The organism is Desulfarculaceae bacterium, from assembly GCA_020444545.1.
GTDB lineage: Bacteria > Desulfobacterota > Desulfarculia > Desulfarculales > Desulfarculaceae > Desulfoferula.
Window position 1 is genome coordinate 395,033 of the sequence record JAHLKT010000003.1, and the last position, 224,136, is coordinate 619,168.

Here is a 224,136-nt window from a genome sequence, read left to right on the forward strand (position 1 = left end):
ATTCCTCGCGCAGCAGGCTGAGCTTGGCGCGCAGGAAGGCGGGGTCGTTGAGGGTGACCACGGGATAGGAGCGGGCCAGCACCCGGATGTCGGCCAGGCGGTCGGTGAGAAAGGCATCGATGGTGCGGCGGTGCTTGTTGATCAGCACCTCCAGATGCTCCTCCACCTTGCTCTGGTAGGCCCGGTCGAACTCGTAGAGGATGACCGCCCCGGAGAAGATCAGGGGCACCAGCGAGACCACCATCACGAACAGCACCAGCAGGCGGGTCAGGGTGCGGTAATAGGCGGCGGGCCGGCCGTGGCTTTGGGACATCGCGTTTCTCCCCTGAGATAGTCGGTTTGAGTAATGGCAAGGGCTGTGCCAAAAGGCACCATCTCCGGCTCCGCAAGACGGGGAGGCAATTTAGACGATGATTACGGGGTCTTGGCGGAATGCCCCATGTTCAGGGGATGAAAGGAAAGCGGACGCTGTCGGGCTTGTTCCCATGCGGCTGTCGGATTCCTTTACAGAGTGCAAAGTTTTCCGACAGCCGCGCGGGCAAAAAAGCGGTCAGCCCAGGTTGTATTTCTTCATGCGGGCCAGCAGCGAGGGCCGCGACAGGCCCAGGAGGTTGGACGCGTGGGTGCGGTTGCCCGTGGAGGTTTCCAGGGCCTCGCCCACCACCACCCGCTCCACCCGGCCTAGTATCTCGTCCAGCAGCTTGGGACGCCCGGCCGCGATGCCCCGGCGCACCCAGGCCCGGATGGCCTGGTCCACCTCGGGGCTCAGGCCCACCTGGCCGTTTTCCTCCTGGCCCAGCACCAGCGAGGCCACTTCCTCGGCCCCCACCGGACGGCCCCGTCCGAAGATGAGGCACTTCTCCATGGCGTTGGCCAGCTCGCGCACGTTGCCCGGCCAGTGGTAGGCGCCCAGCAGCTCGTAGGCCCGGGGGGTGATGCCCGGGTTGCGCACCCCCAGCTCACGGGTGACCCGGGCCAGGAAGTAGTCGGCCAGTTGGGGCACGTCCTCGCGGCGCTCGCGCAGAGGCGGCAGGGTGATGGGCACCACGTTCAGGCGGTAGTAGAGGTCCTCGCGGAAGCGCCCCTCCTGGACCGCCGTGGCCAGGTCGCGGTTGGTGGCCGCGATGATGCGCACGTCCACCGCCAGGGGTTGGCGGCCCCCGATGCGCTCCACGCTGCGCTCCTGCAACAGGCGCAGCATCTTGGCCTGGATGGCCAGGGGCATGTCGCCGATCTCGTCCAGGAACACGGTGCCCCCGTCGGCCTGCTCTATCTTGCCGATGCGTCGCGCGCCCGCCCCGGTGAAGGCCCCCTTCTCGTAGCCGAACAGCTCGCTCTCCAAAAGCGTTTCGGGAATGGCCACGCAGTTGACCACCACGAAGGGCTTGTCCGCGCGGGTGCTGTGCTGGAACAGGGCGCGGGCCACCAGCTCCTTGCCCGTGCCGCTCTCGCCCTGGATGAGCACCGTGGAGTCTGCCGCCGCCGCCCGGCCAATGGTCTTGTATAGCTCCTGCATGGGCCGGGAGCTGCCCAACAGGGCATCGCCCGCGCTCAGGGCCTGGGGCTCGTTGCCGTCCAAACGCACCGGTGAGCGCATGAAGCGCCCCGCCTCCAGGGCCTGGCGCAACAGGGCGGCCAGGTCGGCCGGGTCGCAAGGCAGGGCCACGTAGTCGAAGGCCCCCAGCTTGGTGGCCTCGATGGTCTGGCTGGTGGCCGCGCCGTGGTTGGCCGTGACGATCACCGGCAAACGCGGCTCGTTCTTTTTGAGCGCGGCCAGGAACTCCAGGCCGCCCGCCGGCGGCAAGGCCGCGCTGAGCAAAACCAAATCCAGGGGCCCGGCGGCGATCTCGGCCAGGGCCTTCTCGGCGTCCTCGGCCAAGGCCACCCGGCAGCCCTGGTCCATGATCAAACGCTCTAGCTTTTCGCGCAGCCGGGCGTCGGGCTCGGCGATCAATACTCTATGCATCGCGCTCTCCCGCCAGGGGGTCCTGCACGCTGTGCGCCGGGGCCGGCGGGCCCAGCTTGCCCAGGTCGGCCGCTATCTTGGCGCGGTAGAACTCCACCCGCTCGGGCCGGGCCATGATCATGTCCAGCTGGCGGGTGTGCATGGTCAGATAGCCCAGGGACTTGACCAGGCTTAAGGTTTCATCGGCATCCCGGCCCTCGGCCCGGGCCAGCAGGGCCTCGCCCTTGATCACCGCCTCCATGCCCAGCCCGGCCAGGATTTCCTCCAAGAAGGCCAGGCGGGTGCGCCGGCGGGGTGCGTCCGCGGCTCCGCCCCTAAAGCAGAAGCTCACGAAGTTGCCCCCGGCCTGCCCCCCGGCCTCGGCCTCCAAGGAGGAAAAGTGAAAACCCAGCTGGGACTGCATGTTCATGAAGGTGTCGGTGATCAGGAAGTAATTGCGCTCGGCCAGGCGGCCCTTGGCCCCGCCGCCCAGGCTGGGGCTGGCCGTGGCGGTGAACATCACCGAGGCCATGCCCGCCGCGTCCAGAGCCGGCGGCCCGTCCCAGGGCACCTCGGTGAGCCCCTCCCACAGGGCCAGGAAGGGCGCGCACCAGATCTCTTCCAGGCGCACGTACTTGCCCTGGCTTTCGCCGCTGAGGCCGCCGCCCAGGTCCAGCACCCACCATTGCATGGGCACCTGGTAGTGCAGCTGGCGGGCGGCGTGCAGGGGGAAGTGCTCCTTGGCCGCCGCGCTGAACATCTCCTCCACCGCCTTCTGGTGGCAGAAACGGGTGAGGTCGTGCAGGGTGTGGCAGGCTTCGGGGATGAAGCCCGCGCCCTCGGGATCAACCAGGTTGAGCGGGGCGCACAGGGCCAACGCCTTGTTCAGCACCCGGCGGGTTGGGGTGTCTGGTTGGCCCTCGGCCAGGGGCTCGCGGCCGGGCAGGGCCAGGCGGCCCGCGTAGACCGCGCGTCCGCTGGCGTCCACCGTGACCTCCGCGTCCGGGGCCAGCTCGCGGGCCGATGGCCCCAGGCCCAGGAGGGCGGGCACCGCGAACTCGCGGGCCACGCTGGCCAGGTGACCGGCCACCCCGCCGCGCACCGAGACCAGCGCCGCCGCACGGCTGAGCAAGGGAGCCCAGCGGGGCAATGGCTGCTCCACGGCCAGCACCTCGCCCTGGCTGAAGGCCACCGCGTCGCCGCCGGTGAGCACCCAGCGCAGCGGTCCGCCTCCCGCGCCCGGGCTGGCGCAGACTCCGCCGGTAAGCAGGCGCTTTTCCTCGGCCCCCACGGGCAGCTCGGCCTCGGTCCCTGCCGTGGGGCGGGGCAAGGGGCGGCATTGCAGGATGACCAGCCGCCCCGCCGGGTCCAGGGCCCATTCCACGTCCTGGGGCCCGCCGTAGTGCTGGTGCAGCTTGCGGGCCAGGGCCGCCAGCTCCAGGATCTTGTCGTCGCTCAACGAAGGCGCGGCCGCCTCAGCCTCGTCCAGGCCCTCGGGCAGCACGCCTTCCTCGGGCTGGCACACATAGCGGCGCGGCTTGATGGCCACCCAGCTGGCGGCCAGGCGCGGCGGGGAGCCGGGCTCCACCGCAAAGGAGTCGCAATCCCAGGAGCCGTCCACCACCGCCTTGGGCAGGCCCCAGCAGGAGTTGATCAGCACCCGTTGGTGCTCCGGGTCCAGGGGATCGGCGCTGTAGGCCACCCCCCCGGCCACGGCCGGGATCATGGCCAGGCAACCCACGGCCATGGCCGCGTCCTCGTCGATGAGGCCCATGCGGCGGCGATAGGCCACCGCCGCCGGGCCGTAGAGGCTGGCCGCCACCGAGAGATAGGCCTCCTGCCAGTGGGCCGGGTCCACGTTGAGCTCGCTGGCAAACTGCCCGGCAAAAGAGGCGCCGGGCGCGTCCTCGCCCTGGGCGCTGGAGCGCAGGGCCAGCCTGAGCGGCGCGGGGGCCTCGGCCCGGAGCGCCTCCAGGCCGCGCTCCACCGCCTCGCTAAGTTCGCACGGTATCTCGGCGGTGGTGAACAGGCCCTGGATGCGCGAGCACACCGCCAAGAGCCTGTCGGTCTGCTCCAGGTCCGCGCTTTGCAGCAGGCGGGCGATTTCCTCGGGCAGGCGGTTGTGCTCGGCCAGGCGGCGAAAGGCCACGGTGGTGATGACCATGCCCGGCGGCACCGGCAGGCCCAGGCCCCCGGCCAGGGAAGACAGGGCGGCCATCTTGGGTCCGGCCAGGGACTCGTCCGCCGCGCTCTCTTGGCCCAGGGGCACCACCAGCGGCCCCTCGCCTGGCGCTGCCTCGGGGCCCAGGGCCTGATCCACTTGGCCGCGCACCTTGGCAAAGGCCTCGGCCAGGCCGGGGTAGCGGTCCGGAGCCAGGGCGTTCAGGCCCTGGATCATGCGGTACACGCTGACCACGGTGGCCGTGGCCCGCCCGCGCACAAAGGCCATGCTGGGGCTGTGGGGCCCGGCCTGAGCCTGCTCCATCTCGGCGATGGCCTCCAGGGCGCGCTGGTTGGCGGCCAGCAGATCGCGGAAGCAGCTATAGCGGGCGGAAAACTCCGCCCGCAGCCGCCGGGCCGTGTCCTGGTCCGGCGGCGGGGAGCCCTGGGCGAACCAGCGCCGAAAATGCTCCACCAGGTTCATGGCACGGCCTCAGATGCCCTCGCCCGCGCCATGCTCGGCCGCGTCGATCTCTCCCACCACCCGGCGCCGGTCAAAGGCCTCCATGACCCGCTCGATGAGCTCGTCCAGCTTCACCGGCTTGATCAGGTAGTCAAAGGCCTCCAGGGCCAGGCCCTCCACCCCGGACTCCACCGAGGCGTGGCCGGTCAAGAGGATCACCTCCACCCTGGGGTGGCGTTTCTTGATCTCGCGCAGGGTGTCGATGCCGTTCATGCCCGGCATCTTCACGTCCAAGACCACCACGTCGGCGGGCTCGCGGGCCAAGTGCTCCAGGGCGGCCTCCCCGCTGGTCACTCCGCTGGCGTCCACCATGCGGCGCTTTAGGCGGCGCACCAGGGACTCCAGGAAGTCCACCTCATCGTCCACGATAAGAACCTTGAATGCAGTCATCTCACTCTCCTTGGACCGGGGCGCTGCCCGGCTCCCCGTCCTCCCCGCCCCGGCGGCAGGCCTCCTCGATGCAGCGGATCAGCTCCTCGATGGGGGTCGGCTTGATCAAGAATTCAAAGGCCCCCAGTGCCAGGCCTTCCATGGCCGCGCTCACCGAGGCTCGGCCGGTCAAGAGGATCACCTCCACCCCGGGGTGCAGGCGCTTGAGGTGCCCCAGGGTGGCGATGCCGTCCAATAGCGGCATATCCACGTCCAAGACCACCACTTCCGGGCTCCAGTCCTCCACGATGCGCAGGGCCTCCCAGCCGCCATAGGCCGGACGGGCCCACAGGCCGCGCAGCTCCAGGCGCTCGGCCAGGGCGGCGGCGAACTCGCGGTCGTCGTCCACGGTGAGGACCTTGATGGTTCTATGCATGATCATGGCTGTCGCCTTACGGGGCCTCGGGGGCCCGGTTGGGCAGGCGGATGACGAACACCGCGCCCATGCCCGGCTTGCTCTCCAGCTCCAGGGAGCCGCCCAGGCGTTGCATGATGGCGTGGCTGATGGACAGGCCCAGTCCGGTGCCCTGCCCCGGTGCCTTGGTGGTGAAGAACGGGTCGAAGATGCGCTCGGCCAGGTCGCGGGGCACGCCCGGCCCGCTGTCGCAGACCCGCACCGCCAGCTCGTTACCCTCCACCCCGCTGGTCACGCGCACCCAGCCGCCCTGGCCCGCCGCGTCCAGGGCGTTGTTGATCAGGTTGAGCGCCACCTGCTGGAGCTGGGCCCGGTCGCTCTGCACCAGGGGCAGGGCCGGGTCGAGCATCAGCTCCACTCGCACGTTGTTGAACAGGGCGTCCTTTTCCACGAAGGAGTAGGTCTCGCGGATCAACTCATTGACGTCGGTGCTCTCCAGGTGGGGTTCCATGCGCCGGGCGAACTTGAGCATGCGGTGGGTGACGTTGCGGGCCCGCTCCACCTGGTTCTGGATGCGCCCCAGGTTCTCGCCCACCACCTCGCCTTCCTCCAGTTTGGCCAGCTGCTCGGCGTCCAGGATGTCCTGGGCCTCGCCGGCCAGCTCGCTGATGGCGGCCAGGGGGTTGTTGATCTCGTGGGCCACCCCGGCGGCCATGCGCCCCAGGGAAACCAGACGGGCCGAGTGGGCCAGCTGGGCGTCCAGGGCGGCGCGCTCGGCGTCGTTGGCCTCCAGCCGCCGTATGAACAGGCGCACCATGATCAGCACCGCCGCGATGATGAACAGGCTGGCCAGGCCCAGCACCCCCAGCTCCACGTTGCGCGCCAGGTTCAGCGGCCCCAGGATCTCCTTGGGGTTCTGGTCGATGACCAACAGCCAGTTGCCGTGCTCCAGAGGGGCGCAGGCGCGGATCACTTTGTCGCCCGCCGCGTTGACCCGCTCCTTCACGGTTATACCCGGCGGCACGGCGCGCAGGTCCAGATCGGCCTTGTCCATCACCTTGCCGCCCAGGCGCGAAGGCGTTTGCAGGCGGCCCTGCTTGTCCACGATGTAGGCGTCGCCGGTCTGGCCCACCTGGGCGGTGCGCACCAGGCGGTTGAACACGTCCGAGTCGATGGTGGCCCGCAGCACCCAGCTCTCGCCGCCGTTGTCGTGCTTTACCGCGATGACGAAGTGGGGCACCTGGCGATAGCCCAGGAACACGTCGCTGATGTACACGCCCTTGAGCATGGCTTGCTGAAACCAAGGGGCGTCGCGGTAGTTTTGCTGCTTGAGCAGATAGGGCCCCACATAGGCGCGGTGGTCGCCGTTTGCGTCGATGATGCCCAGGTCCACGAAAGACCAGGAGCGCCGGTTCATTATCGAAAGCAGGCGGCTCAGGGCGGCCTCGTTGCTCAGCTGGGTCAGGCGGGCCGAGTGGGCCAGCACCTCCAACAGAGCGGTGCGTTCGGCCAAAAACAGCTCGATGGCGCTGGCCCGGTTCAGGGCCCGGATGCGCAGCTCTTCCTTGAGCGTCTCGGTGTTGGCGTAGTTGAAGTAATAGTAGAGGCTCAGGCCCAGGCCGTTGAGGGGCAACAGCGCCACCAGCAGGGCCACCACGGTCATGCGGCGCGAGAGGTTGGCATAGGGGTGGTTCATGCGCCTTCCCCTTGCTGGCTGGGGTCCAGGTTGTAGTTCTTGGCGGCAAAGGCCCGGGCCAGCCAATCCACCATGGGCCGGCCGCTCATGAGCATGTCCATCTGGCGGGTGAACAGGATGAGGCGGCCCAGCTCCTCCAGGATGGCGGCGGTGGACTCGGCGGGGTGCTTCTTGAGGAAGGCGCTCACCTGGTCGCCCTGGCACTCCACGCTGAAGCCCAGCTCGCTTAGCAGGCGCTCGATAAGCTCGCAGCGCAGACGGCGGCGGTCCTCGGTGGCCGCGCCGCCGTGGAAGCGGAAGCTGATGTAGTTGTCGTTCTGCTGGGGACCGCAGAAGCTGTCCAGGGCGGTGTAGTGGTAGCCTACCCGGCAGTTGAAGTTGAGATACTCCGCGCTCACGATGGCGTAGGCCCTCTGGCCCATGTCCCTGAGGCCGCCGCTGCCGTTTGGCGGGTTGAGCAGGGTGCCGCTGAACACCGAGGCCAGGCCCTTGGCGCTGATGGGCCGGGGCTTGGCCCAGTCCACCGCCGGGTCGGTGAGGCCCCGGATGAGGGCCGCGCCCGGCGCGCTGAGTACCTGTTCCGGGTCCACCGCCTTGCCGCCCGCGCCGTTCAGGCCGCCGCCCAGATCGATGAGCCACAGCTCGAAGGGCAGGCGCGCCTCCAGGCGGCGGGCCTCGCCGCCGGCCTGCTGGCCCACCAGATCGCCCAGGCGGAACATCTCCTTGAAGCTCATCTCGTGCACCAAGCGGATGATGTCGTGGAAGGTGAGGCAGTGCCCCGGCGTGAAGCGCGGGCTGCGCGGGTCGGTTAGGTTGAGCTTGGTGATGAGCCCGGCGGCCTGGTGCCACTCCGGCTTGGGCAGTGGCCGCTCGCGGCACACCGTGGCCTCGGTCCGGCCGCCCAGGAGCGCCTCCACCCGCCCGGCGTAAACCCGCTTGCCGCCGGCGTCCACGGTGACCACCTGCCCCGGCGCAATTATCCGCGTGGCGTTGCCCGTGCCCACCAGGGCGGGCACGCCCATCTCGCGGGCCAAGGAGGCCAGGTGCCCAGCCGCTCCGCCCACGTCGGTGATCACCGCCGCCGCGCGGGCCAGGGCCGAGGCCAGCACCGGCGAGGTGTTCTTGGCCAGAAGCACCGCGCCGGTGGGGAAGGCGGGCAGGTCTTTTTCGTTGCCCACCAGCACCACCGGGCCGCTGCCCGCGCCGGGGCGCGCAGTCTGGCCGCCCTCCAAGAGGGGCTGCTGACTCACTTGCGGAGGCGGTGCCTGAGCGGCCAGCACCTGCAAGGGCCGCGACTGCAGGATCATCATGCGGCCCGTGGGGGTAAGGGCCCACTCCACGTCTTGGGGACAGGTGAAGCGCTCCTCCAGGTCCAGGCCCATGCCGGCCAGTTCCAGAGCCTGCCCCTCGCTCAGGGGAGGGGTGCTGTCGGCCGGGCCGTTGGCCGCAAAGTCCAGGAGCATGGGCGGCCGCTCCCGCTCCAGGCTGTAGATGTCCGGGTCGGCCGAGCCGTCCACCAGCTTGGCCCCCAGGCCACGCACCGCGCTAATGAGCAGGGGGCCTTTTCCGCCGCCCAGGGGGTCGGTGGTGTACATCACCCCGCTGGCCTGGGGCGCCAGCATGGGCTGCACCAATACGGCCATCTCCGCGTCCTGGTCCAGCAGGCCGCGCTGGCGGCGGTAGACCACCGCCTCGGGGGCGTAGAGCGCGGCCACCACCTCGCGGTAGGCCTGGGCCACGTCGCCGGGCGGCACCTGGAGCACGCTGCGGTAGAGCCCGGCAAAGGAGCTGGAGGTGTCCTCGCCCACCGCGCTGGAGCGCAGGGCCAAGAGTCCCCCGTTGCCCGCGGCGGCCAGGGCGCGGGCGGCCCGGGTCAGCTCCTGTTCCAGCTCGTCCGGCAGGGACGCGGCCAGCACCTTGCGTTGCAACAGGCGGCTGAAGGCCTCCACCTCGCCGGGGCCCGAGCCCTCCATGAGCATCAGGGCCTGGCGCAACTGGCCGCCCAGGCCGGTGTGTTCCATGAAGCGGCGGAAGGCGGTGGTGGTGACCACGAAGCCCGGCGGCACCGGCAACCCGGCCGTGATCAGCTCGGCCAGGTTGGCCGCCTTGTTGCCCGCCAGATGGGCCGAGCCCGCGGGCAGGCTCTCCAGGGGAGCGATGAGTTCATCGCCACCCCGGCCGCCGCCCTCTTCCAAAATCGTGTCGATCTTGCCCCGGATGTTGTTGAACACCGGCATGAGCGTCTGGTAGCGCCCACCGGAGATGCTGTTCAGGTGGCGGATCATCTTGTAGACCTTGGCGCTGGCGGCGATGTAGCGGCTGCGCAGGAAGTCCAGGCCCACCTGCCCGCCCTCGCCCAGCTGCTGCTCGATCTCCGCGATGATGGCCAGCACCTCGTTGTTGGCCCTCAGCAGGTACTTGAACTCGCGGAAGCGCAGCTTGAGCTCGCCGGGGGGAGTCTGGTCCGCCCCCTTCTTGTGGCCGCCGCCTCGGCCCAGCAATCTGCTCAAGCGCTTGACCATGATCCGCGCCTCGCTAGTCGTCGCGCCGCTCGGGGCGCACCGAGGTGCCCAGAGCGCCGAAGAGGTTCACCGGCCGCCAGGGCTGACGGGCGGCCTCCTCCGGAGAAACCTTCTGCTTGGGGGCCCACCTTTTCAGCGCGATGCGCGTGCCGATGATGGTGGGGATGGCGGTGGGCAGAAACACCTGGAGGAACCGCCAGGAAATCTCGGCCCGGTCGAAGTGGGCGTACCAGATGGCCACGGTCAGCTCGGCCAAGAGCAGCACGTCCATCATCAACAGGATCAGGCCTCGGCGAAAGTCCATGGGTAGCTCCTAGGGTGCCTCCCCCGGCCCGCTGCCGGGCGCGGGGGAGGGTTCGCTCACTTCTTGCGCAGGTCCTGCTTGGTCAGGTTCATCACCTTGATGGCCACCAGCTTCTTGCCTTCGGCAAAGTAGGCCACCCGGATCATGTTGCCCTTTTCCGGCGCCAGGCCCACCTTGGCCCGGGAGATGTCGAAGGTGGCCGAGGCCCCCTTGACCGGGTTGAGCTTGGGCTGCGAGTTGGCCAGGGTCAGGGTCTTGCCGCCCGCGTCCAGGGCCAGGCAGGCGCCCTCGTAAACCTGGGATTCCTTGCCGCCGTCGCCCAGACAGCCGCTCAGGAGCAGGGAGGCCGTCAGCAGCAGGGCCAATAGGGCCGCTATTCTTTTGGCATTCATTACCCAGCCTCCTTGCTAGGCCGCCGAACCGGCTGAGCCGTTCATGCGCTTTTGACGCAGCTCATTGGCCGCGCCCCGGAACATGATGGTCATGATGTAGACGCAGATGATGCTGATGGCGCCCAGGATGATGACCGTGGCCGGAGCGACGATGTTGAACTGCTTGAGGATGATGGAGACCATGCAGGCCAGCACCGCGCAGCCGAACATCAGGCGGATGCCGTAGCCGTTGGCGTACTTGGTGGCCACGGTGCCGATCTGGGCCCCCACCGCCGCGCCGCAGAGCATGACGAACACCGCCACCAGCTCGATGCGCCCCTTGAGGCTGTAGGTGAAGGCTCCGTACAGGCCGCTGATCATCACCTCGAACAGGTCGGTGCCCACCGCCACGTGGGTGGGCGCGCCGATGAAGTAGACCAGGGCGGGCATACGCAGCAGTCCGCCGCCGATGCCCAGGAAGCCGGCCAGCACGCCGGTGATGAAGCTCACCAGCACCGGCAGCCACATGGAGCAGTGGATGCCCGCCACCTTGAAGTGCATCATGGGCGGGATGTGGATCTTGTGCAGGGCCGGGGCCCAGTTCACCCCGCCGGTGGCGCCGGTGTGGCTGGGGTCGTCGCTCTTGGTCTTGCTGCTCACCGCCTTGAAGTAGTCGTAGAAGACCATCAGGGCGATGAGCGCCAGGAACACCACGTACACCCAGCGCACCACGGGCCCGATCTTGCCCACGCGCTCCAGGACCATGACGATCTGGGCGCCCAGCTCGATGCCGGCCATGGTGCCGATGAGCATGATGAATCCCAGTTTGTAGTCGACATTGCCGAACTTGGAATGCCGCATGGTCGAGATCATCGACTTGCCCGCGATGTGGGCGATGTCGGTGCCGATGGCGAAGGCCATGGGGAAACCCAGGATGTTGAGCCCCGGGGTAACCATCCAGGCTCCGCCCATGCCGAAGAAGCCACCGATCACCCCCACCGCGTAGCCGATCAACAACAGCCCGGGCCAGAAGATGTCCACTCCGGCGATGGGCATGTGCATGTATAGCCAATCCATGTCTGTTTCTCCTTGGAGGCTCCCCGGCCTAGTGCTCGACGTGCCCGGCGCTCTTGCCCAGGTCCAACCCGATGCGGCTCATGATCACGTCCATAATCAGCCCCAACCCCACGCCCAAGACCGAGGTGAGCACCACGGCCCAAGTGGCGAAGAGCCACATGTCCTGGTTGTAGAGGGTGGCCAGGTACCAGTTGAAGCCGTCCAAGGCGCGGGTGTCGGCCACCACCACCAGGTCGGTGGCCTTGCCTCCGGCGGCCCAGGCCCAGGCGGGGGTGAGCCCCACCAGAGCCGCGATCAGGCCGCCCGCCGTGAATGTCCTTTTCATATCCCTTCTCCCTGATTTGACCTATCGCTTCCGGTTGCTTGAGAGTTCCCTCGTTTCCCTCTCCCCCGGCGGGGAGTTTGCTCCGTCGGTTATCAGTTAAAACCGAAGCGGCAAATAAATAAATAAGGGGGTCTCCTCAAAGGCAATGGGGATCGGGCCTAAATCGCATTAGGGCGATTTACCCAAGCATTCATGAGGCTGATATGAAAGTGCAAGACGCAAAAGACTGGACCGCGCTGGGCGGGCGGCGCCCGCGTCGCGGTGGGTCTGGGGGCCCGTTGCCCAGGCGGCAAGGGGCTTTTGGCGGGGCGGCCGGAGGGGGGCCTCCGGCCGCCCGAGCGGGTCTTGGTCCGGGCCGGCCTTATCCGGGCCGGTCCCGGCCCTTAGGCGGCCTGGGAGGGCGCGCCCATTATGAGTTCCTTGCGGCCGTCGCGGCTGTCCAGGATGTAGAGCAGCTCGCCGCCGGTGGACAGCTCCTTGCGCAGGGCCTCCAGGCGGCCCCGGTCCACCGAGCTCATACGGATGTAGACCTGGCGAAGTCCCTCGGCCACGCGGTCGCTGGTGGAGAGGATGCTCACCATGCGGCCGCCGTAGGAGCGAATGACGTCGCCCACCCGCTTGATGGAGCCGGCTTCGTCGGGCAGGTTGAAGGCGAAGAGGATGCCGCCCTTGGTCACGCCGGTGAGGAGCACCAGGGCCCTAAAGATGTCGGACTGGGTGAGCATGGCCAGCACCTTGCCGCCTTCCATCACCGGCAGGCCCGAGATCTTCTTCTCCAGCATGATGGTGGACGCCTCCTCGATGGTGTCCTCGGGGGTCACGGTCACCGGGTCGGGAGTCATCACATCCTTTACCGAAATGCGGCTGAGCAGATAGGCCAGCTCGTGCACCTCCAAGGTGGTGGCGTCCGAGGCCCAGGCCTGCTTGATGTCGCGGTCGGTGAGGATGCCCACCAGGCGTCCCTTCTTGTCGATCACCGGCAAGCGGCGGATGCCGTGTTGCATCATCAGTTTGTTGGCCTGGGGCAGGGACTCGGAGGGGTCCACGCTCACCAGGCGGGTGCTCATCCAGTTGGCGACCAACATGGGTTTTCTCCTTGAGTAGCCGGCTAGTTGCCGCCGGCCTCGGGTTCGCTTAGCAAAAGCTCCAGGCGCCCCTCGTCCTGGCGCAGGGTCCATTCGCGGCCCATCAGGTTTTCGGCCCCGGTTTGGCGTACGCGGCGCTGGGCCCAGGGGGCCAGACCGCGCAGGCTGACCGCGCTGAGACTGGCCGCCTGGTTACGCAGCACCACCAGCACCGCGCTAAGGGCCAGGTTGTCAAAGGCCGCGGCCCGTCCGAAATCCAGCTCCAAGCAGCTGGTGCGAGAGCATCGGCTCACCTCGCGGGTGAGCTGCTCCACCAGGTCCATGGCCTCCACCTGCCCGGCCACCACCAGCCTGAGGCGGCCTCCGCCTTTGGCCACTTCCAAGGTATGGCGGCCGCGGGGGCGGCGGGCCGCCGTTTGGCGCGGCGTGGCGGCCAGGGGCAGCAGAGAGCGCACTTGGCTTTTCAGGCCCATGGAAACTTCCATCTTCCCTTCCCCCTTCCCCTTAGGGAATGATCCACACCGCCAAGCCGCGCGAGGCGCCCAGCACCTTGGCGGTCACCCGCCCCAGGCTGAACTGGCTGTTGTCGCTCAGGCCCTTGCGGCCCATGACGATGGTCTTGAAGCCGCCCCGGCGGGCGGCCTCCACGATGGCCGCCGCCCGGCTGGGGGCGCCCTCGATAATCTCCTGGTGCACCTCGCGGGAGTTGAAGCCCGCCGCGGTGAGCAGGCGCAGGCCCTTGGAGAGCACGCGCTGGGCCGCCTCCCGGCTGCTCCCTTGCTTGGGGAAAACCAGGTGCTGCTCGCGCAGGATGTGCATGAGGGTGATCTGCAAGGGCTGCCCGCCGCACAGGGACGAGAGATAGTCCACCGCCCGGAGCGAGTTGGACGAGCCGTCCAGGGCCACCAGCACCCGGGGCGGCTTGGCGTCCTTGCCCACCACCCACAGGGGAGCGCCCACCAGGTTGCCGGCCAGCTTGAGGGCCACACTGCCCAGGAGGATGCCCCGCACCGCGCCCACTCCCCGGCGGCCGATGATCACGGTATGGTAGCCGCCGGCCGCTTCGGCCATCACGTCGCCGGCCACCCCGCTCTTGCGCGGCTGCACCTTGGCCGAGATCATGTCGGCGGCGTGTCCCTCCTTGCGGAAGGCGGCGAGCACCTTGTCCATGGAGGCGTTCAGCTCCACCTCGCGCTCCAGGGCCCAGGCCTTCACGCCCTTGAGCCGGAAGGCATAGGCCGGATCGTTGTGCAGGTCCCAATAGGACCGGGGCATCACGTCCAGCACGCTGAATGCCACCAGGCGAACCGCGCCGGGCCGCAGGGTGCGGGCCGCGTATCGCGCCGTGGCCAGGGCCCGCTTGGAGCCGTCCACCGCCACCAGGACCTTGGGAATCGCTTGCGACATCTTGTCACCCCCTGTTCGGGCTCTCGCCGGGAACCGGCCGCCGCGCCTTGGTTCCTGATTGCCACCATAGGAAAACCCGGCAAGGAAATAAATGAGGGCAAGGCCTCAAACGAGGGGGGGTGCTTGACCCAAAGCAGTTAGGGGATTGGCCGGGCCTGCAAACACTCTGGAGGGGCGGAGCGCCAAAAAAAGCGGGGCCCGGCTCGCACCGGACCCCGATGGGGTGATTTGGCTAAGGGTTCAGGATCGCCTTAGAAGACAAAGCGGAACTGCACGCCCCGCAGCCCCTCGTTGCCCATGCCGTTGCCGGTCACGGGGCTGTCGCCGTGGTGGCCCTGGTGGGCCATGAAGCCGCCGAACCTGAGCATGAGGGTCAGGCTGGCGCGAGGTTTTTGGGGAAGGGGCGGTCAGTCCGCGAAGTTGAAGCAGGCCAGGGGCTTCTCGGCGATGGCCAGGAGGCACTGGTTGCAGTCAATGCAGCGGGCGGCCGCATCCCCCGCGTCGCCCAACAGCCTTTGAGGCAGGTCCGGCTCGCTGACCAGGGGGCGGCACAGGCCGGCCAGGTCCGAGCCCGAGGCCAGCACGCCCTCCATGGCCGCGCGGGTGCGCAGTCCCCCGGTGATGGCCAAAGGCACCCCGCCCACCGCCGCGCGGAAGGCGGCCAGGGCGGGCAGGAAGTAAGCCTCCGCCTCGCCCACCTGGCGCTTCAAGCGCGCCCGCAGCTTGATCTGGTCCTTTATGCCGCCGCTTATCTCGATGAGCCCGGCCCCGCCTTGGGCCAACTCGCCCGCCAACCAGGCGTAGTCCTCCTGCCCCGCGCCCTCGGGCAGGAAATCGTCGCAGTTCATCTTCCAGAACACCGGAAAGTCCTCCCCGGCCGCGCGGCGTATCTCCGCCAGCACCAGCAAGGGGAAGCGGCCCCGGTTCTCGCGGCTGCCGCCCCAGGCGTCGGTGCGCTTATTGATGGCCGGGGTGAAGAACTGGCTCACCAGATAGCCGTGGGCCCCGTGCACCGCCGCGGCGTCGAAACCGGCCGCGCGCACCCGGGCGGCGGCGCGTCCGAACTCGCGGGCCAGCTCTCGGATCTCGTCCTCGGCGATGCGGTTCAAATCGAAGCCATGCTCCAGGCTGCCGTAGGAATAGCCCGCCGCGGCCGAGCCCGCATGGTGCAGCTGCACCGCGCAAAGGGCGCCGGTGCCCTGGGCGTGGATGGCCTCGGCCACCGATGCCAGGCCGGGGATCTGGGCGTCGTCCCAGGCCCCCATCTGGCCGGCCCAGGCCCGGCCCGCCCGGCTAACCGCCGTGGCCCCGGTGATGATGGTGCCCACCCCTCCCCGCGCCAATTCGGCGTAGAGCAAGGCGAGGGCCTCCCCCGCCATACCGTCGGGGGAGGCCATGTTTTCCATGGTGGCCGAGCGCAGCAGCCGGTTGGGAGCGACCGGGCCGCCCAGAGCTAGGGGTTGCCCCAGAGGGCCGGGGTCGGCGGTCGCATTCATGCTCAGCTCCAGTGCTTTTCAATGAACCCGGTGTCCATGTCGCCTTCCTGGAAAGCGGGATGCTCCAGGATGCGCAAGTTGGCCGGGATGCTGGTTTTCACGCCCTGGATCTGGAAGTCCTTGAGCGCCTGTATCAAACGGCGGATGGCCGCCGGGCGGTTCTGGTCCCAGGCCACCACCTTGGCCAGCATGGGGTCGTAGTAAGGCGGCACCACGCAGCCGTCGGCCAGGGCGTGGTCCACCCGGAGGTTCTCGCTCAGCTCGGGCAAGACCACCTTCTCGATGGTGCCCGGGCTGGGGAAGAAGGTGTCCGGGTCCTCGGCATACACCCGCGCCTCGATGGCGTGACCCTTGAAGGAGATGTCCTCCTGGCTCAGGCCCAGGGCCTCGCCCGAGGCGATCTCCAGCTGGCAACGCACGATGTCCACCCCGGTGAGGTACTCGCTCACCGGATGCTCCACCTGGAGCCGCGCGTTCACTTCCATGAAGTAGTATTCGCCGCCCGCCGCCCGCAGGCCCTCCAGGGTGCCCGCGCCCACGTAACCCATCTTCTTGACGATGGCCACCGCGCTGGCGAACATCTTTTCGCGGTCCGTTGGCGTGATCACCGGGGAAAGCGCCTCCTCGATGATCTTCTGGTGGCGGCGCTGGATGGAGCACTCGCGCTCGCCCAGGCACACCACCCGGCCCGCCTGGTCGGCGATGAACTGCACCTCGATGTGCCTCGGTTGGGCCACCACCGTCTCGATGTAGCAGTCCGGGGAGCCGAAGGCCATGGCCCCGATGGAGCAGGCCCGCTTGAACACCTCGGCCGCCTGGCCGGGCTCGGAGACCATCTCGATGCCCTTGCCGCCGCCGCCCTTGTCCAGCTTGAGGAACAGGGGGTAGCCGTGTTCCTCGCCAAAGGCCACCACCTCCTCGGGCCCTTGCACCGGCTCCAGGGTGCCGGGGGTGACCGCGGCGCCCACCTCCACCGCCAGCTGGCGGGTGTAGCACTTGGAGCTGATGGCCTTGAGCACCTCGGGGGGGGGGCCCACCCAGGTGAGCCCGGCGTCGACCACCGCCTGGGCAAAGGCCCCGCGCTCGGAGAGGAAGCCGTAGCCCGGATGCACCGAGTCGGCCCCGCTCTTCTTGGCCGCCTCGATCACCGCCTCGATGTTCAGATAGCTCTGGGCCGGGTTGGCCGGTCCGATGAGCACCGCCTCGTCGGCGGCCTGAGTGAAGGGCGCGCCCGTGTCGGCCTCGGAGTGCACCGCCACGGTGGCGATGCCCATCTCCTTGGCCGTGCGGATAATGCGGGGCACGATCTCGCCCCGGTTGGCTATGAGTAGTTTTTTGATCATGAGGCGCCTACTCCGGCACCTCCAGCATGACCATGGGATCGCCCACCTGCATCTCGTCCCATTCCTTGGAGATGACCTGGCTCACCTTGCCCGCGAACTCGCTTTTCACCGAGATCTCGGTCTTCATGCAGTTGATCACGGCCACTTCCTGGCCCTCGGCTACCTCGTCGCCCACGTTGACGACCACCCGGGCGCACAGGCCGGGCATGATGGCGTTGACGCTTTTTTCCATGTTCGTATCCTCTCTCTGTCTCGCTCTAGGCGAGGGAAGCTTCGCTAAGGAGTTTCTTCTGGGCGGCCCGCTCGGCTATGGCCTCGTCCTGGCTGGAAAGTTGGAACTGGATGTAGTCCCGGCCCGGCGCGCCCTGGCCCACCTTCCACAGGTCGGCGTTGATCACGTTGAGGGCGCACATGTAGCCGCCCAGGGTGGGGCCGTCGGCCACCAGCAGGATGGGGGTGTTGCCGCAGATGTTCAGCGCCCCGCGAATGGCGTAGGCGTGGTCGATGATGTTGCTGGGGTGGCTGCCGCCCACGCCGCCGTCGGTCCGCGCGAAGAACTCGGCGGGCAGCTCCTCCAGGCGGTAGGCCGAGCGGTTGGAGGTGTGCTGGATCTTGGAGACCCGGCTGAACAGCAGCTCCATGCCCTGTTCGGTGGCGTAGTCCGGGCTGGTGTTGGGCCCGGGAATGGCCCGGAGCACCCATTGGTTGGTCAGCTCGGGCACCACGCCCTCGGCCAGCTTGCGCCCGGCCAGGGCGTTCAGGTCGGCCGAAGGCGCGCCGAAGACCACCTCGTCGCCCGGAGTGAGGGGGCGGCCGTCGAAGCCGCCGTAGGCCCCGAAGATGCAGGTGGACTTGCTGCCCAGATAGGCGGGCACGTCCACGCCGCCGGCCACCGCCACATAGCAGCGGAAGCCCACCGGCCCGATGTGCAACACCTTGAACTTGTCGCCCGCGCCCACCTTGATCGACTCGTACATGGGCACGGCCTGCCCGTTGATGGTGGGCTGCATGTCCGTGCCGGTGATGGCGATGACGTGGTCGTCAGTGAACTCGGCCTCGAAGAAGCCGCCGGTGATCTCCAGGCCCGCCTCGCCGGAGGGGTTGCCCACCAGCACGTTGGCCAGGCCCAGGGAAACGTTGTCAAAGGCCCCGGAGGCGCTCATGCCCTTGCCCAGATAGCCCAGGCGTCCCGGCCAGTCCTCCACCAGAGTCTCGATGCCGCCGTTGATTATTTTCAGCATTAGCCTTGCTCCTTCTACAGCCTGGGGGCCTTCTTGGTGCCTTCGGCCTGCTTGGCCTTCAGCTCGGCCGCGCCCTTTTGCACCTCCTCGGAGTTGAACCACTCCAGGTACTCCTTGGCCTTGATCTCACCTTCGTCGATCTCGTAGGTGTAGTCGGTCTTGTCGTGCACGTGGCCGTAGATCTCCACCACCTCCTTCTCGCTCACCTCGTGGAAGCGCACCCGGTCGGCGTTGCGGTACAGGAAGGGGCCGTCGGCGAACATGGGGTGCTTGCAAGAGAACTGGAACACCGGGATGGTGCGGCCGAAGAGCTGGTAGCCGCCGCCGGTGGGGGTGGTGTAGGTGAACACGCAGGGGCCGCCGATGCCCACCGCGCCCTCGGGGGTCCAGGTGCGCGGGGGGTTGTACTTGGGCACCACGATGGCGTAGCGCGGGTCCATGGGCCACAGGAAGGCGCCGCCCGGCCAGAAGCCGCCGCCGCTATCGAACCAGTCGGTCTTGAGCACCGCCTGCTTGCACTCGTCAACCGTGAGCCCGTTGCACATGGCCATGTATTCCAGGTTGTAGCCGTCGGCGCAGTTGGGCGCGTCGGGGCGCACCTCCTTCAGGTACCGGGCCACCGACTTTTTGGTCTCGGAGTCCTCAAAGGCGATGGGCAGGTGGATCAGGCGGGAAGGCAGCACCACCTCGTCGATGCTGGGCAGGGAGTCCTCGGCCTCCTTGACCACGTCGATGAGCGCCTCCACCCCGATCTGCTCGGGGTCGAAGTGCAGCAGGTTGGTGCGGATGCCGGGCACCGTCTCGATGAGGCCCTTGACCTCCTTGCCCATGATGATGTCGTTCACCGCCAACATGCGGAAGGAGTCCTGCAACAGGGCCCGCTGCTCGCGGCCGTACTCCACCTGCAGGAAGCCGTCCCCCGCCTGGCGGAAGAGCACCTCCAGGCGCGACGGCGTTTCCGCCATGGTGTCCAGGATGACGTTGAATTTGCCTTGGCTCATAGATTCGCCCCCTTTCGGGTTGCTTGTTGCCGCTCAGCCCGCGCTGATGGCGGCCAATCCCTTGTCCATTATGTCCAGACCCTCTTCCAGCTGCTCCTCGCTGATGACCAGGGGCATGAGGGTCCTGATTACGTTGCCGTACTTGCCGCAGGCCAGGAGGATCAGCCCGTGCTCCTGGCACCAGGCGGTCAGCTTCTTGGTCTGCTCGGTGGCCGGGGCCTTGCTCTGGCGGTCGCTCACCAGCTCCATGGCCATCATGGCCCCCAGGCCGCGCACGTCGCCGATGATGGGGTAGCGCTCGGCCATTTCGGTGAAACGCTGGCGCACCCTCTCGCCGATGGCCCGGGCCTTGGCCGCCAGGTCCACCTCCTCGATGAAGTCCAAGACCGCCAGGGCCGCGGCGCAGGCCACGGGGTTGCCCCCGTAGGTGCCGCCCAGGCCGCCCACGTGGGAGGCCTCCATGATCTCGGCCCGGCCCACCGCGCCCGCCAGGGGCAGCCCGGCGGCGAGGGACTTGGCCACGGTGGTGATGTCCGGCTCCACCCCGTACTGCTCCATGGCGAAGGTGGTGCCCGTGCGGCACATCCCGGTCTGCACCTCGTCGGCCACGAAGAGTATGCCGTTGTTGGCGCAGATGTCGGCGATGATCTTGAAGTACTCCGGCGGGGGCGCCACGAAGCCGCCCTCGCCCAAGACCGGCTCCAGCACCACCGCCGCGGTCTGCTCGGCGGCCACGTGCTCGATGAAGAAGTCCTCCAGGGCATGGGCGCAGGCCACCCCGCAACCCGGATAGGTCAGGTTGTAGGGGCAGCGGTAGCAGTAGGCATAGGGCATGCGGTAGACCTCGGGCGCGTAGGGCCCGTAGCCGAACTTGTAGGGCTTGACCTTGCTGGTCATGGTCATGGTCAGCAGGGTCCGGCCGTGGAAGGCGCCCTCGGCCACGATGATGGCCGGACGCTTGGTGTAGTAGCGCGCCGCCTTTACCGCGTTCTCCACCGCCTCGGCCCCGCTGTTGACCAGCACCGTCTTCTTGGCGAAATCGCCCGGGGTCAGGCGGTTCAGGCGGCGGGCCAGCTCCACGTAGGGCTCGTACATCACGATGTGGAAGCAGGTGTGCATGTAGTTGGCCGCCTGCTGTTGCACCGCGGCCACCACCTTGTCGTTGCAGTGGCCCACGTTGACCACGCCGATGCCGCCCACGAAGTCCACGTAGCGCTTGCCCTCGACGTCCCACACCTCGGCGCCCTTGGCCTTGCCGGTGAAAAACGGCGTGGCGTTGAAGGGCCCTTGGGGCACTTCCCGGCACCGTAGCTCGCCCAGGGCGGCGTTTTGCTGAATATTGCTCACGAGAATCCTCCCGCCTCTAGAGCTGGGGCGCGACCAGGGTGCAGCCCGCCCCTTCCAGGGCCCGGCGCAGGGTGGTGATGATCACGTCGGCCCCCTCGGTGTCGCCGTGCACGCACACCGAGCTGCCGGTAATGGAGATCTCGCTGCCGTCGGTGGCGATGACCTTGCCCTCGGTTACCATGCGCACCACGCGGGCCGCGCCCTGCTCCGGGTCCACCGCGTCGTGGGAGCGGGTGATCACCAGGTTGCCCTGGGCGTCGTAGCTCAGGTCGGAGTAGAGCTCGTACACCGTGCGCAAGCCCATCTCTTGGGCCGCCTCGGCGAAGACCCCCACCTTCATTATGTAAAGGTACAACTCCGGGTCCAGGTCCTTGGCCGCCGAGCAGATGGCCCGGGCCACCTCGGGGTCCTTGTGGGCCATGCCGTAGAGGCTGCCGTGGGGTTTCACATGGTGCAGGCGGGTGCCGGCGGCCTCGCAGAAGGCCTTGAGCGCGCCGGCCTGGTACATGGTGTTGTCGTAGATCTCGTCCGGGGTCAGCTTCATCTCGCGCCGGCCGAAGCCTTGCAGGTCCGGCAGGCCTGGATGGGCCCCCACCGCCACGCCGCGCTCCGCGGCCAGGGCCACGGTCTGGCGCATCACCGAGGGATCGCCGGCGTGGAAGCCGCAGGCCACGTTGGCGCTGGTTATGTACTGCATGAACGCGGCGTCGTCGCCGAGCTTGTACATGCCGAAGGATTCACCCATGTCGGCATTGAGGTCGATGTTCATAACTACTCTCCTACTCCCTCTATCCGTTTAACGGCCCTTCATGGAGAGCCGGAACTGGTCCATGACCACCGCGAAGATGAGCAGGCAGCCCATCACCACCATCTGCAAGTAGGAGCTGATGTTCATCAGGTCCATGCCGTTGCGGATGAGCACGATGAGTATGGCTCCAAAGATGGCCCCGATGAGGCTGCCCTCCCCGCCGCGCAGGCTCACCCCTCCGATGACCGCCGCGGCTATGGATTCCAGGGGCAGGTTGGCCCCCAGGTTGGGCTCGCCCGAGGCCACCCGCGCGGTGAGCATGATGCCCGCGATGCCGGTGAGCACCCCGCAGAGCACGTAGGCCAGGGCGGTGTATTTGCGCACCGCGATGCCCGACAGGCGGGCCGCCTCGCGGTTGCCGCCCAGGGCATAAAAATACCGGCCCACCCGGGTGCGCGAAAGCAAAAGCCAGATCATGGCGATGATTATCACCGCCACCACCACCGGCACCGGGAAGCCCCAGATGGTCCCGTGACCCAGAGTTTCATTGAGCTGCTCGGGCAGATTGAAGATGGGCACGCCGCTACTAACCAACAGGGCCAGGCCGTGGGCCACCGAGAGCATGCCCAAGGTGACCACGAAGGGCGAGACCCTAAACACCGCGATGGTGATGCCGTTGGCCAGGCCCACCAGGGTGGCCACCCCGATGCCCACCAGGATGCCCACGATGATGGCCGTGGTGGGGTCGACGATGGAGACCATGACCATGGAGGACACGATGGAGGTCAGGGCCACCGAGGAGCCCACCGAGAGGTCGAAGCCCGCGCAGAGGATGGTGAGCATCTGGGCCGCGGTCACGATGGCCAGGTAGGTCGTCTGCCGCCCCACGTTGAGCAGGTTGGACAGAGACAAAAAGCGGTGCTCGGCCAGGCCGAACAGGATGACCAGGGCCACCAAGAGGAATGGCAGGACCCCGACTTTGATGAATAGTCGCTTTAGCCAGTTCAAGGTTTATCCCTCGATTGTGGGTGCGCCGACCGGGGCCGCCCCGCTGGGGGGCGCGGACCGCCTCGAATCGCCGTTGCACAGGTTGGTGAAGTCGTAGCCGAAGCAGGCGCTGAGCACGTCCTCTTCGGTGGCCTGGTGGCCGGGCACCTGCTTGGCCACCCCCCCGGCGTGCATTACCAGGATGTTGTGGCTCAGATGCAGTACCTCGGGCAGCTCAGAGGAGATGAAGATCACCGCCGCGCCCTTTTCCGCCTGCTCCTTGAGGAACAGGTAGACCTCGCGCTTGGCCCCCACGTCGATGCCGCAGGAGGCCTCGTCGAAGATGAAGACCTTGATCTCGCGGGTCAGGCCCCGGGAGAGCATCACCTTCTGCTGGTTGCCGCCGCTCAAATTGACGATGGATTGGTGGATGCGGGCCGGGCGCACGTTCATTTTTTCCACCAGGGCCCGCACCAAGCCTTCTTCGCGCTTCAGGTCGATGAAGCCCCTTTTCTCTAGCATGGGCACCGCGGCCAGGGTCTGGTTCTCGCGCACGTTGCGGCAGAGCACCAGGCCCTCCTTGTGGCGGTCGGCCGGGAAGTAGAGCACCCCCTGCTTGAGGCTCTTGCGCGGGGTGGGCTCCTCCACGGCGTAGCCTTCCAGGATGATGCGGCCGCCGGTGATCTGCTCCAGGCCGTAGAGGGCCCGGCCCACCCGGCTCTTGCCCGCGCCCACCAGACCCGCGATGCCCAGAATCTCACCGGCGCGCACCGAAAAGCTGATGTCGTGCAGGCCGCTGGAGGTGGTCAGGCCGTCCACCTCCAAGACCACCGGGCCCAGCTCATGCTCGATGACCGGGAAGATTTCTTCGAAGTCGCGCCCGGTCATCAGGGAGATGAGCTTCTGCTCGTCGGCCTCGGCCATGTCCAGGGTGGCCACGTTCATGCCGTCGCGGAGAACGCTGATGCGGTCGCCCACCTTCTTCAGTTCATCGATGCGGTGGGAGATGTAGATCACCCCCACCCCCTCGCCGGTGAGGCGTCTGATGATCTCAAAAAGGCGAGCCACCTCCTTGTCGCTGAGCGAGGCGGTGGGCTCGTCCAGAATGAGCACCGACATCTTTTCCTGGAAGGCCTTGGTGATCTCCACCATCTGGCGCTCGGCCCGGGTGAGCTGGCCCACGTTGGCCAGGGGGTCCAGGTCGAAGCCCAGGTCCTCCAGGGACTCGCGGGCCTTGGCCAACATGCCCGCATTGTCCAACATGCCGCGCTTGGTCATCTCGCGGCCCAAGAAGAGATTCTCCAGCACCGTGAGCTGGGGCACCAGGGAGAACTCCTGATACACCGCCGAAACGCCCAGACGGCGGGCGTCGGTGGGGGTTTTCAGGTCCACCTTTTTGCCGCGCAGGAATATCTCGCCCTGATCCGGGATGTAGGAGCCGGCCAGGATCTTGGTGAGGGTGGACTTGCCCGCGCCGTTCTCGCCGAACAGCACGTGCACCTCTCCGGCTCTGAGGTCGAAGGACACCTCGTCCAGGGCCTTGACCCCGGGGAAGGTCATGGTGACGCCGGTGGCCGCGAGCAGTGTGTCGGACATGGGTGCTCTTTTCCAACCATGCCCGGCGGACGCCCGAAGGCGCCCGCCGCGCACGGCGTGGTTTAGGGTTCAGCTAGGCTTACTTCTTGGGCTCCACCCTGAACTCGGGCCGGAAGGAACGGGGCCCGAAGAGCGTGTCATAGGGGTAGTCCGCCATGTTGGCCTTGGTGATGGTGGGGATGATGGGACCGGCGCGGAAGGGGAAGTCCTTGCCGGGCTTCTCGCCGTTCAAGATGCGCACCATCACGTCCACGGCCATCTGGCCCTGGGTCACGGTTAGGTCCGAGGGAGCCGCCGCCACCAGGCCCTTGCCGATCTTGTCGTACAGGGGCGGGATGATGTAGGTGGACACGATCTTGACGTCCTTGCGCTTCATCTCGGCCACCGGGCCCACGGCCGCGTCGGCCGCCACGGCGTTACCCACCAGGTAGTCGATCTTGGGGAAGGTCTGCAGGGCGTTCTCGATCAGCTTGAGCTGCACGGCCTTGCCGGTGTCGCCCCACTTGACCGCCAGGATGTTGACCTTGCCGGGGAACTTCTTGATGGCTTCCTTGAAGCCGTCCAGGGTGTCCGGGGCCCAGCCGCTGCCCGCGGGACCGGGCAGGAAGACCACGTTGACTTCCTTCTTGCCCTTGGCGTCGCCCACCACGAACTCGCCGGCGTGCACGCCCATGTCATAGAAGGACACCATGGCCTTGGCGGTGATGGCCGGAGCCTGGATGTCGTTGATTACCTCCACCACCGGGATGCCCTTCTTCACGATCTCCTTCACCACCGGGTCCAGGCCGGTGTAGGAGATGGAGCCCAGGATGATGCCGTCCACGCCCTGCTGGGACAGGTTCTCCATCTGGCTAACCTGCTTGGCCAGCTCGGTGTAGCCGCCGGCCGCCACCAGCTTGATGCCCACGCCCAGGCGCTTGGCCTCGCTGATGATGCCGTAGTCCACCGCCAGCCAGTAGGGGTCTTTCAGGTGAGGGAAGGACACGCCGATGGTGTAGGGCTTGTTGGCCCGCTTGGGGGGATACCAGGCCTCGACCTTGGGGCCGGTCAGGCTGCCCGAGGGGCGGCCGGCCTTTTTCATCTTGACGTCGTACTTGCCGTAGTAGGCGTTCACCTTGACCGGCCACCACTGCTTGTACTTGTCGGCCGCCAGGGCGGTGATGCCGCTCATGAGCAGCATGGCCGCGGCCAGCACAGCCACCATTGTCTTGGGTCCCAGGTTCATCTTCTTGAGCATTTCCTTCTCCTCCGTGAGGTTTATCGACTCGTTCGGCCCACCGGGGCGGGCCGGAAAACGTCGGGGCCCGGAGCGGCGGATCAGGGCAGGCCGTTCTCCGAACCGTCGTTCTGGATCATCTTGGCGTCTATGCCCCGGATGTTGGCCGGGTAGCCGTTTTCCAAAAGCTCCAGCACCAAGGGCCGGGCGCTCTCGCCCGCAAAGGAGAAGACGGCCCAGTTCTCCCCGGCCTCGTCCACGATGGTGCCTTGTTGATTGATGCGGGTGCCGCGCTCTTCCAGGAACCGGCGGATGCGATCGGGCAGCTCCGGGTCCTCGATGCGTGAAACCAGGTGGGAATAGCGGTGGTCGAGGTATTTCTCGATTTCTATGGGCAACACGCGGCTCATGGGCCTGGATAGTTCCAACATCCGTGCCAAGCCCCGAACCGCGGGGGGCTTGGGGCGGGGCGCGAGGGCGCAACCCTCTGTATCCAATAGGGAATAAATCTGATGACCAGAGCCGGCCAGAGTCGGCAAGGCTTGCCGGGTTGCCCGGCCAATGATGCAATTTTGCATCAACAAAAGCCGCCTCAAAGGCGGCCGCGATTATCACATAGTGAAAAAAATTACAAATAACGAGCGCTTTAGTCGTTATTACACATAGTAGACTATTTTGTCGGGGCGAGTGATTCCAGGCGGGCTAACTGTTAAATAGCAATTTCAGTTTCCCTTATTATATTCAGCAGTGAATCAATTATGCATTTATGAATCGTTTTCAGCCTCCTGAAGACGCCTGGCAATGGTGGATTGGCTCACTCCCAGGTGCTGGGCCGCCTTGCGCTGGGTGCCCAGGCGCTTGAGCGCCTCCTGGATCAGTTCCAGCTCCACCTGGCGCAGGCGCTGGCGCAGGTCGAAGCCCTGGGACCAGTCCAAAGTCGGCACGTTTGCCGGCAACTCGCGCACCTCGGAGGGCAGGTCCTCGGGCCGGATGTCCTCCTCCGGGCTTAGGATCATCACCCGCTCGATGATGTTATCCAACTCGCGCACGTTGCCGGGGTAGTTGTAGTTGAGCAGCAGGGTGCGGGCCTCGGGGGTCAGATCCTTGAAGATCTGGTTCTCGCTGCTCACCCGCCGGAGAAAGATGCCCATGAGGAACAAGATGTCGCTGGGCCGCTCGCGCAGGGGCGGCACCGACAGGGGCACCACGTTGAAGCGGTAGTAGAGATCCTCGCGGAAGCGCCCCGCGTCCACCTCCTGGGCCAGGTTCTTGTTGGTAGCCGCGATCACCCGGGTGTCCACCTCGATGGCTTGGCCGCCGCCCACCCGGACCACCCGGCGCTCCTCGATGAACCGGAGCAGCTTCACCTGATGCTCCAGGGGCAGCTCGGCGATCTCGTCCAAAAACAAGGTGCCGCCTTGGGCCATTTCCACCAGGCCGGCCTTGCCCCTCCGGCTGGCCCCGGTGAAGGCGCCCTTGGCATAGCCGAAGAGCTCGGATTCGAACAATGAGCCGGGGATGGCAGCGCAGTCCACCCGCACGAAGGGCCCGGCCGCCCGGGTGGACTTGTTGTGGATCAGGCGGGCCAACATGCTCTTGCCCGCCCCGGACTCGCCGCTGATGAGCACCGTGGACTGGGCCGGGGCCACGCGCAGGGCCTTTTCGTAGACCTGCTTCATGGCCCGGCTGCGGCACATGAACTCGCCATCCACGATCTCGGCCGACTGGGGCTCGAACAGGCTGGAGCGGAACTGCTGGAGTTTGGCCTCGCTTTCCTCCAGCTGGCGGCGCATGCGGTCCAAGAGGGTGATGTCGCGGTCGTTGATCACCACGAAGGCGATCTCGCCCTCGGCGTCGTAGATGGGGCTGCCCGTGGCCAGGATCTTCTTGCCCGACTTGAGGTGCTGCACCATGGTGAAGGTGGTCTTGCGCTTGAGCACCTCCAGGGTCACCGAGTCGTTGAAGTTGCCGTCGCGCAGAAGATCGCCCACGAAGTGGCCCTCGACCTTGTGGCGGGGCAGGCCCACCATGCGCAGGGCGGCCCGGTTCACCTTGACCACCACCCCGTGGCTGTCGGTGATCCACAGGCCGTCGAAAGACGACTCCATAATGGCTTCCAGATAAGAGGCCGAGGCGCGGTAGGGCTCGGGGAACAGGGCCCCCTGCTCGCTGTCCCAGGGATCGCCCATCATGATGAGCACCCAGGCCACCTCGCCCTCGGCGAACACGGGCAAATAGTTGAGCAACAGGAAGTGGTGGCCGTGGCGCAGGCGCGCGCCCAGCAGGGGCGCGCCGCCCTCGAAGATGGCCTGGGCCTGGCGCCAGGCGTCGGGCTCCACCACCTCGATGGGCCGCCCGGCCAGGTCGCCGGCCTCGTGCTGGAGCATGCGCCCGGCCGCGGAGTTGGCATAGGAGATCAGGCCCCGGGGGTCGATGGCCAGCACCCCCACCCGCATCTGGTCGAACTGGGCGGTCTTTAACAGGGCGAGATCCGGGGCCGGGCGAGGCATGGATTTTCTCCTTGGGGTCACTAGGTTAAGACAACCGCATGGCCCGCCTCATGTCAATGGGCTATTGGGGGCCCAGTCCCGGCCGCCGCCCCCCGAAAGGAGCGGGCCCGGCCCGGCGGCCGGGCCCGCGGGGCCGAGCTAGAAGCTCCATTGCAGCATCAGCTTGAAGGCGCGTCCCGGCTGGGAGGAGAGGCCCAGATCCTGCCAGGTGCGCGAGACGTGGTCATAGTAAAAGCGGTCGCCTATGTTCTCCACCGAGAAGATGACCTGCTTGTTCTTGCCCAGGGACCAGCCCAGACGAAGGTCGAAGCGGGCCCAGCCGCCGGTGCGCTTTTCGTTGACCGCCACCCTGTCCTGCTCCGTGGCCCACAGCAGGCTGAACTCGGCCCATCCCCGGCCCGTGGCCAGCTCCTGGTCGTAGCGCAGACCGGTCTTCCCGTTGAGCGGCGGGATGCTGGGCAGGTCCGAATCGTCCTCCAAGTCCTGGCCGATCACGTAGCTGGCCGTGGTGAAGGCCGAGAGCCCGCCCACGATGCCCACGTCCAGACTCAGCTCGCCGCCGTAGAGCAGGGCCTGGTCCAGGTTGCTCCAGGTGTATTCGCTACCCGTGTCCAGCTTGGCGATGTAGTTGTCGATGCGGTTGTAGAACAGGCTGAACATGCCGCTCATGCGCTCGGTGCGCATCTTGAGCCCCACGTCGAAGTTCCAGGAGGTCTCGGGCGAAAGATTGGGGTCGCCCACGTCGTTCTTGGAGCTGTCGTGGGGGCCGTAAAAATAGCGCTCCAGCAGGGTGGGCGCGCGGAAGGCCCGCCCCACGTTCGCGTAGAGGTTCAACTCGTCGGTGGCCCGGAACAATAGCCCCAGGCTGCCGCTCATGGCGCTGTCGGTTTGGCTCATGGACGAGGTGATGTCGTGTCCCTTGGCCCCGTCGGTGGAGGAGTTGATCCAGTCGTAGCGCAACCCGGCGGTGAGGCTCCAGAGGGGCGCCAGGCTGATCTCGTCCTGGGCGAACACCCCCACCCCCCAACGCTGCGAGTCCGGGATCACCGGCACGTTGTTGAACAGTGGGTTCACCCAGCTCGATGCGGTGTCGGTGATGGTGCGGCCGCTGGTGGCGTTTTCGAAAAAGCTGTCCAGGCCGTAGACCAGCTTCTGGCGCTCGCCCACCGATTTGAAGAGCATGGGCTTTAAGGAAAAGGTGTCGATGTCCACGGTGATGTTCACGTCCATGTCGCCCTGCACCGCCGGGGGTATGCCCTGGTCCAAGAGGCGCTCGCGGTTGCGCTGGTGGCGCTGGGCCCCGATCAACAGCTCCATGCGGTCGGCCACCGCGTAGTTGAGCTGGCCGTTCAGGCGGCCGGAGAGGAAGTGCTCTTTCTCGTCCTTGAACTTGTCGCTGACCACCGAAGGAGCGGCCGGGATGCCCAGGGTGGCGTCCATGAAGTAATAGTAGAAATCCGCCTGCCAGACGGGGCCCAGGTAGTTGCCCCCCAGCCAAGCCATGCCGCCCTTATAGGAGCTGTTGTTCAGCTCATAATCCGGGGTCTCCACGTTTTGGTTGTCGCGGTAAAAGCCGCCCACCAGGCCGTTGAGGCGGCCCTGGCCGAAGCCCAGGTTGGCCGCCGCCCGGTAGCCCTGGGGATCGCTCAGGCCGGTGACCGAAGCCTCGCTGTCCAGGCGGGCTTTTTTGCTGGTCTTGCGGGGGGCCTGCTTGGTAATCACGTTGATCACGCCGGCGATGGCGTCCGAGCCGTAGAGCACCGAGGAGGGCCCCCGCACCACCTCCACCCGCTCGATCTGGGCCGGGTCCAGGGACAGGATGTGGTTGCCGCCCGGGCGCTGCTCGCTCAGGCGCACCCCGTTGATCAGCACCAGCACCCGCTCGTCGTACAGGCCCCGGATCATGGGCCGCACGCTGTTGGGGCCGGTGGTGGAGGCGTTCAGGCCGGGCTCGCCCCGGAACACGTCCTCCATGGAGATGGCTCCCCGCTCCTCCAGGGCCTCGGAGGTGATCACGTTCATGGGCACCGAGGTGTCAAAAGCGCTGGATTCCTGGCCCGAGGCGGTTACCACCGTCTCGCTCAGTTCGGTGACGGGCGTTGCGGGGGCGCTCTTTTCCTGGGCCCCGGCCACGCCGGCCATCCCGGCCAACAGGCAAAGCACGGCAACCGCCGCGCGCAAAATTCTTGCGGTGTTCATTTTTTCTCCCCGCAATAAGGTCCCTGGGGCGCGCCGCGGTTGGCGGCCCCGGGAAAGTTCAAGCCGATGTCAAAAGATCAGACCACGGCTTGGCGGGGGGGAGAACGCGAGGCGCATAGGCGGCGGTCGGCGGTTGCCAGGGGCCCTTCGCCACGGGGGAAGGCCTGGCCCAGGCAGGCCAGGGAGCCCGCCACGCCGGCCAGGGCCGCGTCAGCCTTGGCCAGGAAGTGGGCCAAAAAGGCGCACAACGCGCAAGGCCCGTGCGCGGGGGACTCGGCCAAGGCCTGGGCATGCAGGCCGCCCGAGGGGTGGGCGTGGCGCGGACCATGCTCGTGCAGCCAGGGGTGCAGCAGATGCCCCAGGCCACCGGCGTAGAGCATGAACCCCACCAGCAGCCAGGCCAGGGCCCGGCGCCTCGGATGGGTGGGGCTATTGCCTGAGCCGCGTTGGAGCATACCGCCTCTGGCAGGGTTGAGGGGGAGCATTGAACATGATGTCTTGCGTAATACCTCGTATTACGAGGAAACATTATCGCAACCCCGGCGCAGTGTAAAGGACATCCTGCCGCGCGGCGTCGCACCACCAGGCAGCCGCCGCGCCCGGCCCCCGGCCAAAAGAAAGGGCCGCCGGTTTTCCGGCGGCCCTTGCGGGTGCGAGAGGGGGGGACGCGCCAGAATTACTTCTTGGTCAGTTCCTTGATCTGCTTCTGCTGCTCGGCCAGCACCTGGAGCGCGATGCGCTTCATGAAGTGGGAGACCGTGCGGCAGTTCTTGTTGATCAGCAGATCGATGTTCTTGCCCTGGGCGCGGCCGGCCAGGTTGCCGGTGGAGTTGCCCTTGGCGTCTTCCACGTGCCAGGCCTGGATGGTCTTACCGTCGAACTTGTCAATAACGACCTTGAAGTAACCGTTCGGACCAACAAACACGTTGTTGGCTGCATCGAGGACGATGGGCTTGTCGTTTTCAAGCATACCCTCGATGAACATGGAGCAGGTGCTTCAAGTGTCCGGGCGGTAGATGAACCGCTTGTCCGGGGTCCAGGGGCTGGGGTTGCCCAGCTTGACCAGGTCGGTGAGCAGCGCGAGCTGCACCTTGCCGTTTTGGAAGGCGCCGCCGGCCTTGTAGATGTTCAGCTGGAGCTGAACCCGGTCGGCGGGGTCGCGCAGGATGAAGCGGGCGCGGCGCTCCTCATCCACCGGCATGTACTTAAGCACGTCGGCGGTGAGGGGGCCCAGGCGCTTGGTGTAAGCGGCCCCGCTCTTGTCGCAGGTCAGTTTCACATCGGCCCAGTTGGGCCCGACCTTGGTCACCTCGGCGGTGAAGCCGCCGCCCTTGACCTTCTCGCCCACGCCCACCACGGCCTCGACCGGCTCGTTGGGGCTAAGCAGCATGGAGGTCAGGGCGCCGGTGGCGAACTCCTTGACCTGAGCGCCCTTGGGGGTCACCTTGTCGGCCACCAGATAGGTCTGGCCGCTGATGGCCACCGAGCTGGCGTAATACTCGGTCTCGAAGTCCTGGCCCTTGTCGGTGGGCAGGTAGGTCCCGGTCTTGCGGCCGGAACCGTTGTTCAGCTTGCCGCTGGTGATGTCGGTGAACAGGTTGCTGGTGGCCACGGGGAAGGCCACGCCGTAGTAGTTGCCCGACTGCTTAAGGATCTGGAAGGTGGCGTTGGGCACGGGGAAGCCGTTGGCGCCCATGGCCAGCTTGCTCAGACGCAGGCGCTTGGTGGCGTCGCCAAAGGGCACGCCCTTCTTCTTGCCCACCCACACGTTGGTGATCACGTCCAGCTTGGTGGACTGATCCACGAACTGATAGAGCTTGCCCAGCAACAGGACCTTGTCGCCCTGCAGCACGCCGCTCTTGGGGGTGCGGGTAGTGTAGTAGAGCCCCGAGGGGGGGATGATGATCTTGCCGTTTTCAATGCGGCTCTTGCGGATCACCAGACCCTCGCTGAGGGTTATCTTGCGGATATAGCTTTTAGTGGTGACATCTTGAATGCCGGGAAACTCCGCCACCACGGCGCAGTTTTTGGCGGGCGCGGTCATGAGGGCGCGCGCTTCGGCCTTGTCGGCCGCCATTGCCGCCGACGGCAGGATTGCTCCCGCCGTGAGCATGGTTAGAATGCCGAGACCCGCTAAGGTCTTGTGAAACATTTTGTCCTCCGTTATACGCCTGGACGTCCAGGCCCACCCCAACACGGGGAGGGCCTCCCCTCTCGCATGGGGAACAGAAATCAGGCCGTGTTTGGCTCAGCAGCCTTCGTCAGGAGCGATGATGGGCACCAGAGGCGCGGGCGCCGGCTTTTTGTCCGCCGGCTTGTCGGCCTTTTGGCCCTGGTCTTGGGAGGCGGCTTTTGCCGGCTGGCCCTGCTGCTGGTCCTGCTTTTGCTCCGGGGGCCGGGTCTTTTGCTGGTCGTTCATCACGACCTTCACGCCCGGGCCGATTTCCCCGCCGATGGTGCAGTTGCCCGCGGCTTGGGTGTTCGACGCCAGGTAGATCCCCAGGGTCAGGGCCAGGCACAGGCCGGTGCTCATTGCCAAAGTGTTGATTTTCATGCCAGTCTCTCGCCGATTTGAATTCGGTCCGTTTTTGGGTTCAGCCGGCGTCTCACCAGACAAAACATAGTTATTGCCTATGGTTATATCCGCCGAGCATCTCTATTTTCTATTTAACCGGAAATGCCGGCGCGAAACAACGCGCCCGCAATATTTTTCACCCGCGCCCGCAAAAAATTTGCGTGGCTGCGGCCGCCAAAGGCCCCTTCGAATAACAAGCCGTTTTCACGGTACATTTCAAAGAGCCCTTTCCAAAACAGAAGAAGGGACCAGCCCGATGGCTGACCCCTCCTGATTATTCTGGCGCACCGGGCAGTTGCCTCCCCGGCCGACCTTCAGCGGGCCTTTTGCTAGAAAGACCCGTTATTTGGTTCTGCTACCAAAGGCCACCCACCCCATTAACCGAGTGGCCTGTCGACTAAAACTATAGCCGACCGGGATGAAAAATCAACAAAAACCGTGTGGAATTCCTATGTATCACTAGGCGATCTGCTGGATCAGCTCCACCATCAGGCCGTCCTCGGTGAGAAAGCAGAACAGCCGGATGCTCCGGCCCGAGGGGTCGATCATCTCCAGGGGCTCGCTCAGGGGGGCCCAGCCCGCCCGGCGCAGCCCGGCGTGGGCCGCGTCCAGGTCGGCCACTGTCAGGCTGATGCCGAAGCGGCCCGCCGCGCCGGGCTCCGGGGTTTCGGCCTGGGGCCGGGTCTGGCGCACCAGCTCCAGGCAGACCTTCTGCTTGGGGTGCTTGAGGAAAACCATGTTCGCCTGGAAGTCGTCCTTGCCCAGCAGGGCGGAGATGCGCGAGCCTTGCACCCCGTCCAGACGTTGAATCTCCTCCAGGCCCAGGATGCCGCAAAACAGCTCCAGGGCCCGCTCCATATCTTCCACAAATACCGACACGTGATGTATGTGAGCGGACAAGGTCCTCTCCTCGCGATGATTGATTCAGGTGCTGAGAATGATCACGGTGCAGGACTTGGTGTCTCCGGCCTTGTCCCCGCCCATGCAATGGGCCAGGCCCACCCGGGCGCCGGGAATCTGGCGGGTTTCGGCCCGGCCGCGCAGCTGGCTCACCAGCTCCACCACCTGGGCCACGCCGGTGGCGCCCACCGGGTGCCCCCGGCTGAGCAACCCGCCGGAGGGGTTCACCGGCACCCGCCCCCCCAGGGAGGCGTGCCCCTCGGCCACGAAGCGTCCGCCCTCGCCGGGCGGGCACAGGCCCAGGGCCTCGTAGTGCAGAATCTCCGAGATGCTAAAGGCGTCGTGGCACTCCACCAGGTCCAGGTCCACCGGGCCCATGCCTGCCTTTTCATAGGCCTGGCCGCAGACCCGGTAGTCGGTCTCCCAGCTGGCCAGGTTCTGGGGCGAGCGGTAGTCGCCGGTGCCCAGCACCGCCGCGTCCACCCGCACCGCGTCCCCGCCCAGCTCCTTGGCCGCCGAGGGCGAGCAGACCAGCGCGGCGGCCGCGCCGTCGGCGATGGGGCAGCATTGCAGCCGGGTGAGCGGGTCCACGATCATGGGCGCGGCCAGCACCTCGTCCACGGTTATGGCCTCGCGGAACATGGCCACCGGGTTCCGGGCGGCGTGGGCCCGGTTTTTCACCGCCACCAGGGCCAGTTCTTCCAGGCTGGTGTCGAACTCAGCCATGTGGCGCTTGGCCCGCAGGGCGAAGCTGGCCGGGGCCACCAGGCCCAGCTGGGTGTCCCACTCGCTCTCCCCGGAGTTGATCAGCCCGAACTCGGGCACGCACATCTTCTCCGCGCCCACCGCCAGGGCCACCTCGGCCTGGCCCGCGGCCACGGCGTTGCAGGCCAGGTAGAAGGCGGTGGAGCCGGAGGTGCAGGCGTTCTCCACGTTGACCACCGGCACCCGGTTGATGCCCACCTCCCAGAACACGTTCTGGCCGATGGTGCTATCCCCGAAAAGGCGGCTGCTCACCGCGTTGGCGAAGAAACAGGCCTCCACCCGCTCCGGCCCGATGCCCGCGTCCTTCAGGGCCAGATAGGCGGCCTCGGCCCCCATGTCCACCACCGTGCGCTCCGGGTGCTTGCCAAAGGGGATCATCCCCGCCCCGATTACCATGGGCTTAGGCATCGCCGCCCTCCCCCGCCGCCAGGCCGAAGAAGGGGCGCGCGCAGGGCTCGCCCCGGTTGTCCAACCCCAGGGGGGCGGTTCTCAGCTCCACCCGGCTGCCCATGGCCAGATCCTCGATGCGGCCGGGGTCCAGCAGGCCGAAGACGCGCAGGCCGCTTTCGGTCAGGTCCACGAAGCCCACCGCATAGGGATGAGGCAGGCCCAGGGGCGGGCGCACCCGCACCACGGTGAAGCTGTGGATCACCCCGTCGCCACCCAGGCTCCGCTCTTCCAGCGGCCCCAGGCATGAGGGGCAGTAGCGCGGCCGGGGGAAGAAATCGCGGCCGCAGTCCGGGCAGCGGCCTCCGATCAGGTGCGGGGCTCCTTCCCGGTCTCGGCCCACGATTCCCTCCGGTATCAAGGGAAGGTCGTTTTGTTTGTCGTCTGGTGTCATGGCTTCCCCATGGTCAAGGGCCATGGGAGGCGGCGATGCCGCCCCCCCAAGCGGGCGTTCCCTACTCGCCGGGCTGGGGCAGGGGGAACAGCTCGTAGATCTTCATGGCCACGTTCATGTCGCCGGTCATCTTGAGCCGCCCGCTCATAAAGGCCTGCATGCCGTCGATCTCGTAGTTGACCATAGACAAAAACAGGTCCGTGCCGCAGGTCTGGGACACGGTGGGCGTGGGGTGGCGCTCATTGACCAGCTCGGCGGTGCCGTCGGCCACCTTGATGTGCCAGACCCCGCCGTTGTCGCCCAGCACGTCCCACTGGAACACCGCGTTCACTCCCTGGGCGGCTTCGGGGTTGAACACCTCCAGCATCTTTTCCATGGCTTGAATGGGCTCGGTAAAAGGCATCCTGTTCCTCCCTTTTTTTGATGGGCCCCTCGCGGCCCGTCGAATGAAACGATCCCCTGGCGGTCCCTAGGGCTTGAGCATCACCTTGATGCACTTGTCCTTGTGATGCTCGAACAGCTCGTAGGCCTCCATGGCCTGGGAAAGCTCGAAGGTATGGGTGGTCAACATGGACAGGTCCACGCGGCCGTTCTCCAACAGGCTCATAAGCTTGCGCATGTGGCCCAGGTTGCCCAGGCCCATGCTGATGCGCACCCCCGAGAGCCCCAGGATGGGCAGATTCAGGGAGACCGGCTCGTTGAAGAGCCCCACGATGGACAAGGTCCCGCCCCGGCGCAGCACCCCCAGGCCGTGGTTGAAGGTGGTGGTAAGGCCCGCCGCCTCGATGGCCACGTCGGCCCCGCGCATGTCGGTGAGGCCCAGGATGTGGCTGGTGACGTCCACCTTGCTGGCGTCGATCACCTCGGCGCCCAACTGCTCGGCCAGGGCCAGGCGGTTGGGCAATACGTCGATGGCGAACAAACGGGCCGGGCTGTAGAGCATGGCCGAGGCGATAGCGCAGAGCCCCACCGGGCCGCAGCCGAACACCGCCACGGTGTCGCCGGGGCCCACACCGCCTTCCACCACCGCGTGGTAGCCGGTGCCCCACACGTCGCCCACCAGGATGGCCTGCTCGTCGCTCACGTTGTCCGGGATGGGCACGGCGCACATGTCCGCGTCCGGCACCAGCACGTACTCGGTCTGGGCCCCGGAGAGCGGGCGGCCCTTGTAGAAGCCGCCGCCCCACACGCCGCCCACCTCGCAATACTGCACCTGGCCCCGCTGGCAGGCGGAGCAGCAGCCGCACCACAGGCAGGCGGGCACGTCCACCCGGTCGCCGGGCTTGAACAGGCGCACCCCCTCGGACACCTCCTCCACCACGCCCACGAACTCATGGCCGATCACCGTGCCGGGCATGATGGGGATCTCGCCGTGTTTAATGTGCAGGTCAGACCCGCAGACGGCGGTGGTGGTCACCTTGACCAGCATCTGCCCCGGAGCGTCGATGGCCGGCTTGGGCACTTCCTCCAGGGCCAGCTGGTGGCCGGGTTTCAGCATTACCGCTTGCATTAATCCACCCTCCCCTTTTCTTCCAGTTGTCGTCGCCGCCTCAACGGGTCAGCTTCACTCCGGCCGCCTCGCGGTCCCAGGTGTCCTCGGTCACTCCCTGATTGCGCAACAGAACCTTCTGCACCCGCTCGGTGGGGGTCTTGGGCAGGGCCTCCATGAAGCGCAGATAGCGCGGCACCATGAAGTAGGCCATGCGCTCGGCGCAGTGGGCGATGAGCTCCTCGGGGCTCAGCTCCATGCCCGGCTTGAGGGTCAGGCACACCATCACCTCGTCCTCGCCCATGGCCGACTTCACGGCCACGGCGGCGCACTCCATCACCGCCTCGTGGGTGCGGATGCCTTTTTCCACCTCGAACGAGCTGATGTTCTCGCCCCGGCGGCGGATGGCGTCCTTCTTGCGGTCCACGAAATGGTAGTAGCCGTCCTCGTCCTGGATCAGATAGTCGCCGGTATGGAACCACAGGTCTTGCCAGGCCTCCACGGTCTGGGCGGGCATGTCGTGGTACTCCAGGAGCAGGCAGTTGGGCTCGGTGGTGCGCAGCAAACATTCGCCGGGCTGGCCGGTGGGAACGGTAAGACCGTCGTCGTCCACCAGCTTCACCTGATAGCCCGGCAGCAAGGGGCCGCAGGAGCCGATCTTGCGCTTGCGCACCGTGTTGAGCATGGGCACCCCGATCTCGCTCATGCCGTAGCCCTCGATGAGGCGCACCCCGAAGCGCTCCTCAAAAGGCTTGTACAGGTCCGGCGGCGCGCCGGCCCCGAACATCACCCGCAGCGGGTTGTCCAGGTCATCGGGCCTGGGCTCGGCCTTGTAGAGGATCTGCAAGATGCCGCCGATGTAGTTGAACTCGGTGCAGCCGTACTTCTTCACCTCGGACCAGAAGTTGCTGGCCGAAAAGCGCCTGCCCAAGACCATGCGCGCCCCGCTCATCAGGGCGGGCATGGTGGAGAGGAACTGCGCGTTGCCGTGGAACAGGGGCAGCGCGTTGAACAGGCAGTCCTCGGGGCCGTACTCGGCGGCGCCGCGGCAGATGTCGCCCATGAACAGGGCGTAGTTGTGGGGCATCACCGAGCCCTTGGAAGGCCCGGTGGTGCCGGAGGTGTAGACGATGGCAAAGGGGTCGTTCCAGAGCACCTCGGCGGGGGCGTAGGTTCCGTCGTTGGCCACCATCGCGGCGTAGGCCGTGGCGGGCTTGCCCAGGTCCGAGGCCTCCCCGCCCAGCACCACCACCCGCTCCAGGCCGGGCAGCTCGCCCAGCACCGGGACCAGGCGCTCCAGGAAGGGCTCCTCCACCACCACCACCTTGCTGCCCGACTGGCCCAGCATGTAGGCCAACAGATCGCCGCGGTGGGCCGTGTTCACCGGCACCTCCAGCGCGCCCAGCTTGCTCAGGCCGAACCACAGGAACAGGTACTCGGGGCGGTTGCTCATGAGGATGGCCACCTTGTCGCCCTTGGCCACGCCCAGGGCCTGGAGGCCGGCGGCCACCTGGTCCGAGGCGCGGTCGAAGTCCTGGTAGCCAAAGGACTCCTCGCCGAAGCGCAGGAACTCGCGGTTGCCGAACTCGGCCGCCTTGTCTTGTAGGGCGCGGTGCACCACCCGGCTGTGGGTCAGGTTGTCTTGGGTCATGGCGCTTCCTCTACAGGCTGGGCATCAGGGGGCCCTGCTTGATGCCCACCTTGGGGTGCGGATAGGTGACGTAGCAGTTGAGCACGTCCTCGCTGGGGCTGAGCTTGAGCCACTCGGCCTCGAACTCGTCATAGGGCTTGGCCGAGGCCAGGCGCGCGGCCACCGCCTCCTGGCGCCGGGCCTTGGTGGCCTCCTCGTCCAGGCGCAGGGTGTCCGGGTCGTAGGAAACCTTGTACACGTGGTCCACCACCCACTCCGAGACCAGGCCCTCGGCCAGGTCGTTCAGGGCGGCCTGGGGGTCGCGCTCCAAGACGTCGCCGTAGCCCGCGCCCCCGCCCACCGGCACGTAGAAGGTGTCGCCGTACATGAACAGCTGGATGGGATGGGTGATGTGGTGGTACTCCCGCTGGCCCTCTTCCGGGTTGCCTTCGCCGTACACCTGGTCCAGGTTGCACGGCAGGCTGTTTTCCGAGGCGCTCAGGAGCCCGCCCAGGTTGCTCTGGCGCACGGTGCTGAGAAACACCGGGGGCACGGCATAGCCGCCGAAGATGCCCAAGGTGGCCGGGAAGCGCGAGCCGAAGCCGAAGCAGCCCATGGCCACGCCGGGCACATGGTGCATCTTCATGCCGAAGCCGATCCCCGCCCCGCCGCGATACTTGCCGTGGCCGTAGGAGTTCTTGAAGTAGTTGCGGAACAGGTACATGAAGGGCCGGTCCGCCTCGGTGGTCTCCACGTCGGAGCAGTCGCTCATGGTGGCGAAGAAGGCCCCGGCTCCGTTGACCCCGTCCTGGTCGCTGCGCGCCCCGGCTCCGGTGGCGTTCATCTCCGGGGTGATGTCGGCCACCGGCTCGCCCCACTGGTTCATGCCGCCGAACAGGGGCACCCCGAAGCCCTGGAACCAGGAGGCCTGGGCCCGGCTGGGGTCCATGTGATAGGTCATGCGCGCCCCGGCCATGAACATGGCGTTGGCGAACAGGGTCTGGGGGAAGGGGGCCATGGTGGTGGGCGCCTCGCCCTTGGCGTTCAAGAGGCAGTCCTCGGGGAACTCCCATTCCATGGGGGCCAACAGCGCGTTGTTGGCCGGCAGGTCGTGCAGGAACCAGCCGCAGAAGTAGACCATGGCCATGCCGATGATGCCCTGGAAGAAGCTGTTCAAGGGCTTGTCGGGCAGCATGGGGCTGGTGTCTTCGAACACGAGCTTGATGGTGTCGCCCTTCTTGACCACCGCCAGGTTGATCTTGGTCAGATCCTCGGCCATACCCACGGTGTCCATGAAGCGCGGCTGGCGGAACACGCCGTCGTTGAGCTGGCTCACCTTTTGGCGGGCCGCATCGGCGGTGACCGCCAGGATGCGCCGCAGCCCGCCCACCACCAGGTCCGAGCCCTTCTGGGAGGCGAAGTCCAGGATGCGGCGCTGGGCGATGCGGCAGGCGGCCAGGCGCGCCTTGATGTCCAGGATCATGGTGCGGGCGTCGCGGTTCATGGAGGCCATCATGGCCAGGATGTCCTCGCGCAGGACGTAGTTCTCGCCCACCTTGATGGGCGGGGCGATGAAGCCCTCGTCGTACTTGGTGCGGGCGCGCGGACAAACCCCGCCCGGGTCGGTGCCGCCGTTCTCGCCGGAGTGGACCACCGCGCCCACGAAGCAGATCAACTCGCCCTCGTGGAACACCGGCACGCACAGGCCCATGTCCGCCGGGTGCACCCCGCCGTAGAAGGGATCGTTGAAGAAGAACGAGTCGCCTTCCTTGACCCCTACCGATTCGTCGTCCAGGTAGTGCTTGACGATGTATTTCACCGGGAGCTGGCCCAACACGGCGTGGAACCAGATGCCCGTGGCCACCACCGCCAGGTCGCCCTGGGCGGTGTAGATGCCGAAGGCCACATCGCCCCAGCGCATGCCCGAGGAGGCGCCCAGCTTCATGGTGGTTTCCTTGCCCTCCTGGGCCACCATGTTCATCTTGTGGACGAAGATGTCGTACTCAACGTCGTCGATCTTGTCCTGGGCCGCGGTTTCGCGAGGCGTCATGGGCTCGGGCTTGAGCCGCTGCACCACCTCCATGTCCCTTGCGTAGACCATCGCGCACATGGCTTATCTCCCTCTCGCCGGCCCCCTCGGCCGGCGGTGTGGTTTCGTCTGTCGCCCTATCCCCGGTTCAGCCGGAGCACTCCGCTGCCGAAGCCGTCCTTGACGAAGCTCCAGCCCGGCTCCAGCACGTAGGTGGTCTCCGGCGCCTCGATGAGGGCCGGGCCCTCGATGCGGTTGCCCGCCTCCAGGGCGTCGAAGTCGAACACCGGGGTCTGCTGGAAACCGCCCAGGGCCTGCCAATAGGCCTGGCGCGGCTCGCGGCGGGCCGCCTCGGGCGGGGTCTCGCCCTTTTCCGGCTCGGGCTGCATGGTCGTGCCCTCGGTCTGCACGTAGGCGGTGAGGTAAAAGCACTCCACGTTCACCCCGCCCTGGGGGAAGGTGGCCTCGGGGGTGTAGATGGCCGAGTAGTCCTCGGTGAAGCGGTCGCAGATGTCCTTGAAGTCGTCCGGGCCGGACACGCTCAGGTGGGGGCTGATGATCTTGGTCAGGTTGTACTGCATGCCGTAGCGCATATCCAGCTCCAGGCGGAAGCCGATCTGCTCCGGCGTGTAACCCTCCAGGCCCAGGTCGGCGGTGGCCAGCTCCTTGAGCTCCTCCACCACCGTGTTGAAGGCCGCGTAGTCCTGGGTGTAGCACTGCTCGGCGTAGTAGAAGACCTTCATGGTCTTGGACTTGTCCCAGACCTGCTGGATGTTCACCGTGGAGGCGCCGTAGGCCCCGAACACCGGCGAGGTGGAGGCCACGACGACCTTGTCCACTTGCAGGTAGGGCGCGAAGCCGCAGGCGTGGGTGGCCCCGGCCCCGCCGCAGGCAAAGAGCACGAAGTCGCGGGGGTCGTGGCCCTTGAGCGCCACCTCGTTGAACACCGCCTGGCCCATGTGGGCGTCCACCACCGCGCGGATGCGCCGGGCCGCCTCCACCACGTCGATGCCCAGGGGCTCGGCGATGCGGCTCTGGATCGCCTCCTTGCTCAGGTCCTCGTCCAGGAGCATCTCGCCGCCCAGGTAGTTCTCCGGGTTCAGATAGCCCAGCACCAAATCCGCGTCGGTCACCGTGGGCTCGGTTCCGCCCAGGTCGTAGCAGGCCGGGCCGGGCATGGACCCGGCGGACTGGGGCCCCACCTCCAGGGAGTTGCCCATCAGCTCGTTGACCCAGGCGATGGAGCCGCCGCCCGCGCCGATGGACTTGACCTCGATGGCCGGGATGTTGGTGCGCCAGCGGTCGATCACCGGGATGAAGTCATAGGTCTGCAAGCGGCCGCCGCTGACCACCCCGATGTCAAAGGAGGTGCCGCCCATGTCGGTGAAGATGATGTTCTGGTGGCCGTACTGTTTGCCCAGGGTCAGGGCGCCGTGCAACCCGGCCACCGGCCCGGCGTTGTGGGTGAGCACCGCGCGGGTGCGGCTCACCTTCTTCATGCCGCCGGTGTTGTGGATGAGCATCAGGGGCCGCTTGTAGCCGCCGTCGCGCAGCTCGTTGCCCAGCTTGGTCAGCTCGTCGGCCATCACGCCGTGGATGTAGGCGTTGACGATGGTGGTGATGAAGCGGGTGTACTCGCCGCTCTTGGGCGAAACGTCGCTGGAGAGGAACACCGGCAACGAGCCCAGGTAATCCTCGGGGTACTCCTCCTCTATCACCTGCTTGATCATGCGCTCGTGGGCCGGGTTGGAGAAGGACCACAACAGGCACACCACGAAGCCCATGGCCCCCTTGTCCACCAGCTCCTGCAAGGCGGCCAGGATGTCCTCGCGCTTCAAGGGGCAGACCGGGGTGCCGAAGGAGTCCATGCGCTCACGCACCCCCACCACCATGTTGCGCGCGATCAGGGGCTCGGCCTTGTTGATGCGGGCCAGATCCTTGTTGCCCTGGCTGTCGCCGCCGTCGGCCCAGGAGCGGGCCCGGCCCAGGAAGATGGCGTCCTCGTGGCCCGCGGTGGTGATCAGCCCCAGCTTGGGCCCGTTGCGCTCGATCAGCGCGTTGGTGCCCAGGGTGGTGCTGTAGCGCACCGCCTCGGTGCCCCCCAGGAACTCGCCCATGCCCACCCCTTGGGCGCGGGCCAGCTGCTTGATGCCCCGCATGAAGCCCACCGAGAGGTCGTAGTGGGTGGTGGGCGATTTGGTGATGAGCCCCCGGCCCTCACCCTCGGTGGCGTAGAAATCGGTGAAGGTTCCCCCGATATCGATATTGACCGTCGTTCCCATATGGCAAATCTCCTTAAACCCGGGCCTAGAGCTGGACCCGGGCGATCTCCTTTACCAACTGGTGCATGGTGTCCAGGTTGGCCTCGCGGGTGGCCGGGCCCAGGCTGGTGAAGAAAAAGCCGCGCCCGGCCTGGGAGCGGTAGAGCTCCAGGCCCAGGGCCATCGCTTCGCGGGCCGCTTCCAGGTCGTCAAGGGGCAGGCCAATGCCCAGGCCCAGGCCGTGTCCGGCCAGGTTCTCCAGGGTCTGGCGGGAGGGCAGGCCGCCCTCGCGGGATTGCCCCAGGACGTGGAAGTCCATCTTCAGCTGCTCCAGGCCTCCGGGCAGCTCGGCCTCGTAGTCCTGCAGGAACATGCCCACCGGGATGTCGTAGTGGGCCACCAGGTTGCGCAAGGTGTTGTAGATCTTGCGTTGGGCCATGGTGATGGGCTCCCGGGCCAGGGCGTGACCTTCCAGGAAGATGAGCACGTCGGGCCGCGTGGCGCAGAAGGCCTCGGTCACCCGCACCGCCAGGGGCTTGATCTCGCCCAGGCGGGCGGCACCCTCTTCCAGGCCGAAGAGCTGCCCGGCCAGGCTCACCGGCCCGGTGAGCACGGCCACGCAGGCCCGGCTGGAGCGCGACACCTCGAATATCTGGCGGGTCTTTTCCAGGGCCACCTTGAGGCGGCCCGCCTGCTCGGGCTCGGGGCAAAGCGCGGCCGCCGGCCCGGCCAGCATGGGCCTGTCGTCCTGCCACTGAACCGGACAGCCGCAGGCCTCGGCCAGGAGGGTGAAGTCCAGCCCGGCCACCACCCCGTCCAGATTGAAAAGGTCTGCCGTCTTGATAAGCAGGTTGGCCCAAGCGGTGGGGTCCTGGGTGTAGGCCTCGACCTTCACCCCGCCCACCCGCGCGGCCAGCCCCCGCACCAGAGGCACGAAGGCCGGACGCGACAGAGGCGCGCCCTCCAGGAAGCTGGCGAATAGCTCCCGCCCGGTGGCCATGACTACGCGCCGTGCCTTTCTTTCAGTGCGTCCAGGTCCAGCTCGATGTCATGGGTGATTGGGTGCCCGGGCGGCAGGTACTCGTTTTCCACCATGATGCCGCAGCCGGGGCAGTAGAACTCCAGCAGGCGGCAGTAGTTGGGGTCCGGGGTGAAGCTGTAGGCCTGGCCCTCCACCAGGGGCGGATGCACCTCGGCCATGTCCTTCTCGGCCACCAGGCAGCCCTTCTTGTAGTTCTCCCGGGCGCTGACCAGCTCCTTGCCGCAGCGCTGGCAGCACCACATCTCGTTGCCCAGGTCTATCTCCAGGTACTCCGTGATCCTGACCTTCATGACCGGACCTCCTCCAGGAGCGCGTTGTTATAGGGGTCCACGGACAGGCGCCAGCCAGTAGGCAGATAGACCGTGGTGTGTTCGGACTCCACCAGGGCGGGGCCGCTGATCTGGTGGCCGTTGCCCAGGCGGGCCCGGTCGTACACCGGCACCTTGGCCCCTTGGCTTTCCTTTTCCGCGAACACCTGACGCTCGCCCTTGATGGCCTCCTTGGCCTCGCCGGTGGCCGGGGGCATCTGGGGGAACTGGTAATGCGGCACCGAGGCTTGGGCCAAAAGGCTGATGGTGTTCAGGCTCAGGGCGCCGCCGCCTTCCCAGCCCTCGGCGGCCAGGAGCGCCTTGGCCTGCTCGGCCACGGCCTTGATTTGGCTCGCGTCCTCGATCAGCTCCACCGGCGCGGCCACCTTGACCTCCGGGCCGCCTTCGCTCGGCTGCACCAGCAGCTCCAGGGCCTGGGCCATCTCCTCGGGGGCGAAGCCCTCGCCGCGCATGTCGCGCTGGGCCTCGGCGTCCATGGAGGCGTAGGCCGCCGCCAGGGCCTCGGCCAGGGCGGGGTCGTCCAGGCCCAGACCCACCCGGCGGTAGTAGAGGTGCCCCACGTCCATGCCCAGGGAGCTGAAGGCCGAGAACACCGCCGAGAAGGGGGTCATCACGATCTTCTTGAGGCCGGCGGCCGAGGCGATGTCGCAGATGTGGGCCGGCCCGGCCCCGCCGTAGACCACCAGCAGGGGATCGAAGCCCTCGCCGCGCTCGTTCTTGATGCGGGCCAGCTCCTCGGCCATGGCCTTGTCGATGTCCTGCTTGATAGCCAGGGCCGCCTCCTCGGGGCTGATGCCCAGAGGCTCGGCCACCTTGCTGGCCAGCAGCTCGCGGGCCTTGGCCGCGTTGAGCTTCATGGTGCCGCCCAGGAAGAAGTCCGGGTCCAGCAGGCCCAGCACCAGGTCCGCGTCGGTCACCGTGGGCTCGGACCCGCCCAGGTCGAAGCACACCGGGCCGGGCAGCGCGCCCGCCGACTGGGGCCCCACTTGCAGGCCCTTGCCGTTTACCGAGGCGATAGAGCCGCCCCCCGCGCCGATGGCCCGGATGGAGAGCATGGGCAGGTTCACCGCGAAGCCTTCCACGTCGGGCTCCAGGGTGTAACTGGGTTGGCCCGCGCTCACGTAGCCCAGGTCAAAGGAGGTGCCGCCCATGTCGGCCGAGATCAGGTCTTGGGCCCCGTAGAGCTGGCCGATGAGGCGCGCGCCCAACAGGCCCGCCGCCGGGCCGGAGTTGTAGGTGTTGATGGCCCGCGTCTTGGCCACCCGGGCCACGGCCCCGTTGTTGTGCACGATGAAAAGGTTCTTGGCGTAGAGCCGCTGGCGCAGCTCCTCGCCCGCCTTGTAGAGCAGGCGCACCAGCTTGGCGTGGATGTAGGCGTTCAAGACCGCCGCGTTGATCCGCGCCGCCTCGCCGCTGCGGCGGGTGATGTCCGAGGACAAGAACACCGGCACCGAGCCCAGGAAGTCGCGGGGGTAGAGTTCCTTGATCTGCCGCCGGGCCAGGCGCTCGTTGGCCGGGTTGCGGTCCGAGCCGGCCAGGGCCAGCACCAGGCAACGGGCCCCGGCGTCGATCAGCTCCTGAGCCATGGCCAGAACCTCGCCGGCCTCGGGCTCGGAGAGCACCGCGCCGTCCGGGCCGATCTCCCCGCCGATCTCGCGCACCATGTCCGGCGCCACCAGGGGAGCCTTGCCGCCGTCCTCCTGGCAGGGGGCGTACTCGCCGTGGCCCTTGCTGAGTAGCAGGCCCACCTTGGCCCCATCACGCTGGATGATGGTGTTGGTGCCGATGGTGTTGGAAAAGCGAATGATCTCGGTCTGGTAGAGCAGGTCCTCCACCGGCAGCCCGAAACGCGCCGCCCCGGCCTCGATGCATTTCAAGAAGCATTCGGTCAGGTCGTGCGGCGTGGTCGGCACCTTCACCGAGGCTGAGCGGTCCCCGGACAGGAAAAACCCGTCGGTGAAGGTCCCGCCCGTATCAATGTCTATGCTGAAGCTCATTACCGTCCCCTCCCTGTGGACTAAGCCCTTTTTTGGTCTACCGGCGGGGGCGTGGGCCCCCCGGATATGCCGTACAGGACGAATTCGACCACCTCTTGGCTGGTCTCCTCGAAGTTCATGCGGCCCTCGGGCCGGTACCAGCGCAAATGCCAGTTGAGAACGCCCAGAATGTTGAAGGCGGCGATGGTGGGGCTTTTGAAATTGGCTTCGCCCGCCTCTTGCAGCGCTACGAGATGCTCGCGGTAAATGTCCAAGATTTCGCGTTGATACTTCAGGTTGGCCCGGTAGCCCTCGGGCGAGAGGTGCTCCTCGTTGAGGAAGAACACCTTGGCCTCTTTCTTGAAAACGCCCGAGAGCTCCAGATGGGTCTCGATGAGCCTTTTGAAGCGCTCCCGGGGCGTCCCCGGCTGTTGGCTGGCCTCGCGCAGGGTGCGGATCACCCTGCCGGAGGCGGTCTCCAGGATGGCCAGCAGCAGGCCTTCCTTGTCGCCGAAGTGATGATAGATGTTGGAGATGCTCAGCCCGGTGGCCTTGGCTATCTCCCGGATCGAGGTGCCCACGAAGCCGCGCTCGGCGAACAGCTCCAAGGCGCTTAGAGCCAGTTTTTCTTTGCTGCGATTGGTTTCGCTCAAAGGTCCTCTTTTCGCAAAACGAGGATTAGGTTGCTCTTCCCGAGTATCCCTACCCGCGGCGAGGCCTGCCCTTGACGATGATGTGGATGCTCTGAAGGAGGGGCGCTGCGATCTAGATCGATCGTTCGACCAAGTATGAATTGAACTTAATCGATCGATCGATCTAAAGTCAATCCCCAAAAATGACCCTGCCCCATTTTTCTGGGCACCAGGCGGCCATCAATCATTTTATTCAATTATATTAACTTGTTAAACTGAATAACTCCGCTTTGCCCGCCGACATAAAGCCGGCGGGTCCCCTTAAAAACCCTCACGCACCTAGGCCGAAATGGGCCGGATTCAGCCTTTTTGCACGGCGCCGTCTTGCCGCGCCCGGTGGAAACCACCCCCGCGAGATCCACCGCTCCGGCTTTGCCCCCCGGCCCTTCAACGCAAAGAGGGCCCAGCCGAACGGCTGAACCCTCTCAAACAGTCGTGGCGTCCCCAACGGGATTTGAACCCGTGTCGCTGGCGTGAAAGGCCAGTGTCCTGGACCTGGCTAGACGATGGGGACGTCTAATTTTCTAAGCATGGTGGGCCGTGCGTGATTCGAACACGCGACTCTCTGCTTAAAAGGCAGATACTCTACCAACTGAGTTAACGGCCCGTTTTTACAGAGGTTGGATTTGTACCACGCACCCAAGGGGGTGTCAAGAAAAGCCAATACACCTCTGCCGCGCGGCATGGCTTGCCATCCGGCGCGTTTGGGATTAGGGTGTATAATATCATCAAAACGCCTCTCGCGCCGCCGCAGTTTGGCCGGCGAGGCCCGAAAAATTCGGCTTTTTCGCGCACCCCGGAGATGTCGCCATGGCAAAGGCCAAGAAAACCGCCCCCGCCAAAAAGCAGGCCCCGGCCGAACAGCCCGAGCAGCACAAGCTCAGCTTCTATCCTTCCTGGTGCAAGCGCTGCGGCAACTGCGTGGCCTTCTGCCCGCGCGACGCCCTGGCCGCCGACCAGTGGGGCTACCCTTTCTTGGCCAGCCCGGACCGCTGCACCACCTGCGGCCTGTGCGAGATGCTCTGCCCGGACTTCGCCATCAGTCTGGGCGAAGGCGAGCCCGGCTCGGCCATGTCTCCGGCGGCGCGTTGCCAGCGCCCGGCCCAGCCACCCAGCACCAGCCCCGAGCGCCTGGCCCCGGCCCCGCCCGAGGAAAAATAAGCCCCTTGCCCGGGGCCGCCCCGAAGGCGCAACAAAGCCGTTGACCTAGCTTGTTCCCGCTGGTACATATTCTTCAACTCTATAAAAATTGCCTTTTCGGCCCCTGTGCCCGGCCCGCCGCGGCCGGGTCTTTGCGAGGATATCCATGAGCCAAAAGCGCCCCAAGCTACAGCTGGACGAGGACTTTGTTTTCGCGTGCCACAAGGGCCTGAAGTGTTACACCTCCTGCTGCCGCGACGTGAACATCATGCTCACGCCCCATGACGTGCTGCGCATGAAAAAGGCCCTGGGCCTCACCTCCAGCGAGTTCCTGGAGAAGTACACCGACCTGGTGCAGCTCAAGGGCAAGGCGGTGCCCCTGGTGCAGTTCCGCATGAACGATGCGGACAACAAGAAGTGCTTCTTCGTGGGGCCCGGCGGCTGCTCGGTCTACGAGCACCGTCCCTGGGCCTGCCGCATGTTCCCCCTGGACGAGCACGCCCAGGGCGGCTTCCAGGTGGCGGTGACCCCGGACCGCTGTCACGGCCTGGCCGAGGGCGACGACTGGCGGGTGCGCGACTGGCTCAAGGACCAGGGCGCCACCGCCTCCAAGGAGATGGACGGCTCCTACGAGTCGCTGGTGAGCCACGAGTGGATCAACCAGCTGGGCGAGCTGGACAACCCCAAGGTCCAGCAGATGATCCTGTTGGCCCTCTACGACCTGGACCGCTTCCGCGAGTTCGTGCTCAACTCCAGCTTCCTGGACCGCTTCGACCTGGACGAGGACACCATCTTCGCGGCCAAGACCGACGACGTGGCCCTGTTGGACCTGGGCTACGCCTGGGTGCGCTTCGGCCTGTTCGGCCAGAAGACTCTCAAGCTCAAGGAGCAGCCCGCCGGGGACGGCAAATAGTGCTGCCCGACGTAGACGACCCCCGCTTTTCCGAGCTGGGCGAGCAGGGCTTCTCCTTTGCCTGCCATCCCGGGGTGCCCTGCTTCAATCAGTGCTGCCGCCGCCTGAACCTGGTGCTCACTCCCTACGACGTGTTGCGCCTCAAGACCCACCTGGGCATCAGCTCCGGCGAGTTCATCGAAAAGTACACCGAGGTGGAGAGCGGCCAGAACGGCTGGCCCCTGCCCCGCCTGGCCATGAGCGACACGGCCGAGCGCACCTGCCCCTTCCTCAGCGAGGCGGGCTGCACCGTCTACCCCGACCGCCCCGGCGCCTGCCGCACCTATCCCCTGGGCCGCGCCACCAAGGGCGGGGCCAACCGCGGCCCCTCTGAGGAGCAGTGGTTCCTGGTGCGCGAACCCCATTGCCGGGGCTTTGAAGAAGGCCCCTGCTGGAGCCCCCAAGAGTGGACCAAGGACCAGGGGTTGGAGGCCTACAACGCCAACAACGACCTGTTCCTGCCCCTGGTGACCCGCCAGGCCCCGGCGGCCGACGCGGGGCAAGCGGCCAAGAAGATGCAGATGTTCTTCATGGCCTGCTACAACCTGGACCAGTTCAAGCAGTTCGTGGCCCAGAGCCGCCTGGCCCAGCTCATCGACCTGGACCCCACCCGCTTGGAGCTGATCCAGAGCAACGACCTCCAGCTCTTGAAGTTCGCCTTTGACTGGCTCCGCTTCAGCCTTTTCGGCGAGCCCACCCTGCGCCTGAAGCGAAGGGAAGCCGGGGCCTAGCGTTTCACTCGTTAGTCAGGGCGTCCCCGGGGCCTAGACGAACTTGGTGGCCATGGACAGCAACCCGTCCAGGATACCAACCAGTTCGGCCAGGTCATCCAAAGCCTTTGCCAATGCCTCCATCTTTTCGAGTGATTTCTTCAGTTCCGCATTGATGGCCTTGAGCCTCTTGTTGGCTTCCAATACTGCCTGGGTGCCTTCCTTGAAACGGGCGGTCACCACGTTTACCAGGCAAGCCCGCAGCCGCTTACCCAAGGCCAGGAATTCCTTCCGGCGTTTATGCGGCAAGCTGAGGTCCATGGAAAGATCGAAACAGGCGTCTATGATCGCCGCCAACAAAACCGTATCCACCTTGATCATTGCTAATTACCTCCAGCCATCCTGAGTTCGTCCATGGCCACCACCACAATCTGCACTTCAGATTGGAAGGTGCCCAAGGCCGCCACCAACTCGGTCAGGTTTTTGGGGGCCTTGTCGGACCGCGCGTAATCCACCAAGGCGTTATTCGCCTGCCGCATACTTTGGATAAGGCTGGCGGGGTCGGTGGTGACGGCTAATTCGTACTCCTTTGCCGCCTTCTCAATTTCCGCCAGCATCTTTCGCCGATCCTCCAGGGGCCAGAGCTTGCCGCTGGCTTTATAGTCATTGACCTTGTCGTTGTAGGCATTGACCTTCACGGCCAAGGCTTGCTTGAACCCGGTTACCCTTACCGGCTGAATAAGCTTGGCCAAATCTTGCTGGAGCAAATCGAGTATATCGTTGACTGCCGGGCCGCCCTCGTTGATGGCTTGCTCCAAGAGCTTCTCTCTTTGGGCCTCCAGGACTTCTTGGGACCACAGGGCCACGATGGCGCCGATCGGCGTGATGTAACTACTTGCGGTAGGGTCTTCCTTTTTTTGCAGGGTGTTGAAGGTGCCCGAGAGATTCTTCAGGTTGTCGCTAAGCTTGCCCACGGCGGTCCCGACGTTGGCCGGCGCGTCGGAGCCAGCCAGGGCCGCCAGGCGATTGGCGTATTGACCGATCAAGACAATGCTGTCCGTGCGGGCCTTGATTCCCTCCGGAGAGAACACCTTGTAGTAGAGAGGGCTGGGCTGCTTCTTGCCCTCAACTATTATGGTGCCTCCCACTTCCTTGGTTTGGTCATGGAGGCAACTCTGCAAGTACCAGGTGCGTTCGTTGTCATTCAGCTCGGTGTAATAAGTCGTAATGGCTGCGGCGGACTTGTTTATGCTTGCCTGGAATTGAGTTACCGGGTCGGTGAAGTTCGCCTTCACGCAACCTTGCAAAGCCAGACAGCAGATTAAAAACAACAGGCCTAGGCCAACTCTTCGCTTGGACATGATTCTCCCCCACTTAAAGTTCGGGCAGGCAACGTTCTTCCACGGCGCACCGATGCGCCGAAGCCAAAGCCATGGGCTGGTTATGATCCGAGTTGATGTGCCACGAAGATGGGGCAGGTTGAACCGAGATGAATTCTGTGATGGTACCGTCAGGCTGCCATAGGCCGTTTCGCCTTGCAAGGATTTATTTAGGAACGCGGGCCTCCCTACCTCCGCCCCTTGCCAGGGCCCCACCCGGGGCCTATGCTTTATAGACCCAATTCATCTGCGCGGAGGCATAGGCCCATGGCCAGCAAGCCCAAGGACCCCCAGGCCTGGATCAGCGGAATCGTCAACGACTTCCTGGCCGAATCGCCCAGCAACGACATGCACAACCAAGCCGGCGACCCGGCCTGGGACGACGCCCTGGTGGGCTTCGCCTCGGGCGCGGACCCCATCTGGCAGCAATACAAGGAGTACGTGGGGCCCTTCCATTGGACCCCCTGGGAGGTGTTCAACCAGCACCACCCCGGCGATCCGGTGACCGCCGAGGAGCTGACCGTGATCTCCTGGGTCTTGCCCCAGCGCCCCATGGTGCGCGAGGCCAACCGCAAGAGCCGCAAGTACCCGGCCGAGGAGTGGGCGCGCATCCGCATCTTCGGCGAGGAGTGCAACGTGGGCCTGCGCAAGCACCTGGTCCAGACCCTGAGCCAGGCCGGCCACCCGGCGGTGGCCCCCATGCTGGCCTCCAACTGGACTGTGGTCAACTCGCAGCGCTTCGGCTTCGCCTCGTCCTGGAGCGAGCGCCACGCGGCCCACGCGGCCGGGCTGGGCACCTTCGGGCTCTGCGACGGGCTCATCACCGCCCGGGGCAAGGCGCTCCGGGCCGGCTCGGTGGTGGCCAAGATCAAGGTGGAGCCCACCCCCCGCTACTACACCGATCACCACGCCTATTGCCTGCACTACACCGAGGGCACCTGCGGCAAGTGCATCGACCGCTGCCCGGTGCGGGCCATCACTGTCGACGGCCACGACAAGCAGCGGTGCCGCCAGCACTTGCAAGCCAGCCGCGACTACGTGACCAAGACCTACGGCTTTGTAGGCTACGGCTGCGGCCTGTGCCAGGTGGGGGTGCCCTGCGAGAGCGGCATCCCGGTGAAGGCGGCCCGCGAGGCCCTGGAACGCGGCGAGCTGCCGCCCCCGCCCGCGCCGCTGGCTTAAGAGAAAAAGCAGAAGAAGTTTAGAAAAAGAAAACCGGCCTCCCGCGCGGGGGGCCGGTTTTGATTTAGCCTGACGCCGCCTGCCTTTTCCGGCTCTCCATGTAGGGGCGGGGTTTATCCCCGCCCTGTCTTTTAAACGGCGCTCTCTCGGGCGGGGACAAACCCCGCCCCTACATTGCCAACTTGCCCATTACTTGTCATTGCGAGGAGCGGCTTCCCAGCCGCGAGGAAGCAATCTCTGCCTGTAAGGGATAGTGCTGCCCGAACGATGCCGCCCGGAAAACCGGATTTCTTGCCGCGCCGCCAAGGCGTCGCGGCCCCGATAGCCGAGCTATCGGGGCCAACAGAAAAGTCTGTCTTCTGCTCCTGCTGCCCCCGACAGCTCTGCTGTCGGGGTTGACGAGCGCCAGCGAGGCAACAAGAAATCCCCCGCTCCCTACTCCGGGTCCTTGAAACCGATCTCCGCGTGGTTGCCGTCGCAAAAGGGCTTGTTGCGCGAGGAGCCGCAGCGGCACAGGGTGCAGTGCTCGGTGGATACTTCCACGGCGCGGGGCTCGTGGCCCACCACCTCGATGCCGCCCACCAGGCACAGCGGCCCGTCCGAGGCCACGATCACCTCGGGCTCCCGCTCCAGGTCGCGGTGCTCCACTCCCTCGATGCTATAACTGAGCGCCCCGGAGGGGCAGCGCTCGATGGTGGCGATGATCGCCTCCGCCTCGGCCCCGTCGGGGTTTATCCAGGGCCTGGCCAGGCGGTCGAACACGCCGGGCAACTCATGGGTGCAGATGCCCGAATGGGAGCAGACGTGGCGGTTGTCGTGGATCACGATGCGCGCCCCGGTGTAGTTCTTGCGCCGGTCCATATGCCCGTCGCTCTCCTTGCGGTCGCTGAAATGCAGCGCGCCGTGGGAGCCGTCGCACAGGGGCTTGTTCTCCGAGCCCCCGCAGCGGCAAAGGGCCGCGCCCTTGGGCGAGGCGTAGGTCTCGCCGTCCTCGCCGCGCAGGCCCGCGATGGGGTGCGGCGTGAAGTCGGTGAAAAAATACAAGGGACCGTTGGGCAGGGGGATGATCTGGGGCTTGGGCTTGTCGTCGCTCATGGCTGCCTCCGGGTTGGGACCGCGCGGGCCGCGTGGCCTGGTCCCTAGATTATAAGCCAATCCGGCCACGGGCCGCCAAAAGCCAAGGGCGAGGCCATGGCCCCGCCCTCGTTGCGATTAGATTTTCGAGCTCAGTATCTAATGCTACTTGGCCCCCACGTAGCCGGTGCGGTTCTTGATGCGCGCGTCGATCTCGTCCCTGCTCTCCTGCAACACGCGCATGGTCTTCTCGGCCGCGGCGATCAGCTCGCTGCTGTTGCCCTCGGCGATGAGCCGCCCGGGCAGGAGCATCTTGCGGCGGGCCAAAAAGGCCACGATCTCGTCCTCGGCGTCCAGCTCCACCCCGTATTTCTCGGACAGGGCCAGAAGCTCCTCGCCGAACTCCTGGGGGTGCTCGAAAAGCTCGCTGGGCACGTTGGTCTCCCGCGAGAGCGCCACCGCCTTGCCCGGAGGCAGGCTGGAGCCGCAGATCAGGTCGGCCGCGTGGGCCAGTTGGTGGATGATCAGCGAGTCGTCGGCGTCCTTGCTAAGGGCCAGGTACACGTGGGTGGGGTCCAGGACCCTGGTCTTGTGGGGGTTGATCAGCACCCCGCCCGAGGTGGAGCGCGGCGCGTCGGCCGCCCCGGCCTGTAGCTGGGCGTAGGAGACCAGGTCCACCAGCTTCACCCGGATGGTCTTGCCCCCCGGCGAGGTGAGGGAAAAGTCCGCGACCATCTCCGCGGCGCGGGGATGGTCGCAGGCCGGTAGTTTGGTTATGGCCAGGGCGATTTGGCCGGGGTCTTGGGTCAGGCGATCGGTTACGATGTCCTTTTCGCGCCCCATGTGGCAGCGCTTGAACTTTTTGCCGCTGCCGCAGGGGCAGAGGTCGTTCCGGCCGATGTTGCTGTAATCCATATGATGTTCCCCCGGCCAGGCCCGCCCTGGGCCGTCCGGTTTACTCGCTTACGATGCAGTCGCGGCCCGCGTCCGGGGTGTTGACCGGGAAAGGCCCGGTTTGCCCGGTGTTGGGGTCGTAGCGGTGACGGTAGCTGGCCTTGATGCCGATCTTCTTGAAGGTGTGATCCCAGCCACGTTGGTAATAACCGCACTCATCGTTGAAGCAGATGTACAGGCAGTCGCCGCCCCAGCTATCCACCGCCGGGGAGACCCACTTTTCCATATGCTCGCCGCAATGCGGGCAAACAGTCTTGTTCTCGTCAAACTCGGGCATGATGTCCTCCTTTGGAGGTCTATTCGTGTTGCGAAAGAGCCCGCGCCCGGGCGTTTCTCCCAGGCGCGGGCTAACGTCCTGCCCTATAAGTTAATCACGCGGCGAGGTGACGCAACACCTCATTGGCGGAGACGATGTTCCGGTTCAGGGCCGCGTCCTTGTTGGGGTCCATGCCAAAGGCCAGAGCCATGAGCTGGGTCACGAAGACCACGGGCATGTCCAGCTCGGTCTTGAGGATCTTCTCCAGGCGGGGCTGGTAGATCTCCAGGTTCATCTGGCACATGGGGCAAGGCACCGAGATAAGGGCCGCGCCGCCGGCGGCGGCTTCGCCGATGATGTCGCCCACCAAGGGGGCGCAGGTGTCCATCTCGGTGAAGAAGATGCCCGAGCCGCAGCACTTGACCTTGTGCTCGAAGGGGATCACCTCGGCGCCCAGGGCGGCCAGGATCTCGTCCATGCTGGTGGGCTCTTCCACCGAATCGTACTCGCCGTAGGGGCGGGTGGTCTGGCAGCCGTAGTAGGGGGCCACCTTCAGCCCGGTCAGGGGCTTTTTCACCGCCGCCTTGATGCGCTCGAGGCCCACGTCGTTGTAGAGCACGTCCAGCACGTGGCGCACCTTGATGCCGCCGGAGTAGCTCAGGCCGCCCTCGCCCAGGATCTGGTTCAGCTCGGCGGCCAGCTCGGGCTCCTCATCGAACTCATGGGCGGTCTTGACCATCTGGATGTAGCAGGAGCTGCACGGCGCGATGATGTCGTAACCGCCCTGCTTCTGGGCCAGAGCCAGGTTGCGCGCGTTGAGGGTCTTGGTCTGCAATTCGGTGCCGCCCACGTAGTGGATGGAGGCGCCGCAGCAGTTCCAGTCCTCGATCTCCTTGAGCTCGACCTGCAGGGCCTTGAACACGGCCTCCACGCTAACTTCGTAGTGGGAGCCGCCGGCCTCCAGGGAACAACCGGGATACAGCAGGTAAGTCATCTTAACCCTCCTTCCCGGGGCTCATGGCCTGAGCCTTGTCCAGCATCTTCTTGAGGCCCTTGATGCCCTTGATCTTCTTGGAAGGCGGGATGCCCGGGCCCAGCTTGAACTTCATCCGCTTGTGGCTGAGCAGAGCGCGGCCGATGTCCATCATCTCCAGGGTGTTGAACAACCCGTGGATGGGCCCGGCGGTCAGGGTGTAGCGCATGGGCACTTCGGTCTCGTCCACGCGGCCGGTCTTGTAGATGCTGTCCCAGAAGACCTTGCCGAACTTGGCGGTCTCCGCGCGCGGCACGATACCCTGCTCCAGGGCGTAGTGGGCCAGGCCGTGCATGATGTCGATGACCTTGACCCCCCGGGGGCAGCGCACCTTGCAGGTGTAGCAGGAGGTGCACAGCATGATGTCCGGGCTGTCCATGACCTCGTCACGTTTGCCCGCCCGGATCAGCGACCAAATCTGGCGCGGCCCGTGGGTCATTTTATCGCGTAGAGGGCAAGTAATGCCGCACACCCCGCACTGCATGCAGAGTTTGACGTCCTCCCCGGAGTCGACATTCTTGTAGACCTCTTCGCGGAAGCTTTTGTCATAGGCCTTTGTGGCCATAACCATCCTCACTGCAAAGTGGTTAGACGAAATATTGTCAAACCCTAGTCAGGCGAAGGGGGCCCGGCTGGCGCCGGACCCCCCTTTTAGTCCTAGAAGCCCTTGTAGGGGTTGGGTCCTACCTCTTCGATCGTTTCCATGAACTCGGCGATGATCTGAGGCACCTTGTCCACCTCGCCGAAGCTGATCTCCTCCACGCGCACCCGGTCGCTCTCCAGCACCAGGCGGTCCAAGGTCTCCGAGATCTTGGACATGCGCACGTTGGCCAGCTCCGAACCCTTGATGAAGTGGCACTGGTAGTCGTCGCCCCGGCGGCAGCCGAAGAGCATCACGCCGTCGATGCCGGAGCTCAGGGCGTCGGCGATCCACACCAGGTTGATGGAGCCCAGGCAGCGCACCGGGATGAAGCGGATGTAGGGGCTCCACTTGTGGCCGGCGCGGGCGGCCATGTCGATGGCCGGCAGGGCGTCGTTCTCGCAGACAAGGACAACCACGCGGGGCTTCTCTTCATCTTCCTCGGGAACCTCGATGGACTTGATCATGGAGCCGATCATGTCCACGGAGTAGTTCTTGAAGCTGATGATGCGCTCCGGGCAGGCGCCCATGCACACGCCGCAGCGGCGGCAGCGGGTGGGGTTGGGCAGCGGGTTGGCTTTCTCGTCCTCGTTGATGGCGCCGAAGGGGCACTCCTCGGTGCAGCGCTTACACTGGGTGCAGCGTTGCATGGCGAACTCGGGGAAGCTCATGTCGCCCGAGCGGGGGTGCACCGCGAAGCCGCCGGCCGCCGCCTTGGTGGCCTGGATGGCCTTCAGGGCCGCGCCGGTGGCGTCTTCCACAGCCGCGGTCACCCGCATGGGCCGCCGCACGGTTCCCGCCGCGTAGATGCCGGTGCGCCGGGTCTCGTAGGGGAAGCAGATGAAGTGGCTGTCGGGATAGGCGTACTTCAGGGTGGGCAGGTTGGGGCCCTGGCGGTACTTCAGGTTCAACACCGACCAGTCGTCGCAGGCCGCCTTGGCCTCGGCGGCCACCTTCTTGGCGGCTTCCTGGTCCATGCCCAGGGCCACCAGCGGCGGCTCCACCACGCGGGGGTTGTTGGGCTTCATGCCGGTGGCCAGCACCACCAGGTCCAGCTCGTCGATCTCCACCGTGTCGTTGAGGGTCACGTCAGCGGTCTCGATGGCCAGCTTGCCGCCGCTCTCGCTGATCTTGGGGTAGTCCTCGCCGCGGCGGATGAACACCACGCCTTTGCGCTGGGCCTCGCGGTAGACTTCCTCGCTCTGGCCCGGGGTGCGGATGTCCTTGTAGATGACGTATACCGCCGCCTCGGGGTTGGCTTCCTTGACCAGCATGGCCTGCTTGAGGCTCACAGTGCAGCACACCGCCGAGCAGTAGGGCAGGTGGTTCTGGTCGCGGGAGCCGGCGCACTGGATGAAAGCCACCGAGCCGATGCCGCCCAGGTCGCCGGCCTTGGCCTTGGCTTCCATGTCCACGTTGGTGATGATGGCGTCGTTGGAGCCGTAGGCCAGCTCCTCGGCCAGCTTCTCGGGCTCGTAGGGCAGCCAGCCGGTGGCCTGCACGATGGCGCCGCAGCGGAAGCTTTCGCCGCCGCTCAGGGTCACGTCGAAGTTGCCCGGCGCGCCCTTGGTCTCGGTCACGGTGTTGCCGGTGTAGACCTTGATCTTGTCGTTGCCCTCGATCTCGGCCACCAGGGCCTCGAGGTGAGTGTCTTCCAGCTCCTGGTAGGGCGGGTTCTCCGGGGCCAGCTTGGCCATCTTGCCCAGGAAGCCGCCCAGGGCGTCTTCCTTCTCCACCAGGAACACGTCCACGCCGGCCTTGGCCGCGGCCAGGGCCGCGTTGATGCCGGCCACGCCGCCGCCCACCACCATCACGGAGGTCTCGGGGGCCTCTTCCAGCTGGAAGGGAACCGGCACGTCGGACTTGGCCAGTTTCACCGCGCTCATGCGCAGGTAGTCCTCGGCCAGCATCTGGCGATCCTCGCCGGCCTCTTCCTCGCCCTCGTACTCGGCCTCGGAGGGATACACCGCCTGCTCGCGCAGGCTGGCCCGCTCCACGATGACCTCGGGGCCGAAGTCGAACTCGTTGGTCTTCACCCGGCAGGAGCAGGCGCCCAGCAGGATGGCGTTCACGCCGCCGTCCACGTCGCCCTGGATGAAGGCCACGCCTTCGGGCGAACAGAGCTGCTCGTGGGTTTTCACCTCGCCGATGCCGGCCTCTTCAACAACTTCCTGCAGCTTCTCGAAGTTCAGGGCCTCGCCCAGGCCGCAGCCCTGACAGAGATAGCAAGCTTGATTCTTGTCCATGATCACTACCTCCCGGCCACAACTTGAATAGCCTTGAGCGCCGCCGCGGTGCCGTCCTGCACGCTGATGTGCACCTCGCCGGGCCGGCGGACCGTGCCCGCGCCGATGATGCCTTCGCTGGACTGCACGAAGCCGTACTCGTCATAAACCATGTCGGCCGGAATCTTCGTAAGGTCGGTGTTGGGTTGCATACCCGTGGCCAAAACCACCAGGTCATGCTCGGCCTTGAAGCGATCGCCGGAGGCGGTGTCCTCGCCCTCCAGAACCAACATGCCGCCCTCGCCGGGCTGGATCATGCCGATCTTGCTCTTGACGAAGCTGATCTTCTCGTCGGCCTTCACCTTGGTGTAGAAGTCCTCGTTGCGGTCCATGGCCCGGATGTCGATGAAGTAGATGGTCACTTCCGCGTCGGGCAGGGCCTCGCGCACGTAGGTGGCCTGCTTCAGGCTGGCCAGGCAGCAGACCGTGGAACAGAAGGGCAGATGATTCACGTCGCGGGAGCCGGCGCACTGGATGAAGGCCACCTTCTTGGGGGCTTCCCCGTCGCTGGGCCGCTGGATGGCGCCCTTGGTGGGGCCGGTGGGCGCGGCCAGGCGCTCCATCTGCACGTTGGTGATGATGTCCGGATTGGCCTCGAAGTTGTAGTACTCAACCTTGGAGGCGTCGTAGGGGGTCCAGCCGGCGGCCCAGATCACGGCCCCGGCCTCCTCGGTGAACTCCTGCTCCGCGTCGTCCAGATTCACCGCGTCGTAGGGGCAGGCCTCCTTGGCCTTGGCCGCGTCGTCGGTGCCCAGGATGCTGGGGTCGATGACGAAACGGAAGGGGTAGGCCATCTCATGCGGGAGATAGGCGGCCTTCACCTCGCCCAGACCGTAGTCGAAGGGGCTGGGGATGGTAGCCTCCACGGCCTCGGAGCACTTGCCGCAGGCGGTGCAGCGCTCGGTCACGTAGCGGGGCGACTGCTTGATGGTGACTTTGTAGTCGCCGGCCGCGCCCTCGATGCCGGTCACCTCGCTCATGGTATAGAGCTTGATGCGCGGGTTGGACTTGATGCGCTTGAAGTTTATCTCCAGTCCGCAGTAGGGCGGGCAGAGTTTGGGAAAGTATTGGTGGAGTTGGGCCACCCGGCCGCCGAGATAAGGATTTTTCTCCACCAGCACCACGTCATAGCCGGCTTCGGCCGCTTCCAGCGCCGCGCTGACGCCGCTCATGCCGCCACCGACGACCAGTATGGTTTGGCCCATCGTGCTGTCCTCCTCAAAAGGGAATCTAACGTTGACTCGTTTCTTATATCCTTGGCCGCCCCGGCGCCGGGCCCTTTTTACGCGGTCCCTGGCTAGTGGGGGCGGTCTTCTCCGGCAACCAGACGGTCCCCGGGGAATTACCGAAGCCCGAATATACTACGGCCACCGGGGAACAGTCTAGAAAAACCCTGTCCCCTCGGCGCCTTTTGCCTAATTAGCACGGCAACTTCCCGGCGGCGGCCCAAGCGGGGCCCCCGAGCGGGGCTTTTTGTCCGGCCCGGGGCTTTTTGGGCTCCGGGACGGGCAAAAAACTCCAGGCGCCAAGGCGGCGCCTGGAGTTGCTTTAGATCAAGACATGCGAATTAGTCGACCAGAGGGACAACGTCCTTCTTCTCGAACTTCCACTCGCCGTCCTTGTAGGTGCAGTTCACGAAGCACTTCCAGTTGTCCTCATCCATCTTGGGAGTGTCGGCACGGAAGTAGTAGCCGGGCCAACGGGTCTCCTCGCGGAAGAGGATGGTGCGCACGTGGGCCTCAGCCTGCCACATGCGGTGCACGTTCTCCCAGCAGCGCTCCAGCTCGTAGCGATCCTCGGCGCCCAGCTTCTCGGCGTCTTCCTTGAGCATGTCCAGCAGCTCGAGGCCGCGCTCCAACAGGCTCTTGGAGGTCTTGAAGGCGCTGACCACGCCACCGGCGTACTCGTCCATGATCTTCTGCAAACGGAACATGAAGCTCATGGGACGGATGTAAGCGGGGTTGATCTCGGGATCGGTGGTGAAGCCCTGGTTGGCGTCGAACAGCTCCATGGGAGCGAAGCACTTGGCCTTCAGGGCCTCGACGTCGCCCACGCTGGGCTGGCTGTTGTTGTCCAGGATGTAGCGGATGGCCTGCTTGCCAGCATAGCGACCCTCGGCGTGGGAGCCGGAGGAGAACTTGTGGCTGGAGGCGCCGGTGCCGTCACCAGCGGAGAACAGGCCCTGCACGGTGGTCATGTTGCCGTAGCCCCACTTGTAGGGAGTCTCGAGGTCCTCGGGACCGGAGACCCAGGCGCCGGAACCACCGGAGTGGGAGCCGATGAAGTAAGGCTCGCACGCGGCGATCTCAGAGCGGCTCTTCTCGGGGTAGATGTTGTTGGCGGCCCAGAGGATGGCCTGGCTCACGGTCATGTCCAGGAAGTCCTCCCAAGCCTCGGCCTCCAGGCTCTTCATCTTCTTCTTGAAGGCCTTCTCGTCGGGGGCTTCGGCGGCCAGCTTCTGGATGGCCTCGGCGGTCTCCATGTACAACGGGCCCAGGCCGGCGTCCACGTCCAGCATGCCCAGGTAGTTACGCAGGTTGGCCGGGATCGGCTTCACCAGGCCGTAGGGGGCCCAGTTCTGCAGCTCGGACTTGCGCTCCACCATGTACTCGCCGCCCTCGGCGCTGGTCGCACGGCTCTTGAAGAGCAGGAACCAGGCACCCACAGGACCATAAGCGTCCTTGAAGCGCACGGGGATGAAGCGGATCTCCTGACAGGTCATCTCGGCGCCCGCCAGAATGGTGAAGTAAGCGCTGGAACCGCTGTTGAACGGCGGATACCAGGAGCGGCCCAGACCCTCACCCACGGAGCGGGGACGGAACACGTGCACGGCGCCGCCCATCATGGCGCAGACAGCCTTGGCCTTGAACACGTAGAACTTGTTCTCGCGGGTGCTGAAGCCGTAGGCGCCAGCCACGCGGTCGCCGTCCATGATCGGACCGACGATGAACACGCGCTCGATGATGTCGAAGCCGGCCTCGTTCATGGCGTTCTTGGCGGCCTCGGCCACGATCACCTTGTAGGACTCGCCGTTGATCATGATCTGCCAACGACCCTCACGGACGTACTTGCCGTTCTCGTCGGTCCAGATCGGGAGGCCCCACTTTTCGAACAGGTGCACGGAGCTGTCGACGTGGCGGGCGATGTTGTACACCAGGTCGTCGCGGGCGATGCCCATCAGGTCCTGGCGGACGTAACGGACGTAGTCCTCGAGGGTGTTGTCGCCGGCACCGTAGCCGATGTACTCGTTGATGGCGCTCAGGCCCATGGCCACCGCGCCGGAGCGGTCAAAAGCGGCCTTGTCGACCAGGGTCACTTTCAGGCCGTTTTTGGCTGCCCAGTAGGCGGCCTCGACCGAAGCGCCGGCCGCGGCCATGCCGCCGCCGCAGATCAGAAGGTCAGTGGTGACCTCAACAGTTTCCCAATTTTCCATAGCCATAGTCAGATCCTCCTATGCCTTTCCCTAAACCGTGGGAAGGGTGTCCGTGCCACAAGAGGCCGGCTCGGTCATGAGGTTGGGGCTGTTGATGTCGGCATCGCCAGCTTCAAAACCGCCCAGGGGCTGCGCGGAACCCTCACCGGTGGTCCGGATGGGGAACTTGAACCGCTTGACGGCGCCGTCACGGAATTTGACGGTCCACATGATGTTGTCCGAACCACGCAGGGGCACGCAGCTGGCGCCCATGGGCACGAAGTCGGCATAACCGCGGACGTCAATGGCCTGCTGGGGGCAGATCTTGACGCAGTTGTAGCACTCCCAGCACATGGCGGGGTCGCGGTTGAAGGCCTTCATCTCGCCGTAGCCAAGCGACCCGTCCTTGTCCAGGAGCATGAGGTCGTTGGGGCAGATGTACATGCAAGCGGTCTTATCTTGACCTTTGCAGCCATCGCACTTTTCAACAATGACAAAACTTGGCATTCAGTTCCTCCGTAGTGTTGACTGATCGTCTTTAGCAACCAGCCTGAACGACTACCAATAAGAGCCCTCCCGCGATTCGGGAGGACAGGTTCACTTGCCTCAGGTCCTAACACCTCCTCCAAAGTTTGGCTTTTACCTGAGTTTTTGGTTAACTCCTACTTTCCTAAAGCGTCCGGACCGGGCCCGCCGGCCCGCCCCGCAATTTGATTGTGCTCTTTAGAACAAAGTGTTCCGCAAATATGCCCCTGGTGTCAAGTGCTCTTTTTCCCAAAACGTTCCCCGGCGCTTTTTTAGTGCTCCGGACAACCCATTCCAGGAAAACGCAGGTCTACTTTTTCCATGGGGTCGGCCATTTTTAACTTAGGCCCGCGCGGCATGTCAAGAAAAATGTGTTCTTCGTCACAAAGTATCCCTAGCAAACTCCGGGTGGTTGCCCGGCGGCAATCACCCGGCGCATTGTATACGAAATTTTCACGCCATATCCGTCAGTTGACCCGGGCGGCCCCGCCGGGGCCCCGACGCGGTTCCCGGCAAAAAACTCCGGCCCCAGGGCGGGTAGTCCGGGGCCGGAGAAGGTGAGGCCGGGGCAGCCTCACAGGACCTGACGATAGATCTCCTCGGCGTCGGCCGCGGTCATGACCCGGGGGTTGTTGGCCAGCAGGCGGGTGACCTTCATAACCCCCTGGGCCAGCTCAGGCAGGTCCTCCTCCTTGATGCCGTACTCCCGAAGGCTCTGGGGCACCTTCAGGTCCTCGGCCAGCTCCATCACCGCGTCCACGGCCATCTCGGCCGCCTCGCGCAGGGCCGCGCCCTCCACCGGCTGGCCCATCAGCTCGGCCACCTCGGCGAACTTGAGCAGGTTGCCCACCAGGTTGAAGCGCATCACCGGAGCCAGCATCAGGGTGTTGGCGATGCCGTGGGGGATGTGGAACTCCGCACCGATGGGGTAGGCGAAGGCGTGCACCGCGGTTACCCCGGCGTTGGCAAAGGCGATGCCCGCCAACAGGCTGCCCTCCATCATGGCCTGGCGGGCCTCCAGGTCGCTGCCCCGGGCGTAGGCGGTGCGCAGGTTGTCGCTTATCAGCTCGATGGCCCGCGCGGCCAGCATGTCGGTCATGCCCGTGGCGTTCACGCTGGTGTAGGCCTCGATGGCGTGGATCAGGGCGTCCATGCCCGTGGCCGCGGTGATGGCCGGGGGCAGGCCCACGGTCAGCTCCGGGTCCAACAGGGCCACCCGGGGCATCAGGTGGGGGCTCACCACGCCCTTTTTGAGCTTCTCTTGCTCGTCGCTCAGGATGGCGATGGGGGTCACCTCCGAGCCGGTGCCCGCGGTGGTGGGGATGATGATCGTCGGCGCGCCGGGGTTGGGCACCAGGTCCACCCCGCAGTAGTCGCTGATGTCGCCCGCGTTCCTTAGCATCACCGCCACGGTCTTGGCGATGTCGATGGGGCTGCCCCCGCCCAGACCGATGACGCAGTCGGGCTTGTCGCCGCCCAGGCCGCCCAGGCAGGCCTCGACCGTCTCGTGGCGCGGGTCGGGCGAGACCTCGCTGAACAGGACGTAGTCCAGACCCTCGGCTTTGAGCGAGGCCTCCACCGGGTCCAACAGGCCCGCGCCCATGATGCCCGGATCGGTGACCACCAACACCCGGGTGGCGCCCAGGGCCTTGGCCTCGGCTCCCACGCCGGCCACCGCGCCGGGGCCCATGACGATACGGGGGGTCGTGCGGAATATGCTTACGCGAGCGCCCATGCTCCCTCTCCTTTGCGCGATACTCGTTTTTTCTAGCGGCCCACGATGAGGGCCAGCTTTTCGTCGGCCATGATCTCTTGGGGCGTGCCCTGGAACAGGATCTCGCCCCGTTCCACCACATAGGCCCGGTCCACCACCTTGGAGGCGTTGCCCAGATTGGAGGCGGCCAGGATGATGGAGATGCCCATGCCCCGGATGCGGCGCATGGCGTCGATGAAGTGGCGCACCACCAGGGGGGCCAGCCCCTCGAAGGATTCGTCCAGCAAGAGCAACTTGGGGTTCAGGGCCAGGGCCCGGGTGACCGCCACCATCTTCTTTTCGCCGCCCGAGAGGTTGGCTCCCTTGCGCTCCCAGAGCTCGCGGAGCTTGGGGAAGATGTCGAAGCCCTGCTTGGGCTCGAAGGTGGCCCCGCCCTGGCTGTCCTTGCTCACCCACAGGCCCAGGTTGATGTTCTCGGCCACGGTGAGCTCCGGGAAGACCCGCGAGTCCTCCGGGGCGTAGGCCACGCCGGAGAGCACCCGGGCCCGGGTGCTGTCCTTGGTGATGTCCTGGTCCTGGAAGGTGATGACCCCGTTCTTGGGCTGATACAGGCCCAGGATGCTCTTCATGATGGAGCTCTTGCCCGCGCCGTTGCGGCCCAAAAGCCCCACGATCTCGCCCGGGGCCACCTCCAGGGACACCGAGCGCAGGATCTGGGTCTTCTTCACAAAGAAGTCGATGTTTTCCATGGTCAGAAGCATGGCTACTCACTCACTCCGAACAGGGTCTCCTGCACCTTGGGGTCGTCCATGACCTCGGCCGGGGTGCCCCAGGCCAGGATGCCGCCCTCGGCCAACACCAGCACCCGCTTGCAGTAGTCGCTCACGATGTCCATGTCGTGCTCGATGATCAGGGTGGCGGTGCCCCGCTTGCCGATGGCCTCGATGATGGTGTCCATGACCTTGAACTTGTCCGCCGTGGCCACCCCGCTGGTGGGCTCGTCCAGCAGCAAGAAGTGGGGCTTCAGGGCAAAGGCCATGGCCGTGTCCAAGACCTTCTTGTCGCCTTCGCTTAGCTCCGAGGCCGGCTGCTCGGCGAACTGGTCCAGGTTGAAGATGCCCAGGATGGACAGCGCCTCCTCGGTGGCCTCGCGGTAGGCCGAGGCCGGCTTGAAAAAGCGCCCCAGGCGGCTCTGGGTGCTGATCACGCAGGTGCGCACGTTGTCCAACACGCTCAGCTCCTCGAACAGATGCGTGATCTGGAAGTTGCGCGCGATGCCCGCCTTGATGCGTCTGTAGGGCGGGGCGTGGGTGATGTCCTTGCCGTTCAGGGTTATCTGGCCCGAGGTGGGCTGCAGATGGCCGGAGATCAGGTTGACCATGGTGGTCTTGCCCGCGCCGTTGGGGCCCAACAGCGCCACCACCTCGTTCTCCTCGATGGAAAAGCTCACCCCGTTGATCACCAGGGACTTGTCAAAGGCCTTGACCACATCCTTGATTGCCAGCATGGCCTAGCCCCTCCCTTCCGCGCGGCGCGGCCGAAGCTTGCCCACAAGGTCGGCGACCCCTCCGGTCACTCCGCCGGGCAACAAGAGCACCAGCACCACCAGGGTGCCGCCCACGATGAGCATCCAGTACTCGGTCCAGGCCACGGCGTAGAGCCTCAGGTAGGTGAACAACACCGCGCCCACGATGGGCCCCTCGAAGATCATGAAGCCGCCCAGCAAGACCATGTAGACGATCTCGCCGGAAAAGACCCAGTTGGATATCTCCGGGGTGATGTGGCCGCTGACAAAGCTCCACACCCCGCCGGCCAGGCCGCTGAAGGTGCCGGAGATGACAAAGGCGTACCAGCGGAAGCGCTTGACCCGGATGCCCACCATTTCGGCGCGCACCTCGTTGTCGCGGGTGGCTTGCAAGGCCTTGCCGAAGGGCGAGTTCACGATGGCCAGCATAACCAGGGTGGCCGCGGAGAAGATGCCCACCACGATGTAGTAGTAGGGCCCCACCATGAACTGGAAGCGGCGCATGCCCGTGATCTCCATGCCGAAGAAGGTGGGCAGGGGGATGCGGATGCCGTCCGAGCCGCCGGTGAAATGGTAGGCCTTTTCCAGGATCGCGAACATGAGCATGGCCAGGGCCAGGGTGAGGATGGAAAAGAAGATGCGGGTGTGGCGCACGCACACGAAACCGAAAATGGCCGACACCAGGGCCGACACGGCCAGGGAAGCCAGGATGGCCAGCTCGAAGCTGAAATGCTCCGGGAAATACATGTAGAGCAGGCCCACCGCGTAGGCCCCGGCCGCGAAGTAGGCCCCGTGGCCGAAACTGAGCACCCCGGCATAGCGGAGCAGCAGGTTGAGCCCCAGGCCCAGGATGGCCAGGGACAGGCCGGTCTCCACCATGTTCAGGTGGTAGGGGTCGAGCACTTGGGGCAGCAGGAGCAGCACCACCAGGGTGATGAGGTAGGCCAGGGCCCGCGAGCTGAATAGATACTTAGTCATGGCGCTGCCTCACTTCTGCCCGAAAAGGCCTTCGGGCTTTATCACCAGGATGACCACCGCTATCAGGAACAACAGCGGCATCTCCAACTCGGCGAAGTAGGCCACGGTGAATGAGCGGGTGAGGCCGACCAAGAGCGAACCCACCAGGGCGCCCTTCAGGCTGCCCAGCCCGCCGATGACCACCACGATGAAGGCCATGATCAACACGTCCATGCCCATGCCCATCACCGCGGGGGTGGTGGGCACCACCAGGGCCCCGGCCAGCCCGGCCAGGGCGGCGCCCAACACGAAGGCCGTCACGGTGAGCCGCCGCATGGGTATGCCCATGGCCTGGGCCATGTCCCGGTCCATCTCGATGGCCCGGAGCATGATCCCCAGCTTGGTCTTGGCCATGACCCACCAGATGATCATGCCGGCCACGGCGGTTATGAGCATGACGAACAGGAAGTATGCCGGGTAGGTGTGCCCCATGATCTGCACGCTGCCCATGGCGTCGAAGGGCGCGCTGGCGTAGCGGCTCTCGCCGCCGAAGACCAGCTTGATCAGGTCCTCGATGAGCATGAGGATGCCGAAGGTGATCAGGAGCTGATACTCCAGGGGCCGCTTGTACAAGGGCTTGATGAGGGTGGTCTCGATGACCAGGCCCACCAGGCCCGAAAGCACCATGGCCGAGGCCGCCGCGGTCACCAGCATCAAGATCGTCGAGGAGCCGGTCATCATTCCGATGAAGTAGGCGGCGATGAACCCGCCGATGGCGTACAGCGAGCCGTGGGCCAGATTCAGGATGCCCATGACCCCCAGAATGATGCTCAGCCCCAGCGAGGTCAGAAACAAAAAGGCCGCGAAATACAGGCCGTTGAGGGCATAGATCAGCCCCATGACATGAACTCTCCTTGAACCGCTCCCCTGGCGGGGCAGGGGCGAGCGGGCCGCGAGGTCGGGTGGCCGCCGCCGGGCACCAGGCCCGGCGGCGGCGCTTAACGCTTACGGTAGCCTAGGACTTCCAGCTGCCGATCCAGTCCTCGGTGCTTATGCCGGCCGGGGCGTTCACCTGGAAGGAGGGGAACACCATAAGGCGGTCGGGGTCGAGGATCGGGAAGGGATAGTCCTTGGTCATCTTGGAGATGCCCACCAGGCAGTCCTCGCGGGCGTTGTGGTCCTTGTCGATCACGCAGTAGCCGCTGGGCGTCTCGAAGCCCATGTTGCCCATGGCCTTGGCGGTCTGCTCGATGGTCGGCCAGCCGCCCACCAGCGAGGAGGCCTTCTCCACCGCGGTCTTGTAGGCGGTGATGGCCTGGAAGGCGTGATAGCTGGGATAGGTGGGGTACTTTTTGTAGCGCTTCTTGAATTCGTCCACGAACCACTTGTTGAGCGGCCACTTGTCCCAGGCGGGGTACAGGAAGTAGTGCGCGCCGGCGCAGCAGATGAACTGGCCCTCGGGGAACTCGGCGCCCAACTCCTGCGGGTACGGCTCGCCCCGGCTCAGGGCCATCTTGGCCTGGTTGAACAGCCCGGAAGCCTTGGCCTGCTTCAGGAAGGTCACCGCGTCGCCGCCCCACATGGAGCTGTGGATGATCTGGGCGCCGGAGCCCTGCAGGGCGCTGATGTGGGCGGTGTAGTCGGTGGTGAAGATCTTGGGCCACAGGGTCTTGACGATCTCGACGTTGGGCAGCAGCTTCTTGATGGCCAGCTCGAAGATGTGCCAGGAGTCGCGGCCCCAGGCGTAGTCCTGGTTGATGCCCGCGATCTTCTTGACGTCAGGCATGTACTTCTTGATGGCCAGGGCCAGGGCGATGTTGTCCTGGCCCAGGTGGGCGCTGGTGCGGAAACCCAGGTCGTACTTGGGGGTCTTGTAGGGGCTCTTCTTGCCCTCCATGAGCACGTGGGTGCCGCAGTCGTAGGCCAGCATCAGGCCGCCCAGCTCGTCGGACAGGGGCATGACCGCCTTGCAGTCGCCGGAGGAGATGTAGCCCAGGATGACGTCGACCTTGTCCTCCAGGATCAGCTTGCGGGCCAGCTCCACCTGGGTCTTGGCTCCGCCGGCCTCGTCCAGGCTGATCAGGTCGATCTTGCGGCCCAGGATGCCGCCCTGCTTGTTGTAGATGTCGGCCATCATCTTGTAGCCGTTGTCGCCCGGGATTCCGAAGGGCCCGGCCGCCGGGCCGCTCAGGAAGCTGATGGCGGCTACCTTGACGGGGGTTTTGGGAATGGACTTGCCGGCGGCCAGGGCTTTGCTGCCCATGAGGCTCACCGCGCCCGCCCCCAGGCCGGCGGCGCCGGCCATTTTCAGAAACTGCCTACGGTTGGTCTTCTCAGCCATATCTCCCTCCATTTGATCGGTTGTGATGACTAACCCTAAAAGGCCGCCTCCGCATGACGGGCCCGGCTCCTGGCCGGTCCGCCGGCGGCCTCTTTATGCTGCGTATTGTCCAGCCGGCTTCATACCTAGCAATAAGCGTGCCGGGGACTGCCGGGACAACTTGCCGTAATGATTGATCATAATGTGACACACCACGCGAGGATGCCCACCGGTTCATTGCAAGTGTGCAAGTAATTTTGAACCGTATTCACATAAATACGGTATCAAACAGTAAAACCGTGTGGTTATATTTTATTGCATTTCTGCAACACTAATGCAGTTGTGCATCCTCGCGCAGGCCGTACTTGACCATCTTGCGCCAGAGGGTGGTGGGGTGGACCCCCAAGGCTTTGGCCGCTTGGGACAGGGTGTGGTGGGCCTCCAGGGCCCCTTGGATGATGGCCGCCTCCGAGGCCTCCACCGCCTGCCGGAGCCCCAGGCCGCTGGCCAGGGCTCCGCCGGGGGCCTGGCGCAGCTCGGCGGGCAGGTCCGGCGCGCCGATGAGTTCGCCTTCGCTCATGATGGCCATGCGCTCCAGGACGTTCATCAGCTCGCGCACGTTGCCCGGGAAGGCGTAGCCCATCAGGGCGTCCACCACCTCCGGGGCCAGGCGTTTCTTCATTCCCTGGGACTTTTCGTAGCCCTCCAGGAAACGCTTGCAAAACAGCGGTATGTCCTCGCGCCGCTGGCGGAGCGGCGGAATCTCTATGGGAACCACGTTGAGGCGGTAGAACAGGTCTTGGCGGAAGCGGCCCGAGGCCACCTCGCGCTTGAGCTCCCGGTTGGTGGCCGCGATCACCCGCACGTCCACCTTGGTGGGGCTGGTGTCGCCCACCCGGGTGAAGACCCCCTCCTCGATTACCTGCAAAAGCTTCACCTGCATGGCCGGGGTCAGCTCGGCCACCTCGTCCAGGAAGATGGTGCCCTTGTGGGCCGCTTCCATGAGCCCGGCCTTGCCCGCCGGGTCGGCCCCGGTGAAGGCGCCCTTTCTGTAGCCGAAGAGCTCGCTCTCCATGAGCGAGGCGGGGATGGCCCCGCAGTTGATCTTGACCAGGGGCCGGTGACGGCGGCCGGACATGCGGTGGATGGTGCGGGCCAAGAGCGTCTTGCCCACGCCCGACTCGCCGGTGATGAGCACCACCGCGTCCACCGCGGCCACCTTCACCGCCTTGGCCAAGACCAGCTCCATGGCGCTGGACTTGACCACCATGTCGGTCAGCGCGCTCTCGTACTGCTCCTGCTCGATGAGCGACTGGTAGTAGCGCGAGGACAACAGGCGGCTCTGCTCCAGCTGGCCGCGCAGGTTGTTCAGGCTGGTCATGTCGCGCACGTTGGTGACCACTAGGGCCACCTTGCCCTCGTCGTCCAGGATGGGGGTGCCGGTGACCATCACCTGCTTGGAGCCCCGGATGTTCTGCATGATGGTGACCGAGCGGCCCTTTTGCAGCACCTCCAGGGTCACCGAGTGGTCGAAGAACTTCTCCTCCACCAGGTCGCGGGTGTTGCGGCCCAGGAGGTTTTCGCGTTTGAGGCCGGTTATCTTCTCGTAGGCGCTGTTCACCCGCACGGTCACCGCGTTGCCGTCGGCGATGTAGAGCCCGTCGTGGCTGGTCTCGAAGATGGCCTCCAGCTGGCGGTGCAGGCCCTTGTAGCCTTGCAGCTCGCTGATCAGGGCCTCGTAGTGGGAGATGTCCTGAAAGACGCTGATAACTCCGGCGGCCCGGCCGTCGATGATGATGGGATTGCGGTTGGCCACGATGGTGGCCGCGTAGATGTTGAGCCGCCGGCCGATCTGGGCCTCGCCCCCGGCCAGGATCTCCTGCATGTCCGCCCAGGCGTCGGGGCTCACCTCGCTGAAGTGCCTCCCCACCTGGTCGGTGTCGGCCCGGCCCAACATGCGGCGCGCCGCCTGGTTGAACAGCACCACCATGCCCGAGGCGTCTATGACCACCATCCCGGTGCTGGCGGAGTCCAGCACCACGGCCAGGGGAGCCAGGAGGCTCTTGAGGTCCACGGGCGGGGTTTCGGTCATGTTTCTCCCCTGGCCGGCCAACGGAATGCCATGAGCAAACCTGGCGGCGGCCGGTTGGTTTTACTTGACCTGTTACGCGCCCCCCCATTATGTTCAATATATTGAACCCTGGCAAGAGCTTTGGAGGAGCCGATTTCATGGTGTCTTTGGGGGCCAAGCTGCGCGCCCTGCGCAAAGGGCAAAAACTTTCCCTCAAGCTGGCGGCCGAGCGAATCGGCTGCGCGCCCTCCTATCTCTCCATGGTGGAAAACGACAAGGTTGACCCCTCCATCAGCCGTCTGAAAAAGATCGCCGAGGGCCTGGGCAGCACCATCGTCGAGCTATTTGAAGGAAACGGCGGCGACGAGGTGGTGATGCGCAAGGCCAAGCGCCCCCGCGCCTCCTTTGGCCGTTCCAACCTGCGCATAGAGCTGCTGGTGCCCCGCGGCCCGGACCGGGCCATGGACGCCCGCCTGGCCATCGTGGGCCCGGGCGGGGGCAGCGTGGGCGACTACAAGCACAAGGGCGAGGAGTTCGGCCTGATCCTGGAAGGCAGCCTCGAGCTCAACGTCAACGGGGCCTCCTATTCCCTGGGCCCGGGCGACAGCTTCTACTTCCACTCCGAGCAGGACCACAGCTTTACCAATCCCAATGACAAGGATTGCCGAATCCTGTGGGTGAACCACCCCCCATCCTGGTAACGAGCGAGGGACCATGCTGGCGGCGCGTTTTCACGAGGTAGGCCGACCCCTGGCCCTGGAAGAAATCCCCACTCCCACTCCCGGCCCCGGCCAAGTTCTGATCGAGCTCCGCGCCTGCGGGGTCTGCGGCTCGGACATCCACATTGCCTACGAGGGCGTGACCCCCACCGCCTACACCCCCATCACCCTGGGCCACGAGCCCTCCGGCGTGGTGGCCGAGCTGGGCCCGGGCGTGGAGGGTTGGGCAATCGGCGACCGGGCGGTGCTCTGCTGCTTCTTTGTCTGCGGCCAGTGCCTCAATTGCCTGAGCGGCAACCAGCAGGTGTGCCTGGAGCGGCGCTGCATCGGCATCCAGGCCGAAGGCGCCTTTGCCGAGTACGTGGTGGTGCCGGCCGGCAACCTGGTGCCCCTGCCCGAGAACGTGCCCTTTGCCCAGGGGGCCATCATCACCGACGCGGTGGCCACGCCCTTCCATGCCCTCAACGCCACGGGCAAGATGCGCCCCGGCGAAACGGTGGCCGTGTTCGGCTGCGGCGGCCTGGGCATCCACGGGGTGCAGCTGGCCCGCCTGGGCGGCGCTTCCAAGGTCATCGCGGTGGACATGCGCCCGGCCGTGCTGGAGCGCGCCCTGGCCGTGGGGGCCGACGTGGCCATCGACGCCTCGCGCCAAGAGGTGGTCCCGGCGGTGCTGGAGGCCACGGGAGGCCTGGGGGTGGACCTGGCCGTGGAGCTGGTGGGCGCGCGAGTGACCATCGCCCAGGCGGTGGATTGCTTGCGCGTGGGCGGCCGCGCGGCGGTGGCCGGGCTGGGGCCCGCGCCCATTACCCTGCCCCCGCCCACCACCTTCGTGCGCCGCGAGGCCGCGCTCTTGGGCTCCTACGGCTTCACCACCACCGAGATCGCCACCCTGGTGGGCCTGGTGGCCAGCGGCCGTTTGGACCTCTCGGGCTCCATCAGCCTCACCATGCCCCTGAGCCAGGTGAACCAGGCCCTGGACATGCTGCACGAGAAAAAGGGCGACCCGGTGCGCATCGTGGTGGAGCCTTAGCCCCCGTAGCGTCTCTTTCTTGAAATAGCTTTTCGCCTGCTGGCCTCGACAGCTTGCTGTCGGGGTCGCCTCGCTTTGGCGAGACGACAAGAAATCCGGCCGCCAACGCCCCCACGTTCTAACACCTCCTCCCGCCTCGCGGACCGAAGTCTGGCCGATAAATCCCAAAACCTATCTTGTCATTGCGAGGAGCGGCCTGCCGGCCGCGACGCGGCACTCTCTGCCCGCCAGCAGAAGGCAGGTAAAAATGGCCAAGCTCTCCGTCCCTGCCCCTACAGGATAGCCGTCATTGCGAGGCCCGCCGCTGAAAGAGGTTTTTGAAAAATGGGCCTCCCTCGCGGCGGGCCGTGGCAATCTTCCTTGGTCTCGTCTCCGGTTCGCGAGAAGAGCCAAAGCCCTCTCTAGCAACCCCCGGACGATCTCAAGGGAAGATCGCCACCTCGCGGCGGGTGCAGGCCCTTTTTCATTGCCCGCCTCCCGGCCGCCGCTCCTCGCGATGACAGCCATTTCTATAAGGAAGAACCGAGCCGCCCCACATGCAAAGGCGGGGATAAACCCCGCCCTCTTTCTTTACGACTGACCCGAGCCCCGGCGGCCGAGTGCGTTGGCGAGGCGTGTCTTTGCAGCGGTTTTAGGACGCAGGCGTATATGCCAATACGCCGAGGACTCAAACCGCGAAAAGCACGCCGCAGGCAGCAATCGGCCGCCGGCCAGAAAAACTACTCTTCGATCTGGGCCAGCTTAGCCGCCCACTTCTTCTTCATGTCCATCTTGGCCAAGCGGCCGTACATCACCTTCTGGGTCTGGGGCGAGCCCGCTCCATGCATGGACTCCACCAGGGCGGTGCCGCCGGTCATGTTCTCGATGAGCCGCAGGATACGCATACGGTTCTCGGTGGACACCCCCTCCACTCCGGAGAGGTACTTCTCCACGTACTTGCCGATCTCCGGGTGCCGCAGGTCGGCCTCGGAGGGCATGGTGGCCAGGATGCCGCCGGCCACGTCGTGGGCCAAACGGGCGATCTCGTACACGTGGCGGGTCACGTTGTGCTTGGTGCAGTTGGCCAGGAGCGGGTCGGGGTAGAAGGCCCCGGAGGCGGTCTTCTGGCCCATGGCCGAGCAGGAGACCGACCCGGCGTAGAGCGTCTCGGTCAGGTGCATCATCTCGGCCAGCTTCTCCTTCACATGGCTGGCCTTGCTGCTGCCCTGCATCTCGGTGGCCAGTGCGCAGGCCCCCACTAGCACGTCGCTCACCCCGCCCTTGCAGCCACCGTAGTTCTGGCGGTGCAGGGTGGCGAAGCGCTCCACCAACAGGCCCGAGAACTCGGTCTCGCCGCACATGAACACCCGGTCCCAGGGCACGAACACGTCCTCGAACACGATGAGCGTCTCGCCACCCACCAGGCCGTACTCCGCGTTGCCCGCGTCCAGGGGGCTGTGGATGCGCCGGTCGTCGTTGGTCTGGCGGCCGAAGATCTGCACCACGCCCGGCGAGTTCAGGGGCACCGCGCAGACCAGAGCGAAGTCCTGGTCCTCCTCGCGCATGAACTGGGTGGGCATGATCAGGATTTCGTGGCTGTTGGCCGCGCCGGTCTGGTGGGCCTTGTTGCCCCGGATCACGATGCCGTCCTCGCGGCGCTCGGTCACCCGGGTGAAGACGTCCAGGTCCTTTTGCTGGTGCGGGGCCAGGGAGCGGTCGCCCTTGGTGTCGGTCATGCCGCCCACCACCATCTTGTTGCTGGCCTGGATGTACTTGAGGTATTCGGTGAAGCGCTGGTGGTAATCGGTGCCGTGCTTTTGGTCGATCTCGTAAGTGGTCATGTAGGTGGCGTTGAGCGCGTCCCAGCCCACGCAGCGCTGGAAGCAGCTCCCGGTCTCGTGGGCGATGGCCCGGAGCAGCTGCACCTTCTTTATCAGGTCCTCCACCGACTGGTGGATGTGGGTGAAGCGGCTGATGCGCTCGCCGGTGAGGTGGCTGATGGCCGTGGCCAGATCCTCGTACTCGGGCATCAGGGCCATCTCGTAGGTCTTGGCCGCGGCGTTGACGTGGGGCCGGAAGGCGGGATGGCTGGTCACATCCTCTACGCGCTCGCCGTTGAAATAGACCAGATGGCGCTGCTCGCGCAGGCTGGCCAGATAATCGTCCTTGGTGACTATGCGCTCCATTTTCATTTCTCCCGGCCCAGCAAGCGGGCCACCACCTCGGCCGGAGCCAGGCGGTCGTCGGTAACTACCACTATGGTCTCGTCGTCGGGCAGCTCTTCCAGGGGGCAGGCCGTGGCGCAGCCGCACACGGCCAGCACCGCCTGGTGCCCGCCCTGGTCCAGCCGCTGCCAGGCGATGCTTGTCCCCGCCGCGTCGCGGATGGCTTCCCAATATTCCACGCGCTCGTAGGCGGGGTCGCACCCGCCGCAGAACTTGAGCGCTACCTTCATTGGTTCTCCCGCCCTACCGCCTCGGCGGATCGCCGGGGGGCACCTGCTCCTTGAGCGCGTTCTTCAGCACCTTGCCGCCGGGATTGCGCGGCAGCTCGGCGATGAAGCTCACCGAGGCGGGCACCTTGTAGTCCGCAATCAGGGTGGCGCAGTGGGCGATGACCTCGTCCTCGCCCGGCTCGGCCCCGGGGGCGCACACCACGAAGGCGTGCACCACCTCGCCGAAGATGCTGTGGCCCCGGGGCACCACCGCCGCCTCCAAGACGCCGGGGTGGGTCACCAGGGCGCTCTCCACCTCGATGGAGTATACGTTCTCCCCGCCCCGGATGATCATGTCCTTTTTGCGGTCGGCAATGTACACGAAGCCCTCGGGGTCGATTCGCGCGAAGTCGCCGGTGTGCAGCCAGCCGCCCTTGAGCGCGGCCTCGGTGGCCTCGGGCTTGTTCCAATAGCCCTGCACCACCATGGGGCCGTTGATCAACAGCTCGCCCACCGCGTCGGGCGGCAGCTCGCGGTCATCCTCGTCCACCACCATCACCCGGTTGCCCGTGGTGGGCAGGCCGATGGAGCCGGCCTTCCTGAGGGCGTCGCAGGGCGGCAAGGCGGTGACCAGGCTGGTGGCCTCGGTCAGTCCGTAGGCGTTGATCAAATCCACTCCCAGCCGGTCTTGCAACTGGATGATCGTCTCCGGGGCCATGGGCGCGCCGCCGTAACAGGCCAGGCGCAAGGCGCTGAGGTCCGAGCGCTCCAGCTCCTCGTTGACCAGCATCAGGGTGTACATGGTGGGCACCTTGAAGGTGACGGTCACCTTGTGCTCGCCGATGAGGCGGATCATGTCCGCGGTCTTGTAGGAGCGCATGATCACGCAGGTGCCGCCAGCATAGGCAAAGGCCACCAACTGGCTATGCAGGCCGGTCACATGGAACAACGGCACCACTATCAAGGTGACGTCGTTTTCTTTGTACTGCAAGTGGGCCCCGCAGTTGCGCGCGTTGGCCGCCACGTTGCCGTGGCTCAGGATGGCCCCCTTGGGCAGGCCGGTGGTGCCGCTGGTGTACATGATGCTGGCCGGGCTCATGGGCCCCAACTCGGGCTGGCCACTGGGCGCGCCCCCGGCGGCCAGGATGCCGTCCAGATGCTCCACGCCTTCTCGGCGCTGGCCCCCGGCCTGGATGATCCGCGCGGGCAGCTCGGCGATCTGGCCCATGGCCTGGGCCGCCTCCCAGAACTGGTCCTCCACGATCAGCGCCTTGGGCCCCGAGTCGCTGAGCACATAGGCCAGCTCCTGGGGGGCCAGGCGGTTGTTCATGGGCACCACCACCGCGCCCAGCATCAACGCGCCGTAATAGCACAGCACGAAGTCGATGCAGTTGGGGAAGAGCATGGCCACCCGGTCGCCCTGCCCCACCCCTCCCGCTTGCAGGCTGGCCGCCACGGCCTGGGCCCCGGCCAGGGTCTCGGCGTAGCTCAGGCTGCGCCCGCCCTCGATGAGGTAGGGCTTGTTCGGCAGACGGCCCGCGCTGTGGGCCAATATTTCGTGAATCAGCACGGCCCCCTCCCTACCAGGCGGTCCAGCCGCCGTCGATGTAAATGGTCTGGCCGGTGATGAAGTCGGAGCCCGGCGAGGCCAGGAAGATCACGATGCCCTCCAGCTCGGGCGGGTAGCCCCAGCGGCCCATGGGGGTGCGCTCGTTGATGAAGTTGAAGCGCTCGGGGTCGTTGCGGATCTGGGTGACCAACTCGGTCTCGAAGTAGGTGGGCGCGATGGCGTTTACCCGGATGCCCTCCTTGGCCCACTCGATGGCCATCACCTTGGTCATTTGGTCCACCCCGCCCTTGGAGCAGGAGTAGGCCAGCTGGTTCATCATGCCCACCCCACCGAAGATGGAGGACATGTTTATCACCTTGCCGTAGCCGCGCTCCAGCATTCCCGGGGCCACCGCCTGGGCCACCAGAAAGTAGCCCTTGAGGTTGGTGTCGATGATCCGGTCCCATTCCTCCTCGGGAAACTCCACTACCGGCACCCGGTAGTTGACCCCGGCGTTGTTCACCAGGATGTCGATGGGCCCCAGCTCCTGGCTGATCTTGGCCACCGCCGCGGCCACCTTGGCCTTGTCCAGCACGTCCAGCTCGAAGCCGGTCGCCCGCGCGCCCAGGCCGCACAGGGCCTCGCTCACCCGGTCCATGTCCGGGCGGCTGCGGCCGCACACCGCCACGTTGGCCCCGGCCTTGGCCAGGGCCGTGGCCGCCACCTCGCCCAGGCCCCGGGTGGCCCCGGTGACCAGGGCGGTCTTGCCGCTCAGGTCGAAATGCTCCAGTGCCTTGGCACTCATTTTTTCGTCCGCTCCGTCCCGGCCTCTAGAGGGCCAGGTATTTGTTGACCACGTCCTGGTTGTCCCAGATATCTTCCATGCTTCCTTCATGGACGATCTGGCCCTTCTCGATGATGTATCCCCGGTCGCTCACCCGGCGGCAGAACTTGAGGTTCTGGTCGGCCAAAAGGATGGTCATGCCGTGGGAGCGAATGGTCTCGATGGCCTCGGCCAGGGTGCGCACGATCAGCGGGGCCAGGCCCTCGCTGGGCTCGTCCAGGAGCACCACCGCCGGGTTGGACATCAGGGCCCGGCCCAGGGAGAGCATCTTCTTCTCGCCGCCGGACATGTTCAGGCCCTTTTGGTCGCGCCGTTCGGCCAATATGGGGAACAGGCTCATCACCCGCCGCTTGTTCCAGTAGCCCTCGCGCCGGACCAGCTTGGCCGCGATGTCCAGGTTTTCCTCGCAGGTCAGGTCCGGGAAGATGCGCAGGTCGTCGGGCATGTAGGCCAGGCCCAGCTTGGCCTTGTTCCAGGGCGGCTCGGACTGCACCTCTCGGCCCTGAAACAGGATGCCTCCGCCGGAGGGCGGGGTGAGGCCCATGATGGTGCGCAGGGTGGTGGTCTTGCCCACGCCGTTGCGGCCCAAGAGCGCCACCACCTCGCCCTCTCCCACGCTCAGGGAGATGTTCTGCAGGATGTGCGAGGTTCCGTAATAGGTGTTCACGTCCACCAGGGAGAGAATCATGCCACCACCTCCTCGCCCAGGTAGCACTCGCGCACCTGCTTGTCGCATTTCACGTAGTCCGGCCCGCCGTCGCAGATGATGTCGCCCCGGTTGAGCACCATCACCCGGTCGGACAAGCTGAACACGATGTCCATGTCGTGCTCCACGATGACGAAGGTGGTCTCCCCGCTGGCCGAGATGCGCCGGATGTGCTTGAGGATGTCCACCCGCTCCACCGGGTTCATGCCCGCGGTGGGCTCGTCCAGGAACAAGAGGCTGGGCTTGGCCGCCAGGGCGATGCCCACCTCCAACAGGCGCTGGTCCCCGTGGCTCAGCTCGCTGGCGGTCACCCGGGCCTCGCGGTCCAGGTTGGTGCGCTCCAACAGCTCCATCACCCGCTGGGCCACCGCCTTTTCCTTGGCCACGGGGCGGAAGATATTGGCCGCCTTTTTCATCTGGGCCAGCACCGGTATCTCCACGTTCTCGAACACGCTGAGCTGGGGGAAGACGTTGACCACCTGGAAGGAGCGGCACAAGCCGCGCCGCACCCGTTCATGGGTGGGCAGGTCGGTGATGTCCTCGCCCTTGAACACGATGCTCCCGCTGTCGCAGGGCAAAAGGCCGGTGAGCACGTTGATCAGGGTGGACTTGCCCGCGCCGTTGGGGCCGATGATGCTGGTGAGCACCCCGGCCTCTATGTTGAAGCACAGGTCCCGGGCGGTGACCACCTTGCCGAAGGCCTTGTTCAGGTCTTTCACTTCCAGCAATATCTCGCCCATCAGCGCACCCCCTTCCGCGCGGCGGCCCGCTCACGCAGGCGCTTCTCCAGCCCGCCCATCACGCCTCCCCGGAGGCCCATGATGATGGCCAGCAGGATGATGCCGAACCAGAGCATCCAGTTCTGGGTGAAGCGCTCGATGACCTCGCGGAGCACCACGAAGATGACGCTGCCCGCCAGGGGCCCGCTGAAGGTTTGCAGGCCGCCGATGAGGCTGACCAGGATCGGCTCGGCCGAGTGGCTCCAGTGGGCGCTGAAGGGGTCGGTATTGTACTGGAGCATGGCCCCCAGGCTGCCGGAAAGGCCCGCGAACATGCCGCTGATCACAAAGGCGGCCAGGCGGTATTGCTTCACCGGGATGCCCGCGAAGCTGGTGCGCTGGTGGTTCTCCCGGATGCCGGCCAGGACCAGGCCGAAGGCCGAGGAACGGATGCGGTGCACCAGCCACAGGGTGATCCCGAAGAAGAACAGCACGAAGAAGAAATATTGGTTGTCCTTGACGATGGGCAGGCCGAACACGCTGCCCCGGCTGATGCCCACCAGGCCGTCGTCGCCACCGGTTATTTCCCGGAGGTTCCAGATCAGCGAGAAGATCATCATGCCGAAGGCCAGGGTGAGCATGGCGAAGTAGATCTCGGTGTTGCGCACGCAGAAGAAGCCTACGATCAGAGAGAAAATGCCCGCCACGGCCACGCCGGCCAGGATTCCCAGGATGGGGTCCTGGGTCAGGTGCAGGTTCACCAGGGCCATGCCGTAGGAGCCGCAGGCGTAGAGCGCGCCGTGGCCAAAGGACAACAGGCCGGTGCGCCCCAGGAGGATGTTGTAGCCCAGGGCGAAGATGGCCAGGAGCATCACCCTCATGCCCATGTAGATCACGAACCGGTCGCCCACCAGGCCCATGACCGCCAGCCCGGCGATGATGCCCAGGTAGACGGCGTAGGTTGCCTTGCTGCTCATCGCGATGCCTCCCCGAAGAAGCCCTGGGGCCGCCAGAGAAGGACCAGCGCCATCAGGATGAAGGTGAGGAACATGTCGAAGCTGGGCAAGAAGCGGGTGCCGAAGGAACTGAGCAGCCCGATGATCAGCGCGCCCAGGAAGGCGCCCTTGAGGCTGCCCAGGCCGCCGATCACCGCCACCACGAAGGCCTCGATGATGATCGACTCGCCCATGCCCGGCGTAAGCAGGCCCACGTAGGGCACGGCCAGGCCGCCGCCCAGGGCCCCCAGCCACACCCCGAACACGAACACCCCGGTGAAGATCCAGGGCACCTTGGCCCCCAGGGCCGCGGCCATCTCGCGGTCCGAGGAGGCCGCCCGGATGATGCGCCCGGCCCAGGTGCGCTCCAGCGCGGCCCAAAGCCCCAAGGCCACCAGCGGCCCCACCGCGATGATGAACAGGCTGTAGGTGGGGAACATGCGCCCCAGTATGGGCACGCTGCCCCCCAGCCCCGGCACGATGGGCGAGCTGATGGAGCCCGCCCCCCAGACGATCTTCACCAGGTCGTCGAAGATGAGCACGAAGGCGAAGGTGAGCAGGAGCTGATAGGGCAGGTCCAGGTGGTAGACGTAGCGCAGGAAGTAGCGCTCCACCAAAAACCCGACTCCGCAGACGAACAGGGGCCCGAAGATCAGCCCCAGCCAGAAATTGTCCCCCAAGGCGGCCAACACGGTGTAGCAGAAGTAGGCCCCCAACATATAGAAGGCGCCGTGGGCGAAGTTCAAGACCCCCAGCACCCCGAAGATGAGGGTGAGCCCGCTGGCCACCAACCAGATGAACATGCCCTGGCTCAGGCCGGCCAGGCACACGTGTACGATGGACTCAAACATGCAAGCGCTCCCGACGCGCCGGAGGGCGCCGGCGCTGATGATGTATGGACGGCCCCGGCCGCCGCGACGCGCGGCGGCCGGGGATCGGAGCGTTTACCCCTTAAAGGGGGGATGCGTGCCGGGTCCCTCGAAGGGCGGCCGGTTGAAGAACTGGGACGGCGGAATGACCACCTGCTTGCCCATGACCTTGAAGGGGTACTTGGGGTTGGCGGCGGTGAGGCCCCAGGGAACCTCGTACATGGCCTGGTGGTCTTCCTTGCGGAAGACGCGCTCGCCGGCCGGGCTGCCCATCTTCATGCCTTCCAGCGCGCCGATGACCGCCTTGGCCTCCTTGGAGCCCGCGGCCTCCACCGCCTGCTTGTAGGCGTACATGGCCGAGTAGCCGGTCTCGGAGACATAGGCCGGGTAGTGGTTCCAACGCTTCTTGAAGCGGGCCACCCAGTCGATGTTGCGCTGGTCGTTGGGGAACATGAAGAAGTAGCGGCCCGAGATCCACACGCCGTCGGGCATCTCGGCGCCCAGGCCCTCCAGGACGTCCATGGCCGCGCCCACGGGCAGCATGATGTGCTTGATCTGCTTGAACAGGCCGGCCTGCTTGGCCTGCTTGATCATGGTGATCAGCTCACCGGCCCACTCCACCGAGTAGAGGCCGTCGGGCTTGGCGTCCAGGATGGTGTTGATGTGGGCCCTGAAGTCGGTGGTGCCGAAGGGAGCCCAGGACTCGGCCACGAACTCGGTGCCCGGCTTGAGCTTGCCCAGGGTGTCCTTGAACATCTTCCAGCAGGTGTAGCCGTACTCGTACTTGGGGCTGATGGTGGCCCACTTCTTGGCCGGGAGGCCCTGGGCCACGAAGGCGGCCGCGTTGCCGTCCTGGTAGGTGGGGGTGCAGATGCGGAAGATTTCCTTGATGCCCTTTTTGAACACCTCGATCTCGGTGAGCTTCTCGGTGGCCGCGTGGGTTACCATCAGCGGCTTGCCGAGCTGGGCCATCACCGGGGCCAGGGCCAGGGCCTGGCCCGAGGAGTCCACGCCGGCCAGGAAGTCGGCGCCCCAGGAGTCCACGAAGTAGCGGGCGTTTTTGATGGCCTGGGGCTTTTTCAGGGTGGAGTCGCGGAAGTCGACCTCCAAGGGCACCCCGGCGATACCGCCCGCCTTGTTGATCTCCTCCATGGCCATGGTGGCGCCCATCTTGTGGAACTCGCCGTAGCCGGCCAGGGTGCCGGACATGATGGCCTGGTAGCCGACCTTGACCGGGCCCTTGACCTTGGGCGTGGCGGCCCACAGGCCGGTGGGCTTGAGCGCGCCCGCGCCCACGGCCGCGCCCGCGCTGGTGAGCAGACCGGCCTTAACGAATTGCCTTCTGGTGAATCCCTTTTTTGGCATCTTGGTTCCCCTCCTGAAAATGCCGCAGGTTTGCATGTCGCGGCCACCCGGCCAGGCCCGGCGGCTTGCCTAGATATTTACCTCCGATGTTTTGACAAGGTGGGATTTCGCATCAAGGATTGAATCAATTTAGTAAATATCTTGAACGTAGGTCAAGGCAATTTTCTTATATCTTGAATTTCCGGGCCGGTTGACAAGGGGAGCGGCGGGGGGCAATCATGGCCCCTGCACCAAGAAACAGGGAGGAAAACATGGACCCGCGCTACCAGAAGCTGGCCGAGAAGATCAACCTGGGCCAATCCGAGCGCATCGCCCGTCTTTTCGCCATGCTGGCCGACCCGGACCAGGCCGAGCTTCTGCTGGCCCTGCCCGCCGACGTGCCCGGCGCGGCGGCCAAGCTGGACCGCGACCCGGCCCAGGTGGAGGCCATGATCGACGACCTGTTCCTCAAGGGTTTGGTGTTCCCCTCCAAGAAGACCGACCCGCCCACCTGGCGCATGGGCCGCGACCTGGTGCAGTTCCACGACGCCACCCTGCTCTGGCCCGAGGCCAGCGAGGAGTTCTACGACCTGTGGCGCGATTTCATGGACCAGGAGTGGTTCGAGATCGCCAAGGACTGGAGCGCCAATGTCACCAAGCCCTTCACCCGGGTGATCCCGGTGGGGGTGTCCATCGAGGCCCGCACCTCTATTCTGGATTTCGAATCCGTGGCCGAGATGGTCAACAAGGCCAAAAGCCTTTCGGTGACCAAGTGCACCTGCCGCCTGTCCATGCGCAAGTGCGACCGGCCCCTGGAGGTGTGCCTCCAAGTGGACGGCGCGGCGGAGTACAACCTGGCCCGGGGCACCGGCAAGCCCATCAGCAAGGAAGAAGCCATCGATATCCTCCGGGAGGCCGAGGAGGCGGGCCTGGTGCACGTGACCATGAACCGCCACCAGGGCAACAACTTCATCTGCAACTGCTGCCCCTGCTGCTGCCAGACCATGCCGGTCTTGATCGAAGGCGGCATCCGGGTGGTGGACCCCAGCCGCTTCGTGGCCGTGGTGGACGTCGAGGAGTGCGTGGCCTGCGGGGTCTGCTCCGAGCGCTGCTACTTCTCGGCGGTGACCACCCCCGAGGGCGAGGACGCCCCCCGGGTGGTGGACCCGTCCCGCTGCATGGGCTGCGGCCTGTGCCTGGTCACCTGCCCCAGCGGGGCCATCAGCCTCCAGGAGGCGCGCGAAAAGGGCTTCGTGCCCGGCGCGGCCTAGGATAGAGAGGAGCCCGGCCATGAGCGGAGCCCTGAGCGGCGTCAAGGTGCTGGATTTGTCCATGAACCTGCCCGGCCCCTACCTCACCTGGCTCCTGGCCTGCCTGGGAGCCGAGGTCCTAAAGCTGGAAAACCCGGCGGGCGGCGACTACGGCCGGAGCATCGGCGGGAGCGAGGGCGATTCGCCCTACTTCCAGGCGGTGAACCGGGGCAAGAAGAGCCTGGCCCTGAACCTGGCCACGCCCCAGGGGCGCGAGGTGTTCTTCAAGCTGCTGGCCGAGTATGACGTGTTGGTGGAGGGCTTCCGGCCCGGGGTCATGGAGCGCCTGGGCCTGGGCTACGGGCAGGCCAGCGCGGCCCAACCGAAGCTGATCTATCTCTCGGTGAACGGCTACGGCCTGGAAGGCCCCAACCTTGAGCGCGCCGGGCACGACATCAACTACCTGGCCCTGGCCGGGGTGCTGGGCATGACCGGCTGCGCCAGCGGGGAGCTGGGCCTGCCCGGGGTGCAGATCGCGGATCTGGCCGGGGGCAGCCTCTTGGGCCTGAGCGGGCTCTTGGCCGCCTTGTACCAGCGGGAAAAGACCGGCCAAGGGCAGCTCATCGATGCGTCCATGTTCGACGGCTCGCTGTCATTGGCCACCATGGTTCAGGCCGGGGTGGCCACGGGCCGCGACGACCCCCGGCCCGGGCGCATGACCTTGAACGGCCGCTACCCCTGCTACAACCTCTACCGCACCAAGGGCGGAGGCTGGTTCTCCCTGGGGGCCCTGGAGCCCAAGTTCTGGCAAAACTTCTGCGCCGCCCTGGAGCGGCCGGATCTGCTTGACCGGCAGTTCGGCGGGCCCGAGGCGATTCAGGAAGTGGCGGCCATCTTCGCCCAGCGCACCCGGAGCGAGTGGGCCCGTTTCTGGAACGATCACGACGCCTGCTGCGAGCCGGTGCTCTCCCTGAACGAAGCGGTGGAATCGCCCCTGGCCCGGGCCCGAAGCATGATCGCCGACACGCCGATAGGGCCGCGCCTGGCCGCCCCGCTGAAGCTATCGGCCTCGCCCATTCAGGAGCAAGGCCCCGCCCCGGCCCTGGGGCAGCACACCCGCGAGGTGCTCTCCGCCCTGGGCTATGACGATTCACTAATAGAGGATATGGCCCGCCGCAAGATAGCGGGCCTTTAGGTTTGGGCTAGCCTTCCGAGCCTTCCGCCGGGGCCTGGTTAGCGGCCTCGGGCTTGGGCTCTGGCTTGGGCTCTGGTTCCGGCTTGGCCTTGGCCTCGGGCTGCGGCTCACCCGCGGCCTCTGCTTCCGGCTTGGCCTTGGGCTTGGGCTTGGCCCGGGAGCGGCGTCTGGGCTTGGGCTTGGGTTTGGCCTCGCCCTGGGGCTCGTCCTTGGCCTCGGGCGCGGCTTCGGCCTTGGCCTCGGGGGCCGCCTGGGCCTCGGGCGCGGGCGGGGCTTCGCTGGCGGAGCCGTTTTTCTCCGCCTCGGCCTGGGCGGCAGCCTCGGCTTGGGCGCGGGCCTTGGCCCGGGCGCGGCGCTGGGCCCCGGAGGGGCGGCGGCGCTTGCGTTTCTTGGGCGTTGGAGCCTCGCCCTCGGTCTCGGCGGCCCCGCCGTTGCCTTGCTCGGCGGGCGCGGCCTCGGAGGGCGGCGCGGCCTGACCCCGGCGGGATCTGGGCGACGGCTTGCGCTCGGGCTCGGGGGCCTTTTCGGCCTTCTCGGCCGGTTTGGCCGCCTCGGCCTCGGCCGGAGCGCTGGATTTCTTGCCCCGGCGGCGCTTGCGGCTGCTCTTCTTGGGCTGCTCCGGGGCGGGCTCCGGCTCGGCGGCCTTTTCCGGGGCCGGAGCGGGCTCTGACGCGGCCACGGCCGGGACCGGGGGAGCGGCCAGCTTCCAGGGCTCGCCGCAGGAGTCGATGTCGCAGTCCTCGGGCGCCAGGCCGTGCTCGGCCACCAGCTCCAGGCACACCCCGGAGGTGCTCTCCAGGCGGGCCAGCTCGCCGCGCTTGACGTTCTGCAGATACTGGGCGGTCTCCGGGGCCAGGCGCACCTGGAGGCCCTTGCCGTTGTACCCCCTGAGCTTCAGCTCCAGATTGCGCAGCACCGTGCGCCCCACCGCCTCGGTGGTGAGCACCATGCCCCGTCCGCCGCACATGGGGCAGGTCCGGGTGGCTCCGAAGTCGATGGCCGGGCGGATGCGCTGGCGGCTCATCTCCATCAGCCCGAAGCGGCTGATGTGGCCCACCGTGGTCTTGGCCTTGTCGCCCTTGAGGGCGTCCACCAGGGCCTTCCTGACCTTGCGCTGGTTGCCCCGGTCGCGCATGTCGATGAAGTCGATGACGATGAGCCCGCCCAGGTCGCGGAGTCTCAGCTGGCGGGCGATCTCGGCGGCGGCCTCGGTGTTCACCGCCAGGGCGGTCTCCTCCAGCTGCCGCCCGCCCGAGCTCTTGCCCGAGTTCACGTCCACCGAAACCAGGGCCTCGGTGGGCGAAATGACGATGCCCCCGCCGGAAGGCAGGCCCACCGCGGGCTGATACACGCTGGAGATCTGCTCTTCCAGCTGGTAGCGGGCGAAGATGGGCCGCTGCTGCTGGTAGAGCTTGACGATGTTCTTGCGGCGGGGGCTCACGGTGCCCACGAACGCCACCAGGCGATCGAAGATCACCGGATCGTCCACGTAGATCTCGGCCAGGTCCGAGGTGAACAGGTCGCGCACCGTGCGCACGGCCAGGTCCTCCTCCTTGTGGATCAGGCTGCGGGCCTTGGCGTTCTTGCCCCGCTTCTCGATGTCCTCCCACAGGCGCTGGAGCTGCTTGTAGTTGGTGGTCAGCTCGCGCTTACTGCGCCCTTCGGCGGCGGTGCGGGCGATGACCCCCAGTTCCCCGGGCCGCTCCAGGGACTCCAGGATCTGCTTGATGCGGGTCCGTTCCTTGTCATCGGCGATCTGGCGGGAGACCCCCACGTGGCCGTGGCCCGGGGTGACCACCAGATACTGCCCGGGGATGGACAGGTGGGTGGTCAGGGCCGCGCCCTTGTTGCCGGTCTCTTCCTTGACCACCTGCACCAGGAACTGGCGGCCCTTCTTGAGGACCTCCTGCAAGGGCGGCAGGCCCTTGGCCGGAGCGGAGTGCTCGGCCCAGAGGTCGTTGCGCAAATCGGCGATCTGCAAAAAGCCGTGCTTGGGGCGGCCGTAGTCGATGAAGGCGGCCTGCAACGAGGGCTCCACGTTGGCGACCACACCCTTGTAGATGTTGCCCCGGGTCTGAGCCTGGGCGGCGGTCTCCACGTAGAAGGCCTCCAGGCGGCCGTCCTCCACCACCGCCACGCGTAGCTCCTCGGAGCCGGTGGCGTTTATGAGCATCTTTCGTGACATGGGCGCTAGCTTACCCGAATGCTTGTGCTTTTGCTACGCAGGGAGGAAAAATAGTCGCCAAAGGGCATATTCGACCCCACCCCCAAGACCAAGGGCGCCCGCCCGGGGGCGGCGCGCCGCTTGCACAAGATTATTAGATATTTGTGGGCCCCGGGTCAACCGGGTCAATCCGCGCGGGCCTCCTGGAACTGCCGCACCTGATGCATGAAGGCCTCCAGGCGGATGCGGCTGCCGGTCTGCTCCTGGCCGTCCATGGCCATGGGCAGGAAGGGCAAATTGCCGTGGTCCTCGCGGAAGCGCTTCATCAGGGCGTTGACGATGGTGCCGGGCATGCAGGTGAAGGGGATCACGTTGATCACCCCGCAGGCCCCCCTGCTGAACATGTCGCGGCTCTTGCCCACCGAAAGGATGGCCTCGCCCTCGAAGCTGGGCTCCAGGTAGGGGTGGGCCATCTTGAGCACCTTTTTTACCTCGGGCTCGTGCAGGGTCTTCAAGGCCCCGTGCCAGGGGCGGCCCAGGGTTCGCTCGTCCTTGTGCTGGAAGTAGTTCTCCAACAGAGTGCCGATGAGGGCCGAGCGCTTTTTGAGCATCTTGGCCCTAAAGGCGCTGGTGTAGTTGGTGTAGAGCACCCACTCGCCGATGGTCGGGGTCCAGGCCTCGCCGCCCAGGGCCTCGATGGTGCGCACGATGTCCTCGTTGGCGAAGCGGTTGGCCCGGGTATAGATCTCGCCCACCACGCCCACCAGAGGCCGGTGGTTCACCCCGCTCTTGGGCACCGCCGCGAACTCCTTGCGCGCCTCGCCCATCACCTTGCCCAGGTCGCCCTTGACCTTCATGGTGTCGCAGACCTTCTGCAAAAAGCGCTGGTAGAGCGCGTCGGTCTCGCCGGGGTTGGCCTCATAGGGCCGGGTCTCGTGCAGGGCCTTCATGAGCAGATCGATGGCCACCACCCCCTGCCAGCCCAGGCGGGTGAAGTCGCTGCCCCCCACCATGCCCAGCTCCTTGTAAAAGGTCTCGGACTGGTCCGGGGAGTAGATGCGGACTTGTTCGAAGCCCAGCTCGTCCAGCACCAGGCGGTGGTAGCGGTGGTATTGGCCGAAGCGGCAGGGGCCGGTGCCGCCGGGCATGAAAAAGGCGGTCTTGTCCGGCGGCGCGCCCTCGTCTATGAGCAGCTTGAGCAAATCGCCGGTGGTCAGGGCGCAGGGGTAGCACTCCTTGCCCGAGGTGTGGCGGCGGCCTAGCTCCAGGGTGCGCTGGTCGCTGTCGGGCAGGACCACGGCGTGGCCACCGCAGGCCTCGAAGGCGGCAGCCACCGCCTGGGAGTGGTCGGTCATGGGCGGTATGTAGATGGTGCATCCGCTGGCGTCGGTGTTGCGCCGGGGCACCGCCCGGGGCGCGGGGGGCTCGGTGGTCACGTTGCCGATGGAGTCCAGGAAGGCCTCCAGCCGGGTGATGGCCCCCACGTCGGCCGAGTGCTCGTCGATCTCGATCTCCAAAAAGGGCTTGCCGTGCATGATGCGCCGGAAGAAGTGGCCGATGAAGCTGTCCGGGCCGCAGCCGAAGTTGGTGATGTAGATGGCGTGCAGGCGCGGGTCTTCCCGGGCGATGAGCGCGGCGGCCAGGATCTTCTGGCCGTAGCGCCAGTACATCTCCGAAAGCTCGGGGTGGCCCATGTGCTGGTCCAGGTCCAGGAAGTCCATGGGTATGCAGAACACGCCGAGCTGGCGCATCTTCTGGGGCAGGCCCAGGTTCAGGCCGGGGTCGGCCCCGTTGTAGGGGCGGCTGACCACCACCATGGCCTGGTCCTCCGGGCCCATGGAGGCCAGCACCTCGCGGCCCCGCTCCTTTAGCTTCCGGTTGAAGTCGTCCTGGGCCCACCAGCCGGCCACGATGGCCGCCTCCAGGCCCTTGGTGGAGCCGCCGAGGTCTTGGATCAGCTTCTTGAGGTCGGCCCGCATGGTCTTGGGGTCATAGCCGAAGCGCAGGGGGGTGTCCACCAGGCGGCTCTGGCCGAAGTCCAGGGCGGCCGGGGCGGTGTAGCACAGGGTCTGGGCATAGGGGCAGACCTGGCCGTAGCCCAGCTCGTTGGTGGGCACCGGCACGTTGACCAGGGAGGGCAACAGGATCGTCCCCACCCCCCGGTCGATCAGCTCGGCCAAATGGCCGTGGGCCACCTTCACCGGGAAGCAGGGCTCGTTGACCACCGCCTCCACGCCCTTGTGGATCAGCTTCTTGGTGCTGGGCCCGCTTATCTCGACCTCGTAGCCCATCTGGTTGAGGAAGGCGCTGAAGAAGGGCAGCCACTCGCGGAAGAACATGGTGCGGGGGATGCCCACCGTGCCCCGGCGCTTTTTCTCCTCCACCGGCTTGGCGTAGGAGAGCATGAGCTCCTCGCGCTCGGCGAAGAGGTCCGGTATGTCGGTGCGCACCTTGGTATCGCGCTCCAGGTCGTACTTGTCGCAGCGCGAGCCGTAGTACAGGGGCCGCTTGAGCCCCTCCACCTTCACCTGCCGTATGGAGCAGGCGTTGGGGCAGCCCTTGCACTCGAAGGTGGAGATGGCGTAGCCGGTCTGGCTCACCTCAAAGCCCTTGAAGGAACTCTCATCCCAGGTCCGTTCGCGCATGGCCAACAGCGCCGCGCCGATGGCCCCGGTCACGTCGTGGTGGGGCGGCACGTGGATGGGCTTGCCGGTCACCGCCTCGAAGGCGGCCACGATGCCGTGGTTGGCCGCCGTGGCCCCCTGGTAGAAGATCTTCTTGCCGACGGCCCGGTCTTCCACCACCTTGTTCAGGTAGTTGTAGACGATGGAGTAGCTGAGCCCGGCCACCAGGTCGTCGATCTCGGCCCCGGCCGCCTGATGGGAAACCAGGTCGCTCTCCATGAACACGGTGCAGCGCTCGCCCATGCGCACCGGGTTGGGCGCGGCCAGGGCCTTGGCCCCGAACTCGCCCTTGATGGCGATACCCAGTTTCTCGGCCTGCTCCTCCAAAAAGCTGCCCGTGCCCGCGGCGCAGACCTTGTTCATCATGAAGTCGACGATGGCCCCGTTCTCCAGGGAGATGTACTTGGAGTCCTGGCCGCCGATCTCGAAGATGGTGTCCACCTCGGGGTCGATGTGGGCCGCCGCCGTGGCCTGGGCGGTGATCTCGTTGCGCACGATGTCCGCGCCGATGAAGTCGGCGGTGAGGTAGCGGCCGCTGCCCGTGGTGCCCGCGCCCAGGATCTCCACCCGGTCGCCGATGGCCTTGCCCACCAGCTTGAGCCCTTCCTTGACCGCCTCCAGGGGGCGGCCCGCGGTGAGCAGATAGGCCTTGGCCAGCACCTCGCCCTGGGGGTCGATGACCACCACGTTGGTGGAGATGGAGCCCACGTCCACGCCCAGATAGCCGGTGAGCGGCCCCTCGGGCACGGTTATGGCCTTCAGGTCCTTGCCGTGGTGCGGGCCCAGCTCGAGCTTGGGCAGGCGCTTGGTCTCGCCCGCCGCCTCCTCGGCCCGTTGCCGAAGGGTATCCAGGCCGGCCACCGGGCGCGCCAGGCCCTGGTCGCGGGCGAACAGGGCCGCGCCCAGAGCGCCCACGCAGCCGAAGTCCTCGGGGATCAGAAGCTCGCCGGGCTCGATGGCCAGGATGTCCACCAAGGCGCGGTGCACCCCCTGGTTGGCCGCCACCCCGCCGATGAAGGCCACCGGCGGCACCACCTTTTTGCCCTTGGCGATGTTGGACTTGAGGTTTCTGGCCATGGCAAAGCACAGCCCGGCCACGATGTCGTAGTCCGGAGTGGCTTCCTGCTGGAGGTGGATCATGTCGCTCTTGGCGAACACCGAGCAGCGCCCGGCCAGGCGGGGCGGGGCCTCGCTTTTAAGGGCGATTTCGGAAAACTGCTCGATGGTGAGCTGCAAGCGGTGGGACTGCTGATCCAAAAACGACCCGGTGCCCGCGGCGCACATGGTGTTCATGGCGAAGTCCTCGATGCGCATACCCTCCGCGCCCGGACTCACCAGGATCATCTTGGCGTCCTCGCCGCCCATGTCGATGATGGTGCGGGCGGTGGGCACCGCCTGCTGCACGCCCCGCGCGGCGGCGATGATCTCGTTGACCACCTCCGCGCCCACCAGGGGAGCCAGGGTGGGCGCCCCCGAGCCGGTCACCGTCGCAGCCGCGAAGCTCTCGCGGGGATACTCGGCGAAGATGCGCTCCAGCACCTGGGCGGCCACGGCCAGGGGCCGCCCCTTGGTGCGGGTGTAATCGGCCATAAGCACCCGGCCGTCCGGGGCCAGGACCACGCTGTCCAGGCTCACCGAGCCCACGTCCAGGCCGAGAAAGAGTCCTTGCATCGCATCCGGGGCGGCTTTGCTCATGCTCGTCTATCCTGCTGAGGTGCGCTATACGCCGCGATAATAAGTCTCGCCGCTGTGCTCTTCTATCTTCAACTTTCCCTGGCGGGACAGTTCATGCAAAAGGCGTTCGGCTTGGGGCCGGTCCAGGCCCACCGCCGCGGCCACGTCGCTGAGGGTGCAGGGGCGGCGGCGGGTCATCTCCACCACCTGCTCCCCGGCTTGGCCCCGGTCCAGGCCCGCCTGGGCGGTGGGCGGCCCGCTGACCGCGCAGGGCAGGCCCAGCCCGGCCGCGATGGCCTCCAGGCGCTCCAGGCTGAGCGGCCGGGCCTTGGAGTAGGCCGGGGGCCGGATCACCGTGTTGAGCTGCACCAGCTCCGGGCCGATCTCGCGGGCCACCGCCCCCAAGGCCTCCAGGTGCTCCGGCGAGTCGTTGACCCCGGCCACCAGGAGTATCTCCAGCCACAGGCGGCCTTTGAACTCCCGGGCGAAGGCCTTCAGCCCCTCGATCACCTCGTCTATTATAAGCCCCGGCGCGGGGCGATTGACCGCCAGGAAGGTTTTTTGATCCACCGCGTCCAGGCTGGGGATCACCACGTCGGCCTCGGCCAGGTCGGCGCGCACCTGGGGGTCGCTCAGCAGCACCCCGTTGGTCAGCACCGCCACCTTGGCCGCGCCCAAGGCCTTGAGCCCGGCGATGACCCGGCCCAGCTCCAGATGCAGGGTGGGCTCGCCGCTGCCGGCCAGGGTGATGTAGTCCGGGGGCGCGGCCAGCTCGCCCAGGCGCGCTTGCACCTGGGCCAGCACCTGGTCCGCGTCGCGATACACCGCCCGCCGGGTGGTGTGCTCGGTGGTGCGTCCCAGCTCGCAGTATATGCAGTCCAGGGGGCAGGTCTTGGGGTAGACCAGGTCCACCCCCAGGCTTAGGCCCAGCCTGCGGCTGGGCACCGGACCGAAGACGGCCTGTTGGCCGCCGGATTTGCTCACAAGATTCCCTCCAGCCGAATAGGCTTAATGTGCCTTATAAATGTTCCAGCTAGGCGGGCTCCGTGTCAAGCCGCTGCCCGGCGGCAATCAGTTTACAGTTTTCCCGGGCTCCGGTAGACTCGGGCGTATGCAACTATTGGGCGTTACATTGCAATCTCCGTTCGTGGCCGCCCCGATGGCCGGGGTGAGCAGCCCGGCTTTTCGCCTGATGGCCCGCCGGGCCGGGGCGGCGATGGTCTACAGCGAGATGATCAGCGCCATAGGGCTCATGCGCCACCAGCCCCAGACCCGGCGCCTCATGCGCCAGATTCCCGGCGAGCGCCCCCTGGTCTTGCAGCTTTTCGGCTCCGACCCCGAGGCCATGCACCAGGCGGCCAAGGTGGCCAGCGCCGAGGAGGTGGACGCCCTGGACGTGAACATGGGCTGCCCGGTGAAGAAAGTCCGCCGCCAGGGCGCGGGCAGCGCACTGCTGGCCAGCCCCTCCCACGCGGCCGAGGTCTTCGCCGCGGTGAAGGAGGGCTCCCGCCTGCCGGTGAGCGCCAAGATCCGCCTGGGCCCCCGGCCCGACACCACCGAGACTCTGGTGTTCAAGCTGGTCAGCGCCGGAGCGGCGGCCATCACCCTGCACGCACGCACCGCTTCCCAGCTCTTCGGCGGCAAGGCCGATTGGGAGGCGATCAAGCGCTTGGCCTCCTGGTGCCCGGTGCCGGTTATCGGCAACGGCGACGTTTTCTCCGGCCGCGACGCGGTGCGGATGCTGGGCGAAACCGGCTGCGCGGCGGTGATGATCGGGCGGGGGGCCATGGGCGACCCCTGGATCTTCAGCCGGGCCGCCGCCCGCCTGGCCGGGCGCGAGCCCGAGCCGGTGACCCCGGCCATGAAGCGGGCCGCCCTGCAAGAGCATTTGGAGCTGGCCCGCTCCCTGGGCGGCGAGGGCCATGCCCTGCACTTCGTGCGCCAGTTCATGATGTGGTATTCCCGGGGCCTGCCCGGTGCGACGGCCTTCCGCCGGGCGGCCGGCTCCTGCAACGGCCTGGCCGAGCTGTGGCAAGAGTGCGAGAGATTCTTCGGCGGCCTGGAGCGGGCGGCATGAGGGTGCGCCTGGCCCGGCACGCGGGCTTTTGCATGGGGGTGCGCCGGGCCATGGAACTGGTCCTGGCCCAGGCCCACCATAGCGGGACCAAGGTCTACACCTACGGCCCCCTGATCCACAACCCCCAGGTGTTGGAGCTGTTGGCCGGCAAGGGCATCGAGGCGCTGGGGGAGATACCGCCGCCGGGCAGCATGGACGGAGGCACGGTGATCATCCGGGCCCACGGAGTGCCGCCCGAGGACAAGGCCCGCCTGAGCGAGGCGGGTTTCAGCCGTATCCTGGAGGGCACCTGCCCCCGGGTGATCCGGGTGCAGGCCATCATCAGCCGCGCGGCCAAAAAGGGCGCGGACGTGATCATCGTGGGCGACGCCAGCCACCCCGAGGTGGTGGGCCTGCTGGGTCACGCCCGGGGCCGGGGCCGGGTGGTGTCCAAGCCCATCGAGGTGGCCGATCTGCCTGAGCTCAAGCAGGTGGTGGCCGTGGCCCAGACCACCCAGACCAGCGAGAACTTCGCGGCCGTGGTGCGCGAGCTTACCAAGCGCTTCGGGCCGGTGGAGGTGCACGAGACGATCTGCGCGGCCACCCACCGCCGCCAGGACGAGGTGCGCGAGTTGGCCCGCCAGGTGGACGGCATGGTGGTGGTGGGCGGCCGCGACAGCGGCAACACCCGCCGCCTGGCCGAGGTGGCCGCCGAATCGGGCCGCCCGGTGTTTTTGGTGGAGACCGAAGAAGAGCTGGCCGCCAAGGACCTGGCCCCCCTGGGCACGGTGGGGGTGACCGCCGGGGCCTCCACCCCCAACTGGCTCATCAAGCGGGTGCTCCGCGAGCTGGCCTCCCTGCGCTCGGACCGCGAAGGCGGCCTGTCCTGGGCCCTGCGCCGCGGTTTCCGCTTCCTGGTGCGCTCCCAGCTGCTGGTGGCCCTGGGCGCGGCGGGGGTGACCGGAGCCAGCTGCCTCCTGCAAGAGCTGGTGCCCCACCCGGCCCTGGCCGCCCTGGCCTTCTTCTATATCTACGCCATGCACATCCTCAACCAGTTCCTGGACAAGGAAGCAGGCCAATACAACGACCCGGACCGGGCCCAGTTTTTGATCAAGCACCGCTTCCTGCTCATCGGGGCGGGCGTCTTCAGCGCGGCCGCCGCCCTGGTGCTGTGCTTTATGATAGGCACCTTGCCCTTCATCGTGGTCAGCCTGTTGAGCCTACTGGGCATCACCTATTCGCTCCCGATGGTGCCCCCTCCCCTGCGGCGGCGGCTCAACTTCGCCAGCCTCAAGGACATACCCGGCTCCAAGACGGTGAGCGCGGCCGGGGCCTGGGCGGTGGTGGCCGCGGTCCTGCCGCCCATGGCCTTCAACATCTGGCATCCGGTGTATTTGTCCCTGGCCTTTGTCTATGTGGCCACCCTGGTCTTCTGCCGCTGCGCCATCTTCGACGTGCTCGACGTGCAGGGCGACCTAGTGGTGGGCAAGGAGACCCTGCCCATCGTCCTGGGCGAAGCCAAGACCCAGCGGCTGGTGTGGTGGCTCTTGGGCGGCCTGGCCGGGCTGATGCTCCTGGCCCCCCTGGTGGGGGCTCCGGCCGGGGTGAGCTGGTCGCTCTTGTTGCCCATCGCGGGCATGGCCCTGATGCAGCGGGTGCTGGTCCGGGGCGACATGCTGCCCGGCGCGCTCAGCGAGGGCCTGGTGGATCTGAACTTCTGGCTGGCCGGGGCCTTGGCCCTGGCCTGGTGGCGGCTGTAAGGCCGGCTTCGCCAGCCGCCGGGAGATAGAGATGGAAACTCTGCAAGCCATCCTGGGGCGGCGCACGGTGCGCAGCTTCGCCCAAGACCCCATCGCCCCCGCGACCCTCGAGGCCTTGGTCAACGCGGCGCGCATCGCGCCCTCGGGGGCCAACTTGCAGCCCCTGGAGTTCGTGGTGGTCACCGAGCCCGAGCTTCGGGAAAAGGTCTTCGCGTGTCTCAAGTGGGCGGCCTACACCACCCCCCGGGGCACCCCGGACGCCGAGCACCGCCCCACCGCCTACGTGGCCATCTGCGTGCGCCAAGAGTACAAGGCCTCGGTGGGCAGCGACTACGACCTGGGCGCGGCGGCGGCCACTCTGTCCATCCTGGCGGTGGACCTGGGCCTGGGCTCCTGCTGGCTGAAAAACATCAACTACCCCAAGGTGTCCAAGCTGCTGGGCCTGCCCGAGGGCGTCAAGCTGGACTCCATCCTGGCCCTGGGGGTGCCCGCCGAGGAGCCCAAGCAGGTGGAGCTGAGGCCCACCGACAGCGGCCGCGAGGTGATCAAGTATTGGCGCGACGAGAACGAGCAGCAGTTCGTGCCCAAGCGCAGCCTGGAGACGGTGCTGCACTGGGAGCGCCACCGGGGCTAGGCCAAGAAAAACGGCCGCCGGGCTGATCCGCCGAGGCCGCTGGAAACCATCCCGCCGCTTGGCTAGCGGCCCGTGTCCTTGAGTTCCCGCGCCCGCTGATCAAAGCGCCGGGCCGCCTCCAGCTGGAAGGAGGCGCCCAGGTGGCGCTTCTGCTCCTGGAAGCGGCGGCTGGTGCGCTCCCACAGCTCCTCCAACTCCTCCAGGCTCTTCAGGCGCGCCAGGCGGGCGTTGATGCGGTCCAGCCACTGGATGCGCAGGCGCTCGGCGTTCATCTCGAACAGATCGCGCAGGGCCGCCTGGCGGTCGGGGTTCAGCGGCAGCTCCAGTCCCTGGTCCCAGGCGGCCTGGAACATCTCCTCCAGGCGCTCCAGATCGCTCTCCAGGGCCATGCGCCGCCGCATGCGCTCCAGGAACTGCCCTCCCAAGCGGTCCAGGTTTTCCCGGAAGGCCTCCTCCAGGCGCTGCTGATAATCCAGGCTGCCCTGGGCGGTGAGGGTGAGCTTCTTCAGCTCCTGGTGATAGATGCGCTTGAGCTTGCCCGGACTGGAGGCGCGGCGCACCGCCTCGATCTTGCGCCCCAGGCGCAACGAGTCGGCCACCCCCAGGCTGACCATGCGCTGCAAGGGCTCCAGGCCCAGGCTCAGGCCCTCGCGGGCCCCGATCAGGCCCGAAGCCGACTGGGGGTCCTCCACCAGGGCCGCGTAGTCCAGCCCGCCCACCAGTTCGTTGACTATCTCGAACTTGCGGCCCATGACCCGGGCCAGGGGCGCGAAGCTCACGGTAACCGGCCCCCCGGCCGCCTCGGGCAGCAGGGCCGCCGCGGCCAGGCCCAAAGTCAAAAGGCGGATCTGGTTGGGATAGGACAAGCGCTCGGCCGCCTGGGAAAAGGAGGCCAGGCGGCGGGGCTGGTCCTCGCGGGCCAGAGAGGGCAAGAGGAACTCGCGCACCGGCTCGCTGAGCTGCTCCAGGCCCCAGAGCACCCGGCGTCCCTCGTAGAGGTCGCGCTCGAAGTGCAGCGCGCCCACGGAGCGGAGGTTCTTGAGCCGGTAGATGTATTTAACCGGCACCTCGTTTTCCAGCATGAAAAGGTCGCTGGCATCGATGCGCACCAGGCCCCGGAGTTGGAGCAGGCGGTTGATGCCCGCCAGCACCCGGCCCTTTTCCAGCCAGGGCTCGCGGTCCCCGGCGGGCAGGCGGGTGTTGTCCAGCATGTGCCGCAGGCTCACCGCCGGAGCCCCGTCCTCGCGCAGCTCCAGATAGCGTTCCAGGGCCAGGCGGCGGCGGGCGGTGTCGGCGATCAGCTCCTCCTGGGCCTGGCGGGCCGAGGAGCCGGTGGCCGAGAGGCGGCGCATCAGGTCCAGGCGGGCGAAGTAGCGCTCCAGGAGATCCTCGGTCATCAGGCCCTCGCGGCGGGCGGCCCCGCAGACCACGGCCAAGAGGAACAGCGCCTCCACCAGGGGCGGGTCTTGCCAATCCAACAGCGGCCTGAGCCCCGCCAGACAGGCCTCGCCGAAGATCACCTGCCGGAACAGGTCGTGGCTCTCCAAAAGAAAAGCCAAATCGCGCGGCTGGCCCGGCCCCAGCTCCAGGTAGCTGAGTAGCGGCGAGGAGGACGCGGCCAGGGCGCCCTGGGGCCACTGCTCGTCGTAGAGCAGCACGGCCAGCATGAGCAGGCGGCCGATCTGGGGCTGGCGGCTGAGCAGCTGGGCCAGGGAGGAGGTCAGGCGCTGGAACTGGATCGGCGCGACCCCCACGATGCCCGCCGCCGAGGCCCCGAACTCCTGGCGGGCCATCTCGTGGCTCAGCTGCATGTCCTGGAAGCCCTCCAGGCGGCGTTGCTCCAGGGCGCTGAGCTTGAAGGCGGCGGCCAGGCGGCGCCGGGTCATGGGGTGCCCCGCCGGTTGGGGCAGCAGGCGGTCCATGATATGCGGAGTGTGCCTGAGCATCCGGTCCAGGTGGTCGGCGAAGCGGGGCAGATAGAAAAGCTGCTCCACCAGATAGCGCTCCAGGCGTCCCCGCAGGCGCTCGGCGCGGTCGGCCATTTCCTTGAGGGCCTGGGGCATGGGCTGGAGTTGGGCCGCGAAGAAGCGGGAGAGCTCGTGGCAGGAGCGGTCCATCCGCCCCAGGCGGGCGGCCGGGGTGGCGGCCAGGGGTCCGGCCTCGGTCTCGCGCACCAGGCGGCTCAGGCGGTTCAGCTCCTGGCCCGGGTCGATGAACAGGGGGGTCAGGGCCCCGGTGGCCGGGTCCAAGACCAGATAAAGGCCCGAGTCGCCCAGATAGGCCTCCTTGCCCGCGGCCAGGGTCTTGCGCAGCCGCACCAGGTCGGCGGGCGGCAGCTCCTCGGGCGTGAAGGCCGCCAGGGCGCGGCGCAGCTTGCTCAGGCGCTCGTCCAGGCCGGCCAGGTCGCCCCCGGCCAGCAGGGGGTTGAAGTTGATCAGGTGCTTTTCGCTCACGTGCACGCTGATCCACAGCAGGGTGAAGCTGGCCGCCGTGCCCAGGCGGGGCAGCAAGCGGCCGGTGCCGTGCAGCTCGCTGCTTAAGAGGGCGCGGAAGAAATAGGGCCGGGCCGACTCGTCGCCCTGGTAGTAGTGCTCCACGAAGCGCCGCTCCTGGCGCACCAGCTCGATGACCTGGCCGATGCGCTCCAGGCGGCCGGGGTCGAAATCGGCCATGGCCTCCTTTTCGCGCGGGCCGGAGCGCTCCAGGCGCTGCCAGTCGTCCAGGTATTCGAACAGGTCGAACATCTTGAGCATCTTGCGGGTGGCCTTGGCCTGCACCCCGCCCGCCCGGCTTATCTGGGCGTCCAGGATGTCGTCCCAGGTGAGGCCCGGCTCGGTGAGCACCCGGATGGCCTTGTCGTAGAGCTCGAACATCTCCTTGGCCTGGCCGGGGCTCAGGCCCGCCGCGCTGGCCGCCGCGGCCTCGGCCACCGAGAGCAGGCGGTAGAGCCTGACCGTGGCCAGGGCCTCCTCGATGTCCGCGTAGTTGTTCAGGTCGGTCAGGGGGTGCAAAGAGGTCTCGGGCAGCTTGCCGAAGGTCACGCGGGTCATGGTGGAGTGGCCCAGCACCATGAGATAGAGCTGCAACAAGGGGCCGGGCTCCACCCCCATGAGCGAGAGCTGCTCCAGGTTGTCCAAGACCGGGGTGCGCGGCCCCAGCACGTTCTGGGGGTTGAGCCGCTCCTCCAGGCGGGCCAGGCGCGGAGCCAGCTCCATGAGCCGGCGCACGTCCCTTAGCTGGTTCTGGTGGGCGCTGGCCTCGAAGGGCTTGCGCAAACGGCTCAGCTCCAGGCCGGGCAACTGGGTGTAGAGCCCCTGGCGCACCTGCTCCAGTATCTCCAAGACCCTGAGCACATAGCCGAAGGAGTCCTTGTAGGCGGCCAGAAGCTCGCGCTCGCAGCCCGCGATGCGCCGCCGGCGCACCCGCCCAGCCACCGCCTCGGCGGTCTCGGGGGGCTGGCGGCGCGCCCCCTGGAACAGGGCCAGGGTGGCCGGGAACACGCCCTCGATCTGGTAGCGCGACTCCCACTCGGAGCGCTGCACCTCGGGCAGCACCGTGGTCAGGCGCTCGGAAGAGAAAAAGGCCCCGAACCACCGACTCCATCCGGCCAGGAGGCGCTCGTCGCTGCCCCGGGGCAGGGGCAGGTCCTGGTAGTCCAGGCGGTCTATCTGCTCCGGCTCCAACGAGGCCAGGCTGCGCCCTTCCAGCAGGCCTTCCACGGTCTCGTGGTACACCCCCAGGCCGCTGAGGAAGGAGTAGAAGTCGAAGCGGTTGACCTCCATGGCCAGGTCCCCGGCGCTCTGATAGCGGCGGCGGGTGCGGTAAACGTGGCTGAACATGAGGAAGCGCTTGAAGTCCAGCTGGTTCCTGAACTGCACCTCCATGGTGTCGTGGGTGGAGGCCAGGGGCCGGTCGGCGAGTATGAGCAGCTCGCCGCCTTCGCCCAGGAGCTGGTGCAAACGGCTGGCCGCGAAGTAGCCCAGGTCCTCGCGGGAGCGCCGTTCGTCGGGCTCGGCCGCCCCGGCCAAGCGCAAAAAGTCGCCGAAGAGCTCACGGGGCTCGGCCACCAGCACCAGGGCCTCCAAGAAGGCGGGCGGGTGGGTGACCGCCTCCAGGGAGTCGAGCACCACGAACTCCAGGTGGGGCATGCGGCTGCTCAGCTCGGGCAACAAGAGCTCGCTCTCGATGCTCACCAGGCCGACCCTGAGCGTCTCCTTGAGCCGCCGGGCCATGAGCCCGCTGAGGAAGGCGATGATCTCGTCGGCCCGGGCCCGCACCTCCACCAGGAAGTGGGCCAGGTATTGCCGGGGGATGAGGTAGAAGGGCGCGCCCTGGCGGCTGTAGCGGATGAGCATCCCCAGGCGCTTGAAGATGTCGTTGAGCTTGCGGTAGTTGGCCGCCACGTCGCCCGCGTTGCCCAGGTCCAGCTTTTCCACCAGCTCGGCCTCGGCCGGAGGCAGGGTGGCGTGCTCGAACAGGCCCAGGCCGTAGGCGTTGCCCCCCATGCGGTCGGGCAAAAACGGCGGGTGATCCTCGGCCGGATAGGTGCCCAGGGGCACGTCCTCCGGATCGATGCCCAGCTCACCGAAGCGCTCGGGGTCGATGATGCGGTAGAGTCCCGCCAAACGCCGCGCTTCGGGGGGCAGGGCCGCCTTGGAGCCGGGATGGGGCACTAACTTCCTCTGATCCTCGGGTGTAGGCGCAAAATGTTAAACCCTTGAATTGCAAGTGTCAACGCGGCTTGACCCTTGCCAAGACGAGAGCTAGGCTGGGAGCAGACCGATAAAAACCAAGAAGGCGGATCATGGAAGCAAGCCAGGCGCTTGTCAAGCGCATTGAAGAGTATGCCCCCCAGATGATCGAGGCCCAGCGGGCCATGGTGGCCATCCCCGCCCTGGGGCCCGTCAACGGCGGCCAGGGCGAGCTGGCCAAAACCCGGCTCATCCAGGGCTGGCTGGAGGAGCTGGGCCTGGAGCTGACCCGGGTGGACGCCCCGGACGAGCGGGTGGAAAGCGGCATCCGGCCCAACCTGCTGGCCGTATTGCCCGGCGGCGACGGCCCCCGCGCCTGGGTCTTGGGCCACACCGACGTGGTGCCCGAGGGCGAGCGCGAGCTGTGGTCCTCCGATCCCTGGACCCTGCGGGTGGAGGGCGATTTGATCTATGGCCGGGGGGTGCAGGACAACCACGCGGCCATCGTGTCCTCCTTGTTCGCCATCAAGGCGCTCAAGGAGCTGGGCATAACCCCGCCCGGCGACGCGGGGCTCATCGCGGTGGCCGACGAGGAAACCGGCTCGGGTTACGGCCTGGATTACGTGCTGGACCAGAAGCCCGAACTGTTCGCGCCCCAGGATTTGATCATCGTGCCCGACGCGGGCGAGCCCGACGGGCTGTTCATCGAGGTGGCCGAGAAGTCGCTGTTGTGGCTCAAGGTGACCGTCCTGGGCAAACAGGTGCACGGCTCCACCCCGCACAAGGGGGTCAACGCCCTGTACACCGCGGCGCGCATGATGGTGCGTACCCGGGAGCTGGCCTCCCAACTGGGCGGCGAGAACCCCCTGTTCGACCCCATGGTGACCACCTGCGAGCCCACCCGCAAGGAGGCCGGGGTGAGCAACATAAACACCGTGCCCGGCCGCGACGTGTTCTACATCGACTGCCGCATCTTGCCGGGCATCCCCCTGGAGGACGCCCTGGCCCTGTTCCGCTCCGAGTTCGAGGCCATCGCCGCCCAGGAGGGGGCCAGGGTGGAGATCGAGCCGGCCATGTATTTGCAGGCCCCCCCGGCCACCGACACCGAAGCCCCGGTGGTCCAGGCCCTCACCCGGGCCATCAGCCGGGTGCACGGGGCCCGGCCCACGGTGGGCGGGGTGGGCGGCGGCACGGTGGCCGCCTTCTTCCGCCAGCGGGACCTGCCGGTGGCGGTGTGGAGCACCTGCGAGCACTCGGTGCACCAGCCCGACGAGTTCGCCAAGGTGTCGTCCATGGTGGCCGACGCCAAGGTGCTGGCCCTGATCTACGCCGGCCTGGCCTAGCTTAAAGAGGAGACGCCATGAAAAGGCTGTTCATGCTGGCCGCCCTGCTGGTGGCCCTGTGCCTGGCCGCCGCGCCCGCCTGGGCCGGTCCGGTGCTGGACCGCGTGCTCAAGAACAAGACCCTGGTGGTGGGCATCGCCACCGGCCTGCCCCCCCTGAGCGCCAAGACCGTAAAAGGCAAATACATGGGCCTGGACGTGGACATCGTCACCGGCCTGGCCGCCTCCCTGGGGGTGAAGGTCAAGTGGCGCCCCATGGCATTCGACAAGCTGATCAAGGCCGCGGCTTCGGGCGAGGTGGACGTGGCGGTGGGCGGCATCACCATCACCCCGGCGCGCAACGCCAAGGTGTTCTTCGCGGGCCCCTACTTCGTCTCCGGCCAGACGCTGTTGGCCACCGAGAAGGTGGGCGCGAGCATCAACGGCCTGGCCGACGTGAACCGCCCCGGCTTCAGCGTGGCCGTGGCCGAGGGCACCACCGGCGAGCGGGCGGTGCGCGAGGTGATGCCCAAGGCCAGGATAATACTGGCCCCGAACAACGACGAGGCCCTGAAGATGGTGCTCCGGGGAGCGGTGAGCGCCATGGTGGCCGACTACCCCTACTGCGCGGTGGCGGTGTTTAGGAACCCCGAGGCCAAGCTGGGCACCCTGCAAAAGCCCTTCACCTTCGAGCCGCTGGGCCTGGCCCTGCCCCCCAGCGACGCCCTGTGGGACAACCTGGTGACCAACTACCTCTTCGAGCTGGAGGGCGGGGGCAAGATGAACTACCTCAAGAACCGTTGGTTCAAGAACCCGGGCTGGATGCGCCTGCTGCCCAAGTAGACGCCGCCGGAGCCCGGCGGCAAGGGAGCTTTTTTATTCCGGCCCGCATTAGGTTCTTGCCTACCCCGGCCGGCTTGGCCCATTATTGGGCCATAGTTTGGCACAACCCAATTTTGCAAGGAGTATCCCCATGCTGAAGCGCGGATTGTTATTGAGCTTGATCCTGGCCCTGGTGCTGGCCTTCGCCGCCACCGCCCTGGCCGGGCCGGTGGTCGACCGCGTGGTCAAAAAAGGCGTGCTGGTGGTGGGCACGGCCGGCGACTATCCTCCCCTGAACTTCAAGGCCACCAACGGCAAGGCCATGGGCCTGGACGTGGACGTGGCCACCATCATGGCCAAGGCCCTGGAGGTCAAGCTCCAGATCAAGATGATGCCCTTCCCCAAGCTCATGAGCGCGCTGAAAAAGGGCGAGGTGGATCTGGTGATCTCGGGCATGACCATGCTGCCCAAGCGCAACCTCGAGGTCTGCTTCGCCGGGCCCTACTTCATCACCGGGCAGGGATGCCTGATGAAGGGTGACCTGATGATGAAGGTGCGCGGCCTGATGGACCTGAACCAGCCCATGTACACCACCGCCGTGTCCGCCGGCACCACCGGCGAGATGACCGCCAAGCAGCTTCTGCCCAAGGGCAAGATCCTGGTGGTCAAGGACAACGACGCGGCCCTCCAGGCCCTGATCACCGGCAAGGCCCAGGCCCTGATGGCCGACTTCCCCTTCTGCGTGCTGGCCTCCTTCCGCCACCGCAAGGACAACCTGGCCGCCCTGGAGAAGCCCTTCACCTACGAGCCCCTGGGCGTGGCCGTGGCCGCCAACGATCCCCAGATGCTCAACCTGGTGAACAACTACCTGGGCACCCTCAACGCCTCGGGTGGCCTGGACCAGCTCAAGAAGCGCTGGTTCAAGAAGTCCGACTGGATGAAAAACCTGCCCCAGGTGAAGTAACCCGCGCATTACCGAATAAAGAGGCCCCGCCCGAATCGGGCGGGGCCTTTTCTGTTTTGTTTGCCAAGGGCGCGGCTAGGCGACCGGCACTAAAGACGGCACAGCCAGCCGCCGCGGGGCAAGGCGGAAACGGGCGAGGGACGCAGAGGTTGACAACGCCGCCCTGGGGTGGCTGGCGAAGCCGTCAGTCCTGCTCGGCCTTGCATTCGGGGCACACCGTCCCGCCGCCCTTCTTCTCCACCACAAAGGGATGACCGCAGGAGGCGCAGGCGATGGGCAGGGGCTTTTTCCAGGTGGCGTAGTCGCACTTGGGGTAGTTGTCGCAGCCGTAGAAGTTCTTGCCCCTACGGGAGCGCTTCTCCACGATCTCGTGGCCGCACTTGGGGCAGTCCACCCCCACGGGCAGGCCCTTGCTGAAGCGGCACTTGGGGTAGTTGTCGCAGGAGATGAAGCGTCCGCCCGAGCGGGTGGGCTTGATCACCAGCTGCCCGCCGCACTTGGGGCATTTTTCGTCCAGGGGCTCCACGGGAGGCTTTTCCATGGCCTTGCCGTCTTCGTCCAGGGGCAGGACGTGCTTGCACTTGGGATAGGCGGTGCAGGCCAGGAAGGGGCCGTAGCGGCCTTTTTTGACCGCCATGGGCGCGCCGCACTTCTCGCAGGTCACGCCCGGATCCTCGGGCGGCTCCTCGGGCACGATCTTGCCGTTGTCGTCGCGGGTGAAGTCAAAGGTGGTCTTGCACTCCGGGTAGCCGGAGCAGGCCAAAAACTCGCCGTGCTTGCCCAGGCGGATGGCCATCTTCTTGCCGCAGGTGGGGCAGTCCACGTCGGTGACCAGGCCCTTGCCCTTGACCTGGCGCATGCCGGTCTTGGCCTCTTCCAGGGCCTTGGCAAAGGGGCCGTAGAACTCGTCCAGGAGCTTGCGCCAGTCGCGCTTGCCCTCCTCCACCTGGTCCAGGCTCTGCTCCAGCTGGGCGGTGAAGTCCACCTCCATGATCTGGGGGAAGCTCTCCACCAACAGATCGCTGACCACGTTGCCCATCTCGGCGGGGGCCAGCTGGCGCTTTAGCTTCTTGACGTACTTGCGGTCCACCAGAGTGGAGATGATGGAGCTGTAGGTCGAGGGGCGTCCGATGCCCTTCTCTTCCAGCTCCTTGACCAGGCTGGCCTCGGAGAAGCGCGGAGGCGGCTGGGTGAAGTGCTGCTTGGGGTCGAGACCCTCCAGCTTGAGCTCCTGGCCTTGGTCCAGGGGGGGCAGCGTGCCCTCCTGCTCGGGCTCCTCGCCGTTGTCCTTGCCCTCTTCGTAGACCGCGGTGAAGCCGGGGAAGGTCTTGATCTGGCCGTTGGCCCGCAGCTCGCCGGCGCCCGCGCTGATCTTGGCCTGGGTGCGGTCGAACAGGGCCGGGGCCATCTGGCTGGCGATGAAACGCTGCCAGATGAGGCGGTAGAGCTTGAGCTCGTCGCCGCTCAGATACTTGGCCATGGCCTCGGGGGTGCGGGCCGCGCTGGTGGGGCGCACCGCCTCGTGGGCGTCCTGGGCCCCGGAGCGGCTCTTGTACACGTTGGGCTTGGCGGGCAGGTAGTCGGCCCCGTAGCGCTGGCCGATGAGATCGCGGGCCTCGGCCATGGCCGGCTGGGCCAGGCGGGTGGAGTCGGTTCGCATGTAGGTGATCAGACCCACCGCGCCCTCTTCGGTCTCCTTGCCCTCGTAGAGCCGCTGGGCCAGGCTCATGGTCTTTTTGGTGGTGAAGCCCAGCTTGCGGTAGGCCTCCTGTTGCAGGGTGGAGGTGATGAAGGGCGGGGCCGGGCGGCGCTTGACCTGCCGCTTGCTCACCTCGCTCACCACGAAGTCCTGGCCGGTGATGGCGTCCACTCCGGCCTGGGCCTCGGCCTGGTTGGTGGGCGCGAACTTCTTGCCGTCCACCTTGAGTAGCTTGGCCTCGAACACCGGCGGGTTGCCGTCGCTCAGCTGGGCGGTGACGGTCCAGTATTCCTGGGGCTGGAAGGCCTGGATGGCCCGCTCCCGCTCCACGATTATGCGCAGGGCCACCGACTGCACCCGCCCGGCGGACAGGCCGCCGCGCACCTTTTCCCAGAGCAGGGGCGAAATCTGATAGCCCACCAGACGGTCCAGCACCCGGCGGGCCTGCTGGCTGTCGTAGCGGTGGTGGTCCAGGGTGGCGGGCTCGTTCACCGCCTTGAGGATGGCGCCCTTGGTCAGCTCATGGAACAGCACCCGGTGATAGGACTCCAGGGGGCGTCCCAGCTCCTTGGCGATGTGCCAGGCGATGGCCTCGCCCTCGCGGTCCGGGTCCGGGGCCAGGAACACCTCGTCGGCCGCCTTGGCCGCCGCCTTGAGCTCCCGGACCACCTTTTCCTTGCCTGGGATCACCTGATACTCGGGGGTGAAGTCCCCGTCCAGGTCCACGCCCAGGCGTTTTTTGGGCAGGTCCACCACATGGCCCACCGAGGCCTTCACCGCGAAGTCCTTGCCCAGGTACTTCTTGATGGTGCGGGCCTTGGCCGGCGATTCCACTATGAGCAGATTTTTTGCCATATCAAAAAGCTGTCGCTCTCCGGCTCGATTAATCCCCCAGGGGGTTCCTAGAGGTTAAGCACATAATTCTTGCCCGGCAACTCCCGTACCCGGTCGCAGAGCACCAGGTTGAGTAGCAGGGTGTTGAGCGCGCCGTGGTCCAGGCCGCTGGCCCGGGCGATGAGGTCGATGTGCCTGGGCTCCACGCTCAGGTGCTTCAGCAGCTCGGCCTCGGCCGGGGTGGGCTCGCCCAGGTCCTGGGGCCGGGGGTCGGCCGGGCCCGGCCCCGGCGGCAGGGCCCCGGGCTCCAAAAGGTCCCGGCTGCTGGTGAGGATGTGGGCCCCGTCCTTGATGAGCTGATTGCAGCCCGCGCTCAAGGGCGCGCCCACCGGCCCGGGCACGGCCCACACCTCGCGGCCCTGCTCCAGGGCGTGACGCGCGGTGATGAGCGAGCCGCTCTTGAGGCCCGCCTCCACCACCACCACGATGCGGGCCAGCCCGCTGATCACCCGGTTGCGCACCGGGAAGTGGGCCGGGGCGGGCTGGGTGCCCAGGGGAAACTCGCTGACCACCGCCCCTTCTTGGGCCATCCTCTTTATAAGCTCGCGGTGCTCCCGGGGGTAGGTCACGTCCAGGCCGCAGCCCAACACGCCCACCGTATGGGCCCCGGCCTCCAGGGCCGCCCGATGGGCCGCGCCGTCCACCCCCCGGGCCAGGCCAGAGACCAGGCTCTTTCCGTCCAGGGCCCGGTCGCGCCCCAAATCCACGGCCAGGCGCTGGCCGTAGGGGCTCATCTTCCGGCTGCCCACCACGGCCACCCCGCCATCATGGCAAGGAGCCAGATCGCCCCGCGCGAACAAAACCGGCGGCGGGGCCAGGATGTTGGCCAGCACGGTGGGGTAGTCCGGCGAGCGCAGGGTGATGACCCGGGCGCCCAGGCGCTCCAGGCCGCGCATCTCCGCCTCGGGGTCCGCGCTCCAGGCCCGGCAGTGCACCGCGCGGGCCACCTCCTCGCGCAGGCGGGGGATGGCCTTGAGCGCGCCCAGGGGCGCCCCCAAGGCCGCGCCCGGCGAGCCGAAGGCCTCCACCAGGCGGGCGTAGGTTATGCTGCCCACCCCGGGAATGAGCTTCAGGCCCAGCCAGTCCAATAGCTCCTGGGGGCCTTGGCTTGGTGATAGCTCCTCCATGGGGTCAAGAAGCTAACCAGCCGACCCATGATCGGTCAAGGGGTTTTTCTGTGGCGCGCCTCCGTACTATAATGTCCTAACCTGCCTCTCCCCACTCCGCCAGTACAGACGAGTGCCTATGACGGGATCCAAAAGACCGAACCACGCTAACAGCGCTAACGACATACTACATGTAAATAAAGAAGCGACAGTGTGACCCAAAAACTCAACAAGCAGAGCGAAAACGCCGCAGGAAGGCACCGACCAAGTGTCACAGATAGGCTACGGAATTATTGTCATAAATTTTTCCCAAATTTAATTCTAAGTTCACATGCAAAATTATTCGAAAATACAATGCGCAAACGAGATCAAGAGAAAAACCAAAAAACCACGCCTCCGCCAGATGAAAAAATCGATTTTAAATGCCTATGGGCAGTAGAGTTTTACTTACCATCCCACACAGAACAATTAATATCAGGCTTAGAAAAGCTCCACTGGGGCGGCGACAACAATTCCCGGTCAACAACAGATATAATCAAATGGATTAAGAGCACGAGGAACAGCGCTTTTGGTGGAGGATGGCTAAATTTGGGTTATATCCTTCGCCCAGACAGCAAAAGGTATATTGGACATATCAGACGCGCACCGCTCCCTCCGAGCGTAGACTCGGCAATAGGAAGAATATATAGTTTAACCTCTTCAATAACTTGTGTGGTTATTTGCTTTATTCTTAAGGAAGAACCGTCTGAACAGTTCAATGTTGTGCTTAAGACAGAATTTGCCACTACTCAAAAAGCTATATCTAAAACAGGCTATAAGATAATCGAACCATACTTCCACAAAAAAACAGCCATAAAGGACATCAGAAATAATATTCGCTCCGAAGCTAAGACTTGGTTCAGGAATTTTTTACCGGGATTCTTCTCAACAGATAGTGTAAACGGCGAATTTCCAACATGTGAGCTAACAACGCTTTTACAGCAAGAGCCTCTCCCCGCTTCACGAGGCGAACGCTCAACTCGCCTGGGGTGGCTAGAATTACTCGGCTTGGATTACGATTTCAGGACTTGGCGCTCAGAACACCCAGAATTAAAACTAAACTGGTCTACCAGGCTTGAGGAGGATCAAAGCTCTCACTGTCTAATAAGTTGCAGAAAAGATTCTATATCCGATGAGGAATTAAAACCATACGGCGGAGGCAAAACTAGTCTTGTAGTGTACATTGATATGCTTTTAAACGATCTTATAAGTCGTTGGGCCATTTTGACGATGTTAACCTCTTTTGAGCGCTACCTAAATTCTATACGTGACACAATCACCTTTACACCGATAAAAGGCGGAGCATCTTTAATACTACTTAAAAAACTAAGCGCACATTTCTCTAATAGTGTAAACATATCTATAGTATCTTCTGAACTTAGACGCTTCGCTAGTCAACCTAGAAGATTCGACCACGAATGCGCAGCCTTTAACCCCACACATCCTAAATATTATGGAGAAGATAAAGCTACTTTATGTAAAACACTTAGAGAGATTATTATCGAACGATCAAAGCGTCTAAACAACTTCGACAGGACAACGCGCGATCTGTTAGCTCAGTTCGGAACAATGATAAGCTCGCACGAAAACATCGGCCTACAGGGCCGAATAGGGAAGTTAACACTTGTGCTAGTATTTCTAACAATAGTCCTGTTAGCACTTACATTGATCACTGCTTTAAACCTTCCCCTCGACTGGTCGGCCTACCGCGGATATCTATCCTCGCTGCTTCACAGCTAGCATCTTCGGCTTTGTCCAGTTCCCGCTGCCGACCACAATCCACCTTAAAACCTTCCTACTCTCATTGACACGCCCCACGCCGCTGGGTTACTTTTGCTCTTGCGCCCGCTACCGCACAGACCGGCGGGGCCCAAGGGCCCCAGGAGGAGAACCATGGCTAAGGACCTTGGCGACCGCCCCTGGTATGGCGATTGGCCCCAGGGCGTGCCCAAGATGATCGATTTCCCCAAGATTTCGCTCTCCGATCTTCTTAGGGACACCACCCGGCAACACCCCGACAACAAAGCCATCGTCTTCCTCGACTCGGTGATGACCTACCGGGAACTGGATGACGCGGTGGACCGCGTGGCCACCTCATTCGACAAGATGGGCCTCAAGAAGGGCGACGTTGTGGCCCTGATCCTGCCCAACTCCTTCCAGTTCGTCATCGCCTTTTACGCCGCGCAGCGTCTGGGCATGGCGGTCACCGCCATCAACCCCACCTACAAGGCGCTGGAGATCAAGCACCAGCTCAACGACTCCGGGGCCAAGGCCCTGGTGGTGTTGGACTCGGTGTACGCCGAGGCGGGGCGCATCCTGGACCAAACCGGGATCAAGTACGTCATTGGCACCAACGTGGTGGATTTGGTGAAGATGAGCGGGCTCAAGAAGTGGCTGGGCAAGAAGCTGGGCAAGATACCCACCGGCCAGCTACCGGCCAACGCGGTGCCCTTCAAGAGCCTCTTGGACGCCGCGCCCAACCCGCCCGCGGTGGAGGTGGACCCCGTCAACGACATCGCCGCCTTGCAGTACACCGGCGGCACCACCGGCACCCCCAAGGGAGCCATGCTCACCTCCTACAACCTGGTGAGCAACGCCATCAGCGGCAAGGACTGGATCGGCAAGGACCTGCCCACCGAGACCGGGTGGCTGGGCGTATTGCCCCTGTTCCATGTGTTCGCCATGACCTGCTGTATGAACATCGCGGTGGCCACCGGCGGCTTCATGCTGCTGTTCCCCAAGCCGCCCGACACCATGCTGGAGTGGGGCGCCGAGGTGCAGAAATGGGGCAAGGGCACCCAGCTCTGCATGGCGGGCGTGGCGGTGTTGTTCAACAAGATCAACAACACCGATGGCCTGGACAAGTACGACCTGAGCCCGCTGACCGTGTGCCTGTCCGGCGCGGGCCCCCTGCCGCGCGACGTGCAGCTCAAGTTCGAGGAAAAGACCGGGGCCCGGGTGGTGGAGGGCTACGGCCTGTCCGAGTCCAGCCCGGTGGTCACGGCCAACCCCATCGTGGACCCGCCGGGCAAGGAGCGGGTGATGGGCTCCATCGGCCTGCCCTTCCCCAGCACCGACTGCAAGATCATGGACATCGAGACCGGCGACACCCAGCTGGGCCTGGGCGAAGACCAGGTCGGCGAGCTGTGCGTCAAGGGCCCCCAGGTGATGAAGGGCTATTTGAACCGCCCGGAGGAGACCGCCCGCACCCTGCGCGACGGCTGGCTCTACACCGGCGACATCGCCTACATGAACGAGCGGGGCTGGATCTTCATCATGGACCGGGCCAAGGACCTGGTGAAGTTCAAGGGCTTCAGCGTGTTCCCCAAGGAGGTGGAGGACTACATGTTCAGCCACCCCGACATCCTCGAGGTGGCGGTGGTGGGCCTGCCCCATCCCAAGGTGGGCGAGATCCTCAAGGCCTTCGTGGTGCTCCAGCCCGAGAGCGTGGGCAAGGTGAGCGAAGAGGACATCATCGCCTGGTGCAAGGAGAACATGACCCACTACAAGGTCCCCTCCCTGGTGGAGTTCCGCGACGAGCTGCCCAAGACCATGGTGGGCAAGGTGCTCCGGCGGGTCCTCAAGGAAGAGGAAGCGGCCAAGGCCGGCTAGTGAATCGACGTCGACAAATCGGCCAATAAAATATAATAGGTTGCCAACTACTAACTGAAGAGGCCGCTCTCAAAATGAGAGCGGCCTTATTTTCCAAGTTGTCTATACACTAGTACTTTTTGAGCTTGTCTAACCCCGTACCAATCTGTAAGTCGTACAAAGGTTTATGAGGCGAAGGGTTAACAGAGTTCTGGAGTTGCGTTCCGATCGATGATGGGCTCAAAGGATCAGGTCTGAAAGGTTGAAGCTGCTGCCTTTCCATACGTAATTTATCAAAGAAAAAGTACTGGTTATTAAAGTCATCCCAACTCATGGTTTCCTCCTTTCCCCTAAATATTATTTTTTGCCCAGTATTTTTTTACGTCAAGCAGTTTTTAATTAATTTTGCGCTGTAACGTAAACGGCATAAATACTTTTATAATCACTAATTATATGAGATATATTTTAGCCATTCAAACATCACATCCTGAGTCAAAATAGAAAGAACTTAACATTGCTAGCATCCTTAAACAAAGTAAACTTATCTATTCACAGTGGCAAAGCTGGCTTAGGCCTTTACATACACCTGCCCTATTGCCCGTCCCGCTGCCCCTACTGCGACTTCAACGCCAAAGCGTATGACCACGGCGAGGCCCGCCGCCTTCTGGCGGGCCTCGCCGTTCATTTGGAGCGTCTGGCCCCCCTGGCCCAGGGACGAGCCCTGGACACGGTGTACTTCGGCGGGGGCACCCCGGCCATGCTGCCCGCCGCCGCCCTGGCCGGGCTCTTGCGGCAAGCCCGCGAACTCATCGGCCTGACGCCCCGGGCCGAGGTCTCCCTGGAGGCCAACCCCGGCGCCTTGAGCCGGGGCAAGCTGGCCGCCCTGCGCGCGGCGGGCTTCAACCGCCTCTCTCTGGGGGCCCAGAGCTTCGACCCCGAATTGCTCCGGGCCATGGGCCGGCGGCATACCCCGGAAGACACCCGCCGGGCCGTGGCCCACGCCCGCCAGGCCGGCTTCGGCGAGGTGAACCTGGATTTGATCTACGGCCTGCCCGGCCAGAGCGAGGCCCAAGCGGCCGCGGACATCGCCGCCGCCCTGGATCTGCGCCTGGAGCATCTCTCCCTGTACGAGCTGACCCTGGCCCCGGAGACGCCCTTTGGGCGGCAATATCGGCCCGGCCAAGCCCCCCTGCCCGGCGACCAGGCCCTGGCGGCCATGGAGGCCCACGCCCTGGCCGCGCTGGAGGACGCCGGGCTGACACGCTACGAGGTGAGCAACTTCGCCCGTCCCGGCTTCGAGTGCCGCCACAACCAAAGCACCTGGGCGGGCGGCGACTATCTGGCCCTGGGCCCGGGAGCCCACGGCCACCTGGCCGGGGTGCGCTGGGCCTGGCTGGCCGATGCGGGGGCCTATTGCGACGCCTTGGAGCAGGGCGAGGAGCCCTATGCCTTCCGCGAGGAGCTGAGCCGGGAGCAGCGGGCCCTGGAGCTGATCATGCTGGGGCTACGCACCGTGCGGGGCGTGGAGCTGGCCCCCCTGGCCGCCCTGTTGGGCGGCGACCCCCGCCGGGCCTACCCCGCCGCCCTGGCCGAGCTGCGCCAGCGCGGCTGGGCGGTGATCAAGCAGGGCCGCATCGTGCCCACCGCCCGGGGCCTGGCCATGGCCGACGCGGCCGCCGCCCTGTTCGCCTGAATCTCCCCGCAAAAAAAGCCCGGACGCCGCAGCGCCCGGGCCCGTGGAATATGTGGAGCGCCGGGGTCAGCGGCTCAGCTTGTACTTGCCCATGCCCATCTCGTCGCTGCCGTAGTCGCCTTCAATGGTGTTGCCCTTGACCAGGCCGGTGGTGCCGATGACCAAATCGCCGCATTGCAGGTTGCCGCTGAAACGGTCGCCGCCCACGCTGGCCGAGGTCACGGTGCAGTTGAGGGTGCCTTTTACGGTGTTGGTGAGCTGGAAGGTGCCGGTGACCACGTTGTGCTCACCTTGCTTAAGGTCGCCGGTCATGCCGCCGCCCTTGATCTTGCAAGGCTGGCTGGTGCAGGTCCAGGTGCCGCTCCAGTGGCCGCTGACGTCGGGTTCGGCCCACACCGGGGCCGCCGTGAGCAGCAAGGATAAAAGCAGGCCGAAGATGATCGAGGTTTTGCGGATCATTTTTTCCCTCTAAATTAAGCTTGTCTGGGATGTGGCCGAGGCGTCCGGCCTCAGCGGTACAGCTTAAAGGTGCCTATGCCCAGCGGGCCGCCGTCGTATTCGCCGGTGAAAAGGTTGCCGTCCAGCTTACCGGCCATGCCCACGGAGTAGGAACCGCAGGTCATGGTGCCCGCGAACTCGTAGTCGCTGGCCAATACGGCTTTCTTCAGGGTGCAGTTCAAGTTGCCCTTGGCCGTGTCGACCATGGTGTAGCTGCCGGTCACGTTGTGCTGGTCATCTTGTTGCAGCCTGGCGGACATGGCGCCGCTGCCCTTGGCGCAGGGCTGTTTGGTGCAGGTCCAATTGCCGGTCCAACTCCCGGTGAGGGTGTTGCTCTCGGCCAGGGCCGGGGCCGCGGCCAGGAGCAGGGACAGGGACAGCAACAAAGCGATGATCAAGGCGCGTTTAGGCATGGGGTTCATCCTCCCGCAATATTTGGCTGGGAAACACGGCCTCATTTGCCGGTCCGTTCAATCCGGTACATGCCGCTGCCCAGGCTGCCGCCGTCGAAAGTGCCCCTGAGAGCGCCGTTTTCCAGCAGGCCGTTGAGGCTCAAGCGGTATATACCGCATTGCAGGCCAATTATGGCGCGCTCCCCGATGATGCTGGAATGTTCCAGCACGCAGCCGGTGCCGCTCTCGGACAGGCCGGTCATGGTGGCGGCGCCGGTGAGGGTGCCGTCCTCTTTCTGTTTGAAGTCGGCGGTCATGGGGCCTTTTTTGCCCTTGCAGGGCAAGCTGTCGCAGCTCCAGGCGCCGGTCCAATGCCCGCTGATGTTGGGAAAGGCCAGGGCCGGGGCCGCGGCCAGCAGCAGGCCCAGAATCATTAGCAGGCCGGCGGTCAGTGCGCGTCTTGGCATATCAAACTCCCCTCTCTTCACGTTTGACCCAAAAATAGGGCAAGAATCGCCCGCCGGGCTCAGCGCCTGAGCTCAAAGGTGCCGCGCCCCAAGCCGTGGGCGATGTAGTGGCCGGAGATGCGGCTGCCGTTCACCGTGCCACTCATCCGGATGACTTCATCGCCGCAGGTCAGGAACCCGAAAAAGGTGTTGTCCGAGATGTCGCTGCCCTCGCGCAGGTTGCAGCTCATCAACCGGCCCGTTGCGTCGGGCAAGAGGTTGAAGCCGCCCCGCAGCTCGCTGCCCTTTTGCCGCACCGTACCGGTTATGCTCCCCTTCTTGCCTTTGCAGGGCTTGGTTTCGCAGGTCCAGGAGCCCATCCACTGGCCGCTGATGTCGGTTTCGGCCAGGGCCGGCGTGGCGGCCAGGGACAGGGCCAACAGCGCGGCGCACAGAAGCAGCACTCTTCGCACGGGAATCTCCACCTTTTGGAAAAATCGCCGAATATCACGTCATGAGAGGTTCGCGGCAGGGTGCCCAGGCTAGCATGAAAGGCCCACATCCGCCAAGCCTTTCTGGCCCCGAGGCGCGGGCTGGAGTCTAGGCCCTTCCCGCTAAAAAAGAACGGCCCGGACGGAGAGCCGTCCGGGCCGAAGAAGCCTTGGTCGCTTAGCCGGTGGGGCTACTTGTCCATGTCAAAGGTGCCCTTGCCCAAGGGACCGTCAAAGTTCCCGTGAACGTGGTTGCCGTTGACGTTGGAGTTGAAGTTGATGGTGCCCTCGCTGTTGCGGATGTTGCCGTTGAACTGGTTGCCGTTCAGGGTGGCGTCCACGTCGCCGGAGATGTCACCGATGGTGGTGTTCTTCAGGTGGAAGGTGCCGCCGTAATGGTTGCCACCCTTGGACTGGATGTTGCCGTCCATGCCGCCGCCGGGCTTGTCGCAGTCGGGCGGGGTGCACTTCCAATTGCCATGCCAATTGCCGACGATGTCGGGTCCATCGGCCATGGCCGCGGGGGCGGAAACCAGAAGCAGGGCAGCAGCCAGGGCCAGGACACCGAGAATCGCAAATCTACGCATTTAAATCCCTCTCTATAGCGCTTGGTGGGTTTGCCGATTCCTCCCATTGTGATCGGCGGTACAAGGCAGGTTAAATAAAAGGTAAGGCACATCTGGGGAAATGCAACCCCAAAGGGGCCCGCGGGAGGCCGAAACAAAGAGAGCCAGCCGCTAAGCTGACCCCCTATCTTGAAAAAAAGTGGCGGAGAGGGTGGGATTCGAACCCACGTGCCCCGGTTAAGGGACAACCCGATTTCGAGTCGGGCCCGTTACGACCGGACTTCGGTACCTCTCCGCGAGGCCGGATGATGGCCAAGGCCGAAGCTACCACAGGGCCCTGCGGCCCGCAACCCTAACGGCGGCTGGCGAAGAACTCCTTGAGCAGAGCGGCGGCCTCCCCGGCCAGAAGCCCGCCTTGCACCACGGGATGGTGGTTGAGCCCCGGGAGCGCGGCCAGGTCCATCAGCGAGCCGTAGGCCCCGGCCTTGGGGTCCGGGGCCCCGAATACCACCCGCCCCAACCGGGCCCACACCACGGCCCCGGCGCACATGGGGCAGGGCTCCAGGGTCACGTAGAGGGTGCAGCCGGTGAGGCGGTAATTACCCACCACCCGGGCGGCTGCGCGCAGGCAGAGCATCTCCGCGTGGGCGCTGGGGTCGCAGCGGGTGATGGGGGCGTTGCCCGCCTCGGCCAGCACCCGGCCCTCCTCGTCCACCAGCACCGCTCCCACCGGCACCTCGCCGGCCGCGCCGGCGGCGCGGGCCTGCTCCATGGCCCGGGCCATGAACCCGTGGTCCTGGGGGCTGAAAGGCTCGGCGCTCATCCTCAGGCCAGCTCTGCCGGGCGCACACCCGATGGGCGGGGATCGCCGTCCAGGGTGACCACGCCGCTCTCGGTGAGCCCCAGGCGGCCCTGGGCGATGAGCTGCACTGTCTTGGGGAAGACCACCCAGTCGCCCGCCTCCTTGAGCCGCTCCTGGTTAGCGTCGGCCACCTCGCGCAGACGCGCCGGATCGGCCCGTAGCTCGTCCAGGGGCGCGGGCAGCTCCACGGCGATGGGGTCGGAGACCATGAGCAGGGGGCCCGAATCCACCCCCAGATCGGTGAACAGGGTGGAGGAGCGCAGCTCACTCTGCCCGGCCAGGATGGCGTCCATGACCGCGTCGTCGCCCACAAAGGTGCGCGAGCCGTCGGCACCCACCAGGCTCAGGTCGGCCGGATGCACGTTCACCGCGCCGGTGAGGGTGAGGAAGCTCATGTAACCGCCCAGGGCGATGAGGTCCACCGAGAAGGCCTCGATAAGCTTGGCGGCCACCTGGTCGTACTCCTGGCGGGCGGCCAGGCCTTCGGCGGTCTTCACGCTGCGCTTGATGCCGCGCTTTTCGTGGAAGCGGCGGGTGTCGTAGGCGAAGTAGGGCAGATCGAAGCGGCGGGCTATTTCCTGGCCCCGGCACTTGTCGGTCGCGGTGTCGCTGAAGACGAAGGCCACTTCGAAGGCCGGGTCGGGGGTCTCCAGCAGTTTGATCACGTTGGTGCCCGAGCCGGACATGAAGGCGGCCACCTTGAGGCGGCGGCCCGCTGAGGCGGGGTCGAAGATGAGACCGGGGGTCATGGCTTGCCTCCCAGGCAAAAGGGTCATCCCTGTCTATAGGCCGGTAGGCGGGGCGGGGTCAAGGAGCGAAGGAAAACGCTCCGCCTGGGAGACGGCCAAGCCTCTAGAGGCGTCCCGGGCGATTGATGGCAAACACCGGGAGCGCCGGAGGGTTCCGAACGAGATAAAGCGGGGTCCTTGCCTGTTGGGCCGGGCCTCAGCTCCGCGCGGCGGTAATTTCAATCTCGGGCGGATTGAAAATGGTCTTTTTGACCGCGCAAAGGTCCATGGCCCTGGTGACGGCCTTTTCATATTTGGCGGGAAACCCCTCGGGCAGCTCCAGGGCGAGCTCCACCCGAACCAGCTTCATCTGGGGTTCCGTCTCAAAGTAATTGGTCTGCTTGATCTTCATGCCGTCGGTGGGTATCTGGCGGGCCCGGCAAAAGCTCAAGGCATAGACGCCGGCGCAGGTGCCCAGGGAAGCCAGGAACAGGGCAAAGGGCTCGGGAGCCGAGGCATCGCCGCCCTCTTCCTTGGATTGGTCGGTGCTTATCTGCATACCGTTGTAAGCGGCGTCCACCTTCAGGCCGCCGGGGAAAGAAATTTCAAGGCTTTGCTGCACTGATGCCTCCTGGTTGAGATATGTCAAAAAAATATACCAGCATCCCGCGAAGCCCGCAGCCGGCGCCCGGGGCCCGGCCTCCGCCGGGGAGGCCCGGCAAAATCCCGGCTTTCCTTGACAAGCCTCCGTTACGCCCACATAATTTTGATTCCTGGGAGGGCCGATGCCACTCGACGCCTTAGACAAGAAGATCATCGCCTATCTGCAAGCGGACCTGCCCTTGGAGCCGCGCCCCTTCGCGCCCCTGGCCCAAGAGCTGGGCCTGAGCGAGGCCGAGGTGGTGGCGCGCATCCAGGCCCTGGCCGACGGCAAATTCATGCGCCGCTTCGGGGCCACCCTAAGGCACCAGCGCTCCGGCTTTGCCAGCAACGTGATGGTGGCCTGGCGGGTGCCGCCGGAGCGGGCCAGCGAGGTGGGCCAGGCCCTGGCCGGCTTCCGCCAAGTGAGCCATTGCTATTGGCGCGAGCCCTGCGACGACTTTCCCTATAACCTGTTTTCCATGGTGCACGGCCGCGACGAGGACGAGTGCCGCGCGGTGGTGGCCGAGATGGCGGCCCTGGCCCAGGCCGACGAGTACGACTTGCTATTCTCCCTTGAGGAGCTTAAAAAGACTTCCATGCGCTATTTCGACCGAGAGGGTGAAATTCATGAAGGATGATAGATCCCGCGAGCTATGGGCGCGGGCGCAGAAAGTGATGCCCGGGGGGGTGAACAGTCCGGTGCGCGCCATGAACGCGGTGGGCCGCGAGCCGGTGTTCATACGCTCGGCCCGGGGCTGCTACGTCGAGGACGTGGACGGCAATCGCTATATCGACTACGTGGGCTCCTGGGGCCCCATGATCCTGGGCCACGCCAACGAGGACGTGGTGGCGGCGGTGAAAAAGGCCGCCGACCGGGGCACCAGCTTCGGCGCGCCCACCGAAGCCGAGGTCACCTTCGCGGAGATGCTGGCCCGCCTGATGCCCAACCTGGAGCAGGTGCGCTTGGTAAGTAGCGGCACCGAGGCCACCATGAGCGCCCTGCGCCTGGCCCGGGGCTACACCGGCCGCGACCTCATCGTGAAGTTCGACGGCTGCTACCACGGCCACAGCGACGGCCTGTTGGTGGCGGCCGGTTCGGGCCTGGCCACCCTGGGCATACCTTCCTGCCCCGGGGTGCCCGACGAGATCGCCGAGCTTTCGGTGAGCCTACCCTACAACGACCTGGCCGCGGTGGAGAAGCTGTTCCACGACAAGGGCGATCAGGTGGCCGCGGTGATCATCGAGCCGGTGGCCGGCAACATGGGCGTGGTGCCCCCTGCCCCGGGCTATCTGCAGGGACTCCGCGACATCTGCGACGAGTACAACACCTTGCTCATCTTCGACGAGGTGATCACCGGCTTCCGGGTGGCCCTGGGCGGCGCTCAGAGCATCTACGAGGTGACCCCGGACCTGACCACCCTGGGCAAGATCATCGGCGGCGGCCTGCCCCTGGGGGCTTACGGCGGCAAGGCCGAGATCATGAGCAAGGTATCCCCGGCCGGGCCGGTGTATCAGGCGGGCACCCTCTCGGGCAACCCCCTGGCCACGGCGGCCGGGCTCTGCGCCTTGGACCTGTTGGACGTGGCCGGGGTTTACGAGCGCCTGGACGAGCTCTCGGCGCGGCTGTTCGACGGCCTGGGCCAGATCTTCGCCGAGGCCAAGCTGCCCCACTTCGGCAACCGGGTGGGCTCCATGTTCAGCTACTTCTTCCAAAAAGGGCCGGTGAGCGACTGGGACAGCGCCTCCAAGAGCGACACCGAGGCCTTTGCCCGCTGGCACGCGGCCATGCTCAAAAGGGGCATCTACCTGGCCCCCAGCCAGTACGAGTGCGCCTTCGTGTCCCTGGCCCACGACAACGACGCCATCGACCAGACCTTGTCGGCGGCGGGAGAAGCGGTCAAGGAAGTCTAGGGGCGTTTAGCGAAAGCTAGATAAGAATTGCGAGGCGGGGCTGCGAGAGCGGCCCCGCTTTAGTTTGGCGGGTGCTGTTGGGTTTCGGGGCTGACGGCCCTCTAGCCAACCCACGCCAAAGCAAGAGCTACATTATGTAATTACCTACGCGGATTATTCGTCACGGGCCCCGCCAGAAACCTAAACCCCGCCCCGGTTGGGGGGAGAGCCTGGGCCCTGGGGCCCCGGCCCTTGTCATTGCACCGGCGAGGCCCCGGAATCGATCACCCCCATTTCCTTCATTAGCTGGGTTATCCCGGTATGGTAGGGGGCGCTTACGTTCCAAACGTGCACTTTGAAGTTTTTCTTAGTGGGCGCCTCGGTCGCGTACATGAAAGGTAGACGGGCTTTCAGGTCTTTCAAATTTAGCAGGAACATGCGGAACACTTCGTAGGTGACCTCGCTGGGGATTTTGTCCGTGGTCATAAGGAAGGTTTCGATGCCGAAGGTGTCCGTTTTACTTAACGGGTTGCGCAGGCCGGGATAGTCGCGCTTCCAGATGAAGTAGGGCACGTAGTAGGGGATTTCATTTTTCATGGCCGAGCTGAGGCGGAAGGGCACCACGCGGGCCTTACCATAATGAGCCAGGAACTTTTTCAGTATGACACTGGGGTGTCCGACCATGTAGAAGAAAGCGTCCAGCTTGCCGTCGTACATCAGGCGCATGGCCTGGTCAGGGCCCACGTACAGGGTTTGCCCCAAGTCGGAAGGCTTGAGCAGGCCCAGCGACAGAGCCTGCACCGCATTGACCAGGGTGCCCGAGTCCCGCTCCCCCAGGGCCACCCGTTTGCCCCTGAGGTCCTTGGCGGTTTTTATTCCCGAGGCCACCGTGGCCACGCAGGTCATCCCTTCGGTGTAGATATCGTAAATGGTGCGCAGGCTCTTTTGCGGGCCCGCCTTGGCCCAGGGGCCCTTGCCAGCCCAAGCCATTTGGGCCACGTCGGCTTGGGACAAGGCCAGTTGGAAGCGGCCCGAAAGCAGTCCCTTGATGTTGTCAACCGAACCTATCGAAGCCACCACTTTTATGCGAATACCGGTTTTGGCGCTTGATTGATTGACTATATTGGCAAACGTCTGGCCGAAGCGATGGTATGGGGAACCCGCACTGCCGGTCCCCATGACCAAGGTGGTGCCCGCCAGGGCCGGAGCTGCCCAGGCCGGCAAAAGAAACACCAAGGCCGTCAGGCACGCCGCCGCGGTGAGCACTCTCAGCTTCGGGAAAATCCAGGTTATACGGTAGTCAGCGCGTTTCATTTCAATTTGTCCCCCCCAGGGCTCCCGGTGCACGCTGCCACTCGCTTGAGCAGCAATTGGAGGCTCCAGCACCTGTTTGCCAAAGTGATTTGCCACTGAGAACAAAGCGGGAATAGCGATTGCTATGTTTTCGGACATAGTAGCCCAATTTCAATTCCCACGTCAAAGGTGCGTCTTTTCTCAACCGGCGCCTCCAAAAGCGACACCGAGGCCTTTGTCCGCTGGCATGCGGCCATGCTCAAAAGGGGCATCTACCTGGCCCCCAGCCAGTACGAGTGCGCCTTCGTGTCCCTGGCCCATGACGGCGGACGCCATCGACCAGACGCTGAGCGCGGCGGGAGAAGCGGTCAAGGAGGTCTAGGGGGCTAAGTCGGGAAGCTAGATAGAAATGCGAGGCGGGGCTGCCGATGGCGGCCCCGCTTTTGTTTGGCGGGCACTGTTGGGTTTCGGGGCTGACGGCCCCCTACCCAACCTACGCTATTTTCAGGAGTTTTCTAAGCCGCCACCTTGGGCCCCTCGGCCACGGCCACGTGGTTGCGGCCCAGGTTCTTGGCCTTGTACAGGGCTTGGTCCGCCTGGGTGTAGAGGGTTTCGGGGCCCGAGGAGCCGTCGGTCAGGGTGGCCACCCCGATGCTCACCGTGATCTTCACCGGGCCCTTGTCGGTGTTGAACACCGCCCGCTCCACCGCCGCCCGCACCCGCTCGGCGGCGGTCACCGCCGTTTCCGAGGATGTCTCGGGCAGCAGCAGGGCGAACTCCTCGCCGCCCACCCGGGCCAGGGTGTCCACCGACCTGAGCTGTTCCTTGCAGACCGCGGCCAGCTGGGCCAGCACCTGGTCGCCGGCGGCGTGCCCCTTGGAGTCGTTGACATCCTTGAACTTGTCAATGTCCAACAAGGCCAGGGAGAAGGAGGAAGCGTAGCGGTGGGCCCGCTGGCTCTCCGAGCCGGCCACCTCCCAGAAGCGGCGGCGGTTGGGCAGCTTGGTCAGCTCGTCGGTGGTGGCCAGAAACCTGAGGCGCTCCTGGCTTTGCCGAAGGGCGCGCTCGGCCTTCTTGCGCCGTTCGATCTCCTGCTGGGCCTGGGTCAGCTCGCGCTTCATGTCCGCGAACTGCTTGAGGATGGCCAGGATGGGCCTCTGGGTCATCTCGGTGTCGTAGCGCCGGTTCTGCCAGGCCAGGTAGGCCCAGAGCATGGGCGCGGCGAAGCAGGAGACTATGAGGCGGCTGAAGGCGGTGCCTTGCATGATGGCCGCATAGTCCGGCTGGCCGCCGAAGGCCCCGGTGGCGAAGAGCACCACGTCCAGCCACATGACCCCCAAGAGGGTGAAAAAGGCGCGGATGCCCAGGGGTATCCATTGCAGCCGGTTGTTCATGAACTCCCAGGCGATGGCCAGGAACAGCAGGTCAGCGAAGGTGGCCAGCACCGAGGCGGCGTTGACGCGCAGGCTGGGCGAGGGCACGTAGCCCAGGGCGGGCATGCCCGCCAGGTCGATCTGGAGGTTCAGCACCACCGCGATGACCGGCACCATGATGGACACGCCTATCACCGTGGAGATGGCGATGCGGGTGGCCCGCACCCCGTCGAAGACGTAGACCACGAACACGGCCAACAAGAGCGAGGTGTAGAACACGGTGGAGCCCACCATGAAATCCACCCCGGCCACCTTGACCACCACCCCGGCGTCGGTGATCCAGGACATGACCGCGGTCAGCCCGCCGATGAGAGCGTAGAAATGGGCCAGGCCCGCCCAATGGCGCAGGGCGTGCGCCCCCAGCACCAACAGATAGACCACCACCGCTTCCGCGACCAAGATGATTACTTCAAAGTTCAAACGGACCTCTCATAAAATATGCGCCACATGGCTCACTTGGCCAGATTAAGCCATCCGGGGCCAACCGGTCAAACCACTAGAAGATATCTTGGGCATTAAGCCGAGGCAAGCCCCGCTGGAGTGGGCCCGGCGCTGCAAAACTTTATTCCGAGGGCTCAGGTATAATTTGGTGTCAAGCAGATGCCGCCTACCAAAAGGAGAATCGCAGCCATGAAGAAACTGCTCACCTTGCTGGGGTGCCTGGCCCTCATGATCGCCCTGAGCACCCCGGCCCTGGCCGACGATCTGGGCCAGAAAATCGCCAACTGGTGCTGGGACGCCGACCCCGGCGACACCCTGGCGCTTACGGCCGCCGAATCCGCCACCTATGACCAGCAGACCTCCCGGGGCTACGACCCCTCCAACGGCACCAGGTTCGAGTTCGAAAACGGGGTTGGCGTCTGCACCACCACCTACACCTCCAACGCGGGCGACCAGCCCCTGGTCACCACGCAGTCGGTCCTCCACAAGACCGGCGACACCCTGGTCATGGGCAAGTCCTACGACAAATAGGCCCGCGCCCGGCGTATAGCGCCCAAAGCAAAGCCCCCGCCGAAACGGGGGCTTGCCTGTTGCGGACCGCGTGCCAGAGGGGCTAGGCGCGGGCGGTGACTTTCTTGCGGCGGCGGCGCCAGGCGGCCAGGCCGCCCAGGGACGAGACCACCAAGAGCAGGGTGCCCGGCTCCGGGGCCGCGGCCGAGCCGCCCCCGCTGATGCTGCCCGACATCTTGGCCCAGGTGGAGAGGTTCTTGGACTGGAGCACTGGGATGAACTCGTGGGAGGTCTTGTCCGAGTAGGACACGGTGAGCAAAAAGTCCACAGTGTCCGATCCCCTCAGGTCTTGCAGGATGGCCGAGCCGGTGGAGTCGTTGAAGGACAGGTCGCTGAGATAGCCCTTGAGGGTGATCTGGTAGTCCGAGTCGAAGCTGACCGAGGTCAGCACCAGGCTGCCGGCCATCTCGTAGGAGTCGGGGATGTGCTTCTTGTCCGGCCCCTGTTTGCGGAAGTAATCCGAGGTTATGTAGAAGTTGGGGTCGTTGACCCCCCTCTGGCTGCTGATGGCGTAGTCCAGGCCGGTGAAGCTGTCGCCCACCGACACGTCGCTGGTGCCGATGGCGTCGAATAGTTTGAAGTTGTACAGGCCCACGTAGTAGTCCATGAGCATGTCGCCGGTGCCCGCCGAGGTGCCGGTGACCCCGGCCTGGTAGGGATCGACCTTCCCCCTGCTCTGGACTTTGAAGTTGTTGTCGCCGCCAAAGGTGAACGACGAGGCGGAGGCCGCGGCGGGCCCCAAGAGGGCTATCGCGAGCAGAACCGCCAGGGCGATCCGGGCAACTCCGGCCAGGGCAAGCATGCATACACTCCAATCAGCCAAACGCCCTGAGGGGCGTATACCCTATTAATAATCATCTATTAACGTAAATTCAAGTTTTTTAAGTACCTAGCCGAGCGTTCCAGATTGCGCCCAATGGCACAAAAAAGAGTTGACTTGAAAATGTCAGCATGATAGCAAATCGTGACCGCCAAAACCGGCTGGGCGGGGCGAGGTGCGCCCCAGGCCGGATTGGCGCAAACCCCTATTTGGGCGGCACAACTAACGCTACGAGCGCCCCGGGGGCGCAAGGCGGGAGACCGGTTTGGGCCGGTTTATCAGCGAGAGCACCCGCGAGTATCTGATGATCCTGGCCCGGGCCAGCTCCATGGGCATCTCCATGGTGTTGGCCACGGTGATGGGCCTGGGCGCGGGCTGGCTGGTGGACAAATACTTCGGCACCCAGCCCTGGGGCTTTTTCATAGGCCTGTTGATGGGCATCGTGGCCGGCTTCCGCAACGTCTACATTTTGTACAAACGGTCGGAACGCGCCCAGGAGCGCATCGACCAGAAGGAAAAGGCGCAGAAGAAATAGTGGCGCATCAACCCCTGACCATGGCTACACCCGAAGCGGACCTCATGAAGGGTCTGTGGTGGGCCAATCTGGTCACCTTCGGGGTGCTCAGCGCCGGCGCTTTCCTTTTGGCCAGCTGGCACAGCGCGCTCAGCGTGGTGGTGGGCGGGGTCATCGCCCTGATCAACTACCGCCTGTTGCAGCGCACCGTGTGCCGCGCCCTGTTGCCCAAGGAAAAAGAGGGCGTGCTCCGGAAAGTTTTGGCCAAGTATTACCTACGGTTTATCGCCACCGCGGTGCTCCTGTTCTTCCTGGTGCGCCAGGGAGTGGTGGAGCCGCTGGGGCTCTTAGTGGGCCTGTCGGTTGTGGTGGTTACGATCTTCGCCTGGGGAGTCCGCCAGGCGCTTAGGCTTCGCAAGGAGGCGTTGTAAAACATGGAACATCCACTGACGCTGCTGGGATTGTTGTTCGACCAGATGGGCCCCGGCCTCGCGGGCTGGTACCACCACAACCCCCACGTGGTCTACTCCTGGCTGATCATCCTGTTCCTGCTGGTGGCGGCCAAGCTGGCGGTGGGCGCGGTGAAGATGATCCCCTCCGGCGGGCAGAACTTCTTCGAGGTGCTTATCGGCGGCTTCGAGGACTTCTCCGTGGACGTCATGGGCGAGCACGGCCGTCCCTTCTATCCGCTCATCGCCACCCTGTTCATCTACATCCTGTGCATGAACTGGATCGGCCTGATCCCGGGCATGATGTCGCCCACCAGCAACATCAACACCCCGCTGTCCATGGCCCTGGTGGTGTTCGTGCTCTACAACTTCGTGGGCATCAAGAGCCACGGCTTCAAGTACATCAAGCACTTCATGGGCCCCATCTGGTGGTTGGCCCCCCTGATGCTGCCCATCGAGCTGATCGGGCACTTCAGCCGCATCCTGAGCCTGACCTTCCGTCTGTTCGGCAACGTGCTGGGCGAGGACCTGGTGCTGGCCATCCTGTTCGTCCTGGCGGGCATGTTCTTCGCGCCCCTGCCCATGATGTTCCTGGCCATCTTCACCAGCTTCGTGCAGGCGTTCATCTTCAGCCTGCTGACCATGCTCTACATCGCCGGCTCGCTGGAAGAGGCTCACTAGAAAAAGCGTTTAGCTTCCAAATAGGGAAGAAGGCACCCATATAAGGAAGAAGGCATAAACCGTCAATTGAGGAGCGAGAAATGAAGAAGTTCTCTCTGATCGCGGGTCTGACCGGCCTGTTCACCTTGGGTCTGGCCGCCGTGGCCATGGCCGCCGACGCCGGCGCCATGGCGGAGGCCGCCAAGCTGTTCGCCGCCACCGTGACCGCCGCCGGCTTCGGCATCGGCATCGCGGCTTTCGGCACCGGTATCGGCCAGGGCATCGCCATCAAGGGCGCCGTGGAAGGCACCGCGCGCAACCCCGAGGCCAGCGGCAAGATCACCGTGACCATGCTGATCGGTCTGGCCATGGTTGAGTCCCTTTGTATTTACGCCTTGGTTATCAGCCTGATTCTGCTCTACGCCTACCCCATGGCCGCTCCCGTGGCCAAGTTCCTGGGTATGTCCTAGAGAACACTGGGGCCGGGCTCCCCCGCGGGGCCCGGCCCTTTTTTTAGGGTCCGCCATGTGCCTCTAAGCACAAAAAGATTGGCGCGTTGTAATGAAGTTCCTGAAGATTCCGGCAGCCACCATCACCCGCCTGTCGCTCTACACCAGGGCCCTGGAAGGCCTGGTCAAGGAGCAGGTGACCGTGGTGTCATCCAAGCGGCTGGCCGAGCTCTGCGGGGTGAACCCGGCCCAGATCCGCAAGGACCTGGCCTACTTCGGCCAGTTCGGCGTGCGCGGAGTCGGCTACTACGTCAAAGAGCTTCTGTTCGACATCAAGAAGATCCTGGGCCTGAACAAGGAGTGGAACCTAGCCATCGTCGGGGTGGGCAACCTGGGTTGCGCCCTGGTGGCTCACGAGAACTTCTCCAAGCAGGGCTACCGCTTCGTCGCCGCCTTTGACGCGGACCCCATGAAGATCGGCCGCAAGCTGGTCACCGGCCTGGTGATCCATCCGCCCAACGAGATGGCCAGCATCTGCAAGGAAAAGCAGGTGGAGATGGGGGTCATCGCCGCGCCGCCCAACTTCGCCCAGGAGATCGCCAACCGCTTCATCGACGTGGGGGTCAAGGGCATCCTGAACTTCGCGCCCACCCAGATCCACGCGCCCGAGGGCGTCAAGGTGGAGAACGTGGACTTCACCGTGAAGCTGGACAACCTGGCGTATTACCTGACGACGGGGTAGGAAAACCTGGATTAATCCCTAATTTTATCTGCCATTTTAGTGATTCTCACTAAGTGGTGTACAAAATAAATAATTTCTAATGCAGTCTCCGGATCATCATCGATTGCATCCTCGTGCGCACGCGGGTTGCGTATTCCGGTAATGCAGCCACAGAAAATGTCCATGTAACCGCGTTGTGCATCATCGCCTGACTTGCCATCCAAATTACTTAATTTTAAAACAGGATTTTTCGCACTAAACACATTTTGCATTAGCTGTGCGCCGTCAAGCTTTCTGCCAGTTTTCTTTCTTACATAACTATTTAGATATTTAAAGCTAGATTCGACAGCTTGCGTGTAGTGTTTATTCCTATACAGAGAGATGGTAGCCCTTCTAAGACCTTTGTCTTTGATTAATCCATCAAATAACTGGTCCCAGTCAGACTCAACACTCCTAGCGCCTCCCGATAGACCTAAAGAGTCGACCTCCTTCTTAAGAGCCCCTGCCAATTTTAATATGGAATTTTCGCTATTCATAATTTACTGTTTATACAAGTGCTTGGCCATACTGGCAAATATTTGATTTATTTGTTCTGATGTTGTCTCTGGCGAAATATGGATTTGTATGTCGATATGTATATGAGGCATCCCACCATTGGACCTACCAATAACGCCCCCTAGGGATTGTTCGCCACCACCAGGATCGCTTTTTTGTTTTTCTTCTTGGCTTTGGTTGCCTGTGACTGATTCCTCCTGCTCCCGAACTCGGGTGTTGTTTTCGTTCCAGACCAACTGATCTCCTACTTGTGCCAACAATCCTGACATTTTAAGTATTTCAATTAGGCATATTACACCTGTATTTCTTTCCGGATTTGAACTTTTCTCTAGAATAGAAAAGATTCGGCGTTTTAGTTCATCCTCGGAAATTTCCCCCCGAACCCGTATCATGTCTAGGACAGCTTGGGCGTCTTCGGACTCTAACAACGCTGTGCGCCACCCTTCAGCAACATCTTCGTCAAGGTTGTTTACAATAGCAGAAGAAAGGGAAGAGCCAAGCTCTGTTATACACTTAACTCTGCCGCCAGAAATCAACCCTAGGTTTGCCAAAAAACCATGGCTTTTAGATAATATATTACGACTTATATCAGTCTTTTTAACAATATCTTCTAGCGACCCCCCCCTGGGGCCCAACAACTGGTAGCCTCTTAATATTTGGGTTAAAGTTTTATACGACACTACAGGGATAGTCATTTTCTTTGATTCTGCCACGCTATACTCCCCCTCTGGAGTGATCCACAACCTCGCTAAACAACAAAACCCGGCCCTCTCCTCACGGAGATAGGCCGGGCAAATCATGACCCGTTGCAAAATCTCAGCGCTGCTATAGCGCCGACCTCGCAATAAGTTGCACCAGGGACAAAACCCCTGTCAAGAAGGTTTTTTTTTCTTCCCCCTCCTCTCATTCACCCACTTGTCAAACGGCACCACCTTCATGCGGTGGTTGGAGTCCTTTATCACCTGCTCCACCAGGCGCAGCGCGGCCTTGAGGTTGCCCGTGTCTCCTCCGCCCCACCAGCCGCCGGGCTCGCGCGGGGCCGGGCGGCTTAGCCAGGCCCAGACCGCCAGGGCCAACGCCGCGCCCAGGACCACCCCTCCCGCCACGGCCCAGGGCCACCAGGCCGCGCCGCCCGCCAGCACCGGCCCCCCGGCCAACAGCGGCCCGGCTTCCGGGGCTTGGGCTGCCTGGCGCACCAGGCAGCCGGGCAAGAGCCAGGCGCTCAACAAGCTCAGGCAAGTTGTCGCAACAAGATGAAACCGCACACGTCCCCCCTGCCCCGGCGGGGCAGGAGCGATGCAATGCAAGGATGCCGCCGGTTATGCGCTGATTACACGGATGTCTCGTACATCCTTAAAATACGCACCCTTGCGCCACAAGGGCAGCGGGTGGGGCGAGGCGAGGCGGAAAGGGCTTACGGTATGCGGGGCGGGCTTATCGGCAAAAAACGGCCGCCCGGCATGGGAGCCGGGCGGCCGGGGATAGCGTTTCGGTTGGCTTACTTGGCCAGGCGGCCGGCCACCAGCTCGGTGATGTCCATGACCTTGACCTTGCCCAGCTTCTCCTTGCGGGCCCGGGCCGCGCCCTGGTTCAGGGAGTTCTTGCAGCTGGGGCAGGCGCTCACCACGGTGTCGGCGCCCACGTCGATGGCCTGCTTGATGCGGGCCAGGGCGATGTCCTGGTTCAGGTCGTTGGCGAATGCCTTGACCCCGCCGCCGCCGCCGCAACACTTGGCCAGCTGGCGGTTGAGGGGGAACTCGATCAGCTCCACCCCGGGCAGGGCCTTGATCACCTCGCGGGGCTCCTCGTAGACCCCCAAATGGCGGCCCAGGTCGCAGGGGTCGTGATAGGCCACCTTGAGCGGCTTGGCGTCGTCCTTGAAGCTCAGCTTGCCGCCCTCCACCAGCTCCTTGAGCAGGAACACCACGTGGTTGGGCTTGTAGCCGTCGCCGTGGTCATACTTGGGGTAGAGGTCCTCGAAGGTCTTGTAGCAACCCGCGCAGGTGGTCAGGAGCTGGCTGATGCCCTTGTCCTTGAAGATGGCCGCGTTCTTAGAGGCCACCGCGTTGAAGGTCTGCATGTCGCCCACCAGGTAGGCCAGGTAGCCGCAGCAGTTCTCCTGCTCGCCCAGGGTGGTGTAGTCGATGCCCGCCGCGTCCAGGATCTTCATCACCGCGGGGATGATCTTCACGTCCTGGTAGGAGGCCACGCAGCCCAGGTGCAGCAGGGTGTCGGCCTTGTCCTTGGGCTCATAGCTCACGGGATAGGAGTCGGTGCGGGTCTCGCGGGGCTGGGCAAAGGGGTTGCCCGCCTCGATCATGTCCACCATGAGCTTCTTGAAGATCTCGGGCAGATAGCCCTGCTCCACCAGGCGCTGGCGGGCGGCCTGCACCACCACCGAGAGGTCCACCTGGGCCGGGCAGGTGTACTTGCAGTTCATGCACAACATGCACTGGTACAGGCGCTCGGCGATGTCGGCCGAGCCCTGCATGGCTCCGGTGAGGAGCGCGAAGGCCAGGGTGATGCGGCCTTTGGCGTTCATGGCCTCCAGGTCGGTCTGGGCGTAGGTGGGGCAGCCCAGGCGGCAGAAGCCGCACTGGATGCAGGCCACGATCTCGTTGTCCGCCGCGCCCAGGCTGGCCACGTCGGGGTGTTCCAGGCGCAGGGGGTCGAAGCCGCAGTGCTGGTAGATGTCCTCGATGGAGTCCTTGAGCCCCAGCTTGCCGGGGTTCAATATGCTCTTGGGGTCCAGGGCGCCCTTGAGGGTTTGCATGACCTCCTTGCCCACCGCGCCCAGCTCGGTCTCGATAATGGGGCTCTTGGCCATGCCCAGGCCGTGCTCGGCGCTCATGGTGCCTTCCATCCGGGCGGTCAGCTCCACGAACTCCAGGGCGATCTTCTTCACCGCGTCCCACTGATCGGCCTGCTTCACGTCCATGATGAAGGTGGCGTGCAGGTTGCCGTCGCCGATGTGCCCGAAGGTGGCGATGGGGAAGCCGTGCTTCTCGCCGATGGCCTGGATTTCCTTAATGGTCTCGGGGATCTTGGTCATGGGCACCCCGAAGTCCTCCATCAGGGGCACCAGGCGGTAGCCGGGCTTGAGGCGGCTCATGGCCGGGACCAGGCGGTGGCGCGCCTCCCACAGGGGGGCCTTCTCCAGGTCGTCGTCGGTCCACTTGGCGTTGATCAGGCTGTGGCCGCCGCAGATGGCGTTCACCTGCTTGACGTAGTCCTCCACCGCCGCCTTGTGGCCGTCCAGCTCCAGCATGATCATGCAGCCCACGCCGTCATCCACCTTCAGGTCGATGGCCTTCTGCAAGACCTGGAGCGACACGTCGTCCAGAATCTCGCAGGTGGCGATGGGCACGCCGGTGGTGAGCATCTCGGTGACCGCCGCCCCGGCGCTGGTGATGTCCGGGAACTCCAGGCGGGCGCTGATGGCGTAGGCCGGGGCGGGCAGGATCTTAAGCGTGGCCTCGGTGATCACCCCCAGGGTGCCCTCGCTGGCGCAGAAGAGCTGGGTCAGGTTGTAGCCGCTGGAGGTCTTGGGCGCCTTGGAGCCGGTTTTGAGTACGCGGCCGTCGGCCAGCACCACGGTCAGGCCCATGACATAGTCCTTGGTGGTGCCGTATTTGACCGCGCGGATGCCCGAGGCGTTGGTGTTGATCATGCCGCCGATGGTGGCGATGCCCGCGCTGCCCGGGTCGGGCGGGAAGAAGAAGCCCTTGGCCGCCACCGCCGCGTTGAGCGCGCCGCAGACCACCCCGGCCTGCACCCGGGCGTAGTGGTCGGGCAGGTTGATCTCCAACACCTGGTTCATGCGGATGAGGTTGAGCACCACCCCGCCGTGGGGGGCCAGGGCCGCGCCGGTAACGCTGGTGCCGCCGCCCCGGGCGATCACCGGCACCCCGGCCTCGTGGCAGGCGGCCAGGATCTGGCTGACCTCATCGGTGCTCTCGGCGAAGACCATGGCGTCGGGCAGGCCGATGTGCACCGACATGTCCCGGGCGTAGGCCAGGCAGTCGGCCTGGTTGGTGACTAGGTTCTCCTCGCCCACGATCTGGGCAAGCTTTGCGCTGATTTCCATGATGCTCCCTCCCGGCCCGTTCTGGCGGGCTCCCTCAAACAAGCGGGGAGAGCGCGAGCGCCCTCCCCTCATTCACCCCTCTACCGCCGGCTAAAGACACGGGGCCAGGGGCCCCGCCCTCCCACTTCAGCCGACCGGCAATATCGCTTATGTTCCCTAAGCGCCAAGGACTAGTCCTTGTCTTGGTCCAGCTTGGCGATCTCCGCCTCCACCCATTTGGCGTAGGCCTCGCCCTGCATCAGCTTGGCCAGGTCGGCGGTCAGGTCGCTGGGGCGGATCTTGCAAATCCAGCCCTCGCCGTAGCAGTCCGAGTTGATCAGCTCGGGCTCGTCCTCCAGCTCCTCGTTGCCCTCGGCCACCTCGCCGGAGACCACGGCGTAGACCCGGCCCACCCACTTGCCGCTCTCGATGGAGCCGAAGGGCTTGCCCTGGGTCACCTCGTCGTCCTCCTCGGGCACGTCCACGAAGGTGATCTCGCCGGCCAGGCGCTGAGTGAGGTCCGTGGTGCCCATCACCACGTGGTCGCCCTCCACCTTGGCCCAAAAATGGTTGGTGTCATAGTACAGATCGTCGGGAAAATTGTAGCCTGAAACCTCCATGGGCCGACTCCTCCTCTGGATCCCAATTGGGTTTATTAAACCGATTCGCTTGGAGCGTTGGCGCCGCCCCGCCTCGCCCTGCCTGCTATATCATAGCAACCGAGGCAGGCCAAACCACTACTCCTTGAAAGCCTTGATCAGCTCCTTGGGCTTCACCCGGTTGAGCTTGAGACCCACCTCGTCCGGGCTCAGGCCCAGGCCCAGGCCCAACAGCTGGGTCAGGTATACCACCGGCACCTTGAACTTGGTGTCCATGCGCTTGGCTATGGCCTTTTGCTGGCCCTCGAACATCACGTTGCAAAAAGGGCAGACCATGACCATGGCCGTGACCCCCAGGGCGTCCAGCTCGGCCAGCTTGGCCCCGGCCAGAGACCCGGCCAGCTCCTCGTCCGCGCCCAAGACCCCGCCCCCGCAGCAGTCCTTGAGCCGGGGGTGGTTCACCGCCTCGGCCCCGGTGGCCGCGATGAGCCGGGCCAGGCTTTGCGGATTCTCCGGGTCCTCCAGGCCGCCCAGGACCTCCGAGGGCTTCAGGTAGTGGCAGCCGTAGTGCGGCGCGAAGCTGAAGCCCTCCAGGCTCTTGGTCATCTTGGCTTGAATCGCCTCCACGCCCACCTCGTTCAAGAGGAAGCGCATGAGGTGGGTGGCCTTGACCCCGGGCTCGTAGCGCAGGCCCAGGGGCTCCAGTTCTTTATTGACCGCCTCGGCGGCGATGGGGTCGTGGGCCAGGTGATGCTCGGCCTCGGCCAGGGTGCCGGCGCAGGCCGAGCACAGGGCCACCAGGGGCAGGCCGTGGGCCCGCGCCTGGGCCAGGGCCCGGGCCGCGATGACCAGGGCGTGGCCTTGGTCCGAGCCCTTCAGGGGATAGCCGCAGCAGGCCAGGGCCGGGTCGTCCACCAGCTCCACCCCCAAAGCCTGGCAGACCTTGCGGGCGCTGAGCTCGTAGTTCAGGTTTCTGACCGGCACGGTGCAGCCCAGGAAAAGCAGAGCCTTCATCAGGCGCCCTCCCCCGCATCCTGCTCTTGGGGCGCGATGCCCAGGATGCTCTGGAAGTCGCTCGGGCGCTGCTCCACCGGGGGCAGGCCCAGCTCGGCGCGCTTTTCGTTCTCGAACTCGGTGATCTCCAGCAGGCGGCCCTGCTTGGCCAAGAGCTCGGCGGTGATGCGGGCCGAAGGCGGGGCGTGGCCCTCGCGGGCGGCCAGGTTCTTGATGGCGGTAAGCACGTCGGTGAAGCGCACCCCCTGGGGGCAGACCTCGCCGCAGGTGTAGCAGGAGGAGCAGAGCCAGATGAGCGGCGAGGCCAAAACCTCCTCGCGTTGGCCCAAAAGGGCGGCGCGGATGATACGCCTCGGGTCGTACTCCGGGCGGTTGGCCCCCACCGGGCAGCGGGCGGAGCAGGCCGCGCAGCCGAAGCACACCCGGATGCCCGCGCCTCCGGGCTCGGCGGCTATCTGATGCTTGAAGCCGGGATCGCAGTCGTTGAGCCGCATCACGCCTCCTGTGCCTTGGCGGCCAGCTCGGCCACCGCTTGGGCCAGCTCGCGGGTCTGGTTGCTGGCCAGGGGCAAAAAGCCCACCGCTTCGGGGTCCAGCCCCAGGGTGCCCAGCAACTCCTTGAGCGATTCCAGCTTGGCCGCGGCCTTGAGGTTGCCGCTGATGGAGCGGCAGTTGCCCGGATGGCAGCCCGCCGTAAGCACCCCCTTGGCCCCCAGCTCCAAGGCGCGGGTGAGAAGCACCTGGCTGGTGCGCCCGGCGCAGACCAGAGGGAAGATCACCAGCCCGGCGGGCCACTGATGGCCCGAGGCCGAGAGCGCCGCGGCGGCGGGCATGCCCGACTGGCCGCAGGCGAAGAGCACCATCTTGGGCGCCGGGGCCACGGCCAGGGCCGCCTCCAGGGCGGCGAGCATCTCGGGCTGGCCCCAGCCCGGCGGGGCGATGGCCTCGGCCGGGCACTCGGCCGCGCACACCCCGCAGGCCACGCAGCCGGCCGGGGAGCAGGCGATGCCGAAGCCCACGTAGTGGGGCACCCCATGGGGGCAGGCCCGCACGCAGGTGAGGCAGCGGGCGCAGAGCTGGTCGCGCACCGCGGGCATGGGCACCACCTTGCCGGTGAGGCGATGGTGCAGGTCCGTGGCCGCGGCCGCCGCCTCGGCCCGGCGGGGCGCGCCGGGGGCGGTGCCGCGCAGGGCCCCCAGGATGTAGAGCCCGGAGCGGCTGGTCTTGCCCCCGGCCAGGCGGGGGTTCTCGGGCACCAACTCGTCCCAGGGCTTGAAGTTCAGCTCGTTGTCCAGCCAGGCGGGGGGCATGGCTTCGCTCTGCTCGGCCAATACCGCCACGGCGGGTTCCAGGGTGATCTCTTCGCCCAGGAGTGGGTCGGTCCAGGCCAGCTCGGAGCCGCCGCGCACCTCCAGGCCGCCGGGGGCCACGCGCACCGAGAGCACTCCGGCCTCACGGCAGTCGCGGAAAAGCTGCTCCGCGCCGGGCCAGGCCACCCGCGCCTCGCTGTAGAACAGGCTCACCTGCACCCGGGGCCGTTGGGCCAGGGCCAGGGCGGCCTCCAGGGCCACATTGAAGCTATAGGAAGGCACCGGGGAGGCGCTGCCCGCCAGCACCGCCACGTGCAGCCAGCCGTCCTCCGGCCCCTGCCACTGCTCGGGGTTGAGGTTGGAGGCGCTCACGCAGAGCTTGGGGTCCAAGCCCTCTACCTCGCAGCAGGAGGCCAGCTTGCCCGGCGGGGCCAGGAGCACCGCGCCGAAGCTTTGGTCAGTCTCGCCCTCGGGGCCCAGCAGCCGGGCGGTCATGGCCCCGGCCGATCCGCTCAGGTCTTTCAGGCGGCAGCCGGTGAGCGGCTCCACCTGGGCCGGAAGCTGCGCGGCCAAGAGGCTGACCGCGCGGGAGTCGTCGTCCGCGCCCGGGGTGGCCGGGTCGTCGAAAGGCGTGGCCAGGGTGACCGGATGGCCCAGGGCGGCAGCTTCATAGGCCGCGCACAGGGCCGAAAGTCCCGCCCCGGCCACCAGCACCTTCTGGGCCGGTTGGGGGGCGTAGACCGGGGGCATGGTGCCTTTGGCCGCCCGCCCGGCCGCGCGGGCCACGGCGGTGGCCGCCCGGGCCAGGCGATGGGCCTCGCCGCCCCCGCCCACCTCGGCGGCCAGATCCAGCCAGGCCACCGGCAGCCCCACCAGGCGCTCGCGCAAAGGGCGCGGGGCCCGCTCCTGGGGCATGGTGACCACGGCGGCCTCCACCGGGCCGCCCGCGTCCAGCTCCACCCCGGCGGCCAGGGCCACCTGCTTGGGGTCCAGGCCTTCCAGGCCCGGGGCCTCTTGCCAGATCAAACTGACTTTAGCCACGGGCGGCCTCCAGCATGGCGCCCACCCGGTTGGCGGCCTTGGAGGCGGCCAGGGAGGCATGGACGATGGATTCGTTCAAGGAGCGGGGCCCGGCGGCCGCGCCGGCCACGAACAGGCCCCTAAGGCTCTCTTCGGCCAGGAAGCCGTCCCGGCCCTCGGCCGCGCCGAAGAGCTCGTGCAGGCTGGCCGCGCCCTGGGGCGGGCCGATGCCCACCGAGAGCGCCACCAGATCGAAGCTTTCCTTGATGGGCGAGCCCTCGGGCCCGGCGTAAGTCACCAAGGGGCCGCCCTCACCCGCGCTCACCTCGCCGGGCATGGCCCGCACGAAGCGGATGTCCTCTCTGAGGGCGGGGAGCTCGTCTTCCCAGGCCCGGCCGTAGTCCTGCACATCCATATGGAAGAAGGTCACCTCGCTCTGGGGCAGGCGGGCTCGGATCACCCGGGCCATGCGCAGGGCATAGCCGCAGCACACCCGCGAGCACCAGGGACGCCCCCCGGCCGCGTCGCGGCTGCCCACGCACTGGATGAAGGCCACCTTGGCCGGGGCCAGGGCGTCCGGCCCGATGGCCCCCTGGGCCAGCATGGCCTCCAGCTCCAGGGCGCTGTACACCCCCTCCACCCGGCCATGGGCGAAGCGGCTCTTTTTGGCCGGGTCGAAGGGCTGGCCGCCCACGGCCAGGATCACCGCCCCGGCCACCAGGGAGCGGCGCTCGGTCAGCGGCGCGCCCGTCCCGGGCACGCTCTCGCCGCCCGGCTGGGGAGCCAGCTCCACGGCCCAACGGCCGTCGTCGTATTTTGCGGATGTTACCAGGGCGGCGGTGTGGAGGGTTATCTCCGGACGCGCGGCCGCCTCGGCCAAGAGGTCACCCAGGCGGCAGGCCCCGCAACGGGCGCAGGCCTCCACCGCCTTGCAGCAGAACTCGCCGGCCCGGCCACCGGGCCGCGCCTCGCGCTCCACCACCGTGCAGGCCAGACCACGCCGCGCCAGCTCCACCGCCGCGCCGAGTCCGGCCACTCCCCCTCCCACTATCAACACCGACGTGTCAATCTCGGCTGGGTTCAATCGTTGCCCCTGGGGTATGGTTGAAATAAGGGGCGGACCGGCCCTCCTCCTCAACCCCCGGCCCAAGACGGGTCAGGGGCCCTAACTCCCGGATTTAGCGCCCCGTTTTATCGCTTGACAAGCTTATTAGGCCTGCCTATGATGCGAATTAGCTAGATTGTAGCTAACATGTAATCATTTTGTCCACCATTTTCAGCCCCTGCCGCCATTTTGTGGCCTCGCGGGGGCGCCGGGCAACCTAGTCCCCGGAGGAGCTTTCATGACACAAGGGCCACCGCCCATCGCAACCACCAAGATGATGAAGAAGCTCATGGCCGATCACTTTCTGGGCCTGGACCGGGCCGCCCGCGAGGGCAGCCCCAAGGTTGCCTGGTGCACCAGCGTCGGCCCCGCCGAACTGCTGCACGCAATGGGCTTTGACGTCTACTTCCCCGAAAACCACGGAGCCATGCTCGGGGCCACCCGCATGTCCACGGAGACCATTCCCGCGGCCAACGCGGTGGGCTACAGTCCGGACATCTGCTCCTACCTCACCGCCGACGTGGGCGCCTTCCTGAAGGGCACCACCCCGCTGACCAGGGCCTACGGCATCGAAAGCGTGCCCAAGCCCGACGTGCTGGTGTTCAACACCAACCAGTGCCGCGACGTGCAGGACTGGTTCGAGTGGTATGGCCGCCATTTCAAGGCGCCGGTCATCGGCGTGCGCACCCAGCGCGGCGTGGGCGAGGTGGAAGAGTCCATGGTGAGCGACATCGCCGCCCAGATCGAGGCGCTGGTGCCCACCCTGGAAGAGATCAGCGGCAACAAGTTCGACATCGACCGCCTGCGCGAGACCGTGGGCCTGTCCAAGCAGTGCACCGTGATGTGGCGCCAGGTGCTGGAGTACGGGGCCAAGACCCCGGCCCAGATGACCTTCTTCGACCACACCATTCACATGGCCCCGGCCGTGGTCCTGCGCGGCAAGCCCGAGGCGGTGGCCTACTACGAGGCCCTGTTGACCGAGCTCAAGGAGCGCGACCAAGCCGGCCTGAGCGCCGTGCCCGGCGAGAAGTACCGCCTCTACTGGGACGGCATGCCGGTATGGGGCCGTTTGCGCATGTTGGGCGATCTGATGACCGAGCTCAACACCGCCATCGTGGCCAGCACCTACTGCAACTCCTGGATCTTCGACGCCTTCGACGCGGCCGACCCCTTCCGCTCCATGGCCCGGGCCTATCTTGAGCTGTTCATCGTGCGCGACGAGGCCTTCAAGGAAAAGTACATCCAGCGCCACGTGGAGCTTTACGGCTGTCAGGGCATCGTGTTCCACGACGCCAAGACCTGCCCCAACAACTCCAACAACCGCTACGCCATGCCCCAGCGTTTCTCGGAAGTGCACGGTGTGCCCACCCTGGTGATCAACGGCGACTTGAACGACCTCCGCTGCTTCTCCGACGAACAGGCCAAGACCAACTTGGAGGCCTTCGTGGAGCAGATCGCGGAGGCGGCGGCCGCCTGATGGTCTTTGGCGGCTTGGACATAGGGGCCAGCGCCACCAAGGCGGTGCTGACCGACGACAAGGGAGAGCTGCTCGGTTTTTCCATCCGGCGCTCGGGAGTGGACTTCACGGCCAGCGCGGCCGCCGGGCTGGGCGACGCGCTCGGCAAGGCGGGCCTCAAGGCCGGCGATCTGAGCAAGGTGTTCGCCTGCGGTTATGGACGCTCCAACGCGACCATGGCCGCGGGCACCCGCACCGAGATCGCCTGTCACGCGGCCGGGGCCTTTCACCACTTCCCCCGGGCCATCACCGTGGTGGACATCGGCGGGCAGGACAACAAGGTAATCAAACTCAACGAACGGGGTCTTCGGACCTCGTTCAAGATGAACCGCAAGTGCGCCGCCGGCACTGGGGCCTTCTTGGAGGAGATGGCCCTGAGGCTGGACTTGCCCCTGGAGAGCTTCAATGGCTTGGCCGAGGGAGCCGAGGCCGAAGCCACCCTGGGGTCTTTTTGCACCGTATTCACCGCCACCGAGGTATTGGCCAAGATTCGGGAGGGAGTCGAGGTCGCGGCCCTGGTCAAGGGGCTGTTCCGCTCGGTGGTGAAAAGGGTGATGGAAATGGACACCCTGACCGGAGCGGTGGTGATGACCGGCGGAGTGGCGGCGCACAATCCCTACCTGGCCGAGATGCTGGGCGCGGAGCTGGGCTGCGAGGTATTGCTTCCCCCCCACCCCCAACTGATGGGGGCCTGGGGGGCGGCCATCCTGGCGGCCCGGGACGGGGAGGATACGCAATAGGGGTGGGCCCGGGCGAGAGGGGCCCGGGCCGCAAGGCAATCATAAAGGGAGAGAGGTGAGCATGAACCGCTGGCTGACCGTGGCCGACATCTTGAGGGTCAACGCCGTAAAGTATCCGGACAAGGAAGGGGCGGCAGACCTGTACCGCTCGCTGACCTTCAAAGAATGGAACGAGCGTTGCAACCGCCTGGCCAACGCCCTGGCCGGCCTGGGGCTGAAAAAGGGCGACCGGGTGGCCATGATCGCCTACAACTGCCTGGAGTGGCTGGAGCTCTACGGAGCCTGCGCCAAGGGCGGTTTTGTGGCCGTGCCCATCATGTTCCGCCTCACCCCGGTGGAATACACCTACATCCTAAACAACGCCGAAGTGAGCGCCTTCATCGTGGAGAAGCCCTTCACCGATGACGTGGCCGAGGCCAAGCCCGACTTCGAAAGCGTGCCGGCGGGCAACTACATCTGCTTCGGCGAAGGCGAAACCCCCGAGGGCTTCGTGGGCCTGGAACAGATCATGGCCGAGGCCGGCCCCGAGGAGCCCGAGACCAAGGTGATCGACGAGGACGTCTGGATCATCATGTACACCTCCGGCACCACCGGCCGCCCCAAGGGCGTGGTGCGCACCCATGAGTCCTTCGCGGGCAAGTACTGGACCAACATCGCGGCCATGGGCTACGACCATGACGACCGCGGCCTCTTGGTCATGCCCATGTGCCATATCAACAGTGTTTATTACAGCTTCGTGTTTACCTGCCTGGGGGCCACGGCCATCGTGTACAACTCGGTGAGCTTCGACCCCGAGCACATGATCAAGACCCTGTCCGAGTTCGGGGTGACCTTCACCTCCCTGGTGCCCACCCACTACATCATGATGCTGGCCCTGTCCGAGGAGGTCAAAAACAGCTACAACGTGGACTGCGTGAAGAAGCTCCTGATCTCTTCCGCTCCCGCCCGCCGCGACCTCAAGCTGGCCATCATGGACTACTTCAAGAACAGCCAGCTCTACGAGGCCTACGGCTCCACCGAGGCCGGCCTGGTGACTCTGCTGCTGCCCTCGGAGCAGTTCGACAAGCTGGGCTCCATCGGCCGCGAGATCCCAGGCACCGACCTGATCATGCTCCTGGACGAGGACAAGAACGAGGTGCCCGTGGGCGAGGTGGGCGAGCTCTACAGCCGGGGCCCCGCCCTGTTCAGCGAATACTGGAAGCTCCCCGAACAGACCAAGGAAGCCTTTGTGGGCGACTACTTCAGCGCCGGGGACATGGCCTACAAAGACGACCAGGGCTACTACTATCTGGTCGACCGCAAGAAGAACATGATCATCACCGGCGGCGAGAACGTCTACCCCAGCGAGGTGGAGGACTGCCTGGGCGGCCACAGCGCGGTCAAGGACGTGGCGGTCATCGGCGTGCCCGACGAGAAGTGGGGCGAGAGCGTCACCGCGGTGATCATCCTGCACCAGGGCTTCGAGCCCGGCGACGAGCTGGCCGCCGAGCTTCAGGCCTTCACCAAAGGCAAGATCGCCGGCTTCAAGCGCCCCAAGAGCATCTACTTCGTGGCCGAGGAAGAGATGCCCCGCACCGGCACCGGCAAGATCCTGCACCGCGTGCTCAGGGAGCGCTACGGCCACTGGTCGGACAACAAGGCATAACAGCCCGCCGCCCCACGGGCTTTGGATTGGAAAATCGCAACGACCTTATTTAAGACACGGAGCCAACGATGTTCAAAAACGTATTCATCCCCTACAAAGGGTACTGGTCCTCGCCGTTCTCGCGCTGGCAGATGTCCTTCCAGAACGAGAACCCCATCAAGCTGGCCGCCTCCACCGCCAAGAAGTTCCTTGAGCTGAGGAAGATCGACCCGGCCGAGCTGGACGGCTGCACCTTCGGCATGACCATCGGCATGCCTTCCTGGTTCTACGCCAACCCCTGGTTTTGCGCCCTGATGGGCAACGACCGCATCTCCGGCCCCACCGTGAGCCAGGCCTGCGCCACCAGCGCCACCGCCCTGTACACTGCCGCCGCCGGCGTGGAGTGCGGCGCCTACTCGGCCAACCTGGTGGCCACCACCGACCGCTGCTCCAACGGCCCCCACACCATCTGGCCCAATCCCAAGGGCCCGGGCGGCGAGGTGATCAGCGAGAACTGGATGATGGACAACTTCAACAAGGACCCCTACGGCGGCGAGGCCATGTTCATGACCGCCGAGCTGGTGGCCAAGGACAACGGCGGGGTGGCCAAGGAAGAGTCCGACGAGCTGGCCCTGAAGCGCTACCAGCAGTATGAGATGTCCATGGCCGACGACCGCGCCTTCCAGAAGGGCTACATGATCCCGGTGGACATAAAGATCTCCAAGAAGAAGACCGTAACCGTGGAGGCCGACGAGGGCATCATGCCCACCACCGCCGAGGGCCTGGCGGGCCTGAAGCCCATTCTGCCCGACGGCGCCCTGACCTTCGGCGCCCAGACCCACCCGGCCGACGGCAACGCGGGCCTCATCGTGACCACCGAGGAGAAGGCCAAGGAGCTTAGCGCGGACAAGAGCGTGACCATCCAGGTGCTCTCCTACGGCTATGGCCGGGCGGCCAAGGCGCGCATGGCCGCCGCCGTGACCCCCTCGGCCGAGATGGCCCTGAAGAACGCGGGCCTCACCGTGGCCGACCTGGCCGCCGTGAAGACCCACAACCCCTTCACCATTAACGACATCATCATGGGCCGCCTGATGAACATCCCCCCCGACATCTTCAACAACTACGGCTCGTCGCTGATTTTCGGCCACCCCCAGGGCCCCACCGGCGCGCGCTGCATCGTGGAGCTGATCGAGGAGTTGGTGCTCAAGGGCGGCGGCTACGGCCTGTTCGCCGGTTGCGCCGCGGGCGACACCGCCGCGTCCATCGTGGTCAAGGTCTCCTAAGACCGCCACGAAACAGATAGGCTAATAAAGGCCCGCGCCGGTTGATCCCGGCGCGGGCCTTCTTAGCTCAGGTGGCATAAAGCGGTAACCCTGCCCGCCCCTCCGTGGCGACATTCGCTGGTTGCCGTCTCTTCTTCTCCCTCCTTCTCTCCTTTCTCCCCCAACCACCCCACCGCCGGGGTCGCCTCCGGGCCGGCATCTCCGCGCATCACCAAGGCCTCTATTTAACGGGCCTGGCTCATCATCAACGGCCTATCTCCGCATCCCTGGCACTGCGTCGCCGCTCCAGCAGCGAGCGGCCCTCATTTACCTCAGCTGTTATGCCGGCCCAGGGTGAACCCGGCAAAAAACCCTTTTCTTTCTTTTCTCCTTCTTCCTCTTCCTTTCCTTCTCTTCCTTTTTGGACGGCGGGCGGCTTTGAGAGGAGAAGAGAAGAAGGAAAGAAAAAAGAAAGAGAGTCTTTTTTTGCCGGGGTGTGGTTGGGAAAAAAGGAAAGGGGGAGCAAGAGAAAAGCGAAAAAGAAAAGAAAGGCGTTTTTTTGTCGGGGTCACTCTGGGCCGGCATAAGGGTGGGTGCTGGAGAGGGGCGGTCGCTGGCGGGGCAGGGTCGCTGAGCTAGGGACGCGGAGAGAGGGAAGGAGAATTTGGGGGCTGTCGGGAGGCAGGCCGGGACGGGGCGCGGAGATGCCGGCCCGGATGCGACCCCGACGGGGGGTGGTTGGGGAGCAGGAAGTCGGGAATAATCCCCGCCCCAACATGGAAGAGAAAGAAGGTTGTCATTGCGAGGGACGCCGCACGCAATCTTCCCATTCAGCAACCGCTTTGGGCGGCGTCCCTCGCAATGACTGTTGTTACTGGATGGGGGCTTGCCGGGGATGGGGCGTTTCTTGCCGCGCGGCCAGAGGCAGACAGATCACTTTTCAAGACATCTATTTGGGCGGCTCGCCCTACTCCATGCCCAGGTAGGCGCGCTGCACCCGGCCGTCGGCGGCCAGCTCCTTGCCGGTGCCCGAGAGCACCACCTTGCCGGTTTCCAGCACATAGGCGCGATCGGCCACCCCCAGGGCGGCGGCGGCGTTCTGCTCCACCAGCAGTACCGTGACTCCCTGGGCGTGGATGCGCCGGATCACCGCGAAGACCTCGGCCACCATGAGGGGGGCCAGGCCCAGGGAGGGCTCGTCGAGCATCATCAGGGCGGGGCTGCCCATGAGCCCCCGGCCCAGGGCCAGCATCTGGCGCTCGCCGCCGCTCAGGGTGCCCGCGGGCTGCGCCGCCCGCTCGGCCAGGCGGGGGAAGGTCTCCATGACCCGCTCCAGTTCCGCGTTGAACGCCGCGTCCCGGGGCCGGGAGTAGCCCCCCAGGATCAGGTTCTCCTTCACGCTGAGGTTCACAAAGATGCGGCGGCCCTCGGGCACCAGGATGAGCCCCTGCCGGGCCAGGCGGTGGGCCTTGGTCCCGGCCACCTCGCGGCCCTGGTACACGATAGAGCCGCCCGTGGGCTTGACCAGCCCGCAGATGGCCCCCAGCAGGGTGGACTTGCCCGCCCCGTTGGCTCCCACCAGGGTCACGATCTCGCCGCGCTGGACCTCCAGGTCCACCCCGCGCAGGGCGGTGATGCCGCCGTAGCGCACGTCGAGGCCCGCGACCTGGAGCATGGTCTGGCTCATGCCGCCGCCCCCTCGGGCTCGGCCGCGCCCAGATAGGCCTGGATCACCGCCGGGTTCTGTTGCACCTCGGCGGGCGCGCCCCGGGCGATGACCCGGCCGTGGTCCAAGACGGTGAGATGCTCGCACAGGCGCATGACAAAGCGCATGTCGTGCTCGATGAGGAGCACGGTGATGCCCAGCTCGTCGCGCAGGCGGCGCACCAGGGCGGCCAGCCCGGCGGTCTCCTGGGGGTTCATGCCCGCGGCGGGCTCGTCTAGCAAGAGCAGCTTGGGGCCCGTGGCCAGGGCGCGGGCGATCTCCAGCAGGCGCTGCTGGCCATAGGCCAGGCTGCCGGCAGGCTCGTCGCGCAAGGGCCCCAGGCCGGTGAGCTCCAGGATCTCGGCGGCGCGCCGGTTCATGCGCCGCTCCTCGGCCACGTAGCCGGGCAGGCGCAGGATGGCCGAGAGGAAGTTGCTCTTGAGGCCGCCGTGGAAGCCCACCAACACGTTGTCCAAAACACTCAGCTCGCCGAAGAGGCGGATGTTCTGGAAGGTGCGGGCCATGCCTCGCTGGTTGATGCGGCTGGGCCGAAGCCCCAGGATGGAGCGCCCGTCAAAAGAGAGCGCGCCCGCGTTGGGCTTGATGCGCCCGGTGAAGAGGTTGAAGCAGGTGGTCTTGCCCGCGCCGTTGGGGCCGATGAGCCCGGCCAGCTGCCCGGCGGGCACGCTGAGGTCCACCCCATCCACGGCGGTGAGCCCGCCGAAGCGCACCGTGAGGCCGGTGGCCTTAAACAGCGCCTGGCTCACGCCCGGCCTCCCCGCCCCAGGCCCAGCGAGGCCAGGAGCCAGCGCCAGGAGAAGTCGTGGCGACCCAGTATGCCCCGGCGCAGGAAGATCATCACCGCCACCAGGATCAGGCTGAAGAAGACCATGCGCATGCCCGGGATGCCCGGTATCTCCAGGCCCAGGAGGTTCATGGGCTCCTCCACCACCCGGAGCCACTCCCCGCCGTAGGTGAAGAGAAACGCAGCCAGCACCGCCCCGGTGGTGGAGCCCAGGCCGCCCACCACGATGATGATCAGCAAGTTGAAGGTGAGGAAGAAGGTGAAGAGGCTGGGGCTGATGGTAGTGATGAGATGGGCCAGCAGGCCGCCGGCCACGCCCTCGAAAAAGGCGCTCAGGGTGAAGGCCAGCATCTTGTGCCAAAAGGCGTTGATGCCCATGGCCTCGGCGGCGGTCTCGTCCTCGCGGATGGCCATGAGCGCCCGGCCGTAGGAAGAATGCACCAGGCGCACGATGAAGAACAGGCACACCGCCAGCAGGCCCCAGGACCACCACAGGTTGGTGATGTGGGGGATGCCCTTTAGCCCCAGCGGGCCGTTGGTCACGCTCTGGGCGTTGTTGGCCACCACCCGGATCACCTCGCCGAAGCCCAGGGTCACGATGGCCAGGTAGTCGCCCCGCACCCGGAACACCGGGAAGCCCATGAGAAAGGCCATGAGTGCGGTGAGGAGCCCGGCGATGACCAGCGCGGGCAACAGCGGAATGGAAAAGGCGCTCAGGGGCCAGATCAGGGGCTCCAGGATGAAGGAGGCCTCTTTTTCGGCGGGCGAGAGGGTGAGCAGGGCGGTGACATAGGCCCCGCAGGCCACAAAGGCGTTGGGCTCCAGGGAGAACTGGCCGGTGACCCCGTTGATCAGGTTGTAGCTCACCGCCAGGGTGGCGAAGAGCGCGCCCACGCAGGTCATGTGCACCACGTAGCCCGAAGCGTTCTGCTCCAAGAGCCACAGCCCCAAAGCGGTGAGCAGGGCCGCCCCGATGGTGAGCAGGGTGTCGCGCCGCCGGGACTGGGAGGCCGGGGGCAGCGCGCCGGGAGAAAGCAGGCCGCCCGGTTTGAACAGGGCGGTCAGCTTCATTCAGGTAGCTCCTCGCCCATGATGCCGGTGGGCCGGAAGATCAGGATGCCGATGAGCAGCACGAAGGCCAGGGCGTCGCGGTAGCCGGCCAGCTCGGGCAAGAGCGCCACCAGCATGATCTCGGCCATACCCAACAGAAGCCCGCCGATCATGGCCCCGGTGACGTTGCCGATGCCGCCCAGCACGGCGGCCACGAAGGCCTTGAGCCCGGGCAATACACCCATGAGCGGGTTGATCTGGGGATACTTCATGGCCCAGAACACGCCGCCCGCCGCGGCCAGGGCGCTGCCCAGGGCGAAGGTGGCCGCGATGATGCGGTTGGGGTCGATGCCCATGAGCTGCACCGTCACCAGGTCGCGGCTGAGCGCCCGCATGGCCATGCCCACCCGGGTGCGGCGGATGAACAGCAAGAGCCCGGCCAGGATGATTGCCGTGAGGATGGGCACCCAGATGGACAAGGAGAGCACCCGCACCTCGCCCCACTGGTAGATGTGGTTGAACATCTCCGGCCGGGCAAAGGCCTTGGGGCGGCCGCCGAAGACCACCAGGCCCAGGTTTTCCAAGAAGAAGCTCACCCCGATGGCGGTGATGAGCGCGCTGATGCGGGGCGCGCGTCTTAAAGGGCGGTAGGCCCCCTGGTCTATGAGCACGCCCAGGGCGGCGGTGAGGGCCATGGCGCCCATGAGCGCCACCCACCAGGGCAGGCCGAACTGCACCGCCCCGAACCAGGCGAAGTAGCAGCCCACCATCAAGACATCGCCGTGGGCGAAGTTGATCAAGCGCAGGATGCCGTAGACCATGGTGTAGCCGATGGCGATGAGCGCGTACAGGCTGCCCAGGGTCAGGCCGTTGATCATCTGTTGGGTTAGTTGGGCAGCATCCATGATGAGGCGTTATACAGGGTGGGATGAAAGGTTAAAGTCGTGCCGAGCGCTCCAGCCAGGCCTGGCCGATGGGCTTGGCGAGGCGCCCAAATCCGTCGGCGAGAGGCTTTGTTGCCAGCGATTTGGCGACGCAGGCGTACACGTTAGTACGTCGAGGAGACAAATCGCGCAACACGCCTCGCAGCCAGGATTCGGGCGGCTCGGCCCCTTCACGGCTTCACCGTGGTTACGTACTTGAACTTGCCCTTGTCGATGGTGAGGATCACCGCCGGTTTCACCGCGTTGTGCTCCACCAGGTCCATCACCCCGCAGACCCCGGGGAAGCCCTTGGTGGCCTCCAGGGCGGCGGTCACCTTGGCTGCGTCGGTGGAGCCCGCCTTGGCCAGGGCGTCCAACACCACGTTGTAAACGTCGTAGCCCAAAGCGCCCAGGGCGTCGGGGGCCTTCTTGTGCTTTGCGCGGTAGGCGGCGACGTACTCCTTGCCCGCCGGGGTGCTCACGCCTTGCTCGTCGAAGTGGGTGGTGAGGTAGAAACCCTCCAGCGCCTTGCCCCCGGAGCTTATCACCTGCTCGGCCTGGGCCGCGTCTCCGCCCAGGAAGGGCTGGTCCAGGCCCATCTCCCGGGCCTGGCGCACGATCAGGGGCAGCTCGGGCAGATAGCCGGGGAGGTAGATGAGATCCGCCGAGCGCTTCTTGATCATGCCCAGCTGGGCCCCGAACTCCTGGTCGCCGTTGCTGTACATGGTGCGGGCCACCACCTTGCCGCCCAGCTTCTTGAAGGCCTTAACAAAGGCGCTGGCCAACCCGACGGAGTAGTCGCGGGAGATGTCGATGAGCAGGGCGGCCCGGCGGGCCCGGAGGGTATCGAAGGCAAAGCGGGCGGCCACCGAGCCCTGGAAGGGGTCGACGAAGCAGGTGCGGAACACGCACTTCTTTTTCTGGGTGACCAGGGGGTTGGTGGCCCAGCCCGAGACCAGGGGCACCTTCGCGTCCTCGGCCACCGGCGCGGCGGCCAGGGTGGGCGTGGAGCTGAGCGCCCCGATGATGAGCGCCACCTTGTCGCGCTGGATTAGACGGTTGGCCGCGTTGGAGCTTTCCGTCTTGTCCGAGCGGTTGTCCACCAGGATCAGCTTGACCGGCCGCCCCAGCACCTGGGGCCGCTTGGCCTGGGCCATCTGGACGCCCTTGTAGGCCATGTCGCCATAGGCCGCGGCCGGACCGGTCATGGGCAGGATCAGGCCGATCTTTACCGGCTCCGCCGCCGGCGCCACCGAAGGCGCCAGCAGCAGGGTCAGGATCAATGCCGCTACAAACCAGATGCGCATACGCCCCCCGGGCTTACGGGTTGACGGTCGCAACGTAGGCGAACTTGCCGTCCTTCACCTGGAGGATCACCGCCGGCTTGATGGCGTTGTGGTCCTTCAGGGTGAGCACCCCGGTGACGCCCTGGAAGTCCTTGGTCTGGGCCAGGGCGGCCGACACCTTGGCCGCCTCGGTGCTCCCCGCCCTCTCCATGGCATCCAACAGGGCGTTGTAGGAGTCGTAGCTGAGCGCGCTAACCGAGTCGGGCGATTCGTTGTAGGCCTTGCGGTAGGCGGCCACGAAGCGCTTGCCGCTGGCGGTGGTCACGCCCTGCTCGTCGAAATGGGTGGTGAAATAGAGGCCCTCCACCGCGGGCCCGCCGATCTTGATCAGCTCGTCGGCCTGGGCCGCGTCGCCGCTGAGCAGGGGCTGCTTGAGCCCCAGCTCGCGGGCCTGGCGGGCGATGAGCGCGTCCTCGGTGAAATAGCCGGGCACGTAGATGATGTCCGGCTTGGCCGCCTGGATGGCCCCCAGCTGGGCGCTGAAATCCTGGTCGCCGGTGTTGTACATGGTCTTCATGACCACCTTGCCGCCCAGCTTGGTGAACTCGCGCTGGAAGAAGCTGGCGATGCCCACGCAGTAGTCCTGGCTGATGTCGATCATCACCGCCGCGGTCTTGGCCTTGAGGTTCTCGCGGGCGAACTTGGCGGCCACCGCGCCCTGGAAGGGATCGATGAAGCAGATGCGGAAGACGTAGTTCTTCTTCTGGGTCACCATGGGGTTGGTGGCCCAGGGGCTGAGCATGGGCACCTTGGCCTGTTCGGCCACGGGCGCAGCGGCCAGGGAGTTGGAGGAGGTCAGGCAACCGATGAGGGCGCAGACCCCGTCCTTCTGGATGACCCGGTTGGCCGCGTTGGAGGCCTCCACCTTGTCGGACTTGTTGTCCGCGATCATCAGCTTGACCGGGCGGCCCAGGACGGTGGGCCTGGCCTCCTGGGCCAGCTTGAGGCCCTTGATGCCGTTCTGGCCGTAGACCGCGGCCGGGCCGGTCATGGGGAACACCACGCCCAGCTTCACCGGCTCGGCGGCCAGGGCCGCGCCCGCGCCCAGCGCCAGCATCGCCAGGCCCAACATAACCAGCAATTTTTTCATGGTCGCTCTCCGCTGCTTAGGAGCAGGCTAGTTTTTTTCGCAAATCCGGGGCCGCCGGAGGGCGCGGCCTCAGGGATTCAGGGTGGTCACGTAGGCGAACTTGCCGCCCGCCACCTTCAGTATGGTCACGCTTTTCACCGCATCGCCGTCCGGGCCGATGTTGATGGTGCCGCTGACCCCGGGGAAGCCCTTGGTGTCGGCCAGGGCGGCGCGCACCTTGGGGCCCTCGGTGCTGCCTGCCCGCTCGATGGCGTCGATGAGGGCCAGGTAGCTGTCCGCGCCCAGGGCGTGAAAGGCGGTCATGGCCTCGCCCACCTTGCCCTCTTTGCGGGCCTGGGCGTAGAGCTTGAAAAACTTGGCCGCCGTGGGGTTGGCGGCGCTCACCGGGTTGAACAGGGCGGTGAACATGAGGCCTTCCACCGCCTCGCCCCCGATCTTGATCAGCTCGGGTGCGTGAGCCCCGTCGCCGCAGAGGATGGGCATCTTTACGCCCAGCTCCTTGGCCTGGCGGGCCACCAGGGCGTCCTCGGTGTAGTAGTTGGGCAAATACAAGAGGTCCGCCCCGGAGCGGGATATTGTGCCCAGCTGGGCGCTGAAGTCCTGGTCCCCGGTGGAGCACTTGGTCACCGCCACCACCCGGCCGCCCAGCTTCTTGAAGGCTTTCATGAAAAAGCCGCCCAGGCCCACGCAGTAGTCCTGGGCCACGTCGATGATCAGCGCGGCCTTCCTGGCCCCCAAGACCTGGTAGGCGAACTCGGCGGCCTTGGCCCCCTGGAAGGGGTCGATGAAGCAGACCCGGAAGGAGTATTGCTTGCCCTGGGTGACCAGGGGGTTGGTGGCGCTGGGGCTGATCATGCAGGTCTGGGCGTCTTCGGCCAGGGGGGCCACGGCCAGGGCGCGGCCGCTGGTGGCCGGGCCCAGGATGCCCACCGCGCCCTCTTTCTTGATCAAGCGGCTTGCCGCGTTGGCCGCCTCCACGTTGTCGCTCTTGTTGTCGGCCAGGACCAGCTTGACCGGGCGTCCCAAGACGGTGGGGCGCATGGAGTGGGCCAGCTTAACGCCGTCCCAGGCCATCTGGCCGTAGGCGGCCACCGCCCCGGTCATGGGCAGCACCGCGCCGATCACCACGGGCTTTGTCTCGGCGGCCAGGGACGCGGGCGCGCCCCAGCCCAGGCACGAGAGCAGGGCGAGGGCCAGGGCCCCCAGACCACGCAGGGCAGAGCGTATGGTCATGGTTCGCACTCCTTGTCGCACACAGCTATACGCGCCGGCCCAAGGAGGCCGAAAAGCGAACCGCGATCGAAACAGGCAATAAAGGGCGAGGAAGCAAGCGGAACCGGGGGTCCCGCGGCCAAGGGCCTAGGCCTCCGGGGAGGAGGCTTGCTCTTTGGCGTCCTTGTGCTTGCCCAGCCAGGAGATAAACAGGGCCAGGACGATGGAACCACCCACGATTACGTAGAATTGCCAGTTCACGCAAAGTCCTCCCGCAGGGTTGAGCCGGCCAATGGCCCACCATAGCACCAGTGGCCCGCTGGGGCAAGGCCGCTAAGCGAAACGGGCCACCACCGGGGTGTGGTCGCTGGGCTTCTCGCGGCCCCGGGGCTCGCTGTCCACCAGGCAGTCCTCGCAGGCCTCGGCCAGGGGCGTGGTGGCCAGCACCAGGTCGATGCGCCAGCCCAGGTCGCGCTTGAAGGACTGGGGCAGGCGGTAGTCCCAGAAGGTGAACTGCTTGTCGTCCGGGTGGTGTTGGCGGAAGAGGTCGGCAAGGCCCCAGTCCTTGATCGCCTCCAGGGCCTGGCGCTCCTCGGGGGTGCAGCTCACCTTGCCGGCCATGCGCTTGGGGTCGTACACGTCCAGATCGGTGGGGGCCACGTTCATGTCGCCGGTGACGATGAGCGGTTCGCCGGCTTTGAAATGCTCGCCCAGCCACTCGCGCACCCGGGCCAGGAACTTGAGCTTGTAGGCAAAGGCCTCGTGGCCCACCTCGCGGCCCTGGGGCACGTAGAGGTTGACCACCCAGGCCTGGGGCAGCTTGACCGCCAGCACCCGGGCCTGCTCGTCGCCATCGCCCAGGCCGGTGAGCACTTCGGCGGGTTCGTCTTTAGAGAGGATGGCCACGCCGTTGAAGGACTTCTGGCCGTGGAAGGCGGCATGGTAGCCCAGGGCCTCGAAATCCCCGGCCGGGAAGCTGTCGTCGGGCACTTTGGTCTCTTGCAGACAGGCCACCTCGGGCGCCCGGTCTTGCAGCCAGTCCAGGAGCAGGGGCAGACGGGCCCGCACCCCGTTGACGTTGAAGGTGGCCAGGCTCCAGCTCATGCAAATGCCTCCCGCGAGATGGTTAGGCCAGTAGAATAACACGGCAAGCTTGCCTTGCCAGGCGGGGCGCTCCGGGATAGACTTTCGTGGTATCCGGCCGCATGGCCCCAAGGAGAATTTAGTTATGCCGATCTATGAGTTCCGCTGCGAAGCCTGTGAAAAGACCTTCGAGCACCTGGCCATGACCTCCGGCGAGGTGGTGGAGATAAAGTGCCCCTCCTGCGGCAGCGACCAGCTGGCCCGGGTGATGAGCACCTGCGCCTCGGTGGTCAACGGCTCCAAGAACGCCCCCTCCCCCAGCTCCCCCTCCGTGGAGAACCGCTCCTGCCCCAACTCGGGCAACTGCGGCACCCTCACCCTGCCCGGCGTGGACTAGGCAGCCCGGCAAAGGCAGCCTGTAAGCCCATGGACCGGCATCCGGTGGAAGAGCTCATCGCCCGGGCGGACGCGGCTATCAACCGGGAAGACTTCGACGCCCTCATGGAGATCTACGCCGAGGACGCGGTGCTGGTTATCCAGCCGGGCATGAACGCACGGGGCAAGGCCCAGATAAAACAAGCCTTCCAAGCCATTGCCCAACACTTCGGCCACAGCCTGGAGGTGCGGCAGGCGGGCCTGGAGGTGCTGGCCAGCGGAGACACCGCCTTGGCGTTGGCCAAGACCCTGGTCTCGGCCCAGGGCCACCCCACCGTGGAACGCAAGGCCACCTATGTTTTCCGCCAGGACCCGGCCGGTGGCTGGCTCTGCGTCATAGACAACTCCTACGGCCACGACCTGCTGGAGCCCGCTCCCCAGGTGTCCTGAGCCGGACGCGCCACGACCCCGCCCGGCCAGCCACCATAGCCATGAGCGGCATCGCTGGCGAACAGAGATTGCCGCGTCGCGGCCCAGAGGCCGCTCCTCGCAATGACAAGGTCTTTGGTTTAGTAATAGTGTAGGTTGGGTAGAGCGAAGCGAAACCCAACAAATCAATTAGAGGTGCTGTTGGGTTTGAGGGCGAGAGCCCCTCTAGCCAACCTACCCGACAGCCATGGCCGCTTGCCTGGCTGCCGCGCCCTCCCCTGCTTCCCTTTTTCCCTGCCTCTTCTAAAAAAGCCCTCAACCATCGCCCCGCCCTAGGGGATGGGCAGGATCACGAAGATCAGCGGCGCCCACACCGCGTGGGAGATGAGCAGGGGCCAGACCCGGCCCAGCTTCCAGTACAAAAGCCCCCAGAAGGCCCCGGCCACGGCGGCCGCGCCCACGAACATGAAGTTGCCCGAGGCCAGGTGGGCCCCGGCGTAGAGCGCCCAGGCGGCGGCCCAGCCCAGGCCCGGCCCCAGGCGGCGCATGAACCCGTCTTGCAAATAGCGCCGCCAGAACAGCTCCTCGCAGGGGCCGGTGAAAAAGAGCAGGGCCAGGCCCGCCAAGCCGGGGGGCGCGCCCCCGCCCTGGCCGTAGATGCCCGCCACCTGCTGGGCGGCAAAGGGGAAGATGGCGGCGGCCACCAGGTTGCCCAGCCAAAAGAGCAGCCACAGCGCCAGGGCCGAGCCCAGGCCCCAGGCCAGATCCGAGGGGCGCGGGCGGAACTCGCCCCAGGACGGGGGGCGCAGGAGGAGCGAGAGCGCGGCCAGGACCACGTAGGCGGCGGCGAGCTTGAGCCAGAAGCCGCTCCCGGCCCAGCCCAGGCCCAGGCCCAAGAGCACCACGGCCAGGGCGGCCGCCCCGGCGAGGGCCGCCCAGGACGGGGGGGCGGGGCTGGCCTTGAGGGTGCGCGGCATGGGCGGCTCCGGGGTTGGGGTTTCCTGGGCCAGCATAACCAATGGGCCCCGCGCTAAGCAAACTCCGGGCGGGCCGGTTTGTGCTATTTTCTAAAAGCAGGAACGACCTTGATGTAAAGGAGCCCAACATGAGTAAGCCTCCCGCCTTAGACGCCTTCGCCATGGCCCGCCAGCAGCTGGAGGAGGCCGCGGCCCACATGGACCTGGAGCCGGACCTGCTGGAGCGCATCCGCCACACCGAGCGCGAGGTGACGGTGCACTTCCCGGTGATGATGGACGACGGCAGCCTGCGCATGTTCGCGGGCTACCGGGTGCAGCACAACGACGTGCGCGGCCCCTACAAGGGCGGCCTGCGCTATCACCCCGGCACCGAGCTGGGCGAGGTGCGCGCCCTGGCCATGTGGATGACCTGGAAGGCGGCGGTGGTGAACATCCCCTTCGGCGGGGCCAAGGGGGGCATCACCTGCGACACCAAGAAGCTGAGCCGGGGCGAGGTGGAGCGCATGACTCGGCGCTTCACCTACGAGATCGCGCCCATCATCGGGCCGGAGCGGGACATCCCCGCTCCGGACGTGTACACCGGGCCCCAGGAGATGGCCTGGATCATGGACACCTATTCCATGATCGCGGGCCAGGCCACCCCCGGGGTGGTGACCGGCAAGCCCCTGGAGCTGGGGGGCAGCCTGGGGCGCTTCGAGGCCACCGGCCGGGGGGTGGTGATCACCGCCCGCCAGGCGGCCAGGCACCTGGGCCGCGACCTGGAGGGCATGACCGTGGCCATCCAGGGTTCGGGCAACGTGGGCGGGGTGGCGGCGCGCTTTTTTGAGCAGGCCGGGGCCAAAGTGGTGGCCATGAGCGACTCCAAGAGCGGGGTCTACAACCCCAAGGGCATCGAGAGCAACAAGGCCATCGCCTGCAAGGACCAGTACGCCTGCCTCCTGGGCCGGGAGCTGGCCTCCGAGGACATCAGCAACGAGGAACTGTTGCAGCTGGAGGTGGACATCCTGGCCCCCTGCGCCATGGAGGGGGTGCTCACCGCCGAGAACGCGGCCAAGGTGAAGGCCAAGCTGGTGGTGGAGGGAGCCAACGGCCCCACCACGCCCGAGGCCGACGCTATCCTAGAAGACAAGGGCGTGTTGGTGGTGCCGGACATCCTGGCCAACGCGGGCGGGGTGACGGTGAGCTACTTCGAGTGGGTGCAGAACCTGCAAAACCTCCTGTGGAGCGAGGAGGAGATTGCCCAGCGCCTGGAGAGCATCCTCTGCCGCTCCATGGACGAGGTGCTGGCCATCAGCAAGGACAAGAAGGTGAGCCTGCGCAACGCGGCCATGATCCTGGGGGTTAACCGGGTGGTGGCGGCCACGCGCCTGCGCGGGGTCTATCCCTAGGCCGGGGCCTGGGGCTCAATTTAGTTGATTTCCCACCGGTGGCGGCGCGAGCCCGCTGCCGGGGAGGCATGTCTTGGACACCTGGATCATAGCCGCGGCCTGCCTTTTCCTGTTGGCTTTCGGCCTGTTCTCGGGCCGCCTGGAAAAGACCGTCATCACCCCCCCCATGGCCTTCGTGGGCTTCGGGCTCCTCATCAGCCCCTTCGTGGCCTTTGAGCAAGGCAGCATCCGCCTGGGCGGCGAGATGCTCAAGCTCTTGGCCGAGATCACCCTGGTGCTGGTGCTGTTCACCGACGCCAGCCGCATACGCTTCAAAAGCCTGCGCCGCCAGTACAACCTGCCGCTCAGGCTCTTGGGCATCGGCCTGCCGCTCACCGTGGTCACCGGCTTTTTGGCCGGGTGGTGGCTCTTGCCGGGCCTGAGCCTGTGGGAGGCCGCCGCCCTGGCCGCCATCCTGGCCCCCACCGACGCGGCCCTGGGCCAGGCCACCATCGTCAATCCCACCGTGCCCGGCCGCATCCGCCAGACCCTGAACGTGGAGAGCGGGCTCAACGACGGCCTGGCCCTGCCCCTGGTGCTGATCACCCTCTCGGCGGCCAGCGCCTCGCAGGAGGCCTCCGGCGGGGGCTATTGGCTCGGCTTCGCCCTCAGGCAAGTGGGCCTGGGCACCCTGGCCGGGGTGGTGGTGGGCTGGGGGGGCGGCAGGCTCATCGTGGGGGCCCTGGAAAAGAAATCCATGAGCCACGTGTTCCTGGGCCTGGCCGCCCTGGGCCTGGCCGGGCTGGCCTATTGCGGGGCCGAGCTGGCCACGGGCAACGGGCTCATCGCGGCCTTTGTCTGCGGCCTGACCCTGGGCAACACCGCGCCGGGGGCGGCGCGCTACTTGCGCGAGTTCGCCGAGTCGGAGGGGCAGCTATTGGTGCTGGTAACCTTCCTGGCCTTCGGGGCGGTGATGGTGGAGCACTCCCTGCCCTTCTTCACCTGGCGCTCGGTGGCCTACGCCGCGCTGAGCCTGACCCTGGTGCGCATGGTGCCGGTGTGGCTGTGCCTGAGCGGCACCGGGCTGGACCCCTCCAGCCGCTTGTTCGTGGGCTGGTTCGGCCCCCGGGGTCTGGCTTCGATCCTCTACGCCCTGTTGATGTTCGACCAGTTCAAGATCGCGGGCATGTCCGAGCTGTTCAGCCTGGTTATAATCACGGTATTGGTCAGCGTGTACGCCCACGGCATAAGCGCCTGGCCCCTGGCCAAGGCCTACGGGGCCTACATGAGCGCCAAGCAGGGCCCGCCGGGCCGGGAGCGTCCCGAGGAGATGGTGATCCTGGACCCCATCCCCGTGCGCCTGCCTTATCATGAGCAGGCCCACCGGCCGCCCCGGCCCGAGGACGCGGGGCCCGACAAATAGACCAGCCGACGCGGCCCGGCCGCGCGCGAAAGGAAGGCAAGCATGGAACGCGACCTGAGACACGCCTCATCCCTGCTCCGGCACGGCAACTGCGTGCTGGTGATCATCGACATGCAGGCCAAGCTGGCGCCGCTGATGCACGGCAAGGAGCGCCTGGTGGCCAACGTGTCGCGCCTGGCCCGTTTCGCGGGCATCGTGGGCCTGCCGGTGGTGGTCACGGAGCAGAAGAACCTGGGACCGACCATCGAGGAGATCGCCTCGGTCTTGCCCGCCGGCACCGAGGCCATCGAGAAGATCGCCTTTGACTGCTTTGGCTGCGTGCCTTTCCAGGAGAAGCTCTGGGAGCATGACCGGCCCAACCTGGTGATCGCGGGCATCGAGGCCCACATCTGCGTGACCCAGACCGCGCTGAGCGGCCTGGCCGGGCATGGGGTGCACATCATCAGCGACGCGGTGGCCAGCCGACGCGAGGAGAACCGCCAGGTGGCCCTGACCCGTTTGGCCCAGGCCGGGGCGGTGATCAGCAGCACCGAGATGTTCATGTACGAGGTGCTGCGCCAGGCGGGGACCGACGAGTTTAGGCAGGTGTTGCCGTTGGTGAAAGAGGACTAGGCGGCGAGGGCGGCTGCGCCAGACACGGCTATGCTGCGTTGCCGCGCCTGGCTGCGCCGCTGAGGCTGAATTGATAGCGAGGCGGTCCCGGGCGGGGCCGCCTCGGTCGTCTCGGATGCTCCCGCATCGTCGAAGCCGCCCGTTGAACCTCCTGTGCCCGCGGCACCCAGACAGCGAGCTGTCTGGGCCACCCGGGATTTTTTCCTTACCTGCCTCTTCTGCTTTCCCTACCCTGTCCTGGCGCACAGAGATTGCCGGGTCTGCGGCCAGGAGGCCGCTCCTCGCAATGACAAGCGGTGCTTAGTCGCGGGGCGGGGGGTCGAAGGGCAGGCCGCCGGCCGGGGGGCGGGCCAGGGCGTCGGCGGGGTCGTTCGTGAAGGCGGCGAGAAGCTGGAAGTAGGCCGGGCCGCCTACCATATAGGTGTCGTTGTGCCCGGCGCGCTTGAGGGTGACGAAGGCCTTGGGGCTAGGCAGGGCGGCGAAGAGCTTTCGGCCCAGGGCGTAGGGCACGATGTCGTCCGCGTCGCCGTGCAGCATGAGCACTGGGCATTTGACCTCCGGGGCGCGGCCCAGGCTGTCGAAGCGGCCGCCCAGGAGCTTGCCCATGCCGGGCAGGGGGAAAAAGGTCTTGGCCATGGCCCCCAGGTCGGTGAAAGTGGACTCCAGGATCAGCCCGGCCGGGCGGTGGCGCGAGGCCAGATACACCGCCGCCACTCCCCCCAGGGAGCGGCCGAAGATCACCACCTCGCCGCCCTGGGCGCGGGCCTGGGCGCGGGCCCAGTCCCAGGCCGCCTCGGCGTCTAGGTACATGCCCTTTTCGCTGGGCGAGCCCTGGCTGAGGCCGTAGCCCCGGTAGTCGAAGATGAACACCGCCACGCCCGCGGCGTGCAGCCGGGCCAGATTGTCCAAACGGTGGGAGATGTTGCCCGCGTTGCCGTGGCAAAAGAGCATGAGATTCTTGGCCCCCGGGGCGGGGATGTGCCAGCCGTGCAGGCGCACCCCGTCGCTGGTGGTCAGGCTAACGTCTTGAGCCGCCAGCCCGAAGGCCCCGGGCGAGGCGTAGTGGCCCTTTTCCGGGAAAAATATCTGTTTTTCAATAAAGCCGTCGCAACCCAGCATGAGCACCCCCAGCAAGAGCAGGAGCGCCGCAGCCCTCATTTGGGCGGCGGCCCACTAAAGGGGTCGATGGTCAAGACGCCGTTGGGCGGGATGGTCAGGGTTATCTCCTTCTGGCGCAGATAGACCCCCACCGGCTCCTGCCAGGTGCCGCCCTCGGACCAGAAGTGGGTGACGGTGCAGGCCCAGGTGAAGCGGTAGCGGTTGGTGCCGCTGGGCACCTCGAACACGGCCATGCCCGATGCACTCAGGCCCTGCTTGGGCTTGGCCAGGCCGCCGAGCGGCTTCAGGGGCCAGATGGCCGCCGGCTCGCCCAGCATGTAGGCGCTCACCTGCCAGGTGGGCGGGCCCAGCCATTGGTCCGGGCTGGGCTGATCCATGAGCGGGCCCACCTGCTCGAACACCGCCTGCTTGATCATGGCCTGGGTTATTTTGCCCGAGGCCTTTATCTGCAGATGGCCGGGCGTGTTGCCCAGGGGGGCATAGAACGACGCGCAGCCAACGAGGGCCAGGCAAAGGCACAGCATCGCCGCCAGGGCGGAAAACCATCTGCGCAAGGAGCCACCTCCGGGGGTCAAGGGTTGCATCCATTATACATACTGGCCGTGGTTATGATTGACAGCATGCCGATATGAAAGCAAAATGGGGGCACACTAAAACTGAACCGGCCCCGCGCCTTTTTGAGGGAGGAACATGATGAACAAAGACGACTTGGCCGCCAAGCTGAAAGAGATGTACCCCGAGATCGAAGAGCACAGCCTGGAGATGGACCTGGAGTTTAACGCGGACAACAACTACTGGGTGGTCAAGCTGTCCAAGGGCGACCATCGCCTGCACACCCTGTTGGACCAGAAGGACGCCGAGGCCTGCATTGAAGGCACCCAGTGCGTGTACCTGGGCGTGCAGATCGGCCAGTTCGTAAAGAACTTCGAGTACTACGCCTAGGCGGCTTTTTTCGCGAGCAGCGCTTGAGCCCCGGGGCGCCTGCCTCGGGGCTTTTTTCCCGCCGGAGTGAGCCTTGCTGCGCAACCAGCGCCTCATAACCGTCCCCCTGAACCAGCAGGAGCTATCGGGACGAAACCGCCCCTTGGCGGTGCTGTTGCAACTGTCCAACTTCCTCTCCACCTGCACCGAGCTGGAGCCCCTGTTGGAGGGGGCCCTGGATTTGGTTCTGGAGCAGTTCGGCCTCAAGGCCGGGCGGGTGTATCTGGGCGAAGCCGGAGGCGAATACTTCCAGATGATCATCCACCGGAGCCTGAACCCCCGGGGCCTGGAGATGGTTGACGCCAACACCGGCTTCACCGGCAAGGCGGCCCGCACCCGGAGCTTTTTGGCCATGCGGGTGGCGGATCTGGACGACGAGGCCCGCACCCAGATGCTCAGCGAGAAGGGCTTCGAGCAGGTCATCTGCATACCCCTGATCACCCGCGACCAGGTGATCGGGGTGATGAACCTGGCCGCCGAGGAGGTCATCCCCCTGGAGCTGGCCACCATCGATTTGTCCATGGTCATGGCCAACCTGGTGGCCACGGCCACCGAAAGCGTATTGCAGGCCAGGGAGCTGACCGACCAGGCCCGGGTGTTGGCCGAGCAGAAGGAGGCGGTGCAGTTTTTCGCCTACACCGCCTGCCACGACATGAAAAGCCCGGCCACCGGGGTGCACGGCCTGGCCCGGATGCTGGCCCAGCGGGCCGGGGACAAGCTGGACGAAAAGGGGCGGGCCATCATCGGCCAGATAGAGCGGGCCGCCCAACGCATCGAGGATTTGGCCTCGGAGGTCAACGCCTACATCCGCGCCAAGGAGGCGCCCATCAAGCCCGAGGAGCTGGAGCTGGGCGAGGTGCTGGGCGGCATCGCCGGGGAGCTCTCCTCCCGGGCCGAGGCCCTGGGGGTGGAGTTGGTGTATCCCACCGGCCAGATACGCCTAAAGGCCGACCGCGCCGCCCTGACCCGCGCCCTGACCAACCTGGTGGACAACGCCCTGAAGTACGGCGGCCCCAAGCTGAAAAAGATCGAGGTGACTTATCAGTTCGAAAAGGGGCACCACGTGTTCAAGGTGATGGACGACGGGGTGGGGGTGCCCCCGGACCTGGCCGAGAAGTGCTTCACCCTGTTCAAGCGGGCCGAGACCAGCCAGGGCACCGAGGGCACCGGCCTGGGCCTGGCCATCGTGCGCACCATCGCCTACCGCCACGGCGGCCGCGCCTGGCTGGACACCGGCCGCCCCCGGGGCGCCTGCTTCTGCTTCTCCATGGCCGAGGAGCCGCCCGAGGAAGAGGCCGGCTGCTAGGCCCGAGCCGCCCCCCCCAAACGCCCTAGTGAAGATCAACTAAAACCAGCGCCACGCCCGCCGGCACAGCCGGCCCATTCACCGCAAAAAAGCCCCCGCCATTAGGCAGGGGCTTTAAACTCATCCCGGAGGTCCGGGCGAAGCGGCTTACTTGTAGGGGTTGATCGAGAGCACCGGCACCGGGGAGTTGCGCACCACGTTCTCGGCCACGCTGCCGAAGATGGCGTGCTCCAGGCCCTTGCGGCCGTGGGTGGCGGTGATGATCAGGTCGATGTCGTGCTCGCCGGCGTACTTGACGATCTCGGCCGCGGGCTGGCCCGAGACCACGTCGGCGGTGATGTTGGAGGCGTCCGCGAAGTGCTCCTGGACGAACTGCTCCATCTTCTTCTGGGCCCCGGTCTTGATCTCGCCCTCCATCTTGTCCAGGGAGGGATGGGGAATGAAGAAGTTGGAATAGTGGCTCAGGTCTTCCACCACGTGCAGGGTATGCAGGTTGGCGCCTAGCTTTTCCACCATCTCCTTGACCAAGGGCAGCACCTTGGCGTGATGCTCGGTGAAATCGACCGGGTACAGGATATTTTTGATCTGGGCCATCGGAACCTCCGTATTCACATATGTCCGGCGGGGGATGGGGCCAAGCTAGCCGAATCGGCTGGGTAAGTCAACGCCCCTTTTGCGCCCCGTTTCACTTGCTCTTTTGGGCCTCGTCGGGATCGGGCAAGGCCTTGCGGGCGGCCACCGCCTGGGCCACGTCGGCGCAGACCTTGGGCGAAACCTCGGCCATGGCCCGGCTCATGGCCGCGGCCAGGGCCTCGCCGCCCTTGCCCTTCACCGGCGCGCTGGCCGCGTAGCTCTTCTGGAACATCACCTGCTTGAGCACCTGGTGGTAGCGGTAGTCCAACAGGGTCAAGTCCAGGCGTATCTCGGCCTTGGCCCCGCCTTTTTCCTCCTGCTCCACGAACTGCACCACCCCGCCGTCCAGGCGGAAGCGCGGCAGCTGGCTGGAATCGGGCCCAAACACCGCCGCGAGGCGGCCCGAAGACCTGAGGTCGCGGGTGAGCAGGCTGGAGACCATGTCCGCCGGGTAGTTCTGCCACTTGTGCTCGGGCATGGCCGCGATCTCCCGCTGGCCGATGACCTGGAGCATCTTCTGATTGTTGATCAGGGGCAGGGAGCCCAGGCGCTCCACCTTGAGCGCCGCCTCGATGGGCGGCCCGGGCGCGGGCGCGGGCGCGGGGTAGTTGAGCACGTAGCGGTAGACATAGGGCGGCGGGCTGCCCCCGCAGGCGGCGAGGGTCAGCATAATCCCGGCCACCAGGAGGCCGGCCAGCACTCTGGCCCGTTTGGCGATGGGGGTCATCACTTGCTTCCTCCCTGCGCGGGGCGCTTGGCCGGGGGGTCCCGGAAAAGCACCGCGCTGGGGTCTTGCTCCAGGCGCTCCAAGAGGTTCTGGAGGCTGCGCGAGGCCGAACGCAGGTTTTCCATGGTAATGCGGGCTTCCACCGAGAGCTGGTAGGAGCGCTCCTCCAGGCCCTCCACCAGGCGGCCCACCCGCTGGCCGGTGGCGCCCAGCTTCATCTGCTTGATGTCGTCGGCCAGCTCGTCCACCAGGCGCTTGGCCGAAGCCACCGCGCCCTTGGCCCCGGCCAGGACCGCCTTGGTGTCACCCACGATCACGTCCAGCGACTTCTGGCCCACCGCCCGGTCGATGCGCCCCACCAGCTGGTCCAGCTTCACCGAGGCGTCGGCCAAGCGGTCCATGGCCACCTGGAGCCGCCGGTCGCCGAACAGGCTCTGGATGCTCTTCAGGGTGTCCTGCATGGCCTCGCCCATGGTCTTGAAGTTGATGGTCTTGATCTGGCTCATCACTTCGTCCAGGGTGCTGACGATGCGCTGCAACTCCGAGGGGCGCGAGGGGATGATGGGATACTCGGCCACGAAGTCGATCTTGGGCGACTGGTCCACCTCGTCGGGTTTGCGCCGGTCCAGCTCGATGAAGGTGATGCCGGTGATGCCCGCGCTGGAGAGCTGGGCCACCAGCTCGCGGGACAGATCGCCCTCGAACTGGATCTCCATCACCACCTCGATGAGCCGCGAGTCCGGGGCCACCCGGATGGCCTTGACCCGGCCCACGTCCACCCCGCGGTAGCGCACCGTGCTGTCCACCTGGAGGCCCTGCACCGACTCGTTGAAGAAGCTGACGTACTTGTCGGCCCCCTTGAGGTATTGGGAGGCCCCCAGCCAGGCGATGGCTCCCACCCCGATGGCCAGGCCGACGATTACGAACAGGCCGACTTTGAAATTAGAGGCGTGAGTGGCCATGGACTCCTCTCACTTCCGGGGCTTGCGGTGGAAAAAATTGGAGACCCGGGGATCTTTGGAGTGGTCCCGGAGGTCCGTGGGGGAGCCCACCGCTATGACCCCCTTCTCGCTTTTGTCCAGCATAACAACCCGATGGGCGATGGTGTAAATTGAATTAAGCTCGTGGGTGACCACCACCATGGCCGTACCCATGGCCTTGTTGAGCTTGAGGATCAGCTCGTCCAGCTCGGCGCTGGTGATGGGGTCCAGGCCCGCCGAGGGCTCGTCGAAGAACAGGATGGTGGGGTCCAGGGCCATGGCCCGGGCCAGGCCGGCCCGTTTCTGCATGCCCCCGGATATCTCCGAGGGCAAATATCCCTCGTAGCCTTCCAGGTCCACCAGGGCCAGCTTGAGGCGCACCAGGGTGCCGCGGGTCTTTTTGTCCAAGCGCACCGCGTCGGCCAGGACCAGGTCCACGTTCTCGGCCAGGGTCATGGAGCCGTAGAGGGCCCCGCCCTGGAAGGCCACCCCGATTTTGCGCCGCACCTGGTTGAGCGTCTTCTCGTCGGCCTGGGTGATCTCCACCCCGTCCAACCACACCTCGCCCTTGATGGGCTCAAGGAGGCCGATGATGCCCTTGAGCAGGGTGGACTTGCCGCAGCCGCTGCCCCCGGCGATGACCACGATCTCGCCGGGTTGCACCTCCAGGCTCACGTCCTTGAGCACCGGCTCGCGGCCGTAGCCCAGGGTGAGGTCCTTGACCACCACCGGGCTCATGGCCTGGGCTTGGCTATTTGTGGCCTCGTCCGGCAAAACGCGCTCCCTAGAGGAAGTAATACTGCACGACGGCGAAGATGCTGTCGGCCACCACAATGAGGAAGATGCCCGCCACCACCGCCGAGGTGGTCACCCGGCCCACGGCCTCGGCCCCGCCCATGGTGGTGAAGCCGCGCTGGCAGCCAATCCCGGCAATAAGAAGGGCGAAAAGGGCTCCCTTGAAAGCGCCCAATAGTATGTCGCTCACCGCCAGGGCGCCCATGGTCTGCTGCACGTAGCCGTAGACCGTGAGGTCCAGGTAGGTGACCCCGATGATGAGCCCGCCCACGATGGCGGTGACGTCGGAAAACAGGATGAGCAAGGGCACCATCAATATGGCGGCCACGATGCGCGGCACCGCCAAAAAGCTGATGGGGTGGAAGCCTTCCACCTCCAGGGCCTCCACCTCCTCGCGCACGATCATGGTGCCTATCTCGGCCGCGAAGGAGCTGCCCGAGCGGCCGGCCACCAAGACCGCGGTCATGATGGGCCCCAGCTCGCGCACCATGGCCAGGGCCACCAGGTCGGCCACGAAGATGTTGGCCCCGAAGTTCTTGAGCTGGATGGCGCTCATGAAGGCCATGATCAGGCCCATGAGGAAGCTGATGAGCCCCACGATGGGCAGGCCGTCCACGCCCACCTGCTCCATGTAGAGCTCCACGTCGCTCCAGCGCAGGGTGCGGGGCCGGCGGATCACCTTGCCCAGGGCGATGAACAGCTCGCCCACGAAGGCCACGACCTGCTTGGCGTCGGCCACCAGGTCCACGGTGGCCTGGCCGATAATCGTGATGTAGCCGCCCGGCCGCCGGGGGGGCGGGGGCGGCTGGGGCTTGAGCGCCTCGGGGTGCACGATCTCGCGCATGCCCTGGGCCTGGGCGCTCAGGCCCTCCATCTTCAGCTCCACCCCCTTTTTCACCGCCTGGGTCTCCAGGTAGTTCAGGGCCAGGGCCCCGCCGGTGTCCAGGTAGGCGATGCCGCTCATATCCACGGTGAGGGTCTTGAGCCCGGTGGTGTCCAGGATTTTGTTGAACTGGTCCAGGAGATCGTCGGTGGCGTAGATGTCCAGACGGCCGGCCAGGCGCAGGGTGCGGCTGGGGCCCTCGGGACCCTCCAGGCTTATCTCGTAGTTTTGTTTGGACCGCTTATGCGACATCGCCCCGCCGGCGCCAGCCCCCCAGGGGGCATCAGGAGTTGAAGTCCAGGGCCTCGAACTGCTCTTTGTCCAGGCCCAGCTTCTTTTTGATCAGCGCGCCGTCATAGCCCACGCAAAGGCCGCCGACACGCGGGCCGCCGGCCTTGAACGGACGGCATACTACGTAAAGCTCACCCATCGGCGCGTAGAATACGAAGCTGCCCGTACCTCGGTTGTTAATCAGCGCTTGCACCTTGTCGTAGCGCGAGTAGTCCAGTTCGTTATTTTCCTTGGCCACGCCCTCGGGATGGCCCGCTTCCGGGACACGAGCGGCCAAGGACTTGCCTTGGTCAGAAAGCACCACCACCGCGTGGGTGAGCGGCTTGCCCCGGTCGGCCGCATCCTTGAAAAGCTTGGCCAAGCCCTGGCTTAGGGCCGTGAGGTTCTTTTCCTCATTGGGAGACTGGAGATGCTTCTCGGCCTGGGCCAGGTCGGCGTTGACCATCTTGACGAACTCCACCGCCTTGGGGTTGGCGGGCTCATCCCCGGAGCAGGCCGTCAACAGCAGCAAGCCTCCCAGGCAAAACAGGCCCAGGCTGGGAAGCAACCACCGCAAGCTAAAAAAGGTCATGGGTCTCCATCCCCCGCCAGTCCGCGACAGGCGGGTGTTAATATGGATGCTAAGACATTGTAGACTATCGCGTACCATAAATACAGGTTATTCCAGGCAGAGGCATGATCGAACGCGACGAAAACAGGTTCAAAATTGTACAGGGGCGGGTGCGCGACCGGACCACGGGCCTGGAGTGGAGCCCATCGGCCGATCCGGCGGGGTGGCCGCTGTTTTGGGACGAGGCCCGCGAGTTCGTGGCCGGACTGAACCAAGAGAGCTACCTGGGCGCGGCCGACTGGCGGCTGCCCAACCGCAGGGAGCTGTTTTCACTCATGGACTACGCCCAGGCCAACCCGGCCCTGCCGCCGGGGCACCCCTTTGGCGAGGTGGAGCTGGCCTGGTATTGGAGCGCCACGCCCTATGCGGGCAACCCGGCCTATGCCTGGTACGCGCACACCGAGGGCGGACGCATGTTTTACGGCGACAAGGGGCGGAGCTATTACGCCTGGCCGGTGCGCGGGGTCAGCCACACCCTGGCCGCCACCGGCGCGCCGGGAGAGGCCCTCACCGGCCGGGCCTGGCCCGCGCCCCGCTGGGAGGCGCGCGGCGAGGCGGTGCGCGACCGGCTCACCGGGCTCACCTGGACTCGGGAGGCGGACCTGGCCCCGGGGGCGGTGAGCTGGTTCGAGGCAAAGGCGGTGATCGCGCGGCTCAACACCCAAGGCCACGCCGGGCAAAGCGGCTGGCGGCTGCCCACCATCCAGGAGCTGGAGTCCCTGGTGGACGCGGGGCGGGCCTTCCCTGCCCTGGCCCCGGACGCGCCCTTCACGGGCGTGCAGGCGCAGTACTGGTCGGCCACCAGCAGCGGCTTCGACCCGGCGTGGGCCATGGCCCTGTATTTGGACAAGGGCGGGATTGGCGTGGGCATGAAGCAGGACCCGCACTACGCGGTGTGGGCGGTGCGGGGGAGATCCTCGCCCTGACCGGCCTTGCCTCCGCGCGGCCCAGAAGGCACAATAAGGCAATTCCCCATTTACCTACAATCAGAGGGTGATCATGAAATTTCTGCGTTTCGCATTGTTGCTGGCGGCCTGCGCCGCCCTTTTGGCGGCCCCGGCGGCGGCCTGCACCGGCATCACCGTAAAGGCCAAGAACGGGGCGGTGGTGCACGCCCGCACCCTGGAGTTCGGGGTGAACCTCCAGTCCCAGGTGCTCATGGTGCCGCGCGGCTATGCCCTGACCACCACGGCGCCGGGCAAAAAGCCGGGCATCAAGTGGAAGACCAAGTACGCGGTGCTGGGCATGGACGCCTTCGGCCTCACCGCCATCTGCGACGGCCTGAACGAGAAGGGCCTGGCCGCGGGCCTGTTCTACTTCCCCGGCTGCGCGGGCTACCAGAAGCCGGGCCCGGCGGAGTATGGCAAGAGCCTGACGCCCCTGGAGCTGCCCCTGTGGGTGCTGGGCAACTTCGCCACGGTGGCCGAGGTCAAGGCCGGCCTGGCCAAGGTGATGGTTTGGGGCGCCCCCCTGCCCCAGCTGGGCCCCGACCCCCTGCCCCTGCACTACATCGTCACCGACAAGACGGGCGACAGCGTGGTGATCGAGTACGTGGACGGCAAGCTGAACCTGTACGACAACCCCCTGGGGGTGATCACCAACTCGCCGCCCTTTGACTGGCACATGACCAACCTGCGCAATTACGTGAACCTCTCGGCCAACAACGTGCCCAAGCTCAAGCTGACGGGCATCACCCTGTACCCCACGGGCCAGGGTTCGGGCATGGCCGGGCTGCCCGGCGACGTGACTCCGCCCTCGCGCCTGGTGCGGGCGGTGGCCTTCTCCCAGGCCGCCCTGCCCGCGGCCGACGGCCAAGGCGCAGTGTTGAGCGCCCTGCGCCTGTTGAACTCCTTCTTTATCTCCAAGGGCATGGCCCGTTCCTACGGCAAGGGCGGCAAGGTGAGCTACGACATCACCGAGTGGATGGCGGCCAGCGACCTGAAGAACCTGAAGTTCCACTTCGCCACCTACCAGAACCTGACCCCCAAGATGGTGGACATGAAAAAGCTGGACCTGGGCGGCACCAAGCTCCAGCACATTTCCATCCAGGGCGGCCCGCTGTTCACCGACGTGACCGGAGAGGCCAAGTAAGAAAAGCTACACAAGCAGCGAGGCGGCCGGGTGTATGCCCGGCCGCTTTTTTTGGGGCGGGGTTTATCCCCGCCCGATGGCGTCCCGTGAGGATTTTGGGCGGGGATAAACTCCGCCCCTACACCGGAGGGGACTCGCAATGCCACCGGGTTAGAGAAGTCAGCCCTTGTTGGCCCCGATAGCTCTGCTATCGGGGCCGTGAGGCCTCTGGGCCGAGCGGCAAGAAATCCCGCGCAAGATTTCTTGTTGCCTCGCCGGAGCGAGGCAACCCCGACAGCAAGCTGTCGGGGCCAGCAGAAATAATTAGAAAAGCGGGTAAGGAAGAAGGAAAGGAGTCTTGCGGGCGGCCGGGGCGGGGGCGGGGTCGTCTGCTGGCGGGCAGGGATTGCCGCGTCGCGGCCAGGAGGCCGCTCCTCGCAATGACAAGGCTCTTTTACTTCCCTACTTCTTGGTTCCGGCCGGGGCTGCGGACAGGAGACGGTGGCCGGATTGGGAATTGTTGGGTTTCGGCGCGGGAGCGCCTCTAGCCAACCTACACGATCGCTGGATAGGTCTGGCCGGTGCGGGGCGCTCTAGCTCAGGCGGCCCAGAGTCTGGGCGCGGAGGCGCTCCACCGCGAGGTTGAGCAGGGGCTCCAGATTCACGATATCGCAGGCGTTATAGTCCAAGAGGGTGGCCAGGGCGTCGGGGTCGCCGGTCAGGTGGTCCTGCCAGAGCATGACGGCCATGTAGCCGTCCATGTCGCCCACGTGGTCGGGCCGAGCCAGGCCCAGGGCCTTTTCGATGCGCTTGAGACCGCCCTTGTGCCCCAGGCGCTTGAGCACCCAGCGCAGGTCGATGTGCACCGGCGGCACGATGAAGCGCGGGAATACGCTACGGAGCACCGGCACGTCGAAAGAGCTGCCCGCGAAGCTCACCACCACCTCGTAGCCCGCCAGGCACTGGGCCGCCTCGTTGAGGTTTTGGCCCGCCACGTACTGCACCACCACTTGCCCGTCGTAGACCCCCACCACGGTGATGCCCCCGAAGTCATTGGGGTCGCCGCCGGTCTCGATGTCCAGATAGGCCACCCGCGAAAACCGGGGCCAGAAGCGCCAATGCTCGGAGGTGGGGATCAACTTGGCCAGCTCGGCCAGGCCGTCCGGGCGCGCAAGGGCGGCCAGGCTGCGCTCGACGATGGGCCGCCCCAGGCGATACACCGCCGGAGGGGCCAAGGCCTCGCCATGGGCCAGGAAGTCGTCCCAGTCGCGGAGCCCGGCCTTCCACAGGCCCAGCTCGCGCTTGGCTCCGACCGTGGGGATGTGCAGGAAGGTTTTGGTCAGCATCGCGGCCTAGAAGAGCCGCTTTTGCGCGCCGGTGGAGGGCTTTTCGCCCAGGTGCTCATATGTGCGCGGCGTGGCCACGCGCCCGGCCGGGGTGCGTTTGAGGAGCCCCTGCTGGATGAGATAAGGCTCGTAGACTTCCTCGATGGTGTGGGCCTCCTCGCCCACCGCCGCGGCCAGGGTGCCCAGACCCACCGGCCCGCCGTCGAACTTCAGGGCGATGGTGGTGAGTAGCTCGCGGTCCAGGCGGTCCAGGCCGTGCTCGTCCACGCCCAGACGGCCCAGGGCGTAGTCGGCCATCTCGCGGTCCACCTTGCCGCCACCCTCCACCTGGGCAAAGTCCCTGACCCGCTTGAGCAGGCGGTTGGCCACGCGGGGAGTGGAGCGGGAGCGCCGGGCGATCTCGGCCGCGCCGCCGCCGTCCATCTCCAGGCCCAGGATGCGGGCCGAGCGGCTGACGATCTGGGCCAGCTCGTCCGGCGAGTAGAAGTCCACCCTGACCTGCACCCCGAAACGGTCGCGCAGCGGCGGGGTGAGGAGCCCCACCCGGGTGGTGGCCCCGACGAGGGTGAAGGGCGGCAGGTCCAACTTGACGGTGCGGGCGCTGGGGCCCGAGCCGATCACCAGGTCCAGGTGGAAGTCCTCCATGGCCGGATAGAGCACCTCCTCCACCACGTGGTTGAGGCGGTGAATCTCGTCCACGAACAGAACGTCCTTGGTTTCCAGGTTGGTGAGGATGGCGGCCAGGTCGCCGGCCCGTTCCAGGACCGGGCCGCTGGTGGCGGTGATGCCCACCTCCAGCTCCTCGGCCAGGATGTGGGCCAGGGTGGTCTTGCCCAGGCCGGGGTGGCCGTGCAGGAGCACGTGGTCCAGGGCCTCGCCCCGCTGGCGGGCGGCGGTGATGAACACCTGGAGGTTGGCCTTGGCCTCGGCCTGGCCGATGTATTCGCCCAGGGACGAGGGCCGCAGGCTGTCCAGCCCCTGGTCGTCGTCCAGGGCGGCGCCGTCAACCAGGCGGCCGTGCAGGTCCTCTGGGTTCACAACCTTACCCAATGTCCGTGTTAAAAATCGAGGTGTGCGACTGTTTGATAATATTGTCTCTCTTATCCATCTGTTGCCCCAGAAAAAATATGGGCTCTATTGCTCGAACCTAATCGCATGAACAAAACTTATTTAACCCAATTTTCACCAAATACACGGCAATAACTGTTGAAGGAAAGCCGCCCAGGCAGGTTGTCAGAATATCTCCCAAGCCAGCGATCAAGCTGACTTCATCCTCTGACGTTCTGCTCTTTGGTTTGTTACAGAAGTCCCATTTAACGCAAATTTCTCTATACAACAGATCTCGCACTCTATCAAAAGCCGTGCCCCCGATTACACGTAGATCTATTGCCCCTCTAATACCTCGGTCTGCTCCAAAATCACCGATTTCATCCCTTCTTCCCCAACCTACAAAATCCTGAGGAAGCACCTCCCTCAGGCCAAATATATCTTTTCCTCTGGAAAGACTCCTCAGAGCCTGTCGGCCAATGATCTCCAATAAAGCTGATGTATCAGCTAACAACAGCTCTTCAATCTCGTATCTTTCCTCTTGGCTAATCTCCATCCTTACCCCCCAGATTTCTAATCAGGACGTAGTCCCGTTCTATAAACGAGTTACAGTTGTGCCTATAAGACCAACAAATTTGCCTAGCTACTCCACTTCGATCTTGGTGACGCGGGGCTCGCCCTCGCCCTCGGCGGGCTTTTCCATCTTGGTGATGTGCTCGTCGATCAGGGCGCGGATGCCCTTCATCACCTCGAGATGGGCGGTGTGGAAATGACCCATGGCCGGCGAGTCCTTGCGCCAGCGCCGGGCGGCCTCGCCCAGGGCGCACAAGGGGCATTCGCACTTGGCCTGGTGTTGGGCCCCATCTTTTTCAGCCTGGGCCGAGCTCATGACTCTCCTCCCGGTTGGCTAAAGTCTATCAAAAGATCGTCGTCTTGGAAGAGGGCTTTTGTGGGGTGGGCCAGGGCGAAGCTGTGGGGCAGGGAGAGGTGCTTGCGGAAAACCCCCACCTCGATCACCAGCTCGTCGCCCACCTTGTGCAGGTTCAGGCGCTTTTTGTCCACGCTGGGCAGGTGCAGGCGCACCCTGAGCTTGCCGTCGTTTTTCTCGAAAGCCAGGGGCTGGCGGTCGTAGAGATGGGCCGCCGGGTCGGCCTCGCCGTAGAGCTCACGGCCCAGCTCCAACAAGCGCTCCGCGCCCAGCACCTCGTGGCGCTTCTGCTCCACCGGCAGGATGGGCAGGGGCGCGAAGTACTCCTTGGCTTGCTCCAGATAAGGCGCCTGCATCTCGGCCAGCTCGCGGCCCAGGCCCTGGCCGCCGGGGGCCCAAACCCGGTTCATGATGATCGCCTCCACGGCCAGGCCGTAGAGCGAGAAGTAGGTGTAGGCCCGCTGCGACTCCTTGAGCACCATCTTCTCGGGGTTGCACACCAGGCGCACCGTGGTGCTCTCGCGGTCGGTGAGGAGGCGGTCCACGCCCTCGAGCTTTTTAAACAGCGCCTCCAGGTTGGCGAAGTAGTCGTCTCCGGGCAGGGGCACGTCGGTAAGGCGGGCGGCGATGGGCCGGGCCACCTTGAGTATGCTGCGCTCCAGCTTGAAGACCTTCTTCATGTACCACTCCAGGGCCGAGGGCACCGAGACGAAGCGCATGGATTCGGCGGTGGGGGCGCAGTCCAGGATCATCAGGTCGTAGGCGTTGTCGCGCACGTACTGGTTGATGTAGAGCATGGCGCTGATCTCTTCCATGCCCGGCAGCACCGCGATCTCCTCGGCCACCACCTCGTTCAAGCCGGTGCTGTTGAACAGGGCCGAGAGGTAGGAGTGCACCTGGTCCCAATACTGCTTGATGGCCACGTTGACGTTGATCTCCTGAATGGCCAGGCGGGGGGCCACCTCCACCGGCTCGCCGGTGAGATCCAACAGGCCGCCCTCCAGGTCAAAGGCGTCGGAGAGGCTGTGGGCCGGGTCCAGGGAGATGACCAGGGTTCTCTGGCCGCGCTCGGCGGCCAGGGCGGCGGTGGCCGCGGACATGGAGGTCTTGCCGCTGCCGCCCTTGCCGGCGAAAAGAATCAGGCGCATGGCGGGTGTGGCTCCTTGGGTTGGGTAGGGGGCGGACCCTATTAAGGATACCCGGGCCGGGCGGCAAAGGCCAGGGGGCGGCGTTGTCTCGGGCCGGTGGGACGCTTAGTATATTAAAAAGATAGCCATTTAGGTCCGCGTCGCTTTTTCGTGGGCAGAGCCTGGCCAATCTCGCGCAAGAAAGGAACCTTGAGCATGAGAACCATCATAACCCTGGCCCTGGCCGCGATTTTGCTGACTGCCTTGGCCCTGCCCGCCGCGGCCGGTTCCGGCCTTTACGTGCCGCCCTCCTGCCTCTCGCCCCAGGTAACTGTGACCTGCCAGCCCAGCTCGAACCAAAGCAACACTTCCGGCTCCGGCATGGTCAATATCCCTGCGAGCCCCGGGGTGATTAAGATGAACTGCACCATGCGCCTGAACAGCCAAAACCTGGGAATAGATTGGTCGTGGAACCCCCAGGTGACTAACAGTGACGAGGGCATACAGTTCAAGGCAGACTGCAATACTCCCTATGTCAACGAATAAGCCGCTCCTTGAGCGAGGGCTAGTCCCCTCCCTTTAAGCGGCGGTCCAGATCCAATAGGATGCGCGCCGCCGGGGAGGGGGCGCCGAGGCTTAGTTGGGCTCCAGTGAAGCGAACTGGTGCTCGTAATAGTCGCGGGCCAGGCCCTGCTTTTCGACCACATCGGAGCGGATGCGCCCGTAGTCGTCGCCCAGGGCCCCCACCACGTGGGCGTCCAGATGGCGATCGTCGGCCATGCCGGCCATGATGTGCATGATCTTTTCCTGAGGCAGACCCTCGCGGTAGGGGCGGTCTTCGGCCAGAGCGGTGAACACGTCGGCCACGGCCAGGATGCGCGCCCCCCGGTCCAGGCCCCCGGCCTCGCAGTGGAAGGGATAGCCCGAGCCGTCCAGGCGCTCGTGGTGGAAGGAAGCCCACTCGGCGATGTTCTGCATGCCCCGGATGCTGTTGATCACCTCATAGGTGTGGTAGGTGTGTGAGCGCATCACCGCCATCTCCTGATCGTCCAGCTTGCCCGGCTTGTCCAGGATGCGGTTGGGGATGGCCATCTTGCCGATGTCGTGCAGATTGCCCGCGATCTCCATGAGGTGGGTCTCACGGTTGGTGAAGCCGTAGAGCCCGGCGATGTGCTTGGCCGCCGCGGCCACCCCGGAGGAGTGGGTGGCGGTGAAGCGGGAGCGGAAGTCGATGATGTTGCGGAAGAGCTGGGCGATGTCCAAGACATCCTCCAGCCCGGTGTCCACCCGTTTGAAGGGGCCGCGGTTGAGTAGCAGGGAGTACATGCGCGGGGCGGCCAGGTCCAGCCAGAACTCCTCGCGCCGGGCGGTTTGCATGAACAGCTCCACCACCTCGGGGTGGATGACCCCGCCCCCGAGGGCCTTGATCTCCCGCATGATGCGTTCGTGCTGGTGCAGGATGTAGCGCTTGCGGTCCACCCGGCGCTCCACCTGGTCGGCCAGGTTGAGCATCTGGGAGTCGAAGACCACCGGGTCCTCGATGGACAAATCCCAGTCAGCCCAGTTGCGATGGTGGTAGCGCACCAGCTGGGCCTCGTCCCTGAGCCAGGGAAAGCTCTCGAAGAGTATCTGGCCCCGGATGCAGTGGCTCTCCACATCCTCGGCCTGGAAGCTGTGCAGGGCCGCCTTTTCCTCCACCGAGGCCGCGCCGATGTCGTGCAACAGCGCGGCGGTAAAGGCGATTTCCATGCGGGCGCTGGCCAGGCCGGCGGTGCGGCCCATCTCCCAGACGATGAAGGCGGTGCGTAGCTGGTGCTGGGCCAGCTCGGGGTCGGCCAGGTCCATGGCATTGGACAAGGAAAGGATGACGTTTCCCAGGTTCACCGAAAACTGACGTTGCATGACATCTCCCAAACAAACCCGGCCGCGCGCGTCCGGCGGAGGAGCGCGGGGGGTTTCGTCTCTCCTGGCAGGTAGGGAGATCAAGACGGTGCGGACCCGGTGGGACCAAAAACAGACCTCGCTGGTCTATTTTGGCATTGCTATACTTTAATAATACATAACTTGTCGGCCATGGTGCGCAACCAAATAATAATACTGACTCACCGGGACGGAGCTCCCGCCGGGAACAGCTTCAATTGACCTTCCCCCGGCTTTCGTGCCATCCTGAGCGCGGCTGCCCAAAGCCGGGAGAAGCATGTTCAACCGCTACAACAGCGCCGACGACTGGGACAAGCACCTCGACAAGCTGCACCTCAAGGGCCGCGTCTTGGAGGTCTGGAGCGACGCTCGCGACTGGGTGACGCACGACCTGTTGGAGACCGACACCCTCTACGAGCTGGCGGTCATCGGGGTGGTGTTCGCGGCCGCCTGGCTTTTGGCCCGCTGGTCGCGGGCGCGCCTGGCCAAGCGCTGGGCCGCCCGCATGGAGCCGGGCAAGCGCGGCGCCCAGTGGTACGCCGACTTCCTGCGCCTATTAGGCCCGGTCTATTTCATCGTCCTGTTGTGGCCCATCTACGTCGCTACTTCCCTGCTGGGTATAGACAACGACCTGATGACCCTGTGCGCCAACGCCATGGGCGCCTGGGTGGTCATCCGGCTGGTTACCTCTGCGGTGTTCAAGCCCTTCTGGGCCAAGGTGTTCGCCGCGGCCATCTGGGCGGTGGCCGCCTTGCAGATCTTCGGCCTGCTGGGCCTGGCCATCCATCTGCTGGACCAGGTGAGCTTCACCGTAGGCAACCTGCGCCTGAGCCTCTTGTCCCTCTTGGAATCGTTCTTGATGTTCGCCATCCTCATGCGCCTGGGCATCCGCCTGGGCGGCTACGTGGAAGACCGCATGGCGGCCAGCGGCGACCTGGAACCCTCCACCCGCACCCTCATCGGCCTTTTGCTGAAAACGCTGTTGATCATCGTGGTGGGCATCATCTCCCTGGAGATCATCGGGGTGGAGATGGACATGCTCACCTTCTTCTCCGGGGCCCTGGGCTTCGGCCTGGGCATCGGGCTGCGCACCGTGTTCAGCAACCTGATCAGCGGCATCATCATCATGACGGACAAGTCCATCCGGCCCGGCGACGTGATCTGGATCGGCGACGTGTTCGGCAAGGTGACCAGCCTCCGGGCCCGCTACGCCTCGGTGGTGACCCGCGACGGCCAGGAGTTCCTCATCCCCAACGAGGACCTGATCTCTCGCCAGGTGATCAACTGCTCCTACTCCTCCAAGGAGGTGCGCCTCAAGGTGCCGGTGGGCATCGCCTACGGCAGCGACGTGGACCTGGCCATGGCCCTGTGCGAAAAGGCCGCCGCCGGGGTGCCGCGCATCGTGGACCACCCCGCCCCGGCCACCCGCCTTATGGGCCTGGGCGACTCATCCATCGAGTTGGAGCTGCGCTTCTGGATAGCCGACCCGGAGAACGGCACGGCCAACGTGAAGACCCAGGTGCTCCGGCGGGTGCTTAGCCTGTTCCAGGAGGGCGGAGTGGAGATACCCTTCCCGCAGCGCGACGTGCGCATCCGCCGCGACAAGCCGCAGCAAGCGGACGAGGACGAGGGCGAAAAGCCGGTAGAGTAGGCGCGGCCGGTCCAATCCCCACCTCGCGAAACCAAACCTTGTCATTGCGAGCGTAGCGAAGCAATCTCTGCTCGAAGCAGGCGACCGGGGGCGGATCGTGCGGCCCGCTGGATGCCGACGCCCCGCCAAACCTCTTGTCGCTACGCGACCCAGACAGCGAGCTGTCTGGGCCACCCTGCCATCCCTTTCTCCAACCTCTTAAGCGGAACAAGATTTCTTGTCGCGCCGCCAGAAGCGGCACGACCCCGACAGCAAGCTGTCGGGGCCAACAGACAGAAGCGAAAGAGCACGTAAGGGAAAGAGCTTGGGGTTGGTGGCGCGGCTCCGGACGATCTCAAGGGAAGATCGCCACGTCGCGGCGGGAGGATCGCCTTTTTCATGGCCGCCGCTTTGGCCGCCGCTCCTCGCGATGACGGCTTTTGCTGTGTGGTGCTGGGGAGGGGCGGCAAGGTCGTTGCGGGCGCGGGCGCTCTCGGGCGGGGGTGAACCCCGCCCCTACATTTGGCTTTTTTCCTTACCAGCTTTTCCTTTTTTCCAGCCCACCTGCTGGCGAACAGAGATTGCCGCGTCGCGGCCAAGAGGCCGCTCCTCGCAATGACAAAACTTTGTGGCGGGGCCTAGAGGGTCTTTTCGCAGCGGATCAAGAGAGACTTGGTGATGGCCGCCTCGCGGTGGGGCAGGGCCTCTTTGTAGGCGGGATCGGCCAGCATATCCTGAAAGGCCTGCCAGGAGGGGTACTCCACCAAGAACACCAGGTCCGCGTCGAACTCGCCGATGATCGCCTGGCGGGGCTCCCCGCCCGCGACTAGGCGGCCGCCGTACTTGGCCAGCACCGGCCCGGCCAGCTTCATATAGCGGCGGTAGCTCTCCGGCCCGCTCTCGGGCTTGAACCACAGGGCGTTGAGCATCAGGAAGGGCTTGTCGTCCGGCATGGGCACCTCTATCGCCCGGCGGCCACCTTGGCGGCCAGCTCGCGCACTCGGGCCATGGTCTCGGCCAGGTCCAGGGTGGTGAGGGCGCGGTCCTTGACCAGCACCTCGCCGTCCACCACGGTGTGCTTCACCTCGCCCCCGCTGGCCGCGTAGGTGAGGTGGGAGGGCACGTCGTAGAGCGGGGTAAGGCGCGGGGCGCCCAGGTCCAGGACCGCGAGGTCGCAGGCAAAGCCCGGCTCCAGGCGGCCCACCCGGCCGGTCATGCCCAGCGCGGCGGCCGAGCCCGCCAATGCCAGGTCCACCGCCTGCCCGGCCGGCAGGGCGGCGGGGTCGCCGGTCTTCAGCTTGGCCAGGCGGGCGGCCAGGCCGATCTCCCCGAACAGGTCCAGGTTGTTGTTGGAGGCCGCGCCGTCGGTGCCCAGGCCCACCACGCAGTCGGCCTCCAGCATGGCCGGGAGGTCGGCCCAGCCCGAGCCCAGCTTGGCGTTGGAGCCGGGGCAGGCGATCACCGCCACCCCGCGCTGGGCCATAAGTTCGGCCTCGCCCTCGGCCAGCCACACGCAGTGCACCGCCGCGTCCAGGCGCTGCAACAGGCCCAGCTCGTCCAGCCAGGCCACCGGCGAGGCCCCGTGGGTCATGGCCGCGTCGGCCACCTCGGACGCCGTCTCGGCCAGATGGGTGTAGAGGCGCACCCCCAGCTCTTGGGCCAGGGCGGAGGCCTCGCCCAGGGTGCGCGGCGAGCAGGTGTAGGAGCTGTGGGCAAAGACGGCCGGGGTGATCAGCCGGTGCGCCCCCTGCCACTGCTCCACGAACTCGCGGCACACCGCCAGGCCCTGGGCCGGGTCGGGCACCCCGGGGGCCGGGAAGTCGATGAGGCCCTGGGCCACCTCGGCCCGCATACCCATCGAGGCGAAGGCCCGCGCCGCGCCCGAGGCGCAGAAGTAGGAGTCGGCCACGGTGGTGGTGCCGCTGAGCAGCATCTCGGCGGCGGCCAGGCGGGAGCAAAGTTCGGTCATCTCCTCGGTGACCCACTGAGCCTCGGCCGGGAACATATGCTGGTTCAGCCACACATCCAGGGGCAGGTCGTCGGCCAGGCCCCGGAAGAGCACCATGGCCGCATGGCAATGGGCGTTGATCAGGCCGGGCATGATCAGGCCGCCGCCCGCGTCCAGCTCCTCGGCCCCGGGCGAAGGCGGGGCATCGGCCGCGCCGCCCGCGAAAGTGATCACCCCGTCCTCGGCCAGCACCACGCCCGAAGGCCAGAACATCCCAGGACCGGCCCAGAGGGGGCCGCCGCTGACCCGCAAGGCCCGTGCGCTCATAGCGGCACGCACCCGTTGAGCCGGGCCGCCTGCTCCTTGGCCTTGGCCAGCACCTCGGCCTGGTCCAGGGTCTCCAGCTTGCGCCCGGCCATGAGCACCTTGCCGTGACACACGGTGTGCAGCACGTCGCCGCCCCGCGCGGCATAGACCAGGTGGCTCAGGGGGTTGTACATGGGGGTGAGATGGGGCTGGTCAATGTCGATGACGATGACATCGGCCAAAGCGCCGGGCGTGAGTACCCCCAGCTCGCCGGGCTTGCCAAAGGCCGCCCCGCCCAGGCGGGTGGCCAGGGCGGCCACGTCGGAGGCCGGGGCCACGGTGGGGTCGTGGCGGAAGGCCTTGGCCAGCTTGGCGCAGGAGTCCATCTCGCCGAAAAGGTCCAGGTCGTTGTTGGAAGCGCAGCCGTCGGTGCCCAGGCCCACCTTGACCCCGGCGGCCAGCATCTCGGGCAAGGGCATGGCCCCGTTGGCCAGCTTCATGTTGGATTCGGGGCAGTGGGCCACCCGCGCCCCGGCCTCGGCCAGGGCCTCGATCTCTCCTTGCTCCAGGTCCACCCCGTGGTCGATCCACAGGCGGCCGTTGACCAGGCCCAGCTCCGAGAGCACCGCCAGGGGGCGCGCCCCCCATTTTTCCATCACCTGGGCGGTCTCGTTCTCGTTCTCGGCCAGGTGCATGACCAGGGAGGCCCCGGTGTCCGCGCTGAGGCGTCCGGCCCGCTCCATGAGGGGCCGCGAGCAGGTGTAGAGGGCGTGGGGCATCACTGCGAAGTTCACCGTGGGGTGATCGGCATAGGCGGCCAGGAGCTCCTCGGTGAGGGCGAAGCCGTTGTCCAGCTCGCCGTAGGAGGGACTGGGGAAGTCGTAGAGCACCTCGCCCGCCACGGCGCGCAGGCCAGCCGCCACGGCGGCCTTGGCCACCTCGGCCGCGAAGAGATACATGTCGCAAAAGCTGGTGGTGCCCGAGCGGATCATCTCCACGCAGGCCAGGAGGCTGCCCCAATACACCGCCTTTGGCGTGAGGCCGCGCTCGGCCGGGAAGATATGCTCGGTGAGCCACTTGTCCAGGGGCAAATCGTCGGCCAGGCCGCGCATCAGGGTCATGGCCGAGTGGGTGTGGCCGTTGATCAGGCCTGGCATGATCAGCCCGCCTTGGGCGTCGAGGGTGCGGCCCGCGCAGGCGGGCGCTTCCGAGGCCGGGCCGAGGTAGGCGATGCGGCCGCCCTGGGCGCAGAGGGCGCCGTCGGGGATGACCGTGCCGCTCTCGTCCATGGTCAGGATGGTTCCGTTGGTGATGCAGAGTTGATCCAAGCCGGGCTCCTTGGCGCGGGGTGGGTGGCGGTTGGTCAAACTAAATTAGCACAGGCGGGGGAATGGGGCGAGGGGCGGGGGCGCTCCTCGCGATGACAACCATCGAATTAATACAGAGCCTTGTCACTGCAAGCGCAGCGAAGCAATCCCTGCTCGCAGCAAAAGCTTCTGCTGCACCGACGCCGTAGGTTGGTGGCGCGGCCGCCCGCCGGACCTCTTGTCGCGCCGCCAAGGCGACGCGACCCAGACAGCGAGCTGTCTGGGCCACCCGGGCATTCATTATTCCCAGCCTCTTTTCCGGTTCCGGAGCCGCCCTCTGGCGGGCAGAGATTGCCGCGTCGCGGCTGCGCCGCTCCTCGCAATGACATCTGGTTTTTTTGATGGCTTTTGGTTGGCCCCGACAAAAGAGCTATCGGGGCCAACAGGAATAATAAAGGCAGGTTTGGCTTAGGAGGCCGCTGCCCGGGCCAGGGAGGCTTGGTCATCCACCGGCCACCACAGCAGGGAGGCGCGGCCCATGCCCTTGGCGCGCACTCGGCCGGCGGAGGTGTGAGGCTCCAGGGCCTCGGCCACCACCCGCTCCACCCGGGGGCCGCTCAGGCCGAAGATGGCCAAGTAGGCTCGGAAATAGGCGGTCACTTCCTCGCTGGGCAGGTCCAGGGACACCGGCCAGGCCAGAGGGCGGAGGCGGGGCTCGCGGCCCAGGGCGGCGAGGTAGCCCGAGGCCAGCTCCAGATGACCCGGGCCGCCGGAGCCCAAGGCGCTGGGGGTCAGCAGGCGCCCAATGATCTCGCTCCGAAAGGGGAACACATCCGGGCCGCTGCCCAGGATCAGGGCGCAGGCCCCGGCGCTCCAGGCCTCCAGGCGCAGCACGCCGTGGGGGCTCAGGGCCTGGGGGAAGAAGGCGGCGGCCACCAGGTCGTAGGGCTCCAGGGCGTGGTGCTCCTGCCAGTCGGCGCAGGCGCAGGAGGGGGCCGGGGCGGCCTGGGCCAGGGCCGAGGCCTTGAGGCGGGTCAGCATGGCAGGGGAGTCGTCCAGGGCCGTTACCCGCGCGCCGCCCTCGGACAGGGCCAGGGACAACGAGCCCGCCCCGCAGCCCACGTCCAGGGCCGAGGCCCCGGGCCAGAGCAAGCCCTCGGCGGCCAAACAGGAAGCAGCCGCTTGGCCGAACTCCGCGCCATGGCCGCTGAGCGGCTGCCACCACGAAGCCACCTGCTCGTAGAAGGCCCGCCAGCTCTGGGGGCTGGTCGCCTGGGAGCGCTGCCAGGGGCTGGCGGCGCGGGCCGCCTCCCAGCGCCGGGCCCAGTGGGCGGCTCCGCGCGGGCGCGGTGACGAGGCCGGGGAAAGGGCGTGCAGGGTGGCCATGGAGTTGTCTCCCAAAAAACAAAAAAGGCCGCCTCCCCCGCGCGGGGGAAACGGCCTTCGTGGCGTTATTTCGTTGCGGCCAGGGGCGCCCTGGGGCGCGGCGGTCCGCTATGTAGTCATCACGCTAAAAACTCAAATCACGCCTCGGCCTTCCTGGCCGGGGACTGCTAATAGTTTGAGTACCCGGATCGGCGGCGGTTGTCAAGAGATTAGGCGGCCCGGCCCAGGCGGCCAAACTGGACAAAAGCGGAATTACTGAACATACTGAACAGACCCAAGGATGGATACACATGCGTCTGCTCGGAAAACATACGCTCTGGCTGGCCCTGGCCTTGGCGCTCCTGGCCTGGCCGGGCAGCGCCTCGGCGGACCTGTTCACCATCGACCGCTACAGCGACTCCACGGTGCTGGTGAGCCAGACCTTCTACAGCATGCCCGACGTCAACGCCCTGAACTGGGACGACGCGGCCTATGCCAATGAGGTGAGCCACGGCGGCTGGGGCGACATCCCCGGCGCGGAGTGGATATCCGAGCTGTCCGGCGCCAACGGACCGGCGGCCTCCTACCGGGTGTTTCACCTGGAGATCAGCCTGCCCGCCAACGCCCAGTTGCTCACCGGCCGCCTGGACTACATGGTGGACGACTACCTCTGGTTCTACGTGAACCAGGACCTGGCCGCCGAGAACACGGTCTACGGCAACTGGAACACCATGGGCAGCATCGACTTCAGCTCCAGCCTGGCCGCGGGCATGAGCAGCGTGGTGCTGGACCTGGTGGTGAAGAATTCCGGCAGCAAGGGCAGCAACCCCTTGGGCGTCACCTTCCACGCCGCCCTGGGCGGAGAGACCACGCCGGGCGGCGGCGGGGCCGCCACCCCCGAGCCGGCCACCCTGCTCCTGGTGGGATCGTGCCTGGCCGGTCTGGCCGGTGGGCGCTGGAGGATGCGCCGCCAGCGGCGCAAGGCCTAGTCCATGGCCCGATCCGGAGATTCATGCCCCAATAAAACTTGAGCCGAGGAGCGCTTTACACTACCCTGGCCATGCTCCAGGCCTACTTCACGGTATGCGAAAACAGGGAAGGGATTTCTTGTTGCCTCGCTGGAGCGAGGCAACCCCGATAGCAGAGCTATCGGGGTCAGCAGAAAATTTAGCTTTACCTGCCCTACCCGTTTTCATGGCCGCCATCCTGGCGAACAGAGATTGCCGCGTCGCGCCTGCGGCGCTCCTCGCAATGACAACTTTCAATTTTAATTAGAGCCTTGTCATTGCGAGCGCAGCGAAGCAATCTCTGCCCGCAGGAAAAAGCCGCGCCTGAAGCCTGCCGCCGGAGGGAATCGCGGCCGCCCGCCTAACCTCTTGTCGCGCCGCCGGAGCGACGCGACCCAGACAGCAAGCTGTCTGGGCCACCCAGGGAATTACCTTTCCCCACCCTGCCCTTTTTCCCCACCCTTTTTGCCGGCAAAGTGGGATAAACGGAGCAGGCCTAGAGTTCCTCCAGCACCCCGGTGATCAGCTTGGCCATGTCCGCGCCCGCGCGCCCCGCGTTGGCGATGACCAACTCCAGGGGGGCGGGCTGCATGTCGTCGGGGTCGTTGACGTTGCTGATGGCATTGAGGCCCATGACCCTGAGGCCCATGTGGCGCGCGGCGATCACCTCCAGGACCATGGACATGCCCACCGAGTCGGCCCCCAGGGCGCACAGCATCTTGGTCTCGGCCGGGGTCTCCATGCTGGGGCCCTTGAGGCCGATGTAGACGCCGGAGTAGAGCGGGATGCCCTTGGCGGCGGCCACGCTGCGGGCCAGGGCCAGGAGCTGGGGATCGTAGGTCTGGCTCATGTCCGGGAAGCGCTCGCCCCAGGCGTCCACGTTGGGGCCGATGAGGGGGTTGTCGCCGGTTAGGTTGATGTGGTCCCGAACCAGCATGACCCGGCCCGATTCCATGGTGGTGTCCAGGCCGCCGGCGGCGGAGCAGAAGATGAACACCTCCACCCCCAATAGGGCCAGGACCCGCACCGGCAGGGTCACCTCCTGGGCGCTGTAGCCTTCGTATAAATGAAAGCGCCCGGCCAGAGCGGCCACCGGCTGCCCGGCCAAGGTGCCCAGGATCAAGTGCCCCGCGTGGCTGGCCACGGTGGAGACCGGGAAGCCGGGGATCTCATCGTAGGGGATATTCACCGCGTTCTGGATGGCCGCGCCCAGGTCGGAGAGGCCGGTGCCCAGGGTGAGGCCCACGCGGGGCTTGAAACCGGCGGGCAGGCGGCTTTGCAAATACTCCAGGGCTTTTTCTACCGTATCTTGGTGTGCCATGCGGCCGATCCCCTATATGTTGCGGTTGGGAAAAAATTGCATTCATGCCTTCCGGCCACAGGAAAGCAGGAATTCCCGGCCCTGTCCATCGATTTTTTGGGCGGGGCAAGCCGCCGGAATGATTGCCCTAAACGCCGCAGGGCTTAAATGTCACCTTAAATTGGTTGACAGGGAATGAGGCGGTAACCATAGTTTCAGCCATAGGTGGACTATGCAAAGCCTCACCAAACATATGTCCCGCCTGACCTTGGCCGTGCTCATGCTGGGCGCCGCGGGTTTGGCCGGGACGCTCTTTTATGAGCCCATGCACCACATGGCCGTGGTGGCCAGCGCCTCCAGCACGGTGCAGGACCCGGACGCCGCCGCCCGGCGCAGGGTGGTCTTGGTGTTGCCCCTGCACCAGCGCCAGCGCGCGGTGTGGCCCCTGGCCCGCAAGGCGGCCCGCCGCCACGGCCTGGAGCCCGCCCTGGTCATGGCGGTCATCCAGACCGAGAGCCGCTTTTTCCCCATGGCCCGCAGCCAACGCGGCGCCCAGGGGCTGATGCAGATCAACCCAGTGACCGCCCGCCACCTGAAGCTCCAGCGCCCCCTGGACCCCAAGGCCAACCTGGAGGCCGGGGTGAAATACCTGGCCCGTCTGTACAACGAGTATCACGGCGATCTGGTGCTGACCCTGGCCGCCTACAACGCCGGTCCGGCCAAGGTGGCCGCCGCCGGGGGCCTCCCCGACATCACCGAGACCCAGCAGTTCGTCAACACGGTCCTGGAGCACCTGACCCACTTCCGGGTGCTCTATTCCCAGGTCGCCAGCTCCAGCTAATTCAAGCCTGAAAATTCCACCAAGACCCTGCGTCCGGCTTCGCCAAGCCGCGCCATGCCGCGCCGCCGGCGGCGCTCGCGCCTCGACGTAGCAATCCAGCTACGCCTGCGGCTCTCGCTTGCCCGGCGATCTTGCCTGACACGCCTTGGCTGTGCCGGTGCCGGAGACGGGCCCCAGCTTTCAGACGAATCAATCTGTTTGGAAAATGATGTCGGCCGGTGGGCGCTCGCCGCACGGCCTTGGTGGAATCTCCAGGCTGGCCCTGTTTGCGGGACCGCCTCGGCTGAATCCGCGCCTAGCGGCCGCGCGGAGAAACACCACCACCCGGGGTCCGGCCGGGGAGATGCCCGCGAGGAGCGGGAGGCGGCGGACGCCGGGTGGCTGCGCGGACCGGTGGTCCGGCTTACTTGCGGCGCTGGTGGCGCGTCTTTTTCAGAAGCTTGCGGTGCTTATGCTTACGAATCTTCTTGCGCCGCTTCTTGCTGACACTACCCATGAACTCACCTTAACTTGGTGCTTGTAAAAGCTAATTTAAGTTTCCGGCAATTCGGAAACTGATTTATACCGGACATCAGGCGCGGCGGCAAGGGGAAATCGGGCCCCGGGGCGGCTTTCAGGGCAGGCTGGTGATGTGGCTAAGCTCCACCTCGCCGCCCTCGTTGAGCGCGCGGTAGCAGTCGCGGCAGGTCTGGAGGCCGGACTCGTCGGTGAGGGGCAAAAGCTGAATGAACAGCTGGAAGCCCACGGGCATCTCGGCCAGGGGCGCGGCGGCGATGAGCACCGGGGCCGAGCCCGGGTTGGCCAGGTCGGTGGCGATGAGGACGGGCTCCTCGGCTTGGTCCGGGGCTCCGGCCAGGGCGTGGGGCAAAAACGAGCCCTGCTCGTAGCTCCACAGGGCGCGGTCCAGAAGCTCGGCCTGGGCCTGGTCCGCGGCCAGGAGCAGCACCTTGCGGCCCGCCTGGTGGTGATAGGCGGCCAGGCGGGCGGCGGCCTGTTCCAGACTGGCCCGCGCCTGGCGCAGGTTTATGTATTCTGCCTTCACGCGGCTCATGACACCTCCGAGCGGCTAGATTAGCACACCCCGGGGCGTGGCCCAACCGCGTGGTGGCCAAATGGCCTAAAACGGCGTGGTAACGGGGGATTCGGGCGGGGCTTCCTTGACAGGCCCTGGGGCCGTGCCTATATTAAAAATTGTCGAGCCGGCCCAGGGGGGTTGGCCGGCCTGGTATTATTATGTCCTGATTTCAATGCCGCCCCGGGCGGCTTACCCAGCGAGCGGCGACAAGGATACATGGCCAAGGATTATTACAAAGTTTTAGGGGTGGAAAAGAGCGCCTCGGCCGACGAGATAAAGAAGGCCTACCGCAAACTGGCGCTGAAGTATCACCCGGACCGCAACAAGGGCGACAAAGAGGCCGAGGACAAGTTCAAGGAGATCAACGAGGCCTACGCCGTCCTGAGCGACGCCAAGAAGAAGCAGGAGTACGACACCTACGGGGCCTCGGGCTTCAAGCAGCGCTACAGCCAGGAAGACATCTACCGGGGCAGCGACATCTCCGACATCCTGCGCGGCATGGGCCTGGGCGGCGACGTGTTCAGCCAGTTCTTCGGCGGGGGCGGCGGCCGGGGCGGCTACCGCACCTACACCTTCCATGGCGGCGGCCCCCAGGCGGGGCCGGGCATGGGCGGCTTCGATTTCAACCAGGCCTATGGCGGCATGGGCGGGGCCCCGGCCCGGGGCAACGACCTGATCTACGAGCTGCCGGTGAGCCTGGAAGAGGTCTTCCACGGCGGGGACAAAATGGTCTCCTACCGCGTGGGCGACAAAACCGAGCGGGTGAGCGTCAAGGTGCCCCCGGGCATCGAGGACGGCAAGAAGCTACGCCTGGCGGGCAAGGGCGAACCCGGCCCTCCGGGAGCCCCGGCCGGCGACCTGCTCATCAAAATCAATGTTCTGGGCCACTCCCTGTTCAAGCGCGAGGGCGCGGACCTGGAGATCACCAAGACGGTGCCCTTCAGCCAGGCGGCCCTGGGGGCCAGCCTGGAGGTGGAAACCCCCAGCGGCAAGACCCTGAAGGTTAAGCTGCCCAAGGGCACCCAGCCCGGCGCGCGCCTGCGCCTCAAGGGCCAGGGCCTGCCCCGCTTCAAGGGCTCGGGCAACGGCGATCTGTTCGTGCGGGTGGCCCTGGAGGTTCCCCAGCGCCTGAGCAAGGAACAGAAGGAGCTTCTGGAAAAGCTTTCCGAGGAGGGTCTGTGATCCCCCGCCCGCGCTCCGGCGCCATTTTGACCGCCCTGCTGCTGGTGCTGCTGCTGGCCCTGCCGGCCTGGGCCGCCCTGGACTATCCGCGCCCCAGCGGGCCGAACGGCCGCCCCGCCGCGGTGGGCGACTACGCCAAGATCATCCCCGCCAACATCAAGCAGGCCATGGAGAGCCTCTCCGCCGAGCTGTTGCAAAAGACCGGGGCCTCCCTGGTGGTGGCCACGGTGCCCTCGCTGAACGGCGAGAGCATCGAGCAGGCTGCGGTGCAGCTGTTCCAGAAATGGGGCATCGGCAAAAAGGGCGAGGACAAGGGCGTGCTGTTTTTGGTGGCCCCCAAGGAGCGCAAGATGCGCATCGAGGTGGGCTACGGCCTGGAGGGCACCCTCACCGACGCCACCAGCGGGGCCATCCGCGACCAGTACATGCTGCCCTACTTCAAGAAGGGCGACATGGGCAAGGGCCTGTTGGCCGGGGCGGCGGCCGCCGCTTCGGTGGTGGCCCAGGCCGCCGGGGTCAAGCTCACCGGCGTGCCCGAAGTCAAAATCAAGACCCGCTCCCGGGGCTTCGGCATCGGCGGGCTGTTCATCGTGCTCATCGCCTTCTGGGTGCTCATGCGCGTCTTCGGACGCCGGGGGGGCAAGGGAGGCCGGGGCGGAGGCTCGGGCGTTCTGCCCGCCATATTGCTGGGCTCCATGATGGGCGGCTCCATGGGCGGCGGCATGAGCCGGGGCGGCGGTTTCGGCGGCTTCGGCGGGGGTTTCGGCGGCTTCGGCGGCGGCATGAGCGGCGGCGGCGGGGCTTCCGGCGGTTGGTAAAGAAAAGGATTTAAGCATGGCTAGAAAGCCGCCCGAGCGGCCCGAAGACATTTCCGCCGAGCTGGTGCAGGACCTGATCACCGCCCTAGGCACCGACCTGGAGGCCGTGTGCCTGTTCGGCTCGGCCGCGGCCGGGCGCTACGTGAAGGGGCGCTCGGACATGAACCTGTTGGTCATGGTCAGCGAGGGCGCGTCCCGCGTGACCAGCCGGTTGCTGCCCTTCTTCAGCAAGTGGTCGCCCGCCGGGGTGGCCCCGCCCCTGGTGATGAGCCGGGATTACCTGGAAGCCAGCCGGGACGTGTTCCCCATCGAGTTTCTGGTCATGGAGGCCAGCCACAAGGTCCTGCACGGGGAAGACCCCCTGGCCGGGCTGGACCTGGAGCACAAGCATCTGCGCCTCCAGCTGGAGCGCGAGCTAAAGGGCAAGGTGACCACCCTGCGCACCCGGCTGTTGGCCTCGGGCGGCGACGCCCGCGCCCTCACCGAGCTGAGCCGCGAGGCCCTGCCCGCCTTCGTGGCCTTTTTCCAGGCCTACCTCTACCTGACCACCAACGCCTTCCCCGGCGAGCCCGGCGAGGTCCTGGACGCCATGGGCGGGGCGGGCCTGAAGGTGAGCGCCTTCTCCAGCCTGGCCCAGGTGCGCTCCGGGCAGCTGAAGCCCAGCCCGCCGGAGCTGGTGGCCTTGTGGGAAGAGGGCATCGACGAACTGGACGAGATAAGCCGCCGGGTGGACCGCCTGGAGGTTTAGACAACGTATTTAGCGGCCGCCGGAGGCCGCGAGGAGAGACCAAATGGGCCGCGGAGCCAAATGGGCCATAGGCATCGGCATTGTCGCCCTGCTTCTGTTCCTGCTGCTGGTCAGCCCCTACAACAGCCTGGTGAACCTGGACGAGTCGGTGAACCAGGCCAAGAGCAACATCGAAGTGACCTTGCAGCGCCGCCTTGACCTGATCCCCAACCTGGTGGAGACGGTCAAGGGCTACGCCTCCCATGAACGCGAGACCCTGGAGGCGGTGACCAAGGCCCGCCAGCAGGTGGCCGCCGCCCCCAGCGTGGAGGGCAAGCTCATGGCCAACCAGGGGCTCACCAGCGCCCTGGGCCGCCTGATGGTGGTGGTGGAGCGCTACCCGGACTTGAAGGCCAACGCCAACTTCCGGGCCTTGCAAGACCAGCTGGAAGGCACCGAGAACCGCATCGCCGTGGCCCGCACCCGCTACAACCAGGCGGTGATGTCCTACAACACCGCCATCCGGCGCTTCCCCACCTTGATTTTGGCCCGCCTGCTGGGTTACACCCCCAAGCAGGGCTACGAGGCCGCGCCCGAGGCCCAGAAGGCCCCCAAGGTGAAGTTCTAGGAGTACGCCCCGCCCATAACCCCCGCGAGAGGAGGCTGCGATGGTTGATGAATGGACCATGCTCTGGCGCATCCTCATCGCCGCGGGCCTGGGCCTGCTCATAGGCCTGGACCGCGAGCTGCACGGCCGGGCGGCGGGCCTACGCACCTGCCTGTTGGTGGCCATGAGCGGGGCCCTGCTGATGAGCCTTTCGATGCACCTGGCCCATCTGTTTGCCGGGCCGGCCGAGGGCTCGGTGGTGCGCCTTGACCCCGGCCGCCTGCCCTCCTACGCCATCGCGGGCATGGGCTTCTTGGGCGCCGGGGCCATCATCCAGGGGCGGCTGCGTTCCCGGGGGGTGACCACCGGCGCGGCCATGTGGGCCTGCACCGGCATCGGCCTGGGGGTGGGTGCCGGGCTCTACATCCCCGCCCTGGGGGCCACGGCCATCACCCTGGTGGCCCTGAAAATCTTCCGCGACATCGCCTCGCACATCAGACGTGAGCAAAACGTAATGCTGCGCATGGAGCTGAGCGACCCCGCGGCCGAGGACCCGGTGCGAGCCCTGCTCAAGGAGCACAAGGCGCGTGTACTCTTCGCGGGCCGCGACCGCTGCCCGGCCGACAACACGGTGGTGATCAGCCTTTCCCTGAGCATTCGCGCCGGCAAGGGCTGGCGCGAAATGCTGCACGAGATGGAGAGCATCCCGGGGGTGGGCTGCTACACCTGGGAGCAGGCCGAAGTGCCCTAGGGCAACTCCGCCCACATCATTTGGACCCGACTCGAGGAGTGAAACATGTCCCTGGTTTATGTAGTGGCCAAGATCACCGGAACCGACGAGACCAAAGACAAGCTGGCCGAGGCATTGGCCGGGGTGGTGCCCACGGTGCGCCAGGAAGAGGGCTGCCTGCGCTACGACCTGCACCGGAGCGCCAAGGGCGAGCCGGTGTTTTTGTTCTACGAGATTTGGCAGAGCAAGGAGGCCCTGGCCGCCCACGCCAAGGCGCCCCACATGGCCGCCATGCAGGGCCAGATCAAGGAGCTGGTGGCCGGGCCCAGCGAGATCACCCTGTGGGAGGCCGTGGAGGTCGCCTAGAGGCGGGGGTTCGATTCGGCGAGCAGGGGCGGGGGTGAAACCCCGCCCTTAGCTTTTTTGGGGGCACCTTGCCAAACACCCCCCTGTTAAGGGGCGAGGGAGTCTGCTGGCGAACCGAGATTGCCGCGTCGCGGCCAAAAGGCCGCTCCTCGCAATGACAACCAATTTGCAGAAATACAAACCTTGTCATTGCGAGCGGAGCGAAGCAATCTCTGCGCGGAGCAGGCGGCGGGGTGCGGGTGATGCGGTGGGTTGGGGGCGGAGCCGCCCGCCGGACCTCTTGTCGCTTCGCGACCCAGACAGCAAGCTGTCTGGGCCACCCAGTGTCCTTTCTAGCTCCCCGCCATTTCTTTAACCGCGAACCAGCGACCCGGCAGGAAGCATTTCTTGCCGCGCGGGCGGAGCCGCGCGGCCCCGATAGCAGAGCTATCGGGGGCAACAGGAGGAGATTGGCTTGTTGGGTTTCGCTTTGCACTACCCAACCCGCACTTTGCTTTTTCACCAACCTCTTTCGGCTCCCCTCCCTTGCGCCTGGCAAAGCGGGGCGCGATGGTCTAATAAATAGGCATGAGCCCCGGGGAACATAAGGCGCTTTGCGAGGCGGCCAAGGACTTGCGCTATTTGCTGGCGCGGGGCTACCCCCGCGAGCTGGGCCTGAAGATGGCGGGAGACCGCTGGGGCCTGGTGGCCGAGGCGCGCGAGGTGCTCCGGCGCGGGGCCTTCGCGCCCCGGGAGGCCGCCGCGCGGCGGGGCAAGCTTTTGCCCCTGAGCGCGGCCCGGGGCCAGGCGGTGGGGGTGGACGGGCACAACGTGCTCATCACCCTGGAGAGCGCCCTCACCGGCGCGCTGTTGGTGGCGGCGGACGACGGGGTGATCCGCGACATCGGCCAGCGGGGCCGCCACTACGGCCCCGGGCCGGAGACCGAGCTGGCCGCCGGGATGATGATCAACGCCCTGGCCGCCATCGGAGCCGCCGAGGCGCTGATCCTCTTGGACGCGCCGCTGAGCAAGAGCGGCGAGCTGGCCGGGGGCTTGCGGGCCATGCTGGCCTCGGCCGGGCTGCCCGGCGAGGCCCGCGCGGTGAGCGGGCCGGACCGCGCCCTGGCCGGTTTCGCGGGCATCGTGGTCAGCGGGGACGGCGCGGTGATCGACGCGGCGGCAAAGCCCCTGGACCTGGCCGGGGCCATCATCCGGGGCCTGGAGCCCGCCCCGCAACTTACCAGCCTGGAGGAGACAGCATGAGCCAGCCCCGAACCGCCAAGGCCCTGGGAATCTTTTCCGGAGGCCTGGACTCCATCTTGGCCTGCAAGGTCTTGGAGCGCGCCGGGGTTCAGGTGACCGCGCTCACCTTTGCCTCGCCCTTTTTCGGGGCCGAGGCCGCCCGGCGCTCGGCGGCCCACGCGAAGCTCGCCCACCGGGTGGAGCCCCTGGGCGAGGACTACATGGCCATGGTCAAGGCGCCGCCGCACGGGCGGGGCTCCAACATGAACCCCTGCATCGACTGCCACGCCTTCATGTTCCGCCTGGCCGGGAAGATCATGGAGGCCGAGGGCTTTGACTTTCTCTTTTCCGGCGAGGTGTTGGGCCAGCGACCCATGAGCCAGAACAAGCAGGCCCTGGGCCAGGTGGCCAAGCTCTCGGGCTATGCCGAACGCATCCTCAGGCCGCTTTCGGCCCACAACCTGCCCATCACCGTCATGGAAGAGGAGGGCCTGGTGGAGCGGGACCAGCTCCTGGGCCTAAGCGGGCGCAGCCGCAAGCCCCAGATCGCCCTGGCCGTGGAGCTGGGCATCAGCGACTATCCCGCCCCGGCGGGAGGCTGCCTCCTCACCGAGCCGGGCTTCAGCAACCGCCTGCGCGATCTCTGGGAGCACGCGCCCGAGGCCGGGACCGGCCTGGTGGAGCTCTTGAAACACGGGCGGCACCTGCGCCTGAGCCAGCGGGCCAAGCTCATCGTGGGGCGCAACCAGGGCGACAACCAGGCCCTGGAAAAGCTGGCCCCGCCCGAGGCCATCAAGCTAATCTGCCTGGACGCTCCCGGCCCCCTGGGCCTGTACTTCGGGCCCCTGGACAGCCCCGAGCTGGAGCTGGCCGCCGGGCTGGTGGCCGGCTACGGCAAGGCCAAGCCGGGCCAGGAATCGCGCGTGAGCCTTTCGGGCGGCGCGGTGCTGACGGTGCCCGCGCGCTCCAAGCGGGAGGCCGCGCCCTTGCTGCTGTGAGAGCCCGCCCTCACTCGGGCGTTTCAAGAGCAGTTGTCCAATCCGGTCCCCGCGCGCGCATAACGACCATGGAAATCAAAAAAATCACGGAGAACAAAAAGCAGTTCTTGGATTTGCTGCTCTTGGCGGACGAGCAGGAAAGCATGATCGATGAATATCTGTATAGGGGGGAAATGTTCGCCCTTTACGACGGCGATTTAAAAAGCATCTGCGTGGTGACCCGCGAAGAAGATGATGTATTTGAATTAAAAAGTTTGGCGACATATGAAAAATATCAGGGGCAGGGCTATGGCGGCAGACTGATAAATTTTATTTGCGAGTATTACCGGGACAAAGGCAAGACCATGCTTGTCGGCACTGGGGCGGGCACCTGGGCGGTTGGTTTTTATGAGCAGTTCGGTTTCGTGGCATCTCATAAAGTCAAAAATTTCTTCATTGATAATTATGACCACGCTATGTACGAAAACGGAATTCAACTAGTCGACATGATTTATTTGAAAAAGGACCTCCCCAAAAGGGGATGATGCGGGGCTCGGCCATGGCCGCCCGGTACGAGCCCGAAATTTTCAGCGGGGGCAATCACTGCCCAACGAAACCCGGGGTGGACTATGAGGCCCCGCGGCTCTATGCTTTGGCCCATTCACCACGCACAACTCACAACCGGAGATCATCAATGCGCAAGAACCCCAAGCTCATCCTCATCATCACCTTGGCGCTGGCCCTGCTGGCCGTGGCCGCCCTGCCCTCCCTGGCCCAGACCAGCGGCAAGCTAAACCTGGAGTGCAGCGAGTTCACGTGGGAGGTGCAGGGCGACAACTGCCTGGTGAAGACCATCCTGGACAAGCAGGAGATGGGCTCCCTCACCCTGACCCCGGACAACCCCATCCAGCAGGTCAACTACAAGCACGGCAATTGCGGCCTCAACGGCACCTTCAAGCTCTGGGCCAAGAAGACCTGGGGCCAGGGCAAGCTGGACATGAACCTGACCATCACCCAGGGCAGCTCCACCTACGGCCACCAGGGCACCGTGGCCACCTGGTAGGTTTGGGCCCCCGACCACGCGCAAAAAAGCGCCGCCCTTGCCGGGGCGGCGCTTGGTTTTTGCAGACAACCCGTTCGGCTAGTCGATGACCTGCTGATTCAGGCCGCGCACCAGGGGGATGCCGTCCTCGAACACGTCGATGGTGTTGAGGCAGCCGTACTCCTGGTCCAGGCGGAAGATGCGATCCAGGGGCATGCCCAGGATCTTGGCCAAAAACACCCGGTTGACCCCGCCGTGGCTGATGACGCACACCTCGCGGCCCTGGTTCTCGCCGATGATCTCCTGGAACACCGGAATGATGCGCTCGGCCAGGTCGCCGAGGGTCTCGCCGCCCTCGATGCGGTAGCCCGCGATGTCCTTCCAGCGGGCCTCCAGCTCCTCGGGGTATTGCTTCTGGATCTGCTTGATGCTCATGCCCTCCCACTCGCCCAGGTTCAGCTCCCTGAGGTTGGGGCGCACCGTGGGCTTGCGGCGGGGGTCCTGGGAGCGGCCCACCGCCTCGGCCACCAGCAGGGAGCGCTGGAGGTCCGAGCAATAGACCGCGTCCAGCTTGAACTCGGACATGTAGCGGGCGATGTTCTTGAGCTGGGTGTTGCCGGTCCGGGTCAGGGCCACGTCGCTGTGACCGTAGAAGACGCCGTCTTGGCCGCCGCGCACCTCGGGATGGCGCCAGAGGTAGATGCGGGTGAAGACTTCGCGGCGGAAAAGGTTGCGGGCCTGGGACATGCTTCTCGCTCTCCGGAGTGGGCCGGGCCGGTGGACGCCCCCCGGCCCCTGTGATATCCTCGCGGAAGGTTACCACGTTTCAGCCTGTCGGCACCACGTCTCCGAGGAATAGCCATGGCACGATCCTTCGCAATCGCCGCTTGCCTTCTGCTCGCCCTGATCTTGGGCGTAACGCCCGCCGCGGCCCTGAAGGGCCCCAAAATCGTATTCGACAAGGAAGAGCTGAACTTCACCAACGTGCACGAGGGCAAGGAGCTCACGGCCGTGTTCAGCTTCACCAACCAGGGCGACCAGAACCTGATCATCGAGAAGGTCATACCCTCCTGCGGCTGCACCGCCTCGCAGTGGGACAAGGTGACCGAGCCCGGCAAGAAGGGCAAGGTAACCCTGATATTGGACACCACCGGGCTCAACGGCGCCTTCCGCAAGAGCGCCTCGGTGGCCACCAACGACCCGGCCAAGCCGGTGGTGACCATCTTCATCACCGGGGACACGGTGGGGCGCATCGCCATCGACGAGGGCCGCCGCATCGACCTCAAGGGCTGCCTGGGCACCGAGATAAAGACCACCGTCACCCTGCGCGACCCCAACGGCAAGCCCCTGGTGATCTCCAAGGTGGAAAACCCCATGAAGGACTACATGACCGTGAGCCTGGACCCCCAGCCCGGCGGCAAGGCCGTAAAGCTGCATTTGGAGGCCAAGGCCAAGGAGGCCATGGAGTTCGCGGGGCCCCTGTTCCTGTCCATTCCCGGCGCGGCCCCGGTGAGCGTGTGGGTGCTGGCCCAGATTCAGGGCCCCTTCACGGTGCGCCCGCATGAGGTGGTCTTCGGCACCATGGACAAGGCCGCGCCCACCCCGCCCCGGCGCTCCATCCTGGTGAAAAAGGCCTGTGTGGAAAAGCTGGAGATCGACAGCCTGATCTACAACAAGGAGCTGTTCAAGGTGGAGGAGCACTGGGAGAAGCCCGGCGAGGAGCTCTTGCTGGTGATCACCCCGATACTCAAGAACATGTGGCCCGGGCCCTTCGAGCACCCGCTGGCCATCCAGACCAAGGACAGCGCCTTTACGGTTAACCTTACGGGCCAGATCCGCTAGCCTGAGCAACGCCAAAAAGCAACGCCGCCGGTCCCCAGGGGCCGGCGGATTTTATTTGGCGCGCGGCAGGACCGCCGCTGGCGAGGCGTTGGCTTTTTGATTCCTTTTATTCCCTACTCTTTTTTTGCAGCAGGCTCACCGCGCTCATGGCCAGGAACGCGCTGGCCCCGTTGGTGATCACGTCGCGGGTGTCGAACATGCGCTGGGGATGGAAGTGCTGGGCCACCTCGTCGGCCAGGCCCACCAAGACGCAGAAGGCGGCGGCCGCGATGAAGCGCCCCGCCCCGCCGCGCCGGCCCCCGACGGCCAGCCAGGCCAGGACGCCCAGCACGCCGTAGAGCAAGAGGTGGCTGCGCTCGATGAGGAGCGGCTGCCACCAGGCCAGGAGCCCCAAGCCCGCCAGGCACAACAGAGCGCCGATGCCCCGCCCGGCCCGCTCGGGCGGCGAGAGCTTGGCCAGCCGCCAGATGACCCAGGCCGCGAAGCCCAGGCCCCAGGCGGCCAGGAAGGCCAAAGCCCAACGGCCGCGCGAGCCCTCGAACCAGGGACCCACCGCGCGGCCGTAGTACATGCACAAAAAGATGAACCCCACCCAGGCCAGGCACAGGGCGCGGCTCAGGGCGGGGCGAAGGATAGGCAACTAGTTCGCCTCGCCGGCCTCGGCCTTGGCGCGCAGCTCGGCCACGCCCGCGGCGTAGCCCCCGGGATGCCCGAAAAGGTAGGAGCCGGAAACGAAGCAGCGGGCCCCGGCCTGGTACATGTCGCCCACCGTGCCCGCGTCGATGCCGCCGTCCACCTGGATGAGCACATTGAGCTCCATGCCCGCGATCATCTCGTTGAGCACCGCGACCTTTTCCACCATCTCGGGGATGAAGGCCTGGCCGCTGAAGCCGGGGTTCACGCTCATGACCAGCACGTAGTCCAGATGCTCCAGCACCCAGGAGATGGCCTCGGGCGGGGTGTGGGGGTTCAGGGCCACCCCGGCCTTGGCCCCCAGCTCGCGGATGCGGTTCAGCGTCCGGTTGAGGTGGGGGCAGGCCTCCACGTGCACGCAGACCCAGTCGGCCCCGGCCTTGACGAAGTCGTCGATGAAATCGTCGGGGTTGCTGATCATCAGGTGGCAGTCCAGGGGCAGCTCGGTGACCGGCCGCAGCGCCTTGACCACCGGCGGGCCGATGGTCAGGTTGGGCACGAAATGGCCGTCCATCACGTCCACGTGAATCCAGTCGGCCCCGGCGGCCTCCACGGCGGCCACCTCCTCGCCCAATCGGGCGAAGTCGCTGGAAAGGATGGAGGGTGCTATTTTGATCATGGGTCGGCTCCGTTTATTGCCGGGGAAACCCTTTTTCGAGAAAAAGGGTTTCCCCGGACCCCTTCCCAAAAAGCTTTCAGCAAAGCTTCCGCGCTGGCCCGGCTGGGAGCCGCGCGGCGCGCGGAACCTTTGCGGGGTTTAGTCTCCTCTGACCAATCGCGCCGCGAAGAAGGCGTCGGCCTGGTCCTTGGGCGGGAAGGTGCGGAAAAAGCCGTCCTTCCCTATGTGGGCCATGAGCGCCGCGCTCAGATCCCGGGGCCATTCTAGGCGCAACTCCGGACGCTGGGCAACCAGCGCCTCCACCACGCCCTGGTTCTCGGCCCGGGTGACGGTGCAGGTGCAATACAAGAGCGCGCCGCCGGGCTTGAGCAGGTCCGCCGCCTTGGAGGCCAGCTCCAGCTGGAGCCCAGCCATGCGGGCGGGGTCGTCCGGGCCGCGCCGCCAGCGCACGTCCGGCCGCCGGCCCACCACCCCCAGGCCGGTGCAGGGCGCGTCCACCAAGACGCGGTCCAACACCCCGGTGACCCCCACCAGATCGCGGGCGTCACCCTGGCGCACCTCCACGCCCTTGACTCCCAGGCGGGTCAGGTTGGCCTGGAGCGCGGTGATGCGCCCCGGGCTGGGGTCCACGGCCAACAGCCGCCCTTGGCCCGCCATCAGCGAGGCAAGGTGGCCGGTCTTGCCGCCCGCTCCGGCGCAGAGGTCGGCCACGTCCATGCCCGGCTTCACGCCCAGCAGATGGCACATGGCCTGGGCCGCCGCGTCCTGCACCGAGAAAAGGCCCTGCTTGAAGCCGGGCAGGGTGGCGGCCGGGGCGGCGGGTTTGGAGAGCATCAGGGCTTCGTGGACCAGGGTGTGAGTCTGAACCTGCTCGGCCTTGGACCCCAGGCGCTTGGCCAGCTCGGCGCGGGTGATCTTGTCCAGGTTGACCCGCAGGGTGAGCGGCGGCTGCTCCTGGTTGGAGGCCAGCCAGGCCTCCACCTGCTTGCGGGGCCACTGCTCCAGAAGCTCGCGCACCAGCCACACGGGGTGAGAGTATTCCACCGCCAGGCGGGGGGCCGGGTCCTTGCCCTCCGGCGGCAGGGGCACCTCGCGCCAACCGGCGGTGAGCTGGCGCAGCACCGCGTTGACCAGCTTGCGCCCCCGGCGGGCCGGGGTGGCCTTGGCCAGCTCCACCGCGCTATCCACCACCGCGTGGTCCGGGGTGGACATGAGGGCGGCCTCGGCCGCGCCCAGGCGCAGCACGGCCAGCACCGGACGGTCCAGCTTGGAGGGCGGCCGGTCCAGATAGGCGGAGAGAAGATGGTCCAGGTATTCGCGGTTGCGCAGCACGTTGAAGACCAGGCTGGAGGCAAAGGCGCGCTCCCGGGCCGGGACCTTGGAAAGGCGGCGGCCCATGATGGTTTCCAGATGGGCCGGGCCCTCTTCCAGGTCGCGGAGGACGTGAAAGGCTATGCGGCGCGGGTCCATCAGTTGCCCAGCCGATCGCCGGGGCCGGGGCCCGCCCCGCGCAGGAAGTCGGCGGCCGCCATGCGGCGTTTGCCCGCCGCCTGCACCTCGCCCAGGGCCAGGGCTCCGGCCCCGCAGGCCACTGCCAGCATCCCCTCGGCCCCCTCGGGCGCGGCCAGCACGGTGCCCGGCGCTTGGCCTTGGCTGCCGGGCAGGAGCGCGGTGGGCGCGAAGAGCTTGAGCGCGGCCCCGTCGATGGTGGTGTGGGCCCCGGGCCAGGGGTCCAGGCCGCGCACCCGACGGTCCAGCTCCTCGGCGGGGAGCGACCAGTCCATGAGCCCGTCGGCTTTGTTGAGCATGGGGGCCCAGGTGGCGGCCTCGTGGTCCTGGGGCTGGCGGGGGGCGGCGTCGGCCGCGACGGCCTCCAGGGTGGGCAAAAGAAGCTGCGCCCCCATCTCGGCCAGGCGTTGGGCCAGGGACCCGGCGGTCTCCTGGGCGCCCAGGGGGGTGTCCTTCTGGAAGATGATGTCGCCGGTGTCCAGGCCTTGGTCCATGTACATACTGGTCACGCCGGTTCGCTCCAGGCCGCGAATGATGGCCCAGTTGATGGGCGCGGCCCCGCGCAACTGGGGGAGCAGGCTGTAGTGGATGTTCACCGCGCCCTGGGGGGCGGCGGCGAGCACCTCGGGAGGCAGGAGCTGGCCGTAGGCCAGGACCACCAAAAGATCCGGCGCGGCCGAGGCCAAAAGCGGCAGGGCCTCGGCCACCTTTTCGGGCTGGGCCACCGCGATGCCCAGCTCATCGGCCAGGGCGGCCAGGGGCTGGCGAATGAGCTTGCGGCCCCGCCCCGCCCGGCGGTCGGGCTGGGTGAGGCACAGCACCACCTCATGGGCCGTGGCCGCCGCCCTCAGGGCCGGACAGGCGATGTCCGGGGTGCCCATGAAGGCAAGGCGCAGCCGCCTCACTCGCCGTCCCGTTTCAGCTGCTTGGCCCGGCGCTTCTTATACAAGGAGCGCTTGAGGGGGCTGATGCGGTCGATGAACAAGCGTCCCTCCAGGTGGTCCAGCTCGTGCTGGAGACAAACCGCCATGAGGCCGTCGCCCTCCACCCGCACGGGACGGCCCTCGCCGTCCAGGGCCTCCACCACCACCCGCTCGTAGCGGGTGACGTCGGCGGTGAACTCGGGCACCGAGAGGCAGCCCTCCTCGAATACCAGGGCGCCCTCGGCCTCCACGATGCGCGGGTTGACCAGCACCATGGGCTGGGGGTCCTCCTCGCGGGACGAGCAGTCGATCACCACCATGCGCAGGTCGCTGCCCACCTGGGGCGCGGCCAGGCCCACCCCCGGGGCGTCGTACATCGTCTCCAGCATATCGGCGGCCAGTTGCCGCAAATCGTCGTCCACCACCTCCACCTGGCGGCAGGCCCGGGAGAGGCAGGGGTCGGGAAAAGTCTTTATGGGTAGCAAAGCCATGTTGAAATCCCGTCAAAGTTTTCGAGCCATAAGTATAACCTGGGGCCGTGCATTAAAAAAGCTTTGGCTCGCGGGGCGCATGGGACCTAGGCTGAAAAGGAAGGATCTGAACCGGGAGGCGGCATTTTGAGCTTTTGGTCCGGCGCGCCCCGTTCCCCCGCCTTGGTCGCGGCGGGGGGCTATGAGGTGGAAATCAACTTCGGGCTGAGCCCGGAGCGCCAAGAGGAGCTGCGCCCCGAGCTAAGAACCATGCTGCACGCCGCCTTCATCGACCACCCGGATTACGATCAAGAGCACCTTCCCCAGTTTTTGGGCGCGGACCTATACCTGCGCCTGAGCCGCCAGGGCGAGCCGGCGGGCATCTTCTGCTCCGAGCTGCTGGAGGTGGGGGGCGAACCGGTGCTGCATTTGATCCTGGGCCTGAGCCCGCCGGAGCTGCACGGCGGCGGCCAGCTGCAACCCACGGCCATGGGGCTGACCCTGGAATTGACGGCCCAGGCTTTCGGCACGGCCGAGTTTTTGGTGGGCTTGCGCACCGCCAATCCCCGGGTGGTGTCCTGGCTGTGGCGCTGCCCCTGGGTGCGCTTTTATCCTCGCCGCGACTGGGGCAAGAGCGACCCCCAAGAGCAGCGGCTGCGGCGGAGCTTCTGCGATCAGGTATTTGGGGAGGACCACTGCTCCCTGGACGGGCGCACCTTCCGGGGCATCTACCCGGTGCATCCCTGGGGCGGGGCGGTGCCCTGGCACCACGACGAGCGGGTCAACGCCTTTTGCCGGGAGCACATCAGCGATCACGGCTCCGAGGCGATCCTGTTCCTGGGCCCCACCCTGCCCGCCGTGGCCGGGCTGCCCCGCCGGGCCGCCTGGCCGAAGCCTAAGGCCTAAGCGGCGCGCACCTGGTTGCGGCCCGCCTCCTTGGCCTGGTACAGGGCCTGGTCGGCCTGACTCACCAGGTCATTGGGGCTGTCCACGGAGACCTCCGGGGTAGAGGCCACCCCGGCGCTGAGGGTGATCCGTATTTCCTGCTCCCCGTCCTTGAGCGCGCTCTCGGCCAGGCGGCGGCGCAGGCGCTCGGCCACCTGCTGGCAATCGTTGCGCGAGGCCGCCGGCAGGATGGCCAGGAACTCCTCGCCGCCGTAGCGCACCAGCACGTCGCCCTCGCGCAGCACGGCGCGGGCCAGCTTGGCCAGGTGCACCAGCACCCGGTCGCCCACCAGGTGGCCATAGGTGTCGTTGACGCTCTTGAAGTGGTCCAGGTCCAGCATCACCACCCCCAGGGGCGAGTTGTCGCGCACCGCACGGCCGAACTCCTCGCTCAGGCGCGACAGGCCGAAGCGGCGGTTGTAGACCCCGGTGAGGGGGTCCAGGGCGGCCAGGCGTTGCAGCCGCTCGTGGGCCAGGGCGTTGTTGAGGGCCAGGGCCAGGGCCGAGACCAGCAGCTCCAGGCCGCGCAGGGCCTCCTCGCCGAAGGGCTCACCCCCGGCCAGCACCACCACCCCGATGGGCACCGACTTGTACATCACCGGCTCCACCAGCACCTCGCGGGGGCGGAAATCGGCCAGCACCCCGCAGATCACCAGGTCTGGCGAGATGCGCACCAGGTGGCGCTCGCCGCTGCGCAGAGCGGCGCGCACCTGGTCGCTCTGGTCCAGGCTCGTCGCATCCTTCAGGCCGTGGGAGGCGGCCACCTCGAGCTGACCGTCGCTCTCCACCAACAGGGCCCCGCCGCTGGCCTTGGTGTGGGTCATCAGCTGCCGCAGGGCGTCGCCGGTGAGGGAGTCCAGCTCCAGGCGGTTGGCCAGCAGGCGGCTGAACTCGCGCATCGCGCCCTCGCTCTGGTGGGCCGTGGCCAGGGCGGCCACCAGGTTGTTGAAGGCCTGGGCGCTCTCGCCGATCTCGTCGCTGGAGTCGATGGGGATGTAGCAGTCCTCGGGAGCGCACTCCTCCAGGCCGTCGCCGGCGGCCATGTGCTCGAGATTGCCCTCCACCACCCGCATGCGCTCGGCCAACAGCCTGAGGCGCTTGCCCACCACGTCGCGGGCCAGGGCGATGTTGGCCGCGCCCACCAGGAAGCCGGCCCCCATGCAGGCGGCGAAGAACCCGGGGGTGAGCACCAATTGGGACGGCACCCCCATGAGGACCACGAAGAAGGGGAAGGCCACGCCCATGGCCAGGCCCAGGCCGATCATCCACAGGGCGAGGTCGTTGAATACTTTTCGGGTTATGCGAAACATGGAGCGGCTCCCGGATAGAGAGAAACAAAGGGGGCAGGCCTCTGCCGAACCGCTGAAGGCTTTTAGGTCAGGTTGTTATTAGCACGCATCGGAGGAAAGGTCAGCACTTTTAGCCCTGGCTGGCCGACAAATTTCCACGATATTCTATTAATTTAGCATGAGCTGTAGGTGTTTCGGCGAGTTTTTGCCGGCGCGGCCGTCCCCGGGGAAGCGGCTTAGCCCAGGGGGAGCGTCTGCTGCAAGGCCGGGGCCGGGGGCAAAAGGATGCGGGCGATGGTCCCGCCTCCCTCTCGGTTGGCCAGCTCGATGCTGCCGCCGTGCTCCTCGATGATGCGCCGGGCCACGGGCAGGCCCAGGCCGGTGCCCCCGGACTTGGTGGTGAAGAAGGGGGTGAATATCTCTTCCAGATGGGCCGGGTCCAGGCCGGGGCCGTCGTCGCGCACCTCCAGCTTGACCCCGTTGCCGTTGGCCATGAGGGCCACCTCCACCTTGGCCCCCTCGCCCGCGGCCTGCACCGCGTTGTTGATCAGGTTGATCAAGACCTGGCTCAAGCGGTCGTTGTCGGCCATGACCCGGGGCAGCTCCTCGTCCTTGTTCAGCGACAGCTCCACCCCGGCGGCCTCCAGCTTGGGGCCCATGAGCTCGGCCACGTGCTCCACCACCTGGCTGAGGTCGCTTTCGCGCCAGTTGTACTTGGCCGGCCGCGAGAGGTCGCCCAGCTCATTGAGGATCGTCTCCAGGCGCTCCACCTCTTTGGTGATGATCTTAACCTTGTCGCGGCCCTTGCCGCTGAGGCCGTCCTCGCGCTCCAGCTGGCGGGCGAAGCCGCCGATGAGGGTGAGCGGCGAGCGTATCTCGTGGCTCACCGTGGCCACCATCTCCCCCAGGATGGCCAGGCGCTGGCTCTGCTTGACCTTCTGCTCCAGGCCCGCTTCCTTGCTCAGGTCGCGGAAGATGGCGGTCATCAGGGGGCTGCCGGCCACCTCGGCCACCGAGAAGCTGATGGAGACCGGGAAGCGGGTGCCGTCGCGGCGCTCGGCCTCCAGCTCGGCGGTGTGGCCGATCATCTTGCCCCGCCGGGTGCGCACGTAGCGCTCCACGTAGTGGCGGTGGCGCTCGCGGTGCTCCGAGGGGATTAGGGGCGAGAGATCGCCGCCCAGGATCTCGGCCCGGTCGTAGCCGAACATCTTTTCGGCCGCCGGGTTGAGGTAGATCACCTCGTGGTTCTCATTGATGGTCACCACCCCCAGCTCGGCGGTTTCCACGATGGTGCGAAACTTCTCCAGCTCCTGGGCCGCTTCGGCCAGGTGTTCGCGGCAGTTGTCATCGCCCGGGGGTAGCATGGGCCTTCCTGTGATGGGGGTGTTCTATTTTTTGTAGCAGATGGGGCCGAGCGGGGCAAGAGCTGCTGTTGGGGCGGGTTCGGAGGGCGAAAAAAGGCTTCTGGGGCCCAAAAAGGATCAGGGCCGGGTTTTAAACCGGCCCTGAGCGGGGAGGGGGAAGGCCAGGGACCTTCCTGGGAGGGAACAACCACCCTGCAACTGTCCAGTGCACCCTGTCAGGAAGGCTTGCGGAACAATCACGGGGTGGAGAGAGGGCGAGAGACATAGTCTGACAGTGCATTCTATGTTAGATGCAGCGTAGCAAGGTGGATTTTAGCGTGTCAAGGGAAAAAGACCATATATTGTGGAATTATTTTTACGACCTACCAAATATTGCCATGTCACCTCATGAATCAAGCTCATTAATTCTTTGCAAAAGCCGGGTCGACTCGCGGGTCAGTGCACTCTCGCCCCCCAACCAGAAGTGATCGCCCCCTGGGGTGAGCATCAAGGTGCTCCGTGCACCCATGGCCTGGTCAAAGGCCTTGAGCTTGGCCGTGTCGCCGTACTCGTCGGCGTCGCCGCACATGATCAAAAGCGGCCCCGCGCCCTGGGGCCAGGGGGGCAGATCGCCCAGGGTGTAGGGCGGGCTGACCCACACCCCGCCGCTCAGGCCCTCCACCCGCTCCGCGGCCCGGGCCCCGGTGAGGCAGCCGAAGGAGTAGCCCATGAGCGCCAGGGGGCCGGGCACCCGCTCCCGCAGCCAGGCCGCCGCCGCGATTACGTCCTCCTGCTCGCCCCGGCCCTCGTCGTGGCGGCCGGTGGAGCGGCCCACGCCCCGGAAGTTGACGCGCAATGCGGCCCAGCCCGCCTTTTCGGCCCCCTGCACCAGGGCCAGCACCACGTTGTTGTGCATGGAGCCGCCATACAGGGGATGGGGGTGCAGCACCAGGGCCGCGCCCCGGGGCGCATCGGGCAGGGAAAGACCGCCTTCCAGGGAGACCTGCTGGTTCACCTCGATGAATACTCGCTCTTCGCTCATGCTCTCTCCTCCCGGGGGGCGCGCCCGGCCCGATGTCGGCGCGGGCGGCCCAGGGGGCCGGGGATCATTTGGCCGGGGCCGCGCCCACACCGGAATGGGAGAAGCCGGCGCCTTCCGCCGCGCTCATGGGCTCCTGCACCGGGTGCTTGGCAAAATAATCCAGGCAGCGCTGGATGTCGTCCAACAGCTGGCAGGCCAGGTCGCGGCTGACCCCGTGGCGGATCATGGCGCGGCACACCACCAGGTCCTGGCGGTTGGCGGGCATGGAGTAGGCGGGCACCTGCCAGCCCCGGCCGCGCAGCTTGTCCGAGAGGTCGTAGAGGCTGAAGCCCGGCTCCGTGCCCGGCTTGATGCTCCAAAGCAGGGCCGGGATGCCGCCCTCGCCGTTGTAGAGCACCTGGAAGGGCCCCAGCTTCTCGATCTCCCGGCCCAAAAACACCGCCGTGTCATAGCAGGCCTGCTGCACCTTGCGGTAGCCCTCCCGGCCCAGGCGCAGGAAGTTGTAGTACTGGGCCACGATCTGGCCGCCGGGGCGGGAGAAGTTCAGGGCAAAGGTGGGAATGTTGCTGCCCAGGTAATTGACCCAGAAGATAAGGTCCTCGGGCAGCTCCTTGCGGTCGCGCCACACCGCCCAGCCCACTCCCAGGGGGGCCAGGCCGAACTTGTGGCCCGAGGCGTTGATGGATTTCACCCTGGGCAGGCGGAAGTCCCATTCCAGTTGGGGCTGGCAAAAGGGGGCCAAGAAGCCGCCGCTGGCCGCGTCCACGTGGATGGGGATGTCCCAGCCCTTGTCGGCCTGGAGTTGGTCCAAAGCCTGGCCGATGCCCTTGATGTCCTCGTACTGGCCGGTGTAGGTCACCCCCAGGGTGGAGACCACCCCGATGGTGTTCTCGTCGCAGTACTGGGCCACCACCTCGGGGGTCATGATCAGGCGCTCGCCCTCCATGGGCACCTCGCGGTGCTCCACCTCCCAGTAGCGGGTGAACTTGTGCCAGCAGATCTGCACCGGGCCGGTGACCAGGTTGGGCCGGTCCGTGGGCTTGCCCGCCGCCTTCATGCGCTCGCGCCAGCGCCACTTCAGGGCCATGCCCCCCAGCATGGCCGCCTCGCTGGAGCCGGTGGTGGAGCAACCCACCGTGTTTTCCGCCTCGGGCGAGTTCCAGAGGTCGGCCAGCATGGCCACGCAGCGGGCCTCCAGCTCGGCGGTCTGGGGATACTCGTCCTTGTCGATCATGTTCTTGTCCACGCACTCGTCCATGAGCTTGTGGATCTCCGGGTCCACCCAGGTGGAGCAGAAGGTGGCCAGGTTCTGGCGGGCGTTGCCGTCGAGCATCAGCTCGTCGTGCACCGCCTGATAGGCGCTGCGCGGGCGGTTCTCGTTGACCGGGAACTTGTACTTGGGCATGGCCACCGACAGGTCGTTGGAGGCGTAGATGTCGTCCAGCAGGTTTTCCCGGATCTTTTCCTTGGCGTGCAGAGGCATGGCGGCTCCTTTTTGGACGAAGCCCCCGGCGCGAGATGGCCGGTGGTCTCCGTGGGTCCATGAGTCATAAGGCTAGCACAAAGGCGGGGCCCTTCAAAAACGCCCCCGCGCCAAGAGGGGCGCGGGGGCGGCGAAGCAGCGGGATCGGAAGCGGCTAGACCTTGTGGAGGCGCATGTCTCCGGTCTGCATGAAGCGCTGGTGCATGTCGAACACCTTCCCCAGCAAATGGGGCTCATGGCCGCCGGTCTCGCGGCAGGCCCGCTGGTAGTAGTCCCAGAGCAGGTCGCGGTACTCGGGGTGGGCGCAGCGGGTGATCACCGCCTCGGCCACCTGGCGGGGAGTGAGGTTGCGCGTGTCCACCAGACCGTACTCGGTGATGATCACGTCCACCGAGTGCTCGGAGTGGTCCACGTGGCTGACCATGGGCACGATGGCGCTGATGGCCCCGTTCTTGGCCGTGGAGGGGGTGACCATGAAGCTTATGGCCCCGTTGCGCTCGAAGTCGCCCGAGCCGCCCACCCCGTTCATCATCTGGCTGCCCATTACGTGGGTGGAGTTGACCTGGCCGTAGATGTCGATCTCCAGGGCGGTGTTGACCGCCAGGACCCCCAGGCGGGCGATGACCTCGGGCGCGTTAGAAATCTCCACCGAGCGCAAGACGATCTTTTCCTTGTAGCGGTAGATCTCTTGGAAGAAGCGGTCGCGGGCCTTGGCGCTGAGCGTCAGGGCCGAGCCCGAGGCGGCGCGCACCTTGCCCAGGTCGATCAAATCCAGCACCGTGTCTTGCAGCACCTCGGAGTAGATGCTCACCGAGGAGAAGAAGTCGTCATCGATGAAGCCGCTGAGCACCGCGTTGGCCACGTCGCCCACCCCGGACTGCCAGGGCAGGTCCTTGGGCAGGCGGCCCTTCCTCATCTCGTGGCGCACGAAGTCCAGAAGCTGCTCGGCGATGGACAGCGACACCTCGTCGGGCTCGGAGAAGATGGCGCAGGTGTCGGCCTCCTGGCTGTAGACCACCGCCACCACCCGCTCCGGGTCCACCTCCATGAAGGGCTTGCCGATGCGGTCGCCCGCCCGGTAGATGGGGATGGGCATGCGCCAGGGCGGGTCCTCGGGCATGAAGATGTCGTGGATGCCCTCCAGCTCGGGCGGGTCCACGTTGCTCACCTCCAGGATGATCTTGTCGGCCATCTTGAGGTAGGCCGGGGTGTGGCCCACGCTGAGGGTGGGGATGAGGTTGCCCCGGCTGGTAACCGCGGCCACCTCCACCACGGCCACGTCCACCCGGCCCATGCGGCCGGCGCGCACCGCGGCCGAAAGGCCCGAGAGGTGGTCGTCCTTGAAGAGAATCTCGTTGTTGTTGATGGCCTTGCGCATGGAGCGGTCGGACATGTAGGGCCGCCGCCAGCCCACCAGGCCCGCCCGGGCCATGGCGCCGTCCACCGCGTCGCCGGTGGAAGCCCCGGCGTAGATGTTCACCTTGAGCTTCTCGCCGGCCTCGGCCCGCTTGATCAGCTCGGCGGGGATGAGCTTGGGGTATCCGGCGGTGAAGCCGGAGATGCACAGGTTGTTGCCGTCGCTTATATGGGACGCCGCCTCGGCCGGGGTGCAAATCTTGTCCCGCAGGGGGGCGTAACGTATTCGTTGTTCGGGCACGATGTCTCCATTAATCACAGATGTTTGTTCCTAATGAGTGAAGCACATTCATAATAAAAGCTAGCACAGGTTGGCCTTCCCGGCGATGGGGTGTTGCCCTCAATCGGGGCGGGGGATTGACGGCCTCGGGCCCGGGCGCTTAACATCGGGACTGTCTGTCGAAGGTCCACCTACCTCCCGCCAGAGGGGACACATGAACCAAAGCAGAGAAAACGCGCTGGGCGGCGACTTCAACCGCGCGGTGTACGACGCGGTTCCCGCCCCCATCATGGTGGTGGACCAAGATGTGCTGATCATCGATCACAATCTGGCCGGCGGGGACCTGCTCTCCAGCCAGGGCGGCGGCAACGGCCAGCGGGCCGGCGAGGCCCTGGGCTGCCTGCACGCCGGCGAGACCGACCAGGGCTGCGGCCGCTCGCCTTCCTGCCCTCAGTGCGTGGTGCGCGGCTCGGTGGAGCGCTGCTTCGCCCAGGGCACGGTGACCCGCCAAAAGGCGCGCCTGGGCCTGCAAAGCGGCGGGGAAACAGTGCCCGCTTATCTGCTGGTCACCGCCGCGCCCCTGGTCTACCGGGGCCGCGACCTGGCCCTACTTATTCTGGAAGATATCGGAGAGCTGGTGGAGCTCAGGAGCCTCTTGCCCATCTGCGCCCGCTGCAAAAAGGTGCGCGACCAGGCCGAGGTGTGGCACAACCTGGACCGCTACCTGGCCAAGAAGATGGACGTGGACTTCACCCACAGCCTGTGCCCGGACTGCGCGGCCGAGCTTTATCCCCGCTACATGAAAAAGGACTGAGCCGCCCCGCCCCCTTTTCCCCCCGCTTTGCTTCGGATTGCCCCCCCGCCCCGGGGTTGGTACCCTTAGCCCCCGCACGCACGCCGCAGCCATGAGGAAAACAACATGTACTGGCAAAAAGATATTGAATTGATGCCCCGCGAGGAGCTGGAGCGCCTGCAACTGGAACGGCTGCAAGCCACCATCCGCCAGGCCCGCCGCTCGCCCCACTACGCCAAGGCCCTGGCCGGAATAAAGGCCCGCGACCTGACCAGCCTGCGTGAGGTGCGCTCGCTGCCCTTCACCGTGAAGCAGGATCTGCGCGACGGCTTCCCCTACGGCCTGGTGGCCGCGCCGCTCAAGCAGGCGGTGCGTCTGCACGCCAGCAGCGGCACCACCGGCAACCCCACCGCCATCCTGCACTCCAAGAGCGACCTCCGGGAGTGGGCCAACCTCTTGGCCCGGGGCCTGTACATGACCGGGCTGCGCTCAGGCGACGTGTTGCAGAACCTCACCGGCTACGGCCTGTTCTCCGGCGGCCTGGGCATGCACTACGGGGCCGAGCGCCTGGGAGCCCTGGTGATCCCGGCGGGCACGGGCAACAGCCGCCGCCAGATCGCCCTGATGAAGCAGTTCCACACCACGGCCATGCACATCATCCCCTCCTACGCCTTCCGCCTGGCCGCCGCCTTTGCCGAGCAAGGCATGGACCCGCGCGAGGACACCCAGCTCCGCATCGCCATCATCGGGGCCGAGCCCCACAGCGAGCAGGCCCGGGGGCGCATCGAGGAGCTGTTCGGGGTGAAGGCCTATAACAACTACGGCCTCAGCGAGCTCAACGGCCCGGGCGTGGCCATGGAGTGCCCGGAGCAGAACGGCCTGCACCTCTGGGAGGACGCCTTCCTCCTGGAGGTGGTGGACCCCGAAAGCCTGGAGCCGGTGCCCGAGGGGCAGGTGGGCGAGCTGGTGCTCACCACCCTGCGCCGCAAGGCCATGCCCCTGATCCGCTACCGCACCCGCGACCTGGCCGCCGTGCTGCCCGGCCCCTGCCCCTGCGGCCGCACCCACCGGCGCATCAGCCGCATCGCGGGGCGCAGCGACGACATGTTCATCATCAAGGGCGTGAACGTCTATCCCATGCAGGTGGAGGCGGTGCTCATGGGCTTTGTTGAGGCGGGCAACAACTATGTGATCGTTTTGGAGGGCGACGAGTCCGGGGCGCGCATGACCCTCCGGGTGGAGCTGTCCGCCGAGGCGGGCGGCATGGGGGCCGATCAGCGCGAGGCCCTGGGGCGGCGCATCGCCGGACGCCTGCGCGACGAGATCTTGGTCACACCCCGGGTGGAGCCGGTCGATCCGGGCAGCCTGCCCAAGGCCGAGGGCAAGGCCCAGCGGGTGCAGGATTTGCGCGTCTAGGCGGGGGCGGGTTCTTGCCGCCCGGCGGGAGCCGGACGGCGCCTGATAGCAGAGCTATCGGGGGCAGCAGGGAATAAGCAAGAGCAAGGTTGTCATCGCGAGGAGCGGCGGCCCAAGAGTTGGTAATGAAAAAGGCGACGATCCCGCCGCGACGTGGCGATCTTCCCTAGAGATGGTCCTGGACCGGGTTCGCAGGCCATGCCTGCTTGGTTTTGGAGGTGGAGACGAGACCAAGGAAGATTGCCACGGGACGCCGCACGCAACCTCCCCTTTTCAACAACCGCTTGGGGCGGCGGCCCTCGCAATGACCCTCTATCTCTTTATGGACTTGCCACAACAGCAGCCGGCACGGCCCAGAGCGGCCACCCGGAGATTCACTTTTCCCAACCATCTTCTTTTTCGCGGACAACCAGGCGGGTCTCTTCCTTAGCCCTGCTTGATCTCGCGCAGGGGGCGCAGCCAGGCCACGCGGTAGGGGCGAAGCTCCAACTCGAGCTTGCCGCCCAGGGTGGCCACCTCGTCGCCGCCCACCAGGTCGCGCCAGCGCTCCACCCCGGCCACCTCCTTGGGCAGGGGCAGCTCCAAATGCACCGCCTGGCCCGAGAGGTTGATCAGGGCCAGGAGATGCTCCGCGCCGTCCGGGGAGGTGCGCAACAGGGCCAGCACCGGGCGCGGGGCCGCGAGCACCTGCTGGCGGCCCTGGGGATGGAAGGCGGGCTGGGCCACCCGGAGAAGGCGCAGATGGCGCATCCTTCGGCCCAAGAGGTTTATCTTGGTGCCCGGGTGGTCCCACTCCCGCTCCAGCCGCCTCAGGTCCACCGTGGCCCGGTTCACGTCGCGCTTGTGATGGGTGCGCTCGTAGGTGGTCATGTCGTTTTCCGAGCCCACGGCCCCGTGCAGATACACTCCGGGCACCCCCTTGAGCGAGAGGGGCACCGCCCGCGAGGCCACGTAGCGCTCCACGTTGCGCTCCATGTCGCCGTCGGGCCCGTTGAGGGCGCTCCACCAGGTGCTGTTGATCTCGTAGGGCTCCTCGCCCCGGCCCTCCACCGTCTTGTAGGAGATGAGCGCGCCGTTGGCCTTGGCGCTCTCTTCGATGAACTCCAGCTCCTCTGGCGGGAGTATCTCCTTCACGCCCATCAGCCCGATGCCGTCGTGGGTGTCCAGGATGTTGAAGAAGTAGGCGTCATCGCTGGGCGGCTCCAGATCGGCGGCCCAGGCGGCCAGGTAGGAGGCGTCGCCCCGGTAGATGGCGTGCAAGACCAGCGGCGGCAGGGCGAAGTTGTAGACCATGTGGGCCTCGTCGCTGCCGTTGCCGAAATAGGACACGTTGTCCGCGTGGGGTACGTTGGTCTCGGTGATGAGCGCCACGCCGGGCGCGGCCAGTTCCACCACCGCCCGGAGCAGTTTGACGATGGCGTGGGTCTGGGGCAGATGCACGCACTCGGTGCCCGGCTCGGCCCAGATGTAGGTGACCGCGTCCAGGCGCAAGAGGTCCGCGCCTTGGCGGATGTAGAACAACAGCGCGTCCACCACCTCCAGGAGCACCGGGGGATGGCGGTAGTTCAGGTCGATCTGGTCGGCGCTGAAGGTGGTCCACACCCAGCGGGTGCCGTTGATGGTCGTAAAGGGCGTCAGGATGTCGCTGACCCGGGGGCGGAAGATCTTGGAGCGCTGGTCCGGGGTCAGCTCGTCGGGCGAGTCGTAGGAAATGAAGAACTTCTGCACGTCGGGACGCCCGGCCAGGAAGTCCTGGAACACCCGGCTGCGGGCCGAGAGGTGGTTGAGCACCCCGTCGAACATCAGGCGGTAGCGGCCGGCCAGGCGGTGGATATCGTCCCAGGAGCCCAGGCGCGGGTCCACCTCCTTGAAGTCCACCACCGAGAAGCCCCGGTCCGAGGAATAAGGGAAAAAGGGCAGGATGTGCAGGATGTCCGGCGCCTCCATGTACTTGTCCGCCGCCGCGGCCAGGGTGGCCAGGGGGGTGCCATCCCCGCCGGTGATCATGTCGCCGTAGGTGATGAGGATCATGTCGCCCTGGCTGAACATGGGCCGGGCCAGCCGCCCCGGCTCCAGAGCGCGCAACGCCTCGGGCTTGTAGGCGTGGTGCACCTGGATGACGCGCTCCAGCTGGGGCAGAAGCTTGGCCGCCGTGTCGGGGCCGTAGAGAAAGCCCAGCAGCGAGAGGAAGTGCTCCCGGTGCTCCGCGCCGATCTCCAGGCGGGGGCGGGTGTAGTCGGGATCGGCGTCGTAGTGAACCTTGGGGGGCACCGGGTCGTGCGGCATGAAGCGCGGCCTCCGTGAGCGGGGAAGGTTTGGCCTCATTTTTCCACTCCCCGCGCCGGGGGGCAAGGCCGGGTGTTGTATAATCGGTCATTAACCCACCTTAGGGGGGAAAAAACCATGCGCCGATTCTCCGTTCCCGCCGCCATCTTGCTGATGCTGCTCTGCTCCGCTCCCGCCCTGGCCGGATGGGGCCAGGACCTGAACCAGGGCAACGCCGCCTATCGCCAGGGCAAGGCCAACGCGGCCATTACCGCCTGGGAGCGGGCCGTGGCCGACCCGGCCATGCCCGCCAAGGACAAGGCCAACACCTACTACAACCTGGGGGTGCTCTATCTGCGCCTGCCGGGCAGCGTGAGCCAACGCACGGCCTACGAGAAAAAGGCCATTGTGGCCTTCGGCCGGGCCGGAGCCCTGGACCCGGGCATGGCCAAGGCCTGGAACAATCGGGGCAACGTTTATCGCACTCGGGGCAGCCTGAGCGCCGCGCGGAACGACTACACCCGGGCCATCAAGGCCGACCCCCGCTACGCCCCGGCCTGGCGCAACCGCAGCATCATCTACGAAAAGCGCGGCAAGCTGCTCCAGGCCATCAGCGACACCCGGGCCTATTTGCGTCTCAAGCCCGGCGACAGCCGCGGGAAACAGCGCCTGGCCAGCCTCGAAAAGAAGCTCGCCGAGCAGCAAGCCAAGGCGCCCAAGGCCCTCAGGCTGGCCCAGGCGGGGCACAAGGCCATGCAAAAGCGGCAGTACAAACAGGCCCTGGACTACATCCACCAGGCCCTGGTGCTGGACGCGCTGAGCGATGCGGCCACGGCGCGGGTCTACGCCAACCAGGGCACCTGCTGGTATCAACTGGGGCATTTTCAGAAGGCGGCCCAGAGCTACGGCCGGGCGGTGGGCAAGGACCCGGGCTTTGCCGGGGCCTATCGTGATCGGGGCATCGCCCTGTTGCGCCTCAAGGACTATCGCACCGCCTCGGCCAACTTCAGCGCGGCGATCAACCGCGACCCCAAGCTGGCCAGCGCCTGGTATCACCGGGGCCTGGCCCGCTGGAGCCTGGGTGACAACGCCCGCGCGGCCAGCGACCTGACCCGCTACTTGCAAATGCAGCCGGGCGACCAGAAGGCCCGGCAAATACTGGCCAAGGTGAAGGCGGGGCAGAAGGCGGATTACAGATAGGCGTGGTTATCGGGGCGGCGGGGAATTTTTCTAGGCAGGCCGGGCAGCGTTCTATTGCTTCGTCTCAAAAGGGGTTTCCATGCGGCGCTCGCCAAGGGTAACCACCGGGCTGCCCTCGGTCTTATGCAGGTTCATGGAAACGCTTGTCGACGTCGAGCTGCCCGAGAAATCGGCAAGGCACTGGCCCTGGGCGCCCTTGAAACTGAAGGACACGTAAACGGAATCACCCGAGGCCCCGCCGCTGGAGGTGTGCTGGTCGTAGAGAGAGGACTCCGACGAGCTGAGAGTCAGGGTCTGGCCGGACCGGGAGTTAAGGCAGAAGTTGGCGAGCTTGTCGCCCAGCTCATCGGCCACCGCCGGAGCGGCCGTTGCCAGGGCCAGGGCCAGAAGGGCTATCGTGGTCACCGCTTTACGCATTGTTTTCCTCTTGTGGTGTAGGGCGAAGACATCTTTGTATTATGCGGCAGGAGCGGTTCCGAAAGTAGGGCGGGCTATTGCTGGATGGCGCTTGGAGGAAGTGGGGGACTGGCGGGTGCCGGACCGCTCTCGGGCGGGGGTGAACCCCGCCCCAACATTTTGAGAAAACAAGAAGGTTGCCATTGCGAGGAGCGGCCTCCTGGCCGCGACGCGGCAATCTCTGTTCGCAGCGGGCGGTGGCGGATATTTCTAGAAAGGGCGGTCACCAGGGAAGATTGCCACGGAGCGCCGCGAGGCAGGGCATGACGGTTTAGGGGCGCAGAGGGCGGCGCTCCTCGCAATGACCGGCTGTTCCTTTATTTGCCCTAGTTTCGGGGCAGGCGTCACTACTATAGACTTTGGCCAGTAGGATTATAGAACTGGGAAGTTATCTTACTAAAACATCATTTTTATTATCCGTTTGTTTTTGTCTCTATCATAAAGCCACCTGAGTTCTCGATATCCTCCTGAATTTCGTCAAATTTTAATGCAATATCTTCTTTTATGTTTTGAATTGCACTCATACATAATAAGTTTTCGACACTAGGGTTATTCAACAACAACAGGCAAGAAATCTGCGATAGGTTGTGAGCCGTCAAGCTAGCCGGGCACGCTAGCCCAACGACTGAAGGTCCAAGTAGAAATGAACCACTATCTCTTTCTAAAAGGCCCAAATCAGCATAATCACTAACATGTCCAGCATGTATTTTGGAATTGCTCCAATTGTATAAAGGCCTCATCTCCTCCAACTCTACATAGGTTTCAATTTTTCGGAAAGTTGCGTTGGGAATTACATTCTCTGCCCATCCATATGGCCTTTCGCAGAAACTCTTACCATATTGCGAGACGAGTTCCTGTATTTTAACTCTGAAATATGGCAGCAATTCCCTTTCAATAATTTCATTATCTGCTCCTAGTATGTACCTATTGACCAATTTAAGATGCCGGTAGCTGGACACATGATTATGAATTAAATACCTGCTGGCAAGCTCTTCGTCATTTTCAAACAGGAAAGAAGCTGTCGTAGCCATCTCATAAAGTGTTCTCCACCGAGCCATAGCACCGTCTGCATAGCCAGCACTTAATAGGGTAAAGATTTCGTTAGAAACAAGGCATGATCTAGCAAGGAGAGCTGCTAGTGCATAAAATTTATTATCATTTTTTACTTTATCGTTTTGGCAGTGCTGTTCGGTGGAAATTGTGAATATTTGGATGCTTATCTCAATGAGTTGCTCCAAACATAACAGTGCATCGCCCCATACAATCCAAACGCTTTCCTCAATTTCTAATCTATCAGTAACCTGCCATTTACTCGGGTCATTCCTAGTAATAGCAATGCGATCGCAAATCTCCTTCGACAATGTGGCGGAAATTGCATCCCATTCTTTAGAGGGTACAACCAATTCTTGTGGTTCATCACCATTCGGGTACTCGTATTCTTGATATACCTTTTTTATTAGATCGAAGATCTTTAATCCTTTTTCATCTTGCTCCTTCACTACCTACCGCTCCGACTCCACCAGCTCGCCCTGGTGATCCTCGGGCGGGCCGTCGAACCAGTGCTCCACCCGCCACACGCCGGGCTCGATGACCTGGCGGTAGTAGGGGCCCAGCTTGCCGAAGACCGACAGCATGGCCTTGTTGGAGCCGAAGCTAACGGCCCAGAAGCCGGGCACGCCCTTCTTCTTGGCATAGGCGGTCAGGTGGTTTTGCAAGACCGTGCCCAGGCCGGTGCCCTGGAAGCGCTCGTTGACCGTGTAGGCCACCTCGGCCAGGCCGGTGGGGTCGCCCAGGCTGTAGCGCCCCACGCCCACGATCTTCTCCCGGCCGATGGGTCCGGTGGTGGCCACCAGGGCCATCTGCTCGCTGTAGTCCAGGTTCACCAGGTCTTGCGCCGTGGCGTGGGGCAGGGCCCGGACGGGCCGGAAGTAGCGGTTAAAGATCGTCTCGTCGGAGTGGGAGTAGAACAGCTCCTGCATGAGCAGTTCGTCGGTGGGCTTCACCGGGCGGATGTGCACCTTGCGCCCGCCCTTGAGCCGCGCCTCGGCCTCGGCCCACTCGGGGTATAGATCCACCTCGGAGATGTGCAGCACCTGGTCCGGGTAGATGTAGGCGTCGGCCTTGGCCTGGCCGAGCAGGTCGGCCCGGTGCTTGGGGTGGGCGATGTTGATCAACGCCAGGGCCCGCTCGCGGATGGAGCGGCCGTGTAGATAGGCCACGCCGTACTCGGTGACCACGTAGTCCACGTCGCCCCGGGTGGCGATGACCCCCGCGCCCTCGGCCAGGTGGTGCACGATGCGGCTGGTCTTGGCATCCTTGGTGGTGCTGGGCAACACCAGGATGGAGCGGCCGCCGTTGCTCATGGCCGCGCCCCGGATGAAGTCCAGCCGCCCGCCGATGCCCGAGTAGAAATGGTAGCCCGCCGACTCGGAGGACACCTGGCCCGAGAGGTCCACCTGCAAGGCGCTGCCCACGGAGACCATGTTGTCGTTCTTGGCGATCTCCAGGGGGTTGTAGACCTGGTCGCTGGGCAGGAAGAGGAAGTTGGGGTTCAGGTTCACGTAGTCGTACATGGCCCGGGTGCCGATGCAGAAGGAGCAGACCACCCTGCCGGGCAGGTGGTTCTTCTTGCGCCCGTTGATCACCCCGTTGTCGATGAGCGGCATCATCTCGTCGGAGACCACCTCGGTGTGCAGGCCCAGGTCTTTTTTGTCCGCCAACAGGGGCAGCATGGCGTAGGGGATGTGGCCGTAGCCGATGTGCAGGCAGTCGCCGTCCTCGATGAGCCCGGCGGCGTGCTGCGCGATCTTGAGGCCCACCTCGTCAGGCGGGGGATAGGGGAACTCCCTTAGCTCCTCGTCCAGCTCCACGAACACGTCGATGTCGCTGACCCGGAGGTAGGTGTTGCCCATGGTGCGGGGCATGTTGCGGTTCACCTGGGCGATCACCGTGGTGGCGCTCTCGGCCGCGGCGCGAGCCACGTCCACCCCGATGCCCAGGCTCACGAAGCCGTGGCTGTCCGGCGGGCTCACCTGTATCAGGGCCACGTCCAGCTCCACCTGGCCGGAGCGGAACAGGCCGGGGATCTGGTGCATGAACACCGGGGTGTAGTCGGCCCGGGCGTCGGCCACCGCCTGGCGGGTGGAGGGGCCGATGAAAAAGGCGTTGTGCCGGAAGCGACGGTCAAAGCGGCGGTCGGTGTACTCGGCCGCATCCATGGTCACGAAGTGGAGTAGCTGCACGTCGTGCAGCTCGTCGGCCCGGGCCATCAGGGCGGCCACCAGGCCCCGGGGCTCGGCGCAGGCGGTGCCCACGAAGACCCGCTGCCCCCGCCCCACCAGGCGCATGGCCCGCTTGGGGTCTTTCAATCGCTTGTCGTAAAGCTCCCGCCAGCTCATTGGCCCCTCTCTCGGTGGGTGTACGGATATAAAAATAGCACGCGCCCCGGCCGGGCGTAAACGCCGCCCGCCAAGGGCCCGCGCGGCGGCGGGGCTTATTGGGGAGGACGCGGGGCCAGGCGGCTCTTGGGCAGCATCCGGCCGAAGACCAGGGCCGCGGCCAAGCCGTAGAAGAAGCCGCTCACCGTCCAGATGCCCACCACGCCCTTGGTCACCGGGAAGCAGGAGTAGATCATGATCATGGTTGGGATCACCCCCACCACCCAGTAGGCGAAGGCGAACTTGACGGCGTGGATGAGGTAGCCGCCCGTTATGACGCTCTTGGTCTTTTGCCAGATCCAGGCCAGGGCCAGGCCCAGGAAGAAGGGGTAGAGGAAGATGAGCCACATCACCGGCGTGCTCCAGGGCCGGTACAGGGCGGTGTTGGCGTACTCCTGGTTCAGAGCCGGCGAGAGCCAGGAGGAGCCGAAGCTCTGGGCCATGAGCAGCACGCAGATGATCGCCCCGGCCAGCAGCCCCGCTTTAAACAGCTCTTTCATGGGAAACCCTCCCTGCATGGTGCTGTTGTCATGATAGGACCGGGCGCGCCAGAGGGTCAAGCGACGACTCCGTTGCATGGACCGGCGGCGGCCGCCTGGCTGTGCCGGCCACCGTGATGCCGCCGGTCCGGATGGTCCCGGACCGGCGGCGGGGGGAAGGGAGGAAAGGCGGGATAGCTGGCTAGGCTATTCCTTGAGGAGAGCGGTGAAGATGGCGATCAGGGCTTCCTGCCCTTGGCTCCAGGACTTGGCTTGTTTCAGCTCGGCCAGCACCGCCTCCAGGCTGGAGGGATCGCTGGCCAGCCACTTGCCGTCCTGCTTGCTGATCTTGGCCTTGGCCGCGGCGGCCTTTTTTTCGCTGCTCAGCTTGCTCATTGGCTCACCGCCTTGATGATCACCGGCGTTGCCGCGTAGGCCACCTCGTCGGCCAGGCGCACCTCGATGAAACAGGGGGTCGCGGCGGCGATGGGGCTCAGCGCGCCCACCCCGCCCAGCAGGGCCACCACCTCGCTCTGGCCGCCCACGGTGAGCTCGATGCTGGCCGGCGGCTCGGGCGCGTCCACGCTCACGCTGACCACCGCCTGGTCCTGGCCGTCCGCCGCGATCTCGCTCTTGTCCGGTGAGAGCAGCACCAGCGTCTTGGCGCTCAGCTCGCCGCCCAGGTAGTTGTGGCTCTCCGGGCTCACGGCCAGGCCGTCCGCGTCCTGGCTGGCCCCGGTGGCCAGGGATAGCCCGGCGGCCTCCCAGGCCTCTTCCTGGGTGGGCGCGCTGCGCCCGGGGTCCGGGGCCGAGGCGGGGCAGAGACCCATGAGCCGGCCGGTGGCCGCGTCGAAGGCGTGCATGTAGGGCATGATGGCTCCTCCTATTGCCCGCGCAGGCCGCGGGGAAGTTGCAGGGCGAACCAGGCCAGCTTGAGGCTGGTGCAGTTGGCGATGTTGTAGTCCAGGTTGCCGCCGGCGTCGCTGAGGCTCATGGCCGAGCCGTCGCCGCGGTCGTAGCCGTTGTCGCGGGTCACGTAGATCAGGGGGTGGCCGGTGTGGCTGGAGCCGCCGGGGCGCAGCTCCAGGGCGGCCACGCCTCCGCTGCGGTCGTGGTCGGCGGTGAGTGCCAACAGCAGGCGGCCCAGGGCCGGCAGGTTGGCGTTGACGCTGGTCCAGCCGCTGCCCGGCGCTCCGTTGACCACCAACAGGGGCACGTTGGGCACCCACCAGCCGCCGCTGGTGAAAAACTCCAGCACCCCGCCCGAGCCGTCGGTGAGCAGGCAGCCCAGGCAGCGGGCGCTGCCGGAATACCAGCCGTTCTTGGCGCCGTCGAAAGCCGGGGCGCCGGCCTGCAGGCTGATCTCCGAGGCGCTCAGCTCGCTGCCCGTGGCCGGGGGCGTGGCCATGAGGTAGTACCAGGTGTCCGCGCTCAGGCCCCCCAGCCCGCCCAGGGTGATGGCCGTCTCGGCGCGGTAGAGCACCCCGCCCATCTCCAGTCCGCCTGGCTTGAGCAGCACGCTGGAGGCCGAGGCGTACTCGCAGCCCAGGCCCAGGAGCAGGCCGGGGCTGGCGTTCTTGTGAGTGCCGTCGCTGTTGTGCTCGGCCAGCACCAGCCGGTTGAGGGTGTCCTCCTTGGTGGGATGCCCGGCCCCCACCATCTCCTCGTCATAGGCAATGCGCAGATCAGCCACGTTATCCTCCTAGTAGTCGCCCCGGTCGCGCTCGCCGCCCGCCTGGCAAATGCCGCCGGCGCGCTGGCCGCCGTCGGCCCGGTGGGTCAGGGTCTTGTAGAATCCGGTGTCCAAAAGGGTGTAGGCCAGGGACCCGGTTCCCAGGTCCAGCTCCAGGCCCAGCACCCTGACGATCTGATTCTTGAGGGGCCGCCCCTGGGGGTCTTGCAGCCAGGAGAGGCTCATGAGGGCGGTGTCGCCTTTTTCCAGAGGCAGGTTGGCCAGCGAGCCCTCTTGGCAGGTGATGACCCGGCGGGGCCGCCCCAACAGCGCCACCAAACGGGCGCAGATCGCGGCGGCCACCGGGGCCGAGCGCACCCAGCTCAGCTCCAGGGTCCGCTTGGCCAGGCCGTGCAGGCCCTGGGCCCGAAGGTCCTGCGAGGCCAGGCCGTCGTGCAGGGCCTCGTACTCGCCCGAAGCGAAGTTGTAGGCGAAGCGCGCCTCGGCCCGGTTGGCCATCTGGTCCCAGCGGGCGCTCACCGCCACGGAGCCCAGGTCGCCCTCCCGGAGCGAGGTGAGCAAGTCGCCCTCTTCCAGCGAACCGGCCCCCAGGTCCATGAACAGCTTCAGGCGGCCGTCGCCCCCCAACCACCAGGAACCCAGGAAGTCCCCCAGCAAGCCGGTGAGCAGGCCGCCCAGGGAAAGCTCCTTTGCCACCACCCCGGCGGCCGCGAAGCCCAGGGCCTCGGCCCGCGCCCGGGCCCGGGCCAGGGAGCCCAGGTCCAGCTCCTGGTCCCCGGCCCCGGCCAGGTCGCGCAGGAAATGGACAGCCAGGTCCACCGGGTTGGCCAGCGCCTCGCCGTCCGCCCCCGGCCGCCCCAGGCCCCGAACCCCGATGGGCTCGCGCTGGCGGGCGTCCGCCGCGAAGGTAGCGGTGGCGATGATCCCTTGCCCCGCATAGTCGTGGGCCAGGTTCAGGGAGTAGTCGCTTGGGTGGATGAGCCCGCCCTCGCCGTCGAACAAGGCGATGGGGTTGCCGCCGGTTGGCTGGGCCAGCTCATGCCCGGCCAGGGCGTAGACATGGGCCCCGGTGTCGAGGCACACCGCCTCCCACAGGCCGCCGTTGCCACCCAGGGTGAGGTCGCCATAGACCAGGGGCAGGCGCTGGCTGGGCCGCCGGGGCGCGGCGTAGTCCCAGGCCCGCTTCAGCTCGATGGTTGCGGTCAGCTCCAGCATCACAGCGCCTTGAGGGTGAGGGTGAGGGTCTGGTTTTCCAGGCGGTAGGCGGTCACCCGGCCCCGGAAGCGCCGCAGGTATTCCCGCGCCCGCACTCCGGGCCAGCCCACCGTGATCTCGCCCACCGCGCCCAACAGGTTCTCGCGGGCCTCCAGGCGGCTGAAGGCGCGTTGGTCGCCGCCGTTGGACAGGGTCACGGTGAGGCCGCCGGGCTCCTCCGAGCCCAGGCTGGCCAACAGCTCGCCGCCGCCCAGGGGGACCAGGGTCTCGCGCAGGCGGCCCAGGGAGAGCACCCTGCCCCCGCGCTCCAAAAGCTCCAGGCTGCCCAGCCCGGCCACCTGGCCGCCGTCGGCCAGGAACACGCCGTCGGCCCGGGCCGGGGCCACCAGGCCCAGCTCCTCGCGGGAGGGATGGTGCCCGGCGTAGGCCCTGAGCCCGAAGGCGTTGGCCAGCACCAGCAGCACCACCGGCTTGGTGCCCCGCTGGCGGCGGGCGCGGTGAAAGGCCTGGCTGACCTCAAACATCGGTGCGCACCACTTCCTCCAGGCGCAGGCCCAGCTCCCAGCGCCCGCCCGGCAGGCGGCGGCGGGTCAGCTCGGCGGTGGGCAGGCAATAGACGGTGCCCGCGGGGTCGTCGCTGAAGGGCGTGAAGAGGATGGGCCTGAGGCCGCCCCCGGCGTGGTCGTGGATGGCGGCCATCATGGCCTCGAACCCGGCGGCGTCTCCGGCCGAGAGGCGGGGGAAGCTCAGCTCGTAGAACGCGGCCAGGGCGGTGGCGTTGCCCGCCACCTTGCCCGCCTCGCTGGTGGTCAGGCGGCGCCCGGCGGCGCTGCCTTGCACATAGCCCGCCGCAAAGGTGCGCTCCGGCGCGAAGGAGCCGCCCAAATAAAACAGGCTGGCCTTCAGGACGCCCTCGGGGTTGTCCGGGTCGCGAAGCTCCAAGCGCCAGTATTTGTGGGCCTGGTCCAGAAAGCCCACCAGATGGGGCCGGGTGAGGTCCAGCGCCTGCGAGTGTTCGGGATTTTCCCAAGGCGACAAGCTTCGCTCCAGGGGATCGCCCAGCCAGGTCCCGCGCAGCTCCACCGCTCCCAGGCAACAGGCATGGGCCGCCGCGTGGCAGAGATTTAGGTAATCGCCCAGGACGAAGTCACCGTCAAAGGCCGCCGCCGTTCCCCAGGCCCAGGTGGTGGCGCTGCTGAGCTTGTAGCCGACTTGCATGAGGCTGGTCTGGGAGGACCAGCGAACCGCCAAGTCGTAGGATGTGCCGGCGGAATAAGTGAAAGCCACGCCCCCGTAAGTAGGCCCGCAATCGGTGTAGATTCCGGCGGGGGTGTACTCAAGCAAGCCGTATCGGGAGTCGTACACGCCGACGATGGTGCGAAACCCCGAGGCTATATCCGCCCCGCCGAACCCCGGCACCCACCCCCGCAGCACCAGGGTGCCCTCGGCGCTCCAGTCCGGGGCCGCGTACACCGCCCAGGCGGTGATGGCGTTGGGGTCGAAGCCGCTCTGGACGTAGGCCCAGCCGTTGGCCCCGCCGGGGGTCTTGCTTACCAGGCAGCCGGTGGCGGGCGGGGCGATGACTTGCTTGAGGGACACATCATCGTATTGGCCAAACGTGGTGGCCGCCCCGAGTACATAAAGAAATGCAGAGTTGCTAGCTGTCCCGGTCAGGTACGCACGGTTTAGAGTCCAAGCGCCACCGGAGCTAGTCCCGCCCAGGCCTCGGTTATAGGCAACAAAGTTCCCGCTGGCGGCAGACTTGAACCACCAGGAGGCATAGACCAGCTTTCCGTTCATGTCGGCCAGTCCGGCCTGAGTGGCGGCGCCATTAGTCCCGGTGTTGGTGACGCCCAGAGACGCGCTCCCGCTGCCGCCTGTGCGCTCGTCGGCCTCGCTAGAGAGCGTCGAGCCAACGGCTGACCAGATAGATGGCGGGCTGCCGCTCTCCATGCCGCCGTTGGTCAACAGCTCGCTGCCCAGGGTCTCGCCGGTGCCCGCCGCGCCCAGCCAGGCCCAGGCGGTCTTGCCCGCCGAGTCGGTGAGCTTGATCACGTGGCTGCCCGCGTAGGGGCTCAGGTCCGCCGCGCTGCCCATGCCGGGCATCACGAACGCGGCGTCCTCCGCCAGGCTCGCCGCCAAGGCCCCGGCGGTCTGCGTCAGGGCGGCGGTGGGCGCGGGTTGCTCCGTGGAGAGCAGATTTTTAATTGGCTGGGGCAGGCTCCAGCGCACCGCGTCGGCCGCGCGGGAGTCCGGGGCGGAGGTGGTGGGGATGTAGGCGGTGGGCACCTTGCCCGCCTCTAGCTGGGCGCCCCAGAGGTAGAGGCCGCTGGTGCCGTCGCCGGATAACACACCGCCGCCATCTCCCGTTCCAACGTAAACCCTGAACCTGGGGGTGCTCCCGCCCGAGGCAATATCGTCGTTAACCCAGCAGCGATACCATCCACTGCCGATGAGCTCCATCCCGGCTCCGGCGTTGTCCTGGGTTCCCATCGCCCCGTTGGATAGGTCGAAATATGTTCCGGCAGCCCCCCCGTCCTTTCCCTGGATAAAGACGATGGCCCAGTCGTATTCCTTCTTTTTTAGAAAAATCAGATAGGTATAGACCGTGTTGTCGGTCAGCCCGGATACCAGCTGCTCGACATAGTGCGTCCCGGCGTCCACGCTGGGCGCCAGAATATCGGCCGTGACGTTTCCGTCCGGCGCGGTAGCGGCATCTGCGCTGATGCTGGCGCGGGCCTTTAACCACGCAGCGTTGTCAAATGCCTCCGAGTAGATCAGCAGGTTGGTGGCCGCCGGCTGGATGGACAGCTTGCCGTCCTCAAAGCAGCTCTCGCCCGGCGCGGCGTATTTGATCAGACCGCCGTCCATATAGGTGCGTCCCGTGGCGCGGGCGTTGCTCCCGGCCACGCCGCCGTTGTCCAGCAGCGCGGCGCCCGACGGGTCGAAGCTCCACAGCGGGGCGGCGGGCTCGGGGGTGTCGGTTCCCTTGAGGGTCGCGCTGGCCGCGTCGCTCAGGTTGTGGTCGCCCAGCACCACCGCCCGCGCCCGGGCGGGCTCGGCCAGCTCCACCTGCACCCACTCCGCCGCGCAGCCGTTGGACCGCCAGCGGGTGTCGCGGTCGCGGTCGCACAGGGGCTGCTCGCCGTGGCGGCCCACGGCCAACAGCGACCAGCGGTCGCCTTTGTAAAGATCCTGCCCCGCGCCCGGGGCCCACTTGACCATCACCCCGTCGGCCAGGGAGACGAAGGCGCTACTGGTGGGCACGCCCGAGGCCTCCCAGCCCGAGGCCGAGGCGCGTTGCCAGCGGAAGGTGGCCTGCCCGACGGCGCCGTCCGCGCCCTCGCCGTCGATCTCCACCACGAACACCTGGTCCTGGCGGCCGGTGTGGCTGCCCCCGGCGTAGCAGACCGCCGAGCCCAGGGCCTCGGGGGCCGGGGTGCCCACCGCGCCGGGCGCGGCCGAGGACACCGTCAGGCCGCCGGGGCCATTGACCAGGTTTTCATACATGAACCGGCATTCGCTCATGAGCTGCCTCCTCCGGCGGCCGGGGCCGCGTTGATTGTCCGTGAGCCTAGAGCCCCCACGCGGGGCGGCCCAGGAAAGCGGCGCACAAACTTGGCTCCCGGAGACCCTTTCCTCAGCCAAGGCCGGTTTGCCTCTTCGCGTTGACCACCACCCAGGGCGGCGCTAAGATTTAAGTTTGCTTGCCAAAACGAGGAGGCGACCCATGGGGGCCACCCGAGCGGTGACCATTTTCAAGACCCCGGCCTGCGGGCGCTGCCGCGCGGCCAAGGAGTTCTTCGCGGCGCGGGGCTTCGCGGTGGAGGAGGTGGACGTGACCGCCTCCATCAGCGCCAAACGGCGCATGGCCCGCCTGGCCCCCGGAGCGCGGGTGGTGCCGGTTATCGCCTTTGAGGAAGAGATCGAGGTGGGCTGGCGGCCCGATTACTGGAAGAAGCGCCTGGGAGAGAGCACATGACCCCGAGGATCGCGGTGACCCTAGGAGACCCGGCCGGGGTGGGGCCGGAGATCGTGGCCCGCCTGTGCCACGATATATCCATCCGGGAGCAGGCCGAGTTGGTGGTGGTGGGCCAGGAGGAACTGCTGGCCGCCGGAGCCCGCGCCTGCGGCCTGTCCCTGCCCGTGGTGGAGATCGTGGAGACCGGCGAGCCCGTGGAGATAACCCCGGGCCAACCCAGCGCGGCCAGCGGCCGTTTGGCCGGGGCATTCGTGGAACGGGCCCTGGAACTGGTGCAGAGCGGCCAGGCCGACGCCATGGCCACCGCGCCCATCAGCAAGGAGGCGCTCCAGGCGGCGGGCTACCCGGACACCGGGCACACCACCCTCCTGGCCCGCAAGACGGGCACCGAGCGCCCGGTGATGATGCTGGCCGGAGACAAGCTCAAGGTGGTGCTGGTCACCATCCACAAGGCCTTGCGCGAGGTGCCGGGCCTCATCACCCGCAAGGCCATCCTGCACACCGCTCTGATCACCGACCAAGCCTTCCGCGAGCAGCTGGGGGTGCCCCTGCCCCGTTTGGCGGTGTGCGGCCTGAACCCCCACGCCGGGGAGGGCGGCATCTTCGGGGACGAGGAAAAGGCCATCATCGGCCCGGCGGTGGAGGAGCTCAAGGCGGCGGGGGTGGACGCCGTTGGCCCCCTGCCCCCGGACACCGTGTTCTGGCGGGCGGCCCAGGGCGAGTTCGACGTGGTGGTGTGCATGTATCACGACCAGGGGCTCATCCCGCTCAAGCTGTTGCACTTTGACGACGGGGTGAACGTGAGCCTAGGCCTGCCCATCATCCGCACCAGCGTGGACCACGGCACGGCCTACGACCTGGCCGGCACCGGCAAGGCCAACCCGGCCTCCATGATCGCGGCGGTGAAGATGGCCGCCCGGATGGCGGGGGGTGAGTAAAGGATAAGGATGGCTGGCAAGAGAGACCAGAGGAATGCGTGCGAACCGTTCGGGCTATTTAACTATGCAAAGTGCTTTCTTGATGCAGCCTGCTCTCTTTACAAGGAAATTGGTAGCACAAATCCGACACATACCGCCCCTATTTACTATCTATCCTCTCATTCAATTGAATTAGTGGTTAAAGCCTATTTAATGGCCCATGGCCGCGATTTGAACGAGTTAAAAAAGAAACCCTATGGCCATGATTTGTGCAGACTATATTGCGAAGCATGTAATTATGGGCTACCCCGCCAACTTAGAAAAACAGGAAGCAAACCATATATGATTGCAGCAATCATTGAGCTTACAAACAAATACTATCATGGCAAAGAATTTGAATATTTATTTACCGGCTTCAAGAGCTTACCGAAACTGGATGCACTAATTCAATGCGCAAAAGGCCTGTTAACTGCTGTTTACCCGGTTTGTTTGTCGCACATGAAAAGTACCAAGTTAAGTAGAGACACCTATGCTTAAGAACATCACCATCCGAGGCGTTTTGCGGGAAAGGGAAGATTGCCACGGCGCGGCGGGAGGAGCCGCTTTATCTTTCCCAACCTTCTTGCCGCCGCGCCTCGCAATGACGACTGTTTCTGTATTGGCGGCTGGATGGAACGCAGGCAAGGGACAGGGGACGCGGCGCGGGAGGAGCGCCGCCTAACCGGCTCTAATCCTCTTGCAGCCACGCCGCCCAACGACTACTATACTATTGTATCGGTTTGATGGGGCCAGGGGGTTTACTCAGGAAAGCAGCGAATGCTTAAGAACATCACCGTCCGGGGCGCCCGGCAGCACAACCTGAAGAACATCGATGTGACCATCCCGCGCGACAAGCTGGTGGTCATCACCGGCCTGTCCGGCTCGGGCAAGTCCACCCTGGCCTTTGACACCATCTACGCCGAGGGCCAGCGCCGCTACGTGGAGTCGCTGAGCGCCTATGCCCGCCAGTTTTTGGAGCGCATGGACAAGCCGGACGTGGAGTCCATCGAGGGCCTGAGCCCGGCCATCGCCATCGAGCAGAAGACCACCTCCAAGAACCCCCGCTCCACCGTGGCCACGGTCACCGAGATCTACGACTATTTGCGCCTCTTGTACGCCCGCGCGGGCACGCCCCACTGCCCCTCCTGCGGCCGGGTGATCCGCTCGCGCTCACCCCAGGAGATCGTGGACCAGCTTACCGGCCTGGGCGACAAGGTCCGCCTTACCCTGCTGGCCCCGGTGATCACCCAGCGCAAGGGCGAGCACAAGGCAGTGTTCGCGCGGCTGATGAAAGACGGCTTCGTGCGGGCGCGGGTGGACGGCGAGCTGGTCGAGCTGGCCGAGGCCCCGGAGCTGGAGAAAAACAAGAAGCACAACATCGAGGTGGTCATCGACCGGGTGGTGATCAAGGAGGGCGTCAGCCGCCGCCTCACCGACAGTGTGGAGCTGGCGCTCCGCATGGGCGAAGGGGTGCTCATCGCCTGGGTGCACGGCGCGGACGGCGAGCCGGACCGCGAGGAGCTGTTCTCCGAGCGCCTGGCTTGCGACCAGTGCGGCATCTCCCTGCCCGAGCTCCAGCCGCAGGTGTTCTCCTTCAACTCGCCCCAGGGCGCCTGCCCCACCTGCGACGGCCTGGGCACCAAGATCTTCTTCGACCCCGAGCTGGTGGTGCCCAACCCGGCGCTCAGCCTGCGCGAAGGAGCCCTGGCTCCCTGGGCGGACAGCGACAGCGTGTACCGCTTCCAGACCCTGGACGCCCTGGCCAAGCATCTGGGCTTCGACCTCTACACCCCGTGGCAAGACCTGCCCGAACAGGTGCAGCAGGCACTCCTCTACGGCACCGAGGACGAGGTCTCTTTCTATCTGGAGCGCGGCGAGCGGCGGCACTTCTTCAAGCGCCCCTGGGAGGGCATGGTCAATACCCTGGAGCGGCGCTACCACGAGACCGACTCCGCCCGCATACGCGACGACCTGGGCCGCTACATGAACGCCCAGCCCTGCCCGGACTGCGGCGGCTCCCGCCTGCGCAACACCTCCCTGGCCGTGACCATCGGGGGCATGAACATCTTCGACTTCACCCGCCTGTCGGTGGCCGCGGCGCTGAAGTTCGTTAAGGGCCTGGAGCTGGGCTCGCGCGAGGCGATCATCGCCGAGAAAGTCTTGCAGGAGATCCAGCAGCGCCTGGGCTTCATGGCCGACG

The 224,136-nt window shown here is 66.0% G+C and carries 210 protein-coding genes and 3 tRNA genes (2 of these 213 only partly in view); 61 read left to right on the plus strand and 152 right to left on the minus strand.

The window, feature by feature from the left end:
* The 45 genes from KQH53_10295 to KQH53_10515 all read right to left on the minus strand — a co-directional run.
* Positions 1 to 313, minus strand: the 5' end (the start) of a protein-coding gene (locus KQH53_10295) for a two-component sensor histidine kinase (GenBank protein MCB2227055.1). The gene continues 1,412 nt to the left of window position 1, outside the view; 313 of the gene's 1,725 nt are visible here — the first part of the coding sequence; it begins with the start codon at positions 311 to 313; its stop codon lies beyond the left edge, outside the window.
* A gap of 237 nt (positions 314 to 550) precedes the next feature.
* On the minus strand, positions 551 to 1,966 hold the full coding sequence (locus KQH53_10300) for a sigma-54 dependent transcriptional regulator (protein MCB2227056.1): 1,416 nt from the start codon (positions 1,964 to 1,966) through the stop codon (positions 551 to 553).
* On the minus strand, positions 1,959 to 4,589 hold the full coding sequence (locus KQH53_10305) for a hypothetical protein (GenBank protein MCB2227057.1): 2,631 nt from the start codon (positions 4,587 to 4,589) through the stop codon (positions 1,959 to 1,961). The genes KQH53_10300 and KQH53_10305 overlap by 8 nt, the downstream gene beginning before the upstream one ends.
* A 9-nt stretch (positions 4,590 to 4,598) precedes the next feature.
* Positions 4,599 to 5,018, minus strand: coding sequence for a response regulator (locus KQH53_10310; GenBank protein ID MCB2227058.1), 420 nt, complete (start codon positions 5,016 to 5,018; stop codon positions 4,599 to 4,601).
* 1 nt (position 5,019) lies between these two features.
* Positions 5,020 to 5,433 carry a response regulator gene (locus KQH53_10315; GenBank protein ID MCB2227059.1) on the minus strand — a complete coding sequence of 138 codons (414 nt, stop codon included), beginning with the start codon at positions 5,431 to 5,433 and terminating at the stop codon, positions 5,020 to 5,022.
* A 16-nt stretch (positions 5,434 to 5,449) separates the two neighbouring features.
* Positions 5,450 to 7,108, minus strand: coding sequence for a hypothetical protein (locus KQH53_10320; protein MCB2227060.1), 1,659 nt, complete (start codon positions 7,106 to 7,108; stop codon positions 5,450 to 5,452).
* Positions 7,105 to 9,630: a hypothetical protein gene (locus KQH53_10325; protein ID MCB2227061.1), complete on the minus strand. Its 2,526-nt coding sequence runs from the start codon at positions 9,628 to 9,630 to the stop codon at positions 7,105 to 7,107. Before KQH53_10325 ends, KQH53_10320 begins: the two co-directional genes overlap by 4 nt.
* Before the next feature lie 13 nt (positions 9,631 to 9,643).
* Positions 9,644 to 9,934 (minus strand): hypothetical protein, encoded by a 291-nt coding sequence (locus tag KQH53_10330; protein ID MCB2227062.1) that lies wholly within the window; start codon positions 9,932 to 9,934, stop codon positions 9,644 to 9,646.
* A 56-nt stretch (positions 9,935 to 9,990) separates the two neighbouring features.
* Positions 9,991 to 10,326, minus strand: coding sequence for a hypothetical protein (locus tag KQH53_10335; protein ID MCB2227063.1), 336 nt, complete (start codon positions 10,324 to 10,326; stop codon positions 9,991 to 9,993).
* Between the two features lie 15 nt (positions 10,327 to 10,341).
* Positions 10,342 to 11,382, minus strand: a complete 1,041-nt coding sequence (locus KQH53_10340) for a sulfite exporter TauE/SafE family protein (protein ID MCB2227064.1) — start codon at positions 11,380 to 11,382, stop codon at positions 10,342 to 10,344.
* 28 nt (positions 11,383 to 11,410) lie between these two features.
* Complete coding sequence (locus tag KQH53_10345; GenBank protein MCB2227065.1) at positions 11,411 to 11,707, minus strand: hypothetical protein; 297 nt, start codon at positions 11,705 to 11,707, stop codon at positions 11,411 to 11,413.
* Positions 11,708 to 12,090: 383 nt separating this feature from the next.
* Positions 12,091 to 12,792: a CBS and ACT domain-containing protein gene (locus KQH53_10350; protein MCB2227066.1), complete on the minus strand. Its 702-nt coding sequence runs from the start codon at positions 12,790 to 12,792 to the stop codon at positions 12,091 to 12,093.
* Positions 12,793 to 12,815: 23 nt separating this feature from the next.
* A complete protein-coding gene (locus KQH53_10355) occupies positions 12,816 to 13,277 on the minus strand; it encodes a hypothetical protein (GenBank protein MCB2227067.1) in 462 nt (153 codons plus the stop codon).
* Between the two features lie 19 nt (positions 13,278 to 13,296).
* Positions 13,297 to 14,199 (minus strand): universal stress protein, encoded by a 903-nt coding sequence (locus tag KQH53_10360; GenBank protein MCB2227068.1) that lies wholly within the window; start codon positions 14,197 to 14,199, stop codon positions 13,297 to 13,299.
* 407 nt (positions 14,200 to 14,606) lie between these two features.
* Complete coding sequence (locus KQH53_10365) at positions 14,607 to 15,695, minus strand: NADH:flavin oxidoreductase (GenBank protein MCB2227069.1); 1,089 nt, start codon at positions 15,693 to 15,695, stop codon at positions 14,607 to 14,609.
* A 2-nt stretch (positions 15,696 to 15,697) separates the two neighbouring features.
* Positions 15,698 to 17,038, minus strand: coding sequence for an ATP-grasp domain-containing protein (locus tag KQH53_10370; GenBank protein ID MCB2227070.1), 1,341 nt, complete (start codon positions 17,036 to 17,038; stop codon positions 15,698 to 15,700).
* 7 nt (positions 17,039 to 17,045) lie between these two features.
* Positions 17,046 to 17,270, minus strand: a complete 225-nt coding sequence (locus KQH53_10375) for a hypothetical protein (protein ID MCB2227071.1) — start codon at positions 17,268 to 17,270, stop codon at positions 17,046 to 17,048.
* A gap of 25 nt (positions 17,271 to 17,295) precedes the next feature.
* Complete coding sequence (locus KQH53_10380) at positions 17,296 to 18,279, minus strand: biotin-dependent carboxyltransferase family protein (GenBank protein MCB2227072.1); 984 nt, start codon at positions 18,277 to 18,279, stop codon at positions 17,296 to 17,298.
* 14 nt (positions 18,280 to 18,293) lie between these two features.
* Complete coding sequence (locus KQH53_10385; protein ID MCB2227073.1) at positions 18,294 to 19,280, minus strand: carboxyltransferase domain-containing protein; 987 nt, start codon at positions 19,278 to 19,280, stop codon at positions 18,294 to 18,296.
* A 33-nt stretch (positions 19,281 to 19,313) separates the two neighbouring features.
* A complete protein-coding gene (gene gabT, locus KQH53_10390) occupies positions 19,314 to 20,627 on the minus strand; it encodes a 4-aminobutyrate--2-oxoglutarate transaminase (protein MCB2227074.1) in 1,314 nt (437 codons plus the stop codon).
* Positions 20,628 to 20,643: 16 nt separating this feature from the next.
* The gene (locus KQH53_10395) at positions 20,644 to 21,396 is read right to left on the minus strand and encodes a LamB/YcsF family protein (GenBank protein MCB2227075.1); all 753 of its coding nucleotides are present in this window, start codon (positions 21,394 to 21,396) and stop codon (positions 20,644 to 20,646) included.
* A 27-nt stretch (positions 21,397 to 21,423) separates the two neighbouring features.
* Positions 21,424 to 22,383 carry an ABC transporter permease gene (locus KQH53_10400; protein ID MCB2227076.1) on the minus strand — a complete coding sequence of 320 codons (960 nt, stop codon included), beginning with the start codon at positions 22,381 to 22,383 and terminating at the stop codon, positions 21,424 to 21,426.
* Positions 22,384 to 22,386: 3 nt separating this feature from the next.
* Entirely contained in the window at positions 22,387 to 23,958 is a 1,572-nt protein-coding gene (locus KQH53_10405; protein MCB2227077.1) for a sugar ABC transporter ATP-binding protein, read from the minus strand.
* A 79-nt stretch (positions 23,959 to 24,037) separates the two neighbouring features.
* Positions 24,038 to 25,195 (minus strand): TMAO reductase system periplasmic protein TorT, encoded by a 1,158-nt coding sequence (gene torT, locus KQH53_10410; GenBank protein MCB2227078.1) that lies wholly within the window; start codon positions 25,193 to 25,195, stop codon positions 24,038 to 24,040.
* Positions 25,196 to 25,275: 80 nt separating this feature from the next.
* Positions 25,276 to 25,584 (minus strand): hypothetical protein, encoded by a 309-nt coding sequence (locus KQH53_10415; GenBank protein MCB2227079.1) that lies wholly within the window; start codon positions 25,582 to 25,584, stop codon positions 25,276 to 25,278.
* A gap of 354 nt (positions 25,585 to 25,938) precedes the next feature.
* Positions 25,939 to 27,684, minus strand: a complete 1,746-nt coding sequence (locus KQH53_10420; GenBank protein ID MCB2227080.1) for a sigma 54-interacting transcriptional regulator — start codon at positions 27,682 to 27,684, stop codon at positions 25,939 to 25,941.
* A 138-nt stretch (positions 27,685 to 27,822) separates the two neighbouring features.
* Positions 27,823 to 29,883: a TonB-dependent receptor gene (locus KQH53_10425; GenBank protein ID MCB2227081.1), complete on the minus strand. Its 2,061-nt coding sequence runs from the start codon at positions 29,881 to 29,883 to the stop codon at positions 27,823 to 27,825.
* Positions 29,884 to 29,960: 77 nt separating this feature from the next.
* Positions 29,961 to 30,338 (minus strand): hypothetical protein, encoded by a 378-nt coding sequence (locus KQH53_10430; GenBank protein ID MCB2227082.1) that lies wholly within the window; start codon positions 30,336 to 30,338, stop codon positions 29,961 to 29,963.
* A gap of 221 nt (positions 30,339 to 30,559) precedes the next feature.
* Positions 30,560 to 30,868, minus strand: coding sequence for a hypothetical protein (locus tag KQH53_10435; GenBank protein ID MCB2227083.1), 309 nt, complete (start codon positions 30,866 to 30,868; stop codon positions 30,560 to 30,562).
* Positions 30,869 to 30,880: 12 nt separating this feature from the next.
* Positions 30,881 to 31,960, minus strand: a complete 1,080-nt coding sequence (locus KQH53_10440) for a hypothetical protein (protein ID MCB2227084.1) — start codon at positions 31,958 to 31,960, stop codon at positions 30,881 to 30,883.
* A gap of 171 nt (positions 31,961 to 32,131) precedes the next feature.
* On the minus strand, positions 32,132 to 32,437 hold the full coding sequence (locus KQH53_10445) for a hypothetical protein (protein MCB2227085.1): 306 nt from the start codon (positions 32,435 to 32,437) through the stop codon (positions 32,132 to 32,134).
* 480 nt (positions 32,438 to 32,917) lie between these two features.
* Positions 32,918 to 33,358 carry a VOC family protein gene (locus KQH53_10450; GenBank protein ID MCB2227086.1) on the minus strand — a complete coding sequence of 147 codons (441 nt, stop codon included), beginning with the start codon at positions 33,356 to 33,358 and terminating at the stop codon, positions 32,918 to 32,920.
* Between the two features lie 24 nt (positions 33,359 to 33,382).
* Positions 33,383 to 34,531, minus strand: coding sequence for a thiolase family protein (locus KQH53_10455; protein MCB2227087.1), 1,149 nt, complete (start codon positions 34,529 to 34,531; stop codon positions 33,383 to 33,385).
* Positions 34,524 to 34,913, minus strand: a complete 390-nt coding sequence (locus tag KQH53_10460) for an OB-fold domain-containing protein (GenBank protein ID MCB2227088.1) — start codon at positions 34,911 to 34,913, stop codon at positions 34,524 to 34,526. Before KQH53_10460 ends, KQH53_10455 begins: the two co-directional genes overlap by 8 nt.
* Positions 34,914 to 35,025: 112 nt before the next feature.
* The gene (locus KQH53_10465; protein ID MCB2227089.1) at positions 35,026 to 35,367 is read right to left on the minus strand and encodes an SCP2 sterol-binding domain-containing protein; all 342 of its coding nucleotides are present in this window, start codon (positions 35,365 to 35,367) and stop codon (positions 35,026 to 35,028) included.
* A 66-nt stretch (positions 35,368 to 35,433) separates the two neighbouring features.
* Entirely contained in the window at positions 35,434 to 36,474 is a 1,041-nt protein-coding gene (locus KQH53_10470) for an alcohol dehydrogenase catalytic domain-containing protein (protein MCB2227090.1), read from the minus strand.
* A gap of 40 nt (positions 36,475 to 36,514) precedes the next feature.
* A complete protein-coding gene (locus tag KQH53_10475; protein MCB2227091.1) occupies positions 36,515 to 38,104 on the minus strand; it encodes an AMP-binding protein in 1,590 nt (529 codons plus the stop codon).
* Positions 38,105 to 38,114: 10 nt separating this feature from the next.
* Positions 38,115 to 40,193 (minus strand): hydantoinase B/oxoprolinase family protein, encoded by a 2,079-nt coding sequence (locus tag KQH53_10480; GenBank protein MCB2227092.1) that lies wholly within the window; start codon positions 40,191 to 40,193, stop codon positions 38,115 to 38,117.
* A 56-nt stretch (positions 40,194 to 40,249) separates the two neighbouring features.
* Positions 40,250 to 42,394 carry a hydantoinase/oxoprolinase family protein gene (locus KQH53_10485; GenBank protein ID MCB2227093.1) on the minus strand — a complete coding sequence of 715 codons (2,145 nt, stop codon included), beginning with the start codon at positions 42,392 to 42,394 and terminating at the stop codon, positions 40,250 to 40,252.
* 25 nt (positions 42,395 to 42,419) lie between these two features.
* On the minus strand, positions 42,420 to 43,373 hold the full coding sequence (locus KQH53_10490) for a hypothetical protein (GenBank protein ID MCB2227094.1): 954 nt from the start codon (positions 43,371 to 43,373) through the stop codon (positions 42,420 to 42,422).
* 2 nt (positions 43,374 to 43,375) lie between these two features.
* The gene (locus KQH53_10495; GenBank protein ID MCB2227095.1) at positions 43,376 to 43,705 is read right to left on the minus strand and encodes an acetone carboxylase subunit gamma; all 330 of its coding nucleotides are present in this window, start codon (positions 43,703 to 43,705) and stop codon (positions 43,376 to 43,378) included.
* Positions 43,702 to 45,741, minus strand: coding sequence for a hydantoinase/oxoprolinase family protein (locus KQH53_10500; GenBank protein MCB2227096.1), 2,040 nt, complete (start codon positions 45,739 to 45,741; stop codon positions 43,702 to 43,704). The genes KQH53_10495 and KQH53_10500 overlap by 4 nt, the downstream gene beginning before the upstream one ends.
* Before the next feature lie 20 nt (positions 45,742 to 45,761).
* Positions 45,762 to 46,373: a TetR/AcrR family transcriptional regulator gene (locus KQH53_10505; GenBank protein MCB2227097.1), complete on the minus strand. Its 612-nt coding sequence runs from the start codon at positions 46,371 to 46,373 to the stop codon at positions 45,762 to 45,764.
* A 475-nt stretch (positions 46,374 to 46,848) separates the two neighbouring features.
* A tRNA-Glu gene (locus KQH53_10510) sits at positions 46,849 to 46,926 on the minus strand.
* A 17-nt stretch (positions 46,927 to 46,943) separates the two neighbouring features.
* Positions 46,944 to 47,019: transfer RNA gene (locus KQH53_10515), tRNA-Lys, on the minus strand.
* A 203-nt stretch (positions 47,020 to 47,222) separates the two neighbouring features.
* Here KQH53_10515 and KQH53_10520 point away from each other — a divergent pair.
* From KQH53_10520 to KQH53_10530, 3 genes are all read left to right on the plus strand, one after another.
* The gene (locus KQH53_10520) at positions 47,223 to 47,573 is read left to right on the plus strand and encodes a 4Fe-4S binding protein (protein MCB2227098.1); all 351 of its coding nucleotides are present in this window, start codon (positions 47,223 to 47,225) and stop codon (positions 47,571 to 47,573) included.
* Between the two features lie 145 nt (positions 47,574 to 47,718).
* On the plus strand, positions 47,719 to 48,465 hold the full coding sequence (locus KQH53_10525) for a YkgJ family cysteine cluster protein (GenBank protein ID MCB2227099.1): 747 nt from the start codon (positions 47,719 to 47,721) through the stop codon (positions 48,463 to 48,465).
* Complete coding sequence (locus KQH53_10530; GenBank protein MCB2227100.1) at positions 48,465 to 49,235, plus strand: YkgJ family cysteine cluster protein; 771 nt, start codon at positions 48,465 to 48,467, stop codon at positions 49,233 to 49,235. Before KQH53_10525 ends, KQH53_10530 begins: the two co-directional genes overlap by 1 nt.
* Before the next feature lie 33 nt (positions 49,236 to 49,268).
* Here the strand turns inward: KQH53_10530 and KQH53_10535 are convergent, their stop codons facing one another.
* A complete protein-coding gene (locus KQH53_10535; protein MCB2227101.1) occupies positions 49,269 to 49,595 on the minus strand; it encodes a hypothetical protein in 327 nt (108 codons plus the stop codon).
* A gap of 2 nt (positions 49,596 to 49,597) precedes the next feature.
* Positions 49,598 to 50,575 (minus strand): hypothetical protein, encoded by a 978-nt coding sequence (locus KQH53_10540; protein MCB2227102.1) that lies wholly within the window; start codon positions 50,573 to 50,575, stop codon positions 49,598 to 49,600.
* Positions 50,576 to 50,860: 285 nt separating this feature from the next.
* Here KQH53_10540 and KQH53_10545 point away from each other — a divergent pair, with 285 nt between their 5' ends.
* Complete coding sequence (locus tag KQH53_10545) at positions 50,861 to 51,775, plus strand: hypothetical protein (protein MCB2227103.1); 915 nt, start codon at positions 50,861 to 50,863, stop codon at positions 51,773 to 51,775.
* 435 nt (positions 51,776 to 52,210) lie between these two features.
* On the opposite strand, the gene KQH53_10550 is transcribed toward KQH53_10545, so the two are convergent.
* The 16 genes from KQH53_10550 to KQH53_10625 form a co-directional block, all read right to left on the minus strand.
* Entirely contained in the window at positions 52,211 to 52,870 is a 660-nt protein-coding gene (locus KQH53_10550; protein ID MCB2227104.1) for a CDGSH iron-sulfur domain-containing protein, read from the minus strand.
* A gap of 144 nt (positions 52,871 to 53,014) precedes the next feature.
* Complete coding sequence (locus KQH53_10555) at positions 53,015 to 53,764, minus strand: SEC-C domain-containing protein (protein MCB2227105.1); 750 nt, start codon at positions 53,762 to 53,764, stop codon at positions 53,015 to 53,017.
* Between the two features lie 40 nt (positions 53,765 to 53,804).
* Entirely contained in the window at positions 53,805 to 54,080 is a 276-nt protein-coding gene (locus tag KQH53_10560; GenBank protein ID MCB2227106.1) for an ogr/Delta-like zinc finger family protein, read from the minus strand.
* 94 nt (positions 54,081 to 54,174) lie between these two features.
* Positions 54,175 to 55,053 carry a CoB--CoM heterodisulfide reductase iron-sulfur subunit B family protein gene (locus tag KQH53_10565; protein ID MCB2227107.1) on the minus strand — a complete coding sequence of 293 codons (879 nt, stop codon included), beginning with the start codon at positions 55,051 to 55,053 and terminating at the stop codon, positions 54,175 to 54,177.
* Position 55,054: 1 nt separating this feature from the next.
* A complete protein-coding gene (locus KQH53_10570; protein MCB2227108.1) occupies positions 55,055 to 55,663 on the minus strand; it encodes a 4Fe-4S dicluster domain-containing protein in 609 nt (202 codons plus the stop codon).
* 86 nt (positions 55,664 to 55,749) lie between these two features.
* Positions 55,750 to 57,978 (minus strand): hydrogenase iron-sulfur subunit, encoded by a 2,229-nt coding sequence (locus KQH53_10575; GenBank protein MCB2227109.1) that lies wholly within the window; start codon positions 57,976 to 57,978, stop codon positions 55,750 to 55,752.
* 5 nt (positions 57,979 to 57,983) lie between these two features.
* Positions 57,984 to 59,222: a CoB--CoM heterodisulfide reductase iron-sulfur subunit A family protein gene (locus tag KQH53_10580; protein MCB2227110.1), complete on the minus strand. Its 1,239-nt coding sequence runs from the start codon at positions 59,220 to 59,222 to the stop codon at positions 57,984 to 57,986.
* Between the two features lie 362 nt (positions 59,223 to 59,584).
* The gene (gene aprA, locus KQH53_10585; protein MCB2227111.1) at positions 59,585 to 61,450 is read right to left on the minus strand and encodes an adenylyl-sulfate reductase subunit alpha; all 1,866 of its coding nucleotides are present in this window, start codon (positions 61,448 to 61,450) and stop codon (positions 59,585 to 59,587) included.
* 30 nt (positions 61,451 to 61,480) lie between these two features.
* A complete protein-coding gene (gene aprB / locus KQH53_10590; protein MCB2227112.1) occupies positions 61,481 to 61,936 on the minus strand; it encodes an adenylyl-sulfate reductase subunit beta in 456 nt (151 codons plus the stop codon).
* Positions 61,937 to 62,528: 592 nt separating this feature from the next.
* Positions 62,529 to 63,689 carry an iron-containing alcohol dehydrogenase gene (locus tag KQH53_10595; protein MCB2227113.1) on the minus strand — a complete coding sequence of 387 codons (1,161 nt, stop codon included), beginning with the start codon at positions 63,687 to 63,689 and terminating at the stop codon, positions 62,529 to 62,531.
* A 32-nt stretch (positions 63,690 to 63,721) separates the two neighbouring features.
* Complete coding sequence (locus tag KQH53_10600) at positions 63,722 to 64,429, minus strand: ATP-binding cassette domain-containing protein (protein ID MCB2227114.1); 708 nt, start codon at positions 64,427 to 64,429, stop codon at positions 63,722 to 63,724.
* Between the two features lie 2 nt (positions 64,430 to 64,431).
* Positions 64,432 to 65,175 carry an ABC transporter ATP-binding protein gene (locus KQH53_10605; GenBank protein MCB2227115.1) on the minus strand — a complete coding sequence of 248 codons (744 nt, stop codon included), beginning with the start codon at positions 65,173 to 65,175 and terminating at the stop codon, positions 64,432 to 64,434.
* Between the two features lie 3 nt (positions 65,176 to 65,178).
* A complete protein-coding gene (locus KQH53_10610; protein MCB2227116.1) occupies positions 65,179 to 66,171 on the minus strand; it encodes a branched-chain amino acid ABC transporter permease in 993 nt (330 codons plus the stop codon).
* A gap of 9 nt (positions 66,172 to 66,180) precedes the next feature.
* The gene (locus KQH53_10615) at positions 66,181 to 67,050 is read right to left on the minus strand and encodes a branched-chain amino acid ABC transporter permease (protein ID MCB2227117.1); all 870 of its coding nucleotides are present in this window, start codon (positions 67,048 to 67,050) and stop codon (positions 66,181 to 66,183) included.
* A 115-nt stretch (positions 67,051 to 67,165) separates the two neighbouring features.
* Positions 67,166 to 68,491 (minus strand): ABC transporter substrate-binding protein, encoded by a 1,326-nt coding sequence (locus KQH53_10620; GenBank protein ID MCB2227118.1) that lies wholly within the window; start codon positions 68,489 to 68,491, stop codon positions 67,166 to 67,168.
* A 310-nt stretch (positions 68,492 to 68,801) separates the two neighbouring features.
* On the minus strand, positions 68,802 to 70,562 hold the full coding sequence (locus KQH53_10625) for a sigma 54-interacting transcriptional regulator (GenBank protein MCB2227119.1): 1,761 nt from the start codon (positions 70,560 to 70,562) through the stop codon (positions 68,802 to 68,804).
* A gap of 137 nt (positions 70,563 to 70,699) precedes the next feature.
* Here KQH53_10625 and KQH53_10630 point away from each other — a divergent pair, with 137 nt between their 5' ends.
* Entirely contained in the window at positions 70,700 to 71,242 is a 543-nt protein-coding gene (locus tag KQH53_10630) for an XRE family transcriptional regulator (GenBank protein ID MCB2227120.1), read from the plus strand.
* A gap of 13 nt (positions 71,243 to 71,255) precedes the next feature.
* The gene (locus tag KQH53_10635) at positions 71,256 to 72,290 is read left to right on the plus strand and encodes a zinc-binding dehydrogenase (GenBank protein MCB2227121.1); all 1,035 of its coding nucleotides are present in this window, start codon (positions 71,256 to 71,258) and stop codon (positions 72,288 to 72,290) included.
* A 719-nt stretch (positions 72,291 to 73,009) separates the two neighbouring features.
* On the opposite strand, the gene KQH53_10640 is transcribed toward KQH53_10635, so the two are convergent.
* The 9 genes from KQH53_10640 to KQH53_10680 form a co-directional block, all read right to left on the minus strand.
* Positions 73,010 to 74,455, minus strand: coding sequence for a 4-hydroxyphenylacetate 3-hydroxylase family protein (locus tag KQH53_10640; protein ID MCB2227122.1), 1,446 nt, complete (start codon positions 74,453 to 74,455; stop codon positions 73,010 to 73,012).
* Positions 74,456 to 74,457: 2 nt separating this feature from the next.
* A complete protein-coding gene (locus KQH53_10645) occupies positions 74,458 to 74,724 on the minus strand; it encodes a hypothetical protein (protein MCB2227123.1) in 267 nt (88 codons plus the stop codon).
* A gap of 13 nt (positions 74,725 to 74,737) precedes the next feature.
* Entirely contained in the window at positions 74,738 to 76,273 is a 1,536-nt protein-coding gene (locus KQH53_10650) for a long-chain-fatty-acid--CoA ligase (protein ID MCB2227124.1), read from the minus strand.
* Positions 76,274 to 76,283: 10 nt separating this feature from the next.
* Complete coding sequence (locus KQH53_10655) at positions 76,284 to 77,057, minus strand: SDR family oxidoreductase (protein ID MCB2227125.1); 774 nt, start codon at positions 77,055 to 77,057, stop codon at positions 76,284 to 76,286.
* A gap of 25 nt (positions 77,058 to 77,082) precedes the next feature.
* Entirely contained in the window at positions 77,083 to 77,784 is a 702-nt protein-coding gene (locus tag KQH53_10660; protein MCB2227126.1) for an ABC transporter ATP-binding protein, read from the minus strand.
* Positions 77,781 to 78,542: an ABC transporter ATP-binding protein gene (locus tag KQH53_10665; GenBank protein ID MCB2227127.1), complete on the minus strand. Its 762-nt coding sequence runs from the start codon at positions 78,540 to 78,542 to the stop codon at positions 77,781 to 77,783. Before KQH53_10665 ends, KQH53_10660 begins: the two co-directional genes overlap by 4 nt.
* Positions 78,542 to 79,498, minus strand: coding sequence for a branched-chain amino acid ABC transporter permease (locus KQH53_10670; GenBank protein MCB2227128.1), 957 nt, complete (start codon positions 79,496 to 79,498; stop codon positions 78,542 to 78,544). Before KQH53_10670 ends, KQH53_10665 begins: the two co-directional genes overlap by 1 nt.
* Positions 79,495 to 80,367, minus strand: a complete 873-nt coding sequence (locus KQH53_10675) for a branched-chain amino acid ABC transporter permease (protein MCB2227129.1) — start codon at positions 80,365 to 80,367, stop codon at positions 79,495 to 79,497. The genes KQH53_10670 and KQH53_10675 overlap by 4 nt, the downstream gene beginning before the upstream one ends.
* A gap of 93 nt (positions 80,368 to 80,460) precedes the next feature.
* Positions 80,461 to 81,750 carry an ABC transporter substrate-binding protein gene (locus tag KQH53_10680; protein ID MCB2227130.1) on the minus strand — a complete coding sequence of 430 codons (1,290 nt, stop codon included), beginning with the start codon at positions 81,748 to 81,750 and terminating at the stop codon, positions 80,461 to 80,463.
* A gap of 251 nt (positions 81,751 to 82,001) precedes the next feature.
* On the opposite strand from KQH53_10680, the gene KQH53_10685 reads away from it, so the two are divergent.
* Both KQH53_10685 and KQH53_10690 read left to right on the plus strand, forming a co-directional pair.
* Positions 82,002 to 83,000 carry a 4Fe-4S binding protein gene (locus KQH53_10685; GenBank protein MCB2227131.1) on the plus strand — a complete coding sequence of 333 codons (999 nt, stop codon included), beginning with the start codon at positions 82,002 to 82,004 and terminating at the stop codon, positions 82,998 to 83,000.
* A gap of 19 nt (positions 83,001 to 83,019) precedes the next feature.
* Positions 83,020 to 84,174, plus strand: coding sequence for a CoA transferase (locus KQH53_10690; GenBank protein MCB2227132.1), 1,155 nt, complete (start codon positions 83,020 to 83,022; stop codon positions 84,172 to 84,174).
* A gap of 7 nt (positions 84,175 to 84,181) precedes the next feature.
* On the opposite strand, the gene KQH53_10695 is transcribed toward KQH53_10690, so the two are convergent.
* The 3 genes from KQH53_10695 to KQH53_10705 form a co-directional block, all read right to left on the minus strand.
* The gene (locus KQH53_10695; protein ID MCB2227133.1) at positions 84,182 to 86,359 is read right to left on the minus strand and encodes an Rne/Rng family ribonuclease; all 2,178 of its coding nucleotides are present in this window, start codon (positions 86,357 to 86,359) and stop codon (positions 84,182 to 84,184) included.
* Positions 86,360 to 86,523: 164 nt separating this feature from the next.
* Complete coding sequence (locus KQH53_10700) at positions 86,524 to 90,717, minus strand: hypothetical protein (protein MCB2227134.1); 4,194 nt, start codon at positions 90,715 to 90,717, stop codon at positions 86,524 to 86,526.
* A 24-nt stretch (positions 90,718 to 90,741) separates the two neighbouring features.
* Positions 90,742 to 91,680 carry a radical SAM protein gene (locus tag KQH53_10705; GenBank protein MCB2227135.1) on the minus strand — a complete coding sequence of 313 codons (939 nt, stop codon included), beginning with the start codon at positions 91,678 to 91,680 and terminating at the stop codon, positions 90,742 to 90,744.
* Between the two features lie 148 nt (positions 91,681 to 91,828).
* Here KQH53_10705 and KQH53_10710 point away from each other — a divergent pair, with 148 nt between their 5' ends.
* From KQH53_10710 to KQH53_10720, 3 genes are read left to right on the plus strand one after another with little or no spacing between them, the layout of a single operon-like run.
* Complete coding sequence (locus KQH53_10710) at positions 91,829 to 92,773, plus strand: tRNA-dihydrouridine synthase family protein (GenBank protein ID MCB2227136.1); 945 nt, start codon at positions 91,829 to 91,831, stop codon at positions 92,771 to 92,773.
* Positions 92,770 to 94,512, plus strand: coding sequence for a 4-hydroxy-3-methylbut-2-enyl diphosphate reductase (gene ispH, locus KQH53_10715; GenBank protein MCB2227137.1), 1,743 nt, complete (start codon positions 92,770 to 92,772; stop codon positions 94,510 to 94,512). The genes KQH53_10710 and ispH overlap by 4 nt, the downstream gene beginning before the upstream one ends.
* 31 nt (positions 94,513 to 94,543) lie before the next feature.
* Positions 94,544 to 95,146, plus strand: coding sequence for a nitroreductase family protein (locus tag KQH53_10720; GenBank protein MCB2227138.1), 603 nt, complete (start codon positions 94,544 to 94,546; stop codon positions 95,144 to 95,146).
* 62 nt (positions 95,147 to 95,208) lie between these two features.
* On the opposite strand, the gene KQH53_10725 is transcribed toward KQH53_10720, so the two are convergent.
* Positions 95,209 to 99,819, minus strand: a complete 4,611-nt coding sequence (locus KQH53_10725) for a hypothetical protein (protein MCB2227139.1) — start codon at positions 99,817 to 99,819, stop codon at positions 95,209 to 95,211.
* 131 nt (positions 99,820 to 99,950) lie between these two features.
* Here KQH53_10725 and KQH53_10730 point away from each other — a divergent pair, with 131 nt between their 5' ends.
* From KQH53_10730 to KQH53_10740, 3 genes are all read left to right on the plus strand, one after another.
* Positions 99,951 to 101,180 (plus strand): M20 family metallo-hydrolase, encoded by a 1,230-nt coding sequence (locus KQH53_10730; protein ID MCB2227140.1) that lies wholly within the window; start codon positions 99,951 to 99,953, stop codon positions 101,178 to 101,180.
* Between the two features lie 17 nt (positions 101,181 to 101,197).
* The gene (locus KQH53_10735; protein ID MCB2227141.1) at positions 101,198 to 102,001 is read left to right on the plus strand and encodes a transporter substrate-binding domain-containing protein; all 804 of its coding nucleotides are present in this window, start codon (positions 101,198 to 101,200) and stop codon (positions 101,999 to 102,001) included.
* Between the two features lie 130 nt (positions 102,002 to 102,131).
* Positions 102,132 to 102,944 (plus strand): transporter substrate-binding domain-containing protein, encoded by an 813-nt coding sequence (locus KQH53_10740; protein ID MCB2227142.1) that lies wholly within the window; start codon positions 102,132 to 102,134, stop codon positions 102,942 to 102,944.
* A 184-nt stretch (positions 102,945 to 103,128) separates the two neighbouring features.
* Here the strand turns inward: KQH53_10740 and topA are convergent, their stop codons facing one another.
* Both topA and dprA read right to left on the minus strand, forming a co-directional pair.
* Positions 103,129 to 105,498: a type I DNA topoisomerase gene (topA, locus tag KQH53_10745; protein ID MCB2227143.1), complete on the minus strand. Its 2,370-nt coding sequence runs from the start codon at positions 105,496 to 105,498 to the stop codon at positions 103,129 to 103,131.
* A gap of 47 nt (positions 105,499 to 105,545) precedes the next feature.
* Positions 105,546 to 106,625, minus strand: coding sequence for a DNA-processing protein DprA (dprA, locus tag KQH53_10750; GenBank protein MCB2227144.1), 1,080 nt, complete (start codon positions 106,623 to 106,625; stop codon positions 105,546 to 105,548).
* Between the two features lie 231 nt (positions 106,626 to 106,856).
* On the opposite strand from dprA, the gene KQH53_10755 reads away from it, so the two are divergent.
* A complete protein-coding gene (locus KQH53_10755; protein ID MCB2227145.1) occupies positions 106,857 to 108,422 on the plus strand; it encodes a hypothetical protein in 1,566 nt (521 codons plus the stop codon).
* 153 nt (positions 108,423 to 108,575) lie between these two features.
* Complete coding sequence (locus tag KQH53_10760) at positions 108,576 to 110,294, plus strand: long-chain fatty acid--CoA ligase (GenBank protein MCB2227146.1); 1,719 nt, start codon at positions 108,576 to 108,578, stop codon at positions 110,292 to 110,294.
* 109 nt (positions 110,295 to 110,403) lie between these two features.
* Here the strand turns inward: KQH53_10760 and KQH53_10765 are convergent, their stop codons facing one another.
* A complete protein-coding gene (locus KQH53_10765) occupies positions 110,404 to 110,607 on the minus strand; it encodes a hypothetical protein (GenBank protein ID MCB2227147.1) in 204 nt (67 codons plus the stop codon).
* 180 nt (positions 110,608 to 110,787) lie between these two features.
* On the opposite strand from KQH53_10765, the gene hemW reads away from it, so the two are divergent.
* A complete protein-coding gene (gene hemW, locus KQH53_10770) occupies positions 110,788 to 111,966 on the plus strand; it encodes a radical SAM family heme chaperone HemW (GenBank protein ID MCB2227148.1) in 1,179 nt (392 codons plus the stop codon).
* Between the two features lie 66 nt (positions 111,967 to 112,032).
* On the opposite strand, the gene KQH53_10775 is transcribed toward hemW, so the two are convergent.
* The 9 genes from KQH53_10775 to KQH53_10815 all read right to left on the minus strand — a co-directional run bounded on the left by KQH53_10775 (position 112,033) and on the right by KQH53_10815 (position 116,508).
* Positions 112,033 to 112,425, minus strand: coding sequence for a hypothetical protein (locus KQH53_10775; protein MCB2227149.1), 393 nt, complete (start codon positions 112,423 to 112,425; stop codon positions 112,033 to 112,035).
* Positions 112,426 to 112,475: 50 nt separating this feature from the next.
* Positions 112,476 to 112,877: a hypothetical protein gene (locus KQH53_10780; protein ID MCB2227150.1), complete on the minus strand. Its 402-nt coding sequence runs from the start codon at positions 112,875 to 112,877 to the stop codon at positions 112,476 to 112,478.
* 41 nt (positions 112,878 to 112,918) lie between these two features.
* A complete protein-coding gene (locus KQH53_10785; protein MCB2227151.1) occupies positions 112,919 to 113,323 on the minus strand; it encodes a hypothetical protein in 405 nt (134 codons plus the stop codon).
* Between the two features lie 59 nt (positions 113,324 to 113,382).
* Positions 113,383 to 113,775 carry a hypothetical protein gene (locus KQH53_10790; GenBank protein ID MCB2227152.1) on the minus strand — a complete coding sequence of 131 codons (393 nt, stop codon included), beginning with the start codon at positions 113,773 to 113,775 and terminating at the stop codon, positions 113,383 to 113,385.
* Positions 113,776 to 113,984: 209 nt separating this feature from the next.
* Positions 113,985 to 114,380 (minus strand): hypothetical protein, encoded by a 396-nt coding sequence (locus tag KQH53_10795; protein ID MCB2227153.1) that lies wholly within the window; start codon positions 114,378 to 114,380, stop codon positions 113,985 to 113,987.
* A 179-nt stretch (positions 114,381 to 114,559) separates the two neighbouring features.
* A tRNA-Ser gene (locus KQH53_10800) sits at positions 114,560 to 114,654 on the minus strand.
* 57 nt (positions 114,655 to 114,711) lie between these two features.
* Complete coding sequence (gene tadA / locus KQH53_10805; GenBank protein ID MCB2227154.1) at positions 114,712 to 115,182, minus strand: tRNA adenosine(34) deaminase TadA; 471 nt, start codon at positions 115,180 to 115,182, stop codon at positions 114,712 to 114,714.
* Positions 115,183 to 115,184: 2 nt separating this feature from the next.
* Positions 115,185 to 115,970, minus strand: coding sequence for a formyl transferase (locus tag KQH53_10810; GenBank protein MCB2227155.1), 786 nt, complete (start codon positions 115,968 to 115,970; stop codon positions 115,185 to 115,187).
* 196 nt (positions 115,971 to 116,166) lie between these two features.
* Positions 116,167 to 116,508 (minus strand): OsmC family protein, encoded by a 342-nt coding sequence (locus KQH53_10815; protein MCB2227156.1) that lies wholly within the window; start codon positions 116,506 to 116,508, stop codon positions 116,167 to 116,169.
* 226 nt (positions 116,509 to 116,734) lie between these two features.
* Here KQH53_10815 and KQH53_10820 point away from each other — a divergent pair, with 226 nt between their 5' ends.
* Together KQH53_10820 and hemL are read left to right on the plus strand one after the other, a co-directional pair.
* The gene (locus KQH53_10820) at positions 116,735 to 117,229 is read left to right on the plus strand and encodes an AsnC family transcriptional regulator (GenBank protein MCB2227157.1); all 495 of its coding nucleotides are present in this window, start codon (positions 116,735 to 116,737) and stop codon (positions 117,227 to 117,229) included.
* Positions 117,219 to 118,502, plus strand: coding sequence for a glutamate-1-semialdehyde 2,1-aminomutase (gene hemL / locus KQH53_10825; protein ID MCB2227158.1), 1,284 nt, complete (start codon positions 117,219 to 117,221; stop codon positions 118,500 to 118,502). The genes KQH53_10820 and hemL overlap by 11 nt, the downstream gene beginning before the upstream one ends.
* A 234-nt stretch (positions 118,503 to 118,736) precedes the next feature.
* Here the strand turns inward: hemL and KQH53_10830 are convergent, their stop codons facing one another.
* Positions 118,737 to 119,933 (minus strand): TAXI family TRAP transporter solute-binding subunit, encoded by a 1,197-nt coding sequence (locus KQH53_10830; protein MCB2227159.1) that lies wholly within the window; start codon positions 119,931 to 119,933, stop codon positions 118,737 to 118,739.
* Positions 119,934 to 120,289: 356 nt separating this feature from the next.
* Entirely contained in the window at positions 120,290 to 121,627 is a 1,338-nt protein-coding gene (locus KQH53_10835) for a GGDEF domain-containing protein (protein MCB2227160.1), read from the minus strand.
* A 210-nt stretch (positions 121,628 to 121,837) separates the two neighbouring features.
* On the opposite strand from KQH53_10835, the gene KQH53_10840 reads away from it, so the two are divergent.
* The gene (locus tag KQH53_10840) at positions 121,838 to 122,179 is read left to right on the plus strand and encodes a hypothetical protein (GenBank protein ID MCB2227161.1); all 342 of its coding nucleotides are present in this window, start codon (positions 121,838 to 121,840) and stop codon (positions 122,177 to 122,179) included.
* Between the two features lie 82 nt (positions 122,180 to 122,261).
* Here the strand turns inward: KQH53_10840 and KQH53_10845 are convergent, their stop codons facing one another.
* Positions 122,262 to 123,020 (minus strand): PEP-CTERM sorting domain-containing protein, encoded by a 759-nt coding sequence (locus KQH53_10845; GenBank protein ID MCB2227162.1) that lies wholly within the window; start codon positions 123,018 to 123,020, stop codon positions 122,262 to 122,264.
* A 283-nt stretch (positions 123,021 to 123,303) separates the two neighbouring features.
* On the opposite strand from KQH53_10845, the gene KQH53_10850 reads away from it, so the two are divergent.
* From KQH53_10850 to KQH53_10870, 5 genes are all read left to right on the plus strand, one after another.
* Positions 123,304 to 123,573, plus strand: coding sequence for an AtpZ/AtpI family protein (locus KQH53_10850; protein MCB2227163.1), 270 nt, complete (start codon positions 123,304 to 123,306; stop codon positions 123,571 to 123,573).
* A complete protein-coding gene (locus KQH53_10855; GenBank protein MCB2227164.1) occupies positions 123,573 to 123,983 on the plus strand; it encodes an ATP synthase subunit I in 411 nt (136 codons plus the stop codon). Before KQH53_10850 ends, KQH53_10855 begins: the two co-directional genes overlap by 1 nt.
* 3 nt (positions 123,984 to 123,986) lie before the next feature.
* The gene (gene atpB / locus KQH53_10860) at positions 123,987 to 124,682 is read left to right on the plus strand and encodes a F0F1 ATP synthase subunit A (protein MCB2227165.1); all 696 of its coding nucleotides are present in this window, start codon (positions 123,987 to 123,989) and stop codon (positions 124,680 to 124,682) included.
* Between the two features lie 80 nt (positions 124,683 to 124,762).
* Positions 124,763 to 125,131, plus strand: a complete 369-nt coding sequence (atpE, locus tag KQH53_10865) for an ATP synthase F0 subunit C (protein MCB2227166.1) — start codon at positions 124,763 to 124,765, stop codon at positions 125,129 to 125,131.
* A 91-nt stretch (positions 125,132 to 125,222) separates the two neighbouring features.
* On the plus strand, positions 125,223 to 125,852 hold the full coding sequence (locus tag KQH53_10870) for a redox-sensing transcriptional repressor Rex (GenBank protein MCB2227167.1): 630 nt from the start codon (positions 125,223 to 125,225) through the stop codon (positions 125,850 to 125,852).
* Between the two features lie 11 nt (positions 125,853 to 125,863).
* On the opposite strand, the gene KQH53_10875 is transcribed toward KQH53_10870, so the two are convergent.
* The 9 genes from KQH53_10875 to KQH53_10915 form a co-directional block, all read right to left on the minus strand.
* Positions 125,864 to 126,367 carry a TIGR02391 family protein gene (locus tag KQH53_10875; protein MCB2227168.1) on the minus strand — a complete coding sequence of 168 codons (504 nt, stop codon included), beginning with the start codon at positions 126,365 to 126,367 and terminating at the stop codon, positions 125,864 to 125,866.
* A gap of 3 nt (positions 126,368 to 126,370) precedes the next feature.
* Positions 126,371 to 127,099, minus strand: coding sequence for a hypothetical protein (locus tag KQH53_10880; protein ID MCB2227169.1), 729 nt, complete (start codon positions 127,097 to 127,099; stop codon positions 126,371 to 126,373).
* Positions 127,100 to 127,258: 159 nt separating this feature from the next.
* A complete protein-coding gene (locus KQH53_10885; GenBank protein MCB2227170.1) occupies positions 127,259 to 127,651 on the minus strand; it encodes a hypothetical protein in 393 nt (130 codons plus the stop codon).
* A gap of 233 nt (positions 127,652 to 127,884) precedes the next feature.
* Entirely contained in the window at positions 127,885 to 130,473 is a 2,589-nt protein-coding gene (locus KQH53_10890; protein MCB2227171.1) for an FAD-binding protein, read from the minus strand.
* A 170-nt stretch (positions 130,474 to 130,643) separates the two neighbouring features.
* Complete coding sequence (gene gcvH / locus KQH53_10895; GenBank protein ID MCB2227172.1) at positions 130,644 to 131,072, minus strand: glycine cleavage system protein GcvH; 429 nt, start codon at positions 131,070 to 131,072, stop codon at positions 130,644 to 130,646.
* A gap of 117 nt (positions 131,073 to 131,189) precedes the next feature.
* Positions 131,190 to 132,065, minus strand: a complete 876-nt coding sequence (locus KQH53_10900; protein ID MCB2227173.1) for a CoB--CoM heterodisulfide reductase iron-sulfur subunit B family protein — start codon at positions 132,063 to 132,065, stop codon at positions 131,190 to 131,192.
* On the minus strand, positions 132,065 to 132,559 hold the full coding sequence (locus KQH53_10905; GenBank protein ID MCB2227174.1) for a 4Fe-4S dicluster domain-containing protein: 495 nt from the start codon (positions 132,557 to 132,559) through the stop codon (positions 132,065 to 132,067). The genes KQH53_10900 and KQH53_10905 overlap by 1 nt, the downstream gene beginning before the upstream one ends.
* Positions 132,559 to 134,415 carry a hydrogenase iron-sulfur subunit gene (locus KQH53_10910; GenBank protein MCB2227175.1) on the minus strand — a complete coding sequence of 619 codons (1,857 nt, stop codon included), beginning with the start codon at positions 134,413 to 134,415 and terminating at the stop codon, positions 132,559 to 132,561. Before KQH53_10910 ends, KQH53_10905 begins: the two co-directional genes overlap by 1 nt.
* Positions 134,408 to 135,430 (minus strand): FAD-dependent oxidoreductase, encoded by a 1,023-nt coding sequence (locus KQH53_10915; protein ID MCB2227176.1) that lies wholly within the window; start codon positions 135,428 to 135,430, stop codon positions 134,408 to 134,410. Before KQH53_10915 ends, KQH53_10910 begins: the two co-directional genes overlap by 8 nt.
* A 307-nt stretch (positions 135,431 to 135,737) precedes the next feature.
* Here KQH53_10915 and KQH53_10920 point away from each other — a divergent pair, with 307 nt between their 5' ends.
* The 4 genes from KQH53_10920 to KQH53_10935 all read left to right on the plus strand — a co-directional run bounded on the left by KQH53_10920 (position 135,738) and on the right by KQH53_10935 (position 140,662).
* The gene (locus KQH53_10920; GenBank protein ID MCB2227177.1) at positions 135,738 to 136,976 is read left to right on the plus strand and encodes a 2-hydroxyacyl-CoA dehydratase family protein; all 1,239 of its coding nucleotides are present in this window, start codon (positions 135,738 to 135,740) and stop codon (positions 136,974 to 136,976) included.
* Complete coding sequence (locus KQH53_10925) at positions 136,976 to 137,755, plus strand: hypothetical protein (GenBank protein MCB2227178.1); 780 nt, start codon at positions 136,976 to 136,978, stop codon at positions 137,753 to 137,755. Before KQH53_10920 ends, KQH53_10925 begins: the two co-directional genes overlap by 1 nt.
* A 61-nt stretch (positions 137,756 to 137,816) precedes the next feature.
* Positions 137,817 to 139,400, plus strand: a complete 1,584-nt coding sequence (locus KQH53_10930) for an AMP-binding protein (protein ID MCB2227179.1) — start codon at positions 137,817 to 137,819, stop codon at positions 139,398 to 139,400.
* Positions 139,401 to 139,468: 68 nt separating this feature from the next.
* Entirely contained in the window at positions 139,469 to 140,662 is a 1,194-nt protein-coding gene (locus tag KQH53_10935; GenBank protein MCB2227180.1) for a thiolase family protein, read from the plus strand.
* A 946-nt stretch (positions 140,663 to 141,608) separates the two neighbouring features.
* Here the strand turns inward: KQH53_10935 and KQH53_10940 are convergent.
* The 8 genes from KQH53_10940 to xth form a co-directional block, all read right to left on the minus strand.
* Positions 141,609 to 142,316, minus strand: coding sequence for an ABC transporter ATP-binding protein (locus KQH53_10940; protein ID MCB2227181.1), 708 nt, complete (start codon positions 142,314 to 142,316; stop codon positions 141,609 to 141,611).
* Between the two features lie 8 nt (positions 142,317 to 142,324).
* Positions 142,325 to 143,113, minus strand: coding sequence for an ABC transporter ATP-binding protein (locus KQH53_10945; GenBank protein ID MCB2227182.1), 789 nt, complete (start codon positions 143,111 to 143,113; stop codon positions 142,325 to 142,327).
* The gene (locus KQH53_10950; GenBank protein ID MCB2227183.1) at positions 143,110 to 144,222 is read right to left on the minus strand and encodes a branched-chain amino acid ABC transporter permease; all 1,113 of its coding nucleotides are present in this window, start codon (positions 144,220 to 144,222) and stop codon (positions 143,110 to 143,112) included. Before KQH53_10950 ends, KQH53_10945 begins: the two co-directional genes overlap by 4 nt.
* A complete protein-coding gene (locus KQH53_10955) occupies positions 144,219 to 145,106 on the minus strand; it encodes a branched-chain amino acid ABC transporter permease (GenBank protein ID MCB2227184.1) in 888 nt (295 codons plus the stop codon). The genes KQH53_10950 and KQH53_10955 overlap by 4 nt, the downstream gene beginning before the upstream one ends.
* Positions 145,107 to 145,315: 209 nt before the next feature.
* Positions 145,316 to 146,431 (minus strand): ABC transporter substrate-binding protein, encoded by a 1,116-nt coding sequence (locus KQH53_10960; GenBank protein MCB2227185.1) that lies wholly within the window; start codon positions 146,429 to 146,431, stop codon positions 145,316 to 145,318.
* Positions 146,432 to 146,444: 13 nt separating this feature from the next.
* Complete coding sequence (locus tag KQH53_10965) at positions 146,445 to 147,560, minus strand: ABC transporter substrate-binding protein (protein MCB2227186.1); 1,116 nt, start codon at positions 147,558 to 147,560, stop codon at positions 146,445 to 146,447.
* A gap of 69 nt (positions 147,561 to 147,629) precedes the next feature.
* Complete coding sequence (locus tag KQH53_10970) at positions 147,630 to 148,793, minus strand: ABC transporter substrate-binding protein (GenBank protein MCB2227187.1); 1,164 nt, start codon at positions 148,791 to 148,793, stop codon at positions 147,630 to 147,632.
* A 312-nt stretch (positions 148,794 to 149,105) separates the two neighbouring features.
* The gene (xth, locus tag KQH53_10975; GenBank protein MCB2227188.1) at positions 149,106 to 149,876 is read right to left on the minus strand and encodes an exodeoxyribonuclease III; all 771 of its coding nucleotides are present in this window, start codon (positions 149,874 to 149,876) and stop codon (positions 149,106 to 149,108) included.
* A gap of 124 nt (positions 149,877 to 150,000) precedes the next feature.
* Between xth and KQH53_10980 the strand changes: the two genes are divergently transcribed.
* Both KQH53_10980 and KQH53_10985 read left to right on the plus strand, forming a co-directional pair.
* The gene (locus KQH53_10980) at positions 150,001 to 150,252 is read left to right on the plus strand and encodes a zinc ribbon domain-containing protein (GenBank protein ID MCB2227189.1); all 252 of its coding nucleotides are present in this window, start codon (positions 150,001 to 150,003) and stop codon (positions 150,250 to 150,252) included.
* Between the two features lie 29 nt (positions 150,253 to 150,281).
* Positions 150,282 to 150,680, plus strand: a complete 399-nt coding sequence (locus KQH53_10985; GenBank protein MCB2227190.1) for an SgcJ/EcaC family oxidoreductase — start codon at positions 150,282 to 150,284, stop codon at positions 150,678 to 150,680.
* A gap of 311 nt (positions 150,681 to 150,991) precedes the next feature.
* On the opposite strand, the gene KQH53_10990 is transcribed toward KQH53_10985, so the two are convergent.
* Positions 150,992 to 151,636 (minus strand): CPBP family intramembrane metalloprotease, encoded by a 645-nt coding sequence (locus KQH53_10990; protein ID MCB2227191.1) that lies wholly within the window; start codon positions 151,634 to 151,636, stop codon positions 150,992 to 150,994.
* Between the two features lie 128 nt (positions 151,637 to 151,764).
* Between KQH53_10990 and KQH53_10995 the strand changes: the two genes are divergently transcribed.
* The 3 genes from KQH53_10995 to KQH53_11005 all read left to right on the plus strand — a co-directional run bounded on the left by KQH53_10995 (position 151,765) and on the right by KQH53_11005 (position 155,038).
* Positions 151,765 to 153,024, plus strand: coding sequence for a Glu/Leu/Phe/Val dehydrogenase (locus KQH53_10995; GenBank protein ID MCB2227192.1), 1,260 nt, complete (start codon positions 151,765 to 151,767; stop codon positions 153,022 to 153,024).
* 73 nt (positions 153,025 to 153,097) lie between these two features.
* Positions 153,098 to 154,426: a cation:proton antiporter gene (locus KQH53_11000; protein MCB2227193.1), complete on the plus strand. Its 1,329-nt coding sequence runs from the start codon at positions 153,098 to 153,100 to the stop codon at positions 154,424 to 154,426.
* Between the two features lie 42 nt (positions 154,427 to 154,468).
* Positions 154,469 to 155,038 (plus strand): isochorismatase family protein, encoded by a 570-nt coding sequence (locus KQH53_11005; GenBank protein MCB2227194.1) that lies wholly within the window; start codon positions 154,469 to 154,471, stop codon positions 155,036 to 155,038.
* Between the two features lie 300 nt (positions 155,039 to 155,338).
* Here KQH53_11005 and KQH53_11010 read toward each other — a convergent pair whose 3' ends face one another.
* Together KQH53_11010 and KQH53_11015 are read right to left on the minus strand one after the other, a co-directional pair.
* The gene (locus tag KQH53_11010; protein ID MCB2227195.1) at positions 155,339 to 156,196 is read right to left on the minus strand and encodes an alpha/beta hydrolase; all 858 of its coding nucleotides are present in this window, start codon (positions 156,194 to 156,196) and stop codon (positions 155,339 to 155,341) included.
* Positions 156,193 to 156,711: a hypothetical protein gene (locus KQH53_11015; GenBank protein ID MCB2227196.1), complete on the minus strand. Its 519-nt coding sequence runs from the start codon at positions 156,709 to 156,711 to the stop codon at positions 156,193 to 156,195. Before KQH53_11015 ends, KQH53_11010 begins: the two co-directional genes overlap by 4 nt.
* A 139-nt stretch (positions 156,712 to 156,850) precedes the next feature.
* Between KQH53_11015 and KQH53_11020 the strand changes: the two genes are divergently transcribed.
* Both KQH53_11020 and KQH53_11025 read left to right on the plus strand, forming a co-directional pair.
* Positions 156,851 to 157,099: a hypothetical protein gene (locus tag KQH53_11020; GenBank protein ID MCB2227197.1), complete on the plus strand. Its 249-nt coding sequence runs from the start codon at positions 156,851 to 156,853 to the stop codon at positions 157,097 to 157,099.
* Between the two features lie 73 nt (positions 157,100 to 157,172).
* Positions 157,173 to 158,444 carry a GAF domain-containing protein gene (locus KQH53_11025; protein MCB2227198.1) on the plus strand — a complete coding sequence of 424 codons (1,272 nt, stop codon included), beginning with the start codon at positions 157,173 to 157,175 and terminating at the stop codon, positions 158,442 to 158,444.
* 147 nt (positions 158,445 to 158,591) lie between these two features.
* Here KQH53_11025 and KQH53_11030 read toward each other — a convergent pair whose 3' ends face one another.
* The 6 genes from KQH53_11030 to KQH53_11055 form a co-directional block, all read right to left on the minus strand.
* The gene (locus KQH53_11030) at positions 158,592 to 159,038 is read right to left on the minus strand and encodes a universal stress protein (protein ID MCB2227199.1); all 447 of its coding nucleotides are present in this window, start codon (positions 159,036 to 159,038) and stop codon (positions 158,592 to 158,594) included.
* 91 nt (positions 159,039 to 159,129) lie between these two features.
* Complete coding sequence (locus tag KQH53_11035; protein MCB2227200.1) at positions 159,130 to 159,807, minus strand: membrane integrity-associated transporter subunit PqiC; 678 nt, start codon at positions 159,805 to 159,807, stop codon at positions 159,130 to 159,132.
* Positions 159,804 to 160,766 carry an MCE family protein gene (locus tag KQH53_11040; GenBank protein ID MCB2227201.1) on the minus strand — a complete coding sequence of 321 codons (963 nt, stop codon included), beginning with the start codon at positions 160,764 to 160,766 and terminating at the stop codon, positions 159,804 to 159,806. The genes KQH53_11035 and KQH53_11040 overlap by 4 nt, the downstream gene beginning before the upstream one ends.
* A gap of 9 nt (positions 160,767 to 160,775) precedes the next feature.
* Positions 160,776 to 161,522 carry an ATP-binding cassette domain-containing protein gene (locus KQH53_11045; GenBank protein ID MCB2227202.1) on the minus strand — a complete coding sequence of 249 codons (747 nt, stop codon included), beginning with the start codon at positions 161,520 to 161,522 and terminating at the stop codon, positions 160,776 to 160,778.
* 46 nt (positions 161,523 to 161,568) lie between these two features.
* Entirely contained in the window at positions 161,569 to 162,714 is a 1,146-nt protein-coding gene (locus KQH53_11050) for an ABC transporter permease (GenBank protein ID MCB2227203.1), read from the minus strand.
* A gap of 31 nt (positions 162,715 to 162,745) precedes the next feature.
* Complete coding sequence (locus KQH53_11055) at positions 162,746 to 163,324, minus strand: hypothetical protein (protein MCB2227204.1); 579 nt, start codon at positions 163,322 to 163,324, stop codon at positions 162,746 to 162,748.
* A 104-nt stretch (positions 163,325 to 163,428) separates the two neighbouring features.
* Between KQH53_11055 and KQH53_11060 the strand changes: the two genes are divergently transcribed.
* Positions 163,429 to 164,289: a DUF1566 domain-containing protein gene (locus KQH53_11060; GenBank protein MCB2227205.1), complete on the plus strand. Its 861-nt coding sequence runs from the start codon at positions 163,429 to 163,431 to the stop codon at positions 164,287 to 164,289.
* A 73-nt stretch (positions 164,290 to 164,362) separates the two neighbouring features.
* Positions 164,363 to 165,454, plus strand: coding sequence for a choloylglycine hydrolase family protein (locus tag KQH53_11065; GenBank protein MCB2227206.1), 1,092 nt, complete (start codon positions 164,363 to 164,365; stop codon positions 165,452 to 165,454).
* Positions 165,455 to 166,026: 572 nt separating this feature from the next.
* Here the strand turns inward: KQH53_11065 and KQH53_11070 are convergent.
* The 5 genes from KQH53_11070 to KQH53_11090 all read right to left on the minus strand — a co-directional run bounded on the left by KQH53_11070 (position 166,027) and on the right by KQH53_11090 (position 169,902).
* On the minus strand, positions 166,027 to 166,779 hold the full coding sequence (locus KQH53_11070; protein MCB2227207.1) for a ribonuclease H-like domain-containing protein: 753 nt from the start codon (positions 166,777 to 166,779) through the stop codon (positions 166,027 to 166,029).
* Positions 166,780 to 166,785: 6 nt separating this feature from the next.
* The gene (gene ruvB, locus KQH53_11075; protein ID MCB2227208.1) at positions 166,786 to 167,817 is read right to left on the minus strand and encodes a Holliday junction branch migration DNA helicase RuvB; all 1,032 of its coding nucleotides are present in this window, start codon (positions 167,815 to 167,817) and stop codon (positions 166,786 to 166,788) included.
* A gap of 109 nt (positions 167,818 to 167,926) precedes the next feature.
* The gene (locus KQH53_11080; protein MCB2227209.1) at positions 167,927 to 168,382 is read right to left on the minus strand and encodes a hypothetical protein; all 456 of its coding nucleotides are present in this window, start codon (positions 168,380 to 168,382) and stop codon (positions 167,927 to 167,929) included.
* An 87-nt stretch (positions 168,383 to 168,469) separates the two neighbouring features.
* Positions 168,470 to 168,715: a hypothetical protein gene (locus KQH53_11085; GenBank protein MCB2227210.1), complete on the minus strand. Its 246-nt coding sequence runs from the start codon at positions 168,713 to 168,715 to the stop codon at positions 168,470 to 168,472.
* Entirely contained in the window at positions 168,712 to 169,902 is a 1,191-nt protein-coding gene (locus KQH53_11090) for a TRC40/GET3/ArsA family transport-energizing ATPase (protein ID MCB2227211.1), read from the minus strand. Before KQH53_11090 ends, KQH53_11085 begins: the two co-directional genes overlap by 4 nt.
* 195 nt (positions 169,903 to 170,097) lie before the next feature.
* Between KQH53_11090 and KQH53_11095 the strand changes: the two genes are divergently transcribed.
* Complete coding sequence (locus KQH53_11095) at positions 170,098 to 170,427, plus strand: hypothetical protein (protein MCB2227212.1); 330 nt, start codon at positions 170,098 to 170,100, stop codon at positions 170,425 to 170,427.
* 90 nt (positions 170,428 to 170,517) lie between these two features.
* Here KQH53_11095 and KQH53_11100 read toward each other — a convergent pair whose 3' ends face one another.
* Positions 170,518 to 171,783, minus strand: a complete 1,266-nt coding sequence (locus tag KQH53_11100; GenBank protein MCB2227213.1) for an HD domain-containing protein — start codon at positions 171,781 to 171,783, stop codon at positions 170,518 to 170,520.
* 295 nt (positions 171,784 to 172,078) lie between these two features.
* Here KQH53_11100 and KQH53_11105 point away from each other — a divergent pair, with 295 nt between their 5' ends.
* On the plus strand, positions 172,079 to 173,452 hold the full coding sequence (locus KQH53_11105) for a mechanosensitive ion channel (GenBank protein MCB2227214.1): 1,374 nt from the start codon (positions 172,079 to 172,081) through the stop codon (positions 173,450 to 173,452).
* Between the two features lie 617 nt (positions 173,453 to 174,069).
* Here the strand turns inward: KQH53_11105 and KQH53_11110 are convergent.
* The 4 genes from KQH53_11110 to KQH53_11125 all read right to left on the minus strand — a co-directional run bounded on the left by KQH53_11110 (position 174,070) and on the right by KQH53_11125 (position 178,378).
* The gene (locus tag KQH53_11110) at positions 174,070 to 174,384 is read right to left on the minus strand and encodes a DUF1330 domain-containing protein (protein ID MCB2227215.1); all 315 of its coding nucleotides are present in this window, start codon (positions 174,382 to 174,384) and stop codon (positions 174,070 to 174,072) included.
* Positions 174,385 to 174,392: 8 nt separating this feature from the next.
* Positions 174,393 to 175,706: an amidohydrolase gene (locus tag KQH53_11115; protein MCB2227216.1), complete on the minus strand. Its 1,314-nt coding sequence runs from the start codon at positions 175,704 to 175,706 to the stop codon at positions 174,393 to 174,395.
* On the minus strand, positions 175,703 to 176,974 hold the full coding sequence (locus tag KQH53_11120) for an amidohydrolase (protein ID MCB2227217.1): 1,272 nt from the start codon (positions 176,972 to 176,974) through the stop codon (positions 175,703 to 175,705). Before KQH53_11120 ends, KQH53_11115 begins: the two co-directional genes overlap by 4 nt.
* Positions 176,975 to 177,460: 486 nt before the next feature.
* Complete coding sequence (locus tag KQH53_11125; GenBank protein MCB2227218.1) at positions 177,461 to 178,378, minus strand: methyltransferase domain-containing protein; 918 nt, start codon at positions 178,376 to 178,378, stop codon at positions 177,461 to 177,463.
* Between the two features lie 290 nt (positions 178,379 to 178,668).
* On the opposite strand from KQH53_11125, the gene KQH53_11130 reads away from it, so the two are divergent.
* The gene (locus KQH53_11130) at positions 178,669 to 179,346 is read left to right on the plus strand and encodes a PEP-CTERM sorting domain-containing protein (protein ID MCB2227219.1); all 678 of its coding nucleotides are present in this window, start codon (positions 178,669 to 178,671) and stop codon (positions 179,344 to 179,346) included.
* Positions 179,347 to 179,860: 514 nt separating this feature from the next.
* Here KQH53_11130 and KQH53_11135 read toward each other — a convergent pair.
* Positions 179,861 to 180,685, minus strand: a complete 825-nt coding sequence (locus KQH53_11135; protein ID MCB2227220.1) for a purine-nucleoside phosphorylase — start codon at positions 180,683 to 180,685, stop codon at positions 179,861 to 179,863.
* Positions 180,686 to 180,896: 211 nt separating this feature from the next.
* Between KQH53_11135 and KQH53_11140 the strand changes: the two genes are divergently transcribed.
* On the plus strand, positions 180,897 to 181,505 hold the full coding sequence (locus KQH53_11140) for a lytic transglycosylase domain-containing protein (GenBank protein MCB2227221.1): 609 nt from the start codon (positions 180,897 to 180,899) through the stop codon (positions 181,503 to 181,505).
* A gap of 403 nt (positions 181,506 to 181,908) precedes the next feature.
* Here KQH53_11140 and KQH53_11145 read toward each other — a convergent pair whose 3' ends face one another.
* Both KQH53_11145 and KQH53_11150 read right to left on the minus strand, forming a co-directional pair.
* Positions 181,909 to 182,001: an AURKAIP1/COX24 domain-containing protein gene (locus KQH53_11145; GenBank protein ID MCB2227222.1), complete on the minus strand. Its 93-nt coding sequence runs from the start codon at positions 181,999 to 182,001 to the stop codon at positions 181,909 to 181,911.
* A 117-nt stretch (positions 182,002 to 182,118) separates the two neighbouring features.
* The gene (locus KQH53_11150; protein MCB2227223.1) at positions 182,119 to 182,556 is read right to left on the minus strand and encodes a DNA polymerase III subunit chi; all 438 of its coding nucleotides are present in this window, start codon (positions 182,554 to 182,556) and stop codon (positions 182,119 to 182,121) included.
* Positions 182,557 to 182,796: 240 nt separating this feature from the next.
* Here KQH53_11150 and KQH53_11155 point away from each other — a divergent pair, with 240 nt between their 5' ends.
* The 10 genes from KQH53_11155 to KQH53_11200 all read left to right on the plus strand — a co-directional run bounded on the left by KQH53_11155 (position 182,797) and on the right by KQH53_11200 (position 190,271).
* Positions 182,797 to 183,762 (plus strand): DnaJ domain-containing protein, encoded by a 966-nt coding sequence (locus KQH53_11155; protein ID MCB2227224.1) that lies wholly within the window; start codon positions 182,797 to 182,799, stop codon positions 183,760 to 183,762.
* On the plus strand, positions 183,759 to 184,580 hold the full coding sequence (locus KQH53_11160) for a TPM domain-containing protein (GenBank protein MCB2227225.1): 822 nt from the start codon (positions 183,759 to 183,761) through the stop codon (positions 184,578 to 184,580). The genes KQH53_11155 and KQH53_11160 overlap by 4 nt, the downstream gene beginning before the upstream one ends.
* A 16-nt stretch (positions 184,581 to 184,596) precedes the next feature.
* Positions 184,597 to 185,328: a hypothetical protein gene (locus tag KQH53_11165; protein ID MCB2227226.1), complete on the plus strand. Its 732-nt coding sequence runs from the start codon at positions 184,597 to 184,599 to the stop codon at positions 185,326 to 185,328.
* A gap of 43 nt (positions 185,329 to 185,371) precedes the next feature.
* A complete protein-coding gene (locus KQH53_11170; protein ID MCB2227227.1) occupies positions 185,372 to 185,935 on the plus strand; it encodes a LemA family protein in 564 nt (187 codons plus the stop codon).
* Between the two features lie 40 nt (positions 185,936 to 185,975).
* Positions 185,976 to 186,665 (plus strand): MgtC/SapB family protein, encoded by a 690-nt coding sequence (locus tag KQH53_11175; GenBank protein ID MCB2227228.1) that lies wholly within the window; start codon positions 185,976 to 185,978, stop codon positions 186,663 to 186,665.
* A 45-nt stretch (positions 186,666 to 186,710) separates the two neighbouring features.
* Positions 186,711 to 187,010, plus strand: coding sequence for an antibiotic biosynthesis monooxygenase (locus KQH53_11180; GenBank protein ID MCB2227229.1), 300 nt, complete (start codon positions 186,711 to 186,713; stop codon positions 187,008 to 187,010).
* Positions 187,011 to 187,577: 567 nt separating this feature from the next.
* Positions 187,578 to 188,252, plus strand: a complete 675-nt coding sequence (locus KQH53_11185) for a DUF434 domain-containing protein (GenBank protein ID MCB2227230.1) — start codon at positions 187,578 to 187,580, stop codon at positions 188,250 to 188,252.
* Positions 188,249 to 189,229, plus strand: a complete 981-nt coding sequence (locus tag KQH53_11190; protein MCB2227231.1) for a tRNA 4-thiouridine(8) synthase ThiI — start codon at positions 188,249 to 188,251, stop codon at positions 189,227 to 189,229. The genes KQH53_11185 and KQH53_11190 overlap by 4 nt, the downstream gene beginning before the upstream one ends.
* Before the next feature lie 68 nt (positions 189,230 to 189,297).
* Positions 189,298 to 189,753 carry a GNAT family N-acetyltransferase gene (locus tag KQH53_11195; protein ID MCB2227232.1) on the plus strand — a complete coding sequence of 152 codons (456 nt, stop codon included), beginning with the start codon at positions 189,298 to 189,300 and terminating at the stop codon, positions 189,751 to 189,753.
* A 149-nt stretch (positions 189,754 to 189,902) separates the two neighbouring features.
* Positions 189,903 to 190,271, plus strand: a complete 369-nt coding sequence (locus tag KQH53_11200) for a hypothetical protein (protein ID MCB2227233.1) — start codon at positions 189,903 to 189,905, stop codon at positions 190,269 to 190,271.
* Positions 190,272 to 190,349: 78 nt separating this feature from the next.
* Here KQH53_11200 and KQH53_11205 read toward each other — a convergent pair whose 3' ends face one another.
* Complete coding sequence (locus tag KQH53_11205; protein ID MCB2227234.1) at positions 190,350 to 190,997, minus strand: histidine phosphatase family protein; 648 nt, start codon at positions 190,995 to 190,997, stop codon at positions 190,350 to 190,352.
* Positions 190,998 to 191,111: 114 nt separating this feature from the next.
* Here KQH53_11205 and KQH53_11210 point away from each other — a divergent pair, with 114 nt between their 5' ends.
* On the plus strand, positions 191,112 to 192,092 hold the full coding sequence (locus KQH53_11210) for a DUF1573 domain-containing protein (GenBank protein ID MCB2227235.1): 981 nt from the start codon (positions 191,112 to 191,114) through the stop codon (positions 192,090 to 192,092).
* 106 nt (positions 192,093 to 192,198) lie between these two features.
* Here KQH53_11210 and KQH53_11215 read toward each other — a convergent pair whose 3' ends face one another.
* The 5 genes from KQH53_11215 to def all read right to left on the minus strand — a co-directional run bounded on the left by KQH53_11215 (position 192,199) and on the right by def (position 196,327).
* Positions 192,199 to 192,732 carry a VanZ family protein gene (locus KQH53_11215; protein ID MCB2227236.1) on the minus strand — a complete coding sequence of 178 codons (534 nt, stop codon included), beginning with the start codon at positions 192,730 to 192,732 and terminating at the stop codon, positions 192,199 to 192,201.
* On the minus strand, positions 192,733 to 193,404 hold the full coding sequence (locus tag KQH53_11220) for a ribulose-phosphate 3-epimerase (protein ID MCB2227237.1): 672 nt from the start codon (positions 193,402 to 193,404) through the stop codon (positions 192,733 to 192,735). It abuts the gene before it with no gap.
* 138 nt (positions 193,405 to 193,542) lie between these two features.
* Positions 193,543 to 194,874: a 16S rRNA (cytosine(967)-C(5))-methyltransferase RsmB gene (gene rsmB, locus KQH53_11225; GenBank protein ID MCB2227238.1), complete on the minus strand. Its 1,332-nt coding sequence runs from the start codon at positions 194,872 to 194,874 to the stop codon at positions 193,543 to 193,545.
* Complete coding sequence (gene fmt, locus KQH53_11230) at positions 194,874 to 195,818, minus strand: methionyl-tRNA formyltransferase (protein MCB2227239.1); 945 nt, start codon at positions 195,816 to 195,818, stop codon at positions 194,874 to 194,876. Before fmt ends, rsmB begins: the two co-directional genes overlap by 1 nt.
* Positions 195,815 to 196,327, minus strand: a complete 513-nt coding sequence (gene def / locus KQH53_11235; protein MCB2227240.1) for a peptide deformylase — start codon at positions 196,325 to 196,327, stop codon at positions 195,815 to 195,817. The genes fmt and def overlap by 4 nt, the downstream gene beginning before the upstream one ends.
* A 126-nt stretch (positions 196,328 to 196,453) precedes the next feature.
* On the opposite strand from def, the gene KQH53_11240 reads away from it, so the two are divergent.
* Positions 196,454 to 197,212 (plus strand): hypothetical protein, encoded by a 759-nt coding sequence (locus KQH53_11240; protein ID MCB2227241.1) that lies wholly within the window; start codon positions 196,454 to 196,456, stop codon positions 197,210 to 197,212.
* Here the strand turns inward: KQH53_11240 and KQH53_11245 are convergent.
* From KQH53_11245 to KQH53_11265, 5 genes are all read right to left on the minus strand, one after another.
* Entirely contained in the window at positions 197,209 to 198,561 is a 1,353-nt protein-coding gene (locus tag KQH53_11245; GenBank protein MCB2227242.1) for a GGDEF domain-containing protein, read from the minus strand. The genes KQH53_11240 and KQH53_11245 overlap by 4 nt on opposite strands.
* A 215-nt stretch (positions 198,562 to 198,776) precedes the next feature.
* A complete protein-coding gene (locus KQH53_11250) occupies positions 198,777 to 199,904 on the minus strand; it encodes a PAS domain S-box protein (protein ID MCB2227243.1) in 1,128 nt (375 codons plus the stop codon).
* A 385-nt stretch (positions 199,905 to 200,289) separates the two neighbouring features.
* Positions 200,290 to 200,925 carry an alpha/beta fold hydrolase gene (locus KQH53_11255; protein ID MCB2227244.1) on the minus strand — a complete coding sequence of 212 codons (636 nt, stop codon included), beginning with the start codon at positions 200,923 to 200,925 and terminating at the stop codon, positions 200,290 to 200,292.
* 64 nt (positions 200,926 to 200,989) lie between these two features.
* On the minus strand, positions 200,990 to 202,408 hold the full coding sequence (locus KQH53_11260; protein ID MCB2227245.1) for a glutamate decarboxylase: 1,419 nt from the start codon (positions 202,406 to 202,408) through the stop codon (positions 200,990 to 200,992).
* Between the two features lie 154 nt (positions 202,409 to 202,562).
* On the minus strand, positions 202,563 to 204,065 hold the full coding sequence (locus KQH53_11265; protein ID MCB2227246.1) for a succinate CoA transferase: 1,503 nt from the start codon (positions 204,063 to 204,065) through the stop codon (positions 202,563 to 202,565).
* A gap of 193 nt (positions 204,066 to 204,258) precedes the next feature.
* On the opposite strand from KQH53_11265, the gene KQH53_11270 reads away from it, so the two are divergent.
* A complete protein-coding gene (locus tag KQH53_11270; protein MCB2227247.1) occupies positions 204,259 to 204,858 on the plus strand; it encodes a hypothetical protein in 600 nt (199 codons plus the stop codon).
* 105 nt (positions 204,859 to 204,963) lie between these two features.
* On the plus strand, positions 204,964 to 206,253 hold the full coding sequence (locus tag KQH53_11275) for a phenylacetate--CoA ligase (GenBank protein ID MCB2227248.1): 1,290 nt from the start codon (positions 204,964 to 204,966) through the stop codon (positions 206,251 to 206,253).
* Between the two features lie 426 nt (positions 206,254 to 206,679).
* On the opposite strand, the gene KQH53_11280 is transcribed toward KQH53_11275, so the two are convergent.
* Positions 206,680 to 208,539, minus strand: coding sequence for an alpha-glucosidase C-terminal domain-containing protein (locus tag KQH53_11280; protein ID MCB2227249.1), 1,860 nt, complete (start codon positions 208,537 to 208,539; stop codon positions 206,680 to 206,682).
* Positions 208,540 to 208,656: 117 nt separating this feature from the next.
* Between KQH53_11280 and KQH53_11285 the strand changes: the two genes are divergently transcribed.
* The gene (locus KQH53_11285) at positions 208,657 to 209,718 is read left to right on the plus strand and encodes a tetratricopeptide repeat protein (GenBank protein ID MCB2227250.1); all 1,062 of its coding nucleotides are present in this window, start codon (positions 208,657 to 208,659) and stop codon (positions 209,716 to 209,718) included.
* A 51-nt stretch (positions 209,719 to 209,769) separates the two neighbouring features.
* Here the strand turns inward: KQH53_11285 and KQH53_11290 are convergent, their stop codons facing one another.
* From KQH53_11290 to KQH53_11335, 10 genes are all read right to left on the minus strand, one after another.
* Positions 209,770 to 210,123 (minus strand): hypothetical protein, encoded by a 354-nt coding sequence (locus KQH53_11290; GenBank protein MCB2227251.1) that lies wholly within the window; start codon positions 210,121 to 210,123, stop codon positions 209,770 to 209,772.
* Between the two features lie 464 nt (positions 210,124 to 210,587).
* The gene (locus KQH53_11295; protein MCB2227252.1) at positions 210,588 to 211,673 is read right to left on the minus strand and encodes a hypothetical protein; all 1,086 of its coding nucleotides are present in this window, start codon (positions 211,671 to 211,673) and stop codon (positions 210,588 to 210,590) included.
* A 3-nt stretch (positions 211,674 to 211,676) separates the two neighbouring features.
* Positions 211,677 to 213,572 (minus strand): GNAT family N-acetyltransferase, encoded by a 1,896-nt coding sequence (locus KQH53_11300; GenBank protein MCB2227253.1) that lies wholly within the window; start codon positions 213,570 to 213,572, stop codon positions 211,677 to 211,679.
* Between the two features lie 95 nt (positions 213,573 to 213,667).
* Positions 213,668 to 214,111: a hypothetical protein gene (locus KQH53_11305; protein MCB2227254.1), complete on the minus strand. Its 444-nt coding sequence runs from the start codon at positions 214,109 to 214,111 to the stop codon at positions 213,668 to 213,670.
* Between the two features lie 186 nt (positions 214,112 to 214,297).
* Positions 214,298 to 214,486: a hypothetical protein gene (locus KQH53_11310; protein MCB2227255.1), complete on the minus strand. Its 189-nt coding sequence runs from the start codon at positions 214,484 to 214,486 to the stop codon at positions 214,298 to 214,300.
* Complete coding sequence (locus KQH53_11315; protein ID MCB2227256.1) at positions 214,483 to 214,962, minus strand: hypothetical protein; 480 nt, start codon at positions 214,960 to 214,962, stop codon at positions 214,483 to 214,485. Before KQH53_11315 ends, KQH53_11310 begins: the two co-directional genes overlap by 4 nt.
* Before the next feature lie 11 nt (positions 214,963 to 214,973).
* Positions 214,974 to 215,783 carry a hypothetical protein gene (locus KQH53_11320; protein MCB2227257.1) on the minus strand — a complete coding sequence of 270 codons (810 nt, stop codon included), beginning with the start codon at positions 215,781 to 215,783 and terminating at the stop codon, positions 214,974 to 214,976.
* A gap of 9 nt (positions 215,784 to 215,792) precedes the next feature.
* The gene (locus KQH53_11325) at positions 215,793 to 216,998 is read right to left on the minus strand and encodes a hypothetical protein (GenBank protein MCB2227258.1); all 1,206 of its coding nucleotides are present in this window, start codon (positions 216,996 to 216,998) and stop codon (positions 215,793 to 215,795) included.
* Complete coding sequence (locus KQH53_11330; GenBank protein MCB2227259.1) at positions 216,998 to 217,522, minus strand: hypothetical protein; 525 nt, start codon at positions 217,520 to 217,522, stop codon at positions 216,998 to 217,000. The genes KQH53_11325 and KQH53_11330 overlap by 1 nt, the downstream gene beginning before the upstream one ends.
* On the minus strand, positions 217,515 to 220,526 hold the full coding sequence (locus tag KQH53_11335) for a hypothetical protein (GenBank protein MCB2227260.1): 3,012 nt from the start codon (positions 220,524 to 220,526) through the stop codon (positions 217,515 to 217,517). Before KQH53_11335 ends, KQH53_11330 begins: the two co-directional genes overlap by 8 nt.
* Positions 220,527 to 220,728: 202 nt before the next feature.
* Between KQH53_11335 and KQH53_11340 the strand changes: the two genes are divergently transcribed.
* The 4 genes from KQH53_11340 to uvrA all read left to right on the plus strand — a co-directional run.
* Complete coding sequence (locus tag KQH53_11340; protein MCB2227261.1) at positions 220,729 to 220,980, plus strand: glutaredoxin family protein; 252 nt, start codon at positions 220,729 to 220,731, stop codon at positions 220,978 to 220,980.
* Positions 220,977 to 221,918 carry a 4-hydroxythreonine-4-phosphate dehydrogenase PdxA gene (gene pdxA / locus KQH53_11345; GenBank protein ID MCB2227262.1) on the plus strand — a complete coding sequence of 314 codons (942 nt, stop codon included), beginning with the start codon at positions 220,977 to 220,979 and terminating at the stop codon, positions 221,916 to 221,918. The genes KQH53_11340 and pdxA overlap by 4 nt, the downstream gene beginning before the upstream one ends.
* A gap of 9 nt (positions 221,919 to 221,927) precedes the next feature.
* Positions 221,928 to 222,434 (plus strand): hypothetical protein, encoded by a 507-nt coding sequence (locus tag KQH53_11350; GenBank protein ID MCB2227263.1) that lies wholly within the window; start codon positions 221,928 to 221,930, stop codon positions 222,432 to 222,434.
* 279 nt (positions 222,435 to 222,713) lie between these two features.
* Positions 222,714 to 224,136: the 5' portion of an excinuclease ABC subunit UvrA gene (gene uvrA / locus KQH53_11355; GenBank protein ID MCB2227264.1), read on the plus strand. The gene runs 1,415 nt beyond the window's last position; only the first 1,423 of its 2,838 coding nucleotides appear in the window; it begins with the start codon at positions 222,714 to 222,716; the stop codon falls past the right edge of the window.

What these genes read in the sequence shown, in the direction of transcription:
- KQH53_10300 (MCB2227056.1), bottom strand. Translation starts at nt 1,966, where the DNA reads ATGCATAGAGTATTGATCGCCGAGCCCGACGCCCGGCTGCGCGAAAAG.
- KQH53_10305 (MCB2227057.1), bottom strand. Translation starts at nt 4,589, where the DNA reads ATGAACCTGGTGGAGCATTTTCGGCGCTGGTTCGCCCAGGGCTCCCCG.
- KQH53_10310 (MCB2227058.1), bottom strand. Translation starts at nt 5,018, where the DNA reads ATGACTGCATTCAAGGTTCTTATCGTGGACGATGAGGTGGACTTCCTG.
- KQH53_10315 (MCB2227059.1), bottom strand. Translation starts at nt 5,433, where the DNA reads ATGCATAGAACCATCAAGGTCCTCACCGTGGACGACGACCGCGAGTTC.
- KQH53_10320 (MCB2227060.1), bottom strand. Translation starts at nt 7,108, where the DNA reads ATGAACCACCCCTATGCCAACCTCTCGCGCCGCATGACCGTGGTGGCC.
- KQH53_10325 (MCB2227061.1), bottom strand. Translation starts at nt 9,630, where the DNA reads ATGGTCAAGCGCTTGAGCAGATTGCTGGGCCGAGGCGGCGGCCACAAG.
- KQH53_10330 (MCB2227062.1), bottom strand. Translation starts at nt 9,934, where the DNA reads ATGGACTTTCGCCGAGGCCTGATCCTGTTGATGATGGACGTGCTGCTC.
- KQH53_10335 (MCB2227063.1), bottom strand. Translation starts at nt 10,326, where the DNA reads ATGAATGCCAAAAGAATAGCGGCCCTATTGGCCCTGCTGCTGACGGCC.
- KQH53_10340 (MCB2227064.1), bottom strand. Translation starts at nt 11,382, where the DNA reads ATGGATTGGCTATACATGCACATGCCCATCGCCGGAGTGGACATCTTC.
- KQH53_10345 (MCB2227065.1), bottom strand. Translation starts at nt 11,707, where the DNA reads ATGAAAAGGACATTCACGGCGGGCGGCCTGATCGCGGCTCTGGTGGGG.
- KQH53_10350 (MCB2227066.1), bottom strand. Translation starts at nt 12,792, where the DNA reads ATGTTGGTCGCCAACTGGATGAGCACCCGCCTGGTGAGCGTGGACCCC.
- KQH53_10355 (MCB2227067.1), bottom strand. Translation starts at nt 13,277, where the DNA reads ATGGAAGTTTCCATGGGCCTGAAAAGCCAAGTGCGCTCTCTGCTGCCC.
- KQH53_10360 (MCB2227068.1), bottom strand. Translation starts at nt 14,199, where the DNA reads ATGTCGCAAGCGATTCCCAAGGTCCTGGTGGCGGTGGACGGCTCCAAG.
- KQH53_10365 (MCB2227069.1), bottom strand. Translation starts at nt 15,695, where the DNA reads ATGAATGCGACCGCCGACCCCGGCCCTCTGGGGCAACCCCTAGCTCTG.
- KQH53_10370 (MCB2227070.1), bottom strand. Translation starts at nt 17,038, where the DNA reads ATGATCAAAAAACTACTCATAGCCAACCGGGGCGAGATCGTGCCCCGC.
- KQH53_10375 (MCB2227071.1), bottom strand. Translation starts at nt 17,270, where the DNA reads ATGGAAAAAAGCGTCAACGCCATCATGCCCGGCCTGTGCGCCCGGGTG.
- KQH53_10380 (MCB2227072.1), bottom strand. Translation starts at nt 18,279, where the DNA reads ATGCTGAAAATAATCAACGGCGGCATCGAGACTCTGGTGGAGGACTGG.
- KQH53_10385 (MCB2227073.1), bottom strand. Translation starts at nt 19,280, where the DNA reads ATGAGCCAAGGCAAATTCAACGTCATCCTGGACACCATGGCGGAAACG.
- KQH53_10395 (MCB2227075.1), bottom strand. Translation starts at nt 21,396, where the DNA reads ATGAACATCGACCTCAATGCCGACATGGGTGAATCCTTCGGCATGTAC.
- KQH53_10405 (MCB2227077.1), bottom strand. Translation starts at nt 23,958, where the DNA reads ATGTCCGACACACTGCTCGCGGCCACCGGCGTCACCATGACCTTCCCC.
- torT (MCB2227078.1), bottom strand. Translation starts at nt 25,195, where the DNA reads ATGCTCAAGAAGATGAACCTGGGACCCAAGACAATGGTGGCTGTGCTG.
- KQH53_10415 (MCB2227079.1), bottom strand. Translation starts at nt 25,584, where the DNA reads ATGAGCCGCGTGTTGCCCATAGAAATCGAGAAATACCTCGACCACCGC.
- KQH53_10420 (MCB2227080.1), bottom strand. Translation starts at nt 27,684, where the DNA reads ATGCCTCGCCCGGCCCCGGATCTCGCCCTGTTAAAGACCGCCCAGTTC.
- KQH53_10425 (MCB2227081.1), bottom strand. Translation starts at nt 29,883, where the DNA reads ATGAACACCGCAAGAATTTTGCGCGCGGCGGTTGCCGTGCTTTGCCTG.
- KQH53_10430 (MCB2227082.1), bottom strand. Translation starts at nt 30,338, where the DNA reads ATGCTCCAACGCGGCTCAGGCAATAGCCCCACCCATCCGAGGCGCCGG.
- KQH53_10435 (MCB2227083.1), bottom strand. Translation starts at nt 30,868, where the DNA reads ATGTTCATCGAGGGTATGCTTGAAAACGACAAGCCCATCGTCCTCGAT.
- KQH53_10440 (MCB2227084.1), bottom strand. Translation starts at nt 31,960, where the DNA reads ATGGCGGCCGACAAGGCCGAAGCGCGCGCCCTCATGACCGCGCCCGCC.
- KQH53_10445 (MCB2227085.1), bottom strand. Translation starts at nt 32,437, where the DNA reads ATGAAAATCAACACTTTGGCAATGAGCACCGGCCTGTGCCTGGCCCTG.
- KQH53_10455 (MCB2227087.1), bottom strand. Translation starts at nt 34,531, where the DNA reads ATGCCTAAGCCCATGGTAATCGGGGCGGGGATGATCCCCTTTGGCAAG.
- KQH53_10465 (MCB2227089.1), bottom strand. Translation starts at nt 35,367, where the DNA reads ATGCCTTTTACCGAGCCCATTCAAGCCATGGAAAAGATGCTGGAGGTG.
- KQH53_10470 (MCB2227090.1), bottom strand. Translation starts at nt 36,474, where the DNA reads ATGCAAGCGGTAATGCTGAAACCCGGCCACCAGCTGGCCCTGGAGGAA.
- KQH53_10475 (MCB2227091.1), bottom strand. Translation starts at nt 38,104, where the DNA reads ATGACCCAAGACAACCTGACCCACAGCCGGGTGGTGCACCGCGCCCTA.
- KQH53_10480 (MCB2227092.1), bottom strand. Translation starts at nt 40,193, where the DNA reads ATGTGCGCGATGGTCTACGCAAGGGACATGGAGGTGGTGCAGCGGCTC.
- KQH53_10485 (MCB2227093.1), bottom strand. Translation starts at nt 42,394, where the DNA reads ATGGGAACGACGGTCAATATCGATATCGGGGGAACCTTCACCGATTTC.
- KQH53_10490 (MCB2227094.1), bottom strand. Translation starts at nt 43,373, where the DNA reads ATGGCCACCGGGCGGGAGCTATTCGCCAGCTTCCTGGAGGGCGCGCCT.
- KQH53_10495 (MCB2227095.1), bottom strand. Translation starts at nt 43,705, where the DNA reads ATGAAGGTCAGGATCACGGAGTACCTGGAGATAGACCTGGGCAACGAG.
- KQH53_10500 (MCB2227096.1), bottom strand. Translation starts at nt 45,741, where the DNA reads ATGAGCTTCAGCATAGACATTGATACGGGCGGGACCTTCACCGACGGG.
- KQH53_10520 (MCB2227098.1), top strand. Translation starts at nt 47,223, where the DNA reads ATGGCAAAGGCCAAGAAAACCGCCCCCGCCAAAAAGCAGGCCCCGGCC.
- KQH53_10525 (MCB2227099.1), top strand. Translation starts at nt 47,719, where the DNA reads ATGAGCCAAAAGCGCCCCAAGCTACAGCTGGACGAGGACTTTGTTTTC.
- KQH53_10535 (MCB2227101.1), bottom strand. Translation starts at nt 49,595, where the DNA reads ATGATCAAGGTGGATACGGTTTTGTTGGCGGCGATCATAGACGCCTGT.
- KQH53_10540 (MCB2227102.1), bottom strand. Translation starts at nt 50,575, where the DNA reads ATGTCCAAGCGAAGAGTTGGCCTAGGCCTGTTGTTTTTAATCTGCTGT.
- KQH53_10545 (MCB2227103.1), top strand. Translation starts at nt 50,861, where the DNA reads ATGGCCAGCAAGCCCAAGGACCCCCAGGCCTGGATCAGCGGAATCGTC.
- KQH53_10550 (MCB2227104.1), bottom strand. Translation starts at nt 52,870, where the DNA reads ATGAGCGACGACAAGCCCAAGCCCCAGATCATCCCCCTGCCCAACGGT.
- KQH53_10555 (MCB2227105.1), bottom strand. Translation starts at nt 53,764, where the DNA reads ATGGATTACAGCAACATCGGCCGGAACGACCTCTGCCCCTGCGGCAGC.
- KQH53_10560 (MCB2227106.1), bottom strand. Translation starts at nt 54,080, where the DNA reads ATGCCCGAGTTTGACGAGAACAAGACTGTTTGCCCGCATTGCGGCGAG.
- KQH53_10565 (MCB2227107.1), bottom strand. Translation starts at nt 55,053, where the DNA reads ATGACTTACCTGCTGTATCCCGGTTGTTCCCTGGAGGCCGGCGGCTCC.
- KQH53_10570 (MCB2227108.1), bottom strand. Translation starts at nt 55,663, where the DNA reads ATGGTTATGGCCACAAAGGCCTATGACAAAAGCTTCCGCGAAGAGGTC.
- KQH53_10575 (MCB2227109.1), bottom strand. Translation starts at nt 57,978, where the DNA reads ATGGACAAGAATCAAGCTTGCTATCTCTGTCAGGGCTGCGGCCTGGGC.
- KQH53_10580 (MCB2227110.1), bottom strand. Translation starts at nt 59,222, where the DNA reads ATGGGCCAAACCATACTGGTCGTCGGTGGCGGCATGAGCGGCGTCAGC.
- aprA (MCB2227111.1), bottom strand. Translation starts at nt 61,450, where the DNA reads ATGGAAAATTGGGAAACTGTTGAGGTCACCACTGACCTTCTGATCTGC.
- aprB (MCB2227112.1), bottom strand. Translation starts at nt 61,936, where the DNA reads ATGCCAAGTTTTGTCATTGTTGAAAAGTGCGATGGCTGCAAAGGTCAA.
- KQH53_10595 (MCB2227113.1), bottom strand. Translation starts at nt 63,689, where the DNA reads ATGGGCGCTCGCGTAAGCATATTCCGCACGACCCCCCGTATCGTCATG.
- KQH53_10600 (MCB2227114.1), bottom strand. Translation starts at nt 64,429, where the DNA reads ATGCTTCTGACCATGGAAAACATCGACTTCTTTGTGAAGAAGACCCAG.
- KQH53_10605 (MCB2227115.1), bottom strand. Translation starts at nt 65,175, where the DNA reads ATGCTGGCAATCAAGGATGTGGTCAAGGCCTTTGACAAGTCCCTGGTG.
- KQH53_10610 (MCB2227116.1), bottom strand. Translation starts at nt 66,171, where the DNA reads ATGACTAAGTATCTATTCAGCTCGCGGGCCCTGGCCTACCTCATCACC.
- KQH53_10615 (MCB2227117.1), bottom strand. Translation starts at nt 67,050, where the DNA reads ATGGGGCTGATCTATGCCCTCAACGGCCTGTATTTCGCGGCCTTTTTG.
- KQH53_10620 (MCB2227118.1), bottom strand. Translation starts at nt 68,491, where the DNA reads ATGGCTGAGAAGACCAACCGTAGGCAGTTTCTGAAAATGGCCGGCGCC.
- KQH53_10625 (MCB2227119.1), bottom strand. Translation starts at nt 70,562, where the DNA reads ATGACCGAAACCCCGCCCGTGGACCTCAAGAGCCTCCTGGCTCCCCTG.
- KQH53_10630 (MCB2227120.1), top strand. Translation starts at nt 70,700, where the DNA reads ATGGTGTCTTTGGGGGCCAAGCTGCGCGCCCTGCGCAAAGGGCAAAAA.
- KQH53_10635 (MCB2227121.1), top strand. Translation starts at nt 71,256, where the DNA reads ATGCTGGCGGCGCGTTTTCACGAGGTAGGCCGACCCCTGGCCCTGGAA.
- KQH53_10640 (MCB2227122.1), bottom strand. Translation starts at nt 74,455, where the DNA reads ATGGAGCGCATAGTCACCAAGGACGATTATCTGGCCAGCCTGCGCGAG.
- KQH53_10645 (MCB2227123.1), bottom strand. Translation starts at nt 74,724, where the DNA reads ATGAAGGTAGCGCTCAAGTTCTGCGGCGGGTGCGACCCCGCCTACGAG.
- KQH53_10655 (MCB2227125.1), bottom strand. Translation starts at nt 77,057, where the DNA reads ATGAGTGCCAAGGCACTGGAGCATTTCGACCTGAGCGGCAAGACCGCC.
- KQH53_10660 (MCB2227126.1), bottom strand. Translation starts at nt 77,784, where the DNA reads ATGATTCTCTCCCTGGTGGACGTGAACACCTATTACGGAACCTCGCAC.
- KQH53_10665 (MCB2227127.1), bottom strand. Translation starts at nt 78,542, where the DNA reads ATGGGCGAGATATTGCTGGAAGTGAAAGACCTGAACAAGGCCTTCGGC.
- KQH53_10670 (MCB2227128.1), bottom strand. Translation starts at nt 79,498, where the DNA reads ATGAGCAGCAAGGCAACCTACGCCGTCTACCTGGGCATCATCGCCGGG.
- KQH53_10675 (MCB2227129.1), bottom strand. Translation starts at nt 80,367, where the DNA reads ATGTTTGAGTCCATCGTACACGTGTGCCTGGCCGGCCTGAGCCAGGGC.
- KQH53_10680 (MCB2227130.1), bottom strand. Translation starts at nt 81,750, where the DNA reads ATGCCAAAAAAGGGATTCACCAGAAGGCAATTCGTTAAGGCCGGTCTG.
- KQH53_10685 (MCB2227131.1), top strand. Translation starts at nt 82,002, where the DNA reads ATGGACCCGCGCTACCAGAAGCTGGCCGAGAAGATCAACCTGGGCCAA.
- KQH53_10690 (MCB2227132.1), top strand. Translation starts at nt 83,020, where the DNA reads ATGAGCGGAGCCCTGAGCGGCGTCAAGGTGCTGGATTTGTCCATGAAC.
- KQH53_10695 (MCB2227133.1), bottom strand. Translation starts at nt 86,359, where the DNA reads ATGTCACGAAAGATGCTCATAAACGCCACCGGCTCCGAGGAGCTACGC.
- KQH53_10700 (MCB2227134.1), bottom strand. Translation starts at nt 90,717, where the DNA reads ATGAGCAAAGCCGCCCCGGATGCGATGCAAGGACTCTTTCTCGGCCTG.
- ispH (MCB2227137.1), top strand. Translation starts at nt 92,770, where the DNA reads ATGAGGGTGCGCCTGGCCCGGCACGCGGGCTTTTGCATGGGGGTGCGC.
- KQH53_10720 (MCB2227138.1), top strand. Translation starts at nt 94,544, where the DNA reads ATGGAAACTCTGCAAGCCATCCTGGGGCGGCGCACGGTGCGCAGCTTC.
- KQH53_10730 (MCB2227140.1), top strand. Translation starts at nt 99,951, where the DNA reads ATGGAAGCAAGCCAGGCGCTTGTCAAGCGCATTGAAGAGTATGCCCCC.
- KQH53_10735 (MCB2227141.1), top strand. Translation starts at nt 101,198, where the DNA reads ATGAAAAGGCTGTTCATGCTGGCCGCCCTGCTGGTGGCCCTGTGCCTG.
- KQH53_10740 (MCB2227142.1), top strand. Translation starts at nt 102,132, where the DNA reads ATGCTGAAGCGCGGATTGTTATTGAGCTTGATCCTGGCCCTGGTGCTG.
- topA (MCB2227143.1), bottom strand. Translation starts at nt 105,498, where the DNA reads ATGGCAAAAAATCTGCTCATAGTGGAATCGCCGGCCAAGGCCCGCACC.
- KQH53_10760 (MCB2227146.1), top strand. Translation starts at nt 108,576, where the DNA reads ATGGCTAAGGACCTTGGCGACCGCCCCTGGTATGGCGATTGGCCCCAG.
- KQH53_10765 (MCB2227147.1), bottom strand. Translation starts at nt 110,607, where the DNA reads ATGAGTTGGGATGACTTTAATAACCAGTACTTTTTCTTTGATAAATTA.
- KQH53_10775 (MCB2227149.1), bottom strand. Translation starts at nt 112,425, where the DNA reads ATGATCCGCAAAACCTCGATCATCTTCGGCCTGCTTTTATCCTTGCTG.
- KQH53_10780 (MCB2227150.1), bottom strand. Translation starts at nt 112,877, where the DNA reads ATGCCTAAACGCGCCTTGATCATCGCTTTGTTGCTGTCCCTGTCCCTG.
- KQH53_10785 (MCB2227151.1), bottom strand. Translation starts at nt 113,323, where the DNA reads ATGCCAAGACGCGCACTGACCGCCGGCCTGCTAATGATTCTGGGCCTG.
- KQH53_10795 (MCB2227153.1), bottom strand. Translation starts at nt 114,380, where the DNA reads ATGCGTAGATTTGCGATTCTCGGTGTCCTGGCCCTGGCTGCTGCCCTG.
- tadA (MCB2227154.1), bottom strand. Translation starts at nt 115,182, where the DNA reads ATGAGCGCCGAGCCTTTCAGCCCCCAGGACCACGGGTTCATGGCCCGG.
- KQH53_10810 (MCB2227155.1), bottom strand. Translation starts at nt 115,970, where the DNA reads ATGACCCCCGGTCTCATCTTCGACCCCGCCTCAGCGGGCCGCCGCCTC.
- KQH53_10815 (MCB2227156.1), bottom strand. Translation starts at nt 116,508, where the DNA reads ATGCAGATAAGCACCGACCAATCCAAGGAAGAGGGCGGCGATGCCTCG.
- KQH53_10820 (MCB2227157.1), top strand. Translation starts at nt 116,735, where the DNA reads ATGCCACTCGACGCCTTAGACAAGAAGATCATCGCCTATCTGCAAGCG.
- hemL (MCB2227158.1), top strand. Translation starts at nt 117,219, where the DNA reads ATGAAGGATGATAGATCCCGCGAGCTATGGGCGCGGGCGCAGAAAGTG.
- KQH53_10830 (MCB2227159.1), bottom strand. Translation starts at nt 119,933, where the DNA reads ATGTCCGAAAACATAGCAATCGCTATTCCCGCTTTGTTCTCAGTGGCA.
- KQH53_10840 (MCB2227161.1), top strand. Translation starts at nt 121,838, where the DNA reads ATGAAGAAACTGCTCACCTTGCTGGGGTGCCTGGCCCTCATGATCGCC.
- KQH53_10845 (MCB2227162.1), bottom strand. Translation starts at nt 123,020, where the DNA reads ATGCTTGCCCTGGCCGGAGTTGCCCGGATCGCCCTGGCGGTTCTGCTC.
- atpB (MCB2227165.1), top strand. Translation starts at nt 123,987, where the DNA reads ATGGAACATCCACTGACGCTGCTGGGATTGTTGTTCGACCAGATGGGC.
- atpE (MCB2227166.1), top strand. Translation starts at nt 124,763, where the DNA reads ATGAAGAAGTTCTCTCTGATCGCGGGTCTGACCGGCCTGTTCACCTTG.
- KQH53_10870 (MCB2227167.1), top strand. Translation starts at nt 125,223, where the DNA reads ATGAAGTTCCTGAAGATTCCGGCAGCCACCATCACCCGCCTGTCGCTC.
- KQH53_10875 (MCB2227168.1), bottom strand. Translation starts at nt 126,367, where the DNA reads ATGAATAGCGAAAATTCCATATTAAAATTGGCAGGGGCTCTTAAGAAG.
- KQH53_10890 (MCB2227171.1), bottom strand. Translation starts at nt 130,473, where the DNA reads ATGGAAATCAGCGCAAAGCTTGCCCAGATCGTGGGCGAGGAGAACCTA.
- gcvH (MCB2227172.1), bottom strand. Translation starts at nt 131,072, where the DNA reads ATGGAGGTTTCAGGCTACAATTTTCCCGACGATCTGTACTATGACACC.
- KQH53_10900 (MCB2227173.1), bottom strand. Translation starts at nt 132,065, where the DNA reads ATGAAGGCTCTGCTTTTCCTGGGCTGCACCGTGCCGGTCAGAAACCTG.
- KQH53_10905 (MCB2227174.1), bottom strand. Translation starts at nt 132,559, where the DNA reads ATGCGGCTCAACGACTGCGATCCCGGCTTCAAGCATCAGATAGCCGCC.
- KQH53_10920 (MCB2227177.1), top strand. Translation starts at nt 135,738, where the DNA reads ATGACACAAGGGCCACCGCCCATCGCAACCACCAAGATGATGAAGAAG.
- KQH53_10925 (MCB2227178.1), top strand. Translation starts at nt 136,976, where the DNA reads ATGGTCTTTGGCGGCTTGGACATAGGGGCCAGCGCCACCAAGGCGGTG.
- KQH53_10930 (MCB2227179.1), top strand. Translation starts at nt 137,817, where the DNA reads ATGAACCGCTGGCTGACCGTGGCCGACATCTTGAGGGTCAACGCCGTA.
- KQH53_10935 (MCB2227180.1), top strand. Translation starts at nt 139,469, where the DNA reads ATGTTCAAAAACGTATTCATCCCCTACAAAGGGTACTGGTCCTCGCCG.
- KQH53_10940 (MCB2227181.1), bottom strand. Translation starts at nt 142,316, where the DNA reads ATGCTCCAGGTCGCGGGCCTCGACGTGCGCTACGGCGGCATCACCGCC.
- KQH53_10950 (MCB2227183.1), bottom strand. Translation starts at nt 144,222, where the DNA reads ATGAAGCTGACCGCCCTGTTCAAACCGGGCGGCCTGCTTTCTCCCGGC.
- KQH53_10955 (MCB2227184.1), bottom strand. Translation starts at nt 145,106, where the DNA reads ATGGATGCTGCCCAACTAACCCAACAGATGATCAACGGCCTGACCCTG.
- KQH53_10960 (MCB2227185.1), bottom strand. Translation starts at nt 146,431, where the DNA reads ATGCGCATCTGGTTTGTAGCGGCATTGATCCTGACCCTGCTGCTGGCG.
- KQH53_10965 (MCB2227186.1), bottom strand. Translation starts at nt 147,560, where the DNA reads ATGAAAAAATTGCTGGTTATGTTGGGCCTGGCGATGCTGGCGCTGGGC.
- KQH53_10970 (MCB2227187.1), bottom strand. Translation starts at nt 148,793, where the DNA reads ATGACCATACGCTCTGCCCTGCGTGGTCTGGGGGCCCTGGCCCTCGCC.
- xth (MCB2227188.1), bottom strand. Translation starts at nt 149,876, where the DNA reads ATGAGCTGGAGCCTGGCCACCTTCAACGTCAACGGGGTGCGGGCCCGT.
- KQH53_10980 (MCB2227189.1), top strand. Translation starts at nt 150,001, where the DNA reads ATGCCGATCTATGAGTTCCGCTGCGAAGCCTGTGAAAAGACCTTCGAG.
- KQH53_10985 (MCB2227190.1), top strand. Translation starts at nt 150,282, where the DNA reads ATGGACCGGCATCCGGTGGAAGAGCTCATCGCCCGGGCGGACGCGGCT.
- KQH53_10990 (MCB2227191.1), bottom strand. Translation starts at nt 151,636, where the DNA reads ATGCCGCGCACCCTCAAGGCCAGCCCCGCCCCCCCGTCCTGGGCGGCC.
- KQH53_10995 (MCB2227192.1), top strand. Translation starts at nt 151,765, where the DNA reads ATGAGTAAGCCTCCCGCCTTAGACGCCTTCGCCATGGCCCGCCAGCAG.
- KQH53_11005 (MCB2227194.1), top strand. Translation starts at nt 154,469, where the DNA reads ATGGAACGCGACCTGAGACACGCCTCATCCCTGCTCCGGCACGGCAAC.
- KQH53_11010 (MCB2227195.1), bottom strand. Translation starts at nt 156,196, where the DNA reads ATGAGGGCTGCGGCGCTCCTGCTCTTGCTGGGGGTGCTCATGCTGGGT.
- KQH53_11020 (MCB2227197.1), top strand. Translation starts at nt 156,851, where the DNA reads ATGAACAAAGACGACTTGGCCGCCAAGCTGAAAGAGATGTACCCCGAG.
- KQH53_11030 (MCB2227199.1), bottom strand. Translation starts at nt 159,038, where the DNA reads ATGGCCCAGATCAAAAATATCCTGTACCCGGTCGATTTCACCGAGCAT.
- KQH53_11040 (MCB2227201.1), bottom strand. Translation starts at nt 160,766, where the DNA reads ATGGCCACTCACGCCTCTAATTTCAAAGTCGGCCTGTTCGTAATCGTC.
- KQH53_11045 (MCB2227202.1), bottom strand. Translation starts at nt 161,522, where the DNA reads ATGAGCCCGGTGGTGGTCAAGGACCTCACCCTGGGCTACGGCCGCGAG.
- KQH53_11050 (MCB2227203.1), bottom strand. Translation starts at nt 162,714, where the DNA reads ATGTCGCATAAGCGGTCCAAACAAAACTACGAGATAAGCCTGGAGGGT.
- KQH53_11055 (MCB2227204.1), bottom strand. Translation starts at nt 163,324, where the DNA reads ATGACCTTTTTTAGCTTGCGGTGGTTGCTTCCCAGCCTGGGCCTGTTT.
- KQH53_11060 (MCB2227205.1), top strand. Translation starts at nt 163,429, where the DNA reads ATGATCGAACGCGACGAAAACAGGTTCAAAATTGTACAGGGGCGGGTG.
- KQH53_11065 (MCB2227206.1), top strand. Translation starts at nt 164,363, where the DNA reads ATGAAATTTCTGCGTTTCGCATTGTTGCTGGCGGCCTGCGCCGCCCTT.
- KQH53_11070 (MCB2227207.1), bottom strand. Translation starts at nt 166,779, where the DNA reads ATGCTGACCAAAACCTTCCTGCACATCCCCACGGTCGGAGCCAAGCGC.
- KQH53_11080 (MCB2227209.1), bottom strand. Translation starts at nt 168,382, where the DNA reads ATGGAGATTAGCCAAGAGGAAAGATACGAGATTGAAGAGCTGTTGTTA.
- KQH53_11085 (MCB2227210.1), bottom strand. Translation starts at nt 168,715, where the DNA reads ATGAGCTCGGCCCAGGCTGAAAAAGATGGGGCCCAACACCAGGCCAAG.
- KQH53_11090 (MCB2227211.1), bottom strand. Translation starts at nt 169,902, where the DNA reads ATGCGCCTGATTCTTTTCGCCGGCAAGGGCGGCAGCGGCAAGACCTCC.
- KQH53_11095 (MCB2227212.1), top strand. Translation starts at nt 170,098, where the DNA reads ATGAGAACCATCATAACCCTGGCCCTGGCCGCGATTTTGCTGACTGCC.
- KQH53_11100 (MCB2227213.1), bottom strand. Translation starts at nt 171,783, where the DNA reads ATGCAACGTCAGTTTTCGGTGAACCTGGGAAACGTCATCCTTTCCTTG.
- KQH53_11105 (MCB2227214.1), top strand. Translation starts at nt 172,079, where the DNA reads ATGTTCAACCGCTACAACAGCGCCGACGACTGGGACAAGCACCTCGAC.
- KQH53_11110 (MCB2227215.1), bottom strand. Translation starts at nt 174,384, where the DNA reads ATGCCGGACGACAAGCCCTTCCTGATGCTCAACGCCCTGTGGTTCAAG.
- KQH53_11115 (MCB2227216.1), bottom strand. Translation starts at nt 175,706, where the DNA reads ATGAGCGCACGGGCCTTGCGGGTCAGCGGCGGCCCCCTCTGGGCCGGT.
- KQH53_11120 (MCB2227217.1), bottom strand. Translation starts at nt 176,974, where the DNA reads ATGGACGAGAGCGGCACGGTCATCCCCGACGGCGCCCTCTGCGCCCAG.
- KQH53_11125 (MCB2227218.1), bottom strand. Translation starts at nt 178,378, where the DNA reads ATGGCCACCCTGCACGCCCTTTCCCCGGCCTCGTCACCGCGCCCGCGC.
- KQH53_11130 (MCB2227219.1), top strand. Translation starts at nt 178,669, where the DNA reads ATGCGTCTGCTCGGAAAACATACGCTCTGGCTGGCCCTGGCCTTGGCG.
- KQH53_11135 (MCB2227220.1), bottom strand. Translation starts at nt 180,685, where the DNA reads ATGGCACACCAAGATACGGTAGAAAAAGCCCTGGAGTATTTGCAAAGC.
- KQH53_11140 (MCB2227221.1), top strand. Translation starts at nt 180,897, where the DNA reads ATGCAAAGCCTCACCAAACATATGTCCCGCCTGACCTTGGCCGTGCTC.
- KQH53_11145 (MCB2227222.1), bottom strand. Translation starts at nt 182,001, where the DNA reads ATGGGTAGTGTCAGCAAGAAGCGGCGCAAGAAGATTCGTAAGCATAAG.
- KQH53_11150 (MCB2227223.1), bottom strand. Translation starts at nt 182,556, where the DNA reads ATGAGCCGCGTGAAGGCAGAATACATAAACCTGCGCCAGGCGCGGGCC.
- KQH53_11155 (MCB2227224.1), top strand. Translation starts at nt 182,797, where the DNA reads ATGGCCAAGGATTATTACAAAGTTTTAGGGGTGGAAAAGAGCGCCTCG.
- KQH53_11165 (MCB2227226.1), top strand. Translation starts at nt 184,597, where the DNA reads ATGGCTAGAAAGCCGCCCGAGCGGCCCGAAGACATTTCCGCCGAGCTG.
- KQH53_11170 (MCB2227227.1), top strand. Translation starts at nt 185,372, where the DNA reads ATGGGCCGCGGAGCCAAATGGGCCATAGGCATCGGCATTGTCGCCCTG.
- KQH53_11175 (MCB2227228.1), top strand. Translation starts at nt 185,976, where the DNA reads ATGGTTGATGAATGGACCATGCTCTGGCGCATCCTCATCGCCGCGGGC.
- KQH53_11180 (MCB2227229.1), top strand. Translation starts at nt 186,711, where the DNA reads ATGTCCCTGGTTTATGTAGTGGCCAAGATCACCGGAACCGACGAGACC.
- KQH53_11185 (MCB2227230.1), top strand. Translation starts at nt 187,578, where the DNA reads ATGAGCCCCGGGGAACATAAGGCGCTTTGCGAGGCGGCCAAGGACTTG.
- KQH53_11190 (MCB2227231.1), top strand. Translation starts at nt 188,249, where the DNA reads ATGAGCCAGCCCCGAACCGCCAAGGCCCTGGGAATCTTTTCCGGAGGC.
- KQH53_11195 (MCB2227232.1), top strand. Translation starts at nt 189,298, where the DNA reads ATGGAAATCAAAAAAATCACGGAGAACAAAAAGCAGTTCTTGGATTTG.
- KQH53_11200 (MCB2227233.1), top strand. Translation starts at nt 189,903, where the DNA reads ATGCGCAAGAACCCCAAGCTCATCCTCATCATCACCTTGGCGCTGGCC.
- KQH53_11205 (MCB2227234.1), bottom strand. Translation starts at nt 190,997, where the DNA reads ATGTCCCAGGCCCGCAACCTTTTCCGCCGCGAAGTCTTCACCCGCATC.
- KQH53_11210 (MCB2227235.1), top strand. Translation starts at nt 191,112, where the DNA reads ATGGCACGATCCTTCGCAATCGCCGCTTGCCTTCTGCTCGCCCTGATC.
- KQH53_11220 (MCB2227237.1), bottom strand. Translation starts at nt 193,404, where the DNA reads ATGATCAAAATAGCACCCTCCATCCTTTCCAGCGACTTCGCCCGATTG.
- rsmB (MCB2227238.1), bottom strand. Translation starts at nt 194,874, where the DNA reads ATGGACCCGCGCCGCATAGCCTTTCACGTCCTCCGCGACCTGGAAGAG.
- def (MCB2227240.1), bottom strand. Translation starts at nt 196,327, where the DNA reads ATGGCTTTGCTACCCATAAAGACTTTTCCCGACCCCTGCCTCTCCCGG.
- KQH53_11245 (MCB2227242.1), bottom strand. Translation starts at nt 198,561, where the DNA reads ATGTTTCGCATAACCCGAAAAGTATTCAACGACCTCGCCCTGTGGATG.
- KQH53_11250 (MCB2227243.1), bottom strand. Translation starts at nt 199,904, where the DNA reads ATGCTACCCCCGGGCGATGACAACTGCCGCGAACACCTGGCCGAAGCG.
- KQH53_11255 (MCB2227244.1), bottom strand. Translation starts at nt 200,925, where the DNA reads ATGAGCGAAGAGCGAGTATTCATCGAGGTGAACCAGCAGGTCTCCCTG.
- KQH53_11260 (MCB2227245.1), bottom strand. Translation starts at nt 202,408, where the DNA reads ATGCCTCTGCACGCCAAGGAAAAGATCCGGGAAAACCTGCTGGACGAC.
- KQH53_11270 (MCB2227247.1), top strand. Translation starts at nt 204,259, where the DNA reads ATGAACCAAAGCAGAGAAAACGCGCTGGGCGGCGACTTCAACCGCGCG.
- KQH53_11275 (MCB2227248.1), top strand. Translation starts at nt 204,964, where the DNA reads ATGTACTGGCAAAAAGATATTGAATTGATGCCCCGCGAGGAGCTGGAG.
- KQH53_11280 (MCB2227249.1), bottom strand. Translation starts at nt 208,539, where the DNA reads ATGCCGCACGACCCGGTGCCCCCCAAGGTTCACTACGACGCCGATCCC.
- KQH53_11285 (MCB2227250.1), top strand. Translation starts at nt 208,657, where the DNA reads ATGCGCCGATTCTCCGTTCCCGCCGCCATCTTGCTGATGCTGCTCTGC.
- KQH53_11300 (MCB2227253.1), bottom strand. Translation starts at nt 213,572, where the DNA reads ATGAGCTGGCGGGAGCTTTACGACAAGCGATTGAAAGACCCCAAGCGG.
- KQH53_11305 (MCB2227254.1), bottom strand. Translation starts at nt 214,111, where the DNA reads ATGAAAGAGCTGTTTAAAGCGGGGCTGCTGGCCGGGGCGATCATCTGC.
- KQH53_11310 (MCB2227255.1), bottom strand. Translation starts at nt 214,486, where the DNA reads ATGAGCAAGCTGAGCAGCGAAAAAAAGGCCGCCGCGGCCAAGGCCAAG.
- KQH53_11315 (MCB2227256.1), bottom strand. Translation starts at nt 214,962, where the DNA reads ATGCCCTACATGCACGCCTTCGACGCGGCCACCGGCCGGCTCATGGGT.
- KQH53_11325 (MCB2227258.1), bottom strand. Translation starts at nt 216,998, where the DNA reads ATGCTGGAGCTGACCGCAACCATCGAGCTGAAGCGGGCCTGGGACTAC.
- KQH53_11330 (MCB2227259.1), bottom strand. Translation starts at nt 217,522, where the DNA reads ATGTTTGAGGTCAGCCAGGCCTTTCACCGCGCCCGCCGCCAGCGGGGC.
- KQH53_11335 (MCB2227260.1), bottom strand. Translation starts at nt 220,526, where the DNA reads ATGAGCGAATGCCGGTTCATGTATGAAAACCTGGTCAATGGCCCCGGC.
- KQH53_11340 (MCB2227261.1), top strand. Translation starts at nt 220,729, where the DNA reads ATGGGGGCCACCCGAGCGGTGACCATTTTCAAGACCCCGGCCTGCGGG.
- pdxA (MCB2227262.1), top strand. Translation starts at nt 220,977, where the DNA reads ATGACCCCGAGGATCGCGGTGACCCTAGGAGACCCGGCCGGGGTGGGG.
- KQH53_11350 (MCB2227263.1), top strand. Translation starts at nt 221,928, where the DNA reads ATGGCTGGCAAGAGAGACCAGAGGAATGCGTGCGAACCGTTCGGGCTA.